Annotated in this window: 190 protein-coding genes, 1 tRNA gene, 2 rRNA genes, 1 other RNA gene and 1 pseudogene (2 of these 195 only partly in view); 87 read left to right on the forward strand and 108 right to left on the reverse strand. The window is 54.8% G+C overall.

Annotated features, from left to right (window positions below; all coding sequences use genetic code 11):
* The 4 genes in view from ACQYWX_RS24870 to ACQYWX_RS24885 are tightly spaced (at most 2 nt apart) and all read left to right on the forward strand, a layout consistent with a single transcriptional unit that may run on beyond the window.
* Positions 1-788, forward strand: partial view of an efflux RND transporter periplasmic adaptor subunit gene (locus ACQYWX_RS24870; protein ID WP_431686732.1) — the 3' portion only. It extends 346 nt beyond the left edge of the window; only the last 788 of its 1134 coding nucleotides appear in the window; the start codon falls outside the window, past its left edge; the stop codon is at positions 786-788.
* Complete coding sequence (locus ACQYWX_RS24875) at positions 785-1531, forward strand: ABC transporter ATP-binding protein (RefSeq protein WP_431686733.1); 747 nt, start codon at positions 785-787, stop codon at positions 1529-1531. The genes ACQYWX_RS24870 and ACQYWX_RS24875 overlap by 4 nt, the downstream gene beginning before the upstream one ends.
* Positions 1532-1533: 2 nt before the next feature.
* Positions 1534-2748, forward strand: coding sequence for an ABC transporter permease (locus ACQYWX_RS24880; RefSeq protein ID WP_431686734.1), 1215 nt, complete (start codon positions 1534-1536; stop codon positions 2746-2748).
* A 1-nt stretch (position 2749) separates the two neighbouring features.
* Complete coding sequence (locus tag ACQYWX_RS24885) at positions 2750-3946, forward strand: ABC transporter permease (protein ID WP_431686735.1); 1197 nt, start codon at positions 2750-2752, stop codon at positions 3944-3946.
* A 6-nt stretch (positions 3947-3952) separates the two neighbouring features.
* On the opposite strand, the gene ACQYWX_RS24890 is transcribed toward ACQYWX_RS24885, so the two are convergent.
* The 3 genes from ACQYWX_RS24890 to ACQYWX_RS24900 all read right to left on the reverse strand — a co-directional run bounded on the left by ACQYWX_RS24890 (position 3953) and on the right by ACQYWX_RS24900 (position 6159).
* On the reverse strand, positions 3953-4837 hold the full coding sequence (locus ACQYWX_RS24890; protein WP_431686736.1) for a substrate-binding periplasmic protein: 885 nt from the start codon (positions 4835-4837) through the stop codon (positions 3953-3955).
* An 80-nt stretch (positions 4838-4917) separates the two neighbouring features.
* Positions 4918-5265, reverse strand: coding sequence for a hypothetical protein (locus ACQYWX_RS24895; RefSeq protein ID WP_431686737.1), 348 nt, complete (start codon positions 5263-5265; stop codon positions 4918-4920).
* A 30-nt stretch (positions 5266-5295) separates the two neighbouring features.
* A complete protein-coding gene (locus ACQYWX_RS24900; RefSeq protein WP_431686738.1) occupies positions 5296-6159 on the reverse strand; it encodes a tetratricopeptide repeat protein in 864 nt (287 codons plus the stop codon).
* Between the two features lie 262 nt (positions 6160-6421).
* On the opposite strand from ACQYWX_RS24900, the gene ACQYWX_RS24905 reads away from it, so the two are divergent.
* The 7 genes from ACQYWX_RS24905 to ACQYWX_RS24935 all read left to right on the forward strand — a co-directional run bounded on the left by ACQYWX_RS24905 (position 6422) and on the right by ACQYWX_RS24935 (position 14857).
* Positions 6422-6892 carry an aminoacyl-tRNA deacylase gene (locus ACQYWX_RS24905; protein WP_216736925.1) on the forward strand — a complete coding sequence of 157 codons (471 nt, stop codon included), beginning with the start codon at positions 6422-6424 and terminating at the stop codon, positions 6890-6892.
* A 165-nt stretch (positions 6893-7057) separates the two neighbouring features.
* Positions 7058-9478: an endopeptidase La gene (lon, locus tag ACQYWX_RS24910; protein WP_431686739.1), complete on the forward strand. Its 2421-nt coding sequence runs from the start codon at positions 7058-7060 to the stop codon at positions 9476-9478.
* A 464-nt stretch (positions 9479-9942) separates the two neighbouring features.
* Positions 9943-11064 carry a branched-chain amino acid ABC transporter substrate-binding protein gene (locus tag ACQYWX_RS24915; protein WP_431686740.1) on the forward strand — a complete coding sequence of 374 codons (1122 nt, stop codon included), beginning with the start codon at positions 9943-9945 and terminating at the stop codon, positions 11062-11064.
* Between the two features lie 110 nt (positions 11065-11174).
* Complete coding sequence (livH, locus tag ACQYWX_RS24920) at positions 11175-12101, forward strand: high-affinity branched-chain amino acid ABC transporter permease LivH (protein ID WP_279505775.1); 927 nt, start codon at positions 11175-11177, stop codon at positions 12099-12101.
* A complete protein-coding gene (locus ACQYWX_RS24925) occupies positions 12101-13396 on the forward strand; it encodes a high-affinity branched-chain amino acid ABC transporter permease LivM (protein ID WP_431686741.1) in 1296 nt (431 codons plus the stop codon). Before livH ends, ACQYWX_RS24925 begins: the two co-directional genes overlap by 1 nt.
* 4 nt (positions 13397-13400) lie before the next feature.
* Positions 13401-14156, forward strand: a complete 756-nt coding sequence (livG, locus tag ACQYWX_RS24930) for a high-affinity branched-chain amino acid ABC transporter ATP-binding protein LivG (RefSeq protein ID WP_279505771.1) — start codon at positions 13401-13403, stop codon at positions 14154-14156.
* Positions 14156-14857 carry an ABC transporter ATP-binding protein gene (locus ACQYWX_RS24935; RefSeq protein ID WP_431686742.1) on the forward strand — a complete coding sequence of 234 codons (702 nt, stop codon included), beginning with the start codon at positions 14156-14158 and terminating at the stop codon, positions 14855-14857. The genes livG and ACQYWX_RS24935 overlap by 1 nt, the downstream gene beginning before the upstream one ends.
* Positions 14858-14913: 56 nt before the next feature.
* Here ACQYWX_RS24935 and ACQYWX_RS24940 read toward each other — a convergent pair whose 3' ends face one another.
* Together ACQYWX_RS24940 and ACQYWX_RS24945 are read right to left on the reverse strand one after the other, a co-directional pair.
* Positions 14914-16806, reverse strand: coding sequence for a DUF4105 domain-containing protein (locus tag ACQYWX_RS24940; protein WP_431686743.1), 1893 nt, complete (start codon positions 16804-16806; stop codon positions 14914-14916).
* Between the two features lie 83 nt (positions 16807-16889).
* The gene (locus tag ACQYWX_RS24945; RefSeq protein ID WP_279505769.1) at positions 16890-17372 is read right to left on the reverse strand and encodes a DUF3015 domain-containing protein; all 483 of its coding nucleotides are present in this window, start codon (positions 17370-17372) and stop codon (positions 16890-16892) included.
* Between the two features lie 140 nt (positions 17373-17512).
* Between ACQYWX_RS24945 and ACQYWX_RS24950 the strand changes: the two genes are divergently transcribed.
* Positions 17513-18493: an alpha/beta hydrolase gene (locus tag ACQYWX_RS24950; RefSeq protein WP_431686744.1), complete on the forward strand. Its 981-nt coding sequence runs from the start codon at positions 17513-17515 to the stop codon at positions 18491-18493.
* 100 nt (positions 18494-18593) lie between these two features.
* Here ACQYWX_RS24950 and pnp read toward each other — a convergent pair whose 3' ends face one another.
* From pnp to rlmE, 14 genes are all read right to left on the reverse strand, one after another.
* Positions 18594-20705: a polyribonucleotide nucleotidyltransferase gene (gene pnp, locus ACQYWX_RS24955; RefSeq protein WP_431686745.1), complete on the reverse strand. Its 2112-nt coding sequence runs from the start codon at positions 20703-20705 to the stop codon at positions 18594-18596.
* Positions 20706-21027: 322 nt separating this feature from the next.
* Positions 21028-21297, reverse strand: a complete 270-nt coding sequence (gene rpsO / locus ACQYWX_RS24960; RefSeq protein WP_127973264.1) for a 30S ribosomal protein S15 — start codon at positions 21295-21297, stop codon at positions 21028-21030.
* Positions 21298-21358: 61 nt separating this feature from the next.
* Positions 21359-22273 (reverse strand): tRNA pseudouridine(55) synthase TruB, encoded by a 915-nt coding sequence (gene truB / locus ACQYWX_RS24965; RefSeq protein WP_431686746.1) that lies wholly within the window; start codon positions 22271-22273, stop codon positions 21359-21361.
* A 35-nt stretch (positions 22274-22308) separates the two neighbouring features.
* Positions 22309-22713 (reverse strand): 30S ribosome-binding factor RbfA, encoded by a 405-nt coding sequence (rbfA, locus tag ACQYWX_RS24970; protein ID WP_431686747.1) that lies wholly within the window; start codon positions 22711-22713, stop codon positions 22309-22311.
* A gap of 53 nt (positions 22714-22766) precedes the next feature.
* The gene (gene infB / locus ACQYWX_RS24975; protein ID WP_431686748.1) at positions 22767-25349 is read right to left on the reverse strand and encodes a translation initiation factor IF-2; all 2583 of its coding nucleotides are present in this window, start codon (positions 25347-25349) and stop codon (positions 22767-22769) included.
* A 24-nt stretch (positions 25350-25373) separates the two neighbouring features.
* Positions 25374-26867 carry a transcription termination factor NusA gene (nusA, locus tag ACQYWX_RS24980; RefSeq protein ID WP_216736913.1) on the reverse strand — a complete coding sequence of 498 codons (1494 nt, stop codon included), beginning with the start codon at positions 26865-26867 and terminating at the stop codon, positions 25374-25376.
* A gap of 18 nt (positions 26868-26885) precedes the next feature.
* Positions 26886-27338 carry a ribosome maturation factor RimP gene (rimP, locus tag ACQYWX_RS24985; RefSeq protein ID WP_279505761.1) on the reverse strand — a complete coding sequence of 151 codons (453 nt, stop codon included), beginning with the start codon at positions 27336-27338 and terminating at the stop codon, positions 26886-26888.
* Positions 27339-27549: 211 nt separating this feature from the next.
* A tRNA-Leu gene (locus tag ACQYWX_RS24990) sits at positions 27550-27635 on the reverse strand.
* 7 nt (positions 27636-27642) lie between these two features.
* Positions 27643-28041, reverse strand: a complete 399-nt coding sequence (gene secG, locus ACQYWX_RS24995) for a preprotein translocase subunit SecG (protein WP_431686749.1) — start codon at positions 28039-28041, stop codon at positions 27643-27645.
* 10 nt (positions 28042-28051) lie between these two features.
* The gene (gene tpiA, locus ACQYWX_RS25000) at positions 28052-28798 is read right to left on the reverse strand and encodes a triose-phosphate isomerase (protein ID WP_431686750.1); all 747 of its coding nucleotides are present in this window, start codon (positions 28796-28798) and stop codon (positions 28052-28054) included.
* Between the two features lie 101 nt (positions 28799-28899).
* Positions 28900-30237 (reverse strand): phosphoglucosamine mutase, encoded by a 1338-nt coding sequence (glmM, locus tag ACQYWX_RS25005; protein WP_216736910.1) that lies wholly within the window; start codon positions 30235-30237, stop codon positions 28900-28902.
* A 6-nt stretch (positions 30238-30243) separates the two neighbouring features.
* Positions 30244-31071: a dihydropteroate synthase gene (gene folP / locus ACQYWX_RS25010; protein ID WP_431686751.1), complete on the reverse strand. Its 828-nt coding sequence runs from the start codon at positions 31069-31071 to the stop codon at positions 30244-30246.
* Positions 31072-31163: 92 nt separating this feature from the next.
* Positions 31164-33086: an ATP-dependent zinc metalloprotease FtsH gene (ftsH, locus tag ACQYWX_RS25015; protein WP_431689534.1), complete on the reverse strand. Its 1923-nt coding sequence runs from the start codon at positions 33084-33086 to the stop codon at positions 31164-31166.
* Between the two features lie 157 nt (positions 33087-33243).
* Entirely contained in the window at positions 33244-33864 is a 621-nt protein-coding gene (rlmE, locus tag ACQYWX_RS25020) for a 23S rRNA (uridine(2552)-2'-O)-methyltransferase RlmE (protein WP_216736907.1), read from the reverse strand.
* Positions 33865-33992: 128 nt separating this feature from the next.
* On the opposite strand from rlmE, the gene yhbY reads away from it, so the two are divergent.
* A complete protein-coding gene (gene yhbY, locus ACQYWX_RS25025; protein ID WP_127973275.1) occupies positions 33993-34316 on the forward strand; it encodes a ribosome assembly RNA-binding protein YhbY in 324 nt (107 codons plus the stop codon).
* A gap of 48 nt (positions 34317-34364) precedes the next feature.
* On the opposite strand, the gene greA is transcribed toward yhbY, so the two are convergent.
* The 7 genes from greA to grpE all read right to left on the reverse strand — a co-directional run bounded on the left by greA (position 34365) and on the right by grpE (position 44379).
* Complete coding sequence (gene greA / locus ACQYWX_RS25030; protein ID WP_216736905.1) at positions 34365-34841, reverse strand: transcription elongation factor GreA; 477 nt, start codon at positions 34839-34841, stop codon at positions 34365-34367.
* Positions 34838-38065, reverse strand: coding sequence for a carbamoyl-phosphate synthase large subunit (carB, locus tag ACQYWX_RS25035; RefSeq protein ID WP_431686752.1), 3228 nt, complete (start codon positions 38063-38065; stop codon positions 34838-34840). Before carB ends, greA begins: the two co-directional genes overlap by 4 nt.
* Positions 38066-38184: 119 nt before the next feature.
* Positions 38185-39324 carry a glutamine-hydrolyzing carbamoyl-phosphate synthase small subunit gene (carA, locus tag ACQYWX_RS25040; RefSeq protein ID WP_431689535.1) on the reverse strand — a complete coding sequence of 380 codons (1140 nt, stop codon included), beginning with the start codon at positions 39322-39324 and terminating at the stop codon, positions 38185-38187.
* 270 nt (positions 39325-39594) lie between these two features.
* On the reverse strand, positions 39595-40398 hold the full coding sequence (gene dapB / locus ACQYWX_RS25045; RefSeq protein ID WP_216736903.1) for a 4-hydroxy-tetrahydrodipicolinate reductase: 804 nt from the start codon (positions 40396-40398) through the stop codon (positions 39595-39597).
* 106 nt (positions 40399-40504) lie between these two features.
* Positions 40505-41632, reverse strand: coding sequence for a molecular chaperone DnaJ (gene dnaJ, locus ACQYWX_RS25050; protein WP_216736902.1), 1128 nt, complete (start codon positions 41630-41632; stop codon positions 40505-40507).
* Positions 41633-41736: 104 nt separating this feature from the next.
* Positions 41737-43665 (reverse strand): molecular chaperone DnaK, encoded by a 1929-nt coding sequence (gene dnaK, locus ACQYWX_RS25055; RefSeq protein ID WP_216736901.1) that lies wholly within the window; start codon positions 43663-43665, stop codon positions 41737-41739.
* Between the two features lie 129 nt (positions 43666-43794).
* On the reverse strand, positions 43795-44379 hold the full coding sequence (gene grpE, locus ACQYWX_RS25060; protein WP_431686753.1) for a nucleotide exchange factor GrpE: 585 nt from the start codon (positions 44377-44379) through the stop codon (positions 43795-43797).
* 262 nt (positions 44380-44641) lie between these two features.
* On the opposite strand from grpE, the gene recN reads away from it, so the two are divergent.
* Positions 44642-46306, forward strand: coding sequence for a DNA repair protein RecN (recN, locus tag ACQYWX_RS25065; RefSeq protein ID WP_431686754.1), 1665 nt, complete (start codon positions 44642-44644; stop codon positions 46304-46306).
* A 223-nt stretch (positions 46307-46529) separates the two neighbouring features.
* Here the strand turns inward: recN and fur are convergent, their stop codons facing one another.
* On the reverse strand, positions 46530-46940 hold the full coding sequence (gene fur / locus ACQYWX_RS25070) for a ferric iron uptake transcriptional regulator (protein WP_011395166.1): 411 nt from the start codon (positions 46938-46940) through the stop codon (positions 46530-46532).
* A gap of 184 nt (positions 46941-47124) precedes the next feature.
* On the opposite strand from fur, the gene ACQYWX_RS25075 reads away from it, so the two are divergent.
* Complete coding sequence (locus tag ACQYWX_RS25075) at positions 47125-47442, forward strand: outer membrane protein assembly factor BamE (protein WP_164887379.1); 318 nt, start codon at positions 47125-47127, stop codon at positions 47440-47442.
* Positions 47443-47474: 32 nt separating this feature from the next.
* On the opposite strand, the gene ACQYWX_RS25080 is transcribed toward ACQYWX_RS25075, so the two are convergent.
* The 3 genes from ACQYWX_RS25080 to ACQYWX_RS25090 form a co-directional block, all read right to left on the reverse strand.
* Positions 47475-47765: an RnfH family protein gene (locus ACQYWX_RS25080; protein ID WP_216736898.1), complete on the reverse strand. Its 291-nt coding sequence runs from the start codon at positions 47763-47765 to the stop codon at positions 47475-47477.
* 77 nt (positions 47766-47842) lie between these two features.
* Positions 47843-48274: a type II toxin-antitoxin system RatA family toxin gene (locus ACQYWX_RS25085; RefSeq protein WP_127973285.1), complete on the reverse strand. Its 432-nt coding sequence runs from the start codon at positions 48272-48274 to the stop codon at positions 47843-47845.
* On the reverse strand, positions 48261-49826 hold the full coding sequence (locus ACQYWX_RS25090; RefSeq protein ID WP_371824056.1) for a sodium-dependent transporter: 1566 nt from the start codon (positions 49824-49826) through the stop codon (positions 48261-48263). Before ACQYWX_RS25090 ends, ACQYWX_RS25085 begins: the two co-directional genes overlap by 14 nt.
* A gap of 163 nt (positions 49827-49989) precedes the next feature.
* On the opposite strand from ACQYWX_RS25090, the gene smpB reads away from it, so the two are divergent.
* Both smpB and ACQYWX_RS25100 read left to right on the forward strand, forming a co-directional pair.
* Complete coding sequence (gene smpB, locus ACQYWX_RS25095) at positions 49990-50472, forward strand: SsrA-binding protein SmpB (RefSeq protein ID WP_216736897.1); 483 nt, start codon at positions 49990-49992, stop codon at positions 50470-50472.
* Positions 50473-50671: 199 nt separating this feature from the next.
* Positions 50672-52057: a WS/DGAT/MGAT family O-acyltransferase gene (locus ACQYWX_RS25100; RefSeq protein WP_431686755.1), complete on the forward strand. Its 1386-nt coding sequence runs from the start codon at positions 50672-50674 to the stop codon at positions 52055-52057.
* On the opposite strand, the gene ACQYWX_RS25105 is transcribed toward ACQYWX_RS25100, so the two are convergent.
* The 5 genes from ACQYWX_RS25105 to ACQYWX_RS25125 all read right to left on the reverse strand — a co-directional run bounded on the left by ACQYWX_RS25105 (position 52054) and on the right by ACQYWX_RS25125 (position 60977).
* On the reverse strand, positions 52054-53454 hold the full coding sequence (locus tag ACQYWX_RS25105; RefSeq protein ID WP_431686756.1) for an efflux transporter outer membrane subunit: 1401 nt from the start codon (positions 53452-53454) through the stop codon (positions 52054-52056). The genes ACQYWX_RS25100 and ACQYWX_RS25105 overlap by 4 nt on opposite strands.
* Positions 53455-53493: 39 nt before the next feature.
* Positions 53494-55458, reverse strand: a complete 1965-nt coding sequence (locus ACQYWX_RS25110) for a MacB family efflux pump subunit (RefSeq protein ID WP_431686757.1) — start codon at positions 55456-55458, stop codon at positions 53494-53496.
* Positions 55459-55466: 8 nt separating this feature from the next.
* Positions 55467-56645 carry an efflux RND transporter periplasmic adaptor subunit gene (locus tag ACQYWX_RS25115; RefSeq protein WP_431686758.1) on the reverse strand — a complete coding sequence of 393 codons (1179 nt, stop codon included), beginning with the start codon at positions 56643-56645 and terminating at the stop codon, positions 55467-55469.
* A gap of 315 nt (positions 56646-56960) precedes the next feature.
* Positions 56961-58805, reverse strand: coding sequence for a pre-peptidase C-terminal domain-containing protein (locus ACQYWX_RS25120; RefSeq protein ID WP_216736892.1), 1845 nt, complete (start codon positions 58803-58805; stop codon positions 56961-56963).
* A gap of 801 nt (positions 58806-59606) precedes the next feature.
* The gene (locus ACQYWX_RS25125) at positions 59607-60977 is read right to left on the reverse strand and encodes a hypothetical protein (protein ID WP_431686759.1); all 1371 of its coding nucleotides are present in this window, start codon (positions 60975-60977) and stop codon (positions 59607-59609) included.
* Between the two features lie 308 nt (positions 60978-61285).
* Between ACQYWX_RS25125 and ACQYWX_RS25130 the strand changes: the two genes are divergently transcribed.
* Complete coding sequence (locus ACQYWX_RS25130) at positions 61286-62077, forward strand: substrate-binding periplasmic protein (RefSeq protein ID WP_216736890.1); 792 nt, start codon at positions 61286-61288, stop codon at positions 62075-62077.
* 174 nt (positions 62078-62251) lie between these two features.
* On the opposite strand, the gene ACQYWX_RS25135 is transcribed toward ACQYWX_RS25130, so the two are convergent.
* Positions 62252-62830: a TetR/AcrR family transcriptional regulator gene (locus tag ACQYWX_RS25135; protein ID WP_431686760.1), complete on the reverse strand. Its 579-nt coding sequence runs from the start codon at positions 62828-62830 to the stop codon at positions 62252-62254.
* Between the two features lie 171 nt (positions 62831-63001).
* Here ACQYWX_RS25135 and ACQYWX_RS25140 point away from each other — a divergent pair, with 171 nt between their 5' ends.
* Positions 63002-63868 (forward strand): ABC transporter six-transmembrane domain-containing protein, encoded by an 867-nt coding sequence (locus ACQYWX_RS25140; RefSeq protein WP_431686761.1) that lies wholly within the window; start codon positions 63002-63004, stop codon positions 63866-63868.
* Between the two features lie 153 nt (positions 63869-64021).
* Positions 64022-65320 carry a WD40 repeat domain-containing protein gene (locus ACQYWX_RS25145; RefSeq protein ID WP_431686762.1) on the forward strand — a complete coding sequence of 433 codons (1299 nt, stop codon included), beginning with the start codon at positions 64022-64024 and terminating at the stop codon, positions 65318-65320.
* A gap of 164 nt (positions 65321-65484) precedes the next feature.
* Here the strand turns inward: ACQYWX_RS25145 and ACQYWX_RS25150 are convergent, their stop codons facing one another.
* The 6 genes and pseudogenes from ACQYWX_RS25150 to ACQYWX_RS25175 all read right to left on the reverse strand — a co-directional run bounded on the left by ACQYWX_RS25150 (position 65485) and on the right by ACQYWX_RS25175 (position 86533).
* Positions 65485-66216, reverse strand: coding sequence for a hypothetical protein (locus ACQYWX_RS25150; RefSeq protein WP_431686763.1), 732 nt, complete (start codon positions 66214-66216; stop codon positions 65485-65487).
* Positions 66217-66383: 167 nt separating this feature from the next.
* Positions 66384-67333, reverse strand: a pseudogene (locus ACQYWX_RS25155) (IS3 family transposase).
* A gap of 113 nt (positions 67334-67446) precedes the next feature.
* Positions 67447-68079, reverse strand: coding sequence for a hypothetical protein (locus ACQYWX_RS25160; protein ID WP_431686764.1), 633 nt, complete (start codon positions 68077-68079; stop codon positions 67447-67449).
* Positions 68076-84686, reverse strand: coding sequence for a deaminase domain-containing protein (locus ACQYWX_RS25165; protein WP_431686765.1), 16611 nt, complete (start codon positions 84684-84686; stop codon positions 68076-68078). The genes ACQYWX_RS25160 and ACQYWX_RS25165 overlap by 4 nt, the downstream gene beginning before the upstream one ends.
* A 286-nt stretch (positions 84687-84972) precedes the next feature.
* On the reverse strand, positions 84973-85746 hold the full coding sequence (locus ACQYWX_RS25170) for a substrate-binding periplasmic protein (protein ID WP_431686766.1): 774 nt from the start codon (positions 85744-85746) through the stop codon (positions 84973-84975).
* Between the two features lie 91 nt (positions 85747-85837).
* Positions 85838-86533: a hypothetical protein gene (locus tag ACQYWX_RS25175; protein WP_431686767.1), complete on the reverse strand. Its 696-nt coding sequence runs from the start codon at positions 86531-86533 to the stop codon at positions 85838-85840.
* A 204-nt stretch (positions 86534-86737) separates the two neighbouring features.
* Between ACQYWX_RS25175 and ACQYWX_RS25180 the strand changes: the two genes are divergently transcribed.
* The gene (locus tag ACQYWX_RS25180; RefSeq protein WP_431686768.1) at positions 86738-87217 is read left to right on the forward strand and encodes a lasso peptide biosynthesis B2 protein; all 480 of its coding nucleotides are present in this window, start codon (positions 86738-86740) and stop codon (positions 87215-87217) included.
* Here the strand turns inward: ACQYWX_RS25180 and ACQYWX_RS25185 are convergent.
* Complete coding sequence (locus ACQYWX_RS25185; protein ID WP_431686769.1) at positions 87203-88189, reverse strand: hypothetical protein; 987 nt, start codon at positions 88187-88189, stop codon at positions 87203-87205. The two genes, ACQYWX_RS25180 and ACQYWX_RS25185, sit on opposite strands and share 15 nt — an antisense overlap.
* A gap of 80 nt (positions 88190-88269) precedes the next feature.
* Positions 88270-88974: a pirin family protein gene (locus tag ACQYWX_RS25190; RefSeq protein ID WP_431686770.1), complete on the reverse strand. Its 705-nt coding sequence runs from the start codon at positions 88972-88974 to the stop codon at positions 88270-88272.
* Positions 88975-89183: 209 nt separating this feature from the next.
* Here ACQYWX_RS25190 and ACQYWX_RS25195 point away from each other — a divergent pair, with 209 nt between their 5' ends.
* Together ACQYWX_RS25195 and ACQYWX_RS25200 are read left to right on the forward strand one after the other, a co-directional pair.
* On the forward strand, positions 89184-90098 hold the full coding sequence (locus tag ACQYWX_RS25195) for a LysR family transcriptional regulator (protein ID WP_431686771.1): 915 nt from the start codon (positions 89184-89186) through the stop codon (positions 90096-90098).
* A gap of 171 nt (positions 90099-90269) precedes the next feature.
* Complete coding sequence (locus tag ACQYWX_RS25200) at positions 90270-91958, forward strand: alkaline phosphatase D family protein (RefSeq protein WP_431686772.1); 1689 nt, start codon at positions 90270-90272, stop codon at positions 91956-91958.
* A 46-nt stretch (positions 91959-92004) separates the two neighbouring features.
* On the opposite strand, the gene ACQYWX_RS25205 is transcribed toward ACQYWX_RS25200, so the two are convergent.
* Entirely contained in the window at positions 92005-92928 is a 924-nt protein-coding gene (locus ACQYWX_RS25205) for a LysR family transcriptional regulator (RefSeq protein ID WP_431686773.1), read from the reverse strand.
* Between the two features lie 105 nt (positions 92929-93033).
* On the opposite strand from ACQYWX_RS25205, the gene ACQYWX_RS25210 reads away from it, so the two are divergent.
* A complete protein-coding gene (locus tag ACQYWX_RS25210) occupies positions 93034-93444 on the forward strand; it encodes a VOC family protein (protein ID WP_431686774.1) in 411 nt (136 codons plus the stop codon).
* A gap of 13 nt (positions 93445-93457) precedes the next feature.
* Entirely contained in the window at positions 93458-94564 is a 1107-nt protein-coding gene (locus ACQYWX_RS25215; protein ID WP_431686775.1) for an alkene reductase, read from the forward strand.
* A gap of 93 nt (positions 94565-94657) precedes the next feature.
* Here ACQYWX_RS25215 and ACQYWX_RS25220 read toward each other — a convergent pair whose 3' ends face one another.
* The 3 genes from ACQYWX_RS25220 to ACQYWX_RS25230 form a co-directional block, all read right to left on the reverse strand.
* Complete coding sequence (locus tag ACQYWX_RS25220; protein WP_431686776.1) at positions 94658-96196, reverse strand: hypothetical protein; 1539 nt, start codon at positions 96194-96196, stop codon at positions 94658-94660.
* Positions 96197-96334: 138 nt separating this feature from the next.
* Complete coding sequence (locus ACQYWX_RS25225) at positions 96335-97021, reverse strand: DsbA family protein (protein WP_216737858.1); 687 nt, start codon at positions 97019-97021, stop codon at positions 96335-96337.
* A complete protein-coding gene (locus ACQYWX_RS25230; protein WP_431686777.1) occupies positions 97015-97881 on the reverse strand; it encodes an MBL fold metallo-hydrolase in 867 nt (288 codons plus the stop codon). Before ACQYWX_RS25230 ends, ACQYWX_RS25225 begins: the two co-directional genes overlap by 7 nt.
* Before the next feature lie 223 nt (positions 97882-98104).
* Here ACQYWX_RS25230 and ACQYWX_RS25235 point away from each other — a divergent pair, with 223 nt between their 5' ends.
* Positions 98105-99379: a cation:proton antiporter gene (locus ACQYWX_RS25235; RefSeq protein ID WP_216737860.1), complete on the forward strand. Its 1275-nt coding sequence runs from the start codon at positions 98105-98107 to the stop codon at positions 99377-99379.
* Positions 99380-99411: 32 nt separating this feature from the next.
* Here the strand turns inward: ACQYWX_RS25235 and ACQYWX_RS25240 are convergent, their stop codons facing one another.
* Positions 99412-100305, reverse strand: coding sequence for a LysR substrate-binding domain-containing protein (locus tag ACQYWX_RS25240; protein ID WP_216737861.1), 894 nt, complete (start codon positions 100303-100305; stop codon positions 99412-99414).
* Positions 100306-100407: 102 nt separating this feature from the next.
* On the opposite strand from ACQYWX_RS25240, the gene metE reads away from it, so the two are divergent.
* On the forward strand, positions 100408-102696 hold the full coding sequence (gene metE, locus ACQYWX_RS25245) for a 5-methyltetrahydropteroyltriglutamate--homocysteine S-methyltransferase (protein ID WP_216737862.1): 2289 nt from the start codon (positions 100408-100410) through the stop codon (positions 102694-102696).
* Positions 102697-102831: 135 nt separating this feature from the next.
* Here the strand turns inward: metE and ACQYWX_RS25250 are convergent, their stop codons facing one another.
* On the reverse strand, positions 102832-104307 hold the full coding sequence (locus tag ACQYWX_RS25250) for a hypothetical protein (protein WP_431686778.1): 1476 nt from the start codon (positions 104305-104307) through the stop codon (positions 102832-102834).
* Positions 104308-104503: 196 nt separating this feature from the next.
* Here ACQYWX_RS25250 and ACQYWX_RS25255 point away from each other — a divergent pair, with 196 nt between their 5' ends.
* From ACQYWX_RS25255 to ACQYWX_RS25265, 3 genes are all read left to right on the forward strand, one after another.
* Entirely contained in the window at positions 104504-105325 is an 822-nt protein-coding gene (locus ACQYWX_RS25255) for a substrate-binding periplasmic protein (protein ID WP_431686779.1), read from the forward strand.
* Between the two features lie 115 nt (positions 105326-105440).
* Positions 105441-105902, forward strand: coding sequence for a thioesterase domain-containing protein (locus tag ACQYWX_RS25260; protein WP_431686780.1), 462 nt, complete (start codon positions 105441-105443; stop codon positions 105900-105902).
* 14 nt (positions 105903-105916) lie between these two features.
* On the forward strand, positions 105917-106948 hold the full coding sequence (locus tag ACQYWX_RS25265) for a LacI family DNA-binding transcriptional regulator (protein ID WP_431686781.1): 1032 nt from the start codon (positions 105917-105919) through the stop codon (positions 106946-106948).
* 93 nt (positions 106949-107041) lie between these two features.
* Here ACQYWX_RS25265 and ACQYWX_RS25270 read toward each other — a convergent pair whose 3' ends face one another.
* Genes ACQYWX_RS25270 through ACQYWX_RS25280 form a run of 3 tightly spaced genes read right to left on the reverse strand, consistent with a single transcriptional unit; the run spans position 107042 to position 110640 of the window.
* A complete protein-coding gene (locus tag ACQYWX_RS25270; protein ID WP_431686782.1) occupies positions 107042-108064 on the reverse strand; it encodes an ABC transporter permease in 1023 nt (340 codons plus the stop codon).
* Positions 108065-108123: 59 nt separating this feature from the next.
* Positions 108124-109671 carry a sugar ABC transporter ATP-binding protein gene (locus ACQYWX_RS25275; RefSeq protein WP_431686783.1) on the reverse strand — a complete coding sequence of 516 codons (1548 nt, stop codon included), beginning with the start codon at positions 109669-109671 and terminating at the stop codon, positions 108124-108126.
* Between the two features lie 39 nt (positions 109672-109710).
* The gene (locus tag ACQYWX_RS25280; protein WP_127973318.1) at positions 109711-110640 is read right to left on the reverse strand and encodes a sugar ABC transporter substrate-binding protein; all 930 of its coding nucleotides are present in this window, start codon (positions 110638-110640) and stop codon (positions 109711-109713) included.
* A gap of 646 nt (positions 110641-111286) precedes the next feature.
* Here ACQYWX_RS25280 and ACQYWX_RS25285 point away from each other — a divergent pair.
* From ACQYWX_RS25285 to ACQYWX_RS25325, 9 genes are all read left to right on the forward strand, one after another.
* A complete protein-coding gene (locus ACQYWX_RS25285; protein WP_431686784.1) occupies positions 111287-112123 on the forward strand; it encodes a TIM barrel protein in 837 nt (278 codons plus the stop codon).
* 46 nt (positions 112124-112169) lie between these two features.
* Positions 112170-113066: a sugar phosphate isomerase/epimerase family protein gene (locus tag ACQYWX_RS25290; protein ID WP_431686785.1), complete on the forward strand. Its 897-nt coding sequence runs from the start codon at positions 112170-112172 to the stop codon at positions 113064-113066.
* A 36-nt stretch (positions 113067-113102) separates the two neighbouring features.
* A complete protein-coding gene (locus tag ACQYWX_RS25295; protein ID WP_431686786.1) occupies positions 113103-114113 on the forward strand; it encodes a Gfo/Idh/MocA family oxidoreductase in 1011 nt (336 codons plus the stop codon).
* Positions 114114-114481: 368 nt separating this feature from the next.
* Positions 114482-116404 (forward strand): bifunctional 5-dehydro-2-deoxygluconokinase/5-dehydro-2-deoxyphosphogluconate aldolase, encoded by a 1923-nt coding sequence (locus ACQYWX_RS25300; RefSeq protein ID WP_431686787.1) that lies wholly within the window; start codon positions 114482-114484, stop codon positions 116402-116404.
* A 149-nt stretch (positions 116405-116553) separates the two neighbouring features.
* On the forward strand, positions 116554-118404 hold the full coding sequence (gene iolD, locus ACQYWX_RS25305) for a 3D-(3,5/4)-trihydroxycyclohexane-1,2-dione acylhydrolase (decyclizing) (protein ID WP_431686788.1): 1851 nt from the start codon (positions 116554-116556) through the stop codon (positions 118402-118404).
* 31 nt (positions 118405-118435) lie between these two features.
* On the forward strand, positions 118436-119335 hold the full coding sequence (gene iolE / locus ACQYWX_RS25310; protein ID WP_431686789.1) for a myo-inosose-2 dehydratase: 900 nt from the start codon (positions 118436-118438) through the stop codon (positions 119333-119335).
* A gap of 125 nt (positions 119336-119460) precedes the next feature.
* On the forward strand, positions 119461-120963 hold the full coding sequence (locus tag ACQYWX_RS25315) for a CoA-acylating methylmalonate-semialdehyde dehydrogenase (RefSeq protein WP_279505985.1): 1503 nt from the start codon (positions 119461-119463) through the stop codon (positions 120961-120963).
* Between the two features lie 233 nt (positions 120964-121196).
* Positions 121197-121427 (forward strand): hypothetical protein, encoded by a 231-nt coding sequence (locus ACQYWX_RS25320; RefSeq protein WP_431686790.1) that lies wholly within the window; start codon positions 121197-121199, stop codon positions 121425-121427.
* A 155-nt stretch (positions 121428-121582) separates the two neighbouring features.
* Positions 121583-121801, forward strand: coding sequence for a hypothetical protein (locus ACQYWX_RS25325; protein ID WP_127973323.1), 219 nt, complete (start codon positions 121583-121585; stop codon positions 121799-121801).
* A 49-nt stretch (positions 121802-121850) separates the two neighbouring features.
* Here ACQYWX_RS25325 and ACQYWX_RS25330 read toward each other — a convergent pair whose 3' ends face one another.
* The 3 genes from ACQYWX_RS25330 to ACQYWX_RS25340 all read right to left on the reverse strand — a co-directional run bounded on the left by ACQYWX_RS25330 (position 121851) and on the right by ACQYWX_RS25340 (position 123538).
* Positions 121851-122009: a hypothetical protein gene (locus tag ACQYWX_RS25330; protein WP_216737875.1), complete on the reverse strand. Its 159-nt coding sequence runs from the start codon at positions 122007-122009 to the stop codon at positions 121851-121853.
* A 92-nt stretch (positions 122010-122101) separates the two neighbouring features.
* Complete coding sequence (allE, locus tag ACQYWX_RS25335) at positions 122102-122890, reverse strand: (S)-ureidoglycine aminohydrolase (protein ID WP_431686791.1); 789 nt, start codon at positions 122888-122890, stop codon at positions 122102-122104.
* 60 nt (positions 122891-122950) lie between these two features.
* Complete coding sequence (locus ACQYWX_RS25340; protein WP_431686792.1) at positions 122951-123538, reverse strand: NAD(P)H-dependent oxidoreductase; 588 nt, start codon at positions 123536-123538, stop codon at positions 122951-122953.
* A 137-nt stretch (positions 123539-123675) separates the two neighbouring features.
* On the opposite strand from ACQYWX_RS25340, the gene ACQYWX_RS25345 reads away from it, so the two are divergent.
* A complete protein-coding gene (locus ACQYWX_RS25345; RefSeq protein WP_279505664.1) occupies positions 123676-124578 on the forward strand; it encodes a LysR family transcriptional regulator in 903 nt (300 codons plus the stop codon).
* Between the two features lie 131 nt (positions 124579-124709).
* Here the strand turns inward: ACQYWX_RS25345 and ACQYWX_RS25350 are convergent, their stop codons facing one another.
* The gene (locus tag ACQYWX_RS25350) at positions 124710-125999 is read right to left on the reverse strand and encodes a hypothetical protein (protein WP_431686793.1); all 1290 of its coding nucleotides are present in this window, start codon (positions 125997-125999) and stop codon (positions 124710-124712) included.
* A 231-nt stretch (positions 126000-126230) separates the two neighbouring features.
* On the opposite strand from ACQYWX_RS25350, the gene ACQYWX_RS25355 reads away from it, so the two are divergent.
* On the forward strand, positions 126231-126587 hold the full coding sequence (locus tag ACQYWX_RS25355) for a response regulator (protein ID WP_431686794.1): 357 nt from the start codon (positions 126231-126233) through the stop codon (positions 126585-126587).
* 53 nt (positions 126588-126640) lie between these two features.
* Here the strand turns inward: ACQYWX_RS25355 and ACQYWX_RS25360 are convergent, their stop codons facing one another.
* The 3 genes from ACQYWX_RS25360 to ACQYWX_RS25370 form a co-directional block, all read right to left on the reverse strand.
* Positions 126641-127030 carry a hypothetical protein gene (locus ACQYWX_RS25360; protein ID WP_127973331.1) on the reverse strand — a complete coding sequence of 130 codons (390 nt, stop codon included), beginning with the start codon at positions 127028-127030 and terminating at the stop codon, positions 126641-126643.
* 384 nt (positions 127031-127414) lie between these two features.
* Positions 127415-127633, reverse strand: a complete 219-nt coding sequence (locus tag ACQYWX_RS25365; protein WP_216737882.1) for a hypothetical protein — start codon at positions 127631-127633, stop codon at positions 127415-127417.
* Between the two features lie 75 nt (positions 127634-127708).
* Positions 127709-129025, reverse strand: a complete 1317-nt coding sequence (locus tag ACQYWX_RS25370; RefSeq protein ID WP_431686795.1) for a sigma-54 interaction domain-containing protein — start codon at positions 129023-129025, stop codon at positions 127709-127711.
* Between the two features lie 187 nt (positions 129026-129212).
* On the opposite strand from ACQYWX_RS25370, the gene ACQYWX_RS25375 reads away from it, so the two are divergent.
* Genes ACQYWX_RS25375 through ACQYWX_RS25400 form a run of 6 tightly spaced genes read left to right on the forward strand, consistent with a single transcriptional unit; the run spans position 129213 to position 133134 of the window.
* Positions 129213-129746: a hypothetical protein gene (locus tag ACQYWX_RS25375; RefSeq protein WP_431686796.1), complete on the forward strand. Its 534-nt coding sequence runs from the start codon at positions 129213-129215 to the stop codon at positions 129744-129746.
* Positions 129739-129936 carry a cytochrome oxidase putative small subunit CydP gene (gene cydP, locus ACQYWX_RS25380; RefSeq protein WP_127973335.1) on the forward strand — a complete coding sequence of 66 codons (198 nt, stop codon included), beginning with the start codon at positions 129739-129741 and terminating at the stop codon, positions 129934-129936. The genes ACQYWX_RS25375 and cydP overlap by 8 nt, the downstream gene beginning before the upstream one ends.
* Positions 129926-131500 carry a cytochrome ubiquinol oxidase subunit I gene (locus ACQYWX_RS25385; RefSeq protein ID WP_431686797.1) on the forward strand — a complete coding sequence of 525 codons (1575 nt, stop codon included), beginning with the start codon at positions 129926-129928 and terminating at the stop codon, positions 131498-131500. Before cydP ends, ACQYWX_RS25385 begins: the two co-directional genes overlap by 11 nt.
* A gap of 27 nt (positions 131501-131527) precedes the next feature.
* Complete coding sequence (gene cydB / locus ACQYWX_RS25390) at positions 131528-132667, forward strand: cytochrome d ubiquinol oxidase subunit II (RefSeq protein ID WP_431686798.1); 1140 nt, start codon at positions 131528-131530, stop codon at positions 132665-132667.
* Between the two features lie 50 nt (positions 132668-132717).
* Positions 132718-132834, forward strand: a complete 117-nt coding sequence (gene cydX, locus ACQYWX_RS25395) for a cytochrome bd-I oxidase subunit CydX (protein WP_279505652.1) — start codon at positions 132718-132720, stop codon at positions 132832-132834.
* Positions 132835-132837: 3 nt separating this feature from the next.
* Positions 132838-133134: a cyd operon YbgE family protein gene (locus tag ACQYWX_RS25400; RefSeq protein WP_206617960.1), complete on the forward strand. Its 297-nt coding sequence runs from the start codon at positions 132838-132840 to the stop codon at positions 133132-133134.
* Positions 133135-133204: 70 nt separating this feature from the next.
* On the opposite strand, the gene ACQYWX_RS25405 is transcribed toward ACQYWX_RS25400, so the two are convergent.
* From ACQYWX_RS25405 to ACQYWX_RS25490, 18 genes are all read right to left on the reverse strand, one after another.
* Positions 133205-133744 carry a suppressor of fused domain protein gene (locus ACQYWX_RS25405; protein WP_431686799.1) on the reverse strand — a complete coding sequence of 180 codons (540 nt, stop codon included), beginning with the start codon at positions 133742-133744 and terminating at the stop codon, positions 133205-133207.
* A 236-nt stretch (positions 133745-133980) separates the two neighbouring features.
* Positions 133981-137121: a chitinase C-terminal domain-containing protein gene (locus ACQYWX_RS25410; protein WP_431686800.1), complete on the reverse strand. Its 3141-nt coding sequence runs from the start codon at positions 137119-137121 to the stop codon at positions 133981-133983.
* Positions 137122-137150: 29 nt separating this feature from the next.
* Positions 137151-138632: a glycoside hydrolase family 19 protein gene (locus ACQYWX_RS25415; protein WP_431686801.1), complete on the reverse strand. Its 1482-nt coding sequence runs from the start codon at positions 138630-138632 to the stop codon at positions 137151-137153.
* A 417-nt stretch (positions 138633-139049) separates the two neighbouring features.
* A complete protein-coding gene (locus ACQYWX_RS25420) occupies positions 139050-141020 on the reverse strand; it encodes a methyl-accepting chemotaxis protein (RefSeq protein WP_431686802.1) in 1971 nt (656 codons plus the stop codon).
* A 160-nt stretch (positions 141021-141180) separates the two neighbouring features.
* Positions 141181-142341, reverse strand: a complete 1161-nt coding sequence (locus ACQYWX_RS25425; protein WP_431686803.1) for an AraC family transcriptional regulator ligand-binding domain-containing protein — start codon at positions 142339-142341, stop codon at positions 141181-141183.
* Positions 142342-142385: 44 nt separating this feature from the next.
* Positions 142386-143378 (reverse strand): oligopeptide/dipeptide ABC transporter ATP-binding protein, encoded by a 993-nt coding sequence (locus ACQYWX_RS25430; protein WP_279505640.1) that lies wholly within the window; start codon positions 143376-143378, stop codon positions 142386-142388.
* A 55-nt stretch (positions 143379-143433) separates the two neighbouring features.
* On the reverse strand, positions 143434-144468 hold the full coding sequence (locus ACQYWX_RS25435) for an oligopeptide/dipeptide ABC transporter ATP-binding protein (RefSeq protein WP_279505638.1): 1035 nt from the start codon (positions 144466-144468) through the stop codon (positions 143434-143436).
* Between the two features lie 10 nt (positions 144469-144478).
* Positions 144479-145402: an ABC transporter permease subunit gene (locus ACQYWX_RS25440; RefSeq protein WP_127973347.1), complete on the reverse strand. Its 924-nt coding sequence runs from the start codon at positions 145400-145402 to the stop codon at positions 144479-144481.
* 42 nt (positions 145403-145444) lie between these two features.
* A complete protein-coding gene (oppB, locus tag ACQYWX_RS25445; protein WP_279505636.1) occupies positions 145445-146365 on the reverse strand; it encodes an oligopeptide ABC transporter permease OppB in 921 nt (306 codons plus the stop codon).
* 57 nt (positions 146366-146422) lie between these two features.
* Positions 146423-148144, reverse strand: a complete 1722-nt coding sequence (locus tag ACQYWX_RS25450; protein WP_216737896.1) for a peptide ABC transporter substrate-binding protein — start codon at positions 148142-148144, stop codon at positions 146423-146425.
* Between the two features lie 212 nt (positions 148145-148356).
* Positions 148357-150249: a DUF885 domain-containing protein gene (locus ACQYWX_RS25455; protein WP_431686804.1), complete on the reverse strand. Its 1893-nt coding sequence runs from the start codon at positions 150247-150249 to the stop codon at positions 148357-148359.
* Positions 150250-150341: 92 nt separating this feature from the next.
* Positions 150342-151595 carry a tetratricopeptide repeat protein gene (locus tag ACQYWX_RS25460; RefSeq protein WP_431686805.1) on the reverse strand — a complete coding sequence of 418 codons (1254 nt, stop codon included), beginning with the start codon at positions 151593-151595 and terminating at the stop codon, positions 150342-150344.
* A 14-nt stretch (positions 151596-151609) separates the two neighbouring features.
* Positions 151610-152233 (reverse strand): energy transducer TonB, encoded by a 624-nt coding sequence (locus tag ACQYWX_RS25465; RefSeq protein WP_216737899.1) that lies wholly within the window; start codon positions 152231-152233, stop codon positions 151610-151612.
* Between the two features lie 18 nt (positions 152234-152251).
* Positions 152252-152656 (reverse strand): ExbD/TolR family protein, encoded by a 405-nt coding sequence (locus tag ACQYWX_RS25470; RefSeq protein ID WP_127973352.1) that lies wholly within the window; start codon positions 152654-152656, stop codon positions 152252-152254.
* Positions 152657-152746: 90 nt separating this feature from the next.
* A complete protein-coding gene (locus ACQYWX_RS25475) occupies positions 152747-153274 on the reverse strand; it encodes a MotA/TolQ/ExbB proton channel family protein (RefSeq protein WP_279505629.1) in 528 nt (175 codons plus the stop codon).
* A 14-nt stretch (positions 153275-153288) separates the two neighbouring features.
* Entirely contained in the window at positions 153289-154650 is a 1362-nt protein-coding gene (locus tag ACQYWX_RS25480; protein ID WP_431686806.1) for a MotA/TolQ/ExbB proton channel family protein, read from the reverse strand.
* Positions 154650-155423, reverse strand: a complete 774-nt coding sequence (locus ACQYWX_RS25485) for a DUF3450 domain-containing protein (protein WP_431686807.1) — start codon at positions 155421-155423, stop codon at positions 154650-154652. The genes ACQYWX_RS25480 and ACQYWX_RS25485 overlap by 1 nt, the downstream gene beginning before the upstream one ends.
* A gap of 138 nt (positions 155424-155561) precedes the next feature.
* Entirely contained in the window at positions 155562-158183 is a 2622-nt protein-coding gene (locus tag ACQYWX_RS25490; RefSeq protein WP_431686808.1) for a TonB-dependent receptor plug domain-containing protein, read from the reverse strand.
* Positions 158184-158857: 674 nt separating this feature from the next.
* Here ACQYWX_RS25490 and ACQYWX_RS25495 point away from each other — a divergent pair.
* Complete coding sequence (locus ACQYWX_RS25495; RefSeq protein ID WP_431686809.1) at positions 158858-159286, forward strand: calmodulin-binding protein; 429 nt, start codon at positions 158858-158860, stop codon at positions 159284-159286.
* Positions 159287-159445: 159 nt separating this feature from the next.
* Positions 159446-160237 (forward strand): substrate-binding periplasmic protein, encoded by a 792-nt coding sequence (locus ACQYWX_RS25500; RefSeq protein WP_431686810.1) that lies wholly within the window; start codon positions 159446-159448, stop codon positions 160235-160237.
* Between the two features lie 18 nt (positions 160238-160255).
* On the opposite strand, the gene ACQYWX_RS25505 is transcribed toward ACQYWX_RS25500, so the two are convergent.
* A complete protein-coding gene (locus ACQYWX_RS25505; protein ID WP_431686811.1) occupies positions 160256-161383 on the reverse strand; it encodes an FAD-dependent oxidoreductase in 1128 nt (375 codons plus the stop codon).
* Between the two features lie 154 nt (positions 161384-161537).
* On the opposite strand from ACQYWX_RS25505, the gene ACQYWX_RS25510 reads away from it, so the two are divergent.
* Complete coding sequence (locus ACQYWX_RS25510; RefSeq protein WP_431686812.1) at positions 161538-162521, forward strand: DUF4892 domain-containing protein; 984 nt, start codon at positions 161538-161540, stop codon at positions 162519-162521.
* A gap of 459 nt (positions 162522-162980) precedes the next feature.
* Here ACQYWX_RS25510 and ACQYWX_RS25515 read toward each other — a convergent pair whose 3' ends face one another.
* The 4 genes from ACQYWX_RS25515 to ACQYWX_RS25530 form a co-directional block, all read right to left on the reverse strand.
* Complete coding sequence (locus ACQYWX_RS25515; protein ID WP_431686813.1) at positions 162981-163610, reverse strand: ATP phosphoribosyltransferase regulatory subunit; 630 nt, start codon at positions 163608-163610, stop codon at positions 162981-162983.
* A gap of 313 nt (positions 163611-163923) precedes the next feature.
* Positions 163924-164658 carry a class I SAM-dependent methyltransferase gene (locus ACQYWX_RS25520; protein ID WP_431686814.1) on the reverse strand — a complete coding sequence of 245 codons (735 nt, stop codon included), beginning with the start codon at positions 164656-164658 and terminating at the stop codon, positions 163924-163926.
* A gap of 289 nt (positions 164659-164947) precedes the next feature.
* Complete coding sequence (locus tag ACQYWX_RS25525) at positions 164948-165475, reverse strand: hypothetical protein (protein WP_431686815.1); 528 nt, start codon at positions 165473-165475, stop codon at positions 164948-164950.
* A 58-nt stretch (positions 165476-165533) separates the two neighbouring features.
* Positions 165534-166955, reverse strand: coding sequence for an MFS transporter (locus ACQYWX_RS25530; protein WP_431686816.1), 1422 nt, complete (start codon positions 166953-166955; stop codon positions 165534-165536).
* 79 nt (positions 166956-167034) lie between these two features.
* On the opposite strand from ACQYWX_RS25530, the gene ACQYWX_RS25535 reads away from it, so the two are divergent.
* On the forward strand, positions 167035-167502 hold the full coding sequence (locus ACQYWX_RS25535; protein WP_431686817.1) for a helix-turn-helix domain-containing protein: 468 nt from the start codon (positions 167035-167037) through the stop codon (positions 167500-167502).
* A gap of 49 nt (positions 167503-167551) precedes the next feature.
* Here ACQYWX_RS25535 and argS read toward each other — a convergent pair whose 3' ends face one another.
* Both argS and ACQYWX_RS25545 read right to left on the reverse strand, forming a co-directional pair.
* Positions 167552-169288, reverse strand: a complete 1737-nt coding sequence (gene argS, locus ACQYWX_RS25540) for an arginine--tRNA ligase (protein WP_431686818.1) — start codon at positions 169286-169288, stop codon at positions 167552-167554.
* 189 nt (positions 169289-169477) lie between these two features.
* Positions 169478-170038: a hypothetical protein gene (locus tag ACQYWX_RS25545; RefSeq protein ID WP_431686819.1), complete on the reverse strand. Its 561-nt coding sequence runs from the start codon at positions 170036-170038 to the stop codon at positions 169478-169480.
* 357 nt (positions 170039-170395) lie between these two features.
* Between ACQYWX_RS25545 and ACQYWX_RS25550 the strand changes: the two genes are divergently transcribed.
* Positions 170396-171235 carry a hypothetical protein gene (locus ACQYWX_RS25550; RefSeq protein WP_431686820.1) on the forward strand — a complete coding sequence of 280 codons (840 nt, stop codon included), beginning with the start codon at positions 170396-170398 and terminating at the stop codon, positions 171233-171235.
* Positions 171236-171304: 69 nt separating this feature from the next.
* Here ACQYWX_RS25550 and ACQYWX_RS25555 read toward each other — a convergent pair whose 3' ends face one another.
* The gene (locus ACQYWX_RS25555; protein WP_216737915.1) at positions 171305-172675 is read right to left on the reverse strand and encodes a DegQ family serine endoprotease; all 1371 of its coding nucleotides are present in this window, start codon (positions 172673-172675) and stop codon (positions 171305-171307) included.
* Positions 172676-172873: 198 nt separating this feature from the next.
* On the opposite strand from ACQYWX_RS25555, the gene ACQYWX_RS25560 reads away from it, so the two are divergent.
* Positions 172874-173944, forward strand: coding sequence for a phospholipase A (locus tag ACQYWX_RS25560; protein ID WP_431686821.1), 1071 nt, complete (start codon positions 172874-172876; stop codon positions 173942-173944).
* Positions 173945-173966: 22 nt separating this feature from the next.
* On the opposite strand, the gene ACQYWX_RS25565 is transcribed toward ACQYWX_RS25560, so the two are convergent.
* Entirely contained in the window at positions 173967-175256 is a 1290-nt protein-coding gene (locus ACQYWX_RS25565) for a hypothetical protein (RefSeq protein WP_279505581.1), read from the reverse strand.
* Between the two features lie 84 nt (positions 175257-175340).
* Positions 175341-176885: a hypothetical protein gene (locus tag ACQYWX_RS25570; protein ID WP_431686822.1), complete on the reverse strand. Its 1545-nt coding sequence runs from the start codon at positions 176883-176885 to the stop codon at positions 175341-175343.
* 381 nt (positions 176886-177266) lie between these two features.
* On the opposite strand from ACQYWX_RS25570, the gene ACQYWX_RS25575 reads away from it, so the two are divergent.
* The gene (locus ACQYWX_RS25575; RefSeq protein WP_431686823.1) at positions 177267-177602 is read left to right on the forward strand and encodes a YkgJ family cysteine cluster protein; all 336 of its coding nucleotides are present in this window, start codon (positions 177267-177269) and stop codon (positions 177600-177602) included.
* Between the two features lie 34 nt (positions 177603-177636).
* Here the strand turns inward: ACQYWX_RS25575 and ACQYWX_RS25580 are convergent, their stop codons facing one another.
* The 7 genes from ACQYWX_RS25580 to ACQYWX_RS25610 form a co-directional block, all read right to left on the reverse strand.
* Positions 177637-178179 (reverse strand): hypothetical protein, encoded by a 543-nt coding sequence (locus ACQYWX_RS25580; protein ID WP_431686824.1) that lies wholly within the window; start codon positions 178177-178179, stop codon positions 177637-177639.
* A gap of 147 nt (positions 178180-178326) precedes the next feature.
* Entirely contained in the window at positions 178327-178968 is a 642-nt protein-coding gene (locus tag ACQYWX_RS25585; protein WP_216737921.1) for a TetR/AcrR family transcriptional regulator, read from the reverse strand.
* A 116-nt stretch (positions 178969-179084) separates the two neighbouring features.
* Complete coding sequence (locus tag ACQYWX_RS25590) at positions 179085-180446, reverse strand: 8-oxoguanine deaminase (protein WP_431686825.1); 1362 nt, start codon at positions 180444-180446, stop codon at positions 179085-179087.
* A gap of 87 nt (positions 180447-180533) precedes the next feature.
* Positions 180534-181631: a BMP family ABC transporter substrate-binding protein gene (locus ACQYWX_RS25595; protein WP_431686826.1), complete on the reverse strand. Its 1098-nt coding sequence runs from the start codon at positions 181629-181631 to the stop codon at positions 180534-180536.
* A 101-nt stretch (positions 181632-181732) separates the two neighbouring features.
* Positions 181733-182659 (reverse strand): ABC transporter permease, encoded by a 927-nt coding sequence (locus tag ACQYWX_RS25600; RefSeq protein WP_216737924.1) that lies wholly within the window; start codon positions 182657-182659, stop codon positions 181733-181735.
* 12 nt (positions 182660-182671) lie between these two features.
* On the reverse strand, positions 182672-183808 hold the full coding sequence (locus ACQYWX_RS25605; protein WP_431686827.1) for an ABC transporter permease: 1137 nt from the start codon (positions 183806-183808) through the stop codon (positions 182672-182674).
* A 50-nt stretch (positions 183809-183858) separates the two neighbouring features.
* Positions 183859-185439 (reverse strand): ABC transporter ATP-binding protein, encoded by a 1581-nt coding sequence (locus ACQYWX_RS25610; RefSeq protein WP_431686828.1) that lies wholly within the window; start codon positions 185437-185439, stop codon positions 183859-183861.
* 494 nt (positions 185440-185933) lie between these two features.
* Here ACQYWX_RS25610 and xdhA point away from each other — a divergent pair, with 494 nt between their 5' ends.
* From xdhA to gpt, 11 genes are all read left to right on the forward strand, one after another.
* On the forward strand, positions 185934-187403 hold the full coding sequence (xdhA, locus tag ACQYWX_RS25615; protein ID WP_431686829.1) for a xanthine dehydrogenase small subunit: 1470 nt from the start codon (positions 185934-185936) through the stop codon (positions 187401-187403).
* Positions 187396-189816, forward strand: coding sequence for a xanthine dehydrogenase molybdopterin binding subunit (gene xdhB / locus ACQYWX_RS25620; protein WP_431686830.1), 2421 nt, complete (start codon positions 187396-187398; stop codon positions 189814-189816). Before xdhA ends, xdhB begins: the two co-directional genes overlap by 8 nt.
* Before the next feature lie 2 nt (positions 189817-189818).
* On the forward strand, positions 189819-190721 hold the full coding sequence (xdhC, locus tag ACQYWX_RS25625; protein WP_431686831.1) for a xanthine dehydrogenase accessory protein XdhC: 903 nt from the start codon (positions 189819-189821) through the stop codon (positions 190719-190721).
* Positions 190718-192085 carry an allantoinase AllB gene (gene allB, locus ACQYWX_RS25630; protein ID WP_431686832.1) on the forward strand — a complete coding sequence of 456 codons (1368 nt, stop codon included), beginning with the start codon at positions 190718-190720 and terminating at the stop codon, positions 192083-192085. Before xdhC ends, allB begins: the two co-directional genes overlap by 4 nt.
* Positions 192086-192149: 64 nt before the next feature.
* Positions 192150-193154 (forward strand): allantoicase, encoded by a 1005-nt coding sequence (gene alc, locus ACQYWX_RS25635; protein WP_431686833.1) that lies wholly within the window; start codon positions 192150-192152, stop codon positions 193152-193154.
* Complete coding sequence (uraD, locus tag ACQYWX_RS25640) at positions 193151-193660, forward strand: 2-oxo-4-hydroxy-4-carboxy-5-ureidoimidazoline decarboxylase (protein WP_431686834.1); 510 nt, start codon at positions 193151-193153, stop codon at positions 193658-193660. Before alc ends, uraD begins: the two co-directional genes overlap by 4 nt.
* Entirely contained in the window at positions 193657-194022 is a 366-nt protein-coding gene (gene uraH / locus ACQYWX_RS25645) for a hydroxyisourate hydrolase (RefSeq protein WP_431686835.1), read from the forward strand. The genes uraD and uraH overlap by 4 nt, the downstream gene beginning before the upstream one ends.
* Before the next feature lies 1 nt (position 194023).
* On the forward strand, positions 194024-194524 hold the full coding sequence (locus tag ACQYWX_RS25650; protein ID WP_431686836.1) for an ureidoglycolate lyase: 501 nt from the start codon (positions 194024-194026) through the stop codon (positions 194522-194524).
* 40 nt (positions 194525-194564) lie between these two features.
* Positions 194565-195872 (forward strand): guanine deaminase, encoded by a 1308-nt coding sequence (gene guaD, locus ACQYWX_RS25655; RefSeq protein ID WP_431686837.1) that lies wholly within the window; start codon positions 194565-194567, stop codon positions 195870-195872.
* Positions 195873-196085: 213 nt separating this feature from the next.
* Positions 196086-197300 (forward strand): urate hydroxylase PuuD, encoded by a 1215-nt coding sequence (locus ACQYWX_RS25660; RefSeq protein WP_431686838.1) that lies wholly within the window; start codon positions 196086-196088, stop codon positions 197298-197300.
* 130 nt (positions 197301-197430) lie between these two features.
* A complete protein-coding gene (gene gpt, locus ACQYWX_RS25665) occupies positions 197431-197922 on the forward strand; it encodes a xanthine phosphoribosyltransferase (RefSeq protein WP_127973384.1) in 492 nt (163 codons plus the stop codon).
* Positions 197923-197955: 33 nt separating this feature from the next.
* Here gpt and upp read toward each other — a convergent pair whose 3' ends face one another.
* The 3 genes from upp to ACQYWX_RS25680 form a co-directional block, all read right to left on the reverse strand.
* Positions 197956-198591, reverse strand: coding sequence for a uracil phosphoribosyltransferase (gene upp, locus ACQYWX_RS25670; RefSeq protein WP_011395043.1), 636 nt, complete (start codon positions 198589-198591; stop codon positions 197956-197958).
* A gap of 193 nt (positions 198592-198784) precedes the next feature.
* On the reverse strand, positions 198785-200092 hold the full coding sequence (locus tag ACQYWX_RS25675; protein WP_431686839.1) for a hypothetical protein: 1308 nt from the start codon (positions 200090-200092) through the stop codon (positions 198785-198787).
* Positions 200093-200199: 107 nt separating this feature from the next.
* Positions 200200-201654 (reverse strand): WS/DGAT/MGAT family O-acyltransferase, encoded by a 1455-nt coding sequence (locus ACQYWX_RS25680; protein ID WP_431686840.1) that lies wholly within the window; start codon positions 201652-201654, stop codon positions 200200-200202.
* A gap of 449 nt (positions 201655-202103) precedes the next feature.
* Between ACQYWX_RS25680 and ACQYWX_RS25685 the strand changes: the two genes are divergently transcribed.
* Together ACQYWX_RS25685 and ACQYWX_RS25690 are read left to right on the forward strand one after the other, a co-directional pair.
* The gene (locus tag ACQYWX_RS25685) at positions 202104-203033 is read left to right on the forward strand and encodes an alpha/beta hydrolase (RefSeq protein ID WP_216737939.1); all 930 of its coding nucleotides are present in this window, start codon (positions 202104-202106) and stop codon (positions 203031-203033) included.
* Positions 203034-203258: 225 nt separating this feature from the next.
* Positions 203259-204014, forward strand: a complete 756-nt coding sequence (locus ACQYWX_RS25690) for an FFLEELY motif protein (protein WP_279505537.1) — start codon at positions 203259-203261, stop codon at positions 204012-204014.
* Positions 204015-204040: 26 nt separating this feature from the next.
* Here the strand turns inward: ACQYWX_RS25690 and ACQYWX_RS25695 are convergent, their stop codons facing one another.
* Positions 204041-204322, reverse strand: coding sequence for a polyhydroxyalkanoic acid system family protein (locus ACQYWX_RS25695; protein ID WP_127973390.1), 282 nt, complete (start codon positions 204320-204322; stop codon positions 204041-204043).
* A gap of 157 nt (positions 204323-204479) precedes the next feature.
* Here ACQYWX_RS25695 and ubiE point away from each other — a divergent pair, with 157 nt between their 5' ends.
* The 9 genes from ubiE (at position 204480) to ACQYWX_RS25740 (ending at position 210653) form a co-directional block, all read left to right on the forward strand.
* Positions 204480-205229, forward strand: a complete 750-nt coding sequence (ubiE, locus tag ACQYWX_RS25700) for a bifunctional demethylmenaquinone methyltransferase/2-methoxy-6-polyprenyl-1,4-benzoquinol methylase UbiE (RefSeq protein WP_279505535.1) — start codon at positions 204480-204482, stop codon at positions 205227-205229.
* 1 nt (position 205230) lies between these two features.
* Positions 205231-205863: a ubiquinone biosynthesis accessory factor UbiJ gene (locus ACQYWX_RS25705; protein ID WP_431686841.1), complete on the forward strand. Its 633-nt coding sequence runs from the start codon at positions 205231-205233 to the stop codon at positions 205861-205863.
* On the forward strand, positions 205860-207500 hold the full coding sequence (gene ubiB, locus ACQYWX_RS25710; RefSeq protein ID WP_127973393.1) for a ubiquinone biosynthesis regulatory protein kinase UbiB: 1641 nt from the start codon (positions 205860-205862) through the stop codon (positions 207498-207500). Before ACQYWX_RS25705 ends, ubiB begins: the two co-directional genes overlap by 4 nt.
* Before the next feature lie 66 nt (positions 207501-207566).
* A complete protein-coding gene (gene hisI / locus ACQYWX_RS25715; protein ID WP_431686842.1) occupies positions 207567-207956 on the forward strand; it encodes a phosphoribosyl-AMP cyclohydrolase in 390 nt (129 codons plus the stop codon).
* Between the two features lie 109 nt (positions 207957-208065).
* Positions 208066-208398 (forward strand): phosphoribosyl-ATP diphosphatase, encoded by a 333-nt coding sequence (locus tag ACQYWX_RS25720; protein ID WP_127973395.1) that lies wholly within the window; start codon positions 208066-208068, stop codon positions 208396-208398.
* 81 nt (positions 208399-208479) lie between these two features.
* Entirely contained in the window at positions 208480-208722 is a 243-nt protein-coding gene (tatA, locus tag ACQYWX_RS25725) for a Sec-independent protein translocase subunit TatA (RefSeq protein ID WP_216737942.1), read from the forward strand.
* 24 nt (positions 208723-208746) lie between these two features.
* Positions 208747-209157, forward strand: a complete 411-nt coding sequence (tatB, locus tag ACQYWX_RS25730) for a Sec-independent protein translocase protein TatB (protein WP_279505531.1) — start codon at positions 208747-208749, stop codon at positions 209155-209157.
* Entirely contained in the window at positions 209144-209923 is a 780-nt protein-coding gene (gene tatC / locus ACQYWX_RS25735; RefSeq protein ID WP_253938449.1) for a twin-arginine translocase subunit TatC, read from the forward strand. Before tatB ends, tatC begins: the two co-directional genes overlap by 14 nt.
* Before the next feature lie 22 nt (positions 209924-209945).
* The gene (locus ACQYWX_RS25740; RefSeq protein WP_431686843.1) at positions 209946-210653 is read left to right on the forward strand and encodes a 16S rRNA (uracil(1498)-N(3))-methyltransferase; all 708 of its coding nucleotides are present in this window, start codon (positions 209946-209948) and stop codon (positions 210651-210653) included.
* Positions 210654-210717: 64 nt separating this feature from the next.
* On the opposite strand, the gene ACQYWX_RS25745 is transcribed toward ACQYWX_RS25740, so the two are convergent.
* The 4 genes from ACQYWX_RS25745 to ACQYWX_RS25760 are packed head-to-tail and all read right to left on the reverse strand — an operon-like array spanning position 210718 to position 215151.
* Entirely contained in the window at positions 210718-211920 is a 1203-nt protein-coding gene (locus ACQYWX_RS25745; RefSeq protein ID WP_431686844.1) for a UbiH/UbiF/VisC/COQ6 family ubiquinone biosynthesis hydroxylase, read from the reverse strand.
* A 34-nt stretch (positions 211921-211954) separates the two neighbouring features.
* The gene (gene ubiH / locus ACQYWX_RS25750) at positions 211955-213190 is read right to left on the reverse strand and encodes a 2-octaprenyl-6-methoxyphenyl hydroxylase (RefSeq protein ID WP_431686845.1); all 1236 of its coding nucleotides are present in this window, start codon (positions 213188-213190) and stop codon (positions 211955-211957) included.
* Positions 213187-214551: a Xaa-Pro aminopeptidase gene (gene pepP / locus ACQYWX_RS25755; protein WP_431686846.1), complete on the reverse strand. Its 1365-nt coding sequence runs from the start codon at positions 214549-214551 to the stop codon at positions 213187-213189. The genes ubiH and pepP overlap by 4 nt, the downstream gene beginning before the upstream one ends.
* A 36-nt stretch (positions 214552-214587) precedes the next feature.
* Positions 214588-215151: a UPF0149 family protein gene (locus ACQYWX_RS25760; protein WP_216737948.1), complete on the reverse strand. Its 564-nt coding sequence runs from the start codon at positions 215149-215151 to the stop codon at positions 214588-214590.
* 447 nt (positions 215152-215598) lie between these two features.
* Between ACQYWX_RS25760 and ACQYWX_RS25765 the strand changes: the two genes are divergently transcribed.
* From ACQYWX_RS25765 to ACQYWX_RS25780, 4 genes are all read left to right on the forward strand, one after another.
* Entirely contained in the window at positions 215599-215805 is a 207-nt protein-coding gene (locus ACQYWX_RS25765) for a TIGR02449 family protein (RefSeq protein WP_011395022.1), read from the forward strand.
* Positions 215805-216092 carry a cell division protein ZapA gene (locus tag ACQYWX_RS25770; RefSeq protein WP_127973401.1) on the forward strand — a complete coding sequence of 96 codons (288 nt, stop codon included), beginning with the start codon at positions 215805-215807 and terminating at the stop codon, positions 216090-216092. The genes ACQYWX_RS25765 and ACQYWX_RS25770 overlap by 1 nt, the downstream gene beginning before the upstream one ends.
* 102 nt (positions 216093-216194) lie before the next feature.
* Positions 216195-216377: non-coding RNA, 6S RNA (gene ssrS / locus ACQYWX_RS25775), on the forward strand.
* A 12-nt stretch (positions 216378-216389) separates the two neighbouring features.
* A complete protein-coding gene (locus tag ACQYWX_RS25780; RefSeq protein WP_431686847.1) occupies positions 216390-216989 on the forward strand; it encodes a 5-formyltetrahydrofolate cyclo-ligase in 600 nt (199 codons plus the stop codon).
* Between the two features lie 349 nt (positions 216990-217338).
* On the opposite strand, the gene ilvA is transcribed toward ACQYWX_RS25780, so the two are convergent.
* Positions 217339-218856, reverse strand: a complete 1518-nt coding sequence (gene ilvA, locus ACQYWX_RS25785; protein WP_279505517.1) for a threonine ammonia-lyase, biosynthetic — start codon at positions 218854-218856, stop codon at positions 217339-217341.
* 121 nt (positions 218857-218977) lie between these two features.
* Here ilvA and rpiA point away from each other — a divergent pair, with 121 nt between their 5' ends.
* The 3 genes from rpiA to ppa all read left to right on the forward strand — a co-directional run bounded on the left by rpiA (position 218978) and on the right by ppa (position 221617).
* The gene (gene rpiA, locus ACQYWX_RS25790; protein ID WP_431686848.1) at positions 218978-219655 is read left to right on the forward strand and encodes a ribose-5-phosphate isomerase RpiA; all 678 of its coding nucleotides are present in this window, start codon (positions 218978-218980) and stop codon (positions 219653-219655) included.
* 216 nt (positions 219656-219871) lie between these two features.
* Positions 219872-221002, forward strand: a complete 1131-nt coding sequence (locus ACQYWX_RS25795) for an acyl-CoA dehydrogenase family protein (protein WP_431686849.1) — start codon at positions 219872-219874, stop codon at positions 221000-221002.
* A gap of 87 nt (positions 221003-221089) precedes the next feature.
* Positions 221090-221617, forward strand: a complete 528-nt coding sequence (ppa, locus tag ACQYWX_RS25800) for an inorganic diphosphatase (protein ID WP_216737953.1) — start codon at positions 221090-221092, stop codon at positions 221615-221617.
* A 77-nt stretch (positions 221618-221694) separates the two neighbouring features.
* Here the strand turns inward: ppa and hldE are convergent, their stop codons facing one another.
* Entirely contained in the window at positions 221695-223128 is a 1434-nt protein-coding gene (hldE, locus tag ACQYWX_RS25805; protein WP_431686850.1) for a bifunctional D-glycero-beta-D-manno-heptose-7-phosphate kinase/D-glycero-beta-D-manno-heptose 1-phosphate adenylyltransferase HldE, read from the reverse strand.
* A 178-nt stretch (positions 223129-223306) separates the two neighbouring features.
* On the opposite strand from hldE, the gene lpxL reads away from it, so the two are divergent.
* Genes lpxL through ACQYWX_RS25825 form a run of 4 tightly spaced genes read left to right on the forward strand, consistent with a single transcriptional unit; the run spans position 223307 to position 227456 of the window.
* Positions 223307-224239, forward strand: coding sequence for an LpxL/LpxP family Kdo(2)-lipid IV(A) lauroyl/palmitoleoyl acyltransferase (gene lpxL / locus ACQYWX_RS25810; RefSeq protein WP_431686851.1), 933 nt, complete (start codon positions 223307-223309; stop codon positions 224237-224239).
* A complete protein-coding gene (gene rfaQ, locus ACQYWX_RS25815; RefSeq protein WP_431686852.1) occupies positions 224226-225332 on the forward strand; it encodes a putative lipopolysaccharide heptosyltransferase III in 1107 nt (368 codons plus the stop codon). Before lpxL ends, rfaQ begins: the two co-directional genes overlap by 14 nt.
* Positions 225329-226477, forward strand: coding sequence for a glycosyltransferase family 4 protein (locus ACQYWX_RS25820; RefSeq protein WP_431686853.1), 1149 nt, complete (start codon positions 225329-225331; stop codon positions 226475-226477). The genes rfaQ and ACQYWX_RS25820 overlap by 4 nt, the downstream gene beginning before the upstream one ends.
* A gap of 4 nt (positions 226478-226481) precedes the next feature.
* Positions 226482-227456, forward strand: a complete 975-nt coding sequence (locus tag ACQYWX_RS25825) for a polysaccharide deacetylase family protein (protein ID WP_431686854.1) — start codon at positions 226482-226484, stop codon at positions 227454-227456.
* Here ACQYWX_RS25825 and ACQYWX_RS25830 read toward each other — a convergent pair.
* From ACQYWX_RS25830 to ACQYWX_RS25840, 3 genes are all read right to left on the reverse strand, one after another.
* Complete coding sequence (locus ACQYWX_RS25830; RefSeq protein WP_431686855.1) at positions 227453-228646, reverse strand: glycosyltransferase family 4 protein; 1194 nt, start codon at positions 228644-228646, stop codon at positions 227453-227455. The genes ACQYWX_RS25825 and ACQYWX_RS25830 overlap by 4 nt on opposite strands.
* A 314-nt stretch (positions 228647-228960) precedes the next feature.
* Positions 228961-229074, reverse strand: a 5S ribosomal RNA gene (gene rrf / locus ACQYWX_RS25835).
* 116 nt (positions 229075-229190) lie between these two features.
* Positions 229191-230084, reverse strand: a 23S ribosomal RNA gene (locus ACQYWX_RS25840) (it continues 1997 nt past the right edge of the window).

Here is a 230084-nt window from a genome sequence, read left to right on the forward strand (position 1 = left end):
GCGCTGAGCGGGATCAAAGAGAATTGCGACGCCAACAGACCCTGGCCAGCAAAAAATTATCCTCTGAAGATACTCTGGACGCCGCTCGCACCCAGGCGGGAATGTCCGCCCTCGCCTGCAAGGCCGCCGCGGCGCAGATTGAAGAAAGTCAGGCTGTCGTAGCGCTGCAGGCCGCCCAATTGGAACGCAGTACGCTGCGGGCGCCGTTCAGCGGCGTCATTGCGGAAATCAATGGCGAGATCGGCGAATACGTAACGCCATCCCCACCCGGCGTCCCCACTCCTCCCGCTGTTGACCTGATAGACGACAGCTGCCTGTACGTGCGCGCTCCCATAGATGAAGTCGACACGGCGCGCATCAAGGTCGGCATGCCTGCGCGTGTGACCCTAGACGCCTTTCGCGGACGTGCGTTACAGGCGGTGGTGACGCGGGTAGCGCCCTATGTGCAGGAATACGAAAAGCAGGCCCGCACCGTGGATGTGGAAGTGGAAATCAGTGAATTTCCCAAGGACATGAATTTACTGGTGGGATACAGCGCGGACATTGAGGTCATTATCGATAGCCGGGAAAACGTATTGCGCCTCCCCACCGAGATGATTCTGGAAGGAGACGCTGTGCTGAAATTCGATCCGAACGACCACAGCCTGCATAAAGCCTCCTTCCAGGGCGGCATCGGCAACTGGGTGTACACAGAGGTTGTAAGCGGCCTGAACGAAGGCGATCGCGTCCTCTCCGCACTCGATCAGGAAGGGGCGGAAGATGGCGTGCAGGTGCGCCCGCAACCATGAGCGTCGCGAATCTTTCGTCAACGCCTCCATCACAGTCAAAGTCGGCGGAGCCGGTCGTCGCCTTGCATGAGATCAATCGGCATTTCCAACTTGGCGAACAGACCGTCAAGGCTCTGGATGCCGTCAGCCTGGAACTGCTGGCCGGCGACTATGTCTCCGTCATGGGACCTTCTGGTTCCGGTAAGTCGACCTTGCTGAATATTCTCGGATTACTGGATCGACCAGACGCCGGCGCCTATCTGTTGAACGGAGAGCCCACCCAGAATCTCAGCGAGGAAAAGCGGGCGCGTTTGCGTCAGCAGAATATCGGATTCGTATTTCAGTCCTACCATCTTATCCCCCGCATGAGCGCACGGGAGAATATTGAGTTGCCGCTGATTCTCGCCGGTGCGGCGCCGAAAGAACGCGCACGCATGGTGTCCGAGATGCTCGAACGACTGGGCCTGACCGCCCGCGCCAGTCACCTACCCAATCAGCTGTCCGGCGGGCAACGACAACGGGTCGCCATCGGCAGGGCCATCATCATGAAGCCCAAACTGCTCCTCGCGGATGAACCAACAGGAAACCTGGACACCCAGTCCGGCGCTGACGTCGTCACTTTACTGGAAGAGTTGAACACTCAGGGCATTACCCTGGTGGTGGTCACTCACGATGTCGAGCTGGGCAAACGCGCCAGACGCCAACTGCGAATGGTGGATGGCCGCATTCAGAGCGACCTGCGCCAAAGCGATGTGAGCGACTAGCCATGCGCGCCATGGACTTAGCCCGCTTCAACTTCCAGGTCATGGTCGGGCATCGCTTTCGCACGATCATGTTAATGATCGCGCTCATTATTGGCGTGGCGGCGGTCAACCTGCTGACCGGACTCGGAGAAGGCGCGCGCCTGTTTGTCTTGGGCGAGTTCAGCTTTCTCGGCAAAAACACGCTAATCATCATGCCTGGCAAAAAAGAGACCACTGGCGGCATGCCTCCGATAACCGGGGAAGCCCCACGGGATCTAACTTTGGAGGACATGCGGGCGCTAACGCGCCTTTCAGCAATCAACCGCACAGCGCCGCTTATCGCCGGTATGGCGGAGCTGTCATATCAAAGCCGACTGCGGGAAAGCTTTGTGGTGGGAACCACCCATGACTTCTTTGCAATCCGCAAGCTGAGCCTGCTGCAAGGGCGGCCATTGCCGCCGGGAGATCCAACATTCGCCGACGCGGTCTGCGTGCTGGGGCAAACACTTAAACGCGAGCTATTTGGCCCTGAGCCCGCCCTGGGTCAATGGGTGCGCGCCGGCGATCGTCGCTTTCGGGTGATCGGCATACTGGAAGGCAAAGGCGTAGCCATGGGCCTGAACTTTGATGAAGCGATGCTGATCCCCGTCGCCAGCGCCCAGATGCTATTCAACCAGGAAGGGTTGTTTCGAGTGTTTGCGGAAGTCCGCTCAGAGCGGGAACTGACGCCCACTCGCAACGCCATTCTCAGCATCATCAAGGAAAGACACGACGGCGAGGAAGACATCACCCTGATCACGCAAGACGCGTTACTCTCTTCCTTCGATGAGATTCTACGCACACTGACGCTGGCGGTAGGCGGCATAGCCGGAATCAGTCTGGCCGTGGCGGGAGTGTTGATTATGAACGTCATGCTGATCAGCGTCAGTCAACGCACGGCGGAAATAGGACTCCTTAAAGCGCTGGGCGCCAGCGCCGCGACTGTCCGCCGTCTATTTCTGAGCGAGGCGCTATTGCTGGCGATAATCGGCAGCCTGATCGGGCTTTTGATAAGCGAGTCCTTATTGGCGGCGGGCCGCCTGCTCTACAACCAGATTCCACTGGGCTCGCCAATGTGGGTGAAGATTGCGGCGGTGGGCGTTGCGATTGTCACCGCGCTTCTATTCGCCTATCTGCCCGCCCGCAAGGCCGCCGCCCTGGCGCCCGTCGAAGCGCTGACGCACAAGCAAGGCCCCTGACATGAAAGCGCCGGATTTACTGAAAATAGTGACCCGCACCATCAGCTTTGGCCGCACCCGCGCGGTGCTCACGTCACTCGGCATCACCATCGGCATCGCCGCAGTCGCCCTACTCACTTCTATCGGAGAAGGCGTGCGCAGCTATGTGATGGACGAATTTTCGCAGTTTGGCGCGCGCATCATCGCAATTAACCCGGGTAAAAATGTAACCGGCGGCATGGGAGGCATTCTCAGCACCGTACGCCCCCTCTCATTACAAGACGCGGAAGCCCTGCGCCAGGCCCCTTATGTGGAATATGTGGTGCCGGTTGTGCAAGGGGCCGGAGCCATAGAATACAAACAGCGCACCCGTAATGTGGATATCTTCGGCGTCAGTGCGGACATGCCCGCGGCCTGGCGTTTCGCCGTGGCGCAGGGTCGTTTTTTGCCCCGTAACAACGATGCGCGCTCCAGCCCTTATGCGGTCATCGGCCACAAGGTTAAACAAGAGTTGTTTCAAGGCGAGAGCCCATTGGGTCAGCTTATCCGCATCGGCGGCATGCGTTTTCGCGTGATTGGGGTGATTGAGCCCAAGGGAGATATGCTGGGGTTCGATCTTGACGACACCGCCTATATCCCCGCCGATCTGGCGCTGGACCTCTTCAACCGCGAAGGCTTGATGGAGGTTGACGTTATTTTTTCCCCCGCCACAGATTCCACTTACATGTCCGCCCTGATTAAAAAGATGCTGATTCAACGCCATGGCCGCGAGGACTTTACGCTGATCACACAGGACCAAATGCTCACCAGCCTGAACAGCATATTATCTGTGCTGACGCTTGCCGTTGGTTTGCTAGGCTCTATTTCTCTGCTGGTCGGCGGCGTCGGCATTCTCACCACCATGACCACCAGCGTGAGGGAGCGCACCAGTGAAATCGGTTTGCTGCGGGCGCTGGGCGCCACCCGCGCGCAAGTGCTCAGTCTGTTCCTGGCGGAGGCTGTGACGCTTTCGACAATAGGCGGAGTATGCGGGCTGCTGCTTATGGGCGTCGTAACGGCACTGGCCTTTCTGTTCGCCCCGGAGTTTCCTATCCGCCCCCATGTGCCGTTTCTATTGATTGCGCTATTACTGTCTTCGCTGATTGGGCTCATCGCAGGCGTCGTTCCGGCGCTACAGGCTTCGCGCTTGAATCCTATTGATGCGCTCAGAACAGAATAAACGCGACTATATCTGCGACATCAAATTCAATGGGTCGTACCAGAGTTCTTTGCGCCGTACTGGCGTCTCCTTCGGTAAAAGCGGGTTTTTGATAACGAAAGCGCGGCGCTCGGACAAGCGCGCTTTATTGATGGAATCGCCATGATGCTTGAGAAAAATCTGATCAAACGTCTTATCGGCGATCATGATATTCAGCCCCCGCTCAATACGCTCAGCCAGTTTGGCGTTCTGCTTGGAAACAAAGAAATAGTATGGCCAGGGATAATAGATCAGCGTGTGCTGCTCAATCTGAATTTGAGACAGATAATCCCGCCGTGCCTGATACTCGGCGAAAATCTCGTTCACGCCTCGGGGAAAATGATCAAACCGACGTTGCGCCAGCATCTTGAACAAACCTTCATAACTACTGGCCGTCACCACCTGAAAACCGTTCTTCTCGTAAACCTGGATATCTCCCCACCCCAGGCCCTGTCCAATGCTTAGCAAGCGCAGATCGGACAGATTTTCGAGGGCGTCGAATTTAGCCTGAGTTTCCTCCGTGATCAGGCTAATGCGATAACCCAGCAGCCCTTTACGCAAGGGAATTCGGATGGGCCGCATCAAACGCTCCTTCTCCTCCGAGGTGGAACTCCAGGCCACATTGAGAACGGATGACCCTCTGTCCAATTCCGCAAGGTAGCGTGCTTCGCTCATCGCCAGAGGCGTCTCCTCGAGCAGATAAGGTCCGTACTGCTCCACGGTTTTATCCAGGGAGACTTTCAACATCTCCACCAGATCGATAAACCGGGTGTCCTGCAGGGATTCAGAAGCAGGAAAAGTGACTTTCAACGGCCCGGCGGCCCAGGCGATCTGACAGGCGAAAAAGGCGATTCCAACAATGATAAACTTCATAACGGAGCCCCATCATGAAATGCAGATGGCGTTTATCCTTAAGCTTAGCAAAGCCCGGCGAGCAGTCACGCTCTCCAGGCTCAGCCCCCTTTCTTACGCAGCTTTTTCTTAGGCGAGAAGCCGGCGGGCTTAGAGCCAAGCCACTGCGCAAACTCTTGCACTTCTGGCAGCGCCCGCAGGCTTTCAAGACTGTTGTAATGGGCCGCCAGCTCAGATTCAGACTTCAATTCATGTATGAAGCTGTGGCAAGGGCGACAAACCCAGACAATGGCCTTGTTGAGATAATCCCGATCATACTGACGGCGAATATTTTTCTTGCCGTGCAGCGTCTTGGGGATCAAATGATGGCGAGTCAGAGATGACACTTCGCGACGGCACAACTGGCAGCCGTCAATGTCACGGGGATAATTCCGTTCTGAATCCAACATTTTCGAATCTGTTCTCAGCGTCGTACAACCTCAGTGAAGTAATGCGTACAGCTTGCGACGGTATGTCCGCACCAAAGGATGCGCGGCGCCTAACATGTCGAATAGCTCTATCAGGGTTTTCCTGGCGGCGTCATCGCCGTAACTCCGATCCGTCTGCATCAGGTTCAACAGAGCCTCTACCGCGTCCTCAAACTTATTATTCATGATGGCGTGCAAAGCGAGTTGAAAGCGCGCTTCGGCGTCGGCCTCATTCGCCTGCAAACGTTGCTGGATATCCGCCAGCGGTGCGATCGCGCCAGCCTTTTCCACAAAACGTATGCGCGCCAGCAACTGTTTGACGTCAGGACGCCCCTGGATATCCGCCGGCAAACTGGACAGAATCGCAGATGCTTCGTCCTTCTCTCCCAATGCAACTTTCACTGCGGCGATATCCACCAGAACTTCCATGTTGTTGGGGTCCGCCTGATTCGCCTGAGTCAGCATCGCCAGGGCCTGCTCGGCCTGGCCTTGTTCAACCAGCGCACGGGCTTGCTCACGCAACTCTGCGCCCGGGGTTTGAATGTAGCGGCCCAATAGTTCGCGTACTTTGGATTCCGGCTGCGCTCCGCTGAACTCCCCCGCCAACTTGCCTTGATGGACCAGCTTAACCGTAGGCAGACTGCGCACGCCCAGATGAGACGCCAGTTCCTGCTGCTGATCCGCATTCACCTTGGCCAGAATAAAAGCGCCCTGATACTCCGTCGCCAGCTTTTCCAAAATCGGCATCAGTTGCTTACAAGGGGCGCACCAGTCCGCCCAGAAATCCACCAATACGGGAACCTGCATGGATTTTTCCAGAACTTCCGTCTGAAAGTTTTCTAGGGTCGCTTCGATGATATAGGGAGATTCGGCCATGTCAGATATGACTCCGGTTTATAAAAAAGCCAGGCGCGACGAAGGACTTCGTGCGCCTGAATTGTCGGGAAGAAACAATGCTAAACAATGTGTGGGCGAACTGGTGTAAAAACAAGGCGTCATGGTCCCGCCACCTCTGACAGACTATAATTTAACCAGAATCGTCAGATGTACAGCAGGGCGACACCGGAATCCGACGGTCAAACCGCCATATGTGCAACATAGCCGCCACCAGCGGCTGTCATGCTGAGGAGGATACAATATGTCTATTTCCAATACGCTCCAACGATTTCTGACCAGTCATAACGTGAATTATGAGGTCATTACCCATCCGTACAGTGAAACATCCATGGCCAGTGCGCAAACGGCGCATGTTCCCGTGGAAAGAATGGTGAAAGCAGTCGTGCTCAAGGATGAGAAAGGCTATGTCATCGCCGCCATTCCATCCACCAATCATCTCAATCTGCGTGAAATCAATCAGGCGATGAAACGTCAATTAGATCTGGCCAGTGAGGAAGAGTTATGTGAGCTGTTCGGTGATTGTTCCGCCGGCGCCATCCCTGCTGTCGGAGAGGCGTTCGGCATGCCGACTATCTGGGATGAGCAACTGGCTTATGAACCGGATTTCTATCTGGAAGGCGGCGATCATCAGGAGCTGGTGCATATCTCTCACTATGATTTCATGGAGATGATGAAGAGCTGTCCCCACGGCACATTCAGCGCGCATAACTAACGCCGCCAGAGCGCCCGTTCTATGGGCGCTCCGCTAATTTTTCCAGCCAGCATTACAACTTACTCACCTATTTTATTGGCGCGCCTCACTTTAACTCGCGTTATTCCTCCCCCATCTATTTCGCCATGAGCAAATGGTTATTCATTACTGACAAGATCACCGCACATGACAGAAAGTAATTTTGACTCCGATACAAAGCATTCCGAATACATAGGCAAGGACGAAGCCGAGGAAAGCCGCCCTGGCGGCGCGCTGGTGCTTCCCGGCCAGGTAATGCCCAAGCGCATTTATTTGCTTCCCATCAGCAACCGGCCTTACTTCCCTGCACAAGTTCAACCACTGGTCATTAACGCCAACCTATGGGAAGAAACCCTGAAACGCGTTGGCAAGACCGAGCACCAGATTCTGGGACTGACTTACGTAGAGAAAATTCCCTCCCCGGATGAGCCGCCGGATACCAATGACTTCGCCCATATCGGCTGTGTGGTGAAAGCGCATAATGTCGTTAACGAACGCGGCAAACTGCAGTTTATCGCCCAAGGTTTACAACGCTTCCGCATTACGCAATGGCTGCGTCGTACGCCGCCCTATCTGGTTGAAGTCGAATACCCTGAGCCGGCGAAAGAGTCGGAGAAGGAACTCAAGGCTTATGCAATCGCCCTGATTAACACCATTAAGGAGTTGCTACCGCTTAACCCGCTTTACAGCGAAGAGTTGAAACAGTATTTGAGCCGCTTCAGTCCTGACGAGCCCTCAGCATTAACCGACTTCGCCGCCGCCATCACCACAGCGGAAGGTCCAGCGCTGCAGGAGATACTCGATACCGTGCCGCTGCTCAGGCGGATGGAAAAAGTATTGATTCTGCTGAAGCAGGAACTGGAAGTCGCCAAGCTGCAAACCCAGATCAGCGCCGAGGTGAACCAGAAGATCAACGAGCGTCAGCGTGAATTCTTTTTACGCGAGCAACTTAAGGTTATCCAGAAGGAGCTTGGGCTCGCTAAAGACGATCGAACGGCGGACGTAGAGGAATTCCAGCAGCGTATGAGTGAACGTCATCCCCCAGACGACGTACGCAAACGCTTTGACGAAGAAATCAAAAAGCTGTCCATGCTGGAGACCGGTTCGCCAGAGTATGGCGTCACCCGCAACTACCTTGATTGGCTCACTCAGGTTCCCTGGGGTGTCCATACTGAGGACAAACTCGATATCGCCCGCGCCCGGGAGATTCTCGACAAAGAGCATGATGGGCTGGATGACGTTAAAGACAGAATTATCGAATTTCTGGCGGAAGGCTCATTTAAAGGAGAAGTATCCGGCTCGATTCTATTGCTGATCGGACCACCCGGCGTTGGTAAAACCTCTATCGGAAAATCCGTTGCAGCGGCGCTGGGCAGAAAGTTCTACCGTTTCAGTCTGGGCGGCATGCGCGATGAAGCGGAAATCAAAGGCCACCGACGTACTTACATTGGCGCAATGCCGGGCAAAATGGTGCAGGCGCTGAAAGACGTCGGCTCCGCCAACCCTGTCATCATGCTCGACGAAATCGACAAAATTGGCGCATCTTACCAAGGCGATCCAGCCAGCGCATTGCTGGAAACGCTGGACCCGGAACAGAACAACGAGTTCCTGGATCACTACCTGGATGTCAGATTGGACCTGTCGAAAGTGCTGTTCGTTTGCACCGCCAACCAGTTAGATACTATTCCGGGCCCGCTGTTGGATCGAATGGATGTATTGCGTCTGTCCGGTTACATCACGGAAGAAAAAATAGCCATCGCCAAAAACCATCTTTGGCCGAAGCTTCTGAAACGCATGAAGCTGAAAAAGAAACAGGTATCCATCACTGACGCAGCGCTGCGCCAACTGATCGACGGCTACGCCAGAGAAGCCGGCGTGCGCAATCTGGAAAAAAGACTGCATCGTCTGATTCGCAAATCCATCGTCCGCTTGATGGAGAAACCAGAAGAACCGATAAGGATAGGCGTTAACAACCTCGTCGACTTTCTTGGCCAACCGCTATTCCGCAAAGAGAAAAATCTGCGCGGCGTTGGCGTGGTCACCGGACTCGCCTGGACCGCTATGGGCGGAGCCACGCTTCCGGTTGAAGCCCAATTAATTCATTCCAGTAACCGGGGCTTTAAATTGACCGGCAAGCTTGGCGATGTCATGCGCGAGTCTGCGGAAATCGCTTACAGCTATGTCTCCGCTCACCTGAAAGAATTCAAAGGCGATCCCGAATTCTTTGAGCGCGCCTTCGTCCACCTTCACGTGCCGGAAGGCGCCACGCCAAAAGACGGCCCCAGCGCGGGCGTTACGATGGCGACCGCGTTACTGTCCCTGGCCCGCAATCAAATACCCAAAAGCAATGTTGCGATGACGGGAGAGTTAACCCTGACCGGCCAGGTATTTCCGGTAGGAGGCATTCGCGAAAAAGTGATTGCGGCGAAACGCAGCGGCGTGAATGAAATCATTCTGCCCGAGGCCAATCGACGTGATTATGATGAACTGCCGGAACACATCCGCTCTGGTTTGACGATGCATTTCGCCAGCACATTCCAGGACGTTTACAAAGTCATGTTTGGATAGCGGTCATCTCACTTCATCATCCTGGATATGGATGCTAAATAATGCGCTGGAGCGCATCTTTTTCCTAGGCCGCATACCGTATCGGAAATCACGTATTATGCGGCTTTGTGGTGGAGTTTTATACTGACCTTTACCAGTTGTGATGATGTTTTGTCCTGTCTTTCTAGTATAGAAAAGCGTTTGAGGTGCTCTCCAAGCACCTTTTTTTTTGCCTTAAATTTTTGCCTCCGAAAAAACTGCGCGAAATCCTTATATCCAAGACAAATGCGCATCTTTTCACCGCGACGCTTTGAGGTTAGTATTCCAACTGGTCAATAGGCCAATGGCCTTAAAATAAAAGTCTATTAACGATTAGACCATAATATGCCAGTATGAAGCCCCGTCCGAAAAAGAGCCTCAGAGCTCACTCTACTCGGCGGCGTCTGAACCTGGGATAACTAATAACTTAAATCGGGAAGACAATAATGAAGAAACAGATCGCTCGGAAAGTATTAGGTGTTGGCGCTTCAATTTTATTAATGGGCGGCTTGAACCTGGCTAACGCAGAGACTATCAAAATCGCCATCGCCGGCCCGCAGTCCGGTGACGTTGCTCAGTATGGCGACATGCAGGTAATCGGCGCGGAAATGGCTGTTGAGCAGATCAACGCTGCTGGCGGAGTAAACGGCGACAAGCTTGAGGCGATTAGATACGACGACGCCTGCGAACCCAAGCAAGCTGTGGCCGTAGCCAACAAAATCGTTAATGACGGTGTTAAATTTGTAGTGGGCCACTTGTGCTCCAGTTCCACTCAACCGGCTTCCGACGTCTACGAAGACGAAGGCATCATCACTATCACGCCGGCTTCCACCAACCCGGACATCACTGAGCGCGGCTACCAGATGATTTTCCGCACCATCGGTCTTGATAGCCATCAGGGTCCGACCGCTGGCAAATTCATCGCGACTGTAGTCAAGCCCAAGCGCGTTGCAGTTATTCACGACAAGCAACAGTACGGTGAAGGCATCGCAACTGCGGTAAAGAAAACGCTGGAAGAGAAAAACGTCAACGTCGTACTGTTTGAAGGCGTTAACAAAGGCGACAAAGACTTCTCTCCCCTGATCGCAAAACTGCAGAAAGAGAACGTAGACTTTGTTTACTACGGCGGCTACCACCCTGAGCTGGGGCAGGTTCTGCGCCAAGCATCAGAGAAAGGCCTGGACATCAAGTTCATGGGTCCTGAAGGTGTGGGCAACAAAGACATCAGCCAGATCGCAGGTAAAGCTTCCGAAGGTCTGTACGTGACTCTGCCACCCGCTTTTGATCAGAGACCAGAAAACAAATCGCTGGTTGACGCATTCAAAGCGAAAAGCCAAGACGCCAGCGGCGCATTCGTAATGACTTCCTACGCAGCAGTTCAGGTTATTGCTGACTCAATTAAAGGCGTAGGTTCTACCGATACTGATGCGATCCAAGCTTACCTTCGTAGCCACTCCTTCAAAACCCCCATGGGTGAAATTGCGTTTGACGAAAAAGGCGACTTGAAAGGTTTCGACTTCGAAATCTACACCTGGCACGCAGACGGCTCCAAAACCGTAGTAAAATAAACCGTATCGCTTCATAACAACACCTTCTTTTCGGCTCGCCGAAAGAGGGTGTTTTTATTAGCAAAGCCTGTCAGTTTCTAGGCCGGTTCAAATCTTCCGGAGTAACACCCATGCTAGAAGTGATTCTTTACTTCATTCAGCAATTAATTAACGGAATTACCATTGGGAGCACTTATGCTCTCATCGCCATAGGCTATACCATGGTCTACGGCATAATAGGAATGATCAACTTCGCTCACGGCGAAGTCTACATGATAGGAACTTACGTCGCGTTCATGGCTATTTCTGGTATGGCCATGCTGGGCATTGAGTTTCTTCCATTAATCTTCCTGGTCGCCCTGCTTTCAAGCATGTTGGTGTCCAGTAGCTTCGGTTGGGCCATTGAGCGTATCGCCTACCGCCCACTGCGTGGCGGCAACCGTTTGATCCCCCTTATTTCGGCCATCGGGATGTCCATCTTCCTGCAGAACTACGTTCGTTTAGGACAAGGTTCACGGGATATCGCCATGTCATCTCAGATCAGCGGCGGCTGGAACTTCGGTCCGGAAGACGGCTTCCAGGCGTCCCTTTCCTATATTCAGGTTCTGATCTTCATCGTCACTATCATCTCCATGACAGTGCTGACGCTGTTTATCTCTCGCTCCAGAATGGGTAGAGCCTGTCGCGCCGTCGCGCAGGATTTGAAAATGGCGAACCTGCTTGGCATCGACACCAACCGCGTTATCGCTTCCACTTTCGTCATTGGCGCAGCGCTGGCGGCGGTTGCAGGCACACTGCTCGGTATGTACTACGGCGTCGTAAATGCATTCGTCGGATTCATTGCAGGCCTTAAAGCCTTTACTGCAGCCGTTCTTGGCGGCATCGGCAGTATCCCTGGCGCAATGCTGGGCGGCATCATTCTCGGCGTCACCGAAAGTATGACCGCCGCGTATTTCAGCACAGAGTACAAAGACGTTGTCTCTTTTGCGCTACTGGTGCTGATCTTGTTGTTTAAGCCGACAGGCATACTCGGCAAGCCGGAAGTGGAGAAAATCTAATGCGCAAGAATCTGCCGTTCGCTTTATTCACGGCCGTCATTACTCTGGTTCTGTCCTTGCCGATTTTAGGCCTGAAGCTGACTCATGAAGGCACCAAACTCGTACTCGAAGGCGCTACGCAAAGCACCTACGTGTACATTTTCCTCGCCGCTGCAGCGGTTTTCCTGAGCCAGCTGTTTAGAGAGCAACTAAATGCCGCCAAGGCGGCGGTCAAGCCAAAAGGAAATATTCTGGCCAAGCTAATGCCGCCAGAAGAAAAGCGCGACATGGCTGGCAAAATCTTTTTTGTCGTCCTGCTTATCGCCGCAGTTCTGATTCCTTTCAACACCGGACGCATCTGGTCGGATATCGCTACTTTGGCGCTTATCTACGTTATTCTCGGCCTTGGTCTGAATATCGTAGTCGGTCTGGCTGGCTTGTTAGACTTGGGATACGTGGCTTTCTATGCTGTCGGCGCTTATAGCTACGCCCTGTTATCGCAATACTTTGGTTGGTCATTCTGGGTGTGTCTGCCTATCGGAGCGTTGCTTGCTGCGACATTCGGTTTCCTGCTGGGCTTCCCGGTATTGAGATTACGCGGCGACTATCTCGCCATCGTGACTTTAGGTTTTGGAGAAATCATCCGCATTCTCTTGAACAACCTGACCAGTCTGACTGGCGGACCTAACGGTATTGGCGGCATTCCTAAGCCAACGATTCCAATGCTGCAGTTCGATCCTGAATTCTCCATCGTTAACCTGGAATTCAGCCGTAGAGCCGCCGAAGGCAATGTTGCATTCCATGAGTTCTTTGGCGTTCCTTACGACTCATCTTTGAAAGTTGTCGTGCTTTACCTGATCGCACTAGTGTTGGCTTTGGTGACGATCTTCATCGTTCGCCGCCTGATTCGCATGCCTGTAGGGCGCGCATGGGAAGCCCTGCGTGAAGATGAGATCGCATGTCGCTCACTGGGCTTGAACCGTACTGCTATCAAGCTGTCCGCCTTCACCATCGGCGCAGCATTCGCAGGTTTTGCCGGCTCCCTGTATGGCGCTCGCCAAGGCCATATCAGCCCTGAGTCGTTCATCTTCTTCGAGTCCGTTATTATCCTCGCCATCGTTGTTCTTGGCGGCATGGGCTCGCAAATCGGCGTCATGGTCGCAGCCGTTCTGGTGGTGCTGCTTCAGGAATTGTCGCGGGAATTCGACGAGTATCGCCTACTCGCGTTCGGTATGGTCATGGTGTTGATGATGATCTGGTGTCCGCAAGGCCTGATCCCGATGAAACGCCCACATCTGCAGTTGAAACAGGAGTAGGACAATGCTGTCTGTTCGCGATTTATCCATGAGGTTCGGCGGCCTGCTCGCAGTAAACGGCGTGTCGCTGGACGTCAACGAACGGGAAATCATTTCCATTATCGGCCCTAACGGCGCAGGTAAAACGACCGTCTTTAACTGCATCTCCGGTTTCTATAAGCCGACCTCGGGTCAAATCACCTTTAAAGGTAAGCAGGTACAAGGGTTGCCTGACTTTAAGATTTCCCGCCTTGGCATGGTTCGCACGTTCCAACACGTGCGTCTATTCAACCGCATGACGGTGATTGAAAATCTGTTGGTGGCGCAGCATCGTCACGTCAACACCAACCTGCTTTCTGGCTTATTGAAGACGCCTTCTTATCGTAAGAAAGAAAGCGAGGCCATGGAGAAAGCCGCCTATTGGCTCAAAAAAGTCGATCTGCTGCCACTCGCCAACCGCGAAGCGGGCAACCTCGCTTACGGTCAACAACGCCGTCTGGAAATTGCTCGCTGCATGGTAACAGGACCGGATCTATTGATGTTGGACGAACCCGCAGCCGGCTTGAACCCGAAAGAGACTCGGGATCTCGACGAGCTGATAGTCAGCCTGAAGCATGACTACAACGTCTCCATTCTGTTAATTGAACACGATATGGGGCTGGTAATGGGCATTTCTGATCGCATCTATGTTGTCAGCCAAGGCACGCCTCTGGCCGACGGCAAGCCTGATGAAATTAGAACGAACCCTGATGTCATCAAGGCGTATTTGGGAGAAGACTAATGCTTACACTCGAGAATGTTTACACCCACTACGGCAAGATCGAAGCTCTGCACGGCATCAGTCTGGAAGTCAATCAAGGTGAAATCGTCTCATTAATCGGTGCCAACGGCGCAGGTAAAACCACGTTGTTGATGACGGTCTGTGGCGACCCGAGAGCCAGTGATGGCCGCATCACCTTCATGGGTAAGAACATCACCGAAACGCCGACATCTGAAATCATGCGCAGCGGCATCGCCATTGTGCCTGAGGGTCGCCGTGTTTTCTCTGGTCTCACGGTAGTCGAGAACCTGCAGATGGGCGCGTTTTTCTCTGACAAGAGCGACTTTGCGCGCACGCTGGAATACGTCTATGACCTGTTCCCACGCTTACGCGAACGCCACAGCCAACGTGCAGGTACAATGTCTGGCGGTGAACAGCAAATGCTGGCGATCGGGCGCGCCCTGATGAGCCATCCTAAAATGTTGTTCCTGGACGAGCCGTCATTAGGTCTGGCTCCGATTATCATCAACCAGATATTTGAGATCATCGGCAAGCTCAGAGAAGAAGGCATGACCATCTTTCTGGTGGAGCAGAACGCCAACCAGGCCCTGCGTTTGGCGGATCGTGGTTATGTATTGGAAAACGGCAAAGTCGTGCTTCAGGATACCGGCGCAAACCTGTTGGTGAACGAGGACGTTCGCAAAGCTTACCTAGGCGGCTAAACAACCGCCTCATCTATCCGGCGGCGTCGCAGGCTACCCCTGAGCGCCGCCTTTCCTTAAAAGTAATATCGGTAGGCTATCTCAGCCTCCCATCTGCCGTCACTGCGATTCCATTCTTGAGACAAGTGCGCTCTGAAAGCATGGTTTTGCGCCAGATCGAAGTTTTGCTCCAGCACCCCGCGATAGCGTATTTCATCACTACTAAAGTACTCGCCTTCCACTCTTGTGGACTGAAAACCCCAGGGCAAATTCAATAAATAGCCCGTACTTATTCCCGCCGCCGGGGTGATCCAGGTCTTATACTCCGGATCATGCTCCAAACGCGCGGTCAAAAAGCCGAACAGGCTCAATCCTTCCGCTACGTCATAACTGCGCCCAGCGCCGCCATTTACTTGATAGGCCTTGTCACCGCCAAAGTCACTCCAGACGCGCTCAAAGCCCGCCTGAACTTTCCATGACAATGGACGCAGAAACTTATTAACCGGCGATTGCGAAATAATATTAATAATGTCGAAGCGATGCAGCTTCCAATTGTCATTCTCGTAAAAGCGAAACTGAGCGTCGCCTGCAATTATTTGAGCGCCTCGTGGATAGCCTTCCTGACGATCCAGTAAATCATGATAGCTGTATCTGAATTGAAGCTGAGTAAAAGCATCCGCATCACGACTACCGCCGCCAATGCCCATCATGGTGCTGCCATGCCCAGTTTCGGGTGGCTCAGGGATAGCTGGCTTAACACTATCTGCAGGCAGTTGGCTTATCCGTTGCAGCAGTTTAAAGCTACGGCGCGCCAGATCCGGACTCCTTTGTGTCTTTCTCTGCTCGTAGCGATTATAGCTGTAAGCGGTCTGCGCCACCGCGCCTTGCCGGGAAAGCGGTAAAGCGCTGAAGTCCAAGGACGCCATCATCTCCGGGTTCTCCGCCACCAGGTAGGCCAACTCTCTCTCGGACTCATCCAACCGGCGTATTCTTTCCTTCAACAGCACGGCCTCAGAGGGACGATAGCGCCGTTCCGCCACATAACGCCCTTCTATGACCGCGCGGACAGTGTCGGCCGGAATTGCCGTCAAAGGAAACTTCGATGTCAGAGGCGAAGACGGACGCGCTATCTCAAGTAACTCAAGAAGACGGAAGGCGCAGTTTTCATCCAGAAAGTAATACTTGAAACGCACATCTTTCAGCTCCCATAAGTGCATCAACATCCGCTCTACTTCCTCGGGAGTCAGGTTCAGGCGATATTCCCACATGTCCCGGTTTTCCATGTAGCTGTACTCTTTGATCTTTTCAAAGTAACGCATCATGCTGAACTGACCAGGGTAACCGCCAGCAAGACCTCTATAAGCAAAGAAAATGGAGTTGTCGTCGCCATTGATAGTCGCCCCGAAGTTAAGCGCCCAGGACAACCATTCCGAGTCGTCTTCAACGTTTGCAGGATCAAATCTCAGAAAAGTATGCCCAAACATTGACGATGGACTATTCAAATAGGCGGCCGGAAAAATCAAAGAAACTCTGGCTGCGTTTACCTCCTCGCGCCACTGACGGTATTCTGGGCATGGCAATGGCGTTTGCAAGGAGGCAATATTCGGGAGCTGCGACTCAAGCCATTTCTTACGCAAAGGAAAGCGACACACAATACTTTCTCTTATACCTCTAGCATCACTCACCATAGCTTGCAGGGTTGCCTCAAGTTCCGCCTCGGCATCAACCTTTCCTGTTTTCGCCAGAAAAAAACTTGGATCATCAATGAAACTTGAATAGCCGGTCGGGCTCAAGGAGTCAGAGCGAAAATGCAACAACCCTAACCACTCAGAAGAGGAAGCCAAGGTGTTTAACAACGATTGTTGTCCCTTCAAGGCATCTACAGTGACATCAGAAAGAGCGGCAAATGCAGAGCTGATTAAAAGAAATACAGCAGAAAGGAAAACGAACAGAGAATGCTTCAACCGCATAGGGCGTCATGCGCTCTTAATTGAGATCAGGTTAGAGAAAGAATCAACGCCCGGACCACCGGGCGTCGCTTCATATTCTGACTTCAAGCGGCGTACTTGGAAAGCCTCGTGTCTGTCTTCATCACATCTATGACGGACTGCATCACTTGCTCCGCCGTTACGTTTTCACTGGGGAATAGCTGATTAAAATTATCATGCATAACCTGGTTAAAACGCGCACGGTCTTCCTGCTTCACTTCTAGAGCGACAGCAACAGTGGTCAAAGCATCTCCATGGCCGCGCGCTACATCCTCAGAAAACTCATCCATAATTGGCGTAAGGTTAACCAGGGACGATCCACCATAGGTCAGCACGCCATTCGCCGAACATCCGTTGGTTCCTGAAGTCATGCCGAATGTGTTATTACCCGAAGTGCCATTAGTAATGGTGGCCAAAAGATGGATAGGCAATCCGCTTTCCCCTGCGAACAGCATATTACCCCATCCACAGTCCGGCCCCCCTGGAGCTTCGGCAAATGCGCCTGAAGTCATCGACAAAAACCCAACAGCGAGCATCATTTTTCTCATAACGATTCCTCTTTCAACGTTAGCTTATTCTCGTCGCGTACCATTTGTGCAAATATCAGCGCCCATCCCGGCAACAAACGCCAACCAACTCGTTTAAACGAGTTGCGACAAACTCTTTCTGAAATAGGCATCAAACAGCTATGCTGAAACAGAAACGCTTGGTCATTTCTCACCAGGGCGTACAGACTTGGCGCCATCACATGGCCCGAGGTAAGCCTAGTTCAGGTATACAGGCAGATCAAATTGTGAACGTCAGATCAGATAAATTTAATACTTATACGAAAACTGTTTTCAAACTTGGTTTATTAGGGGCGCTACTTTTTCTGAGTGCTTGCAGTGGGCTGCTCTTTTACCCCGACAAGCATATCTATCGCACACCCGATCAAGCACAAGTTCGTTACGAGAACATATTTCTCGATACGCCAGATGGCGAGCGTCTTCATGGATGGTTGCTTCATGCTTCTATGCCATTACGTGGCGTTGTCTATTTCCTTCATGGAAATGCTGAGAATATAAGTACTCACTGCGGTAACGTGATATGGCTTCCTCAGCAGGGCTATGACGTGTTTTGTCTGGACTACCGGGGGTTTGGTTTATCTTCAGGCAAGCCAGATATGGCTGGCGCTCTTAGTGATGTAGGAACCGGTTACGAGTGGTTGAAAACACATTATTCAGATGCCAACACGCCCCTTTTTGTGCTTGGACAAAGTATCGGCGCAGTGCTCACTATTAATTTTGTAGGGCGGATTCCTCTCAATGATGTAAAACCCACCGCCGTCATCGCCGACGCTCCTTTTAGCGAGCTGAGAGATATAGCACGTGAGAAGCTTGCTGCAGGTTGGCTGACCTGGGCTTTTCAATATCCCTTTTCCTATATGCTTCCAGCGAATTATGACCCTGTAGATTACGTTAGAAATATCTCTCCCATCCCTTTATTGATAATTCACAGCACCTCAGATCAAGTCATTCCCTATCACCATGGAGAGAGAGTATTTCAGCACGCAGGCGATCCCAAATACTTCTTAAGCACCGATACGCCTCACACAGCTACCTTTAGCATTCCAGAATATCGCCAAGTCTTACTGAACTTTCTCGCCAATCCCGAGAAATCGCCACTCTAAATTTGGCTGTCAGTCTTGAAATAGACGCAGCCTCTATTCAGGACGGGTCACGGGCATAAAAAAAGCCGCATTATGCGGCTTTTTCTTAGGAAGAGTGGAATTAACCAGCCATTGAAGCTTTTTCGTCTTCAGTCACTTCCTTAATAGAAAGTTTGATACGGCCGCGAGCGTCAATATCCAGCACCTTAACAACGACTTCCTGGCCTTCTTTCAGATAATCAGTGACATTCTCAACGCGCTCTTGCGCGATCTGAGAAATATGCACCAGACCGTCTTTACCAGGCAAGATGTTCACAAATGCGCCGAACTCAACAATGCGCTCAACCTTACCGCGGTACAGCTTACCAACTTCCGCTTCAGCAGTAATCTCTGTGATGCGATAAATTGCTTCATCCGCCGCCAGTTTGCTCTCCGCGTAGATACGCACAGTACCGCTGTCGTCGATATCGATAGAAGCGCCTGTGTCTTCACAAATAGAACGAATAGTTGCACCGCCCTTACCAATAACGTCGCGGATTTTATCTGGATCAATCTTGATGGTTTCCATCTTCGGCGCGTTATCCGCAACGGAGTCACGAGGAGCGGAAATCACTTTATTCATTTCACCGAGGATATGGAGTCGCGCATGCAGAGCTTGCTCTAACGCAATTTCCATGATTTCGTCGGTAATGCCGTTGATCTTGATATCCATCTGCAGCGCAGTGACGCCCTTCTCGGTTCCCGCCACTTTAAAGTCCATGTCGCCCAGGTGATCTTCATCACCCAAGATATCGGTCAATACAGCGAAGCTTTCGCCTTCTTTAACCAAGCCCATTGCAATACCTGCAACTGGCGCTTTCACAGGAATACCTGCATCCATCAGAGCCAAGCTGCTGCCGCATACGCTGGCCATTGAGCTAGAACCGTTTGACTCCGTGATCTCAGAAACACAGCGAACTGCGTAGGGGAATTCCTCAAGATTCGGCATCAACGCCTGTACGCCACGACGCGCCAAGCGACCGTGACCAATCTCGCGACGACCTACGCCGCCAACTCGGGATGCTTCGCCCACAGAGTATGGAGGGAAGTTATAGTGGAACATGAACGAGTCTTTCTTCTCACCTTCCAGCGCGTCGACCATCAATACATCACGCATGGTGCCCAGAGTCGCCGTCACCAGAGCCTGAGTCTCGCCACGAGTAAACAATGCAGAGCCGTGGGTATTCGGCAGTACGCCAACTTCAATTTTCAGGTCACGAACAGTTTTAGTGTCGCGGCCATCAATACGTGGTTCGCCCTTCAGAATGTTCTCACGGACACAGGCCTTTTCAAGCTTGCTGAAATACTTTTTGACCAATTCGGCTTCGAATTTGCCTTCTTCTTCACCTGCCAACGCTTCTTCAGCCTGCTGACGGAGCTCGCCCAACTTGGCGTAACGATCCGCTTTAACTCGGATGCCGTATGCTTCGCTGATAGAGCCAGCAAATTTGGCCTTCAGCGCATCTAAAAGCTCAGCATTAACCTCTGGAGCCTGCCAATCCCACTTAGGCTTACCAGCTTCCTGAGCGAACTCTTTGATCGCCTGCACAGCCACCTGCATTTCCTGATGAGCGAACAATACCGCGCCAAGCATCTGGTCTTCAGTCAACTCTTTCGCTTCAGATTCAACCATCAGAACCGCATCTTCGGTTCCTGCGACAACCATATCCAAGCTGGAGTTTTCAATTGCTTTAAAACCAGGGTTCAACAGGTAGCCATCTTCTTCAGAGTAACCAACGCGCGCAGCCGCTAATGGGCCCTGGAAGGGAACGCCGGATATTTCCAATGCCGCCGCAGCGCCAATAATGGATGCGATATCTGGATCGACATCCTTGTTCGCGGACATAACGGTACAAATGATTTGCACTTCATTCATGAAGCCATTTGGAAACAGAGGACGAATAGGGCGGTCGATCAGACGGGAGGTCAGAGTTTCTTTCTCTGATGGGCGTCCTTCACGCTTGAAATAACCGCCAGGAATACGACCAGCAGCATAGGTTTTTTCTTGATAGTGAACAGAAAGAGGGAAGAAATCACGTCCTGGAACGGCTTCTTTCTCTGCAACAGCGGTGACCAAAACAACAGTATCGTCCATTGTCACCAACACGGCTCCAGTAGCCTGGCGAGCTATTCGGCCAGTTTCCAGAGTGACTGTTGAGTTGCCGTATTGAAATGTTTTACGAACTGGGTTCACTTTGACTCCTTACGAGTGTTTTTAATTTTTAAGCTTAAGTTTTAATCCGGAATCAGCTGCTACTTACCGATTCGAGCCTTAGATACCCAACAAAGGAACCTTTGATTTATTCGATCTCTCAACAAGATCGCAGACTTCTCCAACACTTAAGGAGCAGGTGTGTACAGAAAATTTCCGTCAGCGCCCGACCCTCTTGCTTCAATTCATCCGGCTCAATGCCTTCAAAAAATCATCAAGTATCGAATAAATCGGAGGTTCCTCAAAAAGTAACGGGGTATCAAATATTTGATACCCCGGATACTAAAGCAATACCTTTGTCTTCTTAGCGACGCAGACCCAGTTTCTGGATCAGGTCAACATAGCGTTGGGTATTTTTGCCTTTCAGGTAATCAAGCAACTTACGACGCTGGTTAACCATACGGATCAAACCACGACGTGAATGGTGGTCATGCTTATTCGCCTGAAAGTGTTCTTGCAGTTTGTTGATATTTGCAGTCAACAGAGCCACTTGAACTTCAGGAGAACCAGTATCACCTTCCTTTACTTGGTATTCCTTAACAATAGCCGACTTTTCGGTAGCAGATAATGCCATGATTTTTCTCCAAATATGCGATTAATGCGGAAACGACCGCGCATATTAACAGCCGCCCCATTTATTCAGCGCTTAATGCGCTCACATTCAGTAACCGAACGGGTTTTACCGTTCCGTCACTCATCACTTCTCCCAAGCCGATAAACCTACGTCCGTTAGAATATAAACGCACCCTACCCTCGCTTGAGAGAGGCGATATTTTAACCGTTTGCCCCTGGATAATCGAGCCCGTATTAGCTTCATCAAGTAATATTTCAGGGAATTGCCGGACCGATGAATCAACAGGCAACAAACGTTGCTGATATCTCTCTGCCGCAAGCTGACGCCCGCTTTCATCCTCAAATGGCACAAAGCTGGCGCAATCCTCCAGCGCAAATGGCCCGCAACGAGTACGACGCAATTCCGCCACATGCGCACCACATCCTATAACTTCACCAATATCTTCCACAAGGTTTCGAATATAGGTCCCTTTACTGCAGAGAACCCGCAAGCGTAAATATGGTTGAGTATATTCCAGGAGCTCAAGCTCATGGATCACGATGTCTCTCGCTTCCCGCTCAACCTCAATACCTTGCCTGGCAAGCTTATAAAGCGGAGTTCCTTTGTGTTTAAGCGCAGAATACATGGAGGGAATCTGTTTTAGATTCCCTCGAAATTGCTTGAGGATGTTTTCCAGTTCGGAAATAGACAGATCAGGAACAGGCGACTCGGTAATGATATCGCCCTCAGCGTCAGACGTAGTGGTAGTGCGCCCAAGGTAAGCGCAGGTCACATACTCTTTATCTGAATCCAGCAGTAGCTGGCTAAACTTGGTCGCCTCACCGAAGCACAATGGAAGCACCCCAGTCGCAAGAGGATCCAAGGCGCCCGTATGGCCCGCCTTCTGCGCATTCAGCGCATATTTAACCTTCTGCAAAACCGCATTGGAAGTCCAATCTTGCGGTTTATCGACAACCAATACGCCATCTAAAGGCACGCCTTTCTTACGCCTTGCCACTGCCAACGATACCCTCAGTTGAGACTATCGTCTTTAGTGTCAGTAGCGCCGCCATCTTTGGCGCGCGCTTTCTGAATCAGCGCCCCTAATCGTTGAGCATTACTAACGGAAGCGTCGTAATGGAAACGTAGTTGAGGCATGACTCTAAGCTTGATTGCACGTCCTAACTCGGAACGCAAAAACCCTGCAGCGCTCTCTAGAACTTTCAGAGAAGCTTTAGAAGCATCGCCATCTTCCACATCCTTCAAATTCAGAACAGTTACATATACATCAGCGTAAGAGAGATCTTTGCTCACTTTAACGCTGTTTACAGTAACCATTCCCAAACGGGGATCCTTCAATTCCCTTTGAATCAGCTGCGCAAGCTCTTTTTGAATTTGTTCCGCAACTCTGTCTAATCGACTGAACTCTCGAGCCATCTATGTCTTTACTCTTAATTGCATGCAGCGACTACACAAGAAATGAATGAGCGTTACAGAGAACGCTCAACTCTTATCTTGTCGAATACTTCGATGATATCGCCGACTTTAACTTCATAGTTGCGAACACCGATACCACATTCGGTACCTGCACGCACTTCTGCTACGTCATCCTTGAAGCGGCGCAGAGATTCAAGCTCGCCTTCAAAAATAACCACGTTGTCGCGCAATACTCTAATAGGCTTGTTGCGATATACAGCGCCTTCCAGAACCATACAGCCAGCAACTTGTCCGAATTTCGGGCTCTTGAACGTATCGCGCACTTCTGCGGTGCCGACGATATCTTCCCGGAACTCCGGCGCCAACATACCAGTTAGAGCCTTCTTAACATCATCAATAATGTTGTAGATGACGCTATAGTAACGGAGCTCTATGCCTTCTTTTTCAACGATTTTACGAGCGCTTGCGTCTGCACGCACATTGAAGCCCACTATGATCGCCTGAGTAGAAAGCGCCAGGTTAGCATCCGTTTCAGTAATGCCGCCAACACCGCTCGCTACGATCTTGACCTGAACTTCTTCATTACCAATTTCGGTCAGAGCGCCAATCAACGCCTCCAAAGAGCCGCGCACATCTGTCTTTAATACAATGTTTAGCTCTTTTACGCCGCCTTTACCCATGTTTTCAAATAGGTTTTCTAGGCTCGCAGCCTGTTGACGCTGAAGGCGGGTCTGGCGCTCTTTATTGTGACGGAATTCGGCAACTTCACGCGCTTTTTTCTCGTCAGGCACAACAATAAACTCGTCGCCAGCATCGGGAGTGCCGTTCAACCCTAAAATTTCCACTGGAATTGAAGGGCCAGCATACTGAACATTCTGACCATTCTCGTTCACCATGGCTCTTACTCGACCATAGTACTCTCCAGCCAAAACGATATCGCCATGGCGCAGAGTTCCGTTTTGAACAAGCACGGTAGCAACAGAGCCGCGACCACGATCCAGGCTGGACTCAATGACCACACCTTTACCTGGCGCATCAGGCACCGCCGTCAGCTCCAACATTTCCGACTGTAGCAGTACCGCTTCCAAAAGGTCGTCAATACCATCGCCAGTATGAGCAGACACAGGAACAAACTGAACGTCGCCACCCCACTCTTCAGGAATAACATCGAGAGCAGACAGCTCGTTCTTAACACGATCAGGATCTGCTTGCTCTTTGTCCATTTTGTTGACAGCCACTACCAGTGGCACGCCAGCAGCTTTTGCGTGCTGAACCGCTTCTTGCGTTTGCGGCATGACACCATCGTCTGCAGCGACAACAAGTATAACAATATCAGTACATTGCGCCCCGCGAGCACGCATAGCGGTGAACGCAGCATGCCCGGGCGTATCCAGGAACGAGATCATTCCTCGAGGTGTTTCTACATGATATGCGCCGATATGCTGAGTAATCCCACCAGACTCCTGAGCCGCCACCTTCGCGCGACGAATGTAGTCGAGCAACGAGGTCTTACCATGGTCAACATGCCCCATAACACTGACAACTGGAGCGCGCGATTTTGATTCGCCTTCAAAAGAAATGGACTCAAGTACTTCCGTCTCTACCGCGTCTTCTTGAAGCAGCTTGACTTTATGACCCATTTCTTCAGCTACAAGCTGAGCGACATCTTGATCGATTGCCTGATTTAAAGTCGCCATGATCCCCATACCCATCAGGCGTTTAACAACTTCTACGCCTTTCACGGACATTTTCTGGGCTAGTTCTGCGACTGTAATAGTATCCGAAATCACAACCTCCCGAACAATTGGTTGGACAGAACGGTCCTGAACCACCTTGCTCTTCTTTTTACGTTGACGAGCCCGCCTAGGGGCATCTTCACTTGAGTCATCCTCTTCAACTGCGATGACTTTTGAAGACTTGAGTTGAGGCGCAGGCTTAGGCTTATGCTTCTCGCGACGCTTAAGGTCTTCTGCGTCGGCAGGCTCTCGACGCACCTCGGAGTCTTCTTTGTTACGTCTATGCTTAGACGTTTTTCTTGCTTCTGACTTTTCAGCGTCATTCTCTTCCTGATCAGCCGTCCCGCCAGGTTTCTCCTGCCCGCTTTCAGCAGTTGCGACGCCAACTGCCTCATCGGCTGTTGCTTCTGACGCTATCTCGACTTCTTGAGTATCTGTGTTCACCATTTCCTGCTGCGCGCTTTCAACGACTTCAGTAGTAGCCTCTATAACCGACTCATTCTGAAGCGCAGGTTCAAGCTCTGTTTCTCGTTCTCTCGCGGCTTCTTCAGCAGCTCTCTGTATATCCTGTTGCTTCTGCGCGTCTATATCATTGGCAGCGTCACTACGTTTGATGTAGGTCCGCTTCTTACGCACTTCAACGTTAATAGAGCGATTCGCCCCTGTTCCTGAGGCTTTCAGCGTAGTGGTGGTCTTACGCTTCAAGGTGATTTTCTTTGGCTCAGAAAATGATTCGCCATGGCTTTGCTTTAAAAACGCCAATAGTTTCTGTTTCTCTGAGTCAGTAACAATATCGCCTTCACCGCGCTTTTCCAGACCCGCGTCAACCATCTGCTTTAACAGACGCTCAACGGGAGCCCCGACGTCTTCGGCAAGCTGCTTAATAGTAACTTCTGCCATGCTTGTCTCCTGTTTGCCCCCGAATTACTGTTGTTCCTCAAACCATGGTTTACGCGCCGTCATGATTAGCTGCGCAGCTCGTTCTTCATCAACTTCATCTATATCGAGGAGGTCATCAACAGATTGTTCGGCCAAGTCTTCCATCGTGACAATACCTTTGCTTGCGAGCACAAACGCCAAGTGCCGGTCCATCCCCTCCATGTTTAACAGGTCTTCCGCTGGCTCCGCTTTTTCCAGTTGCTCTTCGCTTGCTAGTGCTTGATTGATCAGAACATTTTTCGCTCGTTTACGAAGTTCAGTCACCAGATCTTCGTCGAAATCTTCGATAGCGAGCATCTCTTCCATCGGGACGTAGGCGACCTCTTCCAGCGACGTAAAGCCTTCGGAAGCCAATACCTCAGCCAAATCTTCCTCTACGCCCAGCTGGTCGATAAAGCAGTCGACATAGCGTCTAAACTCTTCTTCCTGCTGCTGCCCAGCTTGCTCCTCAGTTAGAACATTGATTTCCCATCCAGTCATTTCTGAGGCTAATTTGACATTCTGCCCGCTACGTCCAATCGCCATAGCCAAATTATCTTCTGAAACAGCCACCTGCATAGTGTGACTATCTTCATCAATGATAATGGAAGCCACTTCCGCTGGGGCCATAGCGTTAATAACCAACTGAGCGGGGTTATCATCCCACAGAACAATGTCGATACGCTCGTTACCAAGTTCACTGGAAACCGCTTGTACTCGCGAGCCTCGCATACCTACACAGGCGCCAACTGGGTCTATACGTCCATCATTTGTCTTAACTGCAATCTTCGCCCGTGAACCGGGATCACGTGCAGCGGCTTTGATCTCAATAACTTCTTCCGCGATTTCAGGCACTTCAATTCTGAAAAGCTCAATCAACATTTGAGAGCAAGCACGGCTCAAAATCAATTGAGGCCCTCGGTTATCCATTCGGATATCCAATAGCAATGCACGAACACGATCACCTACACGATAGGTCTCTCTGCTGATCAACTGGTCCTTTGGCAACAGCGCTTCGGCGTTGGCGCCCAAGTCAACAATTATGTTATCTCGGGTCACTTTCTTGACGACGCCACTTACCAAATCGCCGACTTTTTCTCGATAGCTGTCGACGATTTTAGTCCGCTCAGCCTCACGCACCTTTTGAACAATGATCTGTTTGGCTGCTTGCGCGCCAATTCGTCCAAAGGCGACCGCCTCAACTTCCTCTTCATGGATGTCGCCTGGCTTCAGGTCAAGACCACTTTCATGTATCTCTTCCAGAGTAAGTTCAGTTCCTAAAGCAGGAACAGCATCATTATCCACCACCAACCAACGACGAAACGCCTGATACTCACCAGTCTTTCTATCGATATCCACTCGAATATCGGCCTCTTCGTCTTCATAGCGCTTTTTAGTAGCGGTAGCCAAAGCCAATTCAATAGCTTCGAAAATGACGTCTTTATCTACCCCTTTTTCGTTGGAGACCGCTTCCACAACCAACAAGATTTCTTTGTTCATCTTTACCCCGTAATCCCATCAATACTGCGGCACAACATTCGCTTTATCTATCGTTTCCACAGGAAATATAAATTCTTCCGCGTCCACTTGGAGCACTATTTCATCATTTTCAACAGCCGCCAAAAGGCCCTTGAACTTACGCCGCCCATTAAAAGGCGCTTGCAGCCTGACCTCAACAACAGAGCCTATATATGCCTTATATTGCTCAATGTTAAAGAGCGGCCGATCCCACCCTGGCGAAGAAACTTCCAGGGTATACTCCCCCTTTATCGGATCTTCAACATCCAAGATAGCGCTAATTTGACGACTCACTTTTTCACAGTCATCAACCAGCACCCCGGACTCTTTGTCGATATAGATTCGCAACAAACTCCTCTTCCCTTGGGCAATGAAATCCATTCCCCAAAAGTCGCAGCCCATTCCTTCTACCACGGGCTTGAGAAGTTGGTATAGATCGTCTTTACGAGCCAATAGATTATCTCCGATAGGGAGCACACCCAGCGTGACCTACGCTAAGTCGCCAAACAAAAAATGGGCACTAAGCCCATCCTCCGACCACACCATAGTGCAGTTAATAAAAAACCCCTGAAAAGGGGTTTTACAACGCGTATCCCAGAAAATACGGCAGCAAAATTATAGTTGCTGCAAAGAAGGCGAGCAACGGGCTCGCCTGTCTTTAATATGGTGCCGAAGGCCGGACTTGAACCGGCACAGCCATAGGCTACTACCCCCTCAAGATAGCGTGTCTACCAATTTCACCACTTCGGCATAAACCTTATTCTAACTCAGGCTTGCTATCGGAAGGAGTTTCCGAAGCGCTCTGAGATTCACCAGCATTTGCAGATCCTGCTTCAGTAGAAGGCTCACCAGACTCTGAGGAAGAGCCAGAAACCGTTTCAACAACAGGAACTCCGCTTGCAGTGACCTGACCAGCTTTCTGCTTAGCAACATAAGCTAATGCAAAACTACTCAGAAAGAAAACGATGGCTAATGTAGTTGTCATTTTGGTCAAAAAAGAACCACTACCACCAGAACCAAAAACTGTTTGAGATGCGCCACCGCCAAAGGAAGCACCCATGTCAGCGCCTTTACCCTGCTGAATCAACACCAAGCCAATAACGCCAGCTGCAACGATCACATGAACTATAACAATCAGGGTTTCAAACAGTTCCATTTAATCTACCTTACTCTACCGCAGCCTCGATAATAGAGACGAATTCTTCCGAGACTAACGAGGCCCCACCAACTAGCGCCCCATCTACATCCGGCATTGAGAACAGTTCTTTCGCATTTGACGACTTAACGCTGCCGCCATACAAAATTCTAATTTTATCCGCAATCTGCGGAAAATGCTTGCGGATATTATCCCGCAACGCTTTATGCATACTCTGCGCATCATTTGGCGATGCAGTTTTACCTGTGCCTATAGCCCATACCGGCTCATAAGCTACCACCCACGACTCATCGGGCTGCACTGACAAGAACACGGCATCAAGTTGTTTAAGCGCAACTTCTTCAGCCCGTCCCGACTCACGCTCTTCCAACGTTTCGCCAATACACAGTATCGGCTTCAATCCTGAATCAATGGCTCGCTTAACTTTACAGGCAATGACATCATCACTTTCAGCAAATAACGCCCTGCGCTCAGAATGCCCCAAAATTACCCAAGAGCACTTTACATCGGCGCACATTCTTGCACTGACTTCACCAGTATAAGCACCTTCCTCGGTGGCGGAGCAATTCTGAGCCCCTAACTCAACCTTAGAGCCAGAAACTGCATCTCCAACACTTGGAAGATACGGAAAAGGAGGACAAACCACCACGTCCACTGAGCCTAGCGCCTTAGCGCCAACTATACTGTCTAATAGATCTGCATTACGCTCGAGACTTCCATTAGATTTCCAGTTTCCGGCAATCAGTTTTTTTCGCATTCAACCCTCCAGTTCGCGCGAGGCGCACATACTAACCAAACTCCCTATAAGTTACAAGTAGCGCGCCGTTATTATCTCACTACTCAATGCGCTGAAGGTGTTCACACAGATCCTTCAACTATTTTGGCCAACTCAGCAACTATAGACCGGACCTTCGCCTCATCTTCACCTTCAGCCATTACTCGAATAACTGGCTCTGTCCCTGATGGCCTCAATAACACCCTTCCCTTGCCTGCAAATTGTTTTTCTGCACTAGCAATTGCAGACTGGATTGTCACATGCCCTTTTATATCCACTTTCTGACTCACCCTCACATTTATCATATGCTGGGGCAGCTTACTCATGCCTTTTTTAGCTTCGTGGAGCGTAATTCCCAAGTCAGAAAGCGCAGCCAAAACCTGAAGAGAGGAAATAATACCATCTCCCGTTGTAGTCCGATCCAAACAAACAATATGCCCAGAACCTTCGCCACCCAGACACCAATCGTTGCGCAACAATGCCTCCATGACATATCTATCGCCAACATTAGCGCGCTCAAAGGGAATCCCCAACTCACCAAACGCAAGTTCTGCGCCGAAGTTCGTCATCAGCGTTCCAACAACCCCTCCCTTTAAACGCCCCTTACGCATCTTGTCGCGCGCAATGATATACAGAATCTCATCACCATCAACAATCTCGCCTTTGTGATCAACCATGACAACACGATCCCCATCACCGTCGAAGGCAATCCCCAGATCTGCGCCGGTTTCAACAACTTTGGCCGCCAGCTGATCAGGATGCGTAGAACCTATTTCATGATTAATGTTCAAACCATCAGGCGTCACACCAATAGTTTCCACTTTGGCACCAAGCTCCTTAAACACGCTGGGCGCGACCTGATAGGTGGCGCCTTGCGCGCAGTCCAGAACAACTCGCATCCCAGCAAAAGACATATGAAACGGAACTGTACTTTTACAGAACTCTATATATCGGCCTTTTGCATCTTCAAACCGAGCCGCCTTACCTAACTGGCTTGACGGCACGATCTCCATGGGCTGCCGAATGAAATGCTCAATCTGCTCCTCTGTTGAGTCAGGAAGCTTGGTTCCCTCAGCCGAGAAAAATTTAACGCCGTTGTCATTGAACGGGTTATGTGAAGCACTAATGACAATACCTGCACAAGCGCGAAATGTGCGAGTAAGATACGCAATAGCAGGGGTTGGCATCGGCCCTAGCATCGCCACATCCACACCAGCTGCAGCCAGCCCAGACTCCAGCGCGGACTCAAAAATGTATCCAGATATACGAGTATCCTTACCGATGAGGACCCGGTTACGACGCCCTTCCTGACGAAAAACACGTCCAGCCGCCCACCCTAGCTTCAACATAAATTCCGGGGTAATAGGGCCTTCACCTACTCTTCCACGTATCCCATCAGTACCAAAATACTCTTTACTCATATCTGTTTAGACTCCTCTAATCGCTGCAGCCACTTTAATTGCATCGACAGTGGCTCCGACGTCATGCGCTCTAATAATTCGAGCGCCGTTATATATGGCGACTGCCGCAGCGGAAACGCTTGCAATTAAACGCTCCTCCACTGCTTTACCGGTTATCATTCCCAGCATGCTTTTGCGTGACACCCCCACCAGCACCGGGGACCCCATGTCCACAAACGCTTGCAAATGTTTCATTAAGGCAAGGTTGTGCTCCAAGGTTTTGCCAAAACCAAACCCCGGATCTAACATTATTCTATCTATATCGATTCCAGCCTCGAGGGCGGCGGAGCGCCTCGCATCCAAATATGACGAGACTTCATTAACAATATCAGTATAGGTTGGATTATCCTGCATAGCCCCGGGCTCGCCTTTCATATGCATCAGACAAATAGCCGCCTTTGAAGATGCTGCCGCCTCCAAAGCGCCATCCCGAGTCAATGCACGCACGTCATTAATTAAGTCCGCCCCGAGCGCCACAGATTCAGTCATTACTTCCGGGGTGCTGGTGTCTACGGAAATATGCACATCAAAACGCGCGCGAACAACCTCAACTAAAGGACAAACTCTATCCAACTCTTGACTAACCGTCACCGGAGCTGCTCCCGGCCTAGTGGACTCACCACCAATATCAATAAAGACGGCGCCTTCAGAAACCATCTTTTCAACCTGCCTTAAAGCGTCATCCGGGGACAAAAACCGTCCCCCGTCAGAAAAAGAATCAGGAGTGACATTCAATACTCCCATTACCACAGGGGCGCTCAAGTCCAATATAGAGTTTGGAAGTGTCAGCTTCATTCGTTATCTCATTCGAAATCTGGAGAGGGTTATACAAAATAAAAAGACCCGGTAAAACCGGGTCATTTAGCTAGACTGAAATGCTTATTGAATTAATGAGATCCGGCCGCTCCGCCAATCTCACCACCTTTCGGAGGGTTCGCATTTGCTTCGACATCTTTTACAGGCTGAGCGCCACTAGGCGGATTAGAGTCGCCCCACCCTTTCGGAGGCGGCGGCTCCTGATCAGCCATGATAGCGTCGATTTGCTCTGAATCTATCGTTTCGTACTTCATCAAAGCATCTGCCATCATGTGCAGCTTACTCATGTTTTCAACGAGCAATTTGCGCGCATGCTCGTAGCAGTCATCAATAATGGTTCTTACTTCATCATCAATACGCTGCGCCGTTTCGGGAGAGTATACCTTCTGAGCATGACCAGCCGAACGCCCTAAAAAAACCTCTTCGTTGTCATCATCATATAGTAGAGGCCCCAACTTATCCGACAACCCCCACTTCGTAACCATATTGCGAGCAAGGCCAGTGGCGCGCTTGATGTCATTGGAAGCGCCGGTCGTAACCCCCTCAACTCCCAATGTCAGCTCTTCAGCGATACGACCACCAAACAAGCTACATATATTACTGATGAGATACTGTCGGCTATGACTGTAACGATCCTCTTCTGGCAAGAACATCGTCACACCCAAAGCGCGGCCACGAGGAATGATACTGACTTTGTAAACAGGATCGTGCTCAGGCACCAACCTACCGACAATGGCATGGCCCGCTTCATGATAAGCTGTGTTACGCTTCTCTTTCTCTGACATAACCATAGACTTGCGCTCTGCGCCCATCATGATTTTGTCTTTCGCCAACTCCATTTCATGCATGCCTACAGTGCGCTTGTTAGCGCGAGCAGAGAATAACGCAGCCTCATTTACCAAGTTCGCAAGGTCCGCGCCGGAAAACCCGGGCGTTCCACGTGCAATAACGGAAGCATTCACATCATCCTCAAGCGGCACTTTACGGAGGTGCACTTTCAAAATCTGTTCACGCCCAACAATATCTGGAAGCCCCACAACCACCTGACGGTCAAAGCGACCAGGACGCAATAACGCAGGGTCGAGAACATCAGGACGGTTGGTCGCAGCGATTACAATTACGCCTTCATTACCTTCAAAACCGTCCATTTCGACCAATAACTGGTTCAAAGTCTGTTCACGCTCGTCATGCCCGCCGCCCAGACCTGCGCCACGGTGACGACCGACAGCATCAATCTCATCGATAAAGATAATGCAAGGCGCCTGCTTCTTCGCCTGATCGAACATATCTCTGACACGCGAGGCGCCAACCCCGACAAACATCTCAACGAAATCGGAGCCAGAAATTGAGAAGAAAGGAACTTTCGCTTCACCAGCAATGGCCTTCGCCAGCAAAGTTTTACCAGTTCCGGGGTTACCTACCATCAGTACGCCACGGGGAATTCTGCCACCCAGACGTTGGAATTTACTGGGATCACGCAAGAAGTCTACGATTTCCTTTACTTCTTCTTTAGCTTCATCAACACCAGCCACATCAGCAAAGGTCGTCTTTATCTGATCCTCGCCCATAAGTCGGGCTTTACTCTTGCCAAATGACATCGGGCCCTTGCCGCCAGCCCCCCCCTGCATCTGCCGCATGAAGAACATAAAGACCGCAATAATGACCAATATCGGGAACGAGGCGACTAATAGTTGAGTCCAGATACTTTGAGTTTCTGGCTCGCGCCCCTCGACGACCACCTCATTTTTCATAAGGTCGCCAATTAAACCCAGGTCAGGAATTTCAGGACGGATAGTTGCGAACCTAGACCCATCTTGCCTTTCCCCATCAATCGCCACACCGTCTATGACTACTTTTTTCACCTGGCCATTGTTGACCATCTGTAGAAATTCAGAGTAATTGAGCTTTTGTGCGGACGAGGGGACATTGAAGTTGTTAAATACCGTCAGCAGCACTGCTGCGATAATCAACCAAAGTAATAAATTTTTAGCCATATCGTTCAAGGGCCATCCCTCTTTTCTTACAGACTCGAATAATGATTTGTCGCTCGGTTCTATGCATTCGCAGGGTTTAGATAACACCAAACCATACTATATGTCCATTATCGCCGCTATTTACATTAATTTTACTAAACAGGACGATTACGAAAGTTTATCCTCGGAACCCTTTGGCAACTAGGTAAATCTCACGTGACCGAGCACGGGACGCGTCAGGTTTGCGTATATTTACGCTACTAAACCTGCCCCTGGACTCTTGCATAATCTGATCGAAGCCTTCCCCCTGGAAGACCTTGGCGACAAAGCATCCATTCTTCTTAAGAACGCGACACGCCAAATCAAGCGCTAATTCAACCAGATACATCGCTTTCGGTATATCGACCGATTTCATCCCACTCATATTGGGGGCCATATCGGAAATTACAAGGTCAACAGGCCGACCGTTTACTTCGTTAAGGATCGCATCCAGCATTTCTTCCTCAGTGAAGTCCCCCTGAAAAAACGTCACGCCAGCAATACTGTCCATTGACAGCAGGTCGCACGCGATTACTTTCCCCTGATCGCCCACTACGTCAGCAACGACTTGAGACCAACCTCCAGGAGCCGCACCGAGATCTATCACGGTCATTCCCGGCTTCAACAATTTGTCCTGCCGGTCGAGCTCAATCAATTTATAGCTGGCTCTCGAACGAAATCCGTCCTCTTTGGATTTTTTTACATAGACATCACTATGATGCTCATTCAGCCACCGAGAGCTGGATTTAGAACGTCCCACTTTATTGCCTCTGACACGATTATTTTAGTATAGGCACATTTGCTGATACTGTGTTTTTTTGTTCAGAAAGTGCGCCATAGTGCGTTACTATACACGCTTTTCATACGCAAGAAGGTTTCCACACAGACATGACTCTACCCATAGAGCAACGCAAGCAGTACCGCGCTATCGCACATCACTTGAAGCCGATCGTCACTATCGCCGGCGCGGGTATTACCGAAGGCGTTATCAATGAGCTTGAGCGCGCATTGAACGACCATGAGTTGATCAAAATTAAAATTGCTGTCGGCGAAAAGGAAGAAAGAGCCGAGGTCATCAAAGAGCTTTGCGAGATGTCCCGCTCGGAATTAGTTCAAGTAATTGGGCGCACCGCGATACTGCTTCGCAAAAATCCCAGGCCCAACCCCAAGCTTTCAAACCTTTTACGTCATCAATCTGGCGCAAGCAAGTAAATTAAAAAAGCCGGCTAACGCCGGCTTTTTATTTACGCGCCACCCTGTTTACAGGTGCTGCACGCCATCAATTTCATATTCAACCATGCCGCTTGGCACCTGCACAACGACAACGTCGCCGACAGTTTTTCCAATCAATGCGCGCGCAATCGGAGAAGACACCGAAATTTTGCCCTTCTTAATATCCGCTTCGTCATCACCCACGATCTGATAAGAGCTGGCGTCGTCCGTATCCAGATTGATGATATTCACGGTTACGCCAAAAATGACCTTCCCTGTATTCTCAATAGAGGTAACGTCAATCACCTGGGACATGGACAACTTACTTTCGATTTCCGCAATGCGGCCCTCGATAAAGCTCTGTTGTTCACGCGCAGCGTGATATTCAGCGTTCTCTTTTAAGTCTCCGTGCTCTCTGGCTTCCGCGATGGCCGTGATTACACGCGGCCGATCCACAGTCTTCAGACGATTCAACTCTTCACGCAGGGCTTGCTCCCCTGCTTTTGTCATAGGTATTTTGCTCATTTGTCGCCTTGAATGGTTGCATGAATATCCTGAAGACGATTCACAGCGTGATCCTGCCCAACCTTGATAGCACGGCAGAATGCCTCACCTCCCGTCAGGGTGGTGGTATAGGTCACCTTGTATTGTAGGGCCGACTTACGGATTTCCGCAGAATCCGCAATCGCCTTCCGGCCTTCCGTAGTATTGATAATCAAATCTACTTCTTCATTTTTTATGGCGTCTACGATATGAGGTCTGCCTTCTCGCACTTTATTGATCCGTTTTACGGGAATGCCCGCTTCTTCGATCGCTTTTGCAGTCCCCGCAGTCGCCATAATCTCGAAGCCTACAGCATTTAACTCTTTAGCTAAAGACACCGCTCCCGCTTTATCCGCATCCCTGACGCTCAGGAACACAGTTCCGCCTGTCGGCAAAAAGTCTCCGCCAGCCGCCGCAGCCTTGGCAAATGCCTCATCAAAACTTTTGCCAACCCCCATAACTTCGCCTGTGGACTTCATTTCCGGGCCAAGTATCGGATCTACGCCTGGGAACTTATTAAACGGGAACACAGACTCTTTGACATTGTAAAAGCTAGGAATGATTTCCTTGGTAAAGCCCTGCGCCTCAAGAGATTTGCCTGCCATGCACAGCGCAGCCACCTTGGCGAGCGACACACCTATCGCCTTGGAAACGAACGGCACGGTACGAGAGGCTCTGGGGTTCACCTCTATCACATAAATTTCGCCGTCCTGATAGGCCAACTGCACATTCATCAAGCCGACAACCTGCAGCTCAAGGGCCATTTTGATGACCGTTTCGCGCATCTTGTCCTGAACATCCGCTGGCAAACTGTAGGGAGGTAGCGAACAAGCCGAGTCACCAGAGTGAACTCCCGCCTGTTCGATGTGCTGCATAATGGCGCCGATCACCACTTTCTCGCCATCAGAAACCGCGTCGATATCGACCTCGATCGCAGCATTCAGGAAGTGATCCAGCAATACAGGGCTGTCGTTGGAGACACGCACCGCATCTCGCATATAGCGCTGTAGTTCAACTTCGTCGTAGACGATTTCCATGGCGCGGCCGCCCAACACATAAGAAGGACGGACAACCAAGGGATAACCAATTTCCTTCGCCTTGCTCAACGCTTCTTCCTGGCTGCGAGCTGTCGCATTCGGCGGCTGACGCAAGCCCAAGCGAACCACCATCTGCTGGAACCGTTCGCGGTCTTCCGCACGGTCAATCGCATCAGGAGTCGTTCCGATAATTGGTACGCCCGCTTCTTCCAGCCCTCTCGCCAATTTAAGCGGAGTCTGGCCGCCGTAGTGAACAATTACGCCACGCGGCTTTTCCAAATGGACAATAGCCAGAACGTCTTCCAAGGTAATTGGCTCGAAATACAACCTGTCAGAAGTGTCGTAATCCGTAGAAACTGTCTCAGGGTTACAGTTGATCATGATGGTTTCATAGCCGTCATCGCGCAATGCAAAGGCGGCGTGAACGCAGCAATAATCGAACTCAATCCCCTGACCAATTCTGTTAGGGCCACCACCGATCACGATGATTTTTTCACGATCGCTCGGTTGCGCCTCACACTCTTCGTCGTAAGAGGAATACATGTAAGCCGTAGAGGAAGCAAATTCCGCCGCACAGGTATCTACACGCTTGAATACCGGCTTGATGCCATATTCCAAACGCTGCTTACGCAACGCTTTTTCGTTGATGCCCAGCAGCTCGGCAAGACGCTGGTCCGAGAAGCCTTTACGTTTCAGTCGACGCAAACGGTCCGCAGTCAAGTCGGACAGCGCCATATTGCCGAGCGCTACTTCATCTTTGATCAAATCTTCGATCTGCACCAAGTACCATGGGTCAACTTTGGTGTACTCATAGACTTCCTTGACGCTCATTCCTGCTCGGAACGCATCGCCAATGAACCACATCCGCTCGGCGCCGGGCACTTTCAATCCACGAATCAGCACATCACTAGCGTCTTCAGACTCAAGATCAACTATGGGCTCAAAGCCAGCTGAACCAACTTCCAAACCGCGCAGCGCCTTGTGGAGCGACTCCTGGAAGTTACGACCAATCGCCATCACCTCACCCACTGACTTCATTTGCGTCGTCAGTGTCGCATTGGCTTGCGGGAACTTCTCGAATGTGAAACGAGGCACTTTGGTGACCACATAGTCAATGCTCGGCTCAAAAGAAGCCGGCGTGACACCACCAGTGATGTCGTTACTCAGCTCATCCAGGGTATATCCAATCGCCAGTTTTGCAGCGACCTTAGCAATAGGGAAGCCCGTCGCCTTGGACGCCAACGCTGATGAACGGGACACACGGGGATTCATCTCAATCACCACCATGCGACCAGTTTCGGGGTCCATACCAAACTGAACGTTGGAGCCGCCTGTCTCTACGCCAATTTCACGCAACACAGCTACCGAGGCGTTACGCATGATTTGGTACTCTTTATCCGTCAACGTCTGCGCAGGCGCGACGGTAATGGAATCACCAGTGTGCACGCCCATTGCGTCAAAGTTTTCTATCGCGCAGATGATAATACAGTTGTCCTTCTTATCACGAACAACCTCCATCTCATACTCTTTCCAACCGATTAACGATTCGTCAATCAGCAGCTCACGAGTCGGCGATAATTCCAGACCTCGCTCGCAAATCTCAGTAAACTCTTCCTTGTTATAAGCAATGCCGCCGCCAGAGCCGCCCATTGTGAAGGAGGGGCGAATAATAGCGGGGAAGCCGATCTGATCCAGCACTTGCAGAGCTTCTTCCATGCTATGCGCAATAGCGGAACGAGGAGTCTCCAGACCAATGGCTTTCATCGCCTTGTCAAAGCGCTCACGATCTTCCGCTTTATCAATGGCGTCCTGTGTGGCGCCAATCATCTCTACGCCATACTGCTCAAGGACGCCTTCACGAGCCAAGTCGAGCGCGCAGTTCAAAGCAGTTTGCCCGCCCATGGTTGGCAACAACGCGTCTGGGCGTTCTTTTTCAATGATTTTCGCGACTGTGCGCCAGTTAATCGGCTCGATGTAAGTGGCGTCGGCCATGGCCGGATCAGTCATGATGGTGGCGGGGTTGGAGTTCACAAGGATAACGCGGTATCCCTCTTCTCTCAGTGCTTTACACGCCTGCGCCCCGGAATAGTCAAATTCACAGGCTTGTCCGATGACGATAGGACCGGCCCCAATAATCAGGATACTATTGATGTCTGTACGTTTTGGCATGTGTGCTCTTCTACTCGCTCGAATCTTGCGACGCCCCGCAGGCCGCCGACATCACCCAGAATTACGCCTGTTTCGGTTCAGACGCGGCGCCGTCGGGCGCCGACGCTGAAATCCGAGTATTAGACTGATCGGTATTTGACTTCCCGCATGGAGTCAATGAACTGGTCAAATAAGGGAGCCACGTCGTGCGGGCCCGGACTCGCTTCAGGGTGCCCCTGAAAACTGAAGGCGGCGACGTCAGTGCGTCGAATTCCTTGCAATGAGCCGTCAAACAGAGACTTATGCGTAGTCTCCAGGTTGGCGGGCAACGAGGATTCATCCACCGCAAAGCCATGGTTTTGGCTAGTGATCATCACTTGCCCCGTGCGCAGATCCTGCACTGGATGGTTGGCGCCGTGATGCCCGAACTTCATCTTCTCTGTGCGTGCTCCGCTGGCCAGCGCCAGTAGCTGGTGCCCCAAACAGATGCCAAATACAGGCGTCTGGGATTTCAAAATTTCAGCAATGGCCTCAATAGCGTAATCGCAAGGCTCAGGATCGCCTGGTCCATTAGATAGGAACACGCCGTCCGGAGACATCGCCAATACATCCTGCGCAGGCGTTTTCGCCGGCACCACGGTTACGCGGCAACCGCGCTCAGCGAGCATACGCAAAATGTTCTTTTTCACGCCGAAGTCGTACGCGACAACGTGAAACTCGGCATCCTCCAGAGTCTGATATCCTTCTCCTAGAACCCAAGTCGACTCAGTCCAATTCAAGACGTCCGTACGAGTCACCTCTTTGGCGAGATCCATCCCTTTCAGTCCGGGAAAGGCTTTAGCCGCAGCCAACGCTGCTTCCGCCGAAGCCCCTTCGCCCGCCATGATGCATCCGCTCTGCGCGCCTTTCTCCCTTAAAATACGAGTCAGGCGACGGGTATCGATGTCAGCGATGGCGACAATACCGTTTTCCCGGAGATACTCCGACAAACTCTTTTGGCTGCGCCAGTTGCTAACTGTCATGGAAAGATCGCGAATCACCAGACCTGCCGCCCAGACTTGATCTGATTCGACATCTTCTTCGTTAATTCCGGTGTTGCCTATGTGGGGGTATGTGAGAGTGACAATTTGTTTTGCGTAGGAAGGATCGGTAAGAATTTCCTGGTATCCGGTCATCGCAGTATTGAAAACCACTTCGCCGGTGGTTTCGCCGGCTGCGCCGATAGATATCCCATGAAATATGCTTCCGTCTTCAAGTGCTAGTATTGCGGGTGTAGTCAATTCCATAGCTCGCCAGTTGAAAACGTCTAATCAAACACTTATGAAGGTGGACTCAACTTGCAAAAAAGCGAGAGGGAGATTTAAACTCCGTCCCGCTTTTTAGTGATGTCCGATGTGTATGGGCAACTTGCGCACAAACCCCAATATTCTAGTGGATTCGGTCAAGACTGTCTATTTGTTTTCCAATTTCTTTGGCGATTTTATTCTTTATCAAGCTCCGCGCACCCGAAACCCAAGTGCGCATACAAGCCAATACGAAGTCAGATTGACCTATTTCAGACCCAGCACATCCTGCATGTCATACAGCCCCGGAGCCACGCCATGCAACCATAAGGCCGCCTTAACGGCGCCTTTTGCAAAAGTCATGCGACTGCTCGCCTTGTGCGTTATTTCTATACGCTCCCCCATCGTCGCAAACATCACCGTATGATCGCCAACGATGTCGCCCGCGCGAATCGTCTCAAAACCGATAGTCTTTTTATCCCGCTCCCCAGTGATACCTTCACGACCATAAACTGCGCACTCATTCAAGTCGCGCCCCAGCGCCTCAGCTACAACCTCGCCTAATCTCAACGCAGTACCCGACGGCGCATCCTTTTTAAAACGATGATGCGCCTCGATTACTTCCACATCGTAATCGTCACCCAGCGTTTTTGCGGTCAGCGCAAGAATATTCAACAGTAAATTCACACCCACGCTCATATTGGGGGCAAATACTACCGGACAGTCCTTCGCCGCTTCAGACAAGTGCGTTTTTTGCGACTCACTGAACCCCGTCGTTCCAATCACTATCGCTTTGCCCTCTTTACGACAAAGCGCCAGCAACTCAAGCGTGGTCTCCGGCGAAGTGAAATCGATAATCACATCAAAGTCGTCCAGCACTTGCGCCAAGTCATCAACGCAGGCCACGCCTTTTTTACCTACGCCGGCGATTTCTCCCGCATCAGCGCCAACCAAAGAGCTGCCAACTCTCACAGAAGCAGCCCCCAAAGAAGCATCCGGGTTATCGCAGACCGCTTCAACCAACACTTTACCCATGCGCCCGGAAGCGCCCACTATCGCTACTCTGGTCATGCTTATTCCTCTGTTTTCTCTGGAATATTACTGTTATAGGCGTTCCGCCACCGCTCCAATACAAAAAAACCGGCGTTCGCCGGTTTTTCGTTGCGCATGCAGACTGCTAGAACTTCATATCGTCAAAAAAGCTTTTCACGCCTTCAAACCAGCTATGCTTTTTTGGCGCTTGCTGTCCACCGCTCTCCTCCATTGAGGTTTGAAACTCGCGCAGCAAGTCCTTCTGTTTCTTGGTCAGGTTTACAGGGGTTTCCACCACTACCCGACACAGCAAATCTCCTGGCGCGCCACCACGAACTGGAGTCACGCCCTTTCCGCGCAGACGGAACAGTCTGCCGGTTTGCGTTTCCTCTGGAATCTTGAGCTTCACCCGCCCATCAAGCGTGGGCACTTCAAGCTCCCCACCCAATGCTGCGTCGACAAAGGAGATTGGCACTTCGCAATACAGATTTCTGCCATCACGGGTAAATATCTTATGTTCACGCACAGCGACCTGAACATACAAATCTCCCGGCGGCCCGCCGTTTACTCCCGGCTCGCCTTCACCTGATAAGCGAATGCGATCGCCAGTATCCACACCGGCGGGAACTTTAACCGAAAGCGTCTTCTGCTCTTCCACATAGCCGCTGCCGTGACAGGAGCGGCAGGGGTTGCGAACAATTTTTCCTGCGCCGCGACAGCGAGGACAAGTCTGCTGGATAGAGAAGAAGCCCTGTTGCATGCGAACCTGGCCAGCGCCGTTACAAGTGCCACAGGTTTCAGGCTGCGTGCCTTTTTCTGCACCGCTTCCGCCGCAACCATTACACTCTACTTGAGAAGGAACGCGAATCTTCACGGTTGTGCCGCGAACCGCTTCTTCCAAATCAAGATCCAAGGTATACCTTAAATCTGAGCCGCGATTCGCCCGAGTGCGACCTCCGCCGCCCCCGCCAAATATATCGCCGAATACGTCGCCGAATATGTCACTGAAACTGGCTCCGCCGCCGAAACCGCCGGCTCCAGCATTGCCATCCACTCCGGCGTGACCGAACTGGTCATAGGCCGCTCTTTTCTGGTCATCAGAGAGCACATCGTAAGCTTCAGTAGCTTCTTTGAACATCTCTTCAGCCGAAGCGTCTCCGGGGTTTCTGTCCGGGTGATATTTCATCGCCAAACGCCGGTAAGCCTTCTTGACATCTTTACCGTCTACGTCCCGCGAAACGCCCAACACTTCGTAATAATCGCGTTTTGCCATAACTTAATCTTATGCGCCAACTGCAAAAAAACCGGATTATAACCTAAACACAATAAGGCAGTGCGGTTAAATTCCGCACTGCCTCAGGCATGCAAGGAGCCGGACTATTTCTTATCGCCGTCCTTAACTTCTTCAAACTCGGCGTCGACTGCGTCATCCGCTGGCTTAGCAGCGGCGTCTTCAGCTTGAGCGCCAGCGTCTCCGCCTTGCTGTGCCGCCTGCTCAGCATACATCTTCTGCGCCATGGAAGAAGATGCTTCGCTAAGCTTCTGCATTCTGTCTTCAATAGCTTCTTTATCGTCGCCTTTGATCGCTTCTTCCAGCTCTTTGATAGCTGCTTCAATGGCCACTTTTTCTTCAGCAGTCACTTTATCGCCAGCATCTTTAAGCGTTTTCTGAGTAGCGTGAACCAGAGCGTCCGCCTGATTGCGCGAAGACGCCAACTCTTCAAACTTCTTATCTTCCGCCGCATGCGCTTCCGCATCCTGCACCATCTTATCGATTTCGTCTTCGCTCAAGCCAGATGAGGCTTTGATAACGATGGATTGCTCTTTACCAGTCGCTTTATCCTTCGCAGATACGTGCATGATACCGTTGGCGTCGATATCGAAGGTCACCTCAACCTGAGGCACGCCACGAGGCGCGGGAGGCAGACCAGTCAAATCAAAACGGCCTAATGACTTGTTCATTTGCGCTTGCTTACGCTCGCCCTGCAGAACGTGGATAGTCACAGCCGTCTGATTGTCTTCCGCAGTAGAGAACACTTGCGACTTCTTGGTCGGGATAGTCGTGTTCTTCTCAATGATCGGCGTGGAAACGCCACCCATGGTTTCAATGCTCAAAGACAATGGCGTCACGTCCAGCAGCAATACGTCTTTCACGTCACCAGACAATACCGCGCCCTGGATAGCTGCGCCGATAGCGACCGCTTCATCAGGGTTAACGTCTTTGCGCGCTTCTTTACCAAAGAAGTCGGCCACTTTGCTCTGCACCATTGGCATACGAGTCTGACCGCCAACCAGAATCACTTCGTCGATTTCTGAGGAGCTGCAACCAGAATCTTTCAATGCGATGCGGCATGGCTCAAGGCTACGCTCAACCAGCTCTTCCACCAGACTTTCCAGCTTGGCGCGAGTCACTTTAACGTTAAGGTGCTTAGGACCACTTGCATCAGCAGTAATGTACGGCAGATTCACATCCGTCTGCTGACTGCTGGAAAGCTCGATCTTAGCTTTCTCTGCAGCTTCTTTCAGACGCTGCATCGCCAATGGGTCGCCTTTCAGGTCGATACCGGAATCTTTCTTGAATTCCTGCGCCAGATAGTCGATCAAGCGCAAGTCGAAGTCTTCACCACCCAGGAACGTGTCGCCGTTGGTGGCCAGTACTTCAAACTGCATCTCGCCGTCTACATCAGCGATTTCGATAATGGAGATATCGAAGGTTCCGCCACCCAGGTCATAAACGGCCACTTTACGGTCGCCACCCTTCTTGTCCATACCGTACGCCAACGCCGCCGCAGTCGGCTCGTTGATAATACGCTTAACTTCCAGACCGGCGATTCTGCCTGCGTCTTTGGTAGCCTGACGCTGCGCGTCGTTGAAGTAGGCCGGTACGGTGATAACCGCTTCCGTCACCTTCTCGCCCAAGAAGTCTTCCGCCGTTTTCTTCATCTTTTTCAGAACTTCAGCGGAAATCTGGGGAGGCGCCATTTTCTTGCCTTTCACGTCGACCCAAGCGTCGCCGTTGTCAGCCTTGGCGATAGTGTAAGGCACCATTTTGATGTCTTTTTGCACTACATCGTCTTCAAAACGTCTACCGATCAGACGCTTGATGGCGAAAAGAGTATTCGTGGGGTTAGTTACCGCCTGACGCTTGGCGGATTGACCTACCAGCGTCTCATCGTCAGTGTAAGCAACGATGGAAGGCGTAGTGCGTCCGCCTTCAGAGTTTTCAATAACGCGCGGCTTGTCGCCTTCAAGAATCGCTACACAGGAGTTTGTAGTCCCCAAGTCGATCCCGATAATTTTACCCATAATTTCTACTCCTGAAAAAATCTCGCTAATTGATTACCAGCTAATATTGGAGTTGATCTCAATTTTTCAACCCGAAGCTGGCGGGATTTTGTACGTTTTCAACCAGCGCTGAACGCGTGTAAAGCGCGATCAGACGCCTTTCGACACCATAACCATGGCTGGCCGGACCAAACGTCCGCTCAGTAGATAGCCTTTCTGCAATACCGCAATAACGGTATTTGGCTCTACATCGGCTTGCGGCACCATGGACATAGCCTCATGAAATTCCGGGTTGAAGGGCTGCCCCATGGGATCAACCACTTCCACTTCGAATTTTTTCAGGCCGGAGTTGAACAGAGACAACGTCATTTCCACGCCGTCTTTCAAAGTCGTGACCTGGGGTTCGGCGGACTCCGTGGCGCCACAGGCTTCCACCGCCTTTTCCAAGCTATCCACTACCGGCAAGAGCTCTCTCACAAAGCGCTCCAGAGCAAACTTACGCGCTTTCTCAACATCGTTTTCAGCACGACGGCGTACATTCTGCATCTCAGCATGTACGCGCAACATTTGCTCTTTTTGCTCACCGAGCTCCTGCTGCAATCTCTCAATCAACTCGTCACGGTCAGCGGGTTCGCCGCTCGCCTGAGCCGTTTCAGCTTGCTCAGCCATTGCGGCTTGCGCCTGATCGTCAGCGATGACTTGTTCTTCTACTTGACTCTTAGAATCTTCAGACATTTGATCGAATCTCCCAAAATCCATCCGATACTTTTGAATTGCCCTCAATATGGGGTCGATCAAACCGGTTTCAACCAGCCAAATATCGACAATCGTCAGGAAATGACGCAGGTCACCCGACATTGACTCCAGTCAGCATCCAAAATGACTGCAAATCATACAAAAAATACTCTTCGCACCCTCTTGTTGCGTCATGAGTTTCACTGTATAAATACACAAATAACTGTATATATAGACAGTCGCACTTATAGGACAACGCCCTATGCTCACTCATTTGTCGATACGGAACCTAGCCATCGCCAGCCACCTGGAGCTGGACTTTGCTGAAGGCATGACGGCTATCAGCGGGGAAACCGGCGCAGGCAAATCCATTGTTCTGGACGCTCTCGGCCTGACCCTCGGCGATCGAAGTTCTGCAGACATAGTGAGGCACGGTTGTGAACGGGCGGAGGTGAGCGCAGTCTTTGATTTGAGGCGTCTGCCGGAGGCGTTGGCCTGGCTGAAATCCAGAGAACTGGATAATGGCGCGGAATGCATCTTACGCCGAACTGTCACCAACGAAGGTCGATCTCGCGGCTACCTGAATGGGCAGCCCGTCACCATGCAAGACCTTCGCGAACTCGGCGAAACGCTCATGGATATCCATAGTCAGCATGAGCACCAGTCTCTATTGAAAAAGGAAACCCATCTGAAAATGGTGGATGACTTTGGAGGCCACTCCCAGCAGCTTCAACAGGTACGGGACCACTTTCAATCCTGGCGGCGCATAGCCGCCAAACTGAAAGAAAAGCTCAGCCACAGCGAAGAACAGGAAGCGCGAGTGCAATTACTCACTTATCAGGTCGAGGAGTTGGATGCTCTAGCGCTGCTGGAAGGCGAGATTGAGCAATTGGAGCAAGAGCAGGAGCAGCTCGCCAACGCAGAAAATATCATCATGAAAGTTCAGCAGGTCGGCGAAGGTTGCCTGGAAGCCGATGGCGGCTGCATCGACCAACTAAGGCGCGCCATTCATCTGCTGGAGGAAATTAATCTCAACAACGCCTCTCTGCAGACTGCTCGTCAGATGCTGAACGAAGCCATGATCCAGCTTGATGAAGCCAACGGTGAGCTGCGCCATGTACTGGACAGCGTGGAGATCAACCCTGAGCGCCTGCAAGAAGTGGAAGCGAGACTGACCGCCATCTATGATCTTGCTCGCAAGCACCGCGTGGCCCCTGAAGAATTAATGACGCGCCATGTTGAGCTGGCGAGCGAACTCAACAGTTTGACTGATGGCGAAGAGAACCTGGAAAAGCTTGAAGCCCAATCCAAAGAGCTGGAGCAGAAGTATAATCAGGCGGCGCAAAAACTCACCTCCATGAGAACAAAAGCAGGAGAGAAACTACAAGGCGCGGTGAAAAAGCAATTGGTGAAACTAGGACTGAATCCTGAGTTCATCATCCAGTTCTCGCCTCTGAAATCCCCGTCTGCGCTGGGAGACGAGGAAGCTGAAATGTTAATCAGCATGAACCCTGGCCAACCACCCAAGCCTTTGCAAAAGATCGCATCCGGTGGCGAGTTGTCGCGAATCAGTCTGGCGATACAGGTCGTCGCTGCCGCATCCTCCGATACGCCTACATTAGTATTTGACGAAGTGGATGTCGGCATCGGCGGCGGCACGGCGGAAATCGTCGGGCGCATGCTGAGAGAGCTTGGGGCGAAAGCGCAAATTCTCTGCGTCACTCACTTAGCACAGGTGGCTTCCCAAGCTCACAACCACCTTTTCGTGACCAAGCATGTAAGCAGTGGCCAGACACAATCAGCCATACTCAAATTGGAAGGCAGCGACCGTATACACGAAATCGCCAGAATGCTGGGAGGTGTTGATATTACTGAGCACAGCCTGGCGCACGCGCATGAGATGCTGACTTCCAGCCAACTCCAGTAAGATTCCCTACGGCAAAAGGATTTGCTTGTGGCTTTATTTCCACACCGTCCGTATAGCTACCTGATGGCTATCTATATTAGCTATAAATTGGCTATATAAAGGAAGGCTCGATAAGTTTAGATAGATACGCAGGAATGCGATGGAGCAAATGGAGCAAATGGAGCAATGAGAGGATAGGATAGCGCTCCAGGGTTTACTCAGCGCTATCCCAACAAACCGGAAGCTATTTCTTCTTTGGCTTCACGTACAGCGTGAGGCTATGGTCAACAATTTCATAGCCGTGCTCTTCCGCAATTTCCTTTTGGCGCTTTTCAATAACCGGATCGAAGAACTCGATAACATCACCGGTTTCCGCACAAACCATGTGATCATGGTGTTCATCATGATTGAGCTCGAACACCGCATGAGCGCCTTCAAAGTTGTGGCGAAGAATCAGTCCTGCGGATTCAAATTGCGTCAGAACCCGGTAGACCGTGGCCAAACCTACGTCGTCTCCCGCCTCCAGCAGCGCCTTATAAACATCTTCCGCACTCATATGCCGGTTATCGGCGTTTTCCAGAATACTGAGAATCTTTACCCGCGGAAGGGTTACTTTCAGGCCTGCTTTCTTCAGTTCTACGTTTTCGTTCGTCATTTTACCGGGAAACCCAATACCAGTATCGTTGGCAATCAGTTATCATTCCACGTCACGCCAAGATAGTTTAAAAATATCCATGATGCAAAAGTTACGATCCATTGTAATCCTCCTTATTATACACACTCTCACAGCCTGCACCTTCCCAGGCGTCTACAAAATAGATGTCCAGCAGGGAAACATCGTGGAGAAAGAAGCTGTGGACCAACTCAAGGTCGGCATGAACCGTCGTCAGGTTCAGTATCTATTAGGCTCTCCAGTTTTGGAAAGCACGCTCGACCCCAGCTACGACACCTATTTCTATTCCATCCAGCTGTCGGGCGGTAAGATTTATCGTCAGAACATCACTCTGGAATATGAGAATGACATTCTGGTGAATATTGCCAAAGCAAAGCTGCTGCCAGCTGATTTGGCGAACCCCGGCAAGGCTTACAAACTACGCGGCCAAGCTGAGCCTTCTGAGACAGTGGAAGAGACGGACGTTTATAAAACGACCAACTAAGCGTTCAGCAAAACAGGTTTGATTAAGTTTAGCTAGCCCTTTTTGGCCCGATTCAGTCGGGCCTGCTTCGGATCTATTTTGAGTGGCCGATATATCTCAACTCGGTCGCCCTCTCTCAGGGCATGGGATTTGGGGTCTGAAATGGCCTTACCAAATATCCCCATCTTTGCCGACTCCAGCTCTATTTGCGGAAAGAAGTGAGTGACGCCAGACATCTGGACCGCCTCATAGGCAGTTGTTCCCTCCACCACAGCCAGAGGAATGATCTTCTGCTGCTCCGGTAAGGCATAGGCTACCTCCACCTGAATTTTTAACTTATCCATGCTCACGCTCACTTCTACACATCAGCATTTTCGCCGTTCATCTGAGGGTTCGATTTATAACGCAAAATAGGCGCGGCCTAGCGATATATCACCTGCGCGCGCTTGCAGAAAGCATCCACCATGGTTCCAGCGGCCTGGGAAAATACGGGCCCAAGCGCCATCCCGGTTAATGCGCCAGTCAGCTCATACTCCAGCGCTAACGCGACTTTGCAGGCAGCTTCGTCCAGAGCCAGGAAGCTCCAACGACCCTGAAGCTTGCGAAAAGGTCCATCCACCAATGTGAGGATAATTTCCGAAGGACGCACCAAACTATTACGGGTAGTAAAAGCGTGTCTTACTGAGCCCTTACTGACCTGGATGCGCGCAAGCATTTCATCAGAACTCTCTTGAATCACTTCCGTCATTCCGCACCAGGGCAGGAATTCAGGATAGGCGCGCACGTCATTCACCAGATCATACATGCGCTCAGCAGAGTATGTGACCAGCGCACTACGACTAATCTGGGGCAACCTCGTTCTCCTCTTCTACGTTTTCAACATTCACTTCCGGGTTCACAGGGGCGGATTTCACCAAATCCACCTCTTCCGGCTCGGCCTCTTCCAGGACTTCCTTACTGCTACTCACGACTTCTTCCGAGCAAAGCCCGCCGTTTTTCGGAGCGGTGAATTCACAGCTATGTAGCAGCAAGTCAAAAACCATGGAAATTTGTATAACAATCAACACAGGAACACAAAAGTATCTCAGCAGCGGATAGCCCCAGCGAAACAAGCGCTGTTCGGGACTAAGGCGCAAGGCCTGTGCAAGCCGCTCATAGGGGAGCACATAGCCGCATAGTACTGTCAGCAGACATCCCGCCACCGGCAGCAAGATCGTGGATACCACAAACTGCAGCAGACTGAATAGCGGAATGCCCGCCAGTTGCCAATGCCGATGTCCCGCCATGGACATAACCAGCAATGCGCCCAGCCCCCATAACGCAACGTGAGTGATGGACGCGGCGCTCACCCGCGATAAGGAGTATCTTTCCTGTAGCCAGGCGACGCCGGGTTCAATCAGGAAAACTGCAGAGCTCCAGGCGGCCAGCGTGAAAAAGATAAAGAATAAAACGCCAAACACTGACCCCATCGGCAGCTGACCCAGCGCCAGTGGAAGCGATTGAAAGATCAAGGAGAACCCCTGGTCTGGAGGCAGTTCCGCTTTTAACAGCCAGGACAACACCACCAGCCCCGCGACAGCGCCAACTAATAGATCCACAAAAGAGATGATCAATACTGAGCGCCCGACTTTGCCATGATTAGGCATGTAAGCGCCCAACACCATCATGACGCCTGCGCCAATGGACAGAGAGAAAAAGGCGTATTTGTAGGCGGCCAGCACGCCCGCCCAGGAAAGAGAAACCGACTCGAATGAAAACAGGTAGCTAAGAGCCCCGCCCAAATCACCATAACGCGCGCTATAGACCAGCATCACCGCAAGCATCACGAACATCAGAGGGACGATGTACAACATCGCCTTTTCCAGACCGTGATAAACGCCTTTCACTGAAATGAGAAACACCAGACCAATGAACACGCTTAGCCAGATGATCATAACGGTGGTGTTTTGTTGTAGCGCGCTCAACACGGCCGGCATGGCGCCGGGCTCAATGCCTTGAAACTCGCTGAAGGCTGACTTCAGCGCGTAAGACAGCCCCATTCCCGCCACTAATGAATAGATCACCACCGTCAGCAACGCGGCGATGACCATAAGGCCTCCGGTCCAACGCCACAGAGAAAAGCCTGAGCTTTGACCACCCACGCTCTGTAACACGTCAACAGGGTTGCGACGCACGTAGCGCCCAAGTCCTATTTCCAATACCGCCAGAGGCAAGGTCAGGGTCAGCAGCGCCAACGTATAGGCGATAAGAAAAGCCAGTCCGCCGTATTCCGCCATCAGGGAGGGAAATGTCCAGATGTTGGCGAACCCCACGACAGCGCCCACGCCCGCCATGACGAACGTGCGCTGCCTGACCCAGCGGTCACGGCCCTGCAACAACATTCCAACTTTAGAATTCAAAGGCACTCAGACATCCGTTAATTCACAGCAATTGAGAGGTTCGACGGAATTCTACGTCGACGACGATGGCGCATTGTAGCGGATTATGCTGACCCAAGTCAGGAGACCTTAGCCATATGGATCAGGTTAATTTACAATAGCCGACTTTGTCCGAGAATCGTAAGGAAATATGAGTCAAGCCAAAAACAAAAATACCGGGTCCACCATCGCCCTGAACAAGAAGGCCCGCTTCGACTATCACATTGTTGAAAAGTTCGAGGCCGGCCTCGCGCTGACCGGTTGGGAAGTAAAAAGCCTGCGCGCCGGAAAGTGTCAGTTAGTGGATTCCTATGTATTACTGAAAGACAGTGAAGCCTGGTTGTTAGGCGCCCATATCACACCGTTGAAGGAAGCCTCCACTCACGTCATTGCAGATCCCACCCGCACTCGTAAATTGCTGCTGAATCGTCGTGAGCTCAACAAGCTGATCGGCGCAGTGTCGCAGACGGGCCACACTTGCGTGCCTTTGGCCCTTTACTGGAAAGGCAATAAAGTGAAATGCGAAATTGCCCTGGTGAAAGGCAAGAAGGATTTCGACAAGCGCGAAACCGAAAAAGAGCGCGACTGGAATCGTCAAAAGCAACGCGTTATTCGCGATCATGTTAAGCAGTGACCCAGTCAGGATAGGAAAGACGTTCTTATCCTGATTCTCTCCTTTCTCACACTTCATTGCCGTATCGGGTTGAGCTAACGCCACTCCCCTACCATACTTACCCGTCAAAGCAAGCGTTTGCGCACGACCGTATTCCGTCGACAACGCATAACGCCGAATCTAACCTTATTTAGTCACGGACAGCTTTGACGAGGCGGCTATGAAATCACATGGAGAGCCGATGTCGGCGGTAGACACCGCCTGGTTGCGCATGGAGCGTCCCGCCAACCTGATGATGATCTGCATTGTGCTGGTTATGGAAAATCCCGTCCATGCCAGCGAACTCAAACAATTATTCACCCAGCGTTTACTGCCCCTGCCCCGCTTCCGACAGACAGTGCATAAAACCGAACATGGCTGCTTCTGGCGCGACGACGCCAACTTTAATATCGACAATCATGTGCATTTAGTTGGACTACCCGGCGTGGGAAGTCAGCAGGATCTGCAAGATCTAGCCAGCGATATCAGCAGCACGCCGCTGGATTTCAGCAAACCGCTCTGGCAAGTACATTTGGTCGACCGTTACCAGAGCGGCTCCGCGATGATTATTCGAGTTCATCACTGTATCGCGGACGGCATTGCGTTGACCCGGGTCCTGCTGTCCTTAGCGGATCAAAAAGACGGCTGCTCAGCGCCTCAACAGGTTAACCCGATATCAAAACCCGCCTCTTGGAGTGGCGTCGCCGCCAAGGCCCTGCATAACGCCATGCATATCGGGCAGGAAATAATAGAAGAAGGCAAGTCTCTGGCGCGCCATCCAGAGCAACTCCTGGCAATAGCGCGCCAAGGCGTCGCAATGGGGTCGGAGGTCGCCCGCGTCGCCGCGCTGCCAGCTGATCCAGCCACCTGTTTTAAAGGCGATCTAAGTGGGAGAAAGCGCCTCGCATGGGCGCAGCCATTAAACTTTCCACAAGTAAAGCAGACTGCGCAGGCTCTGAAAGCGACCATCAATGATGTGCTGTTGTGCGCGGCTACCGGCGCTTTGCGGCGTTATCTGGTGGAACGCTGCATTGAGCTGGATGTGGAAACAATTCACGCCGCCGTACCTTTCAACCTGCGCCCACCGGAAGAGCCGGCCGATGCTCTGGGAAATCAGTTCGGCCTAGTGATTGCGCCATTGCCGATCGGAGTTCATGACGTGGCGGAACGTTTTGAAGCAGTGCGCCGCGATATGCTGGCGCTTAAGCATTCTCAACAGGCGAAAGCGTTTTACGGATTACTGGGGTTGCTTGGCAAAGGCCCGGACTTTCTGGAGCAAACGGCATTGGAGATGCTAAGCAGAAAAGCGTCTGTAGTGATCACCAATGTGCCTGGCCCCAAACAAGCGCTATATCTGGCGGGCAGCAAATTACTGACGCCCATGATTTGGGCGCCGCAATCTGGAGAGGTCGGCATCAGCCTCAGCATTATCAGCTATGACGGAGCAATTCAGTTCGGCGTCGCGGTAGATCAGGGGCTGATACCCGACCCGGACAAACTGGCCGGCTACTTTGTCGACGCATTTGCAGAACTGCGAGCGCTGACCAAAACCCGCTCCGCCAGTTAATCGAGTTTCTCTGCGAACCCACCGCCCAGCGCCTGATACAACGCCATCATATTCTGCAATTGGGCCAGACGGTTCGCAGTGAGCTGCAATTGCGCAGAGCGCCGCGTTTCCTGCTGATCCAGCCAGGCTTGCACGCCTGTGGCGCCGGAGCGATAACGGACCTCCGCCAGACGCTCGGCTTCAGAAGCCAACTTGAACGAAGTGCGCAATGCGTCTTCCTGGGCCATCAGTTGTGTTCTGGCGGATAGCTTATTTTCCACCTCCGCCAACGATGAATAGAGTTTCTGCCTGAACTCAATCACCGCCTGCTCATAGGCTGCCTCGGAGACCTGAATATTCAATTGCGTCTGCCGCCACTGCAGGAACGGCAGACTGAGTCCCGCCCCCAAGGACGCAACGGGATTGCGCAAGATATCCGCCAGTTCCGAACCGCCTGTCGCCAGCGATCCGGTCAGGCTGAAGCTGGGATAATAACTGGTGCGACTATGGTCCGTATCAGCCAGAGCGCTGCGCAAACGCATCTCCGCCGCCTGCATGTCCGGCCTTCGCGCCAGCAATGCAGCAGGGGTCGCCAAAGGCAAAGTGGGCATCGCCATTGCGGGCAGAGTTTTGGGGTCAGGCACGGTATTTTCCGGCGCCTGATCAAACAGAATCGCCAGGGCGTTTTGCGCTTCCACTTTGTCCTGCAGCAGTGTGGTCAACGAAGCGCGCTGGCTCGCCAGATTCTGCTCAGCCTGAATCAAGTCCAGATTGGAGACCGCGCCGCTACGATGTTTCACTTGAGCCAGTTCCAACGCTTTGGCCGTGTATGCCAGCGACGCCTCGCTCGCGGCGATAGATTCATTCAGATAGGCCAGACGCCAATACAGATTCGCAGTGGTCCCGATCAACGCCAACGCGGCGCCCGCCCTGTCCTGCTCGGTCGCCATCGCTTCCCAATGAGCTGTGTCGCGAGCGCTGGACAGCTTCCCCCACAGATCAATCTCATAGCTCAATCCAAGAGAAGCGCCAACGGATTTACTGCTGGTATGAGCGTCAATATTGCGCTCCCGGGAAGCGCTGAACTGCGCGGTGACATCCGGCGTCAGATTGCCGTCTGCGATGCCTGCGCGCAGTCGGGCCTGACGCACTTTCAACGCCGCCAACGCCATGTCGCTGTTACTCTGCAGCGCCCGTTCGATCAAGCCATTCAATTCCTGATCCTGAAACGCCCGCCACCATTGCTCGGACGCCAACGTCTGCTCTCCATTCACTGGCGCATAGCTCCAGGAGGCGGGCAGCTCCAATTGCGGCCGCGTATATTGCGAGCGCGCCAAGCCTTCACACCCCGTCAACAGCATGGAGGACAGCAACAAAAGAGCTATGTGTTTTTTCCCGCCCGCGTTTATGGAACTCACTCGCTTTACTCCAAACTTCATGCGATTACCGTACATCAATCACTCCCGCGCCAAGGCTTCAATCGGGTCCAGCCGCGCCGCATTTCGCGCAGGCAAAAAGCCGAAAAGCACGCCGATCAGGGAGGAGCAAACCACCGCAGAGACGATCGCAGTGACGGAAAATGACATCTGCATATCCTGCACCAGCAACGAGAACAGACCGCCCACGCCGAAAGACAGCAAAATACCGATGCCGCCGCCGATCAGACACACCATCACGGCTTCAATGAGGAACTGTTGCAATATATCGCTCTGCCGGGCGCCGACCGCCATGCGGATGCCAATCTCACGAGTACGTTCAGTGACTGACACCAGCATGATATTCATGACGCCTATGCCGCCGACGATCAAAGAAATGACGGCGATGGAGGACACCAACAGGGTCAAAGTGGTGGTGGTTTTCTCGACCGCCTTCAAAATACTGTCGGTGCTGAACGTGAAAAAGTCCTTCACGCCATGGCGCAGGGTCAGCAAACGAATGATGCCTTGCTCCGCCACGGCGCTGGAAAGCCCGTCCGGCGTGCGAACAATAATGGAACTGAAATTCTGCCTGCCAATCAGACGAGTCGTCGCGGAACTGTATGGCATCCACACTGAGAGATTGCCGCCGCCTCCGAACATATCGTTTTTGTCTTCCGCCACGCCGATCACGGTCCAGGGCGAGGCGCCGATCAAAATCACCTTGCCAATGGGGTCATCGCCACCCGCGAACAGCTTCTTGCGGGTATTATTGTCGATCACCACCACCTGCGCCTGTGTGCGAATATCTTCCCGCAGCAGCGGCCGGCCTTCCGCAACAACCAGTCCTTTTACGCGGAAGTACTGCTCGCCGACTGCATTCACGTTCACATTGGCGGCGACATTGCGGTAGCGCAGTTGCTGACTGTTGGCAATGCTGGGCGTCACGCTGTCGACAAAGGGCTGCGCCTGCAACGCCTCCACGTCGGCGGCCACCAAGGTATCAATGGCGGCGGCTCGCTCATCTCCCCAATCCTTACCGGGAAAAATCTCGATGGTGTTGACGCCAATGGAATTGATGTCGCTGATGACTTTCTGCTTGGCGCCTTCGCCGATGGCGACAATACTCACCACGGCGGTGATGCCGATAATAATGCCGAGCATGGTCAACAGTGTTCGCAGCCTGTGAGAGGTCATGGCGATCCAGGCCATTTTAAATGCTTCAGTGAAACGCCCCAGCCAGGCGCCTCGCGCCTCTTTACCACCCGTCGCCGAAATAGCGTCGGTTGCCAACGACGCGGACGCCTCCGATTCCGAAACGGGATTCACCCGGTCAGCAATAATTTCGCCGTCCTGAATCTCAATGATTCGTTCTGCTTTCGCCGCCACTTGCGGATCATGGGTCACGATAATGACCGTATGCCCCTGCTGATGCAGCTCTCGCAACACCGTCATGACTTCCTGGCCACTGCGCGTATCCAACGCGCCAGTAGGCTCGTCCGCCAGAATGACTTCGCCGCCGTTCATCAGGGCTCTGGCGATGCTCACCCGCTGCTGCTGACCACCGGAAAGCTGACTGGGCTTATGCTCACACCGCTCCTCCAACCCCAGGCGCGACAGCAACATGTGCGCCCGCTCCCGACGTGAGCTTTTGGAGACGCCGGCGTACACCGCCGCCAACTCCGCATTGCCTAACGCATCCAGGTGCGACAGCAGATGATAGCGCTGAAAGATAAAACCGAAGTGATTGCGGCGCAGGGCGGCGAGCTCATCGTCATCCAGCTCCCTGGTTTCCCTCCCGCTGATTCTATAGCTGCCGCTGCTCGGGCGGTCCAGGCATCCCAGGATATTCATCAAGGTCGATTTCCCCGACCCCGATGTCCCCATTATGGCGACTATTTCACCCGGATAGATCTTCAGGTCCACGTCTTTCAGCACGGCGACCTGCTGCTCCCCTGCCTGGAAAATCCTGTTCAGGGCGCTTATTTCAATCAAAGGCTCCTTCATACAGCGAGCTAGCCTCCGATAACAACAGAGGTTTCACCGTCTGCCGGAACTGACAGGCTATCGCCGAGGATCACATTGTCTCCATCATTCAAACCGGACAGCACCTGCACGTAAACATTGTCGCGGATGCCGGTTTCAATGGTTCGGTCTTCCGGCTGGCCGTTCACCAGCACACGCACTTTGTGCTCTGCGCCGCTGATCTCCTGGTCGGGATCTAACGCCGAAATAGGAATGCTCAGCGTTTGCGATTGTCTATTAATAATGATGGACACTTGCGCCGTCATGGCTACTCGCAGGGAGTAGTCGGGATTCGGCGCTTCCAGCACACCGCTGTAATAGACGGCGGTGGTGGAGTTACTGACGGAGCCGTTATCGGAAATATTGTCCGGGGCCAGCTTGATGGTGCGCAGAACGCCACTGTATTGACGATCCGGATCGCCCAGAACCGTGAAGTTCGCCTCCTGGCCGGACTTCACTTTGGTGACGTCCGCCTCAGATATTTGCGCCTTCACCGTCATCGTGTCCAGGTTTGCGAGGATCAGCAGTGTCGGCGCCTCCTGGGTCGATACCAAGGTTTGTCCCTGCTCGAATTTAGTGGCGATCACCACGCCGTCCATCGGCGCCACGATCTTGGTGAATCCGAGATTAGCCTTCGCGGTTTCAACCTGGATTTCCGCCTGACTGATCTGGGCCTCCAGCGCTTCAATGTCGGCCTTCGCGCTTTCCAGCTGGGCGCGTGCGTTTTCCAGCTCGGACACGGACGCGGCCGCCTGGGCGTTCATTTCACGCTGGCGTTTAAACTCCAGCTCGTAGTAACGCAGCATGGCCTCACGGGACCGCCGCGACGCCTTGGCGTTTTTCAATTCCGCCATGGCGCGGTTCAACTCATTGCGCTGTAACACCGGATCGATTTCCGCCAGCAGTTGGCCTTTGGCCACCCTATCGCCGACAGAGACGTTCATGGACTTCAACTGCCCGGTAACCTGAGCGCCCACCGCCACTTGCTTGGCGCCTTCCAGGACGCCGGTGGCCAGCACCGTTTGCTCTATATCCCGCTTTTCCACAGGGGCGGTAACGTATTCAACGGGCTCAGGCTCGAACCAACTCTGAGCGTTCCAGCCGACAGCGGCCAAAACAACAAAAATGACCACTCCCACCACAGCAGGACGACGCGATTTCTTTGCCATGCGAATTACACAAGAAGTTAATTAATGAACACAGATATGTTGAAGTCGCCGTGAACCCGGCATCCGCCAGGGGGCGACGTTAATCAGAGGGGCTGCTCCAAAGTAGAGCACTCTAGCGAATTTTGCCTAGGACTTCTAACAAAAACACAAAACATGGACAAGCTTTATGGAAACCGCAATACGCCGGTCATCAAAGCTCAAAACCGCCGTGAAAAGAACAAAAAAAGGGGCGCAAAATTGCGCCCCGGAAAATAGCCCGGACTTAAATACCGGACCCTCTCATGCATTCATGAATAACGTAGCGAGTACGTCGAATTACTCCGCAGACCAGTTGAACAGTTGCTCAACGATAGTGGTCAGAGGCTGGCTGTAACCTGCCGCATTTTTCGCGTTGGTTTTCCAGCTGGAAGGAATAGGTTGTCCTTTCGCCCAGCCAGAGCCGCCTTGGGTGTATTGAATGTTCAGGTTGTAGTTGGAGCTGTTGTTGTAGCCTTTAACGCCAACGTAGTAAGTTCCCGCTTCGTTTGCAGAGCACTCCTCGTTAGAGCCTTCCTGATATGGACGGCACTGATAGGTAGTGTCGCTTGGCTGGGCGCCTTTGTTCACGTACAGGTCCGCATCGCTGTCGCCAGTCATGGTGACTTTGAAGGAGCCAGTGGTGGTGAACGGACCGTAGAACGCCCACTTGTTCTGCTCGATTACGCCCGCTTTTTGCTCTGTCTTGGTCTCGCTGGTGGAACCAGTCGGGTTGTAGTAAGAGACAGCGTGCGCGCCAGGTCCAGGTGTCCACAGGAAGTCAGGGTGACGGTTGTTGTACCACTCGCCGCCAATGATGTCGCCGTTGGAATCCAGCTCCAGGTCATACACGTAACGAACAGTGTAAGTACGGTCGTATGACGGATAGTCTTTGTCTCTGTGAGTCGGGCTGGTTTCCACGATGTAAGTCAGCTTCATCTGAACGCCGACGACTTGCTTCGCTTCCTGAGCGCGATACTTGGAGAACTTGTCCTGTGTGTAATCGCTCATGGCGATAACCGCTTCTTGCGCCGTGTTGTAGGAAGCGCCAGTTTGCGGGTTGAAGTAAGTGTATTCGTACTTCAATACTGGCTGGTTCCATACTTCATAATCGAATGTCGCATCGATAACGAAGCTGCGCTTGCTTACGCCGATCTGGTTGACCACCGCTTTGTGCCAGCTGCCTGGGTTGCTGTCGAAACAGGCTTGATCCAGGATACGGCCGTTTTCATCTTTGCCGGGATCTTTGGAGTTACAACGTCCGCCGATGAAGCGCACGCCTGGGGACGCTTCCGCCCACAACAATGTACCCAATGCTTTGATGTCGGATGGGAAGAACTTGATGTCCTTGCCTTCTGGCGACTTAACAGTGATGGAGCTAGATGGACGCGGCAGCATGTAGGCGGCAGGAGCCCAACCGTGGCACAGACCCATCCAGGCTTCAACGGAACCGTAACGATCCCAGTAGCCTTTACCGGACTCCCACATTTTCTGAGTCAGAGTGAAGTTGGAGTCGCCCACCAGCAAGTCGTACTTTTCAGACGGAGACAGGTTATCGATTTCGCCTGCGTCGATATATTCTTGCGGCTTGTGAGTGCTGGTCGCGAAAATCCAGTGATCGTACCAGTTGGACGGCCAGGAATCATTCAGCTTGGGATCGGCGTAGCGAATGCCCAGTGCGCCTTTGTAAAGACCCCAGTAGTCGTCGGACCAAGGCTGGCTGGCCAGGGAGGCTTTAGTCAGATTCGCAGTATCCATTTCGTGAACGTTGCCAATCAGTTGGTCGCCGTTGTCCACCAGGCGCGCAGCATTGTCGTTGCTGAGCTCCATAGAGCGCATCATCATGAAGCCGTTGCTGCGGGAACCATTCAACAGGTCTCTGCGCAGTTCATCCTTATCTTCTACGAAGTCGCCGGAGAGAATTGCTTCGTCACTGAATACTGGCATAGCCAGATCGCCGTTGGCGGCTTCTTTGACAGGCACTTCGTCCATGACTGCGGCAGGGTTGGCGTGGAAACGCTCCAGGTAGTCGCGAACGTACTGTGCGTCCTGACCGGAAACGTCGGCCAAGGTGACGGCGGAGACGCTCAGCGCCAGAGTGGAGACAGAAAATGTAATAGCCCGTTTAAGCGTGTTTTTGTTCACGGTTATAACTCCTTTTAACCTAAATAAATCAGTATTTATATCTTTCCGTTTAACTGTTCAGATATTATGCGTAGCCATTGTTTTATATGTATAAAAGGCGGGGATCAGGCATATACATCAACTTATAAATATAAGCCTATGCCAGACCAAACAACGTATCTCCTTATATGCGGATCGTTCCATATCCTTTTACCGGCTAGGTTAGCCGGGCGGCAATCTATCAGGATTAGTCCATTTGGTCAAGCGTTTGAAACACGGCCTCTCACGCCATCAAAAATTCACATAATTACTTGAAAAACATCAATAATATTAAAAGCCATCTATTTTCTTCGTGCAAAAAAAGAGCTGTAGCATCATTGTTTTGAGTTAAGTCAATACAACGGACTTAATACTCCATTCCAAAAAATCACAGCCATTTTTTATGAATACCTTTTCATGGCTACAATCCCCTAAAAGGCGAGGCCATTTTAATGCCCGCGCATTATATTAATATCGGTATGGAATACTGTTGACGCAGTTTTAAATTGATTGGAGTCAATAAGTTTAAGGGTGAATGCCGCGCAAGAAACAATTGAGAGGCGAGGTGCGATCTATCCGACCAAAGATTTATCCAACAAACTTAAAGAGGGTAACGATGGAAGTTTCGCCTCTCAGCGACCGCCTCCAGTCATAGCTAAAAAAGACGCTTGAAGATACGGCGGATGAAAAGGTTGTCAGCGCCACACTCACAGCAAGCAAAGCTCTGAGCAAAACGCTCAGAGCTTCATTTCGTTCATCAAGCCGAAACCGCCAGTTTTAGACTCAACGACAAGAACCGCTGGACTCTTTTAAGCCTTCGATTCTGTGTCCAAGAGAGTCCAGGTTGGAGACCGTCAACGCTGCGTCACAGGCTTCTGAGAAGAAGCCATAATCCATGGTTTTCACAGTTTGAGTGTCAACGGATTTAGAGTTAATGATGCGTATGTCCGTTGGGTCCTGCAGCGCCCCGTTCATGATTCTGTAGCCGGCGATGCTCGCCACGCCGCGCCAGTACCCATTAGAGCCTGGGTTTATCGCAACGGTGTTGTCAAAGGTAACGGAGTGAGGCGCAGGCGCCGAATGGTCTGGGTTGTTCTTCCCCGTCAATACAAAGCCTGAGAGCCCGCTGTCTGTAACCGTGACGTTTTTAACCAGGGCGCATGAGGCCCCGTTAGCGAACTTTACGCCGAAGGCATGGGTGCGCGAAATGGATGCGACATCCACCAGGATATCCGCGAGCGGATTGCCAGTGAAGTCAATGCCCTCCCACACATCTGTTATTTTCGCCCCACGAATCTCTATATTGAATTCGTCCCTGTCCGTTTTTTGTTCGCAATTTGCCTGCTTATCCAGATCATCAAAGTTTGAACCGATAGTAATCCCGTCCGTTTGATATGGCATAGCGCCATCAATTAGGTGGGCGTAGATTCTTTCAATGCTGGGATTATTAATCCGAATATTATTCGAGCGAACGATGAGCAAGCCCGCTATTTGCTCCTCAATACGAATCAGGTTGTCGCTCCCACAGTTCGCAGGATCATGAATCATGCGAGAACTCCAGTCCTTACGCGATAGCAGTGAATTCTTGGTTAGCGTGCTTTCATCTTCCCGACAGGGGCTCCAAAACATATCGTGGACGTACAGGTCGTTGATTGTCACGTTGTCAGAATCAGCAATCAGAACGCCAGGCCCGCGCCCATTGCCGCTGACTTCTACGTTACTCAGGGTCACCCTGTTTGCATTGTCTATCCAGATTCCAGCAGAGTCGGACATGGAACCAGAGGTCTTATTCCCACCACGCACAAGCGCGATATTTTCCAACTCGACCTGCAGTGGCGCTTCAGCCGCGCCGCGGATCAAAAAAGCTCTGTAGTTTGAGGGATTCGCGAGATAGCTGGCGTCCGGCGCAAATAAGAATCTGGCGTTCTTAATCGCCATGCTTTTATTAACATCGACTCTCTTCTTGATCAGATAGGTCTGGTTCTCGCCATCCAAAAAACCCATTTCAGGCTGGTGATTATCAATGGCGTTGAATATCGCCTGCGTGTCGTCCGCTACGCCGTCGCCCATCGCGCCATATTCTCTTAGCGTTTCCGCCTGAAGATACGGGCTGGCCGTCGCCGATAACAACGCCAGAAAAACTACTTTCTTCATGAATTATCCTTTCAAAATTACGCAATCATGCGCCTTTAAACCACAGTTACCCATCAAAAACAAAAGCTCAAAGTAAGGCGGGTCAATCTTATCCGTTTTTGCTCCAATCAGGACCGAGTTTTCGCACTTCTCACTCAAAGACATCGCTCCGTTTTTAAGCGCTTGCGGTATTAGCCCCCAGCTGCACGCCACTTCCCTGCCCGTTTGACGCTTTCGCATATCGATACAATACTTTAAGCAACTACTGTCGGCGCTGCAGAGATCTTGGTCTGGCGTCGGCGTTCGCCTTCTAAGCAGGTGGCGTTCTGATGTTTATATCAAAGACGTTGAAGTGGCGGAGCCTGCTCCTGACATTCGCATTCTTGCTGCCGTCCGGCCTGACCATTGCTGCGGACCCTGCCGCCGGGCTTCGGTTTATCACCGAAGAGTCGCCTCCCTATAACTACACCGAGAATGGCCAGCTGAAAGGAAGCTCCGTGGACTTGCTGGAAGCGGTGCTGCAAATTATCGGCTCAAAACAGACGCGCAAAGACATACAAGTGCATCCCTGGGCGCGGGGATATCGTATGGTCTTGAACGAGCCTAATACGATGCTGTTCAGCACCCGTCGTAATCCTGATCGCGAAGACTTGTTCCGCTGGGTTGGCCCTGTCGCCTCGTCGCCGGTGGTGCTTATGGCGAGAAAGCGTCGTGATTTTGAAGTAAAACAGTTATCGGATCTGGATGACCTCTCAGTCGTCGCGGTCGCCAGCGATATGGGCGAGCAGGTGTTGGACGCTTACAAAATTCCGAAAGATATCCGCCAGACTGTCTCGCATCCGGATATCGCCGCCCGTATGCTGATTTTTCGCCGCATCCACCTGTGGTCCTATGGACAAAGAACCGCACTATGGCTGCTCAAACAGCAAGGCGCCAAGGTGGAGGATTATGAGCCCGTCTGGAGTTTCGGCTCCGCGGGAGATCTCTATTTCGCCTTCCACAAAGACACGCCCGATGAGACGATCCAGCTCTTTCAGCATGTCCTGGATCAATTGAAAAATGACCCCGGCGATGATGGACTTTCAACCTATGAGAGAGTGTTGAAATCCTATCTTGAGTAAATCCTTTCTACCGTTGTCATCACCGTGTAAAAAATACCCTGATCATAAAATGCAAAAAATCCCGCAAGCCCTACGGAATAAAGGGATTGCGGTGTTTTCCAAAGAGATATCCACAGGTTGTGTGGATATTTACAGGAGAAAATCTGCGCAACGCTGGAAGAGTTGGCGCAAAAATCACTCTAACGTCGCCACCATACGACGTGCGGCGTCAAGCGCGGAGGCGCGGTAGCGGTCCGCCATCTGTAAGGGCTGCATGGAGTCTATGTTGAAATACAGAGAGGCGATGCCAAAAGCGACGGACTGCAGAGCATCGTCGTCAGTATCGGGATAATCCCGTGTGAGAATCTCAGCGATATCGCCATAAAACCGCTCTGTCCATGAGCGCATGGCGTCGCTGATCGCCGCATCCCGGCTTGCGGCGAATATCAATGCTGACTCCAATTGCATGCGTTCTCTGTCATCGTCTTCATATTCAAACAGCATGCGCAGAAATGCTGGCGCGACTTCTGTCGCCGGCAGGTCACTCAGCATTTCTCGCCACTCACGGTCATACTGCGCCGCTATTTGCTCGATCAGTTGCAGGGTTAAATCCTCTCGGTTGCCGACATAATGGCGCACCAGACTGCGTTGCAGCCCCGACTCTTCCGCAATACGCTCCAACGTACTCCCTTCCAGACCATATCGGGCCACACAGCGCCGAAAGGCCTGCATGATTTCTTCCGTTCTTTCCGACTTTTTACTTGGCCGCGCCATAAAACCCCCCACATAAATTATCAGCATTGACAATTTATTCTTTCGCACATAGATTGTCAATAATGACAACTTACCTATTTAATCAACCTGAAACGATGACACCGATAAAAAATCTGCACGCTGGACTCACCTGCGTGATGAGCAACAAGATGAACAACAAAGGGCAGCGCAATGAACGCCGCACCTGAAATAGGCTTACGCCGAATATTAAAAGAGTTCCGCTGGCGCGTTGGACTCACCTGGCTACTGGTGTTTCTCGAATATGCTCTGGACGCGGCCATCCCTCTACTGATCGGACTGGCGATAGACGACATGCTGTCCGGCGGTTCGACCCAACTGGCCTGGCTGGTTTGCGCCTTCGTTTTGATCACCACCATCGCGGTCCTGCGTCGTTTCTATGACACCCGCGCCTATAGCAAGATACGCGTCAAACTGGGCTCAGAATTAGATCAACGACAGCAGGCGTTGTCCGTCTCCATTCGCAATGCGCGTTTGCATATGGCGACGGAGCTGGTCGACTTTATTGAAAAGGACACGCCGGAACTATTCGCGGCGGTCATCACGCTGGTTGCTTCCGCCATGATTCTGTCGTCTTTCTCAATGGACCTGGCGATGAGCGCCCTCGGACTACTGGTCGCCATGCTGACGGTGTATCTGTGTTTCCATCATCGATTTTTCCGCCTCAACGGCGGCCTTAACTCACAGATGGAGCGCCAAGTCAGCATATTAAGCGCCCGCCAGCCGGGACAGTTGCTGAAGCATCTGCACGCCATACGACATTGGCAGGTGCGCCTGTCCGATGCGCAGTCCATTGTCTATGGTCTGATTTTTTTGCTGATCACCGCCTTCGTCGTACTCAACCTTTGGCTCTGTAGTAGCTATGTCGGCATAACAACAGGCTCCCTGTTCTCCATTGTCACCTATTCCTGGCAGTTTGGAGACGCGGCAGTCTCACTGCCGACGACATTACAGAGCTGGTCGCGCCTGCATGAGATAACGATACGTCTGAATAACCCGGAAGCTCATGGCGCCGCCTGATGTAAACTCAATCGCCCTTCTCTCAAGGGCGATTGACTCCAGCTGGCCAAGCCGCTAGTTTAGCCAAACTAACGCTATTCGCCCCGGGCGCTCGCCAAGAGCCTGATAGCGCAATCGACTCCAGCCTCAATGCAGTCTGCTCAAAGGATGACAATGACAACTCAACACTGTTCCCACGCCAACCCGCACATTTGCGTCTGCCCGCATATTTTCGACATGTCAGTTAAAAACGGCGTTAAACGCTTTATCGGAGTTGGAGAGCAAGCGGAATATCTTTGTGCGGAATGCGCCGATGCGGAAAACTTTAAATATTGCTATTGGTGCGATGACTGTTTTGTGGCGGCGGACGCCAATTGTTATTGGTCGATAGCAGGCATGCTGGAAATCAAAAGGGAACCGAAAGCATTCCATTTTACCCGGCGGGAAATTCATCTCGACTTACTAAACGGACGCACCCTTCTTGACCTTGAGCCGCTAAAGAACCATCCCACGGACGCCATGCTTTTCACCGATGATGGCGGATTGTGGCGCGTGAATCTCCAGAATGGCGAATCCGTCCAGGTCGCAACCTTACCTGTTGAGCAGATCCATCCCGCTGGGGCAATTACCCTGAAGATCAGTCCTGACAATCTGTTTCTGGCCATCACCTCTTTGCTATACCGGCATGCAGACGAAGGCTCTTCCAATAAAGGCTTAGTGCTGGACCTCAGCTCTGGCGAGATCCTCATGCAGCTTGACGCTGGCGACTACCATATGGAAGAAGCGGACTTCCCCGTTGCTTTTTTTGAGCAAGATGGGAAAACCTTATTAGTCTGCGCCACCGACTGGAATCAACTGGATATCTTCGACCCGAGAACGGGAGAATGCCTAACCCCGCGCCATTCCGACACGCCGCCAGAACATGATGAAGACGCTACTTTTATGAGTGAATGGAGCGGCGCCCTCGTTATCTCGCCGAACGGCCAACGCATCGCCACGATCGGCTGGGTATGGCACCCTGTTGGCGTCGCCTACAGCTGGGACTTGCAGCACTGGCTTAACCACAACCCCTGGGAGCCGGACATCGGCGAATCCAAAGTCATGTACGCAAGCTGGGATTACTTCTGGTCCTCGCCCTTTTTCTGGATCGACGAAGACCGCATCTGTATTTGGGGATGCCAGGACCTGCATACCGACTACGACGTCCCCCTCGCCAGCGCCGCCATCTTCGACGTCAAAAGCGGCGAACAAATCAAATGGTTCGCCGGCCCCACCATGAACGCCTTCTACTACGACCAATATCTGTTCTCAACCACGGAAAAAGGCGACGCCATCACCATATGGGACCTGGAAAGCGGCGCACTGCTATACGAATACCCGTGCGACCTTCCTATTAACTATCTGCCGGGAAGTAGAGAATTTGTTTGTAATGAGGGTAATGGGGTGTTGGCGCTGAATGGGTGGAGTTTGTAGGTTTTCGGTATGAATTTAATTGAGCTCGGAAGTGGCGAGGAGAGAAAACGACGCACTTAATATCTGAGCTCAATTTTTATTACTTACAAAGGGAAAATCGATCAAATTACCTCCTATACAAGTGGTGTTTATCACTACCGGCCTTATACACTTGTATCATAAATTTACTTATAAAGTTCTTCATCCCCCCAAAATCCTGGAGTATAGTTAATTTTATATTTTGAACTATCCACCTCGGTAAGAAGCCCTGCCAAAGCGACTCTTGCATCTGTTGTAAGGGTATCCATAGAGAAACCTGGATAGGCCAATTCAACCATATCTTCAACCGTTTCGCTTTTCAAGAAGCGATTATCTCTCGCCCAAAAGCATCTATAAAATCTATATGCTATATATCGTCTAGCCGACATTACTACATCATTAACAAAGACAGGGCATCTCTCAAAGTAAGGAATTGTAGACTCGATTTTTTCTGAGAGATAATTTAAGCCTTCATCATATAACGCTAGCGTACCAGAAAAGGTTTCAGCATCATCAAACGATGGGTTAGGCCAGATTTGAATAAACCTTCCCTGACCTCTACTTATTAGCGGCCACTCCTGAACAGGAACACGCATCATATCTTCAACTGAAATAGATATTAGTCTACAGTTTCTACGCCTCCACTCACTAGCCTTTACTTTCCCTTGAACAACATCACGAAAAAATGCATTTACATACCTTTGCTGCCCGCCATCAACAATCTCTCGCAAGTAGTTTCGCGCCAAGAAACAGTCTTCCAGCATAATTTTTCTTATTTTCTCCAGCAGAAAATCTGGAAATTCATTTAAGTTACTTATTTTTTCCATCATATCTATCCATAATCTTTCCTGTCTGCTGGAACTACTATACTCTGCCACCTTTGATCCTTATACAATAACTCCTCCTCACTACGATGAATGATAAGTGGCCCTAGAAAGATTTAGATTGAGCCTGAAAAGATCGTTCCGTCTACCCCAAGAAGCTATTCCTGTTTCAGTGGCCATATCTCCTAAACTGATCCTGCCCACAAAGATTAGACACGTCATTAAGCGACTTTCGATGCCTCATAACTTTCTGGGCTGAGATACCCATTTGTGCTGTGAAGGCGGGTTCGATTGTAATCCACTTCGATATACTCAAACACGGCTTCACGCATTTCTTGTCGGGTTGCGTACCGCTCTCCGTGAATCGCTTCCACTAAAGAAGCTTTCCACACAGGCATTGTCATAGCAATTGCCTTTGCCGCTCATGCTGCAACGAAGCCCGTGCGCCTGAATCAACGTCTGATAGGCTTCTGAGCAATATTGGGAGCCTCGATCTGAATGGACGATCACCCCTTTGGGCTGACGTCGACGCCACAACGCCATGCGCAAGGCGTCGCAGACCAGCTCCGATTTCATTCGCTCGCTCATCGCCCAGCCTATGACTTTACGGCTGAACAGGTCCAGCACGTCGGCTAGATACAGCCAACCTTCTTCCGTCCACAAATAGGTGATGTCACCCGCCCATTTTTGATTTATCTCCGTTGCATTAAAGTCCTGCTGAAGAAGGTTTTCCGCCAAAGGCAGGCTATGCCTGGGGTGAGTGGTGGCCTTAAACTTTCTGGCGGCTTTCGCTCTAACGTAGTAGCGCTTATTGAGACCTGATGCGTTCTCGCCATGCAAGTGATGCGGAAAAAGCCTGTGTGAGAGTGCATAAAGGCGTACCTCACTTCACGCTTTTGGCGAAGTACGCCGCCGCTTTTTTTAACACGGCAAGCTCTTCCGCCTGTTCAGCCAACTGACGCTTCAGGCGGGCGTTTTCCTGGGCCAGCTGCTGTTCCGTTTCGCCACGAAACTGCGCCAGCCGCGCTTTACTGCGTCAATTGTAAAGTTGACCCAATTGCCTTGCGGCGGCGCTCACGCCGATACGTTGAGCTAGCGCCAGGGCTTCCGCCTTGTACTCGTCGGAATAACGCTGGCGAGATTTGGAGTTTGATATTTTCTGTTTGGTCATAGTTCACCTCTGTAGCGTAGTGTACTCGCTTAACAGGGTGTCTATCATTGGTGAGTAATATCAGTCCCTTAGATGATATAGGTGTTTTATTAAGATTCAGTAATTTTTTAAAACTACAACTTGTAGTAGCTCCAAGCTTCCGGAAGTTTCGTATCTACTGTATAAATTACTGCAGGAACTTCAAATACTTCAGAGGATGGAATTACGCAGGTAATAAACCAATTAAATATTGCCCTTTTATCTGAGGAACCATGGCATATCGCCGATCCCAATATACAGCTGTCAACCATACTCATGATCGCATCTAGCGAATTTCTAGTTTCTACCATTCTTCTCATGTCGTGAAATACACTAACTGACTCACCTACTATTCCTGGAACTTCATCAACTGATGGCAAACCTGGTAACGATCTTACTTCTACGCATTCCCCCTTTGAAACCAACCTCAAAAATTCAGTAAATGGCTCGATAGAATCGCTACTCAAACTGCCAGATAATGACGGCAATACTGCATGACAAAAACTCAATCCAATATAAAAATCCCTTTGAAAAACCTGTTCGTTTCTTGCCCTACGAGTTTCTAGAAGAGCCCTTATATCTTCCTCTAGGTCATGATCAGACAAATTATCTCCACCAAAATACAAATCGTCATACAAATCGCTGTATTCTGTATTCCACATAGATTTCAGAGTAGATAACAAATTTTCGTCGAGTTCACCTTTAATTTCAAATTTATCAAACATCATTGAAACTCCTTCTTGAAACTGACATTTACTTCAATATTAGGAAACATCGCTTCAAATTGCGTCTTGATACCTGAGCAACTAGTACACATACTCATTTCAGTAAACAAGTCCAGAGTGCCTCGTCTACTTGCTTCGGGTAATTTCATTAATTGACCAGCGAAATCATCAAATATTTTAAACTCTGCATCTGTTTCCATCACTCTGCCATTGCCATTGTTGTCGAGATGCTTGGTAGGTTCGAAAAAACCTCCTTCAGACCTAGGTATTGGTTTTTCTGGTATTGGTCCATTGCGACGACTTGTCGCCTGCTGAAGAAGAACCGATCCTTCATCTAACTCAAGCCGAGCTGCAGCTATATTTGCTTTTCCTATTGCTTTTCCTGGTAAAACTTTATCTCGAAGAGCTTGTGCCTGTTCGGCCAACTCTATATGTAGTAATTCTCTACCCTCTGGGACATTTCGAATTGGAACTCCGCCATGAATTAACTTGTTTGGAGCAACAACATATTCTACCTTTTTCCCACCGCGCTGGTAATTTGGATAGCGCTGTCCAAGAGGTATTTCACTTTTCGACCCCACATAAATAGGTCTGGCAGGTGTAGACAAGCTTGCTCGTGCATATATAGCAGTCTCTTTTGCAGCCGTCCCCAGCATACTGAGTTCAGTTAGAACGCCACCTCCCACCATCGCCATCGGAATTTTATATTCTTCTTCTAAATAAACAGAAGCATCTCCTATAACTCCTAGCGTCAGCCCTGCAGTGTTCACTACTGGGGCCATAATATAGTTCACAAAGAAAGCATCCACATCCCCAAATATAGTCCCATCCGATGCCATGTTTGCAATAAGAGCTTTGCTATTTACATAGTTTTCAATCTTACTCAAATTGCTTTCTGGCTTCTTCTCGGGAGTCATTTCTGGGTTAGTGTAGTCTTCACCAATGAAATCTCGATCAAGATCTTCCCAGTTATCGTACCCCCTAGGCGGCAAGGAATTATTGCTCGCCAACATCAGCGGTAACGGACTACCTGAATCATCAACCCAAACTCCGTTTACTTTTCTAGCTTCAGGGAATTCACTCAAATTGTGCTTGGTCTTTATTTCAGAAGCAGCACTTTCTTCGCCACGTCCAGCTATACCAGCAAGCGCCAAACCTCCCAACGTACTACCAACAACCCCCGCTATCATTCCCACATAATCAGGACGATAGTCTTCGTTGTCATAAACCGCTACGCGAACGGCTTCGGATACTGCGCCGGCGGTGAAGCCTTGGATGGCATTGCGGGCAATGTCATTGTTCCTAATACTGCCTGGGAGTATGCCATCGACGTAGCTGCTTAGTCCTTGGTTGTAAAACGCATTCTTATCCCCAATGCCAATGCCGTTCATCACCGATGCAGTAGCAAAGCTAGTGGCGACGTCTCTCCAGCGGAAGGTGGTGGGGAGTTTTGTGGCTTTGCCTGCGAGATAGTTTGCCCCGACGCCTGCTGCGGCTGTCGCCGCCATTTGCGCCCACTGATACCATCCTGAAGCATTTACAAAGCTATTAACTCCGACAGTAGCGGCGGCAGTGAGACCATTTCTAACTGCGCTCCGCAGAGAAAAGTGATCCTGTAGATCAAGCTCTTTAGCCGCCAACTGAGATACAGCACTCCCTGCAACCCCTCCGATGAAGGCTCCTCCAGCCATAGCAGCATAACTTGCAAAAGAGGTCGCAACGCCGACACTTGCGCTTACCGCTCCAAATCCAGCGCCCACTCCCGCACTCAGACCAAAGCCAACTCCCGCACTAGAGCCAACAGAAGCCGCTAAGCCTCCAGCAACTGAAGCAGCGCCTTGCGCCGCTGCAGCAGCGCTGAATGATTGCGTCAGCATGGCGGTCGCATAAGGAGCCACAATGGCCGCAACAGCGATAGCAATCACCATGACAACAAAGGCGGCGCCACATTTACCCTTCTTGGGCGGAGGCGGAGGCTCAGGCAACGATGGCGTTGTGTCGCCTAGGCCCAGTCCCGGGTCATAGGGACGGAATGTGCTGGCGTTATTGTGAATGTTGGTGACCACATTTGGGATCACCAGACTTAAACCGGCTTTCAGATCCTGATCGCCGGAAAGGCCATTGGCGTCCGCCAGCAGATACCAAAGACTGGCGTCTCCCCACATGCTGGCGGCGATCGAAGACAGTTTGTCCCCTTCATGAACCTCGTAGTAAGAGGATGCCTTGCCGGGGTAGTCGGAGTTAATCGGCTGGAAGTTCTGGTCGAAATCCGCCGAAGTCACAGGCGTTATTCTGTAATAACTGGAATACCCGACTTGCTTTTTGATATCTCTGGTTCCTGTAACCAACCAGCTGCGATTACTGTCTTTGTCAGAAGTCTTGAGATAGGAGTACGACTCCTGACCGACAACAACGCTATGATCTCCATTTTCAGCCAACTGTTGAACGTAGTCCGTCCTTGAGGGAACGCCATCGTTACCAATGTCGCCGCGCACAATGCCATCCAAATAGTAGAATTTACGACGGATGGACTTCTCCTGACCGTTGTTATTCCTGTCTATTTCATTGCGCTGTATGGTCTGACCGCGCTGATTGTTGACATAGGAGATAGTCCGCTGATCCTGATGATCATAGACCCAGCGAGTGTGGCCGTTCGCATCATAGATGTAATAGGACGCGCCAGCGCCAACAGACGCGGATACGGTAACCTTGCTGGCCTTGTAGCTATCCCAGCGGTCACGCGCCAAATAGTGATATGTGGTCGTGACATCTCCATCATCGTTCGCCAAATCATCCAGAAACGTTTGTTTGAGCGTTTGTCCATCATTCAGATAGGTGTAGGTCAAAATGGACTTACGGCTGCCAGGACTCATGGAAGCGTCTTTATAAACCGTGTCCGTCAACACCTGATTATTGGCGTTATAGTCGTAATGATGCAGGCTTTCCAGGCGTTCTTTTACAGCTCCAGCGGCGTCAAGGTAATGAGAATACTGTGAATGTATGGTTGTTCGCCCCAGCTCATCCGTCTCACGCACCGCAACCCGTGCGTAACCATCCGCCCTCACGCCTTCGCCGGTCTTGCCTTTAAGGCTCGCATCTTCAAGCCAGACTGCGCGCACTCGCCCATAAGCGTCATACTCAAACTTCTGGCGGCTCTCGACAGGAGCGCCGTCTTTGTTCAGTAACGCGCTGTTATCCATGATGCGGCGTCCGCCCTGATCATAGCCAATTTCATGCCCCGTATTGCCGGCATATATGCTTTGCGTCGCCCCAGCGCTCAACGCCCCCATCGTTACGATGAAGCGGTTTTCCTTATCGTAAAGGTAATAGAAGTCCTGGGTCTTAATATCCTCGCCTTTATTCTTATCAGTGATGAGATAGTCGTCATAGATGGACTTCATATGGCGCCGGTTGCCAACAGCGTCATAGGAGTAAGTCAGGTCGTAGTCGTCATCGCGGATGCTGACCACGCGGTTCAACGCATCATAGGTCGCTCTGACGTTTTGATATGGCAGCGAGTTCTGTTCCAGCCCGGCGCCAGCAATGCTATCCAGTTCCGTAAAGGGGGAGCGACGGTACGTTTCCTCTTCCACATTCCCGTTCGCATCATACTTGAACTCCGAATAACTCCCCGCGCCTTTGTCGCTGATACGACGCACGCGGCCATTCGCGTAGTATTCATACTGAATATCCTGCAACCCTCTCGAGGGATGCGAGTTATCCGACAGCAGTTCTGCAGGAATATCCCCATCCGTATAGGTGTAAGCGCTGTTTGAAGTGCTCTGTCTCTGCAGCCAGCCCGCCCGATTATATTCATACACAAACTGATGCCCACCCAAATCCTGGTGAGTGCGAATCCGGCCAAAGTAATCCGTCTCATCAGTCAGGTCCGACGTCGTTTTATAGCTAGCGTCAGTTTCTGTGGACAGGCCATTTTTTGTGACCTTTTTATAACCGCCTATACCGCCAATGCTACTGACATAGCGATATTCGTATGAGGTCTCGTTAGCCCCGCTTCCCTGACTTCCATCATTAAATCCAATATGTTTAACGATGCGTCCTTCCCCGTCGTAGACATATTTTTCAACATGGCCTCGCGCATTGGTATGCGCCACCCTATTACCAAGTTCATCATAAGAGTACTTGTCAGAGGTATAACTATCGCCAGCATTGTTGTACTTCGCCAGGTTTTCGAAGCGTCTGACTTCCGTCAGTCTGCCCATGCTGTCATACACAAAGCTGTGATACTGGCCCAGCTCATCAATCACCAGGCGCTTATTGCCAAGCTGGTCATATCGGTAGGTTTTGCCGTGCCCCAGCGCATTGGTTTCGCTTGCGACTATGCCCGCAGAATAGGTCTGGCCCCGATAGAAGGCGGCGTTGTTTTTAATGAAATAGCCTGCTTTCTTTTCCGCCAGATAACTGTTCGCATCCTGATTGGCCACCAAATTCCCTGAGGCGTCATAGAAATAACGAGTGATAGGATGGGCATTCAGCGACTTTAAGACGCCATTGACGGCGTGGTCCTGACTCACTTCGACCTTAGGATCGATTTTATGGGTCAGACGGCCTTGTGCGTCATACGCCAGGTGGGTGGCGTTCCCCCGGCCATCCACTTCCTGCTCCACTTCGCCAAAGGCGTTGTAACGCTGCCGGCGATGGATTTGATAAGTAGTCTGGCCTCCCAACGTCCACATTGTCCTGTAACTCTGAAAAATACGTTGTTGCTGATCATTTTCCTGGACGAGAGGTTCTAAAGCGTTTTGATTAGAGCTCGTAGGTGTGGCGGAAGCCTTGTAGACCAGCTTCCTATTAGTTACCGTCTTCCAAACATTGAACTGGGCTGTCGTGTCTTTTAATGGCGCTTGATCCGTCAGGTTAATAAATTGCTTAACCTCATTTAATTTACCTGTCGAGCCTTGCCCCCATGTAGCATAAGACAAATCATACTGACCATTGCCGAGCCGAACCAAAAAGCGATTATTACCCAAGCGCTGCGCCGTAGATAAGTCTATACCTGCAACATTTCCTGTCAGCCTTTCGACATAAGAATTAGCGTCATCAATAATCAAAAACGCCTTATTAGTTACTCCTGATATGCTTTTATTAATTTTTAACGTTTGACTTCCCCTTTCAGTCTTATAAAAGAGGTCCAGAATACTTTCCCCTCCAAATCCAGGAATAGTAAATTTAAACTTAAACAATATAGGATCGTGATCATGAGAGTTTTCGTGATCGTCGTGTCTAGCTGTCCATAAATGTTTGGCGGAAAACTCTATCTCTGAAGCCCCAAGCCCCCACTCTTTTGGCTCTCCAATCTGGTGAAAGATTAAATCAGGAAACGTAGGGTGAGCAGTGCCGAAGGTGACCATAATAGGTACGTTAAGCTTTACTAACTCCGAAGGAAGTGTAACTTTAAACTTAAAGTCACCATGGGAGCCATATATGTTCTCCGTCGCGTCTACACGTACTGTAGACTGCTTAACCGCCTGAATACGCCCGAACCCTTCAGAACTTAAATTGCTATAACGCGTCTCAACCTGGTTTTCTAATCTGAACCTGCCTGCATCGTGATTGGAGGTTCGATAGCCTGTTACTTTAATTTCACCGTCGCGGGTTTTTATCGTATTTACCTGATAGCCGTCTTCATCCGCCACGTTGATGGAAACGATTTGCTCCGCGCCGACTTCTGTATTCGAGGTCAGAATATATCGCTGCGTTTCTACATCCCGATAGATATAAGTAATCCCGTTCTCATTACGATTCCAAATCCGAATAATCGTTTTTTCAAACGCGCCATTTACTTTCTCTAACGGCCCCTCACCCTTCCAGGCGCTGGCGTAGCTATTGGTCCCGGCATTAAGGCTGATGGCGCCATAAGACGAGCCCGACTTACTCCACGCCTCGGGACTGATGCCCAGGAACCCCATGAGTCCGCTCAAATTAGCGCCGAGGTCAGTGACATTAATTTTTTGCGTGGTCGGTCCTGGCTTGCCGCCATTGACAGTAACTTCTTCAGTCCGGGGTTGCTGCGTTAAGGAAGTATTAATTACGGTATCTGCGCCAGTAACCGTGGGTCCTACGCTGTCTTCAAAACGTATCTTTCCGACATCATCGGCGCCCAGTTGCCAATCGGCATCGGATTTCCAGTCAGTAATCGTCTCGTTACTTTTTAAAATATCCGCTTCCAACTGGCTGTAATCATGAGGCGCCTCAAAGGTGTCCGTATGGCGGTTGCGTTCGTCATACACGCTGACTTTCATCTGCGTCTGCAGCACGCCCAGCGCCTTCACCTGCTCCGGCGACGTCAGCGTCGCCAGGTCGATCGGATTGCCTGACGCGTCCTTCAGATCGTCCACCAGAATGAATTCCGCCGAGGCGTTGCCGTTCTTGTCGTACAGGTAAAGCTGCGGCGCGCCGGTTTCCTTGTTGGTGCTGAACAGGCGGCCCAGGCGGTCGTACTTGAACTGCTCCTGGAATTGCCCGTTCATGCCTTTCGCCGTGATGTCGCCGTAGCCGTTATAGCGCGTCTCGTGACTCAGGCCGGTGGTGTCCACGCGTTTGATTTCACGGCCCGCGCCGTCATACCAGTAACGGTTCCAGTAGCTCTGGCTGCCGCCTTCCGCCTGCCGCTGGCTCCAGCTTTTCTCCGCCACCGCGCCGAACGCGTCCGTCGCGTAATCCGTCCGCGCGCCGCTGGCGTCAATGTCCGCCACCGCAAAGCCCAGCGCGTTCACCAGCGTGCGGCTGGTCTGGTTGGCGCCCGCCTCCAGCGCCACCCGCGTCTGCGTCACCTGACGTCCTAACGCGTCATAACCATAGGTCACGGTCGCGCGCGCCATGCGGCCTTTGTAGTCCGTAAAGCTCTGTCCTTTCTCCGTCGTCTTGCGGCCCAGGGCGTCGTAGGTCGTCTCCAGCGTACGCAGCGTCTCCGCGCCTTCTCCCGGCGCAATCGTGCGTTGCAGGCGGTTCAGGTTGTCGTAGTCGTAGCGGGTGCTGCGACTGCTCGCCGTGGTCTTCTTCGGCGCCCCGTTCACGAACTGGTAGTCCTCCACGCCGTGCACGGTTTCGGTGATCCGGCGTCCCAGGCGGTCATAGTCGTAAGTCTGTCTGCGGTCGCCCCGCACCAGTTTCTGCGCCACTTCTTCGTCGCTCAGGTCCGCCAGGTCGCGTCCGGCCAGCTTCGCCGCGTCGCTCTCCGCCGCCGCCCGCTGCGCCGCCACGTTCGCCAGCAGCTCCGCCAGGGTCGCCGTTTCTGCTGGATTTTTCGCCTCATAGGCGTACTGGACCTGCTCCCGGATCTGACCTAATGCGTCCGTGGTCCATTGCGTCAGGGCGTGATGACGGGTCACCGTCACCGCTCCCCCATCGCGCTGGTAATCCGTGACGCCCGCCGCCAACGTCGCCTGCAGGTCGCCCTGCGCCGTATAGAAGTGACGCGTCACGCCGCCGCGACCGTCCCGCTCCGCGATCACGTCGCCGTTACGGTTGTAGAGCGTTTGCGTCACCACCTCTTCCTGGCTGTACGCGGAGCTGTAGAAGCCCTTGCTCACGGCGCTTTCGCCCTGGGTCAGCGCCGCCAGTTGCTGATTGCTCAGCGCCAGATCAAAGTGGGTTTCGCCCCGGGTCCGCGTCTCCACCTGACGGTTGTTCAGGTCGAACGTGTAACGCAGTTCCCGGTAATCGTCCGTATCTTTGCTCAGCAACGCCGCCAGCGCGGCATTGCCGGGATTGCTCAAGGCCTCGCCGTAACGTCGCTCCAGGATGCGGTTGCCGCTGGGGTCGTAGTCGTAGGCGGTCACGGCGCCGGCCGCGTCCACCGCCGCCGTCACCCGACTCAGGTTATCGTATTCGAACAGTTGCGTGCGCTGCGCCCCCACCGCCGTCGTGGGTCGGTTGGCGCCGTCCACCTGAAACGCCTGCACGGTCTCTTTCAGTTGGTTGCCCAAGGCGTCGTATTCGCGCTGGGTCGCCTGCCGCACCCGGTTATAGCGGCGGATCTCGCCCGCGTCGTTGGCGAAGCTAATATCGATGAGGTCCGACCACACCTGAACTTCCCGGTTCAGTTTGTCGTAAACGTATTCCGTCGCGCGCGTCTGCCCGCTGATGGTTTTGTAGGAGCCGTCCGCATCGCGATAGCCGCCTTCCACCACGCGAATGCGGTTGCCCAATGCGTCGTAGCTGTTGCGGTCGCTCAGACGCCGCTCTCCGGTCAGGCTCGCGTCGGCGTTGAAGGTCACCCGCACGCTGGGTTTGATGGTCTCCAGCAGGCGCCCCTGCGCGTCATAACGGTAGGCGTAAACATGGCCGCCGCGGTCGGTCCAGCTGATCCGGTTGCCCTGCGCGTCATAGCCGTAGCTTTCCACGACCTGTTGCCCCGAGGTCGCTTGCGCCGTCTGCGTCGTCAGTCGGCCCAGGCTGTCGAAGTCGCTGCGGGTGAACTGGTCATGCGCCGCGTCCGCCGTCAGCATCGCCCGCGCCTGCGCCTCGGTTTTGCCCGCCAGGAACGCCGCGTTGATCCGGTTGGCCCAGCTGCGCTGGGCGACTACCTGGCCCGCCGCGTTGTAGGTGAAGTCCTTCGCCGCGCCGCCGGCGCTGACCTGCAGCGTCTGGCGATTGAGGGCGTCATAGAAGAAGTAGCCGGTGGCGCCGCTCGGATCGGTCACCGAGATGATGTTGCCGAACGCGTCGTATTGCGTGTATGTCGTATAGCCTTCGCCGTTGGTTTCCGAGGTTTTCAGGCCCCGCGCGTCAAACGTCTGGGATTTGCTGTAAATCTGCAGCAGCAACGCCCGGTGCTCGCCCTCGGGCAGGTGCTCCCGGCTCAGGAAGCTCAGCAATAACGCATTGTCCTTCAGCCACTGCGCCTGCTGGGACTGCCACAGTCCCGCAGGGTTGGCCTGATAGTTTTCCGCCAGCAGGCGCAAGCGCTCCCGCTCCCCTTTGGCCCAGTCGCTTTGACTGTCGAGAATCTCATAGGCGCGCGGATCGATCACCCGCTCCACCTGATTGAAGGCGTCGTAGACGTAGCCGGTGCTGCTGGCGTCCGCCGTACCGAACGCTTTGGTTTCCTTCACCACCCGGTTCAGGTCGTCGAACTCATAGCGCGTGGTGCGCTCCAGGGCGGAGCCCTCCGCTTCGATCAGGGCGATGACGTTGCCGTAGCGGTCGTATTCCTTGCGCGTCAATGTGGAGACGCCATTGAGTTCCGGCGTGCGGATGCGCTCCTGGCGATTGAGGGCGTCGTATTCGTAACGGGTGTGCCGATCTCCGCTCACCGGGTCGTTATTCGCCGGGACGTTCGCCGTGGCGTAATCCGCCGCCGTGCGTTCATGGATCGACACTTCCGTGATGTACTGGCTTTCCTGAATCAGGTTGTCGAAGCCGTCGTACTGGTAACGCGTCACGGCGCCTTTGCGCGCGCTGGCGCTGATGTCCGCATCGTCGATGGAGTCTTTCGGCGTCAGTTTGGCGATCAGGCGGTTGTCCGCGTCGTAGGCGAAGGTGGTGACGTTGCCCCGCGCGTCGGTCACCGCCGTGCGGTTGCCGTGGGCGTCGTAGGCGTAGCTTTCAGTAATCCAGGTTTCCGCGCCGCCCGTCATCAGCCGTTGCGACTGGCTGATCTTGCGACCGGCGTCGTCATAGGCGTAGCGGGTGATGCGGGTTTCCGCATCCGGATGCAGCCCCGACAGGGCGCTCAGGGTCGCCGCCTGGGTCCAGGGGGCGGCGTAACGGCGTTCTTCCGTCACCTGCCCCTGTCCGTTGTACAGGGTTTCCGAGACGTAGTTCTCGCCGTCCAGGCTGTAGCGCAGGCGTCCCAGGGCGTCGTAAACCCGACGGCTGTGCTGGTTCGCCGCCGCGCTGCGATGGGCGTCCGCCGCCTGCGTCACGTGCGTCAGGGTCGCGGCGGTTCCGAGATTTAGGCTGGCGGCGTAGCGCACGCGATGGGTCAGACGGCCAGCGTGGTCGTACTCCTGTTCGATCAGGCGTCCGCCGGCGTCTATCCGGTAGATTTCCAGGCCGCGGGCGTCGTAGAAGACCTGCTCCACCCGGTCCCCGGCTGAAGCGTGGCCTTGCACATAAGTTTCCAGCGCCGCCGCCGTCAGCGGCTGGCTCAGGTCATAGGCCGCGACGTAACTCAGGGTGCGCGTCACCTGGCCATTGTGATCGTATTCCAGCTCGGTGATATGGCCCTGGTGATCCAGCTTGAAGCGCGCCTGGCCCAGGCTGTCGTACACCATGTAGGCATGTTGCGCCCGGGTCTCGCCCGCGACGAACTGCGCCAGCGCCGCTTCGCTGTAATCAGCGCCGCTGTAGGCGGTTTCGTAGCGCAGCGTCTGCGTCGCCCGGCCCGCCGCGTCGTAACGGGTCTCCGTCACCTGCCCCAGGGCGTTCAGGCTGAAGCGCGCCAGACCGCGCGCGTCGTAGATCGTGCGGCTGACGTTCACCCGTCCCGCCGGGGCGTCCAGCCGCGTTCCGATCACCACGTCTTTCAGCAGGGAGCCGCCTTTATAGAAAGAGCTGTCGATGGCGTACGCCTTGCTCGGGTCCGCCGCTTTCGCGGAGGCGTACACCAGCGTAAAGCCGGCGTCAGCTTCCCGTTTGATGTAGTAGCTGACCTTGCCGTTTTTCAGCTCGATGCGGTAACGGGTGTCCCCGGGCAGCACACCCAGCTCCTTCACCTTGGTCGAGTCTTCATAGCAGCGCACCACGCCGCCCTGCTTGCGGTAAAACGCAAAGTTCAGGTCCTCGTAGGTAGTGCCCCCATCCTTCTCGCTCAGACCACAGAACACGGCATTGACGCCCTCCGAGGGCAGGCTGAATTCAACGTAGCCCTCGCCCCGAATGCTCTGCCGCGATCTCACGCTGCCGGTAAAGTCTCTCGCTTCCGGTACGTCCAGCTGCTCAATGCGCGACGAACCGCCCACCAGCGCGCCGGTGCGCTTCGACCACTCCGCCGCCTGCGGCAGCCATTGCTCCACGCCCGCTTCGGTGTAGGTCGCGTTCGCAGGCAACGCCCCGTTGTACTGATAGGTGGCGATCACCCGTCCCGCCGCGTCGTATTCCCGCTCCGTCACATGGCCCAGCGCGTCGATCTCAAACCGCACCTGGCCTTTGGCGTCATACACCAGGCGCCCGCTGCGCGGCTGACTTTGTGCGCTGGCGAACTGGGTCAGCGCCGCTTCGCTATAATCCGGGCCGGCGTAGGCGCGGTCATAGCTGAGTTTTTCCGCCACCTGTCCCAGGGCGTCGTAACGGTTCTCGGTGACATAGCCCAGAGCGTCAATGGTGAAGCGCGCCTGGCCTTTGGCGTCGTAAACCACGCGGGATTGAGAGTGAGAGGGTTTGCCGCTGATAAAGGACTGCAGATCGATTTCCGAAGCGTTGGAGCCCGTATAAGCGCCATCGTAGATGCGCGTTTCAATCACTCGCCCCAATGCGTCATAGCGGGTCTCGCTCACTTGCCCCAGAGCGTCAACTGTAAAACGCACTTGGTTTTTGGCGTCATACACCAAACGAGAGTGAGAAGCCGGGGTTGCGCCGTTCGCGAAGGTCTGCAGGGCGCTTTCGGTGAAAACGCCGCCCGTGTAGGCATGGCTATAGCTGAGCTTTTCGGTTACCAGGCCCAGGCTGTCGTAACGGGTCTCCGTCACTTGCCCCAGGACGTCAAGGGTGAAACGTACTTGGCCTTTGACGTCGTAGACGTAGCGCGTCTTAACGCCCTCCGGCGTCAACGCCACATTGCGTATCTCCGCGCCGGCGTCATGGAAGGAAGTATCCACAAAATACGCCTTATCCGCCTCTGGCAGGCGCTCTGATACATACGCTTCCTGGTACTCGCTCTGGCCCGCCGGTCTCACGTAGTAATGCACGCGCCCGTCTTTCATCATAATGCGATAACGGTTGTCCGGGTGCTGCGTCACCCCCTCCATGTTCTGCTTCCAGACACCTTCTTCCCGGATCTGGATTTCCCCGCTGATGTTAAACAGCAGTCCGTAATCAATGTCCTGATACGACTTCATCGTGTCCGCACTGTTCAGACCCACGATCACTCGCTGTTGCGGTGGCGCAGCGCTGAACTCCACATAGCCCTCGCCTCGAATCACTTGCTTCGAGCGCGCGCCTTCCGACCAGTCGCCCACCCCGCCCAGATTCTTAACGCCACTGCCGTTCACTTCCAGACGACCGGACACGTCCGTCCAGACCACCTGTCCCAACGCCACCACCAGCTCCGATTCGCTCCACGCCCGGTTTACATCCACCGTCACGTCATGACGCAACGTTTCCGTGACACGGCCCAAAGCGTCGTAGCGGCTCTCCGTCACCTGACCCAGGGCGTCGATCGTGAAGCGCGCCTGGCCTTTAGCGTCGTAGACCAATCGGGAATGGGAAACCGGGGTTTTGCCGTTCGTGAACGTCTGCAAGGCGCTTTCACTAAAGTCCGCACCGGTGTAGATCGCATTAAAGCGTTGTTTCTCCGTTACCCGCCCTTGGGCGTCGTAGCGGTTCTCGGCGACATACCCCAAAGCGTCGAGGGTGAAACGCGCCTGGCCTCTCGCGTCATAGATCACGCGGGATTTAGAAAGAACGGTTTTGCCACTGACAAAGGATTGCAGATTGCTTTCCGTAACGGTCGAAGCGGTATAAGCGCCGTCGTAACTGAGCGTTTCAATTACCCGCCCCAGACTGTCGTAACGGGTCTCCGTCACCTGGCCCAGAGCATCGACAGTGAAGCGCACCTGGCCTTTCACGTCATACACCAGTCGGGAATGGGCGGCGGGCGTTTTGCCGCTGATGAAGCTCTGCAGGGCGCTTTCGGTAAAGGCTGAGCCTGTGTAGGCGGAGCTGTAACTGAGTTTTTCGGTTATACGGCCCAGACTGTCGTAGCGGTTCTCCGTCACCTGTCCGAGGGCGTCGATAGTGAAGCGCGCCTGGCCTTTGGCGTCGTAGACCAAACGAGAATGGGAGGCCGGGGTTTTGCCGCTGACGAAGCTCTCCAGATCGCTCTCGCCCCATGCGTCGCCCGGGTAGGCGCTGTCGTAGCGGAGGGTGGCCACGACCCGGCCCGCCGCGTCGTAACGGTTCTCGGTGACGTAGCCCTGTTCGTCCAGACTGAAACGCGCCCGTCCCTGGGCGTCGTACGCGACTTTCTTGCTCTGCGTGGCGTAGTTCGCGCGCGTGAATTTCACCGCATCGGCCACCACATAGCCGTCTCCGCCGCCCAGCAGCTCCACCCATCCTTCCGCGCCGAAGTCAAAGTCGCCCAGCAATACCCATTGCCCGCCCTGCGTCCGCTGGTTCACTGTCACGTCCGTCACGGTCGCCTTGCCGGCGGCGTCCAGATGATGTATCCGATAGGTCGCGTTGCTCGCCCGGTTCGCGTGCGAGGTCCAGGTCGCGTACACGCCATGGCGTCCCGCCTGCGTCAGCGCCGAGCGCCACGACACGGCGGTGGATGCGCCTTTGGCCGTCAGGTACTGCCGCCCTTCATATCCTGCGGCGCTGGTCGACTCGCTCCAGCCCGCCGGCGCCGGCAGGGTTTCGCTGTCCAGGACAACGTCTCCCACGCCTCCCAACGCGCCGCTGTCCGCCTGCCGCTGCAGTTGCGCCAACTGCGCCGGCGTCAGCGCCTGCGCGTCCAGGTAACGCACCGTCTCCACCACGCGCCCCTGGGCGTCGTAGCGGTTCTCCGTGACGTAGCCTTGCGCGTCCACCTCGAAGCGCACTTGGCCTTTGCCGTCATAGACGTAGCGGGTGGAAACGCCCGCGCTGTGGTAGTCCGCATCGCCGCTGAGCGCCACGGCTTCAATCGCCGCGCCCGCGCCGTACAGGTTGGTTTGCGCCGTGTAAATCGCGTTCGCATCCACCACGCCCGTGAGGGTCTGAATCAGCGTGAAGCCGTGCTGGCCAGAGCGCTGAAGCAGGATACGCGCGTCCGCGCCCCGCATTTCAATGCGCAGGCGGTCGCCAACCTGTATCGGCGTCGCCGAGGTTGGCTCCGTGCGCACGCCGTTCACCTGGATCATCAGGCTGTGGCCCTGTGAACCCGCGCCGTCCGGGTCGCGGATGAAGACGCCCAGGTCCACTTCATTCAGATAATCGTTGCCGGTCAGGACGGTCTCCGGGTTCTTATTGAAGCCCACCGCACCCAGGGAAGCCCCGGTCGGCAGCGCCGCCACGGTGAACTCCAGCGCGCCGCGGCCTTGTTGCAGCGCTTCGTTCGCCACCGCCCGGCCTCCGCTGAGCCCGGTGGCGGCGGTCTTGATAATCCGTCCCGCGTCAATCTGCACAACGCCGTCGCCACGCCAGCTCGGCGCATGCGCCGCCAGCGACGCCAGGTTGGCGGCGTTCAGGTCCGCCGCCTTGTCGTAGCGGGTCTTCTTCGCAACGCGTCCTTGTCCGTCGTACTCATAACCGGTGACATAACCCTGGGCGTCGATGTCGAAACGCACCTGGCCCTCAGCGTCGTAGAAGCGTCGCGTGGTAATCGCGCTCTGGCCCCCGGCGAAGGTCTCCAGCGCCGCCAGGCTGACGGCGCCGCCGTAGGCGGTCTCATAGCGACGCGCCTGCGTCACCCGCCCCAGGGCGTCGTAGCGGTTCTCCGTGACGTAACCCAGGGCGTCGATCTCAAAGCGCACCCGGTCCTGGCCGTCATAAACATAGCGGGTCTGCGCGCCCTGTGCGTCCACGCTGCGGATCACCCGGCCCTGGGCGTCGTAGTATTGCTGCGCCTTGCCCAGCTGTACGCCGCCGGCGTCGCGCTCCACCACGTCGATCAGCGCGCCGGCGCTGTTGTACGTCTTCACGCTTTGCAGGCCCGCCGCGTCGCGGCTCAGGATGGTCGCGCCCTGGTATTCGGTCTGCGTGGTCACCGCGCCCAGCGCGTCCTTCACCGACAGCAATCGGCCCAGGCCGTCGTAGACGTACAGCGTTTCTCCCGTGCGATGCCCCAGGCTCTCCGGGGCCGCGCTCGCGTTCTCCGTCGGCGCCGCCTGGTCGGGGTTAACCTGTTTCAGCAGGCGCCCTTCCGCGTCGTAGATAAAGTGCGTCGTCGCCGCGCCGATTCCCGCGCCCGTGGCGTCGGTCTTGCTGTAGCGGGTCTGACGGCTCAGCTGGCCGCGGAAGTCGTAGTCGTATTCCGTGAGGGTGGTTCCCTGCGCCCGGGCGCCAGGCGCCCACGTATTAAGAGATCCTTCGCTCAACGGTTGATTGGGACTCAGGTCGCTCAGGTCGTAGCGCGCAAGGTACCCCTGGGTCGCCGTCAACTGGCCCTGGTTGTTGTAACGGAATTCGGTGACGCCGCCCTCGGCGTCCACGCGGTAACGCAAGCGATGTTCGCTGTCGTAAACGTAGCGCTGGGTGGCGCCGTCCGTCGTTTCCGTCAGGGTCTGGTTGTAGGCGTTATAGGTGTAGTCGGTGGCGCCCCCCAAACGGTCGGTATGGGTCAGCAGATTGCCCATGGCGTCGTAGCGGTAGGTCTCGCTGTAGCCGTCGGCGTCCGTACTTTGGATAAGGTTGTCGTCGGCGTCGTAGGCGTAGCGGCGCACGCTCTGGGCGCCGTCCTGCTGCGGCAGACGCAGCTCCACCAGGCGCGCGCGTTCGTCGTAGCGCAGCACCGTCTGCAGGCCGCTCAGCGTCGCTGGGTCCAGCACCCGCGTCACCGTCGCCGTGCGCTGCGCCAGATCATAGGCGTAGGCGGTGACGATGGCGTCCGCGCCGTCGCCCTGGGTGACCCGGGTCACCCGGTATTCGCCGCCGATGTTCTGGTACTGGAAGCTCACCGACACGCCGTCGCTGGCCTGCATCTTCGCCACGCGTTTGCTGTCGCCGTCGTAGCTGTAGCGCGTCACGAAAGTGCGGCCGTCGCCGATGCTGTTGTCCGCCGGGGTCAGGTCCACCGTCACCGTCGTCAGGCGTCCCTGGGCGTCATAGCCGTAATAGGTCTGGTTGCGTTGCGCGCCGTCCGCGCCCACCGTCTTCACCAGCACCGCCCGCCCAGAGCCGTCGTACTGAATCTCCAGCTTCTCCCCGGACGCCGTCGTCAGGGTCGTCGCGGCCGCGCTGCGGCTGATGGTCACCCGTCCGGGTTCGTCGCGATGGGCCAGCGCGCTCAGTTTGCCCTGCCAGCTGTACACTTCCTGCGCGCCGCTCTCGCCTTCCGTCCACAGGAACGCGTCAGCGCCGGTTCCGCCGCGGAATTCCAGAGTGTCGTGAGCGCCTTCGCCGACGCTGGAGACATACAGTCCACGGCTCTCGTCATAACGATAATCCGTGCGGCTGCCGTCGCCGGCGATCCGCGTGATCACGCTGCCGGCTTTGTTCAGGGTACCGCCGTTGAATTCCAGGCGCTGGTTGAAGCTGAAGTAGAAGTTGTCGCCGTTGTCGTCAGTGAAGCGGCCCTGGCTGTTATAAGTGCGGATCAGGCTGGCGTCACGCCCCGCGCCTAACAGCAGCTCATCGCGGCGCTGCAGCACCAGGTTGCCTGTGGCCGCATTGACGTAGACCCGCTCGCCGCCCTGGCCCACGCCCGCTTGCGACAGTCCCGCGCCCGCGCCTGACAAGGACGCGCCAAACAATCCCAGACCTTCCCCTGATACAACCGCAACCATTTGATGACTCCTAAATCCTTCCGACTGACTTTTTTAACGCATAAAAAAGCCACTGACGGCAGACTTTGCGCCTGTCGTCAGTGGCCTAGTAAAATTAATGCTGTGTATAGCGCGCAGGATGCTGCGCTCTGTTCCATATCCCTATTGGACACGATACTGCTCAATATTTAAACAAAACAAATAGTTAGTTTTAGCGTAGCGAGTTTACCCACCAAGAACATTCAGTGACAAGTACTTTGTTTCCACTTCAGAACAATCAAAAATTAACGATATAAAACCCGCAAAGTCACTCGGCTGAACGGCCCACATACCGCCCATTAGCCGCATCGTCCAACAGCTGTTCCAGCAGGCCGTTTTCCTGGACTATTTTGAGTCCCTTATTGAAGGCGTTGCGCATTTTTTCTCCCCGTGGATTTTTGGTGAAGATGAGTCGGTAGGGCCAGGATTCGATGGGGGTGGGGTTGTAGGTAATGAGGTTGGATTCCTGGGGAAAGTTTTTGTGCAGGATATACAGGCCGACGTACTTATCCAGAGAGAAGGCGTCTATGCGGCCGGTGAGTAGCTTGGCGAAGTTGAGGCGTTCGTCGGATACGACTTCCATTTCCAGGTTGATTCCCTGTTCTTTGGCGGCTTCAAACCAGGGGTAGCTGGCGCTCATCAGGCCGCCGAATTTGAGTCCTACCAGATCCTTGTAGTCGCGCCACTGCATAGGCCGCGCTTTGGCGTAAAAGAAAACAGCGGAGCCTTCAAAAATCACATCGGAAAACAGGTAAACCTTTTCCCGTTCTTCCGTTTTCACCCACAGAATAGAGGTGTCCCAAAGTCCGTTTTCCACAAACAGCGCCACCCGATTCCAAGGGAAGAAGCCAACCTCTACATCAACATTCGCCGCCTTGAAGCAGACTTCCGCAATATGCGCCGCCATACCGTAATGCTGCAGTTCTTCAGAAAGATAAGGCGGCCATTCGCCAATAGCGATGCGCGCCGTCTCAGCGGCGGATGAGGTATACCCGGCTAAAATGAGCGCCAATGCCAGGACTACGCCACGAGTTCGCACCATAAGCTACTGAGACTCTGCAGAGGTTATTTCTGTCTAAAAAGCATAAACAGCGACACCCCTGGGGGCAAGTTGGCGCGCTTGCGGGCATCGACTATGACGTCAGCGACGAGACCCAATCAGATAGTTCGTCAATGTAGATCGCCTCGGAGCGCCCCAGCTCATAGGCCTCGCTCAATGCCGTCTCGGCATCCAGGATAAAAAGCAAGTGAGGAGAGTCACAGTGTTCGTTCGCGTAAAAGTAAAAGGGGCGATCAACAGGCAGCGCCTTGAAACTCTCTGATCCCGTTACATTCGCCAACGCAATATGCAGGCAGTAAAACACGCGGCGTTCATAAAGTTGGTAAATCGCTTCATATTCTTCTTCAGGAAAATTCTCATCGTCCCGGCGAGCTTCGTAGAACTCATATAGGGGGAAGCAGGCTTCCGGCAGCTCAAACCCGCAGGAGCCGTCAATCAGTCGGACACCGAAGTCAGGGTCTTCGTCCATGGCGTTTTTCACAGAGGCATAGACATAACCAAGCGCTTCCGGCGGGTCGCTTCCATCGTAATACCACTCAATGCACGCAGCTTTAATCGGGGCCAGGGGCTCACTCCACTGCTCTGGATTACGCCAGTAATCAAAAGCCTCCAACAGGTCTAGCGCGAGCTTCGCGGCGATATCCGCATTTTTCTGCGCATCGAAGTACTGCACCAAAGGCGCAAGAAATTCCGAAGGAGCCGCCAAGTTCCGCCGCGCCTCATTCAACTCCGCCGCCAACTGACGTCTGATTTGTTCATTATCGATCAAGGTCTTCCCCTCGTTATTAATATGGCAATGATATTGGCATGTTAATAATCAGGCGCATGGATGCGCCTGCGCGGCGGCTAGCCGCAGAAGACAAATAGAAAGAATCGATTTGTCCGCCTAATTAATACCACCTGACTTCAACTACACTAAAACCATTATGACGACATCCATTAATGCATAAAGCGCAGTGAACTGCCCAGCTCTATGACGACCTTACGGCGCAAACTCAAAACCGCCTGGCGACTTCCACGTCAGGAGAAATTGTGGCTGGCGTTTTTGTTTCCGTACAGCGCAATGGTGCGTGTGATGATTTGGGGGTTACCGTTTCGGCGTTTCGCCTGGGTTTTGGGGCGCGCGTCTGCGAATCATGAAGCACTGTTTTACGCCCCTGCGGAGCAACAATTATTGGCGCGACGCATCGGAGCCGTTTGCCGTTTGGTCGCCCGCTATACGCCGTGGGAGTGTAAGTGTCTGGCGCAAGCGATTATGGCCAGAACGCTATTGGGGTTTTACAGGACGCCTTATGTTATCCATCTGGGCGTTCTTAAAGAAAACGGCTCCGACGGCGGCTTAAAAGCGCATGCCTGGCTCAGAGTCGATGGCGCCATCATTACTGGCGGCGCCGACAGCGAGAGCTATGTGAAAGCTTCCACCTACCTGCCGCGCTTTTTATCCTCCGAGTAATTGTCGGTGTGGTTGCAGGCGCGAATAAACCGCCTGCAAGGCAAGCCTCAGGGCTGGATAGTGTTGCTCAAGCTGCGCATCCAGACGTTTTAGCTCATCTCTCGCGTCACGCGCTTCGTAGACAGACTCACCTTTCGAGTAGCGCTGGGTCGCGCTCAGCATATCCTGCTCTATACCTAAATACGGCTCCAAGCCGAAATGCTCCGCCAGCGCCGCTGAGGCGTCCGCGATGGATTCATACCCCATCACCCGCACTGACGCATCAGACGCCAACGCCGCCAGCATCGCCTGGGCGAATCCCAAGTATGTTCCTGCTGCAGCGCCAAGCAATGTTATATCCGCCGATGGGGTTTCTGATTGTTGCGGCGTCAGCAAGGATGCATCCGGTAATAGCTCCGCGTTGGCGCCGGTAAATGGCGGTGGCGGCCAATCTGCGGTAAGCCACTTGGGCGTTCCCCGCAGTAATGACTCCAGCACGGATAGATAATCGCGATACAGACAAAGCGACGGACAATGAAATGCGCGCAGATAGAGATCAATATGCATCAGGTTCCAGGAGGACAACTTGATCACCAAGCGCCGCCCCGTCTCCGCCGCCCATTGCGCCCATAAGCCAACGCAACGGCGCAACGCGACTACTTTGTGCGAGGGGGATAGACGTTGATGACGCACAATCTGGTTCAACAGGAAAGGCTCACCCAGCACCAGCGCCTGCGGATGCTGCTTCAACATCTGACACGCCAAGGTGGAGCCACATCGGCTGGTATGAAAAATCAGGCCCGCTGGTGGCGTTTCCACGCCCTCCGCGTTCAGCAGTTCCTCAAAGTGGGTCAGCCCGGCGCATTGCTGCTCTTGCGGCAGCGCCTCCACCGCCTCATGAAAAAATCCCGGCCGCAGCTCCAGTTGGTCGGGATTGATCCATCGTAACAGCAGACGCTCGTTCACCGTGGTTAGTTCATAGGGAATCAGCATCGACACATATCCTTGCTCGCTTTTGACAACCCCATGGATATTAACGGGTTCCTCCCTGCAGGATCGAGACTCTCGCTCTTCTACGCCTGCATTTTCATATCAAATACCAGCACTTCCGCATTGTCCGCGTTGGCGAAGGTGAGCTGACTGACGTTTTCCAGCCCCGCGCCATCGCCTCCCGTCAGCGCTTCCCCGTTCAGCGCCACACTCCCTTTGACGACCTGCACCCACACGCCTCGCTGCGGATCGATATCGAGAGAGACAGACTCTGCGCCATTAAGACGGGCGGCGTACAGGTTAACGTCCTGGTGGATCGTCACCGAGTCCTGCGAGCCATCGCGACTGCCGATCAGACGAAAAACGCCGGTCATGGACTCCGGCGCAAACGCCTTTTGCTCGTATCCCGGTTTGAGTCCTTTTTGCTCCGGGTAAATCCAGATTTGCAGAAACTCCACGCCCTCTGTCCGCGACTGGTTGTATTCGCTATGACGAATGCCGGTTCCCGCAGTCATCCGTTGCAGCTCTCCCGGGACGATAACAGAGCCGTTGCCGATGCTGTCTTTGTGTTCCAAAGCGCCGGACACGACATAGGAAATGATCTCCATATCGCTGTGCCCATGCGTATCGAAGCCTGCGCCCGGCGTCACTTGATCCTGATTGATCACGCGTAGAGGACCAAAGCCCATATGCGCAGGGTCGAAGTAATGTCCAAACGAAAACGTATGCTTTGAGTGCAGCCAACCGAAATTGGCGACGCCACGCTCGTGTGATCTGCGAATATTCATACTGTCTCCTCCTGTATTCGTTGAATGGAGACAGTTTAAACTTCTCATATTCGTAAACAATTAGTCAGAATAGAGCCATAGTGTCGCTATATATGCGACAATTTTTAAATACTTGAGCACGTACGCCAATATTTGTGCACGCACACCAGTATTTGTGCACGCAAAACAAAGGCTGAACCGAAAACGGCAACGGCAATTGAGAGGAAGCCATGGACAAACTGGCGGGGCTTACAGCCTTCGTAAAGGTGGCGGAAGCTGAGAGCTTCGCCAAGGCGGCGCGCGAGATGGGACTGTCGCGCTCGCAGGTGAATCGACAGGTGATTGCGCTGGAGGACGAACTGGGCGTCACCCTGCTGGCCCGCACGACGCGACAAGTCTCTCTCACCCCGACCGGACAGGCGTTTTATCTGCGCGCCAAATCCATTCTTAACGATCTGCAGGAAGCGGAAACCGCTATTCAATCCGATCATGCGGAGCCGCAGGGCGATTTGAAAATCAACGCGCCCATGTCTTTCGGCACTCTGCACTTGAGTTCCGCCCTGGCGGACTTCATGACGCGCTATCCCAACATCCGCGTACAACTGGTGTTGGACGACCGTTTTGTCGATCCGGTCTCGGAAGGCTTCGACATTACGGTGAGAGTGGCGGAAACCCGCGAAGCGCCTTCGTTGATTGAACATACCATCGTGGAAGCAAAACGCCTGTTGTGCGCGTCGCCGGGATACCTGCAACAGCATGGTCGCCCTCGCACCATCAAAGAACTCGCCAGTCGCCCTTGCCTGCATTACGGCAACCTCGCCTCCGGCTACACATGGCGGCTGCGTCGCGGCGACGCCCCGGAAACCAGCGTGCGGGTGAACGGGGTGCTGTGCTGCAATAACGCGGAAGCCCTGCGCGACGCCGCCGTGGCCGGGCTTGGCGTCGCCTTGTTGCCCACGTTTATCGCCGGCCCGGAGTTGCAGACGGGGCGTCTGGTGAGCGTGCTGCCGGAATATCAGGCGCCGCCGGTTTACCTGAGCCTGTTATACCCGCCTAACCGGCATTTGGCGGCCCGGGTTCGCGTCTTCGTCAAGTACATGCAGGACCGTTTTGGCGATCCGCTCTATTGGGATCTGATTTCGTGATGATTCGCACAAGTTTCTGAAATAAGCCCGCATTTTCTAGCAAAATTAAATATTTATGTAACATTATCCCTCTATCTTCCGCGCGACTTTCACAAGCAGGACAGAGAAAGGAATAATGAAAAAAATAAGCAGACGCGACTTTATCAAAGTCACCGCCGCCGGCATGGGGCGTTGGCCATATCCACTGGTCTGATGGGATGCAGCTCCGATGACGACGGCAATGCGCCCTATCAGGTGACCTTCAGTCATGGCGTCGCCAGCGGCGACCCGCTCAGCGACCGGGTGATCATCTGGACCCGCGCCCTCCCCGATGATGCCGGCGCCGAGGTGTCGGTATCCTGGGAAGTGGCGGACGACGCAGGTTTCACCAACCTGCTCCACACTGGAACCACGCAGACCTCCGCCGCTCAGGACTTCACCGTCAAAGTAGACGTGTTGAACCTGCAACCCGGAGCGACTTACTACTACCGCTTCACCGCAAACGGCGCGATCTCACCGGCGGGCGTCACCAAAACCTTACCGACGGTCAGCCCGGAACAGGTGAAGTTCGCCGTGTTCTCCTGCGCCAACTATCCCGCCGGACACTTCAACGTATACGCGGAAGCGGCGTTGCATGACGACCTGGACGCCGTCATCCACCTGGGAGACTACATTTACGAATACGGCGCTGGCGGTTATGCGACGGAAGACGCCGCCGCCATCGGACGCACGTTGCCGGACGACAACGCCAACGAAATCCTGACCCTCGCAGACTACCGTAAGCGCTATGCGCTATACCGCAGCGACGCCAACCTGCAGGCGCTGCATCACAAAACGCCGTTCATCACCGTCTGGGACGATCATGAGGTCGCCGACGACACCTGGAAGTCCGGCGCAAAAAACCACAATGAGGGCGAAGGCGAGTTTGAGGATCGCAAAATAGCGGCGCTGCAGGCTTACTTCGAATGGATGCCGATTCGACCGGTTGTGGATGATAATCACGAAATCATCTATCGCCAGTTTCAGTTCGGCGATCTGGTGTCCCTCTACATGCTCGACACCCGGGTGCTCGCCCGCGACAAACAGCTGGATTATCTCGACTATCTGGACCCGGTCAGCGGGAACTTCAACGCGCCTCAGTTCAGCGCAGACGTCAGCGACGCCAACCGTACGCTGCTGGGCGCGGAACAACGCAACTGGCTGCAGAACGCCATGGCCGCGTCCAACGCCACCTGGCAGGTGCTGGGCCAGCAAATACTGATGGGGCGCATGCTGCTGCCCGCGGAACTGCTGACGCAGCTGCTGGACCCAGATCCCAACACCATCCTGCCTGCTTTCGCCGAGCTGGCGAATATCAAGGGCCGTATCCTGATGGGCGATCCCAGCGTGACGGATGCGGAACGCGCAAGAGTGGAAACCGTACTGCCTTACAACCTGGACGCCTGGGACGGCTACGCGGCAGAGCGGGAGGTTTTGTTCGAAACGGCGAAAGCCATGAACAAGAATCTGGTGGCGCTGGCGGGAGACACTCACAACGCCTGGGCCAGCGATCTGAAAACCCTGTCCGGCGACCATGTCGGCGTGGAGTTCGCCACCGCCTCGGTGTCCTCTCCCGGTCTGGAAACTTACCTTTCCCTGCCCGATGACGCGACCACGATTGCCCAGACCGAACTGGGCGTGACCACGCTGGTGAGCGATTTACAGTATCTGAACGTCAATCAGCGCGGCTACCTGCTGACGACATTCACCGCAGACGAAGCCAGGGCGGACTGGCGTTTTGTCGACACCGTGAAGAGCCCGACCTACCAGCTGGCCGCCGCGCGTTCCGTCAGTTATAAAACGCTGCCGGGGCAAAATGACCGCAAGTTGATTGCAGTCTGATGTATTAATCAGGCCCAGTATCCCGCGGCTAGCCGATACGCCGGCCTCACAGGCCGGCTTCGCTGTTTACGAACTCGCCCAGATAATCCATAAACGCCTTTACGCAGGCTGGCGTGTATTTGCGGCTTGGGTAGATCATCTGCAGCCCCACTGCGCCCGTGTCTGCGCCATGCAAGCCGACGATCTGATCCGGCAACAGTTGGAGCAGACGTCCTTCTGTTATATCCCGGCTCACATCGCACCAGGATTTCAGCGCGATACCCAGCCCCGCCAACGCCCATTGACGGATCTGCGCGCCATCGTTGCTCGCCAGAAACGCCTCCACGGTCAGCGTTCGCCAGTCTGAGTCGGATTGAAAACGCCACTCCGCCAACATTTCCCCAAAGCGCGTCATCACCAGACAACGATGCCCCAGCAGATCTTCCGGCGATTGCGGCTGGCCAAATGACGCCACATACGCAGGCGACGCGCAAAGCACGCGACGATTGTCAGCCACCAGAGGGCGCACAATGAGATTGCTGTCCGGCAGGTTGCCGTAACGAATGGCGAGATCAAAACCTTCTTCAATCAGATTCACCACCCCGTCATGCAAATGCAAAACGGGTCGCACCTGGGGATGCAGGCTGACAAACTGCGCCAGCGCCGGGGCCACATATTGCCGGCCAAAATCTGAGGCGGCGGTGACGCGCAGTGAGCCGCGCAGCTCCCCTTCTTTCTCCAGCAGAGCCGCTTCCGCCTGCGCCATTTCCGTCACAACCCGCTGACCCGCCTCGTAAAAACGCGCGCCCGCCTCGGTCAATGCGATGCTGCGGGTGCTGCGCTGCAATAGCCGGGTCTGATAACGAGCCTCCAGCGCATTCATGCGCGCCGTCATACTCGCCGGCGACAGGCCCACTTCCCGCCCCGCCGCCGCCAGTCCGCCTGCGCGCACCACTCTGACAAACAGCTCAATGTCGTCAATCTTGCTCATATTATTCAGCTTTTACGAAAACAGATTACATATACGCGGCGATTATCAACTTTTTCTATAAGCATTAGGCTGCATTACATCAGCTCCGTCAACAGAGTGACTCCCATGTATATCAATCATGTTCTGATTCGCAGCAAAGACCTGACGGCCATGACGACGTTTCTCGTCGAGGTTATCGGGCTCAGGAACGGCGACCGTCCCGGCTTCCGCTTTCCCGGCGCCTGGCTGTACAGCGACGACCGTCCCATCGTTCATTTGGTCGGCGCGGATGCGTCGGACGAAGAGCAGGCCGCCTATCTTGGCGATAACACGATGGAAGGACGCGGCGCCGTTGATCATGTGGCGCTGGCGGGCGCCGATTACGAGCAACTCTTAACCCGTTTACGGCATCACGGCGCGACGTATAGCGAGCGCACCGTGCCTGCTTCACGGGAACATCAGGTTTTTGTGGAAGGTCCAGAGGGACTGAAGCTGGAGCTGTTGTTCGCCGAAGACAAAACCCCTTATCCCTCTTGAGCGGAGTATTCCCATGCATTATCCATTACTGTTTAACCCGGGCGTTATTGGCGCACTGGACATCGCCAACCGCATTGTCATGGCGCCGATGACCCGCGCCCGCACGGCTCAACCTGAAGACGCGCCTCGCGATCTCATGGCGATCTATTACGCCCAGCGGGCGCAAGCCGGATTGATCGTCAGCGAAGCCACGCAGATTTCCGCACAGGGCAAAGGCTACTCCTTCACGCCGGGGATCTACACCAACGCACAGATCGCAGGCTGGCGCATAGTTACCGATGCGGTCCACGCCGCCGGCGGACGGATTTTTTGCCAGCTCTGGCATGTCGGCAGAATGTCGCACGCCTCATTGCATGAAGACGGCATGCCGGTTGCGCCTTCCGCCATCGCCCCTGACGCCAAAGTCTGGATCGTAGGCGAGGACGGAGTGGGTCAGATGCTGGATTGCCCCACTCCCCGCGCCCTCACTCAGGCGGACATCCAGGCGATTATTCGGGACTACCGTCAGGCGGCGCTTAACGCCATGGAGGCGGGATTCGACGGCGTGGAGATTCACGGCGCCAATGGTTACTTGATCGACCAGTTCCTGCGCGCCACCGCCAACCAGCGCGACGATGACTATGGCGGCAGCCTCGACAAGCGTATCCGTTTCGTGCAGGAGGTGGCGCGTACTGTGTGCGACGCCATCGGCTCGCATCGGGTCGGCATCCGTTTATCGCCGTTCATCACTCAAAGAGGCATGGACGATCCGGAAGCGCCTGCGGCCATCCTGACGGCGGCGAAAACCTTCGACGAACTGGGCATGGCGTACATCCATCTGGCGGAAGCGGACTGGGACGACGCCCCGCCCGTGCCGGACAGTTTCCGCCGCCAACTACGGGAAGTCTTCAGCGGCGCGGTGATCGTGGCGGGCAATTACAACGCCGACAAAGCCAACGCAATCCTCAAGGCGGGCCACGCTGACTATGTCGCCTTCGGACGCATGTTCCTGGCGAATCCAGACCTGCCCTACCGCCTGCAGCACAACCTGGAGCTGAACGCCATCACCGATCCCTCTACTTTGTTTGGCGGCGATGCAGCAGGATATACGGACTACCCCGCCTATAGCGGCGCCGCGTAAGCAACATGAAACTAGGTGGGTTTAAAAACGGTTAAGTCAGCGAGTTGAGATATAAACAGGCCGCCATCAGCCTGTTTATCCTGAAAAGCGGGCTTAGTTTGGATTCAACTGAACATCCGCCGGTACGAGAGCAGGTCCAGCCAGGACAGGAATATCATGGTCCGAAACGTTATTCTGCTCAATAGGGTCGTTTGTCGCCGCGCCCACAGTGAGCGACATGGGCAAGCGCCCTGCCTGGCTGGGCCTGAAAGACAATACGAATTCTTTCTCCGCGCCCGGTTCGAGTTCTCCAGCGAAACAAGTGATCAGGCCGCCTGCGCGTTCGCATCCGGCAGGCGTGGACAGGGTGCGGGCGCTTACCGGTAAAGTCAGTTTCGCGTGTGCGCCCACCGCCTTATAAGAGCCCAGATTAGTGATATTGAATTTAACCTCGGTGTCGGCGTTGACTACCGTTTCCACCGGAGCGGCGAACGCCGCTTCCAGGTCCGTCGCCTCGCCGGCATGCATGCCCGTCAATAACAAATCTCCCCAGTCTCTGCCGTCGTAGCCAAACTTGCCGACGCCAAATTGCTGGAAGCGTATTTTGAAGCCGGGTCCGTATTCAAAGGTCGAATCCAGCGTGGCGCGAATACGCTCGATCTCGCCGTCCAGATCAACGTCAATCCTTCCGCCCACGGCGCCAAGGTCGAGCCGGTCTGCATTGACGACCGGATACCAATCCACGCCATTGTTGCTGATGCTGACGCCATCTCCCTCCACTGAGCCGGCAAAGCTCTCGGGAAGCATCGCGGCGTCATCGGTGGTTTCGGACTGATAAAAGCTCAGGGTGACTTGCGAGGCGTTACTGAGGTCCACCGACCAGTCCATTTCATTCGCCGTTGGCGTGGAGAAATAGTTAGTCTGATCCATCCGCAAACGGCCATTGACGACGCTCATACGCCCGCCCTGGTTGCTGCTTCGGAACTGAAAACCCTCGTCCTGGGAAGGCATTCCCCAATCAAAATGGCGCTGGAACAATACATTGTCGGGAGTGTAGGGCGCGCCGGGTTCATCGTTCATAAAGAAGCGAACGCCTTTGACTACATTGCCGTTGCTCTGGTATCCCGGAAAAATAATTCGATCGTTGTAGGTGTTATCTCTTTTGCCTTCACTGACAGAACGAATATTCAAACCAAGGTAGCGTTTCCCTTCAGCCTTCAACTGGCGCGCGTAGCGGCTCAAGTCCACCCGCCAGCTACCCAAGTTATCAATGGCCTGAGTCGCAAGCAGCGCCTCCCCTCTTTCCGCATCAGATAAGTCCAGCACGCCGTCGCCACTGTATCCCCAAAACGCCACATCCGGCTGATTGCTGTATCCAGTCAGATAAAACTCAAGCCATGCATGCTCCAGTTGACGATCGTCTGGAAACGCGCTCAGATCTATCTCGATGACTGCGCGTCGCGTATAGCGTTGATTCAGATAGTTAACGTTGCGCCAGTGCGCATAGAGATAACTGGTGGAATAAATGGATTCAAAACGTCCATCGACGTCGTTATCGGAAAAGGTTGCATTGCCCACTATCGGCGCACTGATTTCCATTGCAAACCCCAGGGCCGGACAGCTCAACAAACCCGCCGCTATTAACTTCTTCATCACAGTAATTTCCTTATAAGACCAATACCAACCATCGTTTCCCGTCTCCCTTGAGAGCGGTTACGCGCTATTCAGCATAAGAACCGAAACGTCGGGTTATGGTTGCAACGGGCGTCCTTGCCCGGATAGATGAATGTCTCAGGAACAGCCGTCAGGCGTACAGAAGGGCGCATCGTCCGAGTCGTCTTTCTGCGCCTTGCTTCCAATCAACACTTCCAGATGAGCGGCGAAGGCGTCCGGTTTGCCGAGATGGGGACCTACGGCGACCGGAACCACTGAGCCGTCGATAATCAGCGCCAGTGAGGGATAGCCGCGCAGGCTCAGGCGCGTCATCTCCCGTCGCGTCGCCTGAATATGGGCGGCGGCGGAGCTGGCGTTGACGGACATCTGCGCAGTGAAGCGTTCGCCATCCAGACCGATGCTTTGCGCCAGTCGGGTCAAGGTCGCCAGGTCGGCGATGCGCTCACCTTCGACATAATGCGCCCGCTGCAGTCGGTGCAGCATCGCCAGTGCATCGCCGCCCAGGCTTTCCGCCGCCAGCACCGCGCGGATCGGCGGCTCGGAATCAAATACGGCATCCTGATCCCGCAGCAGGCCATTGAAGTAGGCGTCTCCAAAAGGCTGACCTGTCAGCGCCTGAATCCGTTGGTCATGCGGCATAACATAACGGCGCAGCGACTCATTCACCGGCTGCCGGTTGGCTCCGATCATCAGTCCGCCGGCGCGGAGATTCACCGGCATCATTTCCCGCGCCTTGCTGATCAGCGGCGCGGCGGCGTAGCACCACCCGCAGATCGGATCGTAAAAGTAGTCGAGTTCTACCACTTCATCTCCCCTTTCTCTACTTTCGCGCTGATTTCCAGAGCAATGCCGGTTTCCAGCTTCGGATAAGCCTGCTCCATCGCCTGCATCAGGGCGTCTGCGTTTTTAGCGTCCTTGGCTTCTTCTTCAAAGCGCTTCAGGTAAGTGCGGGTGAAATCGATGGCGCTCACGTCCATATCGGAATCCGGCAGCATGTGTCCGGGCACCACGATAGCCGGGTGCAGCGCTTTCATTTCGTCCAGTTGCGCAACCCAGGCGTCGCGTTCGCTTTGCTTCTGCGTATCCGCCATCCACACATGCATGTCCGCCAGCACAGCAACGTTACCGACAATCGCCTGCAAAGAAGGCACCCACACGTAGGGGCGGTGCGCCAGCTCGCCCTGCATGCCGCGCACTTCCAGTTTCTCTCCGTCCACAGTGATGAAGTTACCTTTCAACGCCGCCGGGACAACCGGATGGCGCGGTGCGTTAGCGCCCATTTTCGGGCCCCAGAACTCCACTTTGAACGGCAGTTTGGCCTTGATGTGCTCCAGCACCGCAGGCGGCGCCACGACGTCGGCTTGCGGAAAGATTTCCTTCAGCACTTCCACGCCAAAGTAATAGTCCGGATCAGCGTTGCTGACCAAGATGGTTTTCAGCGTTTTACCGGAGTCCAGCACATTGGCGGCGATGCGATAGGCGTCGGCGCGGGTGAATCCAGCGTCCACCACAACCGCTTCAGTTTCTCCGCTGATGACGGTGGAAGTGACGTTGAAACTGTTGTCGTCAGCGTTGTAGACCTTCAATTGCAGCGGTTCTTTCGCTTCAACGGCGGCAGTGAATGAAACAGCGACGGATGCGGCTAAAAGTAGTTTGCGAAACATGATCAGTGACTCCTCATATGAATAATTGATGGGAGCACTATAATTTCCAGATAAGCGCAGAAAAATGGCCATATCCGCACAACTTTGTTGCATGAATTAAGCGAATAGGGGACGGGACTGGTGCGTTGGGTTGCGCTAAGTCGCTGACGTCGGTACAAAATAAAAGACATGAATCCGCAAACTTTCATCTTTGCTCCGCTCTGGCGGATATGACAAATCATCCATGAACTTTGAATTGACGCTCCTGCTGTTCGGCGCTGCGGTGATCGCCTTCGCGCTTATTTCCCGTTGGTCCCAGCAGGGACCCATGACTGCCCCCTTGTTTTTTACGCTGGCCGGATTGCTGCTCAGCGATCGCGGTCTGGGTCTGCTCGCCGCCGATCCTGAATGGAGTCTGGCGCACTGGTTGGCGGAGGTCACCCTAGTGTGGGTGTTGTTTACCGATGCGTCGCGCATCAATCTGCGTCAGCTCAGGGAAGGCCACAATATTCCGCTACGTCTGCTCGGTTTGGGGCTGCCGTTGTGTATCGGCGTCGGCGCGTTGATCGCCTATCCCATGTTTCCTGAGCTGGGTTGGGCGGGCGCTTTCACCCTGGCGGTGATCCTGGCGCCGACGGACGCGGCGCTGGGACAGGCGGTCATCAATAACGAACGCGTACCGGTGCGCATCCGTCAGGCGTTCAATGTGGAAAGCGGACTCAATGACGGCATGGCGCTGCCTTTGCTGATCATCGGTCTGTCCTGGCTGATTGGCGAAAACCACAGCGCCAGTCACTGGCTGGAACTGGCGTCGATGCAACTGTTGCTAGGCCCGATCTATGGCGTCGCCGTGGGTCTGGCGGCGGGACGCGCGCTGGACGTCGGCGTGCAACGACGCTGGGTGAGCCCGACCTATCAGCGTCTGGGACTGCTGGCCATCGCCATGGCGTCATACGGCTTGGCGGAACTGTGCGGCGGCAATGGCTTTATCGCCGCCTTCTGCGCGGGCGCGGCGGTAGGCACGCGTACTCACGTTTTCTGCGCCCCTCTGCATCGCTTTGCGGAAACCGAAGGGCAGTTATTAAGCCTGATCAACTTTCTGTTGTTCGGCGCCATCATGATTCCACACGCCCTGCCGGATCTCACCTGGACGCACTTCTTCTATGCGCTATTGAGTCTGACGGTCATTCGCATCATCCCGGTGATAATCAGCCTGACTGGCACCCAGCTGCAGTTCACCAGCAAGCTGTTTCTGGGCTGGTTCGGGCCACGGGGGCTGGCCTCCCTGCTCTATGTGCTGCTGGTCATGCAGGAGGATCATGCGCCTGGGAAAGATCAGCTCTTCAGCGTCGCCGTGCTGACCATCCTGCTCAGCGTATTGCTGCATGGCGTCACCGCCGCGCCGCTGGCGCAACGATACAGCCGCTATATTCAGCGCAACAGCGCGGATACCGGCGCCGAGCAGAAAGAAACCTCCAGCTTCCCTACCCGGCGACCCTTTGGGCGCGAGGAAACCTGAACGCTCCAACAGAGCGTTTAAACAGACGACTGCTAGCCCTTCCACTCCGCATCCCGCGCCATGGCGACGAAGGAGGCCAAATAGTCCGTGCCGGCGTCCTCTTCACGCACGCCCAGAAAAATCTGTTTAGCGATGCCCTGCGGCCCCAGTCGCACCGGACGCACCGGTATCTTCTGCGCATACTCCGCCACCAGCCACTTCGGCAAAGCCGCCACGCCACGCCCCGCCGCCACCATTTGCAGCATGATGTCCGTCGTCTCAATCGTCTTGTGTTGCCTGGGGTTGCAGTTGGCGGGCAACAGGAACTGGTTGTAGATATCCAGGCGATCGATATCCACGGGATAAGAAATCAGGGTCTCCTGCAACAGGTGGGCAGGTTCGACGAAGGCAGTTTGCGCCAGCGGGTGATTATTGCTCACCACCAGCACCTGCTCGTAATCGAACACCGGCTGAAAGGACAATCCATCCTTGCGCATCGGGTCCGGCGTCACCAGCACGTCGATTTCATACCCAATCAACGCCCCGATGCCGCCAAACTGAAACTTCTGTTTGACGTCCACATCTACATCCGGCCAGCGCTGCAGGTACGGCGCCACCACTTTCAGCAGCCACTGATAACAGGGATGGCACTCCATACCGATGCGCAATGCGCCGCGCTGCCCCTGAGAGAACTGACTCATCACCAGTTCGGCGTGTTCGAACTGCGGCAGCAGTCGTTTGGCCAACGCCAACAGGTACTCTCCAGCCTGGGTAAAGCGCAGATTGCGGCCTTCCTTGGTCCAGACCGCGGCGCCTAATTGCTGCTCCAGTTTCTTTACCGCATGACTGAGAGCGGATTGCGTCAGACACAGGCTTTCCGCAGCGGCGGTCAGCGAACCTAAACGGTCCACTTCCCGCAGGATGGCGAGATGATTACGTTCCAGCATGTCAGCAACTCATGAATTTATTTAATAGATAGATGAAATCTTAACATTATTTTTCATAATTCTGAGTCTCTATGATGAAGTCATCGACATAGGAGGCATGACATGATTACCACTCACAACCTGGGGTTCCCCCGCATTGGCGCAAAACGGGAATTGAAATTCGCTCAGGAAGATTATTGGAAAGGACGCATTCCCCAGGAAGAGCTGCTGAAAGTAGGCGCGGAGCTGAGGCAGCGCCATTGGCGTAATCAGTCCCAACTGGACCTGGTTCCGGTAGGCGACTTTTCCTTCTACGATCAAGTCTTGGATATGAGCTTCACCCTCGGCGTCATTCCCGAGCGGGTCAGCCGTCTGCAAGGCGACGAGCTGGACAACTACTTCCGGGTCGCCCGCGGCCGTTCGGCGCAGGACAGCGATTGCCATTGCGTGCATGCCGGAGAGATGACCAAGTGGTTCGACACCAACTATCACTACATCGTGCCGGAGTTCACCGCAGACACCGCATTTTCGCTCAATCCGTCCCGTTTGCTGGCGGAAATTGCGGAGGCGAAGCAAACCAGCGCCAAGATCAAGCCCGTCATCATTGGCCCTGTGACCTATCTGTGGCTGGGCAAGAGCAAAGACGGCTCCAATAAACTCGACCTGCTGGAGCGTCTGTTGCCGGTCTACGCTGCGCTACTGGACGTGTTGGCTAGCCAGGGCGTGGAGTGGGTGCAGATCGACGAGCCCATTTTGGTCACTGAGCTGGACGCCAGCTGGCGATACGCGCTCAACCTCGCCTATCACACGCTCAAGTCCAGTAAAGCCAAACTGCTGTTGGCGACCTATTTCGGACAACTGCAGGACAACCTGCAACTGGCCTGCGAACTGCCTGTGGGTGGGCTGCATGTGGACGCCATCAATGGACGTGCGGAGATCGGTAAACTGATCGACTGGCTGCCGAGCCATAAAGTGCTGTCTCTGGGCGTAGTGAACGGACGTAATATCTGGAAGACCGACCTCAATCAAACCCTGGACTGGCTGCAACCGGTTTACGACAAACTGCAATCCCGTTTGTGGCTGGCGCCGTCCTGCTCTCTGCTGCACTCCCCTGTGGATCTGGACAGCGAAGAGAAGATGGATGCGGAGATCAAATCCTGGCTGGCGTTCGCCCTGCAAAAGCTGGATGAAGTGAAGATTCTTGCGACAGCATTGAGCGAGGGCCGCAACACGGTCGCAGAGGCATTGCAGGAAAATCAGTCTTGCGTGGACAGCCGCAAAGGGTCTTCTCGCGTGCATAATCCAGCCGTGAAAGAGGCCGTGGAGGCGATCACCGCCGACATGGGCGATCGTCGCAGCGACTATCAAACCCGGGCAGCCAGACAGGCGCAAAGATTGCAGTTGCCTGCGTTCCCGACCACCACTATCGGGTCGTTTCCACAAACTGCGGACATTCGTAATGCGCGCCGCCGTTATCGTCAGGGCGAGCTGCAGGACAACGAATACCGCGCGCTGATGCAGCAGGAAATCGAGCGTTGCGTAAGAGAGCAGGAAAGCCTGGGTCTGGACGTGCTGGTGCACGGCGAAGCGGAACGCAACGACATGGTGGAGTATTTCGGCGAGCAGTTGGACGGCTATGTGTTCAGTCAGTTCGGCTGGGTGCAGTCCTACGGCTCCCGCTGCGTCAAACCGCCCATTATTTTTGGCGATATCAGCCGCCCGCAGGCGATGACCGTGGAATGGATCAAGTATGCGCAATCACTCACCGACCGCCCGATGAAAGGCATGTTGACCGGTCCGGTGACCATTCTGAACTGGTCTTTCGTACGGGACGATCAGCCTCGCGCCCTAACCTGTTATCAACTGGCGCTGGCCATTCGCGCCGAAGTGCAGGACCTGGAGCGCGCCGGCGTTCGCGTCATCCAGATCGATGAAGCGGCGTTACGGGAAGGCTTGCCGTTAAGACGCGCGCAGTGGCGGGAATACCTGCAATGGGCGGTCAGCTCATTCCGCATCGCCGCCAACGGCGTCGGTGATGAAACTCAGATTCACACCCACATGTGCTACTCCGAGTTTAACGACATTATCGAGGCCATCGCCGGGATGGACGCGGACGTCATCACTATCGAAACCTCCCGTTCCGACATGGAGCTGCTGGACGCCTTCGATAACTTTAAATACCCGAATGAAATCGGCCCGGGCGTGTATGACATCCATTCGCCAAACATTCCGAGCGAAACGCACATCGTCCAGTTGATGCGTAAAGCCGCCGAGCGCATTCCCGCACACCGACTGTGGGTGAATCCGGATTGCGGCCTGAAGACCCGCAACTGGGAAGAAGTACGCCCGGCATTGCAGAACATGGTGAACGCCGCCAAACAGCTACGCGCCGACACCGTCGCCGCAGCCTGATATTCCCTAACCACCCCCGCGTGCAAGCGCGTTCAGAGGACCGGAGCCATCCCGGTCCTCTTCTTTTTTGTTGTTACTGCTTTGTCTTCCCGCTTTTCTGCGTATCCGCCGCCCCGTTATCGACGTCAATACGCATCAGCCATCGCTATCGTCGCCGGAGACCAGCTCCACTGAGAGCGCGCCATTGGCGCGATAAGCAGAGGATTGATGCTGCGCGCCGAAAAATACCAACGCCTCCCCAGCGCCAGTGAACTTCACTTCGTCCAGCCCCAGGTCCAACTGCGCCGAAGCGCCAAAGAACACACGCACGCATTGCACATGTCGCAAATCGACGCCCTGAGCAGTGAAATCAGCAAGCGGAATTTCCACCGTACTCCAATCCGGGCCGACGCTGAGGTAGTCGTTCAACGATACGCCCAGGTCTTTCCTCACCTGCGTATCCCATAACTGCACATACCATTGCGACGGCGCGGCGCCGTTCAGCGTCTTGAAGGACAACGACAGTTTATCCAGCCCCATGGCGGGCAAGTCGAACTCTCCGCTCCACAGGGCGCTTTCAAACAGCCGAAATTGATCCCACTGCACATCGTCTCCGTGCAGACGCAGATACAGGCCATCTCCCTCTCCCGGTTGGGGGTCTGGATCAGGAGGCGTACCAGCGTCCTTGGCGAAGCTCAACAACCAGTGAAACAGAACATGGCGGCCAAATTCGTTGTAGTGATAGTAATAACCGTCGCCGCCATAAGCGCCGGCGGCGTCGACATTGGGATCATTGTGGTCGTAGGCTAATTCCAGATAGTAATTTTTGCTATCCACAACCTGGCCATCGCTGTTTTTGAACGTGTGATTCAGCTTCAGACCATAGGCGCCATCCCAGGAGTTGTGCCCAACGCCTGCGAAGCTGGTCAGCTTGGCGGGAAACATCGGCGGGTAATCCGGATCGCCGCAGCCGTTCAGCTTTTTATCCACGGCGTTTTTACCGGAGTTGTGTCCGATAACCGCGTCTTCATCGCCATGAAACGCCCAGACTGCGATGTGATGAATAGCCTCACAGTCGAACTCCTGTGGATACCAGGCGGCGATGGGGGCGGCTGCGGCGAGGGTGTCCGGCCGATCCCGCAGCACGTTGTAGGTTCCGTTGCCGCCCTGGCTATAACCGGTGACGTAGACGCGATTCAGGTCCACGTTGTAATTGGCCACCGCGTGGTTATAGATTTGTTCATAGCGGCTTTTATGCATGCCGCATATTCCCGATCCGCCCGCCGGCAACTGCGGCGCCAGCACAATCAACGGAGATGACGCTTCCCACAGGCCATCCCGAATCATCCTGGGAACGCCGGCGCCCGACACCTTGTTGAGGATTTGCATGTTCAGGGAATAAGTTCCATCACCGTTATTCACGGTGGCGTCGCCGCATTCGCCCAGTCCATGCAAGGAAATCAGCAGAGGATAACCCTCCTCGCGCAGAGGGTCGTAATCAGCAGGGAGGTGTATGAAACCATTCAGGGTTTGCGGGGTTTCCATTTTGCCGTTGATGGGCGTCAGCGCCGCGTAGACGGCGGACGTCAGGAACAGCGTCGCCGCGAGAAGGAGAGATATTAAGGTTTTCATGGCGATTCCTTTGCGCTTGCAACAGTATTAACCAGGCAGACAAATAGCTCCATGATGACTATAGCTAACGCGGGGGCGGGAAACGGTCTCTGCATCACGAAACCGGGTAACGTCCTACATCCTTCCGTTAAGAAATGTAATCCCGCCCGAAGCGCCTATAATTACTAAGACAGCTTTAACGTCGCAGGTGCATCCCATGTCCTCGCCCTTCACGACCGGTCGCCCACGCTTCACTGCTCTCGCCGCTTTATACAGTCTGTTTCTGATCGCCGCCCCGGTCGCCTCGGAAACCCTGACCGTGGCCACCGGCGACTGGCCTCCCTATGTGTCGCCGCAGTTAAAGCACTATGGCGTCACTGCGCGCATCGTCAAAGAAGCCTTCGAAGCGGCGGGGGATAAAGTCGTGTTTCAGTTCTTTCCCTGGAAGCGCACGCTGCTGATGTCGGAAGAAGGGCTGGCGGACGCCTCTTTTCCCTGGAGCCACAAACCGGAACGGGAAGCCCATCATTACTACAGCGACTCCATCGGCAGATATGGATATGTGTTTTTCCACCTCAAAACCACATCGTTTGAATGGCGTGAACTCAGCGACCTGCGCAGCCTGAAAGTCGGCGGCACCAACAGCTATAACTACGGCGAAGACTTCGTGAGCGCCTCAAAGGATGGGCTGTTTGAGATTGAATGGGTGCACTCCGACGAACTGAACTGGCGCAAACTGCTGGCGGGGCGCCTCGACATCTTTCCCTCGGACGTCGAAGCAGGCTACGCCGAACTTCGCGACCTGTTCCCCGCGGAACAGGCCAACCGCGTGACGCACCACCCTCACCCGCTAAAGCCGCTCACCACCATGCATCTCCTGTTCTCCATGGAAAAACCGGAAAGCGTCGAACGCCTCAAACGCTTCAACGCCGGCCTGCAACAACTGCACGCAGAGGGCAAAATCGAGCAGTACCTGCGCGAATCCCGAGAGGGACAATATCGTTTAGTCAGCGAGGAAGTGCGGGAAGAAGGGTTGTAAGGGCGCAGCGCCACAAAACCAATACCGCCAGACACCGACGAATGGATAAGTCCCTGCGCGCCCGCTCTGATTATAATACCCCCTAGCCTACATCCAACTACGCCAAGGAAAAGCTATGAGTGACGCGTCTTTAGCTGCGCAATTGCAACGTATTTTTGATGATGAGATTCCCCTTACCCGTGCGATGGCGTTACGCGTCGATCAGTATGACGGACAGGCGCTGGCGCTGTCGGTGCCGCTGGAGAACAACATTAACGATAAGGCGACGGCGTTCGGCGGCAGTCTGTATTCCATGTGCGTCTTGTCCGGTTGGGGTCTGCTGACTCTGACCCTGAAGTCTCATGACCTCAAGGGCGATATCGTGATTCAGGACAGCCAGATTCAGTTTCTCAAGCCGCTGCGATCAGAGCGTTTAGCCGTGCGCTGCGCTTTTGCTGAGCCGCAGCAGGTGGATGAGTTCGTCAGCGTTTACCAGCAACGGGGCAAAGCCCGTCGGGAGCTGGTGGCGGAGATTCTTGCGGACGGCGAAACAGCAGTGCGCTTCACCGGACGTTATGTGGCGCTGAAGGCGGATTGAGGCGGCGCGGCGCCATGTCCAAACGCCCAACTATCACCGATCTCGCCCAAGCCGCGGGAGTCAGTCCAGCCACCGTGGACCGGGTGCTGAATAACCGCTCCAAAGTGCGAGAAGCGACAGCGCAACGAGTGCTGCTGGCGGCGGAGGATATTGGCTATCACGCCTCCGGATTACTGAAAAAACGCTTTCAGGAATCCAAACCCCGCAAGACCATCACACTGCTGCTGCAACGCAGCGCCGAAGCCTTTTATCAGGCGCTGGGAAGGGCGCTAGTCAACGCCGCCGCACGGCAGCGGGATTATCAGATCCAGTCCCATTTGATTTTCATGGACGAAGTCGCCCCCGCCTATATCGCGGGGCAGCTGCAGCAGGTAGCGGAAGCATCTGACGCAGTGGCGCTGGTGGCGTTAGACCATCACTCGATCAACCTGGTCATCGAGCAACTGGCCGCCCAGGGCAAGCCCGTCATCACCCTGCTGTCGCAACTCTCCTCTCAGTCCTGCGCCGGGCATCTCGGCCTGGATAGCCGCAAAGCGGGACGCAGCGCCGCCTGGGCGATTTCACGATTGGCGAAGAAAGAGGGAGAGGTTGGGATACTGCTGGGCAGCCATCGCTACCTGAATCAGGAAATATCCGAGATCAGTTTTATCAGTTACTTTCGCGAGCTGGGCCGCAATTTCCGTCTGCTTGATCCAATCCTCAATCTCGACGACGACCGCCTCGCCGCCGAGGCCACCGCTAACCTGCTGGCGTCGCATCCTGATCTGGTGGCGCTTTACAGCGCCGGCGGCGGTATGGCGGGGATGATCTCCGCACTGCGCAGCGAAGCTCCTGACCGCGATTTGGTGGTGGTCTGCAATGAGTTGACGCCCAGCACCCGAGAGGCCCTTAACGAAGGACTGGTGGACATGGTGATCGCCACGCCGGTGGAACGCCTGGCCGCTGAAACCCTGGCCTTGTTCGTGCGCGCTTTCAACGCCAAAGGCGAACAACGCTTTGCGCCGGTCTTGCTGGCCCCGGAACTTCATATTCTGGAAAACATTTAGCGCCGCCAGAATCAAAAGCAGAGTCAAAAGAAAAAGCCCGCACGCTTTTCGCGTCGGGCTTTTTCATGGCCGTATCCTAATCGTTGCGACGGGTCAGCTGGTCTTCTTGCGTTTGTTCTGCCGGTGCTGATCCACCACCACCGCGCACACGATAATGGCGCCTTTGATGATGTCCTGATAATAGGCGTCCACTCTCAGGAAAGTGAAGCCGGACAACATGACGCCCAGTATCAAGGCGCCGATAACCGTCCCGGTGATGCGTCCGCGTCCGCCGGACAACGACACCCCGCCGATTACCGCCGCCGCGATAGCGTCCAATTCGTACATCAACCCCATGCCCGCCTGCGCAGTTTTGATGCGGGCGATCGCCACCATCGCCGCCAGTCCCGCCAGCAGACCTGCGATCATGTAGACCTTGATCAGATGGGCGTCGATATTGATGCCGGATACCCGCGCCGCCTGTGGGTTGGCGCCGATTGCATAGGTGAACTTGCCGAAGCGGGTGTAACGCATGACGACATGGAAGAACGCCGCGACAAGCAGAAACACCACTACCGGCGCCCAGCGTCCCAGGCCGCTGCCGAGCATGGTGAAGCTCTCCGTGAAACCGGAAACAGGGCTGCCGTCCGTGAACCAGCGGGCGATGCCGCGAGCGGAAACCATCATGCCCAGGGTGGCGATGAAAGGAGGAATCTTGGTTTTCGTGATCAACCAGCCGTTGATGAAGCCGGCCAGGGCGCCAATGGCCAATCCCACCACCAGCGGCACGACAAAGGGCAGGTCCACCAACGCAGGGTAAATGATCTTGGGCCAGTTGCTGTCCTGGGCGAAGGTCGCGGCGATCATAGCGGTCATCGCCACCACTGAGCCGGAGGACAAATCAATGCCGCCGGTGATAATGACCTGAGTGACGCCGACGGCGATGATGCCGATCACCGACACCTGAAGAATAATAATCTGCAGACGGCTCATATTGGCCAGGAAGCTCTGCCCGACGATGAACCAGCCCAGCACCTCGAACAATGCCGCAATGCCGAACAGCACCATCAGGATGCTCAGCTCGGGCGGCATGCGCTTCTTTGACGTGGGAGTCAGGCGTCCGTTATCCGTCGTCATGGGACCACTCGTTGTTGTCGTTGCCATTTCAACCTCTCTCAATATTAGTCACCAGCGGTTTACTGCGCCGCCAGATCCATAATCTTCACTTGATCCGCTTCCGCCCGGTCCAGAATGCCGGTGACGCGCCCTTCATGCATAACCACGACCCGATCGCTCATGCCGAGTATTTCCGGCAGTTCGGAGGAGATCATCACCACCGCCACGCCTTTGTGAGCCAGTTGGGTGATCAGGCTGTGTATCTCGGCTTTGGCGCCGACGTCGATGCCTCGTGTAGGCTCATCCAGAATCAGAATTTTCGGATGGGTCAGCAGCCAGCGGCCGATCAGCACTTTCTGCTGATTGCCCCCCGACAGGTTCTCGATCACTTCATCCATCCCCGGCGTTTTCACCCGCAACTTGTTGCAGATTTCCACCGCTTCTTTCGCCAGCTCCGCTTCCGCCACGAATCCCTTGTTGACGAACTTCTGATGCAGCACCGCCGACTGGATGTTTTCCTGGATGGTCAAGGGAAGAAAGCAGCCCGTCTCCTTACGGTCTTCCGTGAGAAACGCCATGCCATGTTGAATTGCTTCGTTGGGCGACTTGATCTGCACGAACTCGCCGTTGATCTGAATCGCCCCGCCGTCAGCGGGGGCGACGCCAAATAAGGCTTCGGCGACGTTGGAACGGCCGGAGCCGACCAGCCCTGCAAACCCGACTATCTCCCCCGCGCGCACGTCGAAAGACACGTTACGGAATACGCCTTCGCGGCTCAGGTTCTTCACGGACAGCACCACATCGCCCAACGCCACCTCTTCTTTCGGGAACATCTGCGACACTTCCCGTCCCACCATCATGCGAATGATGTCGTCGCGAGTGACGTTGGAGGACAGATGCGTGCCGATGTACTGGCCGTCGCGAAACACCGAAAACTCATCGGCGATTTCGAACAGCTCATTCATTTTGTGGGTGATGTAGACAATGCCGATGCCCTTGGCGCGCAGGTCGCGAATAATCTCAAAAAGATGGGCGACTTCGGTCTCGGTGATCGCCGACGTCGGTTCGTCCATGATCAGCACGTCGGAATTGAAAGACACCGCTTTGGCAATCTCCACCATCTGCCGGTTGGCGACCGACAGCTCGCTGATTTCCGCATCCGGATCAAGGCTGATATTGAGACGGTCGAACAGGTCCTGAGTCCGCCGCCGCATCTCGTCGTGATTGATCAGGCCAAAGCGGCCTTTGGGTTCGCGGCGAATCCAAATGTTTTCCGCCACGGTCATGGGATTCATCAGCAACAACTCCTGATGAATCATGGCGATGCCGGCTTCCTGAGCGTCCAACGGCTTTTCCAGCCGCACCGGTTCGCCCCGCAGCAATACCTGTCCTTTATCGGGCTGATAAATACCGGCGATGATTTTCATCAACGTCGACTTGCCCGCGCCGTTCTCCCCCATCAACGCATGCACCGTCCCGGGGCGAATCCTGAGGGAGACGTTGTCCAGAGCCACCACACCTGGAAACTCCTTACGGACATTGGCCACTTCGAGCACGTATTCGTAATTGCGATTTTGGGGAATTGCGCTGTTCACAGACACCGCCTCCACTACTGATGCGCTACTCATAACGCAATCCCTCCGCATTGCCTAAGGTGGAAAATCGACTTACTTGCTCAGGTACTTATCCAGGTTGGCCGGCGTTACCAGCTCAAAGGGCACCCAAACTTTCTGATCTACATTTTCACCTTTGGCGAGACGAACGGCGGTGTCTACCGCACCCGCGCCCTGACCTTTGGCGCTCTGGAATACGGTCACATCCAGGTCGCCGGATTTCATCGCAGCCAGCGCATCAGGGGTGGCGTCAATGCCTGCGACGACAACGGAATCCATCTTGCGACCCGCCGCTTTCAAAGCCTGCAGGGCGCCGATGGCCATTTCGTCGTTATTGGAGATGACGGCGTCAAACTCCAGGCCTGCGGACAGCCAGTTGGTCATCAGGTCGTTGCCTTTCAGACGCGACCATTCCGCGGTCTGCTCCGCGACGATTTTCATACCGGAGCATTCTTTACGCTTGATGACGTCATGCACGTCCTTGGTACGCTGAATAGCCGCCTGATTGGAGAGTTCGCCCATCATGACCACCACGTTGCCTTTGCCTCCCAACAGACGACACACTTCTTCCGCCTGCAGGGTGCCGGACACTTCCTCGTTGGAAGCGACAAACGCCTGATTGTCCGGAAGCTGGTTAACGTTGATAGGTTGACGGTTGACATAAATGAGGGGAATGCCGGCGGCTTCCGCGTCACTGCTCATGGACACGGTGGCGTCGGTATCGACAGGGTTGACGATGATGGCGTCCACGCCCGACGCAATAAAGTTCTGAATCTGATTGAGTTGCGTGCCGACTTCGTTCTTACCGTCCTCAATCTGCACATCTACGCTTTTATCCTTAGCGGCGGTTTCAATGCCGTTACGCAAAGCGGTCAGGAAGTTATCATCGAATACGGCCATGGATACGCCAATTTTAAGATCAGCGGCCGCAACGGAGCCGGCAAACATGGCTGACGCCAAGACACTCAAGGCTAACTTTTTCATCTTATAATTATCCTCTTTGATTTCGAGTACCCGTTGCACTCACTTTTTTATTGTTGGTTCCGGTTTGAATCACATCGGCGCAACGCGTATTGTGGTCAATTTCTGTGCGTCCGCATAGGCCGCAGATCCAACCGCCGCCGTTTCGCCTCAGTGCAGTTCCGACTCCTTGATATCGAGATTTTTATTCCAGATATTTATACGATGGAACATATATTCCAATTTGCACCTGCCGCCCCAATTTGTCAACCCTTTTTCCGCACCCCTGAGCGTTTTCCCTCAGCCCCCGCCGTATAAAGGCCGCGGCGACGCCTCGCTATAAACGGAATATTTATTTCATCGCAGTTTCATATGGACTGACTTTCCTCTAAAACGGCCTGCCGCCGAGCGTTCACAACCTGCAACACTCTCCCATTGATGTAATCACCTCAGGATTCGCCCTGCCTTTCTCTCGGAAATGATGTTTTTTGAGGTGATTTGACGTCTCAGTGATGGGATTGATTGACGCCCAGACGAGGGACGATTTAATTTTTTCGCACAAGTCCTGAACGCCGCCGACCTCCAGGGTCACGCGCAGGTTAAGGACCACAGTAACGACAATAGTGACGTCCCCGACGCACACAGATAACAACAACAAGGTAAACCGACTATGTCCCATCTCTCTCCCGATTTGCTTCGTTTCGCGTTGAATCACATGGTATGCCCGTCCCTCACGCCGCTTGCATTGCTGGACGCCGCCGCGTCCCTATGTGTCGACGCCGTTGAGCTGCGCAACGACATAGGCGACAACAGCCTCACCAACCTTGAACAGGCTAAAGCCGTTAACGCCAAAGCCGCGGCAATGGGCATCGAGATTCTTAGCGTCAACGCCCTCTACCCTTTCAATATCTGGAATGACGAACGCGTCGCACAGGCGAAGGAGCTGGCGCACCTGGCCGCCGCCTGCGGGGCCAAAGCGCTGGTATTGTGTCCCTTAAATGATGGAACCCAGGTGGACCCCGGCGCCAGCAAAGACAAAGAACTTCGCCGAGCGCTGCAAGCGTTAAAGGAAATCCTGGAGCCGCATGGGCTTCAGGGTTACGTCGAGCCGCTTGGCTTCCCCGTTTCCTCTCTGCGTTTTAAGCAGGAAGCATTGGCGGCCATTGACGCCATAGATGGGGCGGATTGCTTTCAGCTGCTCCATGACACTTTCCATCATCGCGGCGCGGGCGAGCAGCGCCTGTATCCCCAACGCACCGGACTGATCCACATATCCGGCGTTGAAGATCCGGCTCTCAGTTTCACCGACATGCTGGACGGCGACCGCGTACTGGTCGGCCCCAAAGACAGGCTGGGCAACATCGAGCAGCTTCAACAAATGCTGGTCGCCGGCTATCGCGGTCCCATCTCCTTCGAACCCTTTTCCGAAACGGTGTGGAGTCTTGCAGACCCGCTCAACGCAGTGAAAGAAAGCATGGCGTACATACGGCAGGCGCTCGCTCAATAACGCTTCCGACAGGATTTTCACATCACCGAATACAAGAGGCGTCCTGATGAAAATAGCCCTTGATCCTTACATGCATCGTCATTTATCGCTGCCTGCCATATGTCGTCTGACCCGGGAGTTGGGATACGACTATATCGAGCTATCACCGCGGGCGGATTTCCTGCAATGGTGGACGCGCCCCCGGGTTTACCCGGAGCGAGCGCAATCATTCAAAAAGGCCATGCGCGACCACCGCGTCGCGCTGGCCTCCTTGCAGCCCATGTACCGCTGGTCCAGTCCTTATCCGGATGAATGGGAAGTCGCTATAGACAACTGGAAGCGAACCATTCAGATAGCGGTGGAGATGGACTGCGATCTGCTCATTTCCGAATTCGGCCGCGGCGGCTCTCTCGAACGCTCCGCCGCCGATCACAGCGGCCTGCACACGCCGGAAGCCTGCGAGAACGCTTTCTGGCGCGCCATGGACACGCTGGTTCCACTGCTGGAACGAGAAGGCTTGACCTTAAGCATCGAGCCCCACCCTGAAGACTGGGTGGAACAGATCGATCCAGCCGTGGACATCATCAGGACGATTAACTCCAAAGCCGTGAGATGCTCCTACATCGCTCCGCACTCTTTCTATTACGGGGACGATCTGGCGCAGTCGATCCGGGCGACCAAAGGTGTGTTGACGCATGTCCGGGTCGCCGACACCTTCAACCATAAAGCCTCATCGCAATTGCGATATATCGTCAATCCGCCCGGCTCCACAGCCCGCGTGCATCAGCATCTGGATATCGGCCAGGGCGAAATCGACTGGGACGTTTTCTTCCAGACCCTGCGTGAAATCGACTTCGACGGCGTGCTGTCGAGCTGCGTCTTCGCGTGGGAAGAACGGGCGGAGTCGTCCTCAGGCTTCATGCGGGAGGAGATCCAACGCTATGTCGATAAATACTGGCATTAACGGCTGCTACAAAGCTACAAAGAGGATAATGCAATCATGTCTCTTAGAATCGGAATTATCGGCGCCGGCGCAATAGGAACGGATCACGCCCGCCGCATCACAAATACATTAAGCGGCGCGCAAGTCGTCGCCGTCACCGACGTCAATCCTGAGCAGGCCCACGCCCTTATAGACGGGCTCCAGTTAAAGGCGCAGGTATATCGCGACGGCCATGAGTTGATTCACGCCGAGTCTGTCGACGCGGTTCTCGTCACCTCCTGGGGACCCACTCATGAGGAGTTCGTGCTCGCAGCGATCGCCGCAGGAAAATACGTCTTCTGCGAAAAGCCGCTGGCCACCACCGCAGACGGATGCCGTCATATCGTGGACGCAGAAATCAACGCCGGCAAACGGCTGGTTCAGGTTGGCTTTATGCGTCCCTATGACAGCGGCTATCGACAGTTGAAACAGGCCATCGACGCTGGCGAAATCGGCGCGCCTTTGATGGTTCACTGCGCTCATCGTAATCCCTCCGTCCCGGAATCTTACGTTACGCCCATGGCGATACATGACACCCTCATTCATGAACTGGATGTGCTGCGCTGGCTGCTGGATGACGACTACGTCAGCGCGCAGGTCGTGTTTCCCCGCAAAACCCGGCACGCTCACAGCAAAGTGGCCGATCCCCAGATCGTGCTGCTGGAGACTCGCAAAGGCGTGCGCATTGATGTGGAGATTTTCGTAAATTGCCGTTATGGCTATGACATTCAATGCGCGGTGGTCGGTGAAGAAGGCATCGCCAATCTGCCAGAGCCGCAGAGCCTGCTGATGCGTAAAGACGCCATGCATTACGCCCGGGTGCTGACAGACTGGAAACAGCGCTTTATCGACGCCTACGACAGCGAGCTGCAAGCCTTTATCAAGGATATTCAGAACGGCGCGCTCAGCGGCCCTTCCGCCTGGGATGGATTCGCCGCCGCCATCGCCGCAGACGCCTGCATCAAGGCTCAGGACAGTGGACGCATTGAAACCATTGAAATGCCTACTCGTCCCGCTTTCTACGCCTGACGCCGCTCTTCCCCGGCATAGCGCCTTGGGCTCGGTTGGGCTCAAGGCCTCGCCCTATTGGAATATTTATTCCACAGAGCGTTAGAAATCCTCCCTGTTCCACCTACTTCACCGACAAAAGTTCATCTCCACGATGCTGTGGGAGATCGCCTTACTTAAGTTTTGCGCCGCTTGCGCCAGGGCTTACGGCCCATTCTCCTCGTAAAAAAGAAAGTATTTTCCATCTATTGTCATTATGGAATTTTTATTCTATTCTTTTGGAAAAATGAAATGTCGGCGATGTCTGCGTCAGTACGGAGACAGGCCGGGGGAATTCGATGTATGGTTATGGGAGCCGCAGTTCCCGGCCACGGGAGATAAACAATAATATGAGTACAGACAAAACTCTGGACCTGATCTGCCTCGGCAGAGCCGCCGTCGACATTTACGGCGAACAAATCGGCAGCCGACTGGAAGACATGAGCAGCTTCGCCAAATATCTCGGCGGCTCCTCCGGCAACATCGCATATGGAACCGCCCGCCTGGGCCTGAAATCCGCCATGCTGACCCGCGTCGGCGACGAACACATGGGACGTTTCGTGCGTGAAGAACTGGCGCGGGCCGGCGTCGATGTCAGCCATGTGGTCACCGACAAAGAACGTCTGACCGGTCTGGTGCTTCTCGGCATCAAAGATAAAGACACGTTTCCACTGATTTTCTATCGCAACGACTGCGCCGACATGGCGGTGGACAGTGGTGACTTCACCCCCGAATTTATCGCTTCCTCCAAAGCCCTGTTGATCACCGGCACCCACTTCTCAACGGACCAGACTTACCGCGCCAGCATGACAGCGCTGGAATATGCGAAAGCCGCCGGCGCCAGGCGGATTCTCGATATCGATTACCGCCCGGTGCTGTGGGGCCTGACCAGCCTCGGCGACGGCGAAACCCGCTTTATTTCCAGCGAAGGCGTCACTCGGCATTTGCAAAGCATCCTGCCCCACTTCGACTTGATTGTGGGCACCGAGGAAGAAGTGCATATCGCCGGCGGCAGCACAGACACAATCACCGCCCTGCAGGCGATTCGCGCGCTGACCGGCGCCACCATCGTCCTGAAACTGGGCGCCCAGGGCTGCACCGTGCTTGACGGCGAAATTCCCGCCAGCGCGGAGGCCTTCGAAGTGTATTCCGGCGTGCGCGTGGACGTGCTCAATGTGCTCGGCGCCGGCGACGCCTTTATGAGCGGTTTTCTGCGCGGCTGGCTGCGCGGCGAATCCTATGAGCGCTGCTGCGCCTACGCCAACGCCTGCGGCGCCCTGGTGGTGTCCCGGCACGGCTGCGCGCCAGCCATTCCCAGCGCGGAAGAGCTGGACGACTATATGGCGCGGGCGCAATCCATTCCCCGTCCGGATCTGGACGAGCGGCTGAACTATCTGCATCGGGTCACCACCCAGCGCAACAGCGCCCAGTGGAGCGATCTGTGCATTCTGGCTTTCGATCATCGCAAGCAACTGTTCGACATGGCGCGGGAAGAAGGCGCAGAACTGTCCCGCATCAAGCAGCTAAAACGCTTGCTGGTAAAAGCGACGGAGTTGGGGGCCAAAGGCATCGGCGACAGTCAGGTCGGCGTCCTGGTTGACGACACCTATGGACAGGACGCGCTCAATGACGTCAGCGGGCGCGGTTGGTGGATTGGTCGCCCGGTGGAGTTTCCCAGCTCACGCCCCTTGGAATTGGAAGGCGGCCGCAGCGTCAGCGCGCGCCTGAAAACCTGGCCCAAAGAGCATATCGTCAAATGCCTGGTGTTCTACCACCCGGAAGACTGCATCGACCTGCGCATGGCGCAGGAGCGTCAGGTGCGCGAACTGTACAAAGCCTGCTGCGACTCCGGTCATGAAATGCTGCTGGAGCTAATTCCGCCCCGTGACCAGGACGTTAACGACAATGTGTATATCGACGCCATGGCCAGATTCTACAACCTGGGCGTCAAGCCGGACTGGTGGAAACTACCGCCGCAATCGCCCGCCAACTGGCGCCGCATCAGCGACCTGATAGCACAACGCTCGCCCCATTGCCGCGGCGTGGTGATGCTGGGGCTGGACGCGCCGGCGGAAGAGCTGAAAAAAGGCTTTATGGACAGCGCCGGCTTCAATATCTGCAAAGGTTTCGCCGTAGGTCGCACAATTTTCAGCGTCCCCAGCCGCAAGTGGCTGCGCGGCGAATTCAACGACCAGGAGCTGATCGACGCGGTCGCCGCCAATTACCTGGAGCTGGTCGCCTGCTGGAAGCAACGCAACAGCCTGCAGCCCTAGACGATTACCTTATTAATCAGGCAGACAAATAGCTTTCTATTTGTCTGCAACGACAGGCACTGCACAGGTCAGGTCCTGTCTCCCGTGAAACAGACAGAGATGGCGAACGGACCGACGTCCGGATCAGCAAAGACGAGAGGCTAAGCCGAATGAAAACAATAAGACTGACCATGGCGCAGGCGGTGATCAAATATATGATCGCGCAAAAGGTCGACGTGGATGGCGAAATCAAACCTTTATTCGCAGGGATGTGGGCGATCTTCGGTCACGGCAACGTCGCCGGTCTGGGCGAAGCGCTGCATCATGTGCGCGACGCGCTTCCCACCTATCGCGCCCATAACGAACAGGGCATGGCCCACGCCGCGATCGCCTACGCCAAGACGCAGAATCGCCGTCAGATGATGGCCTGCACCGCATCCGCCGGCCCCGGCTCGGTGAATATGGTGACCGCCGCCGCCGTGGCGCACGTCAACCGCATTCCCGTGATGTTCCTGCCCGGCGACACCTTCGCCACCCGCATTCCCGACCCGGTGCTGCAACAGGTGGAGAACTTCCACGACTACACCCTGACTTCCAATGATTGCTTCAAACCGGTGAGCCGTTTCTTTGATCGCTTCACTCGCCCTGAACAATTACTGGCGTCTTTGCCACAGGCCTTGCGTGTCTTAACGGACCCCGTCGAGTGCGGCCCGGTGACATTGGCGCTGCCGCAGGATGTGCAGACCATGGCGTTCGATTACCCGGAAAGTTTCTTTGCGGAGAAAATCCATCGGCTACGTCGTCAGGCGCCGGACGCCACAGAACTGGCTGACGCCATCGCCATGATCAAAGCCTCGAAAAAGCCGTTGCTGGTTGCTGGCGGCGGCGTGCATTACTCCGGCGCCCTGGCGGAGCTGGACAGCCTGGCCTCCACTTATGCATTGCCTGTAGGGGAAACCCAGGCGGGCAAAGGCGCCCTACCCTGGGATCATCGTCAAAACATCGGTTCGCTGGGCGTCACCGGCGCCGCCTCCACCAATGCGCTCGCTGCGGAGGCGGATCTGATCATCGCCGTCGGCACGCGTCTGGGGGATTTCGCTTCCGGTTCCCGTGCGATCATTGACCCCGACGCCAGCTTGCTAAGCATCAATGTCGCCTCTTTTGACGCCGTCAAACACAAGGGACAGCCCCTGGTGGGCGACGCCAGACTGACGCTGGCGCAATTGCAGGACGCTCTGGGCGGCTGGCGCCCCGACGGAGAGTGGATTGAAAAGGCAGAACGCTTACGCGCGCAGTGGCATAAGTCCGTGGACAACGCCACCGCCGACCATCAGGCGGACCTGCCTACGGACGCAGAAGTGGTCGGCGCGGTCAATCGCGCTGCGGGGGAAAAAGACATTGTGGTTTGCGCCGCTGGCGGTCTGCCGGGAGATCTGCAGAAGCTCTGGCGCACCCGCTATGACAGAGGCTATCACCTGGAGTACGGCTATTCCTGCATGGGTTATGAGCTGGCGGGAGGCGTCGGCGCCAAAATGGCGAAGCCGGATTCGGAAGTGTTCGTCATGGTCGGCGACGGCTCTTATCTGATGCTCAATTCCGAAATCGCCACCTCCGTCATGTTGGGGCAGAAAATCATCATCGTGGTGCTGGATAACCGTGGCTTTGGATGTATTCATCGTTTGCAGCAAGCCTGCGGCGGTCCCGGTTTCAATAACCTGCTGGACGATTGCCTCACCACTGACGGCGGCGCGCCCAAAATCGACTTCGCCGCCCACGGCGCCGCGTTGGGCGCCAAATCGGAAAGCGTGCGCAATATCAAGGAGCTGGAGGCCGCCCTGGAGCGCGCCAAGGCGTCCGACATCAGTTATCTGATCGCCATCGACACCGATCCCCTGAAAGTCACTGAAGACGGCGGGGCCTGGTGGGACGTGGCGGTCGCGGAAGTATCCGAACGTCCGCAGGTCGAAGAGGCCCGCCGCCGTTACGAGAGCTTCAAAGCTCGTCAGTTCAAAAATCTGTAATCACTTTTGGCGGAATATCTGGAGATTTCTCATGAGCGTACGTATCGGCATCAACCCTCTGACCTGGACTAACGACGACCTGCCCTCCCTGGGCGGCGACACGCCGCTGGAAGTGTGCCTCAGCGAAGGCAAACAGGCGGGCTTCGCCGGCTTTGAGCTGGGCCACAAGTTCCCGCGCACGCCGGAAGCGCTGGGACCGATTCTGGACCATCACGGACTGCGTCTGGTGTCCGGCTGGTTTAGCGGCCAACTGCTGGAGCGCAGCATGGAAGCGGAAATCGCCGCCATTCAGGATCACCTGCATCTGCTGAAATCCCTTGGCGCTACGGCGATGGTGTATTGCGAGGTCACAGGCTGCGTGCATGGCGATCAAAGCACGCCAGTGTCTCACCGTCCGCGTCTGGCGGAAGACCAGTGGGAAACCTTTGGCGCCAAGCTGACGCAAGTGGCGGATTACTGTCTGGAGCAAGGCGTGAAGATCGCCTATCACCATCACATGGGCACCGTGGTGGAAACCGAAGAAGAGATCGACGCGCTGATGGCCAACACTGGCGACTCCGTGGGCCTGCTGCTCGACACCGGGCATCTTACCTACGCGGGCGGCGATCCCATTGCGGTGCAGCAACGCCACGCGGATCGCATCAACCATGTGCACTGCAAAGACATTCGCATGCAAGTGCTGGCGGACGCCAAAAACCGGGATCTGAGTTTTCTGGATGCGGTGCTCAACGGCGTGTTCACGGTTCCCGGCGATGGCGGCATTGACTATGCGACTCTGTTCAAAGGCCTGCAAGCCAGCGGCTACAAAGGCTGGCTGGTGGTGGAAGCGGAACAGGACCCCGCCGTCGCCCATCCGCTGACCTACGCCACACTGGGCGCCAACAACCTGAAGCGGCTATGCGCCGAGGCGGGCATTACGCTATCGGAATAACCGCCAGCATCCACCCTATTTATCAGGCAGACAAATAGCAAAATCCGGCCCGGCATGGGCCCTGCATCTCCGATGACGCGCGCCTCTGCGCAGGCGCGCCGCAGCAAATGACAAAGGTATTCGACATGCAAACTCTTGGTAACTTCATCAACGGCGTTCGTTGCGACAGCGCCTCGGGCCGCGTCGGTCCGGTTTTCAATCCCGCCACCGGCGAGCAACGCCTGAACGTCGCCCTGTCCAGCGCTGACGAAACCCGCGCAGCCATTACAGCGGCGGAAACCGCGTTCGCCAGTTGGAAGGAAGTCACGCCGCTGCGCCGCGCCCGCGTCATGTTCAAATTCAAGGAGCTGATGGAGAAGCACGCTGACGAGCTGGCGGAGTTAATCACGCTGGAGCACGGTAAAGTGTTCTCCGACGCCCAGGGCGAACTGGTGCGGGGCCTGGAAGTCGTCGAATTCGCCTGCGGCATTCCGCACCTGCAAAAAGGCGAGCACAGCCTCAATGTGGGCCGTGGCGTTGACAGCTACAGCCTGATGCAGCCTTTAGGAGTTTGCGCCGGCATCTCTCCATTCAACTTCCCGGCCATGGTGCCCATGTGGATGTTCCCGGTAGCGATCGCCTGCGGCAATACCTTTGTGATGAAGCCATCGGAAAAAGATCCGTCCGTTCCATTGCGTCTGGCTGAACTGCTGAAAGAAGCCGGTCTGCCCGACGGTGTTTTTAACGTAGTGAACGGCGACAAAGAAGCCGTCGACGTGCTGCTGACCGACGAGCGCGTGCAGGCGGTCAGCTTCGTCGGCTCCACGCCTATCGCTGAATACATCTACGCCACCGCGTCCGCGCACGGCAAGCGGGTGCAGGCTCTCGGCGGCGCTAAAAACCACATGGTGGTCATGCCGGACGCCGATCCTGAACAGGTCGTCGGCTCATTGGTGGGCGCCGCCTACGGCTCCGCGGGAGAGCGCTGCATGGCGATCTCCGTCGCAGTCTGCGTGGGCGATGAGGTGGCGGACACCCTGGTCAGCCGCCTGCAAAGCGAAATCGATAGCATGCGCGTCGGTCCCGGTCTGGGCCTGCCGGAAGAAGCCCACATGGGGCCATTGGTGTCGAAAGAGCACGCCGCCAAGGTGCGCAGTTATATTGGTTCGGGCATCGAAGAAGGCGCCACGCTGATTCGCGACGGCCGCGACTTCGTCTGCGCCGGCAATGAGAAAGGATATTTCGTCGGCCCCACACTGTTCGATCATGTGAAGCCGAACATGCGCATCTACAAAGAGGAAATCTTCGGACCGGTATTGTGCGTAGTGCGCGTCGACAGCTACGCGGAAGCCATTCGCCTGATCAATGAGCACGAATACGGCAACGGCACGGCGATCTTCACCCGCGACGGCGACACCGCCCGTCAGTTCTGCGAGGAAATCCAGGTCGGCATGGTCGGCGTCAACGTCCCCATCCCCGTCCCCATGGCCTTCCACAGCTTCGGCGGCTGGAAACGCTCCCTGTTCGGCCCCCTGCACATGCACGGCCCGGACGGCGTACGCTTCTACACACGCATGAAAACCATCACCAGCCGCTGGCCAACAGGCCTCCGCGCCGGCGCCGAGTTTTCCATGCCGACGATGAAGTAATCTCCACTGGAGCGATCCCAAGCTCATTAAAGAGAACTATCCGCATTAAGTGGATAGTTCTCAGTGGGCAAGAAACTCATACATCATCAATTCCAGTTCAAGAAATAGAAGCAAACACACTACGCACCTTTTAAGCGCGAGTTGAAGATTTGACGACAGCGCCAAGAAGAAATAGCTTTTTGAACTCTCCGTCAGTATGTAGATGAGGCTCTTGAATTTAGGATGAAATGGTAATGAAACGCGAACCTAAAAAGGTCCAGTGGACCCGAGCAGAGGCTCCCCAAAAAGCAGGGCGTTACGTTGTAGCTATTGAGCATGAGTGCGGGCTGGGGGCTTACGACTTCAGTGCGTGGAGCCCTCTCGAAGGTTGGGAAATCAAGGATCAATCAGGCAAGATCGTTGCGTTTATCGACTTTGATGATGTCGCCGAGTTGCTTCCATATGCGTGGGAAGATCAAGAATAACTCTCCCTGCTCAGAACTCCTGATCGCTTTCTGGCATTTACTAAAAACTACCCCGGACTGGCCAACCATTCCGGGATACTGCAAACTATCCGTCCCGTCGATGTTTACCCGAAACATCGTGTCAACTCACCACCCGGAATACAGAGACAACGCCCATGCAGCAACGAGATTTGGAATTCTTCCGCCCCGTATGGAGACGTGTCGCCATCACGGTGTTCTGCCTGTTCTGGGCGACGCTTGAATGGGCCACCGGCGAACCTCTGTGGGGCATGCTCGCCAGCGGCGCAGCGCTTTATTGCTATTGGCAGTTATTTTATGCGTTTGATGCGAATGTAGGGGCGAACAACGAGGAAAATTCCGACGCGGGCAAATAACGCATCGCGTCGTTAGTAGTTGGATTAGACTGCCACGTCCTTGAAGACCTCACCCACCTGAACTGGGTTTGATAACCTTGGTCCACAGGAGATAGGCGCCGATGGCCAGTACGGCGAAGAACACCAGCTTGCCGATCAGTTTGAACGCCCACCAGGCGACGACGATAACCAGTACGCATCCGACAAGAAACAGCAGTTTTTTTAACATCAAAGGTTCTCGAAAACAGTAGAAAGACTTGGCGTCATAATGGCTTATGCGCGAAGAGATTTAAATACAAAATCTCTGGCGAACGCCGTTTATTAAAGCCCCGGCGCCCGATTCATTTCCTTGTAGTAGATATACTTGCTGGAGACTTTTCCCGTCGCGGCGAACCATTGTTCCAGATAGGGTCCCATCCAGATCGCATCGCCCTGCTCCACCAGATGCCAGTCGCTTCCCAGACGGTAAACGCCCTGCCCCTGCAGAAAGTACAGACCATGCTCCATGAAATGCATTTCCACTATTGGCAGCGTGGCGCCAGGTTGAAACTCAAATACATTGACGCCCCAATCCCATGCCAGCGCATCTGGCAACAGCGCTTGCAGCAACGCGCCATCGTCGCCAAGAAAGGGTTTCGCAGGGACTTGCGTCAGGGAGCTGGCAAAGGACGTGACCGCATCCGTAGCCTCCGGCATCGGCGCATATTTTTTCTGAAACGCCAGTAGCCGCGCCGAGTCGCCCTGGTTCACCAGCTCAAAGCGCTCTCCCGCCTTTAAGTGCGCAAAACCGTCCTGCTGTAAACGATGGGTCTCGCCACTAAAATTCAGCGCTATTTCTCCTTCCAGCACCAGCAACAAAAACTCATCTGACGGGCTCTCCGAACAAAAACTGCCGCCGGCTTTCATATTCACCAGAAACTGACAAAACTTCGCTCCCATTTCCGGAGACGCCGTATAAATCACCTGACAGTTTTTCCACTGCGGCAAATTCAACGGCACGTGAGAGTCGGGACACATCAGAGAATAGTTGCGGGACAATTTACTGCGGGTAGCGCCGGTCAGGGTCATTTGTTTACCTTCGTTGTTATATTTGCGTAACGCGATAAACATTATAGCGACCTATCCCAACATCGACGCCACCCTCTTTTGCTGTGAGCAAAACGCTACTGACTAGATCGCCGCCTCCAACGTCTTAACTGCGCTGATCGGCCTCACCACAGAGTTCAGGTGCGCCCGCCATCTTTCCGCCCAGTAATCGAAACGCGGCTCGTTGATAACATTGAACGCAGCGAAGCTCTCCAATGGGGTGAGGCCAACGTATCGCTGGGTGATATGCATGGAGGTCAGCACCTGATCCGCCGCCAGTCCGGCCAGCACGCCGCCGTCAGGATGGAAGGCTTTTTCAGCGGCGTTCCAGGTAGTGGAAAGTAGATAGCGTCGGCCTTTGAGTAATCCGCCTTCGCCGTATCGCTCTGCGCCGGCGAAGAAAACGCCGTGCGCATACACATCGTCGATGTAGCGCTTCAACGCCGCCGGGGCGGAAAACCAATACACGGGAAACTGAAGAATAACCAAATCCGCCCACTGATATTTTTGCTGCTCCTCGGCGATATCGTAGCCGTCCATAACCCGGCTGGTTCGCACCTCTGCAAACGGCTGCAGCGCCTGTTTCGCCACGCTGATCAATCCCTCATTAAAGCTTCCGTCCGCCACCCCAGATTTGGGTTCCGCGCCGTTTACGATCAATACCTTATTCATCCGTCATGCTCCTGTTATTCGGCGCCGCCACTCATAGCTCGCAGCGCCTTGGCTATATAAACGGGTTGTAGATTAGCGAGGCGGGCATTATTGTTTAATCTCGAATTATCTTTTTCATACTTTGAATATTCGCAACAATGATCCGATCCCTGCATGCCCTCCGCGTTTTTCTGTCCGTCGCCAAACATTTGAACTTCGCCCAGGCCTCCGCCGAGTTGCATTTATCCGCATCGTCCGTGTCCCGGCAGATAACGGAACTTGAGAAAGAGCTGAATGTGGCGCTGTTCACCCGCAGTACGCGCATGGTGGCGTTAACCCAACAGGGTCAGCGTTTGTATGAAGAGGCGGCGCCGCTGGTCATCTCTCTGGATGAAGTCAGTGATTGTCTGCGCCAGCAAAAAGAGGAAGTGGGAGGCAGAGTAAGTCTGTCCGCTCCCTGGTGGTTCGCGTCTTATTTTATCGCCCCTGCTCTGGCGGGCTTGAGGGACCACTACCCTGATCTCACGGTGATTCTGGATTGCGATGATCGCGTCATTGATCCCAACGAGGGATTGCATGATATCTACGTTCGTTTCGGCAGGTTGAACGACTCGCGCCTGTTGGCGAAAAAGTTCGGCGCTTACGAATTCTGGCTGATAGCCTCACCCCAATATATTGAGAAATACGGCGAACCCAAACACCCCAAAGATCTGCATGATCACCGGCTGCTCGCATACCGGTTTTCATCGCCCCACAGTAGCTGGATATTTGATGATGGCGCGTCGCAACAACGCATCGCCATGCAAAGCCCTTATCTGCTCACCAACAATACCGAAAGCATCCTGCATTGCGCGTTGAACCACGGCGGCATCGGCCTGCTGGCGGATCATGGTGTTTTGAATGCAGTGAAACGCGGCGAGTTGATACGCCTGATGCCCAACTACGCCATCACGCCCAATCGGTTTGAAAACGGCATGTATCTGGTTTACTCAAAAGACAAAGCGAAGATAAAACGCGTCAAAGCCGTTATTGATTACTTGGCGGAGCATTTGCGTAGTTAAGCGCGCATGATTGTCAGAACACTATGGGGAGCCTGGTACGCTTATGTATGGCGGTGTCTGAAAAACTTAAGTCAGGCGGCTTCCTGCCGCCAATGTGAGTCCATTCCGTTCTATTCTGCGCGAGAGAGCAATCAATAAGGCAACGCTATCACACTCAGTTCGGTCAGGTTGCCGCCAACATAGGCGCGTCGTTCGAGGTTTACGTTGTAAATCTCTTGCGCAAAGCCCGCGTCCAGCAATATCCACTGTTCTTTATCATCGTATGCGGGTCCAAAATACTCATTTAACTGTCCAGCGGTTATGCTATTTGCGTTCGCTATCTTCTTAGTGTTGGCCGTGGCGAGCTTCAACATATTCAAAAATTGGTTAAAGGAAACTTCTCCCTGGAACCACTTTTGTCCCGACCAAACCTGCGACTGTGTCTCCGCAGCCCAGGAAGTCCATACTGGAAAGACATTACCCACCCCATCCTTTGCATAAGTAGTCTGCCCTGGCGCGCCTAAATCGCCATATATGGCGGGAATATCCCCTTGAGCCTTATCGGAAAAGATTTGCGCATAGGTTTGCTTCGCGCTTTGGCCAGCTATCGCATTCATAAACAAAATTTGCATATGGCACTTTTTAAATTTTTCTCGGCTTTCCAGAATGCACCGCTTGTTCAGAAGAGTCACCACTGTCTGCTGCCGGATCTGTTGCGAGGAGGGGTCTTCCATAACGAACTTGGTCAAGTTTTGGTAGGTTCGAATTGCGACGCGGGTCAGATCGTTATCCTGCGAATTACCGCCAAATGGACGCGTCAACTTCGAGTCGGCCATATATGGTGTATTTCGAAAAGTGGCGAACGCTCCCTCAACGCCTGCATTCACGCCATTTCTATCTCCGGCGGAAGTATAAGGCTGAAAAAAGGCCAGCGAAGAATCTGTCGGCTTCGGCCCAGTGTGCGTATAAAGCCCAATTCCGCCTCCGGGTACGTTCTTTAAATGTGCATGCGCATACCCCTGCCATCCTTGCATCTTGCACTTAGCGTCGCTCATGGGGGACCACTGATGATCCCAGTCTATCAAGCCAAGCCCGGTATCCTCCTCTAAATTCGCCCAGAAAATATTGCTGGTCACAGCGCCTGATCTGACCGTTTTCGGGCACCCTGCAGCTGAATCTGGTGCGCCAAAAAAGCTGATATGAAACCCTTCTTGCTCTATCTCTTCAGTGGGCTCCCAGCCCACTTTTCCAATCTGGTTCACTTCGCCCTTGTAACTGAAAATGTTGCGGAGCTTTTCTTCTGCGTTGGCCATAGGGGCCGCCAATGAATGAGCTAACACCGCACAGATTAAAACGAGTTTGGATTTAGAAGGCATCAGCAGGCCTGATTTGAGCTTGGCATCCTGACTACCGAGATATTGGGACGCAATACGTTTGTACATTTTCATAACTACCTTGTTGCCTGTTCAGGTTATTTAAGCCGCGGCATTATATGGAGAGTCTCAGACTAAAACAGGTTTCGTTGAGACCGGCATGCTTCTATTGAGCTTACTGGCGCTTCTGTTGATATCCGCGCTGAGCAAAAGAAACTTGTTATTGGAAGAAATGAGAAAGAGGCTGAATAGCGAGTCTGACAGCCCATCATTCAAACCATCACCGACACAATACACGCCATGAAAACCCGCATACTTTATATCGAAAATCACCCCGTCTTCGCCGCCACGGCGCAGGATGTTTTTTTGTCGGATTGTGAGATTACCGTGACGCCTGACAAGATATCCGCCATGACCGCGTTGGAGTCAAATAGCTTTGATTTGGCGTTGATTGATTTCGATCTGGATGACTGCAAAGGCGATGAAGTGACGCGGGAGATTCGAGTGCGCTTTCCCCAGTTAAAAATCATCGCGGTTTCATCCCATGCGCAGGGTAACGCGAAAATTCAGGAAGCAGGCGCTGCGGCTATTTGCGGGAAAATGGAGTTCAGTAAAATCAGAGAAACGATAGAGAGGGTTTTAGAACGCCCAATATGAGCGGCGAAGGGAAGCGCCACACTCGGTCACGCCTCCCTTCGCCCTATTGCCCATCAGGCTCTGCGCTTAAGCAGACCGAAGGCGACAATCACCACCAGCAACAGTGCGATGCCATAGTGATTCCACAGGTTACGCTTGCGGTCGCTCAGGGAGTACTTGGCGGAAAACTCCGTCAGATCAGACTCGTCGATATCCGCGACGGAGAACAAGTTCAGGTTCACCGCCATCATCTTGCAGTCCCACGTCCAGATATCCGCGCCGAACAGGCCGAAACGCTTACAGGCGTAACCTAGCGAGTAGCCTTCTTCATATTGCGGAGCGCCTTCGATTTCAAAAATCTCGTCGCCCGTGTTGAAGAACATGGGGATGCCTTTTGCGTAGGAAAGAGATGGAGCCAGCATCAAGGTCGCCAGCATGACCAGAGTCAATTTCAACTTTTTCATTTTAATTTCTTTGTACGTTAGCCAATGTCGTAAGTATATTTTTTATGCAAGAAAAATGAGGGGTTACAAATATCCGTCTTGTCGGGTTACCTCCTTGTATTTTGGATGAAGAGTGACCGGCTTAGCGCCGGCGACGACGCTCATAAAAGTTCGGCTTGAGCGTCTAGATATCAAAAAATGCAGCGAACGCGTGCATAACGTCCGAAAAATCCGGGGCATCTTAGCACAGGAGGATTAATTCCCCCTATAAACGACTGGAAAGTTTTTACGCAATTTAACGACGTGATTTTTCGGCGAATTGAGAGGCGCCGACTCTCATTACTGAACAGCTGAGAGCAGAACGGCAAGTAAGGAAAAAGAGGTAATCAATGGTTACGCAAACGTTTAATTACCGGTTAGCTTGATGTCGAAAACGCCATAACCAATCAGCGCCAGCCCCGAAAGCATAATAACGACGTCTCTTGCGCTATCTTTCCCACCGGCGACGAACTTATCGCCCATGATGCTCTTCACCGTAAACAGGTCGGACGCCCCCCACATGAAAAGGATTCCACCCAGAACAATCATGGAGAAAGCAAACAGTCTTCGAAGAATAACGCCCATTTTCATACTCCCTTTTTCATCGACGCACGCAGGCCCTAGTGCGTCGGCAGGCTATCGGCGGGGCGTGGCCGGCCCCTATTTCAACGTCCTGATTTTCCGATATAAGGTTCTTTCGCTAACGCCCAGCGCTTTGGCCAGGGACGCATTATCGCCCTGATGTCGCTCAAGCGCCTGTTGCAAGTAGCGAAACTCAGCTTCTTCCAAGGTCAGAAGCTTCTCTTCCGCAGCCGCGATAAGCGGGCGGTTATCCGTCGTCGCCTCGTCATCAAGCTGCAGGTGAGAGGCTTCGATTTCCGCGCCGTCACAGAGCAGAATCGCCCTTTCAATCCGGTTGCGCAACTCCCGGATGTTACCGGGAAAGGGTTGTCGTCGCAGCCAATGCTCCGCATTTTCTGCGAAGTTAAGAATACGTTGTTTGCTGAGACTGTCGAGAAGGTGCCGAGCCAGATGAAGCACATCGTCGCCGCGTTCGCGCAGCGCCGGCAAGCGCACAGGAAAAGGACTGATGCGATAGTACAGATCCTGACGAAAACGCCCTTCCCGCACCAGTTCCTGTAACGGCTGATGCGTGGCGCAGACCAGGCGAAAGTCCGCTTGTTTCGGCGTCACCCCACCGACCAGACGATAGGCGCCGGATTCCAGCAGACGCAGCAGCTTAACCTGCATGCTCAGAGGAATATCGCCCACTTCATCCAGAAACAGCGTACCGCCCGCTGCGGCTTCCACCAGCCCCATCTTGCGGTGCGTCGCGCCGGTGAAAGCGCCCTTCTCATGGCCGAACAACTCGCTTTCAAACAAACTGTCGGTCAATCCGGAGCACTCTACGGTGACGAAGGGTTTGCTTGCGCGAGGGCTGCGTTCATGCAGGTATTCCGCCGCCAGTTCCTTGCCGGTTCCCGACTCCCCCAACAGCAGCACGCTGATATCGGCAGGCGCAGCGCGACTGAGCAACTCCAGCATGTGCGTGTACGCGTTACTGAATCCGATCATGCGCCGTTCGCTGCGCTCCCTTCGGCCAGGATGCGCCGGCTGCATGATCTCGACATAGAAGCGAATTTCGCCTTCTTCGTCGCGAATCGGACTGAGCTCCACATCCACATGCTCGCGCCCCTTCGGCGTGTTGTGAATATGCAGCATACGCTGCCGTCGTCCGCTCTCCTGGCACTGACGCAAGGGGCAGGTCTCCCCCGCCTGATCGCAAGGCACGGAATAGCCGTGGGACACTTCATAACAATGACGATTGAGCAACGCGCCGTCCTGTTGAAAGGTGCGGCGATAGGCGTCGTTGGCGGCGCGGATGCGGTATTCGCGATCCAGTAACACAGCGGGCGCAGGAATCGCTTCCAGCATAGAGCTGATAGCGGGGAGTGTGGGATAAGAGGACTCTGTCATAACAGACCGCCATTTATGTCATAACTCATGACAAATATGGCGCTACATCACCATAAAGTAAAGCGGCGCAACCCCTGTTTTTGCTTCTATCTCCCCGGAATACAAGACATTCCCGCCTCTGGCCCGCCGCTTGCTCAATCCTCATCGCAGACCACAAAAACCTTTACCCCAAATTCGACGACTAACCATGGCCAGAGTGAAACAATGGATTTACGGCGACCGACTCAGCTACCTGCTGTTCGAGCCCATCTCACGGCGCAGCGCTCTGATCGACGCCCTTCCCGTCCTTTCGGACAGCTACCGGAGCTTTTTGACCAGCAAGGGGCTCAGTAATCAATATCTGCTGTATACCACCGCGGAAACATCGGATGTTTCTGATATTGCAGGACTACGCATTGCGCCGACGTCAGGGGAGCGATTACCTCAGAGTCTGCCTTTGGGGGAAACCATTTTATGGACCTTGCCTGACGCAGCCGGTGAGTGTTGCGGATTTCGTTGTGAGGGATTCGCCTTCACCGGCCAGTGGTTTTCTCCCGGAGCCCTGCTTTACTTAACAACAGTAAAGGAACCTTCTCCTGCGTTGTTGCAGTCCCTGCTGGAGTTGGCGGACGACACCATAATCTACCCCGGTCGCATCGTCGGCGGACAACGCATCACCAGCCTCGGTCAGGAGAAGGCGATTGCGGAGCGGGAGACGTCAGGGAGATCCCGCAATGCCTGAGCGCAAGTCCATCTTTTCTATTCCTCTGGTGCGCGAGCTCAGTCTGTTTCTGCTGCTCAAACTGATTCTGATTTTCGCCATCAAGGCGGCCTACTTCTCTGATCCTGTGGATTTATCCCATCCAGAGGAAAGCATTTCCAAGCAGTTCGGCGTTATTCCTACTCAATCGGAGGATCACTATGATCAGTGAAAACGTGGTGGACCTGTCGCGGCTCCAGTTCGCGATCACCGCCTTCTACCATTTTCTGTTCGTGCCCTTAACCCTGGGACTGGCGTTTCTTCTCGCCATCATGGAGTCGGCTTATGTGATGACTGGCAAGCAGGTCTATCAGGACATGGTCAAGTTCTGGGGCAAGCTGTTCGGCATCAACTTCGCGCTCGGCGTCACCACCGGTCTTACGATGGAGTTTCAGTTCGGCACCAACTGGGCCTATTACTCTCATTATGTCGGCGATATCTTTGGCGCGCCGCTAGCCATTGAGGGGCTGATGGCGTTCTTCCTGGAGTCCACTTTCATCGGCCTGTTCTTCTTCGGCTGGGACCGCCTCAGTAAAGTCCAGCATCTGGCGGTCACCTGGCTGGTGGCGATCGGCTCCAACCTGTCCGCGCTATGGATTCTCATCGCCAACGGCTGGATGCAGAACCCGGTCGGCGCCGAGTTCAATTATCAAACCATGCGCATGGAAATGGTCAGTTTCAGCGAACTGATTTTCAACCCCGTAGCGCAGGTGAAATTCGTTCACACCGTCTCCGCCGGTTATGTCACTGGGGCCATGTTCGTGCTGGGGATTTCTTCCTACTATCTGTTGAAAAAGCGCGATCTTCCCTTCGCACGGCGCTCTTTCGCCATCGCCGCCAGTTTTGGCTTCGCGTCCATACTCTCCGTCATCGTGCTTGGCGACGAGTCAGGCTACGAGTTGGGTGACGTCCAACGCACCAAGCTCGCGGCTATCGAAGCAGAGTGGGAAACGGTTGAACCGCCAGCGGCTTTTACGCTTTTCGGCATTCCCGACAGCGAAAACATGAAAACGGATTACGCGCTCAAAGTGCCCGGCGCCCTGGGTCTGATTGCGACCCGCTCCATTGACGAAGAAGTCACTGGCATCAAGGATCTGATCGTCGAGCATGAAGAGCGCATTCGCCGCGGCATGCAGGCCTATGCGCTGCTGCAGAAACTCAAAGGCGGCGACCAGTCTGCGCAAACGCTGTCAGCCTTCGACGCCCTGAAAAAAGACCTGGGCTACGGGCTGCTGCTAAAGAAATACACGGAAAATGTGGTGGATGCGAGCGAAGCGCAGATCAAGCAGGCGGCGCACGGCACCATTCCCTCCGTGGGCCCGATGTTCTGGACATTCCGCATCATGGTCGGCCTGGGGTTCGCCATGCTGATTCTGATCGGACTGGCGTTCTATCACAGCTCCCGCCATAGCGTGGAGCGTCAGCGCTGGCTGCTGAAGGCGCTGCTGTTCGCCATTCCTCTGCCCTGGATCTCTTCTGAGATGGGCTGGTTCGTCGCCGAGTTCGGGCGTCAGCCCTGGTCCATCGGTGAGGTGCTGCCGACTTACCTGTCCGCCTCCTCGCGTTCAGCAGCGGATTTGTACATGAGTCTGGCCGGTTTCATCGGGTTCTACACCCTGCTGCTGGTGGCGGAAATGTACCTGATGTTTCGCTATGCGCGCCTGGGTCCCTCCAGTCTGCACACCGGGCGTTACGACCTCGAACAATCGGCCGCCTCCGCAGCCGCCAACGCCTAAGCCCTTACGGATATCAGGAGTCAAAGTATGTTTGATTATGAAACGCTGAAAATGATCTGGTGGGTGCTGGTCGGCGTGTTGCTGATTGGCTTCGCGGTCACCGACGGCTTCGATATGGGCGTGGGCGCGCTGTTACGCATCATCGGCAAAAACGACAACGAGCGGCGGGTGCTGCTGAATACCGTCGGCCCGCACTGGGATGGCAACCAGGTCTGGTTCATCACCGCCGGCGGCGCCATTTTCGCGGCCTGGCCGGTAGTTTACGCGGTCGCCTTTTCCGGTCTGTACTGGGCGTTGCTGCTGGTGTTGTTCGCCATGTTCTTCCGCCCGGTGGGCTTCGAGTACCGCTCCAAGATGGAAGATCCGCGCTGGCGCAATGCCTGGGACTGGGGACTGACCGCCGGCGGCGCTGTGCCAGCGCTGGTGTTCGGCGTCGCTTTCGGCAACTTGTTTATGGGAACGCCGTTCAAGCTGGACGAGTTGATGCGCTCCGAATACACCGGCTCGTTCTGGGCGTTGCTGAATCCGTTCGCGCTTCTGTGCGGGGTCGTCAGTCTGAGTATGCTGGCCATGCACGGCGCCGCGTATCTGCAAATGCGCACTGACGGGGAGTTGCGTCAACGCGCCAGCGGTTACACACGTCTGCTGGCTATCGTGGTGGCGGCTTGCTTCACTCTGGCGGGAGTCTGGTTGTACTTCGGCATTGAAGGTTATGTCATCACCGCCAGCGCTGACGTCGGCGCCGCCATGACGCCTCTGCAGAAATCCGTCGAACTGAAAGAGGGCGCCTGGCTGGCCAATTACGGCAAATATCCAATCACACTGACCGCGCCGATTCTGGCATACGCAGGCTTGCTTCTGACGCTGATTATGACCGCCGCCCAGCGCAGCGGACTGGCTTTTGTCGGCAGTTCCCTGGCGCTGACCGGCATTATCTGCACCGCCGGCTTCAGTCTGTTTCCCTTTGTGATGCCCTCCAACCTCATGCCGGGACACAGCCTCACGCTGTGGGACGTCACGTCCAGTGAGAAAACCCTGAACATCATGTTCTGGGTGGCGATGATTTTCGTGCCGATCGTGCTGTCCTACACCCTCTGGGGTTACTACAAGATGTGGGGACGACTGACCACGGATTTTATCGAGAGCAACAAACACGGCGTTTATTGAACCCGCAATGGCGAACTGAAACAGCTTTTACGATTAGAGGAGAACCGGATATGTGGTATTTCACCTGGATTCTGGGCGTGTTGTTGGCGTGTTCATTCGGGCTGGTCAACGCCCTGTGGCTGGAAGTCACCGAGAACTTAGACCGCGAACCCGACGTCAAGGATTAACCCATGAGCCATCCCGTCGACTACATGGCCTACGGGCCGCTTTACGCCGGCTGGGCGCGCGGGCTGTCACTGCTGAGCGCCCTGGCGCTGGCCGCCATGGCGTTTGCAGCGCCGCAGCTCATCGCCGCCAGCTCCGCGGAACTCAAACACGGCCTGCTGACGCTCTGCCTGTGGGGCGTCAGCGCCGGCTTCGTCCACGGCGTCGGCTACGTACCGCGCCTGACGATTTGGCGCTGGACGCTGGGCCCCTACGTAGGCTGGCCGGTGATGGCGTTATGCGTGTATTTGTGGGTGATGTGAACGTTTGGAAGCTCTTGAGAGATAGAAGCAGAAAAAGCCTGCGCAGGCGGGCTTTCCTCATGCGGTGGACTTACAGAAAGGCGTCGCCCCTTGTGGAGTCCCAATAGGCAACTTCGGACGCCTCAAACTTTTCCCATAAGGACCTTTCTCCATGGGCTTTTTTGTATTCCAACTCGTTATCAAATAAAGGCGTCAGCTGAATAAATCGCACCCGCTTGGGAAGTCCCGCTTGTATCGGCGAAATAATATCGTCGCCATTTGAGAACATAAATGTCTTCGCCGTGGTTCCCTTCCACAAACAACAGGTCAGAGTCGTCGTATCGCCGCTGTTTGGAATGAGCTTGGCGCCATTGCCATGCAGAGCAGTTTCCGCCAACGCTTCAGCGATACTATCCACCTCAGGAGTCAACCCGATGAAAAACTCACAGCCTTCATTCTGCGCGCCCAATACATTGCTTGCGCCTAACGTCGCATAGATCGTAACGCCTTCATTCGTCTGTGATTCATCCCACTTCAACACAAAAATTTCTATTCCCTCGGGCGTCACATACTTCGCCTTCCTTGCTGGCGCCCCAAACCTGAAGTAATAGTAATCGGCAACCGTAGCCATATTTCATCCGCCAATTGAAAGATTCATTCACCTTCACCCGAACTCCTGCTGATTCGCGCACAATTAAAGTATCGGTCTTGTGGAAATCGGCGAGGTACGAAGGCGCTCCACTCTACCACGAATGCCAGCATTTTCACCGTCAGCTACTTTAGAGCAACAGTAAAAAGCCCGCACAAGGCGGGCTATTCAGTTCTGAGTCCGCCCCCGGTTAAAGGGGCGGACTGGGTGGGTTTAGTTTAGAAGCGACACACCAGGGTCCAGCTGCCGTCGCTGCCTGGGGTGGATTGGGTCCACCAGCCGGCGCGGTAGACGATCTTGTTGTGGGACATCAGGTCGCCTGTGCCCGCGTGGTTGGGGTTGCCCTGCCAGTCGCTCTGGGTCCAGTTGGGATAGACGTTCACTTTGCTGGGATCGACGTTGGCGTCGGCGCAGGAGCCGCCGTCGTTACCGCCATCATCGCCGCCGTCGTCTCCGCCATCGCCATTATCGCCGCCGTCCAAAGAGCCTGCGGGCAGTTCCGGATGCTCTTGTTTCAGGGCGAAGGTGGCGCCGCCGATTTTCACTCTCCAGCTGGAAGGCGTCGACATCGGCAGATGGTAGTTGAGCGTGATGTCCATGCTCTCACCGTCCGCTAGGGCCTGATAGTTTTTCAGGGTGAACGCCACCTTGTGGTGATCGTTCTCCAGGCCGCCGATGTTGTTGCCTGAGCTGTTAGCGCCGCTGGCGATAACTTTCAGGCCTACGCCGCTCTGATCGCTGATGGTGTCGGGAATCGCCGTGGGCACATTGAACTCAAAGGTGGCTCCACCTGGGATGGTCTGCCCTGAGTTGTTGGTGATCTTCAGTTTGGGATTGATCGGATAGTTCTGATCGCCCAATTTGAAGCCGCTGATGCTGTACTTGATGTCCAGACTGGTCGCCGGCACATCGGAGCCGACCTGATCACCGTATGGCGTTGCGTTTTTGAACGCGTCATAGAACTGCGTAGTCAGGGTGTCGCCCATGAAGTACTCGCCCTTGTCCGCATTCCAGTCATAGTCGCCGGCCAGTTCCCAGAACATGACGCCGCCAATGCCGTTATCCGCGACATACTTGGCTTTTACGCCAATAGACTCTTCATCTTCGATGGACAGGAACACGCGTTTTTCCGCATTCCACAACCAGGGCGCCACCGCAGTCGAGTCATAGTGGCGGCTGTAGGAGCCGGTCAGCACATCGGTAGGATCGTTGGCCGGATCAAGACCGTAGTCCGCGATGTAGCTACCTGCTACGCCTTCCGCCAAGTTCTTGGCGTGCCACAGCGGGTTGGAGCCGGCGCCCATCTCATTGCCCTGTTTATCCAGGTCATGCCAGATGTTGTCGATGCCCACGGCGCCGTTGCCGCAGTCATTCTTATCGCCGGAACCGGTGCCGGGAGGACAGTTGTTCTGATCCGGCGCGGAAGCCGTGCCCCACAGACCGTTGTCGCCGCCGTTCACGCCCTGCCAGCCGCGGGTGTAATAAGGTACGCCGATATTAATGCGGCCCGCCTGCATGGTTCCACGGAAATACTTGTAGGCCCAGTCGGTATTCAAATAACCAATGCGCTGATACTGAGAGGTGTTGTAGTAGTTCCAGGCTTTCAACTCCACGTCTTCGCCCGTGTCATACAAAGCCGCGTTGGGACCAACGAACTGGTTCCAGGCGCCGTGCAAGTCGTAAGACATGATGTTGACGTAATCCAGATACGGCGTGATCTGCATCACTTCCATACCCCGCAGCAGATAGCCTGAAGAAGGCGAAGCGATGGTCAGCATGTAGTGCTTGCCGTCTTCCGCCGACGCAGCGTCCAGCTTCTCACGCAGGGTTTTCATCAGTTCCACGTAAGAGGCCATCAAACCGGCGCGACGGGCGTTGGCGATGGAGAAATCATCCGGGTTGCCGGCGTCATTCATGCTGGTGGGATATTCGTAGTCGATATCCACCCCGTCAAAGCCATAAGAACGCAGGAACGCCACCACCGAATCGGCGAAGGTGTTGATGCCCTGCTGATTGATGCTGTTATCCGCATTGGTGGTCATGGTGTAGAAGCCGCCGCTGTCGACGCGTTTGCCGTCATCGTCGAAATAGCCGCCGGTTTCCGCCCAACCGCCAACGGAGATCAGAGTCTTCACGTTGGGATACTGCTTCTTGAACTTATTCAGCAGGTTGAAATGGCCCTTATAGGAATAGCTCGGGTCCATTTCCGCGCCTTCCACGCCGTCCCAGGTCAAGCCGGTGGCGGCGTTTTCCGGATTATTCACATTGCCCACGGAGATCTTGTTGTTTCCATCCACATGAGCGAACGCGTAGTTAATATGGGTCAGCTTCTCCCAGGGAATATCGCTGGCCAGATAGGACGGCGCGCCATTCTTGCCGGTGCGCCAGGACGTGAAGTAACCGATGATGCGACGGGGATGATCCGCGCCCATTTTTTCGCGGCCGTTTTCATCGTAGATGCTGCAGTAGGGCACATCGACGCCTGGCGTCTGATAGAGACCTTCCGGACGACAATCTTCGCCGCCGGGATCGGTTCCGCCATTCACTTTGATGGCGACCGCTGGAGCCATGCCGCTCAGACCTTTATCGTCAATCGCCTTGGCGGCGATGCGATGGCCGCCAGCCTTGGCTTTCCAGTCCATTTCATAGGGTGCAGCGTCGTCTTCGCCGATCAGGGCGTTGTCCACATAGAACTCCACCTTGCTGACGGAGCCGTCCGCATCCGCGGCGTCAACGCTGATATTGACGTTATCGTCCACATTGAATTCTTCGCCCGCTTTGGGAGACGTCACGCTGGCCGTAGGAGCCTGATTATCCGGTGGCGTATCGTCATCGGAAACTTTAATGCTGGCCTTGCCGGACGTGGCGTCGGCATCGTCGTCATCCACCGCAGTAGCGCTGACAGTGTGGTCGCCCAGCTCCGCCTTCCACTCTACGGAATAAGGCGCGCTGTCGTCTTCGCCGACCACTTTGTCATCCACCATAAAGGTCACTTTGGCGACTGAGCCGTCCTCATCGGACGCGTCTGCGGATAACACGACATTGTCGCCGACGGCGTATTCAGAGCCGGACTTAGGCGCAGTCAACGTCACGCTGGGCGGTTTGTTATCGACTGGGCCGCCGTCGTCGCATTGCCCCAGGGGCTTCCATTCCTGCCAGTCGCCGGAATGAGTTTCAGGATCGGCGCCCTGCGACCAATAGGCCGCCTCATAGGCGCTGTTTTTGTGCTTCACTTTCGCGCCGCCGGTGTATACGGCGCCGCTGTCCCAGTCGGAAAGTCCCGCGCAATCATAGGCGAACGCCGATTGGCTGAGGGCTCCCGCAGCAATCAAGGTGGCGGTCAGCAATTTCATTTTCATAATTTATAGTCCTTTTGCGGTCGCGGGCTTCATTGTCCCGCTGTTTGTTGTTTTTCATCAGTCACGACGGTGACGTTGAAAAAGTTCTCCACGCAGCTGCGATAGTCGCCTTGCGCCAGCGCGAAGTACGGGGTCTGATAGCCGACCAGCTTGCAGGCGAAAGATTTGCCTTCGGGCATGTCCGGGTAGTAACCCCAATCCTGATCCCAGTACACCTGCAATGCGCCGGAGCCTTGGGTGTCGAAGCTTTTCTGATCCTTGCATCCCAACTCTTCGTTGGCGCCAATGGCGACATTGAGCGCCTGGGCGTGGTTGCGGTAATAGTCGATGCGATTGACGGATTGCGGCTTCTCATAACCGTGACCGCATTCGATGCCGCCATTGATGATATTGGTGGTGGCGCCAAAACCCGGTTTGATGCCCAGTTGCGCATCGTGAGCGTTAGGCGTCCAGGTCCCATCCACTACGTGCAACATGCTGGGTTTCGGAGACGCCGGATACACGAAGAAAAATACGGCGGAAGCCAGGTTCAGCCAGGTGTCGGCGACTTTTTCAGGATCGTTCAACAACACCCTCACATCGCCGTACATGGCCTGGGAAAAGGGACCGTAGTTGTAGTTGTAACTGAGCTGCTTGGCGCCGCGGCCAAAATATTTCAGGTAGTCGCCGCTGGCGTCCTTCCCGCAAGGCCAGGTTTTGCCCTGCCAGGTGTCCGGACTGCATTCCGCGTTGTAACCGCATCCTGAGTTATTCGCGTCGCACCCGGCTTCTCTGACGAACACCAAGCCCTGACGCCACTGGGGAATGGAGGAATTGCCATCATGACCGCCAGTTTCCTGCGTGAAGTGAGCGAACATGGTCGCCAGAGATTTACGGCAAATGGCGTCGCTGTCGCGGCCGTCATCATAGGTGGAGCAGAATCCTTTGAATTTACCCACGGCTCTCAAAAAGCGGGTGTAGGTGTAGGATTCATGACGCTGCGGGAAGGTCTGCTCGAACTGAGCGGAAGACATGATGTTCTCCACCCGCTTGACGTTCGCCGGGTTAGACGCGGCGCCGGGAACGATGGCTTCGACTTGAGCGTTATCCAGGGTTTTGACGGAGTCTTTGACTTTGTTGAAGAGAGGCGTATCGGTGAGGCTGGCTTCCGCTGCGTCCAGCGCAGAGGCTTTCATGCTGTAGCCGCCGCCCGGTAGAGGTTGCGGCAGATCACTGGCGCTATCGTCGCCATCTCCCGGATTATCGCCGCCATCGCCGGGGCTGTCGCCACCGCTGCAGGAGGCGTCGCAAGGTCCTACTTGCTTCCAGGGGCCCCACTCTCCCGAGGCGGTGGGATCATCTCCCTGCGTCCAGTAGCGGGCCTGAAAAATCGTATTGGCGGTGTGCGCCTGATCGCCGCCCTGATAAACGGAGTTGCTTTTCCACTCCGGCACAGCAGCCATGACCACTGCGCTGGATAGACAGAAAACAGAGGCTAATATCCCCATTCCGAATCTAAATTGAGTACGCATAGTTATTTCCTTGAGGCAAAACGTCCCGGCGTTTACGGGACTCCTTATTGGATTTTTGTAATAAGCGGCCCAGGCCGGTTTACTGGGCTGCGCCTTGCACGCCTCGTTAGGGCTATATTGGACCGCCTATACCGTACCACTTATATCAATGGACCTACCTACCACATGAGATTACTTATTATTGGTATCTCAATGGTATATATTAGTACACGAATTGGTATCATCCAGAAAGGTATTTTTTCTATGCAATTTGGCGGATGAAGTGAGTGGCCGCCGAGGCCGAAAGGCAATACGCAACAGTTTGTTTTATTTGATTTTAACTTAGGGTAAGCGTTATTTATTTGAGGCGAGTTAGCGTGAAAAACAAAGCGACAGGCATAAGAGGCACTGCCTCTTATGCTTTTTTATTCTGAGTAATTACACCTGAAATGCGGTGGAAAGGGTTTTGAGTTCGTCCGCCAGGCGACTTTGCTCGCCGGCGGCGGCGGAGATTTGGTCCCCGGCTTCCTCAGCAACCTGAGATTTTTCTCCAATTGACTGCATCTTGGAGGCGATATCGCCGCTGGCCTGCGCCTGCTGTTCCACCGCCGCCGCAATCTGCAACGCGCGCTGATTGATGTCGTGGATCGCCGCCAGCACGTCGTTCAGCACCTGACGCACCTCGCCCGCACTCACCACGCTCTTGTTGACGGAATCCTTGCTCGCCTCCACTTTCAACACCGCCCGGCCGCTTTCGTCCTGGAAAGCGCGGATCATATCTTCAATTTCTGTGGTTGAACTCTGAGTGCGTTGCGCCAACGAACGCACTTCATCCGCCACCACGGCGAACCCACGTCCTTGTTCACCCGCGCGCGCCGCCTCAATGGCGGCGTTGAGCGCCAACAGGTTGGTTTGTTCCGCGATGCTTTTGATGACGTCCACCACCTGGAAAATACGCTCGCTGCTATCACGCAGACTGCGAATAGAAGTCGAGGCTTCGCCGACCTGCGCCGCGACGGTATCAATAGTCGCCGCCGCATCCGAGATCAGCTCATTGGCTTTGTTCACCAGTGAATCTGCGGAACCAGCGGCGCTGGAGGCGCTGGACGTGTTCTCCGCAACCTCTTTGATGGAAGCGCTCATTTCCTCGATGGCGGAGGCGACCATGAGCGTATCCTGCTTCTGAGTCCCCAGGCTGTCCGCTGTGGTGGCCACCGTCACGGCGCTTTCTTCCGCCACGGACGCCAATTGCCCGCTGCAGGCGGAAATCCGGTGTACCGCGTCGCGGAAGTTATCCAGCATATCGTTCAGCAGGCTTGCGATTTCCCCCAGTTCATCTCCCGCCAGGACTTTCGCCCGACTGCGCAGGTCTTTACGAATGGACACCGCGCGCATGGTCTCCATCAGGCTGCTCACCTGCTTGTGCACGCCATGGGTCAGAAATGTCGCCATACCCCCGACGATGACCAGAGAAATCAGAGTCAGCGCGCAATGCCACCATAGCAAACTCAGATCATCGCTCTTAACCTGCTCAGCTAGCGCCAACACATCACTCGTCAATTTATCTTCGATGTTTTTCAGCAGGTTAATGCGTCCAGTTGACTGCTTGAACCAATCCGCCGCATCCTGCTGCAACTCGCCGCTCAAGGCGAAGCTGCGGTATTTTTCCACCTTTTCCACCGCATCGCCCTGCAAGGTGCGCTTGCGATATTCAACCTGCTCAGGCTGGGCGAACTGGTCGAAGGTATCCAGGTAGACATTCTGTTCGCTGACCAACCGGATAAATTTTTCATAATTTCCGGGCGCAAACTTCCCGGCGGCGAAAGTATTGCTGAGCACCGCCCGCTCGATTCCCGCCCGCTCCTTGCCCTGCAGAAAGTTGTAATAAGCCATCAGCGCCGAACTGATTTGAGGCGTCACCGCGTCATCGGCGATGGTCGCTGCGGAGGAAAGCAGCAGTGCGTTAATCTTGGTGTAGTAGCCGATGGCTTCGGCGGCGGGAATATTCAGGCTGTCGACCCGTTGTCGGATCTGCGGCATTTGCGCTATCAAGTCATCGACTGTTTTCATCAGCTCCAACAGTTGCGGTCTGACGATCATGTCGCGGTGTTTGGTCAGAAAGGCGGATAGTTCAGAGCGTCGTTGATCAGTCAGGGTGCGCTGTTCTTTGAGGGTGTCGCCGAACGCCTTGCCTCCCGATCCCAAATACCCGGCGCTGGCGCCGCGCTCTTTTTGCAGTTCGTGGGTCAGATAACTGCTTTTTCCCGCCAGCGCCACCATGTAGGTGAGATCATCCGCTTGCCGGTACTCGCGCAAAGACTCGGAAATAATCACATAGGCCAGTATCAAGAGACAGGCGGCGGCTGGCGCCACCAGTAAAACTAGCTTCTGAAAGAAATTGAGCTTCATGAGCCACTCCGTCTGCTGGGGGTATATCCATCAAGAGCAATAGCCTGACGCACGGACGCTTAAAGCGTCCGCAACGTCTTTAACAATAGACTATCCGCTCAATTTGCCCCAAGGACGAAGCATGCAGAATATTCTGCGCAGCGAATTTACTCGGTTCGGATCAGCGAGAGAACGCTTCTTCGGGAACAAATGATCCCCGCGTGGGCAGATTACGGTTGTTCAACGCAGGCGCCCAGGACAGCTCCGGCGATAGCGAACCCAAAGAGGAATCTCCGCGCTGACGCCGCAACCAGCGTTCCTGCCGTTGCAGCATTTCCCGATATTGCGCCGGGGGCATGCCGGTCCAGCGCTGGAATGCGCGACTCAAGGCGCTTTGTTCGGAGAAACCGACCTGCACGGCGATCGCGGCGAGGTCGAGTTTAGTGGTTTGCATCAGCGCCAGAGTCTGCATGAACTTGCGACGGTCCAACAACATGCGGAAACTTGCTTGCTCGCTTTTCAGTTGTTTGCCCAGTTCAATGGGTTCCATGCCCAATTGGGACGCCACCATTTCCATGCTGGGAAACAATTCCCCCGGTAGATTCGCCAGCACCCGGTTGACCTGAGCTGAGACGTTGCGGGAGCCCGGTCCAAGCATTTTCAGCAGACGCTCTTTCAGCGCTTCGAAGACCAGTGTGTCGCCCACGCAGAGGGTGTCGCGATTGGCGCCTTCCAGTGAAAAACGCACCGAGTCCACCGGACTGTGAAAACTCACCCGGCAACCCAGCTCTTTTTCATACTGCACCGGATCGCCGACCGGCGCATGCTTGAAAGTGACCAGCGTAGCGCGCGCCTTGATGCCGGAGATGCGGCTGCCCAGCGCTTTCCAGCAACTGATGAACGCTTCCACCAGATGGTCCAGCATGAGTTTGCGCGGCCAGTTGTCTTTGAAAACGCAGGTGACGGCGTCTTCTTCCACTACCAGTTGCAACTCCCCGATGGAGCTGACCGCCCGTTGCGCCTTGCGCAGCACGGACAGCGCCTCCTCCACGGAAGGCGCAGAGCTGACGATGTAGCCCAGAATGGAATAGGTCGAGGCGTCGATTTCCGCCCCAAACCTCAACCCCATGTAGGGATCGCGGGTTTCCGACAGCGCCCGTGCGGTCAGCTCGTTGAGCATGCGCGCGGGAACCCAGCAACGTTCGTCCAACAACTCCCTTAACCCCTTCACCGCATCCACCAAGGCCTGCTCATCAAGCCGGCTCTCTCGTAGATATGCGAGATATGAAAATACGAAGCTACAGTGAATAGATGGCTCAACACCCTGTTTTACGAACGACATAGACACTTCCTTACTACAACTAAAACTCGATTACGTCCTTATGATCACGCGTGATGGCAGGCGACGCGGCGTTGACCGTCCGCTACCTCACGCAGTTCCGGTTTGGTCTCTTCGCAGACCTGCGTCGCCATGGGGCAACGGGTAACGAAGGGGCATCCCAGCGGGGGATTGATGGGCGACGGCAAGTCGCCTTCCAGCAACAGTACATCCTTGCCGCGCTCCAGTTCCGGATCTGGAATCGGCACCGCGGAGATCAGCGCTTTGCTGTAGGGATGCAGAGGCTCCCGATACAGATCGCGACTGTTCGCCACCTCCATCACATGCCCCAGATACAACACCATGACCCGATCGCTGATGTACTTCACCAGGTTAAGGTCATGGGCGATGAATATCAGCGACAGGCCCAGCTCCCGCTGCAGCTTTTTCAGCAGATTGACGATCTGCGCCTGAATGGATACGTCCAGGGCGGACACCGGCTCGTCGCAGATGATCAGGTCCGGCTCCAGCACCAGGGCGCGGGCGATGCCCACACGCTGACATTGTCCGCCAGAGAACTCATGGGGATAACGATTAACCTGATTGGCGTGCAGACCCACCGTCTCCATGATGCTGACCACTTTCGCCTCCCGCTCCGCGGAAGACATCTCCGGATAATGGGTCCTCAACGGCTCGGCGATGATCTCCCCCACGGTCATCCGTGGAGACAGCGAGGCGATGGGGTCCTGAAACACCATTTGCAGTTTCTGGCGTCGCTTGCGCAACTGCGAGGGCGAGAGTCCGAGCATGTCTTCTCCCTGCCACACGACTTTGCCCTGCACGTTCTGCAGCATGCCAAGAATCGCGCGCGCCAGGGTGGACTTACCGCAACCGGACTCCCCTACAATGCCGAGAATTTCCCCTGGATACAGGTCGAAACTGATGTGGTTCACCGCTTTCAGCTGCAACGCATCTCCCCGCCACGGCCAGACGCCGCCCCGCGGCAGATCGAAGCGGACGCAGAGATCCTGAACTCTCAATATCGGGTTGGCGCTGCTCATTGGGCGGCTCCTCTCATCATGTCGGCATTACCTTTGTTCTTATATTGCAACATCTTCATAACACATCTCCGCGCACGCCGGCCTCCAGCTCCAGACGCGCGCCGGCGGCGGGCGGCTCTTTTCTGTGCGGCGGCGTCCAGGGCTTGTGGCAGGCCCGCAAACGCGATCCGGACAACGCCTCCAGCGCAGGCACGCGCGCCTCGCACTGCTCTCCCGCCTCGCAGCAACGCTCCGCAAACGGGCATCCCGTGGGCGGATTCAGCAGATTCGGTGGATTGCCGGGAATGGAATAAAGCTCGTCGCTTTCGTCATCCGGTCTAGGAATCGCTTTCAACAGTCCCTGGGTATAAGGGTGGGACGGCGTTTTGAAAATATCCAAAGTAGAGCCGTATTCCATCATGCGCCCGCCGTACATGATCATGGTGTGATCACAGGCGCCGGCGACAATGCCCAGGTCGTGGGTAATCAGTACAATCGAAATACTGAGTTCCCGCTGCAGCTCTCTCAATAGATGCATAATCTGGGCCTGAACCGTCACGTCCAACGCCGTGGTCGGTTCGTCCGCGATCAGCATCTGCGGATTGCACAACAGCGACATGGCGATCATCACCCGTTGCCGCATGCCCCCGGAGAATTCATGGGGATACATGTTCACCCGCTCCCGCGCCTGCGGGATGCGCACCGCGTCCAGCATACGGATGGCTTCATTGAGCGCGTCCTTTTTCGACATCCCTTTATGGTGCATCAGCACTTCAGATAACTGATCGCTGACCCGCATGAAAGGGTTCAGCGAGGTCATCGGGTCCTGAAAAATAATGCCGATTTCTTTCGAGCGGATGCGATTCAGCTCCTGCTCGCTCAGGCCGATCAGCTCACGTCCGTTGAACTTGATGCTGCCCGACACATGGGCGTTGCTGGCCAGCAGCCCGAGAATGGCGAACACGCTCTGGCTTTTGCCGGAGCCGGACTCGCCCACAATGCCCAGGGTGGCGCCTTTTTCAACGCTGTAACTCAGTCCGCTGACCGCCTTGACCGATCCTTCGGGAGTGCTGAAGGACACGCTTAGATTTTCTACTTGCAACAATGTCATAACCTTCGCCTCAATTACCCTTGGGATCTAGTGCGTCGCGTAACCCATCGCCGATGAAGTTAAAGCAGAACAGCGTGGCGATCAGCAACGTCATAGGAAACGCCAGCATCCAGGGAGTGCTGCGCATGTTGTCGGCGCCTTCAGAAATCAACGCGCCCCAGGAGGTCTGCGGCTCGGAGACGCCCAGACCGAGGAAGGAAATGAATGATTCAAACATGATCATTTCCGGCACCAGCAGCGCGGCGTAAACGATAACGACGCCCAGCAGATTGGGAATGACATGTCGCAGGATAATCACCATGGGATGCACGCCAACGGTAAAGGCCGCCTCAATAAATTCCTTACGCTTTAAACTCAGGGTCTGACCGCGCACGATACGGGCCATGTTCAGCCAGCTCACCGCCCCGATGGCGACGAACATCAGCAGCACATTACGTCCGAAAATCGCCATCAGCACGATGACCAGGAACATAAACGGAAACGCGCTGAGCACGTCCACCAGCCGCATCATCAGGCTGTCGACTTTACCGCCGACAAACCCGGATACCGCACCGTACAGAGCCCCAATGACCACCGCGACAAACGCGCCGAGTACGCCGATCATCAATGAGATGCGACTGCCCTGCACCGCTCTCTGATACAGATCGCGCCCGACATGATCGAGGCCGAAGTAGTGCCCGCTTTCCAAATTGGGCTGCCCTTGTTCGTAGATATTGCTCAGGCGCCCCCAATCAATGGTTTCGTTGCTCCAATCTGAGGCATAGTGCCCCAAAAGAGAGAACGCCAGCAGCAGCGCCAGCACGCCCAGGCTGATCAACGCCGCCTTGTTGCGCGCGAAGCGTCTGGCCGCGTCCGCCCACAGGCTGCGGCCTTTGTATTTGCCCATGTTGGCGGCCATCGCCGCCACGCCTTTGTCTTTGCCCATCAACAGCATGATTCGTATTCCTTGTTATCCGATTCGCTAGGTTCGCCGCTATCAGTAGCGGATGCGCGGGTCGAGCACGGTGTAGAGGATGTCCACTAACGCGTTGAAGAAAATGGTCAACGCGCCCACCAGAATGGTGACGCCGAGAATCAGGGAATAGTCGCGATTGATTGCGCCGTTGACGAAGTGCTGGCCGATGCCGCCGGTGGAGAACACTTTATCCACCACCACGGAACCGGTCACGATCCCAACAAAAGCCGGCCCTAAATAGGAAATGACCGGAATCATCGCGGGCTTGAGGGCGTGGCGCAGAATAATATGCGTGCGCGGCAGACCTTTGGCGCGGGCGCGCTGGATGAAAGTGCTGTTGAGGGTTTCGATCATGCTGCCTCGGGTGATCCTGGCGACTTGCGCCACATAGGACGTGGCCATGGCGACGATGGGCAGAATCAGATACTCGATGCGCCCTCCTTCCCAGCCGCCTGCGGGCAGCCATTTCAGGTACACCGCAAAGATCATGACGCACAACGGTGCCAGTACGAAGTTGGGCAACATGACCCCGGACATGGCGAAGGTCATGCCCGCGTAATCGGGCCATCGGTTCTGATTGAGCGCCGCCACCACGCCAATGCCGACGCCCAGCAGCACTACAATCACGAAAGAGAGCACCCCGATATAGGCGGATCTGGGAAAGCTCGATGAAATCAGTTCATTGACCGTATGGTCTTTGTATTTGAAAGAAGGCCCCAAATCCCCCTGAACCAGATCGCCAAGATAATAGAGGTACTGTTTCCACAGTGGCTGGTCTAAATGGTATTTGGCTTCGATGTTTTTCATCACCGCTTCCGGGACCTTGCGTTCATTGGTGAAAGGTCCGCCGGGCGCGGCGTGCATCAACGTAAATGAAATAGTGACGAGTATCAGCAGCGTAGGAATCGCCACCAACAATCTTCTGATGATGAAGCTCAGCATGTTTTTATTTTCCCACTAGAGTAGAGCCGCCTGCGTGCGCAGGCGGCTAAAACTGACTTATTGCGCCTTGATGTACATATCTTTGGCGTAAGCGATGTCCAGAGGATTATTAGTGGCGTATCCGCCGAGCTGAGGGCTGACCATACGCAGGCCGCGGTAGAAGTAGATGGGCGCCACAGGCATTTCTTCGCTGAGGATCTGCTCCGCTTTCTCATAGAAAGGCGCCGGATCTGTGGAATTGCGCGCGTCTGCGAGCAGTTTGTCGAATTCTGCATTGCTCCACTTGCCGTCGTTGTTGCCGCTGTTGGACAACATCAAGGTCAGGAAGGTGGAGGCTTCGTTATAGTCGCCGTTCCAGCCGTAGCGGGCCACTTTGAAGTTACCGGCGGCTTTTTCAGTCAGGAAGGTTTTCCATTCCATGTTGGTCGGCGTCACGATGGCGCCCAGTTTTTCTTTCCACATCTGGCTGATGGCGACAGCGATGGATTTGTGGCCTTCGCTGGTGTTGTACACCAGATCGAACACCAGTGGGTTGTCTTTGTTATAGCCGGCTTCGTTGAGCAGACGAACCGCTTCAGCGTCTCTTTCCGCCTGGGTCATTTTGCTGATTTCAGGCGCGACATAATGGAAGCCGTTCACTTCTGGAGGGGTGATGCTGTACGCGGGAGTCTGCCCGCCTTTGGTGATGTATTTGACGATGATATCGCGGTCGATCGCATAGCTCAGCGCTTTACGTACGCGCACGTCGTCGAAGGGTTTTTCCTGCAGATTGAACTGATACATGTAAGTCGCCAGTTTTGGCACGGAAATCAGCTCATCGTTCATGTCTTGCTTGATGCGCTCCATCTGGGAAACCGGCACCGTGTTGGTGTGGTGCATTTCACCGGCTTCAAAGCGCTGCATTTCGGCGACGGTGTCGTCGATGGGCAGGTACACCACTTCATTGATGATGGTGTTCGCATTGCCCCAGTAGTGTTCATTGCGTACGGCGACCATTTTTTCGCCGACGCTCCATTCTTTCAGCTTGTAAGCGCCGTTGGAGACGATGTTGCCGGGCTTGGTCCAGTCGCCTTTATATTTTTCCACGGCTCTCTGTGGCGAGGGGTAGGTGGTGTAGTGGGACACCATGATGGGCAGATAGGTCACCGGCACTTCCAGAGACACCTGCAGGGTGTAATCGTCCAGCGCTTTCACGCCCAGTTCGGTAATCGGTTTTTCGCCGTTGACGATGGCGGTGCTGTTGGCGACGCCCGCAACTTCCATGTAGTAAGCGTAGTTGGAGCCGACTTCAGGATTAACCGCGCGTCTCCAGGAATAAACGAAATCATTGGCGGTGACGGGCTCGCCGTCACTCCACTTGGCGTTGTGACGTAATTTGAAAGTCCAGGTTTTGAAGTCTTCGCTGGCGCTCCAGCTCTCCGCCACACCGGGCATCAACTGACCATCGGCGCCACTGCTGGTCAAACCTTCGAACAGATCGTTAACGACGGCGCCGCCGACGCTGTCATCCACCAACTGAGGATCTATGGAGCCGGGCTCCGAACCATTACCCCTTACCAGCACCTGCTCCGCGGACAACGGCTCTCCCGTGACCGGGTGCATTCGCGTCGTTGCGCTCCCAGGTTGCTTCGCCCCCGACTTGGCGTCCATCTGACTGACTTGGGCGGCTTCCGCTTTTGGCGCGACGGAAACCGGCTCATCACCGGAACCGCCGCATCCTGACAAGGTAAAGGCAGCGGCCAACATGGTCGCGCCGGCAAACAGGTGTAATGTTTTCATAGATACTCGCAAACTCCTTAGCTGGTTATTTTGTTCCTGAACGGTCGACTGTATCGCGCTTCGCCACGCAACACGCCGTCGGCCCCCTGCTCACACAGGGGGAACCAACGGCGAATGGCCTGAAGGCGTACGTATAACCGCTCCTGAACGGACGATGACTCAGAAATATCGGGCGAATGTTTTCAACAAGAAGAAAAGCAGATTTAGAGACTTCATGACTTCCCGTCCTGAAGCGCATCTTTTTCTTTGGCGAGAACATCCCTTTTTTTGTGATCGATCCAATCGGTCACCAGTCCATCCAAAACATTTAACGGAACGGCTCCGTCACGCAATACAATATCATGGTACTCGCGAATGTCGAATTTCTCACCTAATTCCTGCTTTGCTTTTTCTCTCAGCGCCTGGAATTTGAGCATGCCAATCTTGTACGCAGTGGCCTGCCCGGGCATGACGATGTAACGCTCAATGGACCGGACCACGTCGCCGCGGGCGTTAGGCGTGCTCTCCGCCAGATAGTCGATCGCCTGCTCCCTGGTCCAGTGCTTGGCGTGAATACCCGTGTCGACCACCAGACGACAGGCCCGCCACAGTTCCATGGACAAACGTCCAAAATCCGCATAAGGGTCTTTGTAGAAACCCATTTCTTTAGGCAGCAGCTCGGAATACAGACCCCAGCCTTCGATGTAGGCGGTGTAATCGCCGAACTTGCGGAAGGTGGGCAGCTTGTCCAGCTCCTGGGAGATGGAGATCTGCATGTGGTGACCGGGAATGCCCTCGTGATAGGCCAGCGCGTCCATTTCATAAATGGGCATTTCGCTCATCTTGTAGAGGTTGGCGTAATACAGGCCCGGACGATCCCCTTCCAGAGCCGGCGCTTCATAAAACGCCTTGCCCGCTTCCTGCTCCCGGAACGGCTCCACCGCTTTGACCTTCAGGTCCGCCTTGGGCAGCGTCAGGAACAGCTTGGGTAGGTTGGCTTTCATATCGTCGATCAGCGCCGTGGCCTTCTGCAGATACGCCTGTTTACCCTCTTCCGTTTCCGGGTAATAGAACTGCTTGTCCTCACGCATGAAGGCGAAAAACGCCTGCAGGTCGCCTTTGAATTTCACCTGCTGCATGATGGCGCGCATTTCATCGTGAATCCGGGCGACTTCCTTGAGGCCCAACTGATGAATCTCTTCCGCGCTCATTTCCGTCGTGGTGATGCGACGCAGAGCGTTGGCGTAGAACGCATCGCCGTCGGGGAATTTCCAGACCCCGGCTTTGTCGTCCGCGCGCTTTTCCAGGTCAGCCAGATAAGCGATCAGTTTTTCGTACGCCGGTTTCACTGACGTCAGCAACGCTTTATTGGCTTCCGCAACCAGAGCCGCCTTGCGTGCGTCGGGAATGTCGGTCGCGGCGACTTTCGCAGAGAAGTCCGCCAACAACGCGCTGTCTTCCTCGCCGCCAAAGGGCTTGCCGGTAATGATGTTACGGCTGGACTGAATCACTTTGGGAAATACAAAACGCGGCGGGATCACGCCTTCGTCAGCCCGTAGCGCCAACTGCTCAATGAGCTGATCGAACAGCGCAGGAATGCGGTTGAGACGGCTGATGTAGGCCTCCGCATCCTTGATGTCCTCGATGCTGTGCTGATTGATCAGCAGAGAGGGCGTGTCGGAATGGGTTCCGAACATCTGGTTTACCGGGTAGTCGTAGTGACGCCAGCGGTAGTCTGCAATCTGCGCTTCCAGTTGCTGTTGCATCAACTGATAACTCAATTGGTTGGACGGGTTAAGGCGCGAAGGGTCCAGCGCCAGCAGGTCCTGCAGATCCGCCTTGGCGATGCGCAGCGATTCCTCAGCGAACGCTTCGCTCATATCGTCCCATTTGTCGTAGTCGGTTTTAATGCCCAGATAAGATTGAAAGGTGGGACTGCGCGACACCCAGCCTTTAAAAATACGGTCAAACAAGGCTTCCGCCTGCTGATCCGACGCTTCTGTCTGCGCCATCGCTGGTACGCTCCCTGTCTCCGCGGCCCAGGCCGCATTAGTGACAATGCCGCCGCCCAGGCTCAAGGAGGACAGCAGCACGCAGGAATACAGTTTTAACTTCGCTTTATACATCCGTTGGTTTCCATTCACTCATACAGTCCCCGTCCCATTACCGCCTGGACGGGGCGCTTGTTGCTTAAATCGCCCGGGAGTCCGCGCCGCCTTTACTGCTCCGCTCCCGCGGACAGAAAGCTGATCCAGCGTTTCGCGGTAGGGGCGCTGGCGTCAAAACGCGATGCTTCTCGCATCGTCGCCAACGCCTCCTGGGACTGCTCCAGGTTGTAGTAGGCCTGCCCTTTCAATAACAACGCCCGGCCTTTCTGGTCCTCGCTCATGTCTGTCGCAGGCGCGTTGAGCAAATCAACCAGCGCGCGATAGTCTTCGTCCTCATACAGCTGATAAGCGAGGTCCAGTTGGGTGTCCCCGGTGACTTGTTGTTGCAGGGCGGCTTTATAAACGTCGATGGCGCGCTTGCGTTCCCGCGCCTGACGCCAGAAGCCGGCCAGCTTGCGCAGGTTGTCGCCGTTGCTGGCGATCACGCCGCGTTGCATGCCGTCCTCCATGATTTTGCCGGCGCGTAAAGGCGCATTCTGGTAGGCGAGATAGTTGGCGAGATTCACGAACTCTTTTTCCTCCTCCAGCATATCGCGTCGGTAGGCCATTTCGAGAACGGCGACCGCCGCGGCGTCCTTTTTGAGTTGCATATACACGCCGGACAACTGCTTCCAATACTGCTTTTTCTCCGGATATGCAAGCAGCAACTCCTTGAGCACGTTGACGGCCTGATCATATTCCTTGAGTTCGTAATGGGCCGCCAGCAGCAGTTGCAGCCAGGATTCCTGCGCCTTGCCTTCCGTTGCAATGGCCTTGCGCACCACCGGTATCACCTTGGCGTATTGCTTCTGTTGGGAGTAGCAGTTGGCCAGCGCCAGATAGACGGCGGAGCCAGGCTTCTGTTTGGCCTGCTCGCTCTCCTGCAGATAGGTCTCCAGTTGCGGCGCCGCTTTCGCGAACAAGTCCTGCGCCATATACATCTGCGCCAGGTTATAACGCAGCTCCCGGGTCAGCTCAGGCGGTAATCCCTCCACCTTGATCGCTTCCTCGAATACCTGCATGGCTTTCGCATACTGGCTGCGGGCGGCATAGAGATAGCCCAGGGTGCGCAGGACTTCGATGTGGTCAAACTTCTTGCGCTTGCTGCGTTCTTTTTGCTCCAACAGCAATGCTTCCGCATCGCCGTATTTTTCCTCGGAAATATACTCCCTGGCCTTCACCACTTTTTTGTAGGTTTGCGGGGAGATTTCCATGCCTTCGGCGCCGCACAGCGCGGCGGCGGCCAACAGCCATGCGGACAGACAGGTCAGTACGCCCGTGCGCAGCCGTTGTCGCGCCGAATATGAACGGGGTTTGCTCGTCATCTTCATCACCGTTCCTAAAGAGTAAAGTCAATGCGTTGTCGAGCCCGTGTGGCGACGGCTTTGCCGTCCACCATGGCGGGCTTGAAGGTCCATTTGGAAATACATTGTTTGGCGGCTTTGTCGAATATCTTGCGCGGCTCCGACGCCACCACCTTGATGTCTTCCACCCGACCTTGCGCGTTGACGGTGAATTCCACTTCCACCCAGCCTTCTATCCCGGCGCGCGCCGCTTCCCGGGGAAAGTCCGGCGGGAAGGTCGCTTTACCGATGACGCCGCTGTCGCCGGCGGAGCTGGCGGCCATCCCGACCTGCCCCATCTGTCCCAGGGCCAGTCCCAGGTTGGCGTCAACCCGGGGCATGTCCACTTTGAGTTGCGGCGTCTGCGGACGTACGGCGCTCTGGGTGGTTTTCATTTCCGGCGGAGGCGGCGGACGCTTGGGAGGCGGCGGTTTCGGCAGCTCCCGCTTGCGTTCCTTGACCGGGTCTTCCTTCTGCACCCGCACGAAATCGATCATGCCGATGTCGTCCTTGTCCGCCAGTTCCTTGCCGTCGTTGTGGATGAGCTGATCCATCAGCCGAAACAACCCCAGTACGGTGATCAAGGCCAGGCCTAATGCTGCTGCGAATCTGAATTTCATAACGATTTTCAACGAGGCCTACTTTTTCACTGCAGCGATGGAGATGTTCTGCACCCCCGCCATCCGCACCTGATCCATCACTTCCACCACGATGCCGGAACGGGATTCCGTATCCGCCTGGATCACCACCGCGCCTTCCGGGTTTTCCGCGCGCAGACGCTCCACATTGGGACGCACCTGGGCCACTTCCACCTTGCGCTTGTCGATCCACACCGCGCCGTCATCCGCCACGGCGATCATGATGTTGCCCTTTTTCACCGTCTGCGCGGTATTGGCGCTGGGACGGTTGACGTCAATGCCCGCTTCCTTGATGAACGAAGTGGTGACGATAAAGAAAATCAGCATGATGAATACGATGTCGAGCATCGGCGTCATGTCGATGGCGGTGTCTTCCGACTCCGCGGAAGCATATCTTCTTCTCATTGTTCTATCCCCTGGCCCGACTCGCCGCCGGGCCGCCTCTAGTCTATATCCGCGTCTGCGTCTGTTTGCTGCGTCAATTCGTCGCAGGCGTTAGTGATGCTGTAATTTGTCGGTCAGCTCCCGGGTCACTTTCTGGGCGCGCTTTTCCAACTGCACGGCGAAGTAAATACCGGACAGCGCCGCCATCATTCCCGCCATGGTGGGAATCGTCGCCTTGGAAATGCCCGACGCCATCGCCCTGGGGCTGCCAGTGCCGGTGACGGCGAGCACATCGAACACCTGCACCATGCCCACCACCGTGCCCAACAGTCCCAACAAGGGACAGAGCGCAATCAGCGTCTTGATCAGCGGCAGCGATTGATGCGCGCTGATGGACGCCTGTGAGATCAACGCGCGGCGCACTTGCTGATTGTTCCAGGCCGCCGCCTCAACGCGTTCGCTCCATTGCAGCAAAATGCTCTTCGCCTGAGCCGGAAAGCTCATGGCGAAGAAGAAGTAACGCTCCAGAATCAGCGTCCACAGCAGCACGGTCAGGGCGAAGATGGCGACCAGCACGTCGCCGCCCAGGCCCAGAAAGCGCTTAATGGACTCGATTTCGTCAAGAATGAACCAAACCATAATGTCAGCTCCGGCTAGCGCGCCGCTTCCGCTTCTTTATGCAAGGCGATAAAGCCTGCGCTCTGTTCTTCCAGGGTCTGAATCAGACGGCGACTCTTACCGTTGACGAGGGTGTGGGCGAAAACCAGCGGCACCGCCACGATCAGCCCCAACATGGTGGTGACCAGCGCTTCGGAAATACCGCCCGCCATCAGTTTGGGATCGCCGGTGCCGAACAGGGTGATAGCCTGGAAAGTGGCGATCATACCGATGACCGTTCCTAGCAGTCCCAACAGCGGAGCCACGGAGGCGAACAGCTTGATGAAACCAACGCCCTTCTCCAGTTTGGGAGCGTTTTTCATGATCACTTCGTCCAGTTTCAGCTCCAGGGTCTCGACATCCGCGTCTTTGTTGTCCTGATAGGTTTGCATGATGTCGCCCATGGGGTTGCCGCGAATCACGTCCTTGGACTTCAACTGTTTCTTCACGCCGGACTGGATGTAACTGAGGCGCAGATACCCGAACAACGCCAGCAGCAGCCCCACTGCGCCCAGCGCCAGAATCACATAACCTACAGCGCCGCCCTGCTGCACCCGCTCTTCCAGGCTGGGACTCTGCACCAGCAGCGACAGGATCACGCCTCGTGAAGGGTCGATGAAGAACGGTTGATAACCGTCATTGGCGTTTTCCAAACCCGCAGCCAGCGCCAGCATGGCGCTTTCCGGCTGCCGTGAGAGCTGTTCGAATTTGCCGGTCTGGGCGGAATAGTTGAGGTATTTGCCGTCCGCGATGGCGTTGAATGTGCCGATCCGGGTGACGCTTTTCACTGCCTGATCACCCTCGCCGTATACCACCGTGGCGTCGAAACGGCTGACTTCTCCCGAGGCGGTCATGGCCTGATACAGCTCAATCCAGAACTTCTCCAGCTCATCGATGGACGGCAACGCGGTGCTCTCGGCCAATGAACTCATCAGCGCCATGCGCTCAGGGTATTGCGCCGTGACCATGGACGCCTGAAACACGCCCTTGGTGTCGTTGGCGGTCTGTCGCACCAGACCGAACATCTCGCCCAGGGAGCCTTTACGTTGCTCCAGGGTTTCCTTCAGTTCCGTCAGCTGCTTTTCGTTTTCATCGTATGCGGTTTTCAGGTTGTCCATACGGGCCTGCTCCGCCTTCAACTCCGCCTGAGCCTTGGCCAGCAGCGCCTGGCGCTGGTCTTTCTCCGCCTTGAACTTCGCTTCGCGACTTTTGTTTTCTTTAGACTCGGTGACCCGGTCTTCCTTGATCTGCTTTAACAGCGCCTGCAGGTCTTCATTGGTGCCGGCTTTGACCGTCGTAGTCGCCAACGCCGCCGCCAGAATGCAACTGAAGACAGTTAAACGTTTGAGTGTTCTCATCACTTCGCCCTCGCAGCCAGCACAGGTAATTTAATCAACGCGGGCGGAGCCTGTTTCTTGGCGATCTTCAGCCCTTGCGACACGGCGGAGCGGTAGGTTTCCGGCAGCGCTTCCCATTGTTTTTTATCTTTGTTCCAGTGGCCGGTTTCCGCGCCATCCGGCGTTTGATACATCAACGCGATACGGCCGATGCGCAGGAATTCATAGGTTCTCAGTTGCTCGCCTTCGCCGAGGCTGGCCTTGTAGGCTTCGATGGTGCGACCGTATTCGTTCTCCACCTCGTAAGCTTCCAGAATTTTGCGGAATTTCTCTGACGTGGACACATCAGCACGATCCATCAAGGCGCGCAGATCCGCCACCCGCTTGCGCCGCTCGTCCATCTGGAAAGGCACATCCGCTTCCACGAACTGCTCCAGCGCCGACACCATGCGCAGCATGAGCGGAACCACTTCCGTACGTGTCTGCTCCAGAGCGGAAATCTGCGTATTCAGAGAGCTCAACTCCGCCTGTTGCGAGCTGACGATACGCTCATTCTGATCGTTATAGGCTTTCAGGCCTTCGATCTGGCGGAGGACGTTTTTGTACTCGGACAGTAATTCGTCGGACTGGTCCGCCAGTTTGTCCACCCGCGCCTGAGATTGCTGCGAGGATTGCACCATGGCGGTTTGCGCGGCGACGGACTCGCCCAGAGTATCGGCATAGACTGGCAGGGACAGCGTCAGTCCCGCCAGGGGCGCTGCAATGAGCAGTTTGGAAATCGATCTGATCTTCATAAGTTTCAATAATCTTGCAAAAACTATCATCGTCGGTTCCTGAAAAAAGCCCCGCCCGAAAGCGGGGCGACTACAGGAAAACGACCGTTGTAGTCCGGCCAGGCCGCCTTGCGAACGGCTGCGCCGGCTCATCCATTACTAGAAGGCCTGGGTGTACTTGAAGTAGGAGACCCGTCCCTGAATGCTGTACAGCTCTTCCGAGTAAGTAACGCCGTCCGCACGGAACGAAGGCTCTTCGTCGAAGAGGTTACGTACGCCCAGAGCGATGGTGGCGTCCCAGGGCGTGTTGTAGCTGTAGTGCACGTTCCACACGGTGTTGGAGTCGACGTGCCCGTCGCGCTCATTTATAGCGGAATCCGACTGCGGTCCGATGACTTCGGCGTTCAGGTAAACATCATGAGCGTCGTTAGGCGTGGTGTAGCCAACGCCTGTGTTGAAGCGGAAGCTGGGATATTCCCAACGACCCACGTAGTCGTTCACAGGTCCGCCGGGGAACTCGTCTTTCTCGAAGCTCAGGATATAGGTGCCGGAGAAGTCGTAACGCAGCGCGCCGAAACCATAGTCTTCACCCCAGTTGAACTTGACGTCGAGACCTTCGGTTTTGTTCACGCCAAAGTTAACCATAGGCGCGACGGCGGACAGGATGCGTCCAGAATCGGAGCGGGTGATGTAGGGGGAGGATTCGCCAGTGGCGACTTCCTGGTTGATGGAGTTTTGCAGCTCCAGCAACTGGATGACGTTTTCGATCTCGATGGAGTAGTAATCCACGGAAACGTCCATGGAGTCAGTGATGTTCCACACGGCTCCTGCGGTGAAGGAGGTGGACTCCTCCGCCTTCAGTTCTTCGTTGGAGGAGCGGGTTACGTTGTACTGGCGCTCATCGCAATCGCCGCCGCAAGTGACGTAGTCGACCGCGTAGTCCGCAGAGAATGAATCCGCCGCGTACAGATCGCTCAAGGTCGGCGCCCGGAATCCGGTGCCGTAGGTAGCGCGCAGCGTCAGGTTGTCCAGCGGCTGATAACGGACCGTGGCTTTACCAGTGGAGGCGGAGCCGAAGTCGCTGTAACGGTCATAACGTCCGGCCAGGTTCAGTTCCACCTGATCGGTGATCGGCGCTACGGTTTCGATGTAGAACGCGCGCATGTTTCTTTCCCCGGCGGAAGAGTTGCCGGAGCTGCCCAGCACGTTGCCGGCTTCCGACTGGTCATCCACTTTGGAGGAGAAATCCCAGCTTGCATACTCCGTACCCAGGGCCCAGGAAACCGATCTGCCGCCGATTTCGCCAAGATCAAAAGACACGCCGGCGGTCGCCTGCTCAAACGTCATCTGATCTTGCGAGAACGGCGAGTATTTCAGGCTCTGGATGCTTTCCGCGTCAAACTCGCCGCCGGTGAACTTACCGGAATCCAGCAAGGGCTGAATCAGAGGTTTGAGCACATAGCCGGTGGATGTCTTGGTGTTGTTGGCGTAGTTGTGGTGGTAGTTGGCGTTCCAGCTCAGATCGCCCACCAATTGTGTCTCCACTTCGCCTTCCAGACCGAAAACCAGGTCCAACTGCGTGTCGGAGACTTTATCGTCACGAGGTCCGATGGGCGAGAAGCGGTATAACACAACGGCAGGATCGTCATCGCCGTTCACCACGCCATCGCCGTTAGTGTCCGGGTCCAGCCCGTTTTCCGCAAAGAACGCAGCGCCGCCGGAGGTGTTCTGGTCGATCTTAAACTGGTCCGCAACCGGCGCAAAGCGGCTGAAGCTTTTGTTCTGGTTGAAAATAACCCGCGCCACAAAGTCCAGATTATCCTTCAGCTCCTGACGTCCGGTCAGCATCACCGAGTCACGGCTCAAGGAGGCGGTTTTAGCCGCTTCGCCAGTGTAGTCGTAGGCGCAGACCAACTGACTGGGATCGGTTTTGCTATCCCGATACGGACCATGGAAAGGGCCTTTACAGTTGCCGTCTCCATCCAGGGAGCCGGCCAACGGCTTGATGGCGTAGCCGTTGGCGGGGTCGAGTACGTTGCGTCCGTAGTAGCTTTGTCCGCTAGTGTCGGAGAAGAATTCGGAGCCAAAGCCGGTCGCTTTCAGGTACTCACGGTCACGTAGATTGACGATGCCTTTGGAGTCATGCTCGTAGGAGAACAGCAGGTTGCCTTTCTCTGTGGTCGTTCCCAACGCCAGGTTATAGGATTCCTCTTCCCCACCCTCATGTTTCGGCAGGCCTTTGCCATAAGAGATGATGCCGCCGTCCAGATCTTCCTTCAGGATGATGTTAACGACGCCCGCGATGGCGTCGGAACCATAAATCGCAGATGCGCCATCGGCGGTGATTTCAACACGCTCGACAATAGCGGCGGGAATCGCATTCAAGTTGACGGCGCCGGCGGGCCCGGTGTCTGAGCCGCTGGGAGAAACCGGAACGCGAATGCCGTTAATCAGCACCAGGGTTCTGCCCTCGCCCAGGCCGCGCAGGCTGATGGTCGACTGCGATTGCGCCGTAGAGCCTGAGGACTCCGAGATCGAGCCAAAGCTATTGCCGGCGGCGGAGCGCAGTACGTCCGCAATGCTCAGCTCGCCCGTGCGGTCGATATCCTCACGCGTGATGACCTGCACCGACTGGGCGCCTTCCATATCCGCCCGCATGATGCGTGAGCCGGTGACGCGAATCTTTTCCAGTTTTTCCACCGGCGCGCTTTCAGTTTCCGCCTCGGCGGACGCATCCGCATCGACAGGTTCTTCCGCATAAAGATTGGCGGCCGCGCTCATGGTTAATACAGAAACCAGCGCCCCGCGAGATAAATTAAGTGATATAGCCTTAAAGGATGCTATGGACGACTTCTCCGTCATTTTACTTCTTCTCCAAGTTGAATGTTGTCCTGAGTGATGACGAAGACGGATGGCAATTCCTATGCCAGAGAACTTTTATTAATTCAGCAGTTTGGGCGTTTTTTAATCACCCACAAGGTAGACCAAAAAGAATAAGTATTTATACGTATTTTATAAATTTTAAACGACTTACTTTTATGTTTTAAAAGATTTATCTAACGGGTGTTATCAGCGATCCATTTTTATCAAAAAAATGGTGACAACATATTTTGACTTTTATTTATATTTTCATCCTAAAAAAGCATCAAAATGATTAATCATTTTTTGACTCATTTTTGTATTCATCACTGCAATTACAGATAAAACATCCCCCTCCACAGCCACTTCCCGGTCGCCGATTCAATAGGTCGTCATAAAACTTTCATCTGCTTATGCGATAAGGCTGTGCGCCTTCGTGGGGCGCCGCTGCTAACGACGCACTTTATCGGTGCGAAACTGGGATAAATATTGGGAAAAGCACGGTACTGAAGGCGCATAAAACGCAGTAGAATCCGCCCCGTGAACCAATCACGAGCGTTATCACTGGAAAGTCTTACATTAAAAGGAAGTATCTTATGTCCATCAAAAAGCAATTGACCAAAATGTTGGCCGCCCCTCTGGCGTTCTGCGCCGCCACCGCCTCCGCGGAGGTCGCCTATTTCGAATTCACCGACGTCCAACCGGAGCAGACATTTGTCATCCAGTTGACGGACAAAGCGAAAATTCAACAGGCGCGGGACATTCTGGCTAACGGCCAGGAAGACTTTTATCACGTCATGGGCTATGTCACGCCCTCTCCCACGCCTTATAACCCCAGATGGCAATACCACCTGGACACGGACACCATCAGCTTCTTCGAATTTTCGATCGAGGTGTGCGACGCCTCCATGCAATACGTGCAAGAACACCTGAATGAAGTCGGCGGCGCTTTTCTCCCCGGCAATATCTGGTGCCCCTGGAGTTCAAAGCTGGTGAGAGAAGTCGGCTCTCCAACACAGGAATAACCTGACTCGTTCATATTGAGTGCAAAGGCCCAAGTGTGGCGCGGGCCTTTGCTAACGCTTCCTATCCCCTCTATTTCCCTGTCGTCACATGCCTGCAATAAGCCCCGCCCACGATTCAGCTATAGTTAAAAGTACGTCGCACAAACCCTATTAGGTCCCATGCTCTATTGGCTTCGTCTCTTTTTATTGCTGGCTTGCGCCGCCACGGTCAGGGCGGAAGAAGACCAGCAGGTGATTCTGGCCAACGGGGAGTGGGAGCCCTTTCTTTCTGAGCGCCTGCCTCACTATGGCTTCGCCTCACATCTGGTCACGGAAGCGTTCGCCACCGTGGGCGTGCAGGTGGAATACCAGTTCTACCCTTGGGCGCGCGCTGAAGCGATGGTGGAAGGCGGGCAAATCGACGGTTCGCTGCTTTGGACGCAAACGCCGCTGAGGAGTGAGTTCGCTTATTTCAGCGACGTGGTGGCCACCCAGGATGAAGTGCTGTTTCACCTGCGCGCACTACCCTTAGAGCCAAAGTCGCCCGCCGACCTGCGCGGCGAATCTATCGCCGTGCCCCTGGGCTCCAAACTGGGCGTATGGAAAGAGGTGGTGGAGTCTGGACAAGTGATGCTGGTCGGAGTGCGGGATATCGAAGTGGGAATGAATATGTTGCTGCGCCGGCGGGTAGACGCCTTCCCACTCGCCAGAGCCGTCGGCTACAGCGCACTGCGTGCGCACTTTTCGCCTCAGGAGCAAGCGCTCATCACTCACTCGGCCACCGTGTTCGACCGCCATGAATATCGGCTTATGCTATCCCGCAAGCGCTCCATGAACGCCAGACTCATCCTGCAGTTCAACGAGGGGTTACGCCGCCTGCGCGAAAGCGGCCGGTATCAGGAAATGGAAGAGGCCTATTATCGCGGCGACTATGACGCGCCTGACTCCGCAGCGCAAAACGATGATGACTGAATAGCCCAGTCCAACAGATCAAGCGCGAGGGAAACGTCGCATAAAACGCTTGTCGATAGCGTCTTTCCAACGCCATACCCACTCCCCCGCCAGACTGATCCCTCCTCGCGCGCCCACGGCATCGCGTCCGCCGCAAGCCAGCAAGCTCAAAAAACGCCGCTGGGGTCGATACGTACGCATCGGCAACCCGCGCAGCAGGCGATGCAGGTTATCGAGTAAGAAAGGAGCCTGACGCACGGCGTACACGCCCGCCCTGGGCGTGGGGGACGCGTCAATCCAGGCGCAATCGCCGACGGCGAACACCTCAGGAAAAGCGATGCTTTGCAGGCTGGGAGCGACACGAATAAAACCCTCGGGGGTTAAAGGCAACTCCGTCTGGGTTAGCCAAGGAGCCGCTTTGCCTTGCGTACACCAGAACACATGATCCGCAGGCAGTGTTCGCCCAGCCTTATTAATCAGGCTCTCTGAGGTCACTTCCGCAACCTCAAAGTCGGCTTGCGTCTTCACGCCATAGCGTTCAAAACGGCGTTGCAGCCAGCGCCGCATACGCCTGGGGTAATCCGCTACAGGCTCGCTACGCGCCGCCAGCGTCACACGATGGGCGACAGGAGCCGACTGCAACGCATGAGCGACAGCGAACGCCAGTTCCACTCCGCCTGCGCCGCCGCCCACCACCACAATATTCCGCACTGCCGGATCGGCGCGCAGGCTTTCATAAGCCTTGAGCCAGCGGGGCCAAAAGTCGGCGATGGGTTTAACGGGAATCGCATAGTCAGCCGCTCCCGGCGTGCTCAAATCCGGAACGGCGCCAATATTGAGAGACAGGTAGTCGTAGCGCAGCGCTTCCCCACTTTCCAGAAACGCCATACGCCGCACGCAGTCCAGCCCTTTTACCCGTCCCTCGAGAAACTCCGCCCCCGACTGACGGCACAGGGCCAGCAAATCAATATGCGCCTGCTCATACTCATAGTGTCCCGCCACCAGCCCCGGCAACATACCTGAATAAGGACTCAGCGGCCGCTCGGAAACCAGAACCACCCGCACGTTCGGCAAAGGGTCCTGCGCCAACGCCAGCAGCAACAAAGCGTGGGTATGCCCGCCGCCAAGAAGCAGTAAAGTGAGAGTACCGGATGGTTCAGCCGTCACTGTATATCGTCCGCAAGTCAATGAAATATTGCACTCGTTATCCCTGAATAATAGCTGGTCAGCAACCCGAAATACGCAGTAATCTTGAAACGCCTATGCAGTACTTTGGCGATGTGAGCTATCTTTCTTCTATTCATAGTGGAGGCTTATCGTTATGACGGCTCGCTTATTCTGGCGCTTGGCGACACTGCTCTGCATCCTCATTACGCCCTTGGCGACGGCAGGCGACATACCCGGCGCCGAGGACCATCCCATGGTGTCCCGTTACGCCGGCGCGGAAATCATCAAATACGAAAAACAGGCTTTCACTGAAATATCCCTGGCGCAAATGCCAATCCAACAGAGGGGCGGCAAGGACAAGAATCCCGGCGCGTTTCTGGAGCTGGAAGGAAAACTAACCCGCGTGGCTTACCGTATTCCCGAGGGACGCAGCACCCTGGAGGTCTATCGCAATTACGAGGAAGCCCTGCGCGGCGCGGGTTTCGAAATCCTGTTCAGCTGCAAGAATGAAGACTGCGGCGGAAAGCCCGCCGGGCGTCCTTTCAACGAAATCGTGACGCCCAAAGACCTCACCGTAAAAATGATGTTTCACGAGAAGGATCAACGCTACCTGTTGGCGCGCCTGACCCGGGAAGATCAAACCGTACATGTGGCGGTGTATATCACCAAGGCCTACTCCATCGGCGGACAGGATAAAAACCGGGTGTTCGTGAATACTCAGGTAGTGGAGTCCGCCCCCATGCAGTCAGGCATGGTGAAAGTGGACGCCAAAGCCATGGCGAAAGGCCTGGATGCAGAAGGGCACATCGCGTTGTATGGCGTCTATTTCGACACTGACAAAGCGGATATCAAACCGGAATCAGGGGAAACCCTGGCGGAAATCGCCAAACTGATGAAGTCCCAGCCTTCACTAAAAGTGCTGATCGTCGGCCACACCGATAATGTGGGCGCGCTTGATTACAACCGCAGCCTTTCCGAACGCCGCGCCAAAGCCGTGATGGATGCGCTGGTAAGCCAGTACAAGATCGGCGCTGAACGTATGACCGCCTTAGGCGTGGGTATGGCGGCCCCTGTCGCCTCCAGCGAAAACGAAGCAGGCAAAGCCAAGAACCGCCGGGTTGAATTGGTGAAAAGATAGTCTGAACTGGTCGTCTTGGCAGCCGCTCAATAGCGGACTTGGGCTTCGCCAAACACGACCTTTTCTTCTCACCAGTCTATCTCTACTCCGTTCGCCCTGAGCCTGTCGAAGGGCTTCCCAGAGAGCTAATCCATAGGCAACAATCTTTAATCAACATCCGGGAAATCGGCTTTTTTCCTGAGTCTCCCTGGAAGGCCCTTCGACAGGCTCAGGGCGAACGGGAAAGATGAGGACAGGTTCAGGGCGAATAGGGAAATAAGGACAGGCTCTGGGTGAACGGGGGAGATGAGGGCAAGTTCAGGGCAAATGGGGAAATAAGGACAGGTTCAGGGGGAATGGGGGAAATGAGGGCAAGCTCTGGGTGAACGGAGAGATGAGGACAGGGAAATTCAGAATGCCTGATAAATCAGGTGAATTTCCCCATCCATAGTGCACGGCGGATAATCGATCAGGGGTTACCTAACACAGCATCAGGCGATCAAAGCCAACCGCGAAACCAATTCCTTGCTTGTAAGCGCCGCCGCCCACGACCTGTTTCTGCGCGCCCAACTTGGGTACGGAGATTTCGAAGCCATCCTCCATGTAGTAACTCAGCCCGCGCTTCACGGCGCTGAACACTTCATATTCCGAGGTTTGCAGCGACACCATCTTCTCCGCCAGATCGATCAACTCTTGCCGAACGGTTGGCGTAGTGGGATTAATGACCTCGACGCCGAACTGAAAGAACTCCCGGTAGCGACCTTCTTGGGGCCGTTCATAGCGCCAGCAGCGCTCGAAATACCAGAGCCGCACATTCTTTCTGCGTTTGAAGTGTTTATCCGCCACCATTTGTACAGTCGCCGTCCCTTCTGGACGCAGACACAAAGAACGTCCTTTCTTATCCGGAAACACATACATCTGCCCCAGTATCTCCTCGCCAGCTTTGTCCACATAGACTTGTGACGGTTCAATGGAAGGCAGAATCACCTCTTCAAAACCACTCGCTTCCGCCAGCGCAATCATCTGATTCAGCAACGCTCTGCGCTTCTTCGCCGTCTCGCCGCTGATAATGCGTACGCCTTTAGCCATACCTTCAATTTTGTATTCCATAACGGATTCCCATTCACTGATTTAAAAACAATAAAAAAGCCCTCGCAGCAACGCTGGGAGGGCTTTCTCAGTGAACGGGCTTAACTTTCAACCAAGCAATAGCTCTCCCAGCCGACGATGCGACAGTGAATGCAGATGCTTTGGATGAAGGTTGAAAGTAATCATGCCGGACATTATGCGTCCGAACAGAAGGATGTCAACCCGACAGGCTGACGCCATGCGTCGGAGCAAAAAAGCAAAGAAAAGGCGGCGCCTCATAAACAGAGATCGCCGCCTTGATTTTCATTTAGATGAGCCGCGTTTTAATCAGACGTTATTCAACGCGTTGCGCCGCAGCGATAAAGAACATCGGCCGCTCCAATTCGACTTTCAGTTCCGGGCACTCCTCGATTTGCTCTGCGCTGGGACGCCATTCCTCCAGATGCTTCAGGGTGAAGCCAGCATTAATCAGCATCGTCAGATACGTGCCTAAAGTGCGGTGTTGTTTGACCACGCCGTCCGCCAGCCAATCAGTGGTTCGTGGTCCTTCCACCAGATACTGATTGATAGGCCAAAGCGTGTTCTTGTGCTGGTCTTCCGCCCAGCCAGGTCGCTTGGGCGCGGTGTAGATAGGATGCTCCGCGGAGAAGATCAGCCAACCGCCGGGTTTCAGGCTCTTGTACGCCTGCTCGAACAAACCTTGCAGATTGGCGATGTAATGCAGGGTCAGCGAACTGTAGACCAGATCGTAGCTGTTCTCGGGCAGGGACAGCGTCTCCAGATCCTCGCGCGCATACTGGATATGGGCGTCAGAAGTCATCTCTTCCGCCTTGGACAGCATGTTTTGAGAAACGTCGACGCCCAACACGCTGGCCGCGGACTGCTCCCGCGCCCAACGGCAGAACCAGCCAAATCCGCAGCCTAAATCCGCCACATTGGCGTTCGCCAACGGCGGCATCAGCGCTCTGATGGAAGCCCATTCCGGCGCGCCTTCCAGTCCCTTCAGGGACCGTGGCAGCTGGCTGTAGCCTTCAAAGAATGAATCGGTGTCGTAAATATTTTGTGTCATGAGTGTGTACTCCGTTTGAATATGCCGGCAACGAACGGGATACAACTTCCTACAGGCGTGACGAAGCCCCGTCCGTTGATACGGCGGGGCTGATTTCGCAATTACGCGAACTTAGACTTGCTCACGAATTACGGACGCCCCACCAGGAACGCCCTCAATTCGCGAAACAATATGAATATCAATATAAATCATCGCGCGATTATTTCAGGGGGAAGAAACGGAGTCAATGAAACCCGCCATCCGGCGCGCCCCGCGATCTGGCGCGAAAGCCCCTACCAGGCCAAGCCCTTTACGCCATGCTCCCCTGGTCTACGTACTGGATCATCCGGCCCTCTTTCTTCTCCAGTTTGAAGTCGCTGCTGGTAAGACGAAACTGCACGATATAGTCAGAAACACACTTGGTGTCGTGTATGTCGCCAGGTAGAAATACCCTGCAGTCGCCGGGGTTCAGAGTGTCGCAACCTCTGCTCACCAGCCGGGTTCCGCCACGCTTATCCGTAATGGACTGATAAGTGGACATTTCCAGGGCGCCATGCTGTAAGGCGTAAAGCACCCAGCCGAAGCCATGGTCATGAGGCGCACGATACAGCCCACGGGGTTCGGTATGGGCCAGCAGTCTGAATCCGTGCTCTGGGTCGGTATACAACTCGACCATGTCGGGCCGATCAGCGTGAATCTGCGCCAGCCAAGGCTCCTCAGCGGAGGTTTTCGCCAGATCCTGCAGCAAGCGGCGGAGCCTTGTTACATTACTTGTGGTCAAGCCATCCCAGCCCTCGCGAGCCGATTCGATAAAGTGATCAAGTGCGTTAGGTTGCATAAGTCCTCCAATGGGTTAAACAAGTCTTATTGATGCGTCTTAATAGTTAAAGCTAACTTTAGGTTAGTGTTCTTATTCCGTCCTTTTCTCCGTATTCCCTGAAATGCCAGTACCCGCGCACAGCAAGACCAACGCACAGTACTAGGGAGACGCAGGCGTACACACGATGCAAGCCGGTTTCAGCGAGCTGCGGGGTCAGCACGCCAAGCGCCGACGCGTTGGTGACGCTATCGAACAAAGCGCTCATCAAGGCGGCGCCGGTCAGCATTCCCAGATTGCGCGCGAGATTCAGCAGGCCAGATATCTGCCCCCGCTGTTCTGGAGCAGCCCGAGCCATTAGTTGGGTGTTGTTCGCCACGGTGAAGATCGCATAGCCGATGGCGGTCACCATAAGACAGGCGACATAACCGATGGCGCCCGTCGCGGCGCTTAACTGAGTGAGGCACAGAGAGCCGAAGAATAGAAACAGCACGCCGGTTGACGTCAGGTTGCTGCATGCTTCCAGCTTTACGCGACGACCGATAAAGCTTGAGGTAATCATCACGCACACAGGGCTGCAGCCCATTACCAGCCCGGTCATGGACAGATTCAAGCCGAGGGAAATCAGATAAAACGGCCCAATCACCAAAGCGGTCATTACCGCCGAAGCCACGATGAACTGGATCAGATAACTGAGGCCATAGCGATAGTCGCGCAACAATGAAAGGTGAAGCAAAGGAGAGGGCTTCGCCCGTTCAACCAGGACAAAAACGACCAGCAGGACGAGAGCAAGCCCCGCCAGGAAAAAGCGCAGCAACTCCTCCTCCAGTTTGAGCTTAATCCCGAGCGAATAGAGGAGCACGATTATCGCCAACAGGGATGCGCCCATCAGGTCAAATGGTTTCGGCGCCTGCCCCGCCCCTTGCATGGCGCGAGGAAGATAACGCACGGTAAGCAACAGAGTAAGCGCCCCCAACGGGAGGTTGAGCCAGAACACCCATCGCCAGTCTGCAAAGCCGGTTATCAGTCCCCCCAAAACAGGCCCCGCAGCGGTGCCCACGGCGGACATGCCTCCTATCCAGCCCATGACCCGTCCGGTGTGCTCCGATGGCGCGATATCTCTCACCAAAGCCAGATTCAGGGACACCACAATCGCAGCGCCGATGCCCTGGACGCCACGGTACGCAGAGAGCATTCCTATGTTTTCCGTCATTCCACATAGAGCGGAGCCCGCCATGAAAATCCCCAGGCCAGCGATAAACAACGGGCGACGACCGAAGGTGTCCCCCAGACTCCCGGCAATCACCAGAAAAGAAGACAACGCGATCAAGTAGGCGACAACCACCCACTGGACCTGGGCGTAGCTGGCGTCGAGGCTGGACACCAGTTCGGGCAATAGAATGTTGACGCTACTGATCGCCAGGGCAGTGAGAAAAGTAGACAGCAGCAACGCGGCCAGCGCGCCACGATATTCAGCGAGAGGCTCCACACTGTTGACCATAACGACTCCACTTCCTCTTTAACTACCGTATTGAGGAAGTTACTATGCAAGTTAAAGTCAGCTTTAGGTCAACACCTTTATGAAAAACTGTAATGAGCTGGATATCGCCGAAGTGGCGAAGCTGTCCGGCTTGCCCGCTTCCACCCTTCGCTACTACGAAGAGAAGGGGCTGATAAAGTCCATTGGGCGAGAAGGGTTAAAGAGAATTTTCCGCTCCACCGTCATTGACCAGTTAGGCTTAATTTCCCTGGGCCAATATGCGGGCTTCAGTCTGGATGAGATCGGGGCGATGTTCTCCCACGATGGAAAGCCCAAAATAGACCGGGCGCAACTCATCGAAAAAGCTAATAAGCTGGACCAACTCATTCAACAAATGGAGACGATGCGCGACAGCATCATCCATGTCGTCAATTGCCCGGAGCCCAACCAGCTGGAATGTCCCCGCTTTCAAACATTGATCAGATCGGCAGCGCGAAAACGGCGCCATGAAGGCCCTGTGAAAAGTAAGCCTGGGAGGTCACAACAAGGGAAGGGAGAAAAAGATTAAGCCAGCGGAGCGGAGAGCCCCGCCGGGTTTCAGAGAGGTCGGATGAGAGTTACATCCGCTCCAGAGTTTCGATGCCCAGCAAATCCAAGCCTTGTTTGAGGGTCTTGGCAGTCAGCAACGCCAGCATTAGCCGTGAGCTACGTACAGGCTCTTCTGCTTTTAGTACCGGGCAAACCTCGTAAAAGCTAGAGAATTCACCTGAGAGTTCATACAGATAACTACACAGCAAATGAGGATAGCCTTCACTGACTACAGAGTGCAAAATCTCATTCAGCTGCAACAGTTTCACCGCCAATGCTCGTTCTGTGGGTTCACTAACCTGAATCTCCCCGCCCAAGGTCAAATCGCCCACTTCACCTTTTTTGAAGATGCTCACGACCCTACTGTAGGCATACAGCAAATAAGGCGCTGTGTTGCCTTCAAAACTGAGCATGGAGTCAAAGCTGAAGATATAGTCGCTAGCACGGTTCTTGGAGAGGTCAGCATACTTCACAGAAGCCATCCCAACGACATGAGCAATGCTATTTAACTCTTCCTCAGGCATATCAGGGTTCTTTTCTTTGACCAGCGCATAGGCTCTGCCTTCAGCTTCCGTTAGCAAATCCGCTAATTTGACAGTACCGCCATCCCGCGTCTTATAGGGCTTATTGTCAGTACCCAATACCATGCCGAACGCCATATGTTCCAGAGACATGTCCGGGCTGACGAACCCAGCTTTGCGGCCGGCCGCATACACTTGGTTCAAGTGCATAGACTGCCGAGCGTCAACGAAGTAAAGCACCCGATTGGCCTTCAGAACGCGTTCCCTGAAACGTAACGCCGCCAAATCTGTTGTCGCATAGAGATATGCTCCATCTGACTTCTGCACGATCAAGGGTAGAGTTTTACCTTCTTTCCCCTTGAACTCCTCCATGAAAACGCACTCAGCGCCATCACTCTTTGTCAGCACCCCTTTTTCACGTAAATCGTTAATTACGTTCGGCAGATCTTCGTTGTATGCGCTTTCCGGCATCACGTCCGCACGAGACAGGCTGACATTCAGACGCTCATAAACTTCTTCACAGTGCTGTAGAGAAACATTAATGAAGGTTTCCCACAGAGATTTGCATTCCTGATCGCCAGACTGCAGCTTCACCACATACTCATGTGAGGCTGCTTTGAAATCAGCATCTTCGTCAAAGAGCTTCTTGGCCTGACGGTAGAAGTTTTCCAGGTCAGCCAGCTCCATAGACAGAGTCTGCTGGTTCTCCGCCTTCAACTTGTTCATGTAGGCCAACAACATGCCGAACTGGGTGCCCCAGTCGCCCACATGGTTCTGACGAATCACCCGGTGCCCCAGGAACTCCAGGGTTCTGACGACAGCGTCGCCGATGATGGTGGAGCGCAGATGGCCTACGTGCATTTCTTTCGCGAGGTTAGGCGCGGAGTAATCCACTACGACGGTCTGTTTGGGGCTGTCCAGAGGAATGGTCAGGCGCGGATCGGCCAGCACCTGGCGCAGGCTCTGACTCATCCAGTCTTTACTCAGGAAAATATTGATAAAGCCAGGGCCGGCGATTTCAACTTTCTCGGCCATGTCGCCCAGATCCAGAACGTCCAGGACTTTGGTCGCCAATTCGCGCGGGTTCATTTTCAGCGCTTTGGCGACGCCCATCACGCCATTGGCCTGATAGTCGCCGAATTGAGGCTTGCCGGACGGCTTCACGATCGCCGGAGAGCCTTCTGGAGCGCCCGCCGCATGCAGCGCTGCGCTGATTTTCTGTTCAAGCAATTGTTGCAGATTCATAGGAAGATCTTCGTTACTCACAGCAACGGGAGTCCGCCGCTGAAACTGATGGAAATGGCGGCCATGATACCGCAGTATCCGGTCAAGGAAAAATCCGCAGTTATCCGGGTAAGACTAAATGTCATGAATTGAAGGGAACGCCCGGTGCGGCAGGGGCGCCGGGCGTGGATAAGAAATTAAGACAATGGCTTATTCTGTCTCACGGGGTTCGTATATGCGAATTACGGTCGAGTATGTAACATCAGAGCCATAACGTGATTCAAACTCTTTATTAACTGCCTCAGCCAAACCTTCATAGCTGATATGGCCAAACAAAGATTCCACTTTATACGGCGAACGAGACTCTACTCGAATATTTTCCGCGCCCTCCAAGCCACACTTCCATGGGTTGCTCAAGTCTTCCTGCTTTAATTTGTGCAGTATCTGGACGGCCGGACCATTTAGCAGAAAACCGTTTTTCTCGGATATATGAGTTATCGCCACTTTACCCTCTCCTACCGACGTTATCACAAAGGGCGCATCTATAGTGGGATAGAAGTGATAGCCGTTAGCGCCAGCATATAGTGCGCCTTTTTCATCCATACAAAAATCAATATCTTTAACGTAGACAGACTCTCCAAGTTTCAGTTCAGGAAACAGAGAAACCCTATCCAGATGTATAAAGCTATACTCAACATTATTTTCGACTTGGAACTGTGCGGATGCAGTAGTGGATATTGCTAAAAGTAGCCCTGCTAGTGTTCTGGTCATACTGACTTCTCCTTTTTAATAAGTACTCCTCACCTGTCCAGGTGAAGGCGGATAATACCTAATATTAGATATTTTTCATACTAATCAATTACCTGAGTCGAACATCATAATCGCCAAAACGACAAATCAGGCTTGTCAGTCGTCCTGAATTCCTATAGTTTCGCCTCACTCTCCGCATTGCTTTATATACAAGCGCAAGGACCATTTTCATTTGTACAGAAAGGAGTCTGAACTGCCTTTTTACGCCAGTTATATAATCTGAAAAACATGCTTTTTATTGCTGAGATATATCGTCAATCGATTTCGATTGGCGGCGCATTTCCTATCTCGATTGATTTTCAACCAGGGAGTTGTTGAATGAAGTACTCATCTTTGTATTTGTTGTTTCCTTTAGCCTTGTTGACGGCCTGCGGTGGCGGTGGGGGCGGTGGATCGAATGACTCCACGCCACCCGCCAGCGCCTATCAAGATTGCGATCTTTCAGGTTATAAAACACTGTCGGGCAATGGATACCCAGCTAATTATTTCTCCGGCCACTCTTACTCGCAAAAGTCTTGGTCGAATGGGGACTTCGACTGGTACCCTCTGCAACTCAACATTGCAGAAGAATCCACTACGTTCGGGCATGGCCTCAACACGAGCGAGCAGACGTCAGAAGTTTGTCAGGCGGTGGCGACGAAACTGCTAGGCAAATTCCTTCAACCCAGCCAGAGCCTACAGAGAGAACTCGAAGTAGATCTATTTTTTGAGGGGTTTAATTATGCAACGACTTTATCCAGCACCAACGTGGAGGATAAAAAAATCACAGCAATACAACCCAGGCTGGCGCTGCATTTAGACCTACTCAAAAAAGAGTCTGTTGGTGAGAGGTTGGTGCTGGAATCCGAATCGTTGAACGCCTCAGCGCCGGTTTGTAAGAAACCTTTCACCGTATCGACGGAATGGAGAGAAGGTAGTGAGCCTAACGTTGATAGAAAGACGGAGACCTATGGCGCTGACGGTAAGGTGTATACGCTTACCCATGCCGCCAAGTTCACTGGCGACGCCTGCACCTTTGATATTTCCGGGCGAATCGCAATTGATGGTAGAGAGGAGCCTGTAGCCATACAGGCATCCGCAGAGTTGGAAAAGAAAGTCAGTGAATCGGGTTATGATCGGGGTTATAAACTTCACATTCACAGTATGAAAGTATACTGAACCTCGTATTCTCTGACTCATGCAGACGATGGCCAACTTGTATCGGCCACCGTCTTGCTACTGATCAAATCAACGAATCACCAGATAAAAGGCGCCGCCGCCCCTCTGCACCAGCAGGAGCAATTTGGTCTCCCCAACATCCACTACTTTTTGCAGGTCGCCAACGGAATTTACCCGGCGATTATTAGCGCCGATGATGACATCGCCCGGACGCAGACCGCTATAGGCGGCGTTTGAGTTGGGCGCCAACCCGGTCACCACCACGCCGGAGCCGTCTGGATTATCTTCAAACGAAGCGCCTTCCAGCAGCTTGTGGATACGGGTGTCGCCAGCGATGCTATTGGGCGGCTCCTGCAAGGTCACTTTCACGATCTCTTCATCGCCTTCGCGCAAAATAGTCACACGCAGCTTATCGCCGATTTTGCGTTGCCCGATCTGGCTGCGCAGATGGCCTGCGCTACGGGTGGGCTTGTCGTCAACGGCGATAATGATATCTCCCGTCTTCAAACCGCCCTTCTCCGCCTCAGAATCCTTGGCGACGCTGGTGATCAGAACGCCGCGCTGGCCGTTACGCAGTTTGAAGGCCTGGCGCAAATCCGGGGTGATGTCCTGAATCCCCACGCCCAATTGCCCGCGTTTTACTTCACCGTGCTCTACGATCTGGTCGATGCTGGCCTTGGCCATATTGACAGGAATCGCGAATCCGATGCCGACATTGCCGCCGGTCGGAGCCAATATGGCAGTGTTGATGCCGATCAGCTCGCCGCGCAGGTTGACCAGGGCGCCGCCGGAGTTGCCGGGGTTGATGGAGGCGTCGGTCTGAATAAAGTCTTCATATCCTTCGATGCCAAGTCCTGTACGTCCCAATGCGCTGACAACGCCGGTAGTGACGGTCTGACCCAGTGCGAAAGGGTTGCCGATAGCAACCACGAAATCACCGACCTCCAGTCTGTCTGAGTCCGCCATTTTCACTTCGCTGAGATCGTCCGCCGCAATTTTCAAAACGGCGATATCGGCGTCAGGATCGCCGCCCAGCACTTCCGCCTTCAGGGTGCGGCCGTCCGTCAACGACACATGCACCTCGTCCGCACCTTTAATGACGTGGTAGTTGGTCACCACCGTGCCGTTATCTTTGTCGACGATGACTCCGGAGCCGGCGCTTTGCTGACGCCGCTGCTCACGAGGCCGACGGTTGTCTGGAATATTGAAGAAGTGACGAAAGAAAGGGTCCTGCATTAAAGGACTGTATGATTCCTGCTTGGCGTAGGTCGCAATGTTGACGACAGCGGGGTTCACTTCCTTGAGCATGGGCGCCAAGGTGGGCAAGGGCTGCCCCTGTGAGTCGGCCAAAGGCAGCGCGGCGGCGCTGGAGGCCGCCCAGCCGACACTGACGGCCAGTACACATAATCTCAATCCACTCAGGGTTTTACCCATCAACATGTATCATTCCTCCGCTGGGCGCAGACGGGCCGACGACGAACGCATGCCTCACGACCTGACAGCGCGTTTGAAAATTTCCTTAGTTATAACGTCCTATGAGATGGGAGCGGTTTTGTCATAAATCCAGGTTAGATTTACAATCGCGGCTCTCTGTCACGTATGCTTCCATAACCTGCCCAACGCGGATATTACCAGAGTATGAAATTTTCTAAATCAGCGCCTAATGGACTGAATACTATTACCTTTTGCTGCGCCTTGGCGCTGGGCGTCAACGCCCTGCCCGCGCAGGCTCAGTTGCAAGAAAAAGATCAGGATGAGACCGAAACCTGCGTGTTCAAAGCGCTGACCCAGGGCCCTGGCGATATGACTATCGACGAGCTGAAGAGCCATTGCGGCATAGAAATCCCCAAAATTCCTGAAAACGCCAGCCCAGCGGTGAAAAATGGAGAAAGCGTTATCGCCGAACGCATTATGCGGGAGCAGCTTTCCAGCAACAGCCGCAGCGTGATCACGCCGCACCTGCGCAACTACCTGATGCCGGTGTCTTACCTGAAAAACCCCAACAGCGAACCGTTACGCGAGGCTTACGACCTTGGGGAGGAGGCGGAACTGGACAACCTGGAGGCGAAGTTTCAGATCAGCCTGAAAGTGCCGCTGGCGCAGGAAACCTTCATCGACTCAGACGCCATATTTTTCGGGGTGACCCTCAAGTCCTTCTGGCAGGTGTATAACCACGATTATTCCGCGCCATTTAGAGAGACCAACTATGAGCCGGAAATATTCTGGATCGCGCCGGTGGACTGGACCTTTTCCACCGCGGATTTCAGTCTGCTGGCGGTGGGCTTCAGCCACCAGTCCAATGGGCGCTCGCAACCCCTGTCGCGGAGCTGGAACCGCATCTACGCCAACTTCATCTGGGAGCATAGCCGCTTCGTTTTCAGTCTGAAGCCCTGGTGGAGGATTCCGGAAGACCAGAAAAAGGACAAGCTCGACCCCAAAGGCGACGACAATCCTGATATCGACGACTACATGGGACACTTCGAGTTCACCACTGCCTATCGCTGGGATAACTATGAAGCCAGTCTCATGCTGCGCAACAACCTGCGCGAAGATAACAAAGGCGCAGTGGAATTGGGGTTCACCTTCCCATTATGGAAGCGGCTGCGCGGTTACGTGCAGTACTTCAACGGCTATGGCGAAAACCTGATGGACTATAACGCGTCGGTGGAGCGCATCGGCATCGGCGTGTTGCTGACTGACCTGCTCTGATCAAGCACTGCGTAGCGTTCCGTCAATTAGCGAGCAGGCGGTCGAACATTTTTTCCAGTTCCGCCTGCCGGTCATAATAGGAAATCTGGTATTGAGGCTCCAGAGCGAGCGACAAGTCCTCGCCATAACGAGCCAGACCGCGTAGTGACTCCAAGGCATTCTGCGCCTCTGTAAGAGAGGCGTTATCCTGCAAACCGGCCTGCGTCAGCGCAGCGGCGCTTTCTCCCGACGAAGGGATAAGCAGGCGCCATTCACCACGACTGTATGGCGCTACCGGTTCTCCCCGCCACAATCCTGGCGCGTCCAGGCCGAACGCCCTCAGGCGCAGCCAGCCTTGCTCCGGCGCAAAGACGCGCAGCCCCCTCGGAGACAGCCGCCAAGGACTTTGATTATCCACTTCCACCACCAGCTCGCCCTGGCCGACGACTTCATCATAAAGACGCTTATCGACGCTGATGTGCGTGCGCCCGTCCACCATCAACTGACGCACGGAGCTGATATCGATGACTTTGTGCAGTCCCAACAGGTTATAAGCAGGATAGGTAACGGTGACGATAGCAGTTTTGAGGCCCCGCCAGCGGGGCGTTTCCGCCGCCTTGCCGAGCAATCCGATCAGGCCCAGGATCACCGCGAATACGATGAAAAACTGCGTGGTGCGACGACCGTACAGGTTGGGAAGGATGACGCCGGCCACGCAAAATACAGCGAACGCCAGCCACCATAAAATTGCCGTCGGCGTCACCCAGCCGAATGGCAACGCCAACACACCAATCGCCGCCAGGATAGCGACGCCGGCGAAGACAAAGCGCCGGGAGCGCAGGTGAGAGGTAAGCGTTTTTTTAACGTCCGGGCGCACGACCCGCACCGCCCGGTTCATCGCTTTGGGTTCAGCGACGACGCCATTGCCGGTTTTAAAAGGCGATGGCTGCGGTTGCGGCTTTGGTTTGGGGGAAGACTTTTTCAGCTGCAGGTTCCAGAACTTAAGCTCCAGCCCCTGTCTGCACAGGCTATCGACTATTCCCTGGTTAATGGCGTCGTGAATCCCGCTGTCTTTGTCCGGCCCGCCTGGCGCATCAAGCAGTACTACACCCAGGCGCTCCTGCAGCTGTTCGCCCAATTTGCGCCAGACTGTCTCCACCTGCGCCATCGCCGTCTGCAACTCTTCCGAGTCCGCCGCCCGGTTGTTGCTCATCGCCCTGCCGATCAGCTCATTCTGCAAGCGCGTCCAAAACGCCCGCCAGGCCGACGGCGACAGAATGTCATCCACCGTCCCACGGGACTTTATAAATTCTTCGATCTGCGCTTTTTCCATTCCGTCGTAATCCGCCGTCACCTATTGTTTGTTCGGCACAAGGTCTCGTTGATCGTAGTCGCGCCCCAGGCAGGACGCATGGATTTACAGGGTTCCGCCAGACAGTGTCGGGGGCGGAGTTTTCTTATCGGCCCGTTTGGCGGCATCGTCCGGGGCGGCGTCTGGGGTCATCCCCCCCGCCATCAGCACCCTGCGCAGGTTATTCAATGACTGCTCAGCCTGCGCCAGGGCTCCTTTTGCGTATTTCTCCAGCCAATGACGGAACAAACGCTCCTGCTCCGCTTTACGCTGTGCGGAGAAAGCGTCTTTTTGGCCTTTATCCCGGCTCAGGCGGTCATAATATTGCTCCATCGCCAGTAAATTATCGGCGATTTCTTTCTCGACTTGCCCGTGCGCCTCTTCAATTTTACCCCGCAATTTTCCTTTCGCCGCCGTAGCGTCGTGCAGGTCCAGCAGTGCGTCCGTTTGCGCCAGCTTGTTGAGCAGGTAGGCATCATATTCCTGTACGCATTCCAGCCGCTCGCGCAGCTCTTCTTCGCCTGATTCCGCGAACGCCAACAGGTATTCTTCACAGCCGAAAGCATCCGGCGACTTCACGCCGAAGCGCTCCGTTTGCTGGAGCAGATAGTCATACTGCGCCTGAAGTCGCAGCGCTTCATTGGTTTCATTCCGCCATACGCGTCGATACAGCGCCTGCTCCCACGCCAGTTTCTGGGCGCGCGCCTGTTTGTCCAGCTCCGCCACTCTTCTGCTGCGGGCGACATCTTCACGCGCCATATCAGAACGCACTCGCAGCGCCTGTTGGGTCAGCGCATCGCGATGTTCCGGCTCCAGCATGGGGTCCAACAGACCAGCGTCAAAGCTGGCGAGAATCGCTTTCAGCTTATCCCGGTAAACAATGGGCGTATGCGCGCTTTTATAGACATCCAGCTTTGCGCGGATAGGAGACAGAGATAAGTGATGCGCTCTGGCGATGACGTCGAGCTGGCTGAATACACGCGTCTCCAGAGTGCGAATTTCTTCAAATGGATAGAATTCCGCCGCCCAGTGGCGCAAACCGGACAAATCCCAACTCATCTTGGCGATACGCACGCGAGTCGGCTTGAAGCCTTTGCGCACCACGCCTTTGGCCTGCTCCTCCGTCAGCCAGAGGCGGCCGTCTTCGCCGGGCGTCCAAAACAGATTGCTCCAGTCAAACTGGTGGGGCAGCGATAGCGACCAGTCGCCGCCGCCCGGCTTCGCCATGCCCGGGTCCACATCAATACACACCGGCTGTTTGAAAGCATTGCTGGGTCCGCACAGGTAGACGGTCATGTCGTAAGGCAGGATGGTGGCGGCGACCTCCGGGGGAATGCTGTCGCCCTGAATGCCGGCGCCCAACTCTGTGTCAACGAGCCCGGGTTGGGCCTTCCACTTGATGGAGCCGCTCACGGCGGGGCCGCTCAACAATGGATACAGCTCCCAGCGCAGGGAATACGCCATGGGACGCAAGCCGTCTTTGTCTTGATGCTCCCCAGAGATCTCGCCTTTGTGGCCATAGGGAGAAACAGAAGGCGCCGCCGCCAGGGACGCAGTGAACATGAAAAGGATAAGCGCTGACCACCAATGATTATTCAAAGCGCCAACCATGAAAAACTCTCATTGCCATTCCTGTTGATGACCCGATTTACACTTTACTTCCATTTGCTCGGTCTTCCCCTAACCGTCAAGCGAACAGCGATCTCTTAACGGCGGGCTTCAGCCGGAGTGTGATTGTGCATAATCCTAAAAAAATAGTAATCCTGCCTTGCACTTAGGCCGAATGCCCGAGCTGGAGTCGACCGCCTCCTCCCTCAGTTTATACCTCTATTTATTGACTATATTGCCAAAATGCGGAATTGAACAGATAATGGCCTCCGATTTACGGCGGCCGAACGGTTTCCATGCCGATTTCCCGGTCGTCGCCCAAGCAGATTTATCTATCAAACCATCCAGAGTTAGCGCTGGTTGTTGTGCACGGAGTGTGTGGCAATGAGTGTGGACAACCCCTGTTTGTCCTGTGGCGCCTGTTGCGCCAGTTTTCGCGTGTCTTTTTATTGGGCTGAGGCGGATGCTGAGTCCGGAGGCGTGGTGCCGCTGGAATTTACCGAGAAGCTGAACCCCTGGCGTAGCGTGATGGTCGGCACCAATCAGCCGCAACCCCGTTGTCGCGCGTTATGCGGTGATATCGGCGGCTATACGACTTGCTCTATCTATGATCAAAGGCCCACTCCCTGCCGAGAGTTCGAAGCTGGCTCAGAGGGCTGCCTGAAAGCCAGGGCGAAGCACGGCTTGCCTTTGGACTTTCCCGACTGGCGGGCCGCCTGACCCAGGCGGCCGCACATCGCTCTGGAATCGAGCCTTAGCGTAGTCGACCGGCGCAATCCGCGCACTCCAGCACCTGCACGCGCTTGGTGAATGCCGGCGGCGCGCCGCTGTGAAAGGCGTCGCTTTCACTCAGCCTCCGGTAGACGGCTACATCGTAGGTCAATGGGTATTGCTTGTCGGATGTCGCATAGCCGGCGCAATCGCCATCGCTGCGAAAAATGCAAAACTCAAACTGATAGGCGCGCGGCCGCACCAACTCTACTGTTTCCGTCGACAGACAAACCCGGTCGCTGTCGCTCAGGCTGCCAGTCACTGCATAGTTATTGCAGATTTCGGCGGTCCCCCCATACAGATACTCGACGCCGTCCGCCCCGACAAAACGGCTGACTTCGTTCACTTTGGCGAATATTAACTTTGAACCTACGCCATTCGAAGATTTGGCGTGAAAGGTCACTACCGGCATATCCGGCGAATAGAAACGGTTCCGATAGATATCGCCCCAGTCCGACTGAGGGCCCAATTGCGCAGAAGCCAGCGCGGGAAACAGCGCCAGCATTAAGGACAGCAGTATCTTCATACAGGTTCTCCCCGGGGATTACGATGATCAACTGAGGAAACCGGCCCGGACGCAAGGCCCAGAGCCTTAACCACGTCTGCCGTGGTTAGACTCCAGTGAAAGAAGAAAGTTCATTGAAAGCGGATAATTTATCGCGTTGACGTCCTGTCAGGGAGTTTGGACGCCGCAGCCTTTCAGGATGATGCGAATGAGATTGTCCGCCGCGAAATCGAAATCCTTGGAGGTCAGCTTTTTACGTCCCAACACCGCTTCAATCTGGGTGCTGAAGTCCGCGTAATGCTGGGTAGCGCTCCAAATCAGGAAAATCAGGTGCTCGGGGGAAATGGGATCAATTTTGCCCTGATCAATCCAGGACTGAATCACCGCTGATTTTTCCCTGACCCATTGGCGGTTATTGGATTTCAGGTATTTGCCCAGCGTGGGCGCCCCGCTGATTATCTCCGTCGCGAAGATCTTGGAGGCCAGTGGATGGGTTTTCGCCAGCATCACCTTGGAGCGGATATAACGTCCCAGGGCGTCCGCCGGACTGTCTTCCGGGCGAATGGCGTCGAAAGCGGAGTTCCAGAGTTCGACAATATCGCTCAACACCGCCAGATAAAGATCGTGCTTGCTCTTGAAGTAATAATGAACGTTGGCTTTGGGCAGCCCTGCTGTGTCGGCAATCTGCTGAACTGTCGCGCCCTTGAAACCGTGGCGGGCGAATTCAATTTCCGCCGCCCGCAGGATAAGCATTTCATTCTTTTGCCTGATACGGCCCGGATTCTCCACACGGTTTGTTTTCAATACCATAGTCGCCCTAACCATCCCCTGCTGCTTAATGGGTGAACAGTTCGCGGGCCGCCGCGACAACGGCGACGACGCCCACGGTTAACTCACTGAATTAACGTATTGTTCATGTTATGGCGTCAACTGCAAGCGGCTTGGCGCAAACGCAGCGCCGCAGCGGTATGTTCCGCACGCAATCGAGCCATATCCACATCCATAAGTTCACTGTTTTTGACGCGCCAACGCCCGGCCACCATCACTGCATCCGCCTGATGGGCGCCACACAACACCAACGCCGCCAAGGGATCGCCTGCGCCGGAAAAGCGGTTCTCATCCAGCTTGAACAGCGCCAGGTCCGCCTGCTTCCCAACGCCCAGCACGCCCAGTTCAGGACGTTTGAGCAGCTTCGCCGAGCCCTTGGTGGCCAGATCCAGCGCCCATTGATGAGTGATCTGGCCCGGCGCATAACGTAAGCGCTGTATTAACAGCGCCTGTCGCACTTCCTGAATCATGTTGGAGCAATCATTGGAGGCGGAGCCGTCCACCGCCAACCCCACGGGCGCTCCTCGCTGTTGCAGGTCCAGTGTCTGACATACGCCGGAGCCAAGCAGCATATTGGAGCTGGGACAATGCGCCACGCCCACGCCGCGCCGCCCGAGTTCGTCCATTTCTTCGTCGGTGAAGTGAATGCCGTGGGCAAGCCAGACGCCTTCGTGCATCCAGCCCACTTCCGCCAGATACTCTACCGGCCGCACCCCATATACCCGTATGCAGAAGTCATTTTCATCCTCGGTTTCCGCCAGATGGGTGTGTAGCAAAACGCCTTCTCGGGAAGCCAGATGATTGGTTTCCTGCATGAGTTCGCGAGTTACGGAGAATGGCGAGCAAGGCGCCAGGGCAATCTGCAGCATGGAGCCGTCATTGGCGTCATGATAGGCGCGGATAAGGCGCAGGCTGTCATCCAGAATCGACTGCTCGTCCTGCACTACTGACTGGGGCGGCAGGCCGCCGTCTTTTTCGCCAAGACTCATGGAGCCCCGCGTCAATACCGCGCGGATGCCCATCTTGCGCACCGCTTCCGCCTGAATATCGATGGCGTTATCGATCTGCATGGGAAACAGATAGTGATGATCCGACGCCGTGGAGCAGCCTGACAACAGGAGTTCCGCTGACGCCATCTCCGTGGCCAGACGCACCATATCCGCATCCAGGTGCGCCCATACTTTGTACAGGCTCTGCAGCCAGGGGAACAAGGGCTTGTTCAAGGCATCGGGCAACGCCCGCGTCAAGGTCTGATAGAAATGATGATGGGTGTTGATCAAGCCCGGCAGCAATACATGCTGCGACGCGTCGAAGGTTTCGTCATAAGGAGTAGAAGGCGCGCCGCCAGCGGCCACCAGCTCAACGATTTGCGAGCCGCGCGTCACCACGCCGCCGCCAGCGTCGCAGTTCGCTTCCTGACCGTATATCGCCAGCGGATTCTTTATCCAGAGAGTCGTCATCAGATCACCCGTATTTTGATCGCCCTAATTACCAGACGCCGGAAATACCGGCGCCGGGGCCATCATAAGTTAAAGCAGGACGGGCGCCTACTTGGGAAGCTCTCCTTCCACGCCTTCCACATACCAGTTCAGGGAGAGCAGATCCTCATCGCTCATCACTTCGCCGGCAGGCACTTTGACTGCGCCGCTTTGATCTTTGACTGGTCCCTGGAAGGGATGCAGTTTGCCGTCGATGATCGCCTGCTTACGCTCTTCCACCAATTTGACTACGTCTTCTGGAATCGCCGGATTCAACGGCGCCAGCGCCGTCGCGCCGCTCGCCAGACCGCCCCAGAAGTCAGTTGACGTCCAGGAGCCGTCCATCACAGATTTCACTTTCTCCAGATAGACCGGCCCCCAATTGTGGGTCGCTGCAGTCAGATGCGCGTCTTTGCCGTACAGAGACATGTCGGAGTGATAACCAAACGCGTACACGCCTTTAGCTTGCGCCGCCTGGATAGGCCCTGGGGAATCCGTGTGCTGGTTAATGATGTCCGCGCCTTGCAGAATCAGAGTTTCCGCCGCTTCCCGCTCTTTCGCCGGATCGTACCAGGAGCTGACCCAAACCACTTTCACCACCGCTTTCGGGTTGACGCTGCGCAGGCCTTGGGTGAAGGCGTCGATGCCGCGCACCACTTCAGGAATCGGGAAGGAACCGACATAGCCGATGATATTGGACTTGGTCATTTTGCCAGCGATAACGCCGGTCAGGTAACGGCCTTCATAAATACGGTCGAAGTAAGTGCCTACATTCTTCGCACGCTTGTAACCGCTGGCGTGTTCGAATTTCACTTTGGGAAATTGCTTGGCCACTTTCAGGGTCGGGTTCATGTAGCCGAAAGAAGTGGTGAAAATCAGATCGTTGCCGGATTTGGCCAATTGACGAATCACACGCTCTGCGTCCGCGCCTTCCGCCACGCTCTCAACATAGGTGGTTTTCACTTTATCGCCGAGCTGCTCTTCAACGTACTTGCGCGCTTTGTCGTGAGAATAGGTCCAGCCCGCGTCGCCGGTGGGACCGACATAGACAAAACCGACCTTGACCGGCTCCGCCGCGGTCACCGACTGCGCCGACATGAACAGCGCCAGTGCGACGCCTGCGGCTTTGGCGAAGCGCTGCGCCAACGATTTCTTTTCTTGCTTCATACAATGTAACCCCTTCAGCAGGATAGTTTTTGAGTTATCCGCAGCTCCTTGCGCATCGCCTGACCCAGGCCGTCCGGGCCTGGCGCGTAATTCATCGACCGTTAGTCCGCCGGGTGAAACGGTTTGCCCAGCGATACCGGAGCGTAGAGTTTCACCCTGGCTTTATCAGAGGAAAGCATCACCAGCACCACAATAGTCGCCAAGTACGGCATGATCGCCAACAAATTCGGCGACACCGAAAAGCCCAGCCCCTGCGCGACCAGATGCATGATGCTGAAAGCGCCAAACAAATAGGCCCCCAGCAACACCCGCTCGGCTTTCCAACTGGCGAACACCACCAGCGCCAGCGCAATCCAGCCGCGTCCGGCGGTCATGTTCTCCGCCCACAACGGGGTGTAGGCCAGCGATAAATAGGCGCCCGCCAGTCCCGCCATAGCCCCGCCGAACATCACCGCCAGATAGCGAATCTTGAACACCGGCAGGCCCGTCGCCTTGGCGGATTGTGGCGATTCGCCCACTGCTTTCAGCGCCAGCCCGGCATGGGACCGGTTCAAAAACAGGTAAACACCGACAAACAGCCCGAATGAAAGATAGACCAGCGGATCATGACTGAACAGAATGCGACCAACGAAAGGAATGTCGGAAAGTAAAGGAATGTGCCAGGGCTCGATGCCAACCAGCGGCGTTCCGACATAGTCGCTGCCGACAAAAGCGCTGAGCCCGGTTCCGAAAATGGTCAAAGCCAGACCCGTGGCGACCTGATTGGCGCTTAAGTTAAGCGCAATAAAGCCGAATAACAGAGACATCATCAGCCCCGCCGCCATGGCGAAGGTGACGCCCAGCCACAAATTGCCGGTCTCTAATGCGGCGATGAAACCGATCACCGCTCCCATCAGCATCATGCCTTCCTGACCCAGGTTGAGCACGCCGGACTTCTCACACACCAGCTCGCCCAGCGCGACAAGTATCAGAGGCGTGCCCGTGCGCACGGTGGCGTACAGAATGTTGACTATCAGATCATAATCCATGACGACGCCCCGTTATTGTGAATGCGTGGAAAGGTTTGCGTCTGCGCCATTCACCAAGGCCGCGGACGATGGCTTGCGCAGGGCGCTAAAACGCGGACTCAGGCGGATGCGATAGGCGATCAGCACGTCACAGGCCAGCAGGAAAAACAGCAACATGCCCTGGAACAGGCCTGTCAGCGCCAATGGCAGGTTCAGCTCAATCTGCACCAGCTCGCCGCCGATGTAGATCAACGCCATCAACATGCTCGACAGCAGAATGCCTACTGGATGCAAACGTCCCAGAAAGGCGACGATAATCGCCGCGTAGCCGTAGCCCGGCGACACCTGCGGCACCAGTTGCCCAATGGGCCCCGTCACTTCGCATACGCCTGCCAGCCCGGCCAAAGCGCCGCTCAATAACAGCGCCAGCCACACCAGACGACGCTCTTTAAACCCGGCAAAGTGAGCCGCGCGGGTATCCAGCCCCAGCACTTTGATCTGAAATCCAACGAAGGTCTTGCTCAGCAACACCCACACCGCCACCAGAGCGAACAACGCGAACAGGATGCCGATATGCATGCGGCTGTCTTCCAGCAACAACGGCAAAGTCACGGTTTCAGTGAAGAGAGCGGACTCAGGAAAATTGAAACCGCCAGGATCTTTGAGAGGTCCATGCACGCTAAACAGAAGCAAATTCAGGGCGATATAGTTCAGCATGATGGTGGTGAGTATTTCATTGGTGTTGAAATGGGTTTTCAACAGGGCGGGAATCGCCGCCCACGCCATGCCCGCCAGCGCGCCCGCCACCAACACCACCGGCAGAGCGAATGCAGAGTCGCTTTCCAGGAACTGCAGCGCTACGCCGCCGCCGACCAACGCGCCGAACAAGAGTTGTCCTTCCGCCCCGATATTCCAGACTTTACCCCGGTAACATACTGCCAAACCCAGCGCGCACAGCATAATCGGCGCAGCTTTCACCCCCAGCTCGGTCCAGCCGTACAAGTCCGATACCGGCGCTATAAAGAAGGTATATAAAGTTTGCAGCGGGTCTTTACCCAACGCCCAAAACAAGATGGAGCCGGTAATCAGCGTCAATGTTCCCGCCAATATGGGAGAGAGATACGCCATCCAGCGGGAGTCGTCTACGCGACGCTCCAGTTTAAAAATCATTGCCCGGCCCCCTTCGCTAACACGTCTGCTTTGTTATGCTCTCTCATCCTTCAGGCTCCCACCGCTTGTTGCGGCGCGGGCTGCGACGACTCCAGAAAGTCGCCGCCCATCCAACCCCCGACTTCGGCGATGGTTGTCTCCCTTGTCTCTTTAATCGGCGAGATCTTGCCCACGTACAGAGCGCATATGCGGTCGCTGATGGCGAACAACTCGTCCAGGTCTTCCGACACCACCAGAATAGCAGCGCCACGGTCACGCAGTTCGATCAACGCTTTGTGAATCGCCAGTGCGGCGCCCACATCCACGCCCCAGGTCGGGTGCGCGGCGATCAGAAGCTTAGGATTCTGCAGGATTTCGCGGCCAATGATGAATTTTTGCAGGTTGCCCCCGGAGAGGCACTTAGCATGGGTTTCTGTGTTGGGCGCTTTGACATTGAAGCGGGTGCGCACGGTTTCAGCGAATTTGCGCACCGCCGGCATGCTGATCAGGCCGGCCTTGGTCAGTCCCTGAAAATAGCCGGTCAACAGTCCGTTCTCTTTCAGGCTCATATCCGGCACGGCGCCGCGGCCCAGCCGCTCTTCCGGCACAAAGCCCACTCCCAGTTTACGGCGCTGCCCAGACGTCATCGCCGCCACCGGTTGCGCCAGCAGGCGAATCGCTGCGGGGGAATCCAGAACCACCGTTTCCCCGCTCAGCGCCGCCAACAGCTCTTCCTGTCCGTTGCCGGCCACACCCGCCACACCGAGAATTTCACCGGCTTTCACGGTGAAGCTAAGGGACTCCAGGTTGACGCCGAAAGGGTCATCCGTCTTCACCGACAGATTCTCTACAATTAGATAGTCTTCGCCGCCGGTCGTCTTCTCATGCTCCGCATGCACCGGCGTATCGTCGCCCACCATCAGGCGGGCAATGCTGTGATTGGTCTCTTCCGCCGGAACGCAATGGCCGCTGACTCTGCCCGCCCGCAAAATAGTGGCGCTGTCGCACAGGGCGCGCACTTCATTCAGCTTGTGGCTTATAAATAGAATGCTGCAGCCTTCCTGGGACAGTTGCCGCAGGGTGGCGAATAACTGGTCGACTTCTTGAGGCGTTAATACTGAGGTCGGCTCATCCAAGATCAGCAGCTTGATATCCTGTAGCAGACAGCGCACGATCTCGACCCGCTGACGTTCGCCGATAGATAAGGTATGCACCAGACGATCCGGGTTCAGCGCCATACCGTATTTGTCGGAGACCTCGCTGATGCGACGGGACAAAGCCGCGCGGTCGCGCACCTGCACTTTGGGCAGACTGAGAGAAATGTTCTCAGCGACCGTAAGCGTTTCGAATAAAGAGAAGTGCTGGAACACCATACCGATGCCCAGTCTGCGCGCCGCGGCCGGATCAGCGATCTCCACTGGCTCGCCTTCCCAGTAAATGACGCCGGCGTCAGGCCGGGTAACCCCGTAGATAATTTTCATCAAAGTGCTTTTGCCGGCCCCGTTCTCGCCGAGAAGGGCGTGCACTTCGCCAGGACGGATATTGAGATGTGCGCGATCATTAGCCAGGCAGCCAGGATACTGCTTGGTGATTCCCTGTAATTGCAGCCGGTAGTCCTTACTCGGCGGAGGAAGATCAATATCGATAGTCATGCGCTGCCAAGCCTCTTTGGAACATTTTTGCTGTTTTTATTCTGTCCGGCTCCGGGGTTTGACGCCGGCCCAGGTCAAACAGGGGCCGCATCATCAACATAAACCCCGGCAATTTCAACCGCCCCAACCCGCTATTTCAGTGGGTTCAGACCGCCTTATGCCGGTTTGCGTTCATTCCGAATGCAAATTTTTGGCCAACTGGTCAGCTTTTTATTTATTGACCAGTTGATCAACTTTGGCAAAACATTTGCTAACCTTACATCGACGTTAAATTCCGCCTAATGTTCGATCAGATCTGACTTGAACTATAGGTTGACCGGATTTGTATGTAAATAATAACCTGACCATGTAGACAAGTTTTTTAAAGGGCGTAAGCTATAAGGACAGGCGTGGAAAACGAGCGGCTGTCTGCGCATGAAACTAAGCGGCGACATGCGGACGTTATAACAAAAAATTTTTAGTAAGCTGTAATAAAAAGACCAAGGTACGCCACGGTGATTCGATTTTTACTGAACGACGACGCCTTAGAGCTCGATAATTTTGACCCTGATTTGACCATTTTAGAGTTCTTGCGCACCAATAAGGGGCTGACCGGAACCAAAGAGGGCTGCGCCTCCGGCGACTGCGGCGCCTGCACCGCAGTGATCGCCACGGAGGAAAACGGCGCATTAGCCTACCGCTCCATTAATACCTGCATTACCTTCCTGGGAGGGTTGCACGGCAAGCAGCTCATTACCGTTGAATATCTTAACCGGCGCGGCGCCTTGCACCCGGTGCAACAGGCCATGGTGGACCAGCACGGTTCTCAATGCGGTTTCTGCACGCCGGGCTTCGTTATGTCCCTGTACGCCTTATATCAGCATAAACAGCAGAAAGCGGATACACGCGCCTGCTCACGTCAGGAAGGAGAGGCCTATCTGGCCGGCAATCTGTGCCGCTGCACCGGCTATCGCCCTATTCTGGACGCCGCCCGTCAGGCCACCTCACCGGAGCAACTGGCGCAAATCAAAGAGGATGAAGCCGCCATCTGCGCCAGACTGGCCGCTATCAAAGCACAGGGCCCGGGTTCCGTGACCCGCGACGACCAAGGCGTTACTAAGCACTTTCACCTGCCAACGAATCTGGATCAGCTCGCCCAGTTTTACGACGCGGCCCCAAGCGCCCGCCTGCTGGCCGGCGGCACCGATCTGGCGTTGGAAGTCACCCAGCAATTGAAGCAGCTCGACAACATTATTTATGTCGGCGCGGTCGATGAAATGAACGCGTTGACGGTGACTGAGGACACGCTGGAGATCGGCGCGGCCGTCACCTACGAGCGCGCTATGTCCGCGCTGTCCCAGGAATACCCTGACATGGAGCCCTTCCTGGAGCGCCTGGGCTCAATGCAGGTACGCAACCAGGGCACCCTCGGCGGCAATATCGGCAACGCTTCTCCTATCGGCGACATGCCTCCGGTTCTGTTGGCGTTGAACGCCGTATTGACCTTGCGTAAGGGCGAACAAAGCCGCCGCCTGCCGCTGGATCAGTTTTTCCTGGAATACAAGAAAACCGCCTTGCAGCCCGGCGAGTTCATCGCATCCATCAGCATTCCCCGCGCCCGCCCGGACGTCAGCCTGCATCTATATAAAGTCAGCAAGCGTTTGGAGGATGACATTTCCGCCGTGTGTCTGGCCTGTTATCTCAAGATCGAGAACGGCTCAGTGGCGGAAATCCGACTTGGCGTCGGCGGTATGGCGGCGATACCCAAACGCGCCACGCTTACCGAACAGGCGATGTTGCAACAACTCTGGACGCCAGACACTATCCAAGCGGCCCAGACGGCGATCATGCAGGAGTTTTCACCTTTGAGCGATGTCCGCGCCAGCGCCGATTACCGGCGCAAAGTGGCTGCTAATCTGTTGCAGCGGTTGTATATTGAAAGCGCCGATGGGGCGGTGGCGACGAGGGTATTTCACTATGCGTGATCTGTTGAACAAACTCGGCAAACCACTTGAGGTCAAGCTGGATAGCGCCGTCTTAGCGCAATCCCAGGCTCCGACCACCCAAGGCTCCCCCAAAGCCGGCCGCGACGCCAAACATGACAGCGCCCACAAACATGTGGCCGGCGCCGCTCAATATATCGACGACCGTTTTCCTCACGCGGGACAATTGTATGGCTGCGTAGGCAAAAGCCCACACGCTCACGCCCGCGTCATTTCCATGAATCTGGACAAAGTCCGCGCTGCGCCGGGCGTGCTGTGCGTGATTACCGCCGACGACATACCCGGACATCTGGATATCGGTCCGGTATTCCCCGGCGATATGTTGCTGGTTAAGGATAAAGTGGAATTCGTCGGCCAACCTCTATTCGCCGTCGCGGCGGAGAGTCACGCCGCTGCGCGCCGCGCCGTGAAACTGGCGGAAGTTGAATATGAAGTATTGCCGGCGACCCTCACTATCGAAGATGCGCTGCAACAACAACTGTTTGTGCGTCCTCCTCATCAGATGCGCCTGGGCGAGCCGGAAACAGCCCTCGCCAACGCCCCCAATCGCCTGCGCGGCGATATAGAAGTCGGCGGTCAGGAGCATTTCTATCTGGAGGGACAGATATCCCTGGCGATTCCAGAGGAAGACGGCGGCATGCACATCTTCGCCTCCAGCCAGCACCCTTCGGAAGTGCAGAAGCTGGTGGCGGAAGTACTCGATGTTCCCTTCAACCGCATTACTGTCGACGTGCGTCGCATGGGCGGCGGTTTCGGCGGCAAAGAGACTCAGGCTGCGCCCTGGGCCTGTCTTGCTGCGGTGCTGGCGCGAAAAAGCGGCCGACCGGTTAAATTCCGCCTCAGTCGCAGCGACGATATGGAAATGACCGGCAAGCGCCATCACTTTCATAATCACTTTGATGTGGGCTTTAACGACGAAGGCCGTATATTGGGCGCCGACATTACCGTCAACGGTCTGTGCGGCTATTCACCGGACCTGTCCGACGCCATCGTCGATCGCGCCATGTTCCACTCCGACAACGCCTACTTCCTCGCTAACGCCAACATTACCGGCAATCGCTGCAAGACCCATACGGTTTCCAATACCGCGTTTCGCGGCTTCGGCGGTCCACAAGGCATGATAGCGGCGGAAGCCATGATAGAGGCGATCGCCCGACGCGTCGGCAAAGATCCGGTGGAAATACGTCTGTTGAACTATTACCGGGAAGATCATGAGCGCTATGACTTCAAGCAAGACGGCTATGACGTCACGCCCTACCATCAGAAAGTAGAGCAGAACCTCATTCCGCTGATGACTCGTAAGCTGATGGCGGATGCGGACTACCACGCCCGTAAAGCGGCTATTCGCGCGTTCAACGCGTCCAGCCCGATCTTGAAAAAAGGTCTGGCGCTGACGCCGGTGAAATTCGGCATATCCTTCACCGTACAACACCTTAACCAGGCTGGCGCGCTAATTCATATCTACACCGACGGCAGCATTCACCTGAACCACGGCGGTACGGAAATGGGTCAGGGCCTGTACACCAAGGTGGCGCAGATCGTCGCCCAGGAGTTTCAGGTCGACGTGGACAACATCGTCGTCTCCGCGGCGCGTACGGACAAAGTGCCCAATACCTCGCCAACGGCGGCGTCTTCGGGCACCGATCTGAACGGCAAGGCGGCGCAAAACGCCGCACAGACGATCAAGGGCCGACTGATCGAGTTCGCCTGTGAGCAATATCAGGTGACGCCGGAGCAGGTTTACTTCGCAGACAATAATGTCCATGTAGGTGAAAAGGCGTTTCCGTTCGCCGAGTTCATCCAGCAGGCTTACATGGGCCGTGTGTCACTGTCCGCCACCGGTTTCTATAAAACGCCGAAAATCCATTATGACCGCGACACCGCATCCGGCCGCCCCTTCTTTTACTTCGCCAATGGCGTCGCCGCTTCGGAAGTGGTCGTCGACACCTTGACCGGTGAGTACAAAGTGTTGCGGGCGGATATTCTGCATGACGTGGGCAAATCGCTGAATCCCGCCATCGACATTGGCCAGATCGAGGGCGGTTTTATCCAGGGCATGGGCTGGCTCACCACCGAAGAAGTCTGCTGGGACGCCAATGGCCGCCTGCTCAGCAACAGTCCGGCGAATTACAAGATTCCCACGCTGGGCGATCTGCCGGAGGTGCTGAATGTGGAGTTGTTGCCGAACGAACCCAACCGCGAGGAAACCATCTATCATTCCAAAGCCGTGGGCGAGCCGCCGTTCATGCTGGCGATCTCCGTTTGGTGCGCCTTGAAAGACGCCATTTCCAGCTTGACGGATTACCGTATTGATCCGCCGTTGCACACGCCATCCACACCTGAGAAGGTGTTAGCGGCGGTGGAAGCGACCTTGAGCGCCGCCAAGGGAGAGTAAGTATGTATAGGGAGCAATGGTTCGAAGTCACCCAGCGGCTCAGCCGCGCTGGGCGGCCTTTCGTGCTGATCACGCTGATCGGCGCGCGCGGCTCTACGCCTCGGGACAGCGGAACCAAAATGGTTGTTTCCGCCGACGCCACCTTTGACACCATTGGCGGCGGCCATCTGGAGTTCAAGGCTACCGCTATGGCGCGGGAGATGTTGGCCAGACAGGATTACAGTCAGCGCATGGAACACTTTCCTCTAGGCGCCAGCCTGGGCCAGTGTTGCGGCGGCAGCGCCACCGTTCTGTTTGAAGCCTTTGCGCCCTGCCCCACACAGATCGCTTTGTTCGGCGCCGGCCATGTCGCCAAAGCGCTGGTGACAGTCCTGGCGGAACTGCCGGTGCAAGTCACCTGGATCGACTCCCGGGAAGAGCTGTTTCCTGAAACGCTTCCCGCCAACACCCATAAACGGGTGGACGCCTATCCCTGCGATGTGATCGACGATCTACCGGATAACCTCTATTACCTGATTCTGACCCATAATCATCAACTGGATTACGAACTGGCTGAGAAGATCCTGCGCCAGGACCGCTTCGCGTATCTGGGGCTGATCGGCTCAGCCACCAAGTGGGCGCGTTTCCGCCAGCGCTTTGACTATCGCGGCGTGGACTCCAGTCAGGTCGAACGCGTGAGCTGTCCGGTAGGCCTGTCCGCCGTCCCCGGCAAGCAGCCGATGGAAGTGGCGGTGTCTATCGCCGCCGAGCTGATCGGTTTGTATCACACCTCCACACAGCCCACACAACAGGGCGTGGCCTGGAAGGACATCAAAAGCTGGGCCGCCGATCAGGCAGAGCCGCGGGACGCCAGCGACACGGACCCTTCAACGTCAACGCAAACATCCTCAGGAGAGACTTTATGAGTGGCGTCGCCATTCGCAGCCGCAGAGTGATCACCGATCAGGGCATGCAGCCCGCAACTGTGCTGATCGCCGGCGGCCAAATCGTGGAAGTGCAGCCTTACGATATGTCGATAGACGCCGACTACGAGCTGGAGGATGTCGGCAATGACGTGGTGATGCCCGGTCTGGTGGACACTCACGTGCATATTAACGAACCCGGCCGCACGGAATGGGAAGGCTTCAATACCGCCACCCAGGCCGCCGCCGCTGGAGGTATCACCACACTGGTGGATATGCCGCTGAACTGTATCCCGGTCACCACCACCGCCGACGCCTTTCGCATCAAGCTTGATGCGGTGTCCGACAAGCTCTGGGTCGACTGTGGCTTCTGGGGCGGGGTCGTGCCGGAAAATATCGATGAGCTGCCTGCGCTGCTGGACGCAGGCGTGCTGGGCGTAAAATCATTTCTGATCGACTCTGGAATCGATGAGTTTCCGCCGGTGACGGACAGCGACGTCAAACGGGCCATGCCTATATTGGCGCGCTACGGCGTCCCCTATCTGATTCACGCAGAGCTGGATAAAGAGCACAGCCCGCCGCCGGCAATCGGCAATAGTTATCAGAGTTTCCTCGCTTCGCGCCCCAAAGCCTGGGAAAACGACGCTATCGACCTGATGATCAACGCCGCCCGCGATTTCAAGGCGCAAGGCGTGGACTGCAAAGTGCATATCGTGCACCTGTCTTCCGCCGAGGCGCTGGCCGCCATCGGCGCCGCCAAAGAGTCGGGACTGTCTTTCACCGTGGAAACCTGTCCTCACTACCTGACCCTGTTCGCCGAAGCCATCCCGGATGGCAAAACACTGTTCAAGTGCTGCCCGCCCATTCGTGAAAACGACAACCGCGAGCACTTATGGCAAGCCCTGGAGCAGCGACTGATCGACTTCGTCGTGTCCGACCACTCTCCCTGCACGCCGCAACTGAAAGAGATCGACAGCGGCGATATCGAAAAAGCCTGGGGCGGTATTTCCGCCCTCCAGTTCAGTCTGCCACTGGTATGGCATGAAGCTCACCAACGGGGCTTGTCGCTGCCCTTCATTTCCCGCCTGATGAGTTGGGAAACCGCCCGCTTCGCCGGCCTGTCCCATCGCAAAGGCCGTCTGGCCCCGGGATATGACGCGGACGTCTTGGTATTTGACGACCATCAAGCGGTCACCATCAGCAAGGACATGATCAAGCACCGCCACAAGATTACGCCTTATGAAGGCATGCAGGCCACCGGCGCCATTCGCCAGACCTGGTTGCGCGGACAATGTATTTACAAGGACGACCAGTTTATCGGCGCCGCCAAAGGCCAGCCGCTGCTGAGAGAGAGCAAAGCAGGCTGAGCGCGGACATCATGAACGACACACAACAACGATTAACCTCCACACTTATTTTGGAATTCTCTGTATGAGTCACGCCATCGATTTTGAACTGCCCTATCCTGGCGCCCTTAACCTGGCGGCCGAACGCCTGGGAACCCAGGTGTTGTCTTGCAGCGACGACTTCTTCGCCTCCAAGGACAACCTGATCAAGTCCGGACGCGGCATTTTCATCGCCGATAAGTACACGGATAACGGCAAATGGATGGATGGCTGGGAATCACGGCGTCGCCGCGACGGCGGTTACGACTGGTGCACCCTGCGCCTCGGCGCGCCCGGTCGCATTGATTTTATCGACGCCGACACCAATCACTTTCGCGGCAATGCGCCGGCGTCAGTGTCTCTGGACGCCTGTTACTGTCTGGGCGAACCAAACGCCAGCACACAGTGGACGGAGATCCTGCCAAAAACCAGCGTTAACGCTCACAGCCAAAACCTGATCAAGGTGGACAACGCGGACAACTGGACCCACGTGCGCTTGAACATTTATCCCGACGGCGGCGTGGCGCGCCTGCGAGTGTACGGCTCTCCCCAGGTGGACTGGTCACGCACTCTGCCTGGCGAGCTGGTGGATCTGGCCGCTATCGCCAACGGCGGTCGCGCGCTGTTGTGCAGCGATATGTTCTTCAGCGACATGCAAAACCTGCTGATGCCCGGACGCGGCGTCAACATGGGCGACGGCTGGGAAACCAAACGGCGTCGCGGCCCAGGCTACGACTGGCTGATCATGCGTCTGGCCGCGCCTGGCGCTTTGCAGAAAGTGATCGTCGACACCTGCCACTTCAAAGGCAACTATCCTGATCGCTTTTCTCTGGAAGGCGCCGTGGCGGCGGACCCGAACACGACGGACGCAGACAGCCTGAAAGCCCTGGACTGGCAAGCCATCATTCCAGAAACCAAGCTGCATGCGCATCGCGAACATCTGTTCATGGACGAAATCCAGGACAAAGCCACCGCGTTCACCCATCTGCGCTTGAATATTTACCCTGACGGCGGCGTCAGCCGTCTGCGCGTGCTGGGGTATCCCAAATGAGCCAGGTCACCCTAGAACAACTCAACGCTATGCCGGAACAGGCTGCGCAAGCGACATTCCAGACCTGTTGCAGCAGCGAAGCCTGGGCGCGGGGCATGACGACGGCGCGTCCATTCGCCGACCCGACGGCTGTATACAACACCGCCGACCGCATCTGGGCGGGATTGACGGAGCAGGATTATCTGGAAGCCTTCGCCGGCCATCCCAAGATCGGCGACGTGAATTCTCTACGCGCCAAGTACGCTCACACCAAAGCCCTGGCCGCCGGAGAGCAGTCCGGCGTCAACAGCGCCGACGAGGACACCCTGCAACGTCTGGCCAAAGGAAATCAGGCTTACGAAGAAAAATTCGGCTTTATTTTCATTGTCTGCGCCACCGGTAAAAGTGCGGCGGAAATGCTGTCGCTACTGGAGGCGAGACTCCCCAACGCGCGTAGCGAGGAAGTCATAAACGCTGCGGAAGAGCAACGCAAAATCACCCGCATCCGCTTGGAGAAACTGCTATGAGCCAAATCACCACTCATGTTCTGGACACCGCCCAGGGCAAGCCAGCCGCTAGCGTTCCGATTCGCTTCTTCGCTTTTGTCGACGACGATTGGGAGCAAATCGGCGGCGGCGAAACCAACGCCGACGGTCGTCTGCCCAATCTATTGGAAGAAAATGTGGTGCTGCCCGCGGGCCGTTATCTGATGGCCTTCGATACGGCCGCGTATTTCAAGAAACTCATGCACACGCCCGGGTATCGCGGAGCAGAGACCTGCTTCTACCCCTATGTGGACGTCGTGTTTGAAATCAGCGGCGACGGCGAGCACTACCACATTCCTCTGCTGCTCTCGCCCTATGGCTACTCCACTTACCGAGGCAGCTGAGATGCCCGCGCGTCGCTTGCGTCCCCAAACGCTCACCCGTGAAGCCTTCGCGCCCTACGGCGACGTTATCGTCGCCGACGCTGGCAGCGAGCATTTCACCATTAACTACGGGCAGACGGAACGCTACCACCAATTGGCGACAGTAGATGTGGCTGAATCCGATGGCGCGCCCATTATCAGCCTGTTTCGCTCAACGCCCTTAGCGCTGCCGGTCGCCATCCGCATCATGGAGCGCCACCCGCTGGGCAGTCAGGCGTTCTACCCATTGAGCCCCCGCCCTTATCTGGTGGTGGTGGCGCCGCCCGGAGACTTCGACGCGGACAAAGTAGAAGCCTTCCTGGCGCAACCGGGGCAAGGCGTGAATTACCACAAAGGCGTCTGGCATCACTATTGTCTGGCGCTGGAAGACGTCAGCGACTTTCTGGTCGTGGATCGTAAAGGACCGGGCAATAACTGCGATGAAATCGAATTGCCCGACGCGCCCTGGACAATTGACTTATAATCCGTTGATTTTGATATAAAATGAGGAACCCTGACACGCCATGACCAGCTCCATCAGCGCCCATCGCGGCCCGCTTTTCCATATGATCGCCGATCCAGCGGAAGTGGGTGAAGAAGCCAGTTATCAGTACTGGGAAGACGGCCTGCTTGTCGTCGCAGACGGCAAAATAACCGCCGCCGGAGCCTACAGCGACCTGCTCCCGACGCTTCCCGAAGGCGCAGTCATCGAGAACCATCCCGACAGCCTGATCGTTCCGGGATTCATCGACACCCATATTCACTATCCGCAAACCGAGATGATCGGCGCCTTTGGCAAACAGTTGCTGGAGTGGCTGAACACTTACACCTTCCCCACCGAACGCGACTTTCAGGACCCAAAACATGCGCGCAGAGTGGCGCGGGTGTTTCTGGATGAGCTTCTGAAGAACGGCACCACTACCGCACTGGTGTTCGGCACCGTGCATCCGGAATCGGTGGACATGTTTTTCGAAGAAGCACTGGAACGTAATCTACGCATGATCTGCGGCAAGGTCATGATGGACCGCAATGCGCCGGATTATCTTTGCGATACTGCGGAAAGCAGCTATCAGGACAGTAAAGCTTTATTGGAAAAGTGGCACGGCAAAGGTCGCCTACTCTACGCCGTGACGCCGCGTTTCGCCCCCACCAGCACGCCGGAGCAGTTGGCGGCGGCGGGACGTTTGCGTGAGGAATATCCTGACGCCTACATGCACACACACTTGTCGGAAAACCCCGCTGAGTGCGGCTGGGTGAAAGAACTGTTCCCGCAGTGCGCCAACTATCTGGATGTTTATGACCATTACGGTCTGCTCGGCAAACGCGCCGTCCTGGCCCATGGCGTGCACTTATGCGAAGACGAGTGGAAACGGCTGCACAGCTCGGATTCCGCAGTGGCGTTCTGTCCGACATCCAACCTGTTCCTCGGCAGCGGCCTGTTCGCATTGGAAGAAGCCGAACGTCACAAGGTCAAAGTGGGCCTTGGCACGGACGTAGGCGGCGGCACCAGCTTCTCCCTGCTGCAAACCTTGAACGAGGCTTACAAAGTCATGCAGCTGCGCGGACATGCGCTAACGCCGTTCAAGAGTTTCTATCTGGCCACGCTGGGCGGCGCCAAAGCGCTGGAGCTGGATCACCTCCTTGGCGGCTTCTATGCCGGTAAGGAAGCGGACTTCGTGGTGCTGGATAAACGCGCCACGCCGTTGCTGCAACTGCGCATGGAAAACTGCCGCAGTCTGGCGGAGCAGCTTTTCGCCTTCAGCATCCTAGGAGACGACCGCGCCATACGCGCTACCTACGCGGCTGGACGCTGCGTGCATAAAAAGGATTAACGTGGCGATGATACTGACAGGTTAATAATCCGGCGCGTGAATGCGCCTGCGCGACGACAAGACGCGCTAGACAGAACCTGACCTGTGCAGGTTCTGTCGCTTACAGATGAATAGCTGGACGCTATTTGTCTGTCGGATAAAGAACAAAAACGCAGGAAGCCGCGGATGCGGCTTCGTTGACCAATAACAATTAGACTCGGCTTTGAGGTCAGAATGGACCCGTATTACATCGACTGGATTAATCTTTTCATTCGCTGGTTTCACGTTATCGCAGGCGTGGCGTGGATTGGCGCTTCCTTTTACTTTGTCTGGCTGGACAACTCCCTGCAGGACCCGCCGGACTGGAAAAAAGAAAAGGGAGTCAAAGGCGATTTATGGGCCATTCATGGCGGCGGCTTTTATGAAGTCGCCAAGTACCGGCTGGCGCCGGAGAAAATGCCGGCTACGCTGCACTGGTTCAAATGGGAGGCGTACACCACCTGGTTGACCGGTTTCATGCTGTTGTCCCTGATGTACTACTTCGGGGCGGAGACCTACCTGATCGATAAGTCCGTGATGGAGCTTAGCCAATGGCAGGCTATCGGCATCGGCGTCGGCCTGCTGGTAGCGGGCTGGGCGCTGTACGACGGCTTATGCCGCTCGCCCCTGTCTCGCAATGGCTACGTCTTCGGCGGCCTGTTATTGGGTCTCGCCATTCTGGCCAGCTGGGGCCTGACCCAGGTCTTCAGCGCCCGCGGCGCCTATATTCATGTGGGCGCTCTGATGGGAACGCTGATGGCGGGGAACGTGCTGATGATCATTATTCCCTCCCAAAAAGCGCTGGTGAACGCCGTCAAGGCCGGCGCCGTCCCCGACCCCAAACTGGGTGAAAACGCCAAGCTGCGCTCCACCCATAACAACTACATGACGCTGCCGCTGATCTTCATCATGATCAGCAACCACTATCCCATGACCTACGGCCATGAGTGGAACTGGGCCATTCTATCGGCGCTGGTCGTCATCACCGCCTTTGCGCGCCATTATTTCAACCTCAAGCACAGAGGCGTAAAACAACCTGCTATTCTGGTGATAGCGATGGTGATGTTCATCGGTTTGGCGATGATCGTCAAAAGTACGGGGGAAGCAGATAGCGCAGACGCCCAGCAAACCGCAGAATCGGCGAATAAGGTCGGTTTCATGCAGGCTGCGGCGATCATTCACAACCGCTGCGCCAGCTGTCATGCGGCCAAGCCAACCCAGGCCGGATTTGCGGAGGCCCCTGCCGGCGTACTTCTGGACACCACCAGTGGCGTTATGCGTCACCTCCAACAGATTCAACAGGTTGCGGTAGATTCCAACTACATGCCTCTGGGCAACCTGACCGGAATGACGGATGAAGAGCGCCAACAACTGGGAGCCTGGATCAGACAGGGCGGCGGAACCGAATAAGTCGAGCCGCATTTTTATCCAAAGGAGAATGTTCCTGGGTAAAAAACGCGGTTAGCATATGCAACCTTTTATATGCCTCAGCGATCCCGGGCGGGGTCGCAGGCCAGCCTGAAAGTGACCTAAGCAGACTATGAGCGACAGTAGATACCATCAAACCATCTTTATTTCGTGGGAAGAACTTCATCGGGACACGCGGATGTTATGCCGCAAGCTGATCGATATGGGCCGCTGGAAAGGCATTATCGCCATCACCCGCGGAGGCTTGATCCCCGCCGGCATCATCGCTCGCGAATTGGGCATTCGCTACATCGACACCGTTTGCGCCGTCAGCTATGAAGAGCAGAAGCAGTCCGATGACGTCAATGTCATCAAGAGCTTTGACGCTTCCGTCATTGGCGACGGTGAAGGCTATCTGCTGGTGGATGATCTGGTGGATACGGGTAAAACCGCCAAAGTGGTGCGCAACCTGATTCCCAATGCATTCTTCGCCACGCTTTACGCCAAACCACTGGGTCGGCCTTTTGTGGACCTGTGCATCAAAGAAGTGTCTCAGGAAACCTGGATGCGTTTCCCCTGGGACATGGAACTGAACTACTCAACGCCGCTGGTGGACCGGCTCTAAGAGCCGGCCTCTCCCAGGCAGAAAGCGCGAAGGTTAGCTCTTCTGCTTGGTGCCGAAAATGCGGTCGCCGGCGTCGCCCAGACCAGGCAGGATATAACCTTTTTCATTGAGCCTTTCATCAATGGCGGCGGTGTAGATGTGCACGTCAGGATGGGCTTTCTCTACTGCGGCGATGCCCTCCGGCGCCGCCACCAGCACTAATGCGCGGATTTCGGAGCAGCCTGCTTTCTTAAGCAGATCGATTGTGGAAATCATAGAGCCGCCGGTCGCCAGCATGGGGTCGATGATCAAGGCCAGACGCTGATCCAGTTCACCCACCAGCTTTTCCAGATAGGTTTTCGCTTCCAGGGTTTCTTCGTTGCGAACCTGCCCCACTACGCTGACTTTGGCTGCGGGAATCAGAGATAAAACGCCGTCCAGCATACCCAGTCCTGCGCGCAGAATCGGCACGACGGTTACTTTCTTGCCTTTCAGCTTCTCCACTTCCACCGGCCCGGCCCAACCTTGCACAACCTCCGTGCCCAAGTTGAAATCTTTACTCGCTTCATAAGTCAGCAACGCTCCCACTTCCTGAGCGAGTTCGCGAAAGCTTTTGGTGCTGATTTCAGCCCGCCGCATCAGGCCGATTTTATGACGGACCAAGGGATGGCGGATTTCATGGGTAGGCATAGGATATCTCCGGCAAGACCCGAAAAGCAGGAGCGCTCTCCGGGCATCAGGTAATCTGAATATAAACGCGCAAAATGCTAGCGTATTTTGCGCGTCCACACATCCCTGCAGACAGAAATCTTGCGTGAAAATTGCAGATATATCGGCAAGATGGCCTTTATTGTTTTTATACGTCCCGATCTTACCGTTCCAGTTACTCTTCTTGCCCCGCCGGTTTCTGATTTTTCATGGCGACGCCGAAGCCGATCTTACCGTTTGCAGGATCACTGGCGTCAAACACCAGCAACTCGCCATCGGCGGATGCGATTCCCATCCGGCCGCTGTATGTCAGCTCGCCGTTCAGCTCCACGTTATAGGAGACGCTCAGATTACGCGTCGCAATTCCCGCCGAAGCGCGTATCTGACTGTCAACGCCAGCCCCCGCGCCATCCAGCGTCAAACGACTGAACGTCGCCTGAGGGATGTCCTGATCTTCGATCACGACGCCCAGCCAGTACTCTCCCTGCAGAACGTTATTCGCCATATCCGTGGCGGTGCGCAGACATATCGCCGAGCTTGCCACCGGTCGCCAGCCGCCGACTTCCGCGTTGCCGGGACTGTCGTCTTCGGATGGCGTTACAGGGACCAGCTCTTTCCAGGCCACCCGGGAAAAATGGAACACCCGACCATCAGGGGACGCTCCTCCCAGAGTGCGAACGCTCCAGCGACAGGGGTCATAGACTGGGTTGCCGTCGTTATCCACTGGACAGTCCAACGTGTATCCAGCGTTCTGGACAACCTCATCAAACGCCTCGTCCAAAGCCGGATCGGACCAGCTTAGAACCGCCTCGTCGTCAAAAGAGTATGCAATCGACCGACTTTCCGAGGCTGCGCCCACACCGGTGCTGCCGATACGCTGTAAGACGCCGTTTCCGTCTGCGTCTAAAGTAGCTTTGTGAATCTGCACGGTGAGCTTGTTGTCCGCGCCGCTGGGGAAATAGGTTTCCTCAATGCAGAGATAATCGCCCTGGGTGAGGTCTGGTTTCTGATAGACGATATCGCCGTCCGGGTTTTCGGCGGTAGCGGTTTCATCGACCTTCACGCCGGCGTAGAAAGTGGTGCTGATGGCGGCGACATCCGTCAGGAAGAAAAGATCGCCAGCGGCGCTGATGCCGCCGTATCGCGAGCCGGAGGCATTCATGAAGCCCGCGTCGTCAAATTTGTATTTAGGCGTATTGATTTTGGCGTAACCGCCATTGCCGCCTTTATCCAAGAGGTCGCCCAGCCCTGCGCGGGAGTTGCCGCTGATGATTGAACGCATTACGCGCCCCTGATCCCGCTGCAACGAGATTTCCGACGCATATTGCAAGCCGCTGAGAACAAAGTCCGGGCTTGGTACGGTAGGATCTTTAGGTTTAGTTTCCAGCTTTTCGCAGCCCTGCAGAGTCACTGCAACCGCTACGACGATAAGCGCACTTCGGGACCAATGCACAGGCCCCTGGTTGTATTTATTGTTATTCATCGCAATCAAAGAGCTCAGTAGGGAGTTACCAACTGCAATCTTAGGTTACACAAAGATAAATTCATTGATGCAATTGGCAAAAGCGGCGCATTGCGCGCCGCCTGTGCTCAAGCTTTGCGATGGGAGCGGGCTTCCGCCGCCTGCCAGGTCATGCCGGTGAGAGAACAGTATTCTTCCAGAGAGTCGATCATCGCGCGGGTCAGTTCAGCAGGCTCCGGCAACAGCGCCCGATCCGCGTTGATGCCGATCTGCACGGACTGGTTGTAACTCAACAGGCTGACGCCGAGCCCGATATCGCCCGTCTGCGGCACCCAGAACATTAACTCTTTTACTTTGCTGCCCGCCAGATAACGAGCGCGACGCGCGCCAGGCACATTAGAGAGCACCATCGACGTCTTATTACTGAAAAGCTCCAGCAGCGGCTGTTGCACGCCTTGGGGAAACAGCCCCATTGCGGTGAGCAATGCATGAGAAAGGCTGGGTTGCATTGACTCTTTCAGCGCCGCCATATCGTGCTTGATCTTGTACAGGCGCTCAATGGGGTTGCCGATGCCCGCCGCCAGCGGAACGAAGACCGTGCCGAACTGATTGCCCAACTCCTGTAACTGTTCTCTGCCCAATCTAGTCTCCAATGGCCGCAGATTGACGGGCAAAGTGGCGTGCAAACGCACCCCGTCCACCTGATCCATTCGATCCTGCAACAAGCGTCTTAAGCCGCCGCTCACGCAACTGAGCAACACGTCGTTGATGCTGCAGCCAAACGCCTGAGCGACCTCTTTGAACTTATGCAGGGGAATCAATTCGGACCAGGTGCAGCATTTCATGACGCCCAACTCACCACGCAAAGGTGTGGGATCATCCGCCTCCAAAGCAGCCAGACGCGCAATCTCCGCGGCCCCGTTCAGCCCCTGCCTGACGCCCTCCACGGCATAACCAGGCTCCCGTAGGATACTTTTACCCTCTTCCGCAATGCGATAGCGCAGCTTGGTGCACTTTTCCACCGCCCGGGACAGCGTCTCCATGCCCATGACAAAAGACTGCCGCGCACGCACGCCGGCGTCTCGCTGCTTGCCTGGGTCCAGAGGAAATGGATTGATGTTGGGAGACTGGTCGGACAGCGAACCAAACACCGCCACCAGCGCCAGGCCGTCCGCATAGCAATGATGCACCCGCATCACACAGACATGATGATCGCCATAATTTTCAATGAGATAGACCTGCCACAACGGCTTACCCGGGTCTAAGGGCGTGCTCATCAGGTCGCCAATGAATTTTTCCAGAGCGCCTTTATCCGCCGGCTGCGGCAGAGCGACTTTGCGAACGTGGTAATCCAGAGAAAAGTAGGGATCTTCTTCCCAGAAATAGAATCCGGAGTGATTAACCGGCTTTTGCCGAAAGCGGGGAAAGGCCAGAAACCGGGAGTTGATGAGTTCTTTCAGCTTGTTGAAGGGAATCGGCTCCACCACCGCCATCGCGGTGATCACCATCAGGTTTGTCGGACGATCCAACCGTAACCAGGCTGAATCAACGCCGCTTACCGGCTCAAAGTGATTATCTGACATGAGCTTTCGCCGCACCTCCCCCTACAATTCGGTCATTAGCCATAATGGCTGAAAATCGCAAACTTCTTTACAGAGCGATTACAAATTTTAACACTGGCTCAAAAGCGGCAATCCTATAATCAAAGTGCGACAACCTGACTGCCTGGTTGGATTTTGCCGGATTTTTCGAGCAGAAACCGGCGAGTTTGCGGAATGCGCCCTGGCAGTTTAACTGATGTGTCCATGGGGAAACCATAGAGCATCAGGCGACACTTTATATATAAGACTTAAGATTAGCCTCCACGCTTACGAAATAGGCGCCATAATTAACCTATAGGCGCAAACAACCAAAGTGTCGTCCAGTTGCGAGTTCATACAAATATAATAAACCCGTTGTTGTTTCAGCCATAGGAGACGAGCATCTCCAAGCGTGCGGAAAACGGGGCGGCGCGACGGTGGGAGTTACTACCATGAAAGCAGTCCATGCCCGTAAGTTGTTACGACCAATTGATCCGGCCTATACCGAGATGTTTTCCGGTAAGGTCTACTCCGTGGGAAAAGGCGCGGTATCCCTCCGCAATCATAGCGCTCCGGCGGAAAACACCGTCATCGGCGTCCACGGATTTCTGGAAAATCACTGTTACTTCACCCAGACCTATCAGGCTCCCGACACGGAGCTGATCCTGCTCACCTGCAGCAATTACCATATTCCCGTCAGCGGACCGACCTTGGAGTCCGCGCCCTGGCAGACGCCCATCAAATATCTTGAAGCGACCATCGAGTACGACGCCGCCGTTCTTAATCAGGTGCTGCAGAATATGCCCAGCACCAATCGGGTGCGGGTGCATGGTCACTCTCGGGGCGGCGCCGTTATTCTGGAAGCCATCAAGCAGTGGCCCGAACTCTACGCCAATGTGGATGTCGTGCTGGAAGCGCCAGTATTGCCACAAGGCAAGCTACACGCACTGGCCCGCGCATTGCTCGACCCAGTCAGTCACGGCATGTGGCCCTGGGTGATCCGTCTGGTCAACAGCGCTCCTTCCACCACTTACGGGCAAACTTTCTTCGGCAGAATGAATCCCCGCAAACGGGTATTGTTGGATCGTCTGTTTTCATCCACACGGGACCATCTCACCATTGTGCGCAATATCGAGAATATTCTGGCCTGGATGGAAAAAGGCGACATGACGGCTTACGAGCACATGCGTCATGGCACCATCCTGATTCCCAAGATCGATCGCATTCTGGACCGGGACGCCATGCTGCAAAGCGCCGAAAACTCTCCCAACGCCATACGCATCATTGAAACCGGCGCCACCAGCCACTTTATCACTCTGGACAGCCAGGAATGGGTGCCGCCGCTATCGCTGCTCCCCAATGCGGCCGTCGCCGGCGCCTGACACTCTGCTGACCACTCACTTCCGGCCAGGGACGCGCCGGTTTGACCTCCTCCAAGCCCTCACAACTGAGTAACCAATCACAAACTACGGGAACGCGACAAAAAGTTAGGTAGGCTTTTCTAATCTATCTTTAGTAAACTTGCCGCCAATCATTCATAAGTTGCGATGAGCCATCGCATTTACGCCGAAAGACTGTTTTCTGAAGCCAAATGGCGGGGATCACTCATGTCCAAAGAGAAACTGTTAAGCGTCAACGCAAGAACCGCCAACGCCCGACGCCTGCAACAGTTACTGCTGGACTACCACAACTATCGCCTGCAGAGAGACGAGCATCCCCTGGCGCAGGACATTGATCGGCTATGCGACTGGCAGGCGGATCGCCTCAAAAGAACCCATAATGACCTGTACAGCAATCAGCGCTACCACGAAGCGTTAGACTTCCTGCTGAAAGACCTTTATTCCCCCAAGGAATTCACTCGCCGCGACGCCGATCTGGAAAGGGTGTTTCCGGTGATAGTGAAACTGCTTCCCGATTCCGCGTTGCATACAATCGCCGACCTGGTTGAGTTGAACCTGCTCACGCAACAATTGGATGAGCATATCGCCACCGTATTGCGGGAAATGCGCGTCGAACGTATCACCGAGGACAACTATGCGGAGGCCTTCCGGCGTTGCGATAATTTCGCCTCCCGGCGTCGCCAGATCACGCTCATCGACAAAACCGGTCATGAGCTGGAAAAGTATGTGAAAAGCCGCTTCGTGAGCTTCAGCCTCAAAATTACCGAAGGTCCAGCGGAAATGGCGGGCCTGGGACAGTTGCACAACTTCCTGTCCAGAGGCTTCAAGGCGTTCAAAGAAATGGGCGGAGTCAGTCAGTTATTGCGCGTGATCATGCAGAGGGAAAGCCACATCCTGGAACAAATCCAGGTTAACGCGGACTCTCCCTTCACCCTGCCGGATAATCTGCGCGCTTACGCCTGACTATAACGAGACGTAAGCCGGAATGATCAGGCTTTCTTCAGCAGCCCGTCCAAGTGGCTGTGAATTTCCTGCTCAATGCGGTCTTTGAAGGGACGGAATAAGAAGCCCAGTTCCATGTGCAGATGAATCTGGCTCTCCGCCACTTCCAGCTGCCCCTTAACTCCGCTGCGATGAAAGCGCAGAACTTTATCCTCCCACTCATAGTCGACGCTGAACCGCTCGGACAGGCTCTGCGCCAGTTCGTCCGCCGCCTGCACGGCATGATCCATATCAAGATTATGTTCACGGGTGAGTTCGATCACTGACATCTATAAAACTCTTTGGTTAATTGCGGAGGCTATTGTTTATGGGTTTTCGTCATGTAAATCAAGCAAAAAAATCCCGCCTTGGGCTGTGAATCGCGGGTAGGACTTTCCCCGGGACACAGGTAGAATACCGCACAATTATTTTTACGGGAGCAACCTAATGACAGAGCGGGACACCACCCACTTCGGTTACAAACAGGTGCCGGTCACAGATAAAGAAAGCCATGTGGCCAAAGTGTTCGACTCGGTCGCCGCCAAGTACGACTTGATGAACGACCTCATGTCGATGGGCATTCACCGCCTCTGGAAACGCTTCACTATCGATAAAAGCGGCGTCCGCACCGGCGCATCGGTACTGGATATCGCCGGCGGCACCGGAGACCTGACTAAAAAGTTCTCACGTCTGGTCGGCCCGTCCGGCAAAGTGGTTCTCGCAGACATTAACGCTTCCATGCTGCAGGTTGGCCGCAACCAGCTGCTGGATCACGGCTACGGCGACAACATCGAATTCGTGCAGGCCAACGCCGAGGCGCTGCCCTTCCCTGACAATAGTTTTGATTGCGTCAGCATCGCCTTCGGTCTGCGCAATGTGACGGACAAAGATCAAGCGTTGCGGGAAATGCAGCGTGTACTGCGTCCTGGCGGGCGCCTGCTGGTGCTGGAGTTCTCCAAGCCCACCAACCCCATTGTCTCCAAAGCTTACGACGCTTACTCCTTCTCCGCGTTGCCACTGATGGGCAGTCTTGTCGCGCAGGACAGTGAAAGCTATCGCTACCTCGCCGAGTCCATCCGTATGCACCCCGACCAGGAAACTCTCAAGTCGATGATGGAGCAGGCCGGACTCTGCTTGTGCAAGTACTACAACCTCACCAGCGGCGTAGTCGCGCTGCATACCGGCGTCAAAGCCTGATATGAGCGCCTTCGACCCGCTTCTCCTCACCGCCCTCAATGCGACGGCGGAGCGCATCGCGGCGGAGATACTCCGCTACGACGCCGGTTCCGCTGCACGTCTGGCGGAGCTGGACGGCAAGTGGGCCCAGTTGTCGTTAACGCCCTTCAACCTGTCTCTGTACGTCAGGTTGGGCGAACGCCCTCGTTTTGCAGATGAAGCCGGCGGCGACGTCGATCTCATCATTCAGGGCTCCCCTGGCGACTTCCTGAGTTATTTACAGAACAAAGGAGGCGCGCAAAACATCCACATCCAGGGCGATATGGGCCTGGCGCAGCGCCTCGCCGCCATCGCCAACAATCTGGAAGTGGACTGGGAAGCCAAACTGGCCGAGCATCTTGGCGATATGCCCGCCCACTTTCTGGGTACGCGATTGCGAGGCTTCGGTCGCTGGGTGAAACATGTGGGCGACAGCTTCCGCCGTGACGCGGAAGAGTATGTACACCATGAAGCCCGCACCGCGCCAAGCAAAGATGAAATGAACTACTGGGCGGATGAGGTCGACCGCGTCCGAATGGATTACGATCGTCTGGAAGCCCGTCTGCAACGCCTGCAACAAGCCCTTAATCCCGCAGTAAAAGACACTGATAAGTGAGAAGAATTAACCGCCTTATTCAAATCGTCTGGGTGATCTGCCGCTATCGGCTTGATGAGTTCGCCCCCTTGACCTTATTGCCGCTGCCATTGCGCCTGTTGTTTTTGCTGGCGCCCTGGCGTCTGTTTCCCAAGCCGCAAATACCCCGCGGCGAGCGCCTGAGACGCGCGCTGGAGGAATTGGGGCCCATATTCGTCAAATTCGGCCAGATACTCTCCACCCGTAAAGACTTGCTGCCGGAAGATCTGGCGGATGAGCTCAAGCGTCTGCAGGACAAAGTGCCTCCCTTCGCCAGCGACTCAGCCGTACGGATCATTGAGGAGTCGCTGAAGTCCCCGATTTCAGAGCTCTTCGCCGACTTCCAGACTTACCCGATGGCCTCCGCCTCCATCGCACAAGTGCACGCCGCCACTTTGAAAAACGGCAAGGAAGTGGTGGTGAAAGTTATCCGCCCCAACATAGAAAAGACCATTCGCCTCGATATAGCGCTGATGCTGTTGGTGGCGCGACTGGTCGAAAACTACTGGGAAGACGGTAAGCGCCTACACCCAATCGAGGTCGTGCGCGATTACGAGCACACGATTCTGGACGAGCTGGACCTGCAGCGGGAGGCCGCCAATACATCCCAGCTCAAGCGCAATTTCGCCGGCTCCGAGCTGATCTATATTCCCGAAGTCTACTGGGAGATGACCCACTCCCGCGTTCTGGTCATGGAGCGTATCTATGGCGTTCCCATTGCGGACGTGGAGCAGTTGCGCAAGGCCAACGTTAATATGAAGCTGTTAGCGGAGCGTGGAGTGGAAATTTTCTTCACCCAGGTGTTCCGAGACAGTTTCTTCCACGCCGACATGCATCCCGGCAACATTTTTGTGGATGTCAGTAATCCCGCCAATCCACGCTATATCGCAATCGACTGCGGCATCGTCGGCACACTGACGCCGGAAGACCAATCTTATTTAGCCAGAAACCTGCTGGCCTTTTTCCGCCGCGATTATCGTCAGGTGGCGGTGCTACATATATCCTCAGGCTGGGTTCCGGGACATACTCGCGTCAATGAATTCGAGGCCGCTATTCGCACGGTCTGCGAGCCGATCTTCGAGCGTCCGCTAAAAGACATTTCTTTCGGACAGTTCCTGGTGCGGTTATTTCAAACAGCGCGCCGTTTCGATATGGAAGTGCAGCCGCAATTGGTGTTATTGCAGAAGACCTTATTGAACATTGAAGGACTGGGACGCCAGCTTTATCCAGATTTGGACCTGTGGTCCACCGCGCAGCCTTTCCTGGAAAACTGGATGAAACAGCGCATCGCGCCGCCAGGGCTCCTAAAGGCAATTAAGCAACATGCGCCGGACTGGATTGAGCAGACGCCTGAGTTGCCGCAGATTCTGTACGAAGCCTTTGATCAGCTGCGTCATCTGGACCGCTACAACCAAGCTAACCAGGATAGTCTGGCGAGTTTGAGTCGCGCGTTTGAAAAGGACAAGCAGCAACGGCGCGACTTCTGGCTCGCGGGTTTGGTGCTGGCGTCCGCCGCGGCGATGGCGATTGGCGATCAGCCCTTACGCCTGACGGAGCTGCCATGGCCCTCCGTGACACTCGCCGTCGCTGGGCTTTACTTGCTTATGCGCCCCAAATAGCGCGATAGTAAGGGTGCAGTTTACAAATTTGTGACAACCTCCAACTTAAGAAATAAAACGGTAACAATGACAGAGCAAAATTGGCGCCTCGCGATAAAGTGGAATAACGACGGCCTTATCCCCGTCATCGCCCAGGACAACGATACTGGAACCGTGCTGATGATGGCGTGGATGAACGAAAACGCGTTGTCTGCAACGATAGCCAAGCAGGAAGCGGTGTATTGGTCCCGTTCCCGGGAAAAACTCTGGCATAAGGGCGAGACCTCCGGGCACGTACAGAAGGTAAAAGATATTCTACTGGACTGTGACGGCGACACATTGCTGCTGAAAGTTGAACAAATTGGTGGAATTGCTTGTCATACCGGGCGTGAGAACTGTTTTTTTCGTTCTCTTGACGCACAAGAGTGGAAGGTCAATGCGCCGGTGAAGAAAGATCCGAAAGATATCTACGGATAAGCGCCCGCCCTCAGCGTCCCTCACTCTCTCATTGATTGGTGAAGTGACGGCTCGGCAGGCGATATAAAGATTTAGACAATTTGTTTTCAGAGGCTTGGAAAAGCGCAACATGAACGACATATTGACCCAGCTCGGCAAAGTGCTAGAAGAGCGCAAGCTGGCCGATCCGGATTCATCCTACGTCGCCAGTCTACATGCGAAGGGATTGAATAAAATTCTGGAAAAAGTCGGCGAAGAATGCACCGAAACCATCCTCGCCGCCAAAGATGCGGAACTGGACGGTTCAACGCATAATGTAATTTATGAAACGGCGGACCTGTGGTTTCACAGTCTGGTGATGTTGAGTCACCTGAACATCGGTCCACAGGAAATCATGCAGGAGCTGGCCCGGCGCTTTGACATTTCGGGTCTTGAGGAAAAAGCCTCGCGAGGCAAGAAATAACCGCGGACAGTCCGCACCGGCGCTAACGTCGGACTTGTAGGATTTGGTAATCAGGCAGTAATACTTCAAAGGAGCACAATCATGGGCATATCCATGTGGCAACTACTCATCGTTCTGGTAATCATCGTGCTGCTATTCGGTACGAAAAAGCTGAAGAACATTGGCGGCGATCTGGGCGGAGCGGTGAAAGGCTTTAAAAAAGCCATGAGCGATGGCGAGTCCGAGGAAGACAAAGAGCCCAAGAAGCTGTCGCAAAATGAGAGCCGCACCATCGAAGGCTCCGTAGAGCGCAACGACGCGAAGACTGAATCCAAACACAGCTGATCCACATCGGACGACCCATAGCTTATGTTCGATATCGGATTCCCAGAGCTCGTGCTGGTTGCGGTCATTGGCCTGCTGGTGCTGGGCCCGGAGCGCCTCCCTTACGCCGCGCGCAAAACCGGCTTGTGGGTAGGTCGCATCCGCCGTATGGTCAGTCAGATGTCCTCTGAGATAGACCGGCAATTAAAGGCCGAGGAAATGCGGGAACGGCTGCGCAAAGAAGGCGATACGCTTGGTCTGGAGAAAATCCAGCAAACCGTCAACGATGCGCTGGCGGAAGCGAAGAAATACGAGGACATGGTTGAGAAGAACCCGGCTACGCCGATGTCCTCCAAAGCCAGCCCGCCCCAAACGCCATCTTCCGGGCATGACTCACAACCGGTAGAATCCCACTCCCATTCCGACGACGCCCCCAAGCAGCATGACCGCTCCTGAAATGACTCCGCGCGACGACAACGTAGATAAAGAACTGCCGTTATTTGATCACTTGGTTGAACTGCGCAACCGCTTGCTGCATTCCGTTTTGGCTGTGCTGGTGGCGTTCTTACCTTTATACGCGTTTCGCAATGAAATCTACGCCTATATGGCCAAACCGCTGCGCGCGGCGATGCCGGAAGGGGCCACCATGATCGCAACCGAAGTGGCGTCGCCGTTTCTGGCGCCCTTCAAGCTGACCATGGTGTTGGCGATCTTTCTCATGATTCCGTTCATTCTCTATCAGATCTGGTCGTTCATCGCTCCCGCGCTGTATAAGCACGAGAAAAAGCTGGCGATCCCGCTTCTGGTAAGCAGCGTGCTCCTGTTTTATCTGGGCGTCGCCTTCGCCTACTACGTGGTGTTTCCGCTGGCGTTCAACTTTTTCGCCAGCGCCAGCCCTGAAGGCGTAACGGTGATGACGGACATCAACAAATATTTGGACTTCATCCTCAAGCTGTTTTTTGCGTTCGGTTTCGCCTTCGAAATCCCCATCGCCACCGTGTTGATGGTCAAGGTCGGCATTACCAACGTGGCCAGCCTGCGGGAGAAACGCCCCTACATTGTGGTTATCTGCTTTATCATCGGCATGTTGTTGACGCCCCCTGACGTTATTTCGCAGACCTTACTGGCGGTGCCAATGTGGCTGCTATTTGAAGTCGGCGTCTTATGTAGCCGCTGGGTGGAGCCAACTGCGGATTCCAACTCAGAATCCATCAATACCTGATTCCCGACTTAGTTCTGATTTTATGAATATCCTGTTGTTCTCCGCAGAAGAGCTTTCCGCGTCCGGTCAGCTCTCGCTCACCGACAGACGCGCAGAGCATTTGCGCAAAGTATTGAAAGCCCAGGCCGGTGACGATATCCGCGTCGGCCAGATCAATGGAGAGATGGGAACCGCTCGCTTACTTGATATCAACGAGGAGCGCGCGCGCCTGGAAGTGACTCTAAACGCCGACGCGCCGCCGCCATTGGACCTGACCCTGATCCTGGCGCTACCCCGTCCCAAGATGATGCGCAGAGTGATTCAGAGCACGGTATCACTGGGAGTGAAACGCATCTACTTGATCAACTCCTACAAGGTGGAAAAAAGCTACTGGCAAACCCCTTGGCTTGAAGCCGCCTCACTGAGAGAAAACAGCCTCTTGGGTCTGGAGCAGGGAGTGGACACGGTGCTTCCTGAAATCCATATGCGCAAACTGTTCAAACCCTTTGTGGAAGACGAGCTGCCGCAAATCATCGCTGGAAGCGACGCCCGGGTGGCGCACCCCACCTCCGAGGCGCAGTCGCCACACGTCAACGGGCCGCTGACATTGGCGGTAGGACCCGAGGGCGGTTTTACGCCTTATGAAGTGAAAAAGCTGGAGGAAATCGGCTTTAAGGGCTTCACCCTGGGTAAGCGCATACTTCGCGTAGAAACGGTTATTCCCGCGCTAATCGGCAAGCTATATCTGTAAATCGCACGGCCGCGAGCGCTATCAGAAAGCCGTCGCCGCCACGGACTCGTCACCGTCTCTAACGTTAGACACCCATCGCCTGACGAATCAGTTCTTTTTTGATGAACGGCGTTTTATTCACCAGCGTCAATCCTGCGTTCCGTACTCCGGCAATCATGGGAGAGGGATGTCCGAAGCCGCGCTTGAAGGCTTCCATCAACGTCATCATGGAGAGGTTCCCAGCCTGCCGCCGCCGCTGGTAGCGTCGCAACATTTCCTCGTGTCCCAGAGGAATGCCCCGCCCCAAGGCGCGCCGCGCCTCATCAAGCAAGGCGGCGACATCTTCAAATCCTAGATTGACCCCCTGCCCCGCCAAGGGATGAATAGTATGCGCCGCATCGCCGATAAGCACCGCACCGCAATCAAAGTAACGCTTAGCGTGTCTCTGCCTGAGCGGGAAAGCAAAGCGTCGACTGATATCGACCACTTCCCCCAACGCCTGCTCGGAGGCATCGAATAGAGCCGCTTTGAAGCTGGCGTCGTCCAGCTCCATTAATCTGTCCGCTTCCACAGAATCCGCCGACCAGACAATAGACGAACAACGGTAGTTTTGATTCTGATCCAGTAAAGGCAGCAAAGCCAACGGGCCTGTAGGCAGAAAACGCTGCCGGGCTGTGAACTGATGAGGGCGGGCGGTTGTTATCGTCGCAACAATCGCCTGCTGGCCGTAATCCCATTCCCGAGTCGGGATGCTCAACCACTGACGAATACGTGACAGAGCGCCATCCGCGCCAACCAGCATTCGGCAAGAAACCGTCTCGCCGCTCCCGGTGTCGAGGGAGTAACCCGAAGCATCCGGCTTCAACGCCCGCACCTGATCTTTGATGACGTGGATGTTAGAGCGTTCAGCAATGCGTTGATGCAAAGCCGAGGTCACCACACGGTTTTCGACGATCAACCCCAAGCTGCTTTCGTACACTTCGGCCGAGGAAAACACTATCCGACCGCTCCCTCCGCTATCCCAAACGTCCATATCGGTGTAGCGCAGGCAATATGGCTCTACCTCAGCCCAGACATTCAGCTCGCGCAACAGTTTCTCACTTGCCAGCGTCAGAGCGCTGACACGTGGATCGAAGCTATGCGCGTCATTGCACTTAGGAGGCGTCGCCGTGTTTAGCCCACCTGGATCGATCAGGGCCACTTCTATATCCAGCGCAGACAACCCCAATGCGATCGCCGCGCCAACCATGCCGCCGCCAACGACGGCGACAGGAAATTGTGTCTTCACAATAGGCAGCCTCTACTTTGCAGACTCCGAATAATCAACGCCATTGCGGCGCGCGCTCAGCGACGCCCATGGCGTACTCAGCGAACCGACGCTTCGCCGCAGGCGCCAGATTCAGACTAATCAAGCCAAACTGCCTGACGCTTTCCAGCCAGGCGGACTTTTCGCCAAATAATTTGATCAGCCCATCACTGGCCGTCACAGTGCGTTTCTGGTCCGCCTGCTGGCGCGCCAGATACTTGTTGAGTATCGGCAGCCCACCCAATTCTTCACTGGTGACCGCCTCGTTCAGCACTTCCGCCAAATGCAGCGCATCCCTCAAAGACAGGTTATATCCCTGCCCCGCCACAGGGTGCAGCGTATGCGCCGAATTCCCCAGCAGCACCAGTCCTTCTCGAACCTGCTCCTGAGCGGTTTGCAGCGTAAGCGGGTAATGATTGATATCGCCGACCTGGACAATACGTCCTATGCGGTAGCCGATCTGAGACTGCAGCGCCTCGGCGAAACTGGCCTTGTCCAGAGATAGCAGCCCCTGCAAGCGATTACTCGGCACAGTCCAGACCACCGCCATGCGATCATCACGCTCAGACGCCAGCGGCAAAAAGGCGACGGCGCCGCCATCAATGAAGCGCTCATACGCGATATTGTCATGTGAACGGGAAAGGCCCACGTTGACCACCAGCGCATGTTGGCCATAGTCCACGCGATGGCTGGCGACGCCAAAGCCCTCCGCCAGACTGGAGCGTCCTCCGTCAGCAAGCACAAGCAATCTTCCGACGATATCCCTCTCATGCTCCCCTTCCCGCAGACGCACTGTCATTCCCTCAGGACAGCTCCGCGCAGACACCGCCTCTGCGGGCGCCAATACGGTTAAGTCCGCCCATCCCTCTAACGAGGCAACAAGACTGCGTCCGATGGCCGCATTGGGAACCACGTAGCCAAAAGCATCGAGCCCCTGTTCCTTAGCCTGCAGACGGGTCGCGCCCCATTTGCCCTGTTCGGAAACATGGATAGTGCTGATGCCTCCGGCGTATGGAGCCATGGCGGGCCATACCCCCATACGCTCGTATAAGAGGCGAGAGCCGTGAGACAGCGCCGTGGAGCGCACATCGAAACTGGGTGTAAAGGGCCCCTCAGACGAGGTCTGCAAGGAGTGCGCCTCCACCAGCGCCACCTGAAAGCGACGCCGGGAAGACTGCTGTAAGGCCAAAGCCAGGGTTGCGCCGACCAGACCTCCGCCGACGATAACGATATCGTAGTGACGGGTCATCATTTACCCCGCATCAAGGCCTCAATTTCATCGACTTTCTTCGGCGTACCCGAGGTAATGACCTCACCGCCCTGCTTGGTCACGATCACATCGTCTTCGATACGAACGCCAATGCCTTTCCAGCGTGGATCGACATCTTCCAGTTCCGGAGCGATATAAATACCCGGTTCGACCGTCAACGCCATACCGGGCTCCAACACTCGCCATTCGCCGCCGACTTTGTAGTCGCCGACATCATGGACATCCAGGCCCAGCCAATGACCCGTGCGGTGCATAAAGAATTTCTTGTAGGCCTCGGTTTCAATCAGTTCATTCAGCTCGCCTTTGAGCAGACCGATCTCACGCAGCCCCTCGGTAATCACTTTCAAAGCCGCTTCGTGCGGCTGGTTCCAATGGCGACCAGGACGAACTTCTTTGATGGCCGCTTCCTGGGACGCGAGCACGATTTCATAAATAGTGCGTTGCTCAGCGCTGAATTGTCCGGAGACCGGGAAGGTCCGTGTGATGTCGGACGCATAGCAATCCAGCTCACAGCCTGCGTCGATCAATACCAGATCGCCGCTCTTCAGTTTGTCGTTATTGGTGACGTAATGAAGAATACAAGCATTCTCGCCGCCGCCGACGATACAGTTGTACGCCTGCGCTCGTGAGCCTTCCCGCAGAAATACGTGCTGAATGGCGGCTTCAAGCTGATACTCATACATCCCGGGCTTACAAATGCGCATGGCTTCGTTATGCGCCTCGGCGCTGATGCGCGCCGCCTGCTTCATGATTTTGACTTCAGCGGAAGACTTGAACAGGCGCATGTCGTGCAACGTATGCTCCAGCGCCACGAACTCTCCGGGGGGGTGCGCGCCATTCTTGATTTTGCTGCGAATGACATTGATCCATTCCATGACCCTGCGATCAAACTTTTCATCCAGTCCCATGGAGTAGTAAACCCGCTGCTTACCTTCCAGCAAGCCCGGTAGAATTTCATCAACATCGTCGATGGGGAAGGCGTCATCAAAGAGATAGTGTTCGATCGCCCCTTCCTGTCCCGCCAACTTGCCATTCCAGCGCTCGTAGTCCGGATTCTTTTCCTTGCAGAACAAAATAGATTCGCCGTGCTCGCGCTCCGGGATCAGCACCATTACCGCGTCCGGTTCCGCAAACCCGCTGAGGTAATGGAAATCGCTGCTCTGACGGTAGGGATATTCCGAGTCACGATTGCGTACGCGAATTGGCGCCGCAGGCAGAATAGCGATGCTGTTGGGCGTCATCACATCAAGCAGGTGGCGCCGACGTTTCTGATATTCACGAATCGATAATGCTTGCACGTCTATCTCTCTTAAACTTTTAGTTATCCGTAATATGGCGCACATCCGTACAAACTGCCGGCGGGCCTTGTCCTTGGACCGTTAATGTAGCGTTTTCTTTTCCGGGGCGGCGTTCTTTTTAGCAGCGGTAAGTTCCTGCAGCACATTCAACGCAGCTACTTTCACAAACTCAGTCAGCTCCAGCAGTTCTCTTTCATCCTGCTCGTCGCCATCTACTTCCGGGTCCACCTCGCCGATATCCACCAGATCCTGAAGAACTTCCTGCACATCCGCCGAGCAGGAGGATAATCCACTGCCCAAGACAGATGTCAGCCCCTCGACGAACCCTCTGCACCAGTCCGCCAGTGCCGCCACACGCAGCGAACATTCCACGGCGTCTTCCGGCAACCAGGGCTGAAAGCTCATATTATCCTGCATCAGCGCCGCTTCCGCGTAGCCGTATACGGCTTTGAAAGCCGCTTGCAGGTTTTCTTCAATCGCATTGACGCTGCCGGCGAAACGCTGCGTATAGCTCCACCAGTCGTTATCCTGCGCCCGATCTCCCGCCGCCATTCTTCCGCACCAGAGACCGTGAACGCCTGCTGGAGTGGCGTCTGCGTCGATGCGGTTTAGTAGTTGTTGCAGGGCATGGTAGGGTTGGGACATTCGTTTAACTCTCCAATCGGGCGAAAACCGCCCGCTTCCAAAGGTCTCACCAATGTCGCTTGCAACGGCGAGTGGTGTAACCTTATTAAATAGAATTCATTTGGCAAAAACGCCCGCTCTGCTTTAATAAAGCGCATCGGGCGCAATTGAATATATATGCGACGGCTCAAGCTTTCGCCATCATGTTTTTTACGGTTCTGACGTCAACTTTATCAGGATCGACTCACGCCAGAATAATGCTGTGTATGCTAACATGACGCCCACTTATATCGCCACGTGGGTGCGCACGTTGACCCCCTTACATCGGCGACTTATATTTAATTGGACGCCCATGCGCCTACAGTTTGGTTTTCTAACATTTTTCCGCTTTGATTTGCGTCCGTCATAAGTCGAGGCATGTTAGAAAACTCTTCCTGAAGAACCCTAGCAATACCACTGGAAAAACTTATGGATGTTTCTCAGTTGCAGCAGTTAAGCGATAAAATTGACCGCCTGATACAGAAGTGCAAACAGCTCGAAGCAGATAATCAGGCGCTACGCCAGCTGCAGGAAGACTGGCAAAAGGAACGCATGCAACTATTACAGAAGAACGATCTGGCCCGCTCCAAAATCGAGGCCATGATCAGTCGTTTGAAAGCTTTGGAGCAACGTTAATGAGTCGCACCAACAATACAGCCACCGTCACCATTCTGGACAAGGAGTACTTGGTCGCCTGTCCTCCGGAAGCGCAACGTCAACTGGAAGACGCTGCGCGGGCGCTGGATCAGAAAATGAAAGAAATCCGTGCGTCGGGAAAAGTCTACGGCACCGAGAGAATTGCGGTCATGGCCGCCCTGAACCTGACGTATGATCTAATGCAGCAAGGACAGAAGACCGAGCAGGTCTCTACCACCCTGAGCACGCTTCATGAAAAGCTGGATGCCGCATTGAGAAATAAATAACTTTACAAAACATACAATTACGTAATCAAAAAAGAAAAAAATATTGAATATTCCTGGTTCACCCCACTGCTTTTTTTACATTTTTCGTTATAATAGGACCCAAGCTCCCTGAACTGCTCGCCAGTCAGATACGTCCTCGAGCCGATGAATTTTATTATTGGTTACCTCCTGCGAGTGATGTGTGCAAGTCCCTCTTGAAGGGAAAGCCTAATTCATTCCAGCGGTTACCTCCTTGAACCAAAGGGTTCAAGGGCCACGTCAGACAGCGGCTGTCTCGGGGAGTTTACTTTTTCTGCTATGAATAAAGCGTCTATTCGTCGCGTGATGCGCAAAAAACGCAGAGCGCTGACACCCGCCCAACAACGCACCGCCGCCTCCGGCTTGCGAAAATCACTCAACTCAGCCATTCATCTCAGTCGCAGCGCCCGTTGGGGTCTATATCTCGCCAACGACGGGGAAATTAATCCGCTTCCAACGATTCAGCGCCTGTGGCGCAGAAAGAAAGCCTGTTACCTTCCCGTGTTACACCCGCTTTACCATAACCGGTTATGGTTCGTTCGGTATCAGCCCGGCGCCAGGCTCAAGCCCAATAAGTACGGTATTCCTGAACCTGTGCTGCGGGGAGCGAAAAGAGTTCCACCCTGGTCATTGGATGTGGTGTGCTTTCCATTAGTCGCGTTTGATAAGCAGGGAAACCGATTGGGAATGGGCGGGGGTTATTACGATCGCACCTTTGCTGACCGCCGAGTCATTATCAAAAGGCCGAAATTGATTGGGTTCGCTCATCATTTCCAGCAACTTCCAGAGTTGCCCCACGAACCCTGGGATATTCCATTGTCCGCCGTCGCTACGGATCAGCAGTTGCACCGCTTCAGAAACAAAAAAACCCTGCGTTAACAGGGCTTTTCTCGAATCGTCAGGAAGACAGGGACTAATTAACGTCCTCGCCAGCGACGGAAACATATGTGGGCGACGTACGTGCTTCCTTGTGGCCAAAGGTTGTGAAGCCGCTGACGACCAACCCAAGGCAAAATACGATCACAAGCGTAAGCATGACGTCAGGCTTGCGCTTCATGCATCCCCCTAATTTTCATTGGCGTTTTTTTAATTTTATAAATCAGACAAATAGGTAATTGTCTTAACTTGAAATTATAGAAAAGTATTGTAACTCCTGCCTGATTTAAATCAAAGCTTTAAAACGCAATAGTGTGACCGTTTCTGCCTTTATATTAAAACCTCTTAATTATCAGGCACCTAGAAACAGTTTATAGGCAGGATTATTGGTCTCCTCCCAATACCGGAAACCAACGGTATCCAGCATTTTCCGGAACTCCGCCATTTCGTCATCGTTCACCTGCGCGCCCATTAAAACACGACTATAAGCGGCGCCATGATTACGATAATGAAACATGGTGATATTCCAGCGAGCGCCAAAAGCCATGAGGAACTTCATCAACGCCCCGGGACGCTCCGGAAATTCAAAACGGAAAACCTTCTCGTTGGTTAACGCTGGCGAATGCCCTCCCACCATGTGGCGGATGTGCATTTTGGCGACTTCGTTATCAGTGAGATCAAGCACCGAGTAACCTTTTTCCTCCAGTGCGCCAACCAACTCTTTGCGCTCTTCCAGACCAGAGCTGATCTGAACGCCAACAAAGATCTGCGCTTCCGTCGCATCACAATAACGGTAGTTAAACTCGGTGATATTACGGCGACTTAACGCCTGGATGAAACGCTTGTAACTACCTGGGCGCTCTGGAATTCTCACCGCAAGAATCGCCTCGCGCTCCTCACCGACTTCAGTGCGCTCAGTGATATAACCAAGGCGGTCGAAGTTCATGTTCGCGCCGCTTACAATGGCTATCAGGTTTTGGTCCTGAATTTTTTCTCTCGCCACGTACTTCTTCAGACCGGCAATCGCCAATGCGCCAGCTGGCTCAGCGATAGAGCGGGTATCCTCAAAGACATCTTTAATGCCTGCGCAGATTTCATCTGTGGAGACAAGAACGACTTCATCCACATACTGCCGACAAACTTCCCATGGCGCCTTACCGATCTGTTTGACGGCGACGCCATCGGCGAAGATGCCGACTTCCGGCAATGTCACCCGTTTGCCTGCCTTCAATGCAGCATGGAGACAGTTGGAGTCTTCCGGCTCTACGCCTATGACTTTGACATCCGGACGCAAGTACTTGATGTAGGCGGCGACGCCCGCGATCAAACCACCGCCGCCGACGGGAACGAACACAGCATGAATAGGAGACGTGTGTTGCCACATAATCTCCATGCCCACCGTGCCCTGGCCCGCAATCACCTCCTCGTCGTCGTAAGGAGGTATATAGATGTAGCCTTTTTCTTTGACCAGCGTTTGCGCATGCGCCGCTGCTTCGTCAAAGGCGTCCCCTTTCAACACCACTTTCGCGCCCTTCGCCCGTACGGAATTCACTTTGATTTCCGGCGTGGTTTGCGGCATCACGATAGTCGCTTTGACGCCCAGCTTTTGCGCCGCCAGCGCCAGCCCTTGGGCGTGGTTGCCCGCAGACGCCGCAATCACGCCTTTTTCTTTAGCAATCGCGGAAAGTTGCGCCAGCTTGTTATAAGCGCCACGTAACTTGAAAGAAAAAACAGGCTGCAGGTCCTCACGCTTCAATAAAATATGATTATTGAACCTGTGGCTCAGCAGGTGGGCCGACTCCAAAGGAGACTCTATCGCAACATCATAGACTTTGGCGTCCAGGATCTTTTTTATATATCGGTGGGGCATGATGGGAACTTACTAAATCGCTAGCGGAATTAAGCGCCAAATAATATCGGCATTACGGACCCAACGTCTACTATTGATGGGATGCGAGGTCTATAATTCCCAAATTTTTGAGGGCGGGCTTATGAACCAGGACGAATTAAAGCAGGCAGTCGCAAAAGCGGCGCTGGAATACATCAAACCCCATTTGCAGACAGATACCATTCTTGGTATCGGGACAGGCTCCACGGCCAACTATTTTATCGACGCCTTGGCGGAAGTAAGAACTCAGTTCGAGGGCGCGGTCGCCAGCTCAGAGGCTTCCGCCGAACGTTTGAAGAAACACAATATTCCCGTCTATGAACTTAACGCCGTTTCCGGCCTGGAGTTCTACATCGACGGCGCTGACGAAACCAACCCGCGCCTGGAGCTGATCAAAGGCGGCGGAGCGGCATTGACCCGCGAGAAAATCGTCGCCGCCAACGCTAAAACCTTTATCTGTATCGCCGACGAATCCAAATGGGTCGACGTGCTCGGCGACTTCCCACTGCCGATAGAAGTCATCCCCATGGCGCGCAGCTATGTGGCCAGGGAGCTGGTGAAGCTGGGCGGCGACCCGGTCTATCGAGAAGGCTGTGTGACGGACAATGGCAATATTATCCTCGACGTGTTCAATCTGCGCATTCTGGAGCCAGTAAAACTGGAGCAGCAGATCAATCAAATCACTGGCGTGGTCACCAACGGCCTGTTCGCCATGCGCCCTGCTGACGTACTCCTGCTGGGATCGCAGGAAGGCGTAAAGACCATCAAAGCCAACGACTGATTGAGAATCTGGCGCGCTCCCAGGATCGCGCCATTTATCTCTCCCGCCTCCAGTCGACCAAAGCGTCTTTCAAAATCCTCTCAGGATTCGGTATTTACCCATTTTTCAGCCCTCCCCTATTCTCTCTTCTTTCCTTCAATTAAAAAACAAGCGCTTGCTTGGTTTTTAATTGATCGATAATCTGAGCCTGATAACCACTAGATAAGGGACTTGCGCATGTTCAACGAGACTCATCAAATGGCGCGGCGCACAACCGCCGCATTCATCAAACAACATGTCGCGCCTTATATTCAGAAATGGGAGGAAGCTGGCTCGTTTCCTCGGGAGATCTATCGTCTGGCGGGAGAGGCCGGCGTACTGGGCGTTGGCTTCAATGAAAAGTGGGGAGGCTCCGGCGAAAGCGATATATTGATGAAGGTCGCTGTCAGCGAAGAGCTCATGCGCAGCACTTCTGGCGGATTTGTCGCCAGCCTGGGGTCATTGGATATCGCCTTGCCGCCCATTGCCCGGTGGGGCAGTTCTATACTGCAGGATAAAGTGATTCCATCTGTGCTCCAGGGCGAAAAAATCGCCGCGCTCGCCATTACAGAACCTGGCGGAGGTTCCGATGTCGCCAATCTGCAAACTCGCGCCGTACGAGAGGGTGACGCTTATCGTATAAATGGCTCCAAAACATTCATCACCAGCGGCCATCGGGCAGACTTCTACATGGTGGCCGTACGCACCGGCGGCGAAGGCCACGCGGGCATCAGCCTGATTTTGGTGGAGCGGGAGCGAGAGGGATTTAGCACGGGCCAACCCCTGAAAAAGATGGGCTGGTGGGCGAGCGATACAGCAGAGCTGTTTTTTAATGACTGCCTTGTTCCGGCTGAAAATCTCATCGGTCCCGAAAACAGTGGTTTTATCGCCATTATGAGCAACTTCTTGATGGAGCGCCTCGCGCTTTCCATCATGGGCTATATGACCGCGCAAATCGCTTATGAACAGGCATTGAGCTACGCCCGTCAGCGCGACGCGTTTGGTAGAAAAATCGCCAAGTTTCAGGTTATCAAGCATCGCCTGGTCGAAATGGCGACACAGGTCGAGATTGCTCGCAACTACACATTGAATATTGCTCAACGCATACAAAACGGCGACAACCCGATCAAAGAGGTCGCCATGGCGAAGAACTTTTGCTCTCAGGCCGCCCAAGAGGTAACGGACGCCGCCGTGCAGATTCATGGCGGTATGGGTTACATGCGCGAGTCCGTAGTGGAGCGGCTGTACAGAGACGCCCGCATACTCAGCATTGGCGGCGGCTCCACCGAAATCATGAACGAGATTATCGCCAAGCAACTCGGCCTCTAAGCTCGGACAGACGCCTTATTGGTTTTAGCGGGGCAAAGCTCCTATAATTTGCTGCCCAGCTTTTTAATAGAATGGAAAGTACAGATTATGAACTTTGACAATATTTCCGCAGGTAAAGAACTGCCAGACGACATTAACGTCGTAATCGAAATTCCTGCGCAAAGCAGCCCGATTAAATACGAAATCGACAAAGACTCCGGTGCGGTGGTTGTCGACCGTTTCATGGCCACGCCCATGTTCTATCCCTGCAACTATGGCTTTATTCCTCACACGCTGTCTGACGACGGCGACCCGCTGGATGTGTTGGTTGTTGCGCCCTACCCGATCCAGCCAGGCGCAGTGATCCGCTGCCGTCCAATCGGTGTGTTGAACATGACTGACGAAGCTGGTGAAGACGCCAAGCTGCTGGCGGTTCCTCACTCCAAGCTGACTCCGCTGTACAAAAACGTCAACGAGCCGACTGACCTGCCTGAACTGCTGATCAAGCAGATCGAGCATTTCTTTGAGAACTACAAGGATCTTGAAGAAGGCAAGTGGGTGAAAATTGCTGGATGGGCGGACCGCGAAGCAGCCCGTAAGGCGATTCAAGACGCAGCGGCGGCCTACAAAGGTTAACTGATGCGGACTCGGCGACGCTTCTGCGTCGCCAGTCATTCCCCTTCCTTAAAGCAGGCCGTCACAATGCGTAGCGACTACTTGTCCTGATCCTTGCGAATCTTTTCAACGATGGCGGTGGTTGAACAGTTATCCAGAAAGTCCAACGCCCGAACCTCTCCACCATAACCTTCGACGATCTCCCAACCGACAACTTGTTCTTTGCTGTAGTCGCCGCCTTTCACCAGGATATCCGGCTTCAGAATCTCTAATAAGCGCTCTGGCGTGTCATCTTCATACCAGGTCACCCAGTCCACTGCTTCCAGCCCAGCAAGCACGGCCATCCTGCGTTCGAGGGGGTTAATCGGGCGCGCGGGTCCTTTCAAACGGCTCACAGAGGCGTCGCTGTTAATGGCAACGACCAATCGGTCCCCCAACTTTCGCGCCTGGTCCAGATATCCCACATGGCCAGCGTGAATAATATCGAAACACCCGTTTGTGAAGACAATTTTCTCGCCATGGGCGCGTGCGTCGTCCAACGCCACCTTTAATTGCTCAACCGTCATCGCGCCACGCCCAGCGCCTTGTTCCTGCTGCACCGCTCGACGCAATTCCGGCGCACTAACTGACGCCGTACCCAGTTTGCCCACAACAATGCCGGCGGCAATATTGGCCAGCGCCACCGCTTGCCCCATTTCACTGCCTGCCGCCAAGGCGGCCGCAAGCACGGAGATCACCGTATCGCCTGCGCCAGTAACATCGAAGACTTCTTTCGCTTGGGCAGGCAAATGCAGCTCGGCTCGTCCCGCTCTCAACAGAGTCATCCCCTGTTCACTGCGCGTCACCAGCAACGCTTCAAGCTCCAGCTCTTCAACCAGCTTTAAGCCTCGCTGAACCAGTTCCGCCTCGCTTGCACAATGCCCTACCACTGCTTCAAATTCAGATAAGTTAGGGGTGATCAAAGTTGCGCCGCGATACTTCTCAAAGTCACTGCCCTTAGGGTCGACCAACACGGGGATTTGTTTGCTTCGCGCCAATTGAATAAAAGCTTGCGGATCGCGTAAGGCGCCCTTGCCATAATCGGACAAAATCAAAGCCCCTGCGCCGGCTAGCTGGCCTGCAACTTTCTTTTCCAGCGGCTCCTGTGGAACACCAGCGAAGCTCTCTTCGAAATCCATGCGAATCAACTGCTGATGACGGCTGACCACCCGCAGCTTGGTGATGGTAGGTAGAGTCTCGTGCTCCTGAAAATCCGCCAATATGCCAGCGGACTCCATTCGCGCCGCCAGTGACTGCGCAGCTTCATCTTTACCCGTTACCCCCAAAATCACCGCCGCACTGCCCAGCGCAGCGATGTTCAAGGCCACGTTAGCTGCGCCGCCAGGCCGGTCTTCCAACTGCTCCACTTTGACGACGGGCACCGGCGCTTCAGGAGAAATCCTTGATGTCGCGCCGTACCAGTAGCGGTCCAGCATAACGTCGCCAACCACTACGACCCGTGAATTCTGAAACATTGGAAGCTGAATCTGCATGCCCGTCCTCAAAACTGAAGCCTTCATTTATCTGTTTGCGATGGAAGGATCGCGCCGCAATATTAGCACGCCTCTCCCCCTCTCAGCACCTTACCGCTCCGTCAACTGGCTAGACAAACTGGAGAGCCGGGCGGGATCGGGCTAAAATGCGCTTCTTTTGTTTTGGGAACGCCGTTAAGTGTCCGAAGAGAAACGTGATCTGACCTACTCAGACTTTATTCACCCCCGTTATTGGCCAACCTGGCTTGGGATCGCTTTACTATGGCTAATCGCCCATACGCCTTTGGCCTTTCAACGCGCCTTGGGGATTCTGATGGGCCGCGCCGCCTACTATTTTTTGCCCAAGCGACGCAAAATCGCTGAGGTTAATATTAATCTTTGCTTTCCAGAACTTGCCTCAGCCCAGAAGCAGACTCTGGTAAAGTCCGCCTTTGACAACAACGCTATTGGCTATTTTGAAGCCGCTTCCGCCTGGTTTACTGGAAAAGAGCGCTTTCGCGCCATTACCAAGGCGCACGGTCTGGAAAACCTGCAAGCGGCGCAGGCGAAAGGCAAAGGCGTTATTCTATTAGGCGGCCACTTCACGACGCTGGATCTTGGCGGCGCATTATTTGATATTTATTCCAGCGCAGCCAGCATGCAACGGGACCACGATAATCCCCTGTTCAACATGGTGATGACCCGCGCCCGTAGAAAATTTTGCCATCCCGTATTGAGCAAAGACGACTTGCGCGGCCTCATCCGCCACCTGAAATCCGGCGGTACAATCTGGTATGCCACAGACCAGGATTATGGCAGTCGCGGCAGTGTATTCGCGCCATTTTTTAATGTTCCGGCGGCAACGATCACCACAACATCACGCATCGCACAAAAAACCGGAGCGCCCGTCGTCCCCTTCAGTCACTTCCGTAACGAAAACGGCGGCTACGACGTCTACTTCGAGCCAGCGCTTTCTGACTACCCATCCGGCGACGACCTTGCAGACGCCACCGCCACGAATCTGGCGATAGAAAACGCCATCCGCCGCTATCCAGCCCAATACCTGTGGATGCATCGGCGGTTTAAGACTGAGGAGAACAGGGAGAATCATTCGCATTATGGCGGCAAGTAATATCATTCCAAGCCTCCTACTGAGGGATGCGGTGGACTTTTCCGAAATCAAGCGAGTTCTTGTCATCAAACTTCGCCACCACGGTGACGTCCTGCTGAGTTCTCCTGTTTTTACCGTGTTAAAAACACAATATCCTCATCTTGAGGTGGACGGTCTGGTATACAAAGATACTCAGGACATGTTGAGTCTTCACCCAGCAATATCGCAACTGCACTTGATTGACAGAGGGTGGAAGAAGCTGGGCGTTCGACGTCAACTTGAAGCAGAATGGGGACTGATTAGTCAGCTCAAGAAACGTCAGTACGATTTAGTGATTCACCTAACTGAACATTGGCGCGGCATGTTGTTGACTCGACTGCTTAAGCCCAGGTTTTCCGTCTGTCAGAACTACGCCCGACGTCCAGGCAAACTTTGGAAAAAGACATTCACTCATCACTATCCTGTAAACGCAAAACATCGCCATACCGTTGAGAAACACCTCGACGCGCTACGCAGAATAGGCCTGTATCCAAGTAATGAAGAACGACGCCTGACCGCTGTCGCAGGCGATTCAGCAGAACGCGCAGTCCTTGATCGCTTGGCTGAACAGGGTGCGTCAGCAGGGGAATACATCCACATACACCCTACCTCCCGCTGGCTTTTTAAAAGTTGGGATGTAGATAAAATGGCTACCCTAATTAACCGTTTACAGGAAAAGGGACATACCATTGTTCTTAGCGCAGCCCCGAGCGGGGATGAAATGCGTATGATGGAGGATATTCTGGAGCGCCTGGTTCATCCCGTCATCAACTTCAGCGGGTCTCTGACGCTCAAAGAGTTGATCGCCCTGATACAGCATGCAAAGTTGTTCATCGGCGTAGACTCCGTTCCGATGCACATCGCTTCAGCAACTCAAACTCCGTGTGTAGCTCTATTTGGTCCCAGCAACGAGCGAGAGTGGTCTCCCTGGCTAAACAAACACGTAATTCTATCGTCAAATCATCCTTGCCGCCCATGCGACCTTGCCGGATGCGGCGATGGCTGGCGAAGTGAATGTCTGTCACAGATACAGGTTGAGCAAGCTCTGAATGCCGTGGAGCGCCTGACCTCATGACGATCAAATTGGCGATAATCAGACAGAAATACCGGCCTGACGGCGGAGCTGAAAGATTCATAAGCCGGGCGCTGGATGCTCTCGGCGCACAAAACCTGGAGCTGACCGTACTTACCCGAAAATGGGAAGGACAAGCCAGTAACGTAAAAGTCATCACCTGCAACCCTCCGAAGTGGGGACGCATATCCCGAGAAAGACGCTTTGCTAATGCTGTCTGCGCCCAAATTGCAGAGCACGACTTTGACCTTGTACAGTCCCACGAGCGCATGCCCTGCTGTGACATCTACCGCGCAGGCGACGGCGTACACCGATCCTGGTTGGAGCAACGCAAACGGATACTGTCGAAGGTTAAGCAAAGGTGGTTGGAGCTTAGCCCTTACCATCGCTATGTATTGGAAAGTGAAAAGCGCCTGTTCGCATCATCCCGTTTACGCGCGATTATTTGTAATTCTCATATGGTGAAAGAGGAAATCATCCGTTATTTCAACTTTCCAGAAGCCAACATTCATGTTATCTACAACGGCGTCAACGCAGAACAGTTCTCGCCCCAAGCCTGTGCTCCACACCGCGCCAAAATTCGTCAACAGTTAGGCATTCCAACAGAGGCTACAGCCTTAATATTCGTTGGATCAGGGTTTGAAAGGAAGGGCTTAGCTACTGCTATTACCGCTCTTGCTCAAACTTCGCCTCAGGCACACTTGATCGTAGTCGGCGGAGATAAGCATGAGAGGGCCTATCGATCGCAAGCACACAAACTGGACCTGAATGAACGTGTACATTTCGTAGGGGTAAAAAAAGAGGTCATTCCCTATTACGCCGCCGCCGACGCCCTTATTTTACCTGCCCTATACGACCCCTTTCCTAACGTCATATTTGAAGCAATGGCTTGCGCCTTACCCGTGATCACATCCAAGCAGTGCGGTGGCGCAGAATTGGTTAAACAAGGTGAGAGTGGCTACGTTGTCGACGCATTAGACTCTGACGGCTGTGCGAGCGCAATCCTCAAACTTCTCGACCAGCCTCACAGGCTTAGCCTTGGCGCTGCAGCACGCAATGCTATTGAACCATATAGCCCGGAGCGTATGGGCCAACAATTAACCGACTTATATAAACGTTTACTCCCGGTAAACGGCAGCATGGAATAATAGAATGCAATCAGCCGAGACTAAACCCGCCTTTTTGATAACTATTGACACAGAGGGCGATAATATCTGGTCCAGCCCCCGCCAGATTGAAACAAAAAACGCGGGTTTCCTCCCACGATTTCAGGAGTTGTGCGAACGTTTTGGCCTCAAACCAACTTATCTAACCAACTATGAAATGGCGATATCCGACCAATATATTGAGTTCGCAAAAGACTGCCTTGAACGAGATACGGCTGAGATCGGCATGCATCTTCATGCCTGGAATAGCCCGCCAGAGGAAGGTCTGACGGAGGACGACTATCGCTACCTGCCTTATTTAATTGAATACCCAGAAGCGCTCATAGAACAGAAAATTGACTATCTGACTAAGCTACTGGAAGACACTTTCTCTAGCAAAATGACCAGTCATCGCGCAGGAAGATGGGCATTTAACGAGTTCTATGCGCAGACACTGGTTAAGCATGGCTACTTGGTGGATTGCTCTGTGACCCCCGGCGTCAGTTGGCGCAAGAATCTAGGGGACCCCAAGCAACAAGGGGGAACAGACTATCGTGGGTTTCCAGATGCGCCTTACTATCTCGATCTAAGCGATATTCGCAAAAAAGGAGATTCCGCCCTACTGGAGTTGCCTGTAAGCATCCTGCCAAAATATTCAAAATTCATCAGCCGGTGCCGTAAAGCAATTAACAAACTAAAAGGCCGTGATAAAGAGGATGCGACAATCTGGTTGAGACCAACAGGAAACAATCTTAAAAATATGTTGCGAGTGCTAGACGAAGCACAGCAAAACAAACGCCCATATGTCGAGTTTATACTGCACTCATCTGAGTTCATGCCTGGGGGCAGCCCGACTTTTAAAACGAAAGAGTCTATCGAAGCTTTATATCGCGATCTTACAGAATTATTTAAAGCCGCCAATGGGCGTTATCGCGGAGCCACATTGACGGAGTACGCCAAACAGTTCGGCGCAAACAACTAAGAACAATAAGAACGTAGCGCCGACATCATCTCGGACATATATCGCTCAAATTGGAATTGGCTTCGAGTCCATTTTTGAGCCTCAGCGCTCATTTGTTGATAGAGCTCATTAGATTGAGCCAGCTTCTGAACAGCTTCGGCGATTTCCGCCGGAGCTAATAGCTTAGGCGGAACGATCTTATCCGCATCTACATCATATATTTGCGGCGGTAGATGAGGACTTGACGCCTCCATTTTCAAATACTCTTCCTTACAAAGGGAGGGAGGCAAACAGAAGCCTGTTACTCCGTCCTTCACAACCTCAGGCAGCCCGTCAACTTTACCAACGATTGCTGGACAGCCCGCAGCCATTGCTTCCGCACTAACCAAGCTAAATGTTTCATGAATGGAGGTCGATAACAGGCAATCTATGCCTCTGTAGAAGTTGTCCATATCATCCACCAGACCTAAGAACGACACAGACTCCTTCACGCCCAGCTTCACTGCTAGCGCCTCTAACTTTTCTCGCATAGGCCCAGCTCCGGCAATCCTTAATTCGCACGAAACTCCTCTATCCAGTATTTCCTTCAGCGCGTATATGCCTATATTGACCGCTTTTAACGCAACCAATCTACATGCAACGCCAATAACAAAAGGCCTGCCCTTATCATCCAGTTTCGCTTTTTGTGGGTATTCCAAACATGCATTACGGATAGGATTCAAGCAAACGTCAATTCTCTCACCAACGCTATACTTAAGTTCCAGCATTCTCTTTGCAGCATAAGAGGCCGCTATATATCCGTCCACTTGTGGAAAGAAGTTTTTCTCTTTCAATGGGTTATGGGAATACCAAGCCATACCGTGCTCGTAGTACACCACAGGCACGCCCTGCGGGATGTCGCCTTGCTGGATATCTGAAAGTTGATTCCAGATAAGCACCAGATCCGGCTTAGACTCATGAATACACCGACGACGATGCCTCAATCTAAGACTCACTGGCTTCTTAGGGATTTTCAGTTTCCCCCAATGTTTATAAAAAGATATTTGCTTGGAAAAGCGCTTAACAGCTGGCTTCAATAAAGGCGCAATGTTTTTACTATCCGCTAAAACCAAGTTTGTTACGTCAGTTGGGTTCGTGTGGCTTATAAACTCACAGAATAACCTTTCAACGCCACCAACATTATCAAGGTTTATTAGGTGTAGTATTCTCATTAAGAAGTGGGCCTTTCCAAATAGCCAATTAAAAACACAACGCCCCACTAGATATAACAGGGCTCGGCATTATACATACCAAAGCATTCATTGTTTATTAACAAAAACCACTTGGCCAGACTAACGTTGTCACTAATTGTAGAGAGTTAGCATAAAAGGTACGGAAAGGTCTGACGTCACATCTGGAAGGTCTGGAGTCGCCCTCGCGGGACTTTCACTGAGTGTTTGCAGAAGGGATAGCTGTGGCGCAGGGCCTGGCTCTAAATTTCAGGCATAAAAAAACCCGTCACGAGGACGGGTTCTTCGTATTAAGAGCCTGACGACGACCTACTCTTGCATGGGTAATCCACACTACCATCGGCGCTGGACTGTTTCACTTCTGAGTTCGGAATGGGATCAGGTGGTTCCAGTCCGCTATGATCATCAGGCAAAACCGTTAAGCTTTGTCTTAGTCTAGCTTGTCTAGTTGGCGCTTGGTCAGAAGACCTTTAACTTGGATAAGCAGTTATACTCAATCAATACCGGTAAATTACTTCGGTGTTATATGGTCAAGCCTCTCGGGCAATTAGTACTGGTTAGCTCAACGCCTCGCAGCGCTTACACACCCAGCCTATCAACCTCGTGGTCTACAAGGGCCCTTTAGGAGGATCAAGTCCTCAGGGAGATCTTATCTTGAAGGGGGCTTCCCGCTTAGATGCTTTCAGCGGTTATCCCGTCCGAACGTAGCTACCGGGCAATGCGATTGGCATCACAACCCGAACACCAGCGGTTCGTTCACTCCGGTCCTCTCGTACTAGGAGCAACTCTCCTCAAATCTCCAACGTCCACGGCAGATAGGGACCGAACTGTCTCACGACGTTCTAAACCCAGCTCGCGTACCACTTTAAATGGCGAACAGCCATACCCTTGGGACCGGCTTCAGCCCCAGGATGTGATGAGCCGACATCGAGGTGCCAAACACCGCCGTCGATGTGAACTCTTGGGCGGTATCAGCCTGTTATCCCCGGAGTACCTTTTATCCGTTGAGCGATGGCCCTTCCATACAGAACCACCGGATCACTAAGACCTACTTTCGTACCTGCTCGACGTGTTTGTCTCGCAGTTAAGCGCGCTTTTGCCTTTACACTAACCGTACGATGTCCGACCGTACTTAGCGCACCTTCGTGCTCCTCCGTTACTCTTTTGGAGGAGACCGCCCCAGTCAAACTACCCACCACACAGTGTCCTCGACCGGGATTACCAGTCAGAGTTAGAACCTCAAACATGCCAGGGTGGTATTTCAAGGATGGCTCCACGAGAACTGGCGTCCTCGCTTCAAAGCCTCCCACCTATCCTACACAAGCAGGTTCAAAGTCCACTGTGAAGCTATAGTAAAGGTTCACGGGGTCTTTCCGTCTAGCCGCGGATACACTGCATCTTCACAGCGATTTCAATTTCA

It is taken from the genome of Hahella sp. NBU794, assembly GCF_050749805.1.
In the GTDB taxonomy this organism is placed as follows: Bacteria; Pseudomonadota; Gammaproteobacteria; order Pseudomonadales; family Oleiphilaceae; genus Hahella.

Coding starts and splice junctions, on each gene's coding strand:
- ACQYWX_RS24875 (WP_431686733.1), top strand. CDS start 785: ATGAGCGTCGCGAATCTTTCGTCAACGCCTCCATCACAGTCAAAGTCG.
- ACQYWX_RS24880 (WP_431686734.1), top strand. CDS start 1,534: ATGCGCGCCATGGACTTAGCCCGCTTCAACTTCCAGGTCATGGTCGGG.
- ACQYWX_RS24885 (WP_431686735.1), top strand. CDS start 2,750: ATGAAAGCGCCGGATTTACTGAAAATAGTGACCCGCACCATCAGCTTT.
- ACQYWX_RS24890 (WP_431686736.1), bottom strand. CDS start 4,837: ATGAAGTTTATCATTGTTGGAATCGCCTTTTTCGCCTGTCAGATCGCC.
- ACQYWX_RS24895 (WP_431686737.1), bottom strand. CDS start 5,265: ATGTTGGATTCAGAACGGAATTATCCCCGTGACATTGACGGCTGCCAG.
- ACQYWX_RS24900 (WP_431686738.1), bottom strand. CDS start 6,159: ATGGCCGAATCTCCCTATATCATCGAAGCGACCCTAGAAAACTTTCAG.
- ACQYWX_RS24905 (WP_216736925.1), top strand. CDS start 6,422: ATGTCTATTTCCAATACGCTCCAACGATTTCTGACCAGTCATAACGTG.
- lon (WP_431686739.1), top strand. CDS start 7,058: ATGACAGAAAGTAATTTTGACTCCGATACAAAGCATTCCGAATACATA.
- ACQYWX_RS24915 (WP_431686740.1), top strand. CDS start 9,943: ATGAAGAAACAGATCGCTCGGAAAGTATTAGGTGTTGGCGCTTCAATT.
- livH (WP_279505775.1), top strand. CDS start 11,175: ATGCTAGAAGTGATTCTTTACTTCATTCAGCAATTAATTAACGGAATT.
- ACQYWX_RS24925 (WP_431686741.1), top strand. CDS start 12,101: ATGCGCAAGAATCTGCCGTTCGCTTTATTCACGGCCGTCATTACTCTG.
- livG (WP_279505771.1), top strand. CDS start 13,401: ATGCTGTCTGTTCGCGATTTATCCATGAGGTTCGGCGGCCTGCTCGCA.
- ACQYWX_RS24935 (WP_431686742.1), top strand. CDS start 14,156: ATGCTTACACTCGAGAATGTTTACACCCACTACGGCAAGATCGAAGCT.
- ACQYWX_RS24940 (WP_431686743.1), bottom strand. CDS start 16,806: ATGCGGTTGAAGCATTCTCTGTTCGTTTTCCTTTCTGCTGTATTTCTT.
- ACQYWX_RS24945 (WP_279505769.1), bottom strand. CDS start 17,372: ATGAGAAAAATGATGCTCGCTGTTGGGTTTTTGTCGATGACTTCAGGC.
- ACQYWX_RS24950 (WP_431686744.1), top strand. CDS start 17,513: ATGCTGAAACAGAAACGCTTGGTCATTTCTCACCAGGGCGTACAGACT.
- rpsO (WP_127973264.1), bottom strand. CDS start 21,297: ATGGCATTATCTGCTACCGAAAAGTCGGCTATTGTTAAGGAATACCAA.
- rbfA (WP_431686747.1), bottom strand. CDS start 22,713: ATGGCTCGAGAGTTCAGTCGATTAGACAGAGTTGCGGAACAAATTCAA.
- infB (WP_431686748.1), bottom strand. CDS start 25,349: ATGGCAGAAGTTACTATTAAGCAGCTTGCCGAAGACGTCGGGGCTCCC.
- nusA (WP_216736913.1), bottom strand. CDS start 26,867: ATGAACAAAGAAATCTTGTTGGTTGTGGAAGCGGTCTCCAACGAAAAA.
- secG (WP_431686749.1), bottom strand. CDS start 28,041: ATGGAACTGTTTGAAACCCTGATTGTTATAGTTCATGTGATCGTTGCA.
- tpiA (WP_431686750.1), bottom strand. CDS start 28,798: ATGCGAAAAAAACTGATTGCCGGAAACTGGAAATCTAATGGAAGTCTC.
- glmM (WP_216736910.1), bottom strand. CDS start 30,237: ATGAGTAAAGAGTATTTTGGTACTGATGGGATACGTGGAAGAGTAGGT.
- folP (WP_431686751.1), bottom strand. CDS start 31,071: ATGAAGCTGACACTTCCAAACTCTATATTGGACTTGAGCGCCCCTGTG.
- ftsH (WP_431689534.1), bottom strand. CDS start 33,086: ATGGCTAAAAATTTATTACTTTGGTTGATTATCGCAGCAGTGCTGCTG.
- yhbY (WP_127973275.1), top strand. CDS start 33,993: ATGACTCTACCCATAGAGCAACGCAAGCAGTACCGCGCTATCGCACAT.
- greA (WP_216736905.1), bottom strand. CDS start 34,841: ATGAGCAAAATACCTATGACAAAAGCAGGGGAGCAAGCCCTGCGTGAA.
- carB (WP_431686752.1), bottom strand. CDS start 38,065: ATGCCAAAACGTACAGACATCAATAGTATCCTGATTATTGGGGCCGGT.
- dapB (WP_216736903.1), bottom strand. CDS start 40,398: ATGACCAGAGTAGCGATAGTGGGCGCTTCCGGGCGCATGGGTAAAGTG.
- dnaJ (WP_216736902.1), bottom strand. CDS start 41,632: ATGGCAAAACGCGATTATTACGAAGTGTTGGGCGTTTCGCGGGACGTA.
- dnaK (WP_216736901.1), bottom strand. CDS start 43,665: ATGGGTAAAATTATCGGGATCGACTTGGGGACTACAAACTCCTGTGTA.
- grpE (WP_431686753.1), bottom strand. CDS start 44,379: ATGTCTGAAGATTCTAAGAGTCAAGTAGAAGAACAAGTCATCGCTGAC.
- recN (WP_431686754.1), top strand. CDS start 44,642: ATGCTCACTCATTTGTCGATACGGAACCTAGCCATCGCCAGCCACCTG.
- fur (WP_011395166.1), bottom strand. CDS start 46,940: ATGACGAACGAAAACGTAGAACTGAAGAAAGCAGGCCTGAAAGTAACC.
- ACQYWX_RS25080 (WP_216736898.1), bottom strand. CDS start 47,765: ATGGATAAGTTAAAAATTCAGGTGGAGGTAGCCTATGCCTTACCGGAG.
- smpB (WP_216736897.1), top strand. CDS start 49,990: ATGAGTCAAGCCAAAAACAAAAATACCGGGTCCACCATCGCCCTGAAC.
- ACQYWX_RS25100 (WP_431686755.1), top strand. CDS start 50,672: ATGAAATCACATGGAGAGCCGATGTCGGCGGTAGACACCGCCTGGTTG.
- ACQYWX_RS25110 (WP_431686757.1), bottom strand. CDS start 55,458: ATGAAGGAGCCTTTGATTGAAATAAGCGCCCTGAACAGGATTTTCCAG.
- ACQYWX_RS25115 (WP_431686758.1), bottom strand. CDS start 56,645: ATGGCAAAGAAATCGCGTCGTCCTGCTGTGGTGGGAGTGGTCATTTTT.
- ACQYWX_RS25125 (WP_431686759.1), bottom strand. CDS start 60,977: ATGAAGAAAGTAGTTTTTCTGGCGTTGTTATCGGCGACGGCCAGCCCG.
- ACQYWX_RS25130 (WP_216736890.1), top strand. CDS start 61,286: ATGTTTATATCAAAGACGTTGAAGTGGCGGAGCCTGCTCCTGACATTC.
- ACQYWX_RS25135 (WP_431686760.1), bottom strand. CDS start 62,830: ATGGCGCGGCCAAGTAAAAAGTCGGAAAGAACGGAAGAAATCATGCAG.
- ACQYWX_RS25140 (WP_431686761.1), top strand. CDS start 63,002: ATGAACGCCGCACCTGAAATAGGCTTACGCCGAATATTAAAAGAGTTC.
- ACQYWX_RS25145 (WP_431686762.1), top strand. CDS start 64,022: ATGACAACTCAACACTGTTCCCACGCCAACCCGCACATTTGCGTCTGC.
- ACQYWX_RS25160 (WP_431686764.1), bottom strand. CDS start 68,079: ATGATGTTTGATAAATTTGAAATTAAAGGTGAACTCGACGAAAATTTG.
- ACQYWX_RS25165 (WP_431686765.1), bottom strand. CDS start 84,686: ATGGTTGCGGTTGTATCAGGGGAAGGTCTGGGATTGTTTGGCGCGTCC.
- ACQYWX_RS25170 (WP_431686766.1), bottom strand. CDS start 85,746: ATGGTGCGAACTCGTGGCGTAGTCCTGGCATTGGCGCTCATTTTAGCC.
- ACQYWX_RS25180 (WP_431686768.1), top strand. CDS start 86,738: ATGACGACCTTACGGCGCAAACTCAAAACCGCCTGGCGACTTCCACGT.
- ACQYWX_RS25185 (WP_431686769.1), bottom strand. CDS start 88,189: ATGCTGATTCCCTATGAACTAACCACGGTGAACGAGCGTCTGCTGTTA.
- ACQYWX_RS25190 (WP_431686770.1), bottom strand. CDS start 88,974: ATGAATATTCGCAGATCACACGAGCGTGGCGTCGCCAATTTCGGTTGG.
- ACQYWX_RS25195 (WP_431686771.1), top strand. CDS start 89,184: ATGGACAAACTGGCGGGGCTTACAGCCTTCGTAAAGGTGGCGGAAGCT.
- ACQYWX_RS25205 (WP_431686773.1), bottom strand. CDS start 92,928: ATGAGCAAGATTGACGACATTGAGCTGTTTGTCAGAGTGGTGCGCGCA.
- ACQYWX_RS25210 (WP_431686774.1), top strand. CDS start 93,034: ATGTATATCAATCATGTTCTGATTCGCAGCAAAGACCTGACGGCCATG.
- ACQYWX_RS25215 (WP_431686775.1), top strand. CDS start 93,458: ATGCATTATCCATTACTGTTTAACCCGGGCGTTATTGGCGCACTGGAC.
- ACQYWX_RS25220 (WP_431686776.1), bottom strand. CDS start 96,196: ATGAAGAAGTTAATAGCGGCGGGTTTGTTGAGCTGTCCGGCCCTGGGG.
- ACQYWX_RS25230 (WP_431686777.1), bottom strand. CDS start 97,881: ATGTTTCGCAAACTACTTTTAGCCGCATCCGTCGCTGTTTCATTCACT.
- ACQYWX_RS25235 (WP_216737860.1), top strand. CDS start 98,105: ATGAACTTTGAATTGACGCTCCTGCTGTTCGGCGCTGCGGTGATCGCC.
- ACQYWX_RS25240 (WP_216737861.1), bottom strand. CDS start 100,305: ATGCTGGAACGTAATCATCTCGCCATCCTGCGGGAAGTGGACCGTTTA.
- metE (WP_216737862.1), top strand. CDS start 100,408: ATGATTACCACTCACAACCTGGGGTTCCCCCGCATTGGCGCAAAACGG.
- ACQYWX_RS25250 (WP_431686778.1), bottom strand. CDS start 104,307: ATGAAAACCTTAATATCTCTCCTTCTCGCGGCGACGCTGTTCCTGACG.
- ACQYWX_RS25255 (WP_431686779.1), top strand. CDS start 104,504: ATGTCCTCGCCCTTCACGACCGGTCGCCCACGCTTCACTGCTCTCGCC.
- ACQYWX_RS25260 (WP_431686780.1), top strand. CDS start 105,441: ATGAGTGACGCGTCTTTAGCTGCGCAATTGCAACGTATTTTTGATGAT.
- ACQYWX_RS25265 (WP_431686781.1), top strand. CDS start 105,917: ATGTCCAAACGCCCAACTATCACCGATCTCGCCCAAGCCGCGGGAGTC.
- ACQYWX_RS25270 (WP_431686782.1), bottom strand. CDS start 108,064: ATGACGACGGATAACGGACGCCTGACTCCCACGTCAAAGAAGCGCATG.
- ACQYWX_RS25275 (WP_431686783.1), bottom strand. CDS start 109,671: ATGAGTAGCGCATCAGTAGTGGAGGCGGTGTCTGTGAACAGCGCAATT.
- ACQYWX_RS25280 (WP_127973318.1), bottom strand. CDS start 110,640: ATGAAAAAGTTAGCCTTGAGTGTCTTGGCGTCAGCCATGTTTGCCGGC.
- ACQYWX_RS25285 (WP_431686784.1), top strand. CDS start 111,287: ATGTCCCATCTCTCTCCCGATTTGCTTCGTTTCGCGTTGAATCACATG.
- ACQYWX_RS25290 (WP_431686785.1), top strand. CDS start 112,170: ATGAAAATAGCCCTTGATCCTTACATGCATCGTCATTTATCGCTGCCT.
- ACQYWX_RS25295 (WP_431686786.1), top strand. CDS start 113,103: ATGTCTCTTAGAATCGGAATTATCGGCGCCGGCGCAATAGGAACGGAT.
- ACQYWX_RS25300 (WP_431686787.1), top strand. CDS start 114,482: ATGAGTACAGACAAAACTCTGGACCTGATCTGCCTCGGCAGAGCCGCC.
- iolD (WP_431686788.1), top strand. CDS start 116,554: ATGAAAACAATAAGACTGACCATGGCGCAGGCGGTGATCAAATATATG.
- iolE (WP_431686789.1), top strand. CDS start 118,436: ATGAGCGTACGTATCGGCATCAACCCTCTGACCTGGACTAACGACGAC.
- ACQYWX_RS25315 (WP_279505985.1), top strand. CDS start 119,461: ATGCAAACTCTTGGTAACTTCATCAACGGCGTTCGTTGCGACAGCGCC.
- ACQYWX_RS25320 (WP_431686790.1), top strand. CDS start 121,197: ATGAAACGCGAACCTAAAAAGGTCCAGTGGACCCGAGCAGAGGCTCCC.
- ACQYWX_RS25325 (WP_127973323.1), top strand. CDS start 121,583: ATGCAGCAACGAGATTTGGAATTCTTCCGCCCCGTATGGAGACGTGTC.
- ACQYWX_RS25330 (WP_216737875.1), bottom strand. CDS start 122,009: ATGTTAAAAAAACTGCTGTTTCTTGTCGGATGCGTACTGGTTATCGTC.
- allE (WP_431686791.1), bottom strand. CDS start 122,890: ATGTTTATCGCGTTACGCAAATATAACAACGAAGGTAAACAAATGACC.
- ACQYWX_RS25340 (WP_431686792.1), bottom strand. CDS start 123,538: ATGAATAAGGTATTGATCGTAAACGGCGCGGAACCCAAATCTGGGGTG.
- ACQYWX_RS25345 (WP_279505664.1), top strand. CDS start 123,676: ATGATCCGATCCCTGCATGCCCTCCGCGTTTTTCTGTCCGTCGCCAAA.
- ACQYWX_RS25350 (WP_431686793.1), bottom strand. CDS start 125,999: ATGTACAAACGTATTGCGTCCCAATATCTCGGTAGTCAGGATGCCAAG.
- ACQYWX_RS25355 (WP_431686794.1), top strand. CDS start 126,231: ATGAAAACCCGCATACTTTATATCGAAAATCACCCCGTCTTCGCCGCC.
- ACQYWX_RS25360 (WP_127973331.1), bottom strand. CDS start 127,030: ATGAAAAAGTTGAAATTGACTCTGGTCATGCTGGCGACCTTGATGCTG.
- ACQYWX_RS25365 (WP_216737882.1), bottom strand. CDS start 127,633: ATGGGCGTTATTCTTCGAAGACTGTTTGCTTTCTCCATGATTGTTCTG.
- ACQYWX_RS25370 (WP_431686795.1), bottom strand. CDS start 129,025: ATGACAGAGTCCTCTTATCCCACACTCCCCGCTATCAGCTCTATGCTG.
- ACQYWX_RS25375 (WP_431686796.1), top strand. CDS start 129,213: ATGGCCAGAGTGAAACAATGGATTTACGGCGACCGACTCAGCTACCTG.
- cydP (WP_127973335.1), top strand. CDS start 129,739: ATGCCTGAGCGCAAGTCCATCTTTTCTATTCCTCTGGTGCGCGAGCTC.
- ACQYWX_RS25385 (WP_431686797.1), top strand. CDS start 129,926: ATGATCAGTGAAAACGTGGTGGACCTGTCGCGGCTCCAGTTCGCGATC.
- cydB (WP_431686798.1), top strand. CDS start 131,528: ATGTTTGATTATGAAACGCTGAAAATGATCTGGTGGGTGCTGGTCGGC.
- cydX (WP_279505652.1), top strand. CDS start 132,718: ATGTGGTATTTCACCTGGATTCTGGGCGTGTTGTTGGCGTGTTCATTC.
- ACQYWX_RS25400 (WP_206617960.1), top strand. CDS start 132,838: ATGAGCCATCCCGTCGACTACATGGCCTACGGGCCGCTTTACGCCGGC.
- ACQYWX_RS25405 (WP_431686799.1), bottom strand. CDS start 133,744: ATGGCTACGGTTGCCGATTACTATTACTTCAGGTTTGGGGCGCCAGCA.
- ACQYWX_RS25410 (WP_431686800.1), bottom strand. CDS start 137,121: ATGAAAATGAAATTGCTGACCGCCACCTTGATTGCTGCGGGAGCCCTC.
- ACQYWX_RS25415 (WP_431686801.1), bottom strand. CDS start 138,632: ATGCGTACTCAATTTAGATTCGGAATGGGGATATTAGCCTCTGTTTTC.
- ACQYWX_RS25420 (WP_431686802.1), bottom strand. CDS start 141,020: ATGAAGCTCAATTTCTTTCAGAAGCTAGTTTTACTGGTGGCGCCAGCC.
- ACQYWX_RS25425 (WP_431686803.1), bottom strand. CDS start 142,341: ATGTCGTTCGTAAAACAGGGTGTTGAGCCATCTATTCACTGTAGCTTC.
- ACQYWX_RS25430 (WP_279505640.1), bottom strand. CDS start 143,378: ATGAGCAGCGCCAACCCGATATTGAGAGTTCAGGATCTCTGCGTCCGC.
- ACQYWX_RS25435 (WP_279505638.1), bottom strand. CDS start 144,468: ATGACATTGTTGCAAGTAGAAAATCTAAGCGTGTCCTTCAGCACTCCC.
- ACQYWX_RS25440 (WP_127973347.1), bottom strand. CDS start 145,402: ATGCTGTTGATGGGCAAAGACAAAGGCGTGGCGGCGATGGCCGCCAAC.
- oppB (WP_279505636.1), bottom strand. CDS start 146,365: ATGCTGAGCTTCATCATCAGAAGATTGTTGGTGGCGATTCCTACGCTG.
- ACQYWX_RS25450 (WP_216737896.1), bottom strand. CDS start 148,144: ATGAAAACATTACACCTGTTTGCCGGCGCGACCATGTTGGCCGCTGCC.
- ACQYWX_RS25455 (WP_431686804.1), bottom strand. CDS start 150,249: ATGTATAAAGCGAAGTTAAAACTGTATTCCTGCGTGCTGCTGTCCTCC.
- ACQYWX_RS25460 (WP_431686805.1), bottom strand. CDS start 151,595: ATGACGAGCAAACCCCGTTCATATTCGGCGCGACAACGGCTGCGCACG.
- ACQYWX_RS25465 (WP_216737899.1), bottom strand. CDS start 152,233: ATGAAATTCAGATTCGCAGCAGCATTAGGCCTGGCCTTGATCACCGTA.
- ACQYWX_RS25470 (WP_127973352.1), bottom strand. CDS start 152,656: ATGAGAAGAAGATATGCTTCCGCGGAGTCGGAAGACACCGCCATCGAC.
- ACQYWX_RS25475 (WP_279505629.1), bottom strand. CDS start 153,274: ATGGTTTGGTTCATTCTTGACGAAATCGAGTCCATTAAGCGCTTTCTG.
- ACQYWX_RS25480 (WP_431686806.1), bottom strand. CDS start 154,650: ATGAGAACACTCAAACGTTTAACTGTCTTCAGTTGCATTCTGGCGGCG.
- ACQYWX_RS25485 (WP_431686807.1), bottom strand. CDS start 155,423: ATGAAGATCAGATCGATTTCCAAACTGCTCATTGCAGCGCCCCTGGCG.
- ACQYWX_RS25490 (WP_431686808.1), bottom strand. CDS start 158,183: ATGAGCGCGGCCGCCAATCTTTATGCGGAAGAACCTGTCGATGCGGAT.
- ACQYWX_RS25495 (WP_431686809.1), top strand. CDS start 158,858: ATGTCCATCAAAAAGCAATTGACCAAAATGTTGGCCGCCCCTCTGGCG.
- ACQYWX_RS25500 (WP_431686810.1), top strand. CDS start 159,446: ATGCTCTATTGGCTTCGTCTCTTTTTATTGCTGGCTTGCGCCGCCACG.
- ACQYWX_RS25510 (WP_431686812.1), top strand. CDS start 161,538: ATGACGGCTCGCTTATTCTGGCGCTTGGCGACACTGCTCTGCATCCTC.
- ACQYWX_RS25515 (WP_431686813.1), bottom strand. CDS start 163,610: ATGGAATACAAAATTGAAGGTATGGCTAAAGGCGTACGCATTATCAGC.
- ACQYWX_RS25520 (WP_431686814.1), bottom strand. CDS start 164,658: ATGACACAAAATATTTACGACACCGATTCATTCTTTGAAGGCTACAGC.
- ACQYWX_RS25525 (WP_431686815.1), bottom strand. CDS start 165,475: ATGCAACCTAACGCACTTGATCACTTTATCGAATCGGCTCGCGAGGGC.
- ACQYWX_RS25530 (WP_431686816.1), bottom strand. CDS start 166,955: ATGGTCAACAGTGTGGAGCCTCTCGCTGAATATCGTGGCGCGCTGGCC.
- ACQYWX_RS25535 (WP_431686817.1), top strand. CDS start 167,035: ATGAAAAACTGTAATGAGCTGGATATCGCCGAAGTGGCGAAGCTGTCC.
- argS (WP_431686818.1), bottom strand. CDS start 169,288: ATGAATCTGCAACAATTGCTTGAACAGAAAATCAGCGCAGCGCTGCAT.
- ACQYWX_RS25545 (WP_431686819.1), bottom strand. CDS start 170,038: ATGACCAGAACACTAGCAGGGCTACTTTTAGCAATATCCACTACTGCA.
- ACQYWX_RS25550 (WP_431686820.1), top strand. CDS start 170,396: ATGAAGTACTCATCTTTGTATTTGTTGTTTCCTTTAGCCTTGTTGACG.
- ACQYWX_RS25555 (WP_216737915.1), bottom strand. CDS start 172,675: ATGTTGATGGGTAAAACCCTGAGTGGATTGAGATTATGTGTACTGGCC.
- ACQYWX_RS25560 (WP_431686821.1), top strand. CDS start 172,874: ATGAAATTTTCTAAATCAGCGCCTAATGGACTGAATACTATTACCTTT.
- ACQYWX_RS25565 (WP_279505581.1), bottom strand. CDS start 175,256: ATGGAAAAAGCGCAGATCGAAGAATTTATAAAGTCCCGTGGGACGGTG.
- ACQYWX_RS25570 (WP_431686822.1), bottom strand. CDS start 176,885: ATGGTTGGCGCTTTGAATAATCATTGGTGGTCAGCGCTTATCCTTTTC.
- ACQYWX_RS25575 (WP_431686823.1), top strand. CDS start 177,267: ATGAGTGTGGACAACCCCTGTTTGTCCTGTGGCGCCTGTTGCGCCAGT.
- ACQYWX_RS25580 (WP_431686824.1), bottom strand. CDS start 178,179: ATGAAGATACTGCTGTCCTTAATGCTGGCGCTGTTTCCCGCGCTGGCT.
- ACQYWX_RS25585 (WP_216737921.1), bottom strand. CDS start 178,968: ATGGTATTGAAAACAAACCGTGTGGAGAATCCGGGCCGTATCAGGCAA.
- ACQYWX_RS25590 (WP_431686825.1), bottom strand. CDS start 180,446: ATGACGACTCTCTGGATAAAGAATCCGCTGGCGATATACGGTCAGGAA.
- ACQYWX_RS25595 (WP_431686826.1), bottom strand. CDS start 181,631: ATGAAGCAAGAAAAGAAATCGTTGGCGCAGCGCTTCGCCAAAGCCGCA.
- ACQYWX_RS25600 (WP_216737924.1), bottom strand. CDS start 182,659: ATGGATTATGATCTGATAGTCAACATTCTGTACGCCACCGTGCGCACG.
- ACQYWX_RS25605 (WP_431686827.1), bottom strand. CDS start 183,808: ATGATTTTTAAACTGGAGCGTCGCGTAGACGACTCCCGCTGGATGGCG.
- ACQYWX_RS25610 (WP_431686828.1), bottom strand. CDS start 185,439: ATGACTATCGATATTGATCTTCCTCCGCCGAGTAAGGACTACCGGCTG.
- xdhB (WP_431686830.1), top strand. CDS start 187,396: ATGCGTGATCTGTTGAACAAACTCGGCAAACCACTTGAGGTCAAGCTG.
- xdhC (WP_431686831.1), top strand. CDS start 189,819: ATGTATAGGGAGCAATGGTTCGAAGTCACCCAGCGGCTCAGCCGCGCT.
- allB (WP_431686832.1), top strand. CDS start 190,718: ATGAGTGGCGTCGCCATTCGCAGCCGCAGAGTGATCACCGATCAGGGC.
- alc (WP_431686833.1), top strand. CDS start 192,150: ATGAGTCACGCCATCGATTTTGAACTGCCCTATCCTGGCGCCCTTAAC.
- uraD (WP_431686834.1), top strand. CDS start 193,151: ATGAGCCAGGTCACCCTAGAACAACTCAACGCTATGCCGGAACAGGCT.
- uraH (WP_431686835.1), top strand. CDS start 193,657: ATGAGCCAAATCACCACTCATGTTCTGGACACCGCCCAGGGCAAGCCA.
- ACQYWX_RS25650 (WP_431686836.1), top strand. CDS start 194,024: ATGCCCGCGCGTCGCTTGCGTCCCCAAACGCTCACCCGTGAAGCCTTC.
- guaD (WP_431686837.1), top strand. CDS start 194,565: ATGACCAGCTCCATCAGCGCCCATCGCGGCCCGCTTTTCCATATGATC.
- ACQYWX_RS25660 (WP_431686838.1), top strand. CDS start 196,086: ATGGACCCGTATTACATCGACTGGATTAATCTTTTCATTCGCTGGTTT.
- gpt (WP_127973384.1), top strand. CDS start 197,431: ATGAGCGACAGTAGATACCATCAAACCATCTTTATTTCGTGGGAAGAA.
- upp (WP_011395043.1), bottom strand. CDS start 198,591: ATGCCTACCCATGAAATCCGCCATCCCTTGGTCCGTCATAAAATCGGC.
- ACQYWX_RS25675 (WP_431686839.1), bottom strand. CDS start 200,092: ATGAATAACAATAAATACAACCAGGGGCCTGTGCATTGGTCCCGAAGT.
- ACQYWX_RS25680 (WP_431686840.1), bottom strand. CDS start 201,654: ATGTCAGATAATCACTTTGAGCCGGTAAGCGGCGTTGATTCAGCCTGG.
- ACQYWX_RS25685 (WP_216737939.1), top strand. CDS start 202,104: ATGAAAGCAGTCCATGCCCGTAAGTTGTTACGACCAATTGATCCGGCC.
- ACQYWX_RS25690 (WP_279505537.1), top strand. CDS start 203,259: ATGTCCAAAGAGAAACTGTTAAGCGTCAACGCAAGAACCGCCAACGCC.
- ACQYWX_RS25695 (WP_127973390.1), bottom strand. CDS start 204,322: ATGTCAGTGATCGAACTCACCCGTGAACATAATCTTGATATGGATCAT.
- ubiE (WP_279505535.1), top strand. CDS start 204,480: ATGACAGAGCGGGACACCACCCACTTCGGTTACAAACAGGTGCCGGTC.
- ACQYWX_RS25705 (WP_431686841.1), top strand. CDS start 205,231: ATGAGCGCCTTCGACCCGCTTCTCCTCACCGCCCTCAATGCGACGGCG.
- hisI (WP_431686842.1), top strand. CDS start 207,567: ATGACAGAGCAAAATTGGCGCCTCGCGATAAAGTGGAATAACGACGGC.
- ACQYWX_RS25720 (WP_127973395.1), top strand. CDS start 208,066: ATGAACGACATATTGACCCAGCTCGGCAAAGTGCTAGAAGAGCGCAAG.
- tatA (WP_216737942.1), top strand. CDS start 208,480: ATGGGCATATCCATGTGGCAACTACTCATCGTTCTGGTAATCATCGTG.
- tatB (WP_279505531.1), top strand. CDS start 208,747: ATGTTCGATATCGGATTCCCAGAGCTCGTGCTGGTTGCGGTCATTGGC.
- tatC (WP_253938449.1), top strand. CDS start 209,144: ATGACCGCTCCTGAAATGACTCCGCGCGACGACAACGTAGATAAAGAA.
- ACQYWX_RS25740 (WP_431686843.1), top strand. CDS start 209,946: ATGAATATCCTGTTGTTCTCCGCAGAAGAGCTTTCCGCGTCCGGTCAG.
- ubiH (WP_431686845.1), bottom strand. CDS start 213,190: ATGATGACCCGTCACTACGATATCGTTATCGTCGGCGGAGGTCTGGTC.
- pepP (WP_431686846.1), bottom strand. CDS start 214,551: ATGTGCGCCATATTACGGATAACTAAAAGTTTAAGAGAGATAGACGTG.
- ACQYWX_RS25760 (WP_216737948.1), bottom strand. CDS start 215,151: ATGTCCCAACCCTACCATGCCCTGCAACAACTACTAAACCGCATCGAC.
- ACQYWX_RS25765 (WP_011395022.1), top strand. CDS start 215,599: ATGGATGTTTCTCAGTTGCAGCAGTTAAGCGATAAAATTGACCGCCTG.
- ACQYWX_RS25770 (WP_127973401.1), top strand. CDS start 215,805: ATGAGTCGCACCAACAATACAGCCACCGTCACCATTCTGGACAAGGAG.
- ACQYWX_RS25780 (WP_431686847.1), top strand. CDS start 216,390: ATGAATAAAGCGTCTATTCGTCGCGTGATGCGCAAAAAACGCAGAGCG.
- ilvA (WP_279505517.1), bottom strand. CDS start 218,856: ATGCCCCACCGATATATAAAAAAGATCCTGGACGCCAAAGTCTATGAT.
- rpiA (WP_431686848.1), top strand. CDS start 218,978: ATGAACCAGGACGAATTAAAGCAGGCAGTCGCAAAAGCGGCGCTGGAA.
- ACQYWX_RS25795 (WP_431686849.1), top strand. CDS start 219,872: ATGTTCAACGAGACTCATCAAATGGCGCGGCGCACAACCGCCGCATTC.
- ppa (WP_216737953.1), top strand. CDS start 221,090: ATGAACTTTGACAATATTTCCGCAGGTAAAGAACTGCCAGACGACATT.
- hldE (WP_431686850.1), bottom strand. CDS start 223,128: ATGCAGATTCAGCTTCCAATGTTTCAGAATTCACGGGTCGTAGTGGTT.
- rfaQ (WP_431686852.1), top strand. CDS start 224,226: ATGGCGGCAAGTAATATCATTCCAAGCCTCCTACTGAGGGATGCGGTG.
- ACQYWX_RS25820 (WP_431686853.1), top strand. CDS start 225,329: ATGACGATCAAATTGGCGATAATCAGACAGAAATACCGGCCTGACGGC.
- ACQYWX_RS25825 (WP_431686854.1), top strand. CDS start 226,482: ATGCAATCAGCCGAGACTAAACCCGCCTTTTTGATAACTATTGACACA.
- ACQYWX_RS25830 (WP_431686855.1), bottom strand. CDS start 228,646: ATGAGAATACTACACCTAATAAACCTTGATAATGTTGGTGGCGTTGAA.